The organism is Stenotrophomonas sp. YJH_SMC_10, from assembly GCF_059371555.1.
Window position 1 is genome coordinate 1 of the sequence record NZ_JCAFUS010000007.1, and the last position, 212,563, is coordinate 212,563.

The 212,563-nt window shown below is 68.3% G+C and carries 182 protein-coding genes, 2 tRNA genes, 1 rRNA gene and 1 riboswitch; of the genes, 110 read left to right on the forward strand and 75 right to left on the reverse strand.

The features are described 5' to 3' along the window. Positions 1–3 precede the first annotated feature (3 nt). A 5S ribosomal RNA gene (gene rrf / locus AC5P9C_RS10745) occupies positions 4–118 on the forward strand. Between the two features lie 402 nt (positions 119–520). Here rrf and AC5P9C_RS10750 read toward each other — a convergent pair. From AC5P9C_RS10750 to hemH, 3 genes are all read right to left on the reverse strand, one after another. Next, on the reverse strand, positions 521–2,626 hold the full coding sequence (locus tag AC5P9C_RS10750; protein ID WP_495205159.1) for a methyl-accepting chemotaxis protein: 2,106 nt from the start codon (positions 2,624–2,626) through the stop codon (positions 521–523). 290 nt (positions 2,627–2,916) lie between these two features. Beyond that, positions 2,917–3,771, reverse strand: a complete 855-nt coding sequence (locus tag AC5P9C_RS10755) for an alpha/beta fold hydrolase (protein WP_057494418.1) — start codon at positions 3,769–3,771, stop codon at positions 2,917–2,919. Next, entirely contained in the window at positions 3,768–4,730 is a 963-nt protein-coding gene (gene hemH, locus AC5P9C_RS10760) for a ferrochelatase (RefSeq protein WP_057494419.1), read from the reverse strand. Before hemH ends, AC5P9C_RS10755 begins: the two co-directional genes overlap by 4 nt. Positions 4,731–4,894: 164 nt before the next feature. On the opposite strand from hemH, the gene AC5P9C_RS10765 reads away from it, so the two are divergent. The 4 genes from AC5P9C_RS10765 to tatC all read left to right on the forward strand — a co-directional run bounded on the left by AC5P9C_RS10765 (position 4,895) and on the right by tatC (position 7,299). Further along, a complete protein-coding gene (locus AC5P9C_RS10765; RefSeq protein ID WP_053504772.1) occupies positions 4,895–5,782 on the forward strand; it encodes a lipid-binding SYLF domain-containing protein in 888 nt (295 codons plus the stop codon). A gap of 75 nt (positions 5,783–5,857) precedes the next feature. Next, entirely contained in the window at positions 5,858–6,085 is a 228-nt protein-coding gene (gene tatA, locus AC5P9C_RS10770) for a Sec-independent protein translocase subunit TatA (protein WP_049471087.1), read from the forward strand. A 15-nt stretch (positions 6,086–6,100) separates the two neighbouring features. Continuing rightward, a complete protein-coding gene (gene tatB, locus AC5P9C_RS10775) occupies positions 6,101–6,553 on the forward strand; it encodes a Sec-independent protein translocase protein TatB (RefSeq protein ID WP_182068067.1) in 453 nt (150 codons plus the stop codon). Beyond that, a complete protein-coding gene (gene tatC / locus AC5P9C_RS10780; protein ID WP_005420449.1) occupies positions 6,550–7,299 on the forward strand; it encodes a twin-arginine translocase subunit TatC in 750 nt (249 codons plus the stop codon). The genes tatB and tatC overlap by 4 nt, the downstream gene beginning before the upstream one ends. Before the next feature lie 86 nt (positions 7,300–7,385). On the opposite strand, the gene AC5P9C_RS10785 is transcribed toward tatC, so the two are convergent. Genes AC5P9C_RS10785 through AC5P9C_RS10795 form a run of 3 tightly spaced genes read right to left on the reverse strand, consistent with a single transcriptional unit; the run spans position 7,386 to position 10,900 of the window. Next, complete coding sequence (locus AC5P9C_RS10785; RefSeq protein WP_414615172.1) at positions 7,386–8,297, reverse strand: BPSS1780 family membrane protein; 912 nt, start codon at positions 8,295–8,297, stop codon at positions 7,386–7,388. Positions 8,298–8,346: 49 nt separating this feature from the next. Next, complete coding sequence (locus AC5P9C_RS10790) at positions 8,347–9,093, reverse strand: glutamine amidotransferase (RefSeq protein ID WP_049471095.1); 747 nt, start codon at positions 9,091–9,093, stop codon at positions 8,347–8,349. Then, complete coding sequence (locus AC5P9C_RS10795) at positions 9,065–10,900, reverse strand: GspE/PulE family protein (RefSeq protein ID WP_495205160.1); 1,836 nt, start codon at positions 10,898–10,900, stop codon at positions 9,065–9,067. The genes AC5P9C_RS10790 and AC5P9C_RS10795 overlap by 29 nt, the downstream gene beginning before the upstream one ends. Positions 10,901–10,983: 83 nt before the next feature. Between AC5P9C_RS10795 and glyQ the strand changes: the two genes are divergently transcribed. The 6 genes from glyQ (at position 10,984) to AC5P9C_RS10825 (ending at position 25,829) form a co-directional block, all read left to right on the forward strand. Further along, entirely contained in the window at positions 10,984–11,895 is a 912-nt protein-coding gene (gene glyQ / locus AC5P9C_RS10800; RefSeq protein ID WP_014648902.1) for a glycine--tRNA ligase subunit alpha, read from the forward strand. 87 nt (positions 11,896–11,982) lie between these two features. Further along, a complete protein-coding gene (gene glyS / locus AC5P9C_RS10805) occupies positions 11,983–14,058 on the forward strand; it encodes a glycine--tRNA ligase subunit beta (RefSeq protein WP_049471098.1) in 2,076 nt (691 codons plus the stop codon). A gap of 253 nt (positions 14,059–14,311) precedes the next feature. Further along, on the forward strand, positions 14,312–16,108 hold the full coding sequence (locus AC5P9C_RS10810) for an autotransporter assembly complex protein TamA (protein ID WP_064239536.1): 1,797 nt from the start codon (positions 14,312–14,314) through the stop codon (positions 16,106–16,108). Beyond that, positions 16,105–19,962 (forward strand): translocation/assembly module TamB domain-containing protein, encoded by a 3,858-nt coding sequence (locus tag AC5P9C_RS10815; RefSeq protein WP_312558407.1) that lies wholly within the window; start codon positions 16,105–16,107, stop codon positions 19,960–19,962. Before AC5P9C_RS10810 ends, AC5P9C_RS10815 begins: the two co-directional genes overlap by 4 nt. Positions 19,963–20,099: 137 nt before the next feature. Continuing rightward, positions 20,100–22,247, forward strand: coding sequence for a S46 family peptidase (locus AC5P9C_RS10820; protein WP_064239534.1), 2,148 nt, complete (start codon positions 20,100–20,102; stop codon positions 22,245–22,247). Between the two features lie 135 nt (positions 22,248–22,382). Further along, complete coding sequence (locus tag AC5P9C_RS10825) at positions 22,383–25,829, forward strand: hybrid sensor histidine kinase/response regulator (protein ID WP_064239533.1); 3,447 nt, start codon at positions 22,383–22,385, stop codon at positions 25,827–25,829. Positions 25,830–25,991: 162 nt separating this feature from the next. Here AC5P9C_RS10825 and AC5P9C_RS10830 read toward each other — a convergent pair whose 3' ends face one another. The 3 genes from AC5P9C_RS10830 to acs form a co-directional block, all read right to left on the reverse strand. Then, a complete protein-coding gene (locus AC5P9C_RS10830) occupies positions 25,992–26,567 on the reverse strand; it encodes a manganese efflux pump MntP (RefSeq protein ID WP_053504779.1) in 576 nt (191 codons plus the stop codon). Positions 26,568–26,655: 88 nt separating this feature from the next. Then, positions 26,656–26,745: riboswitch (yybP-ykoY riboswitch) on the reverse strand. A gap of 222 nt (positions 26,746–26,967) precedes the next feature. After that, positions 26,968–27,633, reverse strand: coding sequence for a response regulator transcription factor (locus tag AC5P9C_RS10835; RefSeq protein WP_006477308.1), 666 nt, complete (start codon positions 27,631–27,633; stop codon positions 26,968–26,970). A gap of 110 nt (positions 27,634–27,743) precedes the next feature. After that, positions 27,744–29,687 (reverse strand): acetate--CoA ligase, encoded by a 1,944-nt coding sequence (gene acs, locus AC5P9C_RS10840; RefSeq protein WP_049471109.1) that lies wholly within the window; start codon positions 29,685–29,687, stop codon positions 27,744–27,746. Between the two features lie 245 nt (positions 29,688–29,932). On the opposite strand from acs, the gene AC5P9C_RS10845 reads away from it, so the two are divergent. From AC5P9C_RS10845 to xth, 4 genes are all read left to right on the forward strand, one after another. After that, positions 29,933–31,360 carry a DcaP family trimeric outer membrane transporter gene (locus AC5P9C_RS10845; RefSeq protein ID WP_057494015.1) on the forward strand — a complete coding sequence of 476 codons (1,428 nt, stop codon included), beginning with the start codon at positions 29,933–29,935 and terminating at the stop codon, positions 31,358–31,360. A gap of 215 nt (positions 31,361–31,575) precedes the next feature. Further along, on the forward strand, positions 31,576–33,237 hold the full coding sequence (locus AC5P9C_RS10850) for an MFS transporter (RefSeq protein WP_049471113.1): 1,662 nt from the start codon (positions 31,576–31,578) through the stop codon (positions 33,235–33,237). 198 nt (positions 33,238–33,435) lie between these two features. Further along, on the forward strand, positions 33,436–34,845 hold the full coding sequence (locus AC5P9C_RS10855; protein WP_343540563.1) for a coniferyl aldehyde dehydrogenase: 1,410 nt from the start codon (positions 33,436–33,438) through the stop codon (positions 34,843–34,845). Between the two features lie 131 nt (positions 34,846–34,976). Next, a complete protein-coding gene (gene xth / locus AC5P9C_RS10860) occupies positions 34,977–35,744 on the forward strand; it encodes an exodeoxyribonuclease III (RefSeq protein ID WP_057494020.1) in 768 nt (255 codons plus the stop codon). A gap of 72 nt (positions 35,745–35,816) precedes the next feature. Here xth and AC5P9C_RS10865 read toward each other — a convergent pair whose 3' ends face one another. Further along, complete coding sequence (locus tag AC5P9C_RS10865) at positions 35,817–36,068, reverse strand: GlsB/YeaQ/YmgE family stress response membrane protein (RefSeq protein WP_005411656.1); 252 nt, start codon at positions 36,066–36,068, stop codon at positions 35,817–35,819. Between the two features lie 84 nt (positions 36,069–36,152). Between AC5P9C_RS10865 and AC5P9C_RS10870 the strand changes: the two genes are divergently transcribed. The 9 genes from AC5P9C_RS10870 (at position 36,153) to AC5P9C_RS10910 (ending at position 44,331) form a co-directional block, all read left to right on the forward strand. Continuing rightward, complete coding sequence (locus AC5P9C_RS10870) at positions 36,153–36,752, forward strand: 4'-phosphopantetheinyl transferase family protein (RefSeq protein ID WP_343540560.1); 600 nt, start codon at positions 36,153–36,155, stop codon at positions 36,750–36,752. A 39-nt stretch (positions 36,753–36,791) separates the two neighbouring features. After that, positions 36,792–37,430, forward strand: a complete 639-nt coding sequence (rsmG, locus tag AC5P9C_RS10875) for a 16S rRNA (guanine(527)-N(7))-methyltransferase RsmG (protein WP_053504783.1) — start codon at positions 36,792–36,794, stop codon at positions 37,428–37,430. Between the two features lie 112 nt (positions 37,431–37,542). Next, positions 37,543–38,340 carry a ParA family protein gene (locus AC5P9C_RS10880; protein WP_014648884.1) on the forward strand — a complete coding sequence of 266 codons (798 nt, stop codon included), beginning with the start codon at positions 37,543–37,545 and terminating at the stop codon, positions 38,338–38,340. Continuing rightward, the gene (locus AC5P9C_RS10885) at positions 38,340–39,263 is read left to right on the forward strand and encodes a ParB/RepB/Spo0J family partition protein (protein WP_014648883.1); all 924 of its coding nucleotides are present in this window, start codon (positions 38,340–38,342) and stop codon (positions 39,261–39,263) included. Before AC5P9C_RS10880 ends, AC5P9C_RS10885 begins: the two co-directional genes overlap by 1 nt. A 125-nt stretch (positions 39,264–39,388) precedes the next feature. After that, positions 39,389–40,120 (forward strand): suppressor of fused domain protein, encoded by a 732-nt coding sequence (locus AC5P9C_RS10890; RefSeq protein ID WP_164688492.1) that lies wholly within the window; start codon positions 39,389–39,391, stop codon positions 40,118–40,120. Positions 40,121–40,171: 51 nt separating this feature from the next. Next, a complete protein-coding gene (locus AC5P9C_RS10895; RefSeq protein ID WP_049471125.1) occupies positions 40,172–41,137 on the forward strand; it encodes an NAD-dependent epimerase/dehydratase family protein in 966 nt (321 codons plus the stop codon). 90 nt (positions 41,138–41,227) lie between these two features. Then, positions 41,228–41,950: a glycosyltransferase family 2 protein gene (locus AC5P9C_RS10900; protein ID WP_049471128.1), complete on the forward strand. Its 723-nt coding sequence runs from the start codon at positions 41,228–41,230 to the stop codon at positions 41,948–41,950. Next, positions 41,950–42,297 (forward strand): lipid-A-disaccharide synthase N-terminal domain-containing protein, encoded by a 348-nt coding sequence (locus tag AC5P9C_RS10905; protein ID WP_014648879.1) that lies wholly within the window; start codon positions 41,950–41,952, stop codon positions 42,295–42,297. The genes AC5P9C_RS10900 and AC5P9C_RS10905 overlap by 1 nt, the downstream gene beginning before the upstream one ends. A 261-nt stretch (positions 42,298–42,558) precedes the next feature. After that, positions 42,559–44,331, forward strand: a complete 1,773-nt coding sequence (locus tag AC5P9C_RS10910; protein WP_057494024.1) for a DUF885 domain-containing protein — start codon at positions 42,559–42,561, stop codon at positions 44,329–44,331. Between the two features lie 95 nt (positions 44,332–44,426). Here the strand turns inward: AC5P9C_RS10910 and AC5P9C_RS10915 are convergent, their stop codons facing one another. From AC5P9C_RS10915 to AC5P9C_RS10935, 5 genes are all read right to left on the reverse strand, one after another. Further along, positions 44,427–47,636, reverse strand: coding sequence for an efflux RND transporter permease subunit (locus tag AC5P9C_RS10915; RefSeq protein ID WP_182068080.1), 3,210 nt, complete (start codon positions 47,634–47,636; stop codon positions 44,427–44,429). A gap of 10 nt (positions 47,637–47,646) precedes the next feature. Next, a complete protein-coding gene (locus AC5P9C_RS10920; protein ID WP_343540553.1) occupies positions 47,647–48,852 on the reverse strand; it encodes an efflux RND transporter periplasmic adaptor subunit in 1,206 nt (401 codons plus the stop codon). Continuing rightward, positions 48,849–50,102 (reverse strand): TolC family protein, encoded by a 1,254-nt coding sequence (locus AC5P9C_RS10925; RefSeq protein ID WP_343540551.1) that lies wholly within the window; start codon positions 50,100–50,102, stop codon positions 48,849–48,851. The genes AC5P9C_RS10920 and AC5P9C_RS10925 overlap by 4 nt, the downstream gene beginning before the upstream one ends. Before the next feature lie 56 nt (positions 50,103–50,158). After that, a complete protein-coding gene (locus tag AC5P9C_RS10930) occupies positions 50,159–50,497 on the reverse strand; it encodes a hypothetical protein (protein ID WP_057494028.1) in 339 nt (112 codons plus the stop codon). 241 nt (positions 50,498–50,738) lie between these two features. Next, positions 50,739–51,128: a RidA family protein gene (locus AC5P9C_RS10935; protein WP_065177819.1), complete on the reverse strand. Its 390-nt coding sequence runs from the start codon at positions 51,126–51,128 to the stop codon at positions 50,739–50,741. Between the two features lie 108 nt (positions 51,129–51,236). On the opposite strand from AC5P9C_RS10935, the gene AC5P9C_RS10940 reads away from it, so the two are divergent. After that, the gene (locus AC5P9C_RS10940; RefSeq protein ID WP_270954773.1) at positions 51,237–52,130 is read left to right on the forward strand and encodes a LysR family transcriptional regulator; all 894 of its coding nucleotides are present in this window, start codon (positions 51,237–51,239) and stop codon (positions 52,128–52,130) included. Positions 52,131–52,185: 55 nt separating this feature from the next. Next, on the forward strand, positions 52,186–52,695 hold the full coding sequence (locus tag AC5P9C_RS10945) for a DNA polymerase III subunit epsilon (RefSeq protein ID WP_197640908.1): 510 nt from the start codon (positions 52,186–52,188) through the stop codon (positions 52,693–52,695). Between the two features lie 13 nt (positions 52,696–52,708). Here the strand turns inward: AC5P9C_RS10945 and AC5P9C_RS10950 are convergent, their stop codons facing one another. Next, the gene (locus AC5P9C_RS10950; RefSeq protein ID WP_414615170.1) at positions 52,709–53,923 is read right to left on the reverse strand and encodes a nucleotide disphospho-sugar-binding domain-containing protein; all 1,215 of its coding nucleotides are present in this window, start codon (positions 53,921–53,923) and stop codon (positions 52,709–52,711) included. 281 nt (positions 53,924–54,204) lie between these two features. Here AC5P9C_RS10950 and rpmB point away from each other — a divergent pair, with 281 nt between their 5' ends. The 8 genes from rpmB to AC5P9C_RS10990 all read left to right on the forward strand — a co-directional run bounded on the left by rpmB (position 54,205) and on the right by AC5P9C_RS10990 (position 61,957). After that, a complete protein-coding gene (gene rpmB / locus AC5P9C_RS10955) occupies positions 54,205–54,441 on the forward strand; it encodes a 50S ribosomal protein L28 (protein ID WP_005411638.1) in 237 nt (78 codons plus the stop codon). 10 nt (positions 54,442–54,451) lie between these two features. Next, entirely contained in the window at positions 54,452–54,619 is a 168-nt protein-coding gene (rpmG, locus tag AC5P9C_RS10960; RefSeq protein ID WP_169411268.1) for a 50S ribosomal protein L33, read from the forward strand. 272 nt (positions 54,620–54,891) lie between these two features. Beyond that, entirely contained in the window at positions 54,892–56,310 is a 1,419-nt protein-coding gene (gene cls / locus AC5P9C_RS10965) for a cardiolipin synthase (protein ID WP_049471149.1), read from the forward strand. A 237-nt stretch (positions 56,311–56,547) separates the two neighbouring features. Then, entirely contained in the window at positions 56,548–57,969 is a 1,422-nt protein-coding gene (locus tag AC5P9C_RS10970) for an FAD/NAD(P)-binding protein (protein WP_343543293.1), read from the forward strand. Positions 57,970–57,978: 9 nt separating this feature from the next. Further along, positions 57,979–60,171, forward strand: a complete 2,193-nt coding sequence (gene uvrD, locus AC5P9C_RS10975; protein WP_049448186.1) for a DNA helicase II — start codon at positions 57,979–57,981, stop codon at positions 60,169–60,171. A 122-nt stretch (positions 60,172–60,293) separates the two neighbouring features. Next, complete coding sequence (locus AC5P9C_RS10980) at positions 60,294–60,620, forward strand: low molecular weight protein tyrosine phosphatase family protein (RefSeq protein ID WP_049448189.1); 327 nt, start codon at positions 60,294–60,296, stop codon at positions 60,618–60,620. Between the two features lie 106 nt (positions 60,621–60,726). Next, positions 60,727–61,281: a hypothetical protein gene (locus tag AC5P9C_RS10985; RefSeq protein WP_049471154.1), complete on the forward strand. Its 555-nt coding sequence runs from the start codon at positions 60,727–60,729 to the stop codon at positions 61,279–61,281. A 229-nt stretch (positions 61,282–61,510) separates the two neighbouring features. Then, positions 61,511–61,957, forward strand: coding sequence for a universal stress protein (locus AC5P9C_RS10990; protein WP_005411629.1), 447 nt, complete (start codon positions 61,511–61,513; stop codon positions 61,955–61,957). Positions 61,958–62,226: 269 nt separating this feature from the next. On the opposite strand, the gene AC5P9C_RS10995 is transcribed toward AC5P9C_RS10990, so the two are convergent. After that, complete coding sequence (locus tag AC5P9C_RS10995; RefSeq protein ID WP_014038952.1) at positions 62,227–62,511, reverse strand: DUF2782 domain-containing protein; 285 nt, start codon at positions 62,509–62,511, stop codon at positions 62,227–62,229. A 98-nt stretch (positions 62,512–62,609) separates the two neighbouring features. On the opposite strand from AC5P9C_RS10995, the gene polA reads away from it, so the two are divergent. Then, positions 62,610–65,384: a DNA polymerase I gene (polA, locus tag AC5P9C_RS11000; RefSeq protein ID WP_049471156.1), complete on the forward strand. Its 2,775-nt coding sequence runs from the start codon at positions 62,610–62,612 to the stop codon at positions 65,382–65,384. Positions 65,385–65,752: 368 nt separating this feature from the next. Next, positions 65,753–66,232, forward strand: a complete 480-nt coding sequence (locus AC5P9C_RS11005; RefSeq protein WP_057494038.1) for a DUF421 domain-containing protein — start codon at positions 65,753–65,755, stop codon at positions 66,230–66,232. 72 nt (positions 66,233–66,304) lie between these two features. Here AC5P9C_RS11005 and AC5P9C_RS11010 read toward each other — a convergent pair whose 3' ends face one another. The 6 genes from AC5P9C_RS11010 to AC5P9C_RS11035 form a co-directional block, all read right to left on the reverse strand. Continuing rightward, on the reverse strand, positions 66,305–67,825 hold the full coding sequence (locus AC5P9C_RS11010) for a hypothetical protein (protein ID WP_103282738.1): 1,521 nt from the start codon (positions 67,823–67,825) through the stop codon (positions 66,305–66,307). Positions 67,826–67,921: 96 nt separating this feature from the next. Then, a complete protein-coding gene (hemF, locus tag AC5P9C_RS11015; RefSeq protein ID WP_049471163.1) occupies positions 67,922–68,818 on the reverse strand; it encodes an oxygen-dependent coproporphyrinogen oxidase in 897 nt (298 codons plus the stop codon). A 53-nt stretch (positions 68,819–68,871) separates the two neighbouring features. Continuing rightward, entirely contained in the window at positions 68,872–70,488 is a 1,617-nt protein-coding gene (locus AC5P9C_RS11020; RefSeq protein ID WP_103282737.1) for a hypothetical protein, read from the reverse strand. Between the two features lie 78 nt (positions 70,489–70,566). Then, entirely contained in the window at positions 70,567–71,127 is a 561-nt protein-coding gene (locus AC5P9C_RS11025; protein WP_343541456.1) for a hypothetical protein, read from the reverse strand. A 30-nt stretch (positions 71,128–71,157) separates the two neighbouring features. Then, on the reverse strand, positions 71,158–71,577 hold the full coding sequence (locus AC5P9C_RS11030; protein WP_049471166.1) for an NUDIX hydrolase: 420 nt from the start codon (positions 71,575–71,577) through the stop codon (positions 71,158–71,160). Beyond that, the gene (locus tag AC5P9C_RS11035) at positions 71,574–73,943 is read right to left on the reverse strand and encodes a S9 family peptidase (protein ID WP_074725671.1); all 2,370 of its coding nucleotides are present in this window, start codon (positions 73,941–73,943) and stop codon (positions 71,574–71,576) included. Before AC5P9C_RS11035 ends, AC5P9C_RS11030 begins: the two co-directional genes overlap by 4 nt. A 167-nt stretch (positions 73,944–74,110) precedes the next feature. Here AC5P9C_RS11035 and AC5P9C_RS11040 point away from each other — a divergent pair, with 167 nt between their 5' ends. The 26 genes from AC5P9C_RS11040 to AC5P9C_RS11165 all read left to right on the forward strand — a co-directional run bounded on the left by AC5P9C_RS11040 (position 74,111) and on the right by AC5P9C_RS11165 (position 98,864). Next, positions 74,111–74,440, forward strand: coding sequence for a hypothetical protein (locus AC5P9C_RS11040; protein ID WP_074725672.1), 330 nt, complete (start codon positions 74,111–74,113; stop codon positions 74,438–74,440). A gap of 37 nt (positions 74,441–74,477) precedes the next feature. Continuing rightward, positions 74,478–75,131 carry an RNA polymerase sigma factor gene (locus AC5P9C_RS11045; RefSeq protein ID WP_164688507.1) on the forward strand — a complete coding sequence of 218 codons (654 nt, stop codon included), beginning with the start codon at positions 74,478–74,480 and terminating at the stop codon, positions 75,129–75,131. After that, positions 75,128–75,343 carry a hypothetical protein gene (locus AC5P9C_RS11050; protein WP_343541451.1) on the forward strand — a complete coding sequence of 72 codons (216 nt, stop codon included), beginning with the start codon at positions 75,128–75,130 and terminating at the stop codon, positions 75,341–75,343. The genes AC5P9C_RS11045 and AC5P9C_RS11050 overlap by 4 nt, the downstream gene beginning before the upstream one ends. 248 nt (positions 75,344–75,591) lie before the next feature. Further along, positions 75,592–76,989, forward strand: a complete 1,398-nt coding sequence (locus tag AC5P9C_RS11055; RefSeq protein WP_074725674.1) for a cytochrome ubiquinol oxidase subunit I — start codon at positions 75,592–75,594, stop codon at positions 76,987–76,989. Position 76,990: 1 nt separating this feature from the next. Then, a complete protein-coding gene (gene cydB / locus AC5P9C_RS11060; protein ID WP_049471180.1) occupies positions 76,991–78,004 on the forward strand; it encodes a cytochrome d ubiquinol oxidase subunit II in 1,014 nt (337 codons plus the stop codon). Positions 78,005–78,221: 217 nt separating this feature from the next. After that, a complete protein-coding gene (locus AC5P9C_RS11065; RefSeq protein WP_057494048.1) occupies positions 78,222–78,965 on the forward strand; it encodes a beta-ketoacyl synthase chain length factor in 744 nt (247 codons plus the stop codon). Further along, entirely contained in the window at positions 78,958–79,755 is a 798-nt protein-coding gene (locus tag AC5P9C_RS11070) for a lysophospholipid acyltransferase family protein (protein ID WP_049416042.1), read from the forward strand. The genes AC5P9C_RS11065 and AC5P9C_RS11070 overlap by 8 nt, the downstream gene beginning before the upstream one ends. Beyond that, a complete protein-coding gene (locus AC5P9C_RS11075; protein WP_005411610.1) occupies positions 79,742–79,999 on the forward strand; it encodes a phosphopantetheine-binding protein in 258 nt (85 codons plus the stop codon). The genes AC5P9C_RS11070 and AC5P9C_RS11075 overlap by 14 nt, the downstream gene beginning before the upstream one ends. Positions 80,000–80,016: 17 nt before the next feature. Beyond that, entirely contained in the window at positions 80,017–80,274 is a 258-nt protein-coding gene (locus tag AC5P9C_RS11080) for an acyl carrier protein (RefSeq protein ID WP_049471185.1), read from the forward strand. A 22-nt stretch (positions 80,275–80,296) separates the two neighbouring features. After that, positions 80,297–80,848 carry a COG4648 family protein gene (locus AC5P9C_RS11085; protein ID WP_049471213.1) on the forward strand — a complete coding sequence of 184 codons (552 nt, stop codon included), beginning with the start codon at positions 80,297–80,299 and terminating at the stop codon, positions 80,846–80,848. Further along, entirely contained in the window at positions 80,841–82,526 is a 1,686-nt protein-coding gene (locus AC5P9C_RS11090) for an ApeI family dehydratase (protein WP_057494049.1), read from the forward strand. Before AC5P9C_RS11085 ends, AC5P9C_RS11090 begins: the two co-directional genes overlap by 8 nt. Next, positions 82,516–83,286, forward strand: coding sequence for a glycosyltransferase family 2 protein (locus tag AC5P9C_RS11095; RefSeq protein ID WP_057494050.1), 771 nt, complete (start codon positions 82,516–82,518; stop codon positions 83,284–83,286). The genes AC5P9C_RS11090 and AC5P9C_RS11095 overlap by 11 nt, the downstream gene beginning before the upstream one ends. Before the next feature lies 1 nt (position 83,287). After that, entirely contained in the window at positions 83,288–84,229 is a 942-nt protein-coding gene (locus AC5P9C_RS11100; protein ID WP_057494057.1) for a lysophospholipid acyltransferase family protein, read from the forward strand. Continuing rightward, positions 84,219–85,769, forward strand: coding sequence for an HAL/PAL/TAL family ammonia-lyase (locus AC5P9C_RS11105; protein ID WP_057494051.1), 1,551 nt, complete (start codon positions 84,219–84,221; stop codon positions 85,767–85,769). Before AC5P9C_RS11100 ends, AC5P9C_RS11105 begins: the two co-directional genes overlap by 11 nt. Then, positions 85,762–86,187 carry an acyl-CoA thioesterase gene (locus tag AC5P9C_RS11110; protein WP_014648843.1) on the forward strand — a complete coding sequence of 142 codons (426 nt, stop codon included), beginning with the start codon at positions 85,762–85,764 and terminating at the stop codon, positions 86,185–86,187. Before AC5P9C_RS11105 ends, AC5P9C_RS11110 begins: the two co-directional genes overlap by 8 nt. Further along, complete coding sequence (locus AC5P9C_RS11115; protein WP_343541978.1) at positions 86,184–86,813, forward strand: LolA family protein; 630 nt, start codon at positions 86,184–86,186, stop codon at positions 86,811–86,813. The genes AC5P9C_RS11110 and AC5P9C_RS11115 overlap by 4 nt, the downstream gene beginning before the upstream one ends. Further along, positions 86,806–89,160 carry an MMPL family transporter gene (locus AC5P9C_RS11120; RefSeq protein ID WP_057494052.1) on the forward strand — a complete coding sequence of 785 codons (2,355 nt, stop codon included), beginning with the start codon at positions 86,806–86,808 and terminating at the stop codon, positions 89,158–89,160. The genes AC5P9C_RS11115 and AC5P9C_RS11120 overlap by 8 nt, the downstream gene beginning before the upstream one ends. 55 nt (positions 89,161–89,215) lie before the next feature. Beyond that, positions 89,216–90,466, forward strand: coding sequence for an NAD(P)/FAD-dependent oxidoreductase (locus tag AC5P9C_RS11125; RefSeq protein WP_103282734.1), 1,251 nt, complete (start codon positions 89,216–89,218; stop codon positions 90,464–90,466). Further along, positions 90,454–91,011, forward strand: coding sequence for a DUF3261 domain-containing protein (locus AC5P9C_RS11130; protein ID WP_064239505.1), 558 nt, complete (start codon positions 90,454–90,456; stop codon positions 91,009–91,011). Before AC5P9C_RS11125 ends, AC5P9C_RS11130 begins: the two co-directional genes overlap by 13 nt. Beyond that, positions 91,008–92,192 carry a beta-ketoacyl-[acyl-carrier-protein] synthase family protein gene (locus AC5P9C_RS11135; RefSeq protein ID WP_053461653.1) on the forward strand — a complete coding sequence of 395 codons (1,185 nt, stop codon included), beginning with the start codon at positions 91,008–91,010 and terminating at the stop codon, positions 92,190–92,192. Before AC5P9C_RS11130 ends, AC5P9C_RS11135 begins: the two co-directional genes overlap by 4 nt. After that, on the forward strand, positions 92,189–92,644 hold the full coding sequence (locus AC5P9C_RS11140; RefSeq protein WP_103282733.1) for a hotdog family protein: 456 nt from the start codon (positions 92,189–92,191) through the stop codon (positions 92,642–92,644). Before AC5P9C_RS11135 ends, AC5P9C_RS11140 begins: the two co-directional genes overlap by 4 nt. Continuing rightward, the gene (gene fabG / locus AC5P9C_RS11145) at positions 92,641–93,372 is read left to right on the forward strand and encodes a 3-oxoacyl-ACP reductase FabG (RefSeq protein WP_049471205.1); all 732 of its coding nucleotides are present in this window, start codon (positions 92,641–92,643) and stop codon (positions 93,370–93,372) included. The genes AC5P9C_RS11140 and fabG overlap by 4 nt, the downstream gene beginning before the upstream one ends. Next, entirely contained in the window at positions 93,372–94,610 is a 1,239-nt protein-coding gene (locus tag AC5P9C_RS11150; RefSeq protein WP_074725681.1) for a beta-ketoacyl-ACP synthase, read from the forward strand. Before fabG ends, AC5P9C_RS11150 begins: the two co-directional genes overlap by 1 nt. A gap of 61 nt (positions 94,611–94,671) precedes the next feature. Next, positions 94,672–95,112: a hypothetical protein gene (locus AC5P9C_RS11155; RefSeq protein WP_005420284.1), complete on the forward strand. Its 441-nt coding sequence runs from the start codon at positions 94,672–94,674 to the stop codon at positions 95,110–95,112. 160 nt (positions 95,113–95,272) lie between these two features. Then, complete coding sequence (locus tag AC5P9C_RS11160) at positions 95,273–95,533, forward strand: YcgL domain-containing protein (RefSeq protein WP_049459612.1); 261 nt, start codon at positions 95,273–95,275, stop codon at positions 95,531–95,533. Then, a complete protein-coding gene (locus AC5P9C_RS11165; protein WP_049471209.1) occupies positions 95,526–98,864 on the forward strand; it encodes an ankyrin repeat domain-containing protein in 3,339 nt (1,112 codons plus the stop codon). The genes AC5P9C_RS11160 and AC5P9C_RS11165 overlap by 8 nt, the downstream gene beginning before the upstream one ends. A gap of 124 nt (positions 98,865–98,988) precedes the next feature. Here AC5P9C_RS11165 and AC5P9C_RS11170 read toward each other — a convergent pair whose 3' ends face one another. Beyond that, positions 98,989–100,767, reverse strand: a complete 1,779-nt coding sequence (locus AC5P9C_RS11170; protein ID WP_049459610.1) for a monovalent cation:proton antiporter-2 (CPA2) family protein — start codon at positions 100,765–100,767, stop codon at positions 98,989–98,991. A gap of 342 nt (positions 100,768–101,109) precedes the next feature. Between AC5P9C_RS11170 and mgtE the strand changes: the two genes are divergently transcribed. After that, entirely contained in the window at positions 101,110–102,480 is a 1,371-nt protein-coding gene (gene mgtE / locus AC5P9C_RS11175) for a magnesium transporter (protein WP_343540861.1), read from the forward strand. An 83-nt stretch (positions 102,481–102,563) separates the two neighbouring features. After that, positions 102,564–105,284: a bifunctional acetate--CoA ligase family protein/GNAT family N-acetyltransferase gene (locus AC5P9C_RS11180; RefSeq protein WP_074725682.1), complete on the forward strand. Its 2,721-nt coding sequence runs from the start codon at positions 102,564–102,566 to the stop codon at positions 105,282–105,284. A 73-nt stretch (positions 105,285–105,357) separates the two neighbouring features. Here the strand turns inward: AC5P9C_RS11180 and AC5P9C_RS11185 are convergent, their stop codons facing one another. Then, positions 105,358–105,738, reverse strand: a complete 381-nt coding sequence (locus AC5P9C_RS11185; protein WP_049470734.1) for a YbjQ family protein — start codon at positions 105,736–105,738, stop codon at positions 105,358–105,360. 98 nt (positions 105,739–105,836) lie between these two features. Here AC5P9C_RS11185 and AC5P9C_RS11190 point away from each other — a divergent pair, with 98 nt between their 5' ends. Further along, positions 105,837–106,544 (forward strand): alpha/beta fold hydrolase, encoded by a 708-nt coding sequence (locus tag AC5P9C_RS11190; protein WP_343540858.1) that lies wholly within the window; start codon positions 105,837–105,839, stop codon positions 106,542–106,544. Here AC5P9C_RS11190 and AC5P9C_RS11195 read toward each other — a convergent pair. Continuing rightward, positions 106,501–107,280, reverse strand: coding sequence for a YdcF family protein (locus tag AC5P9C_RS11195; RefSeq protein ID WP_343540856.1), 780 nt, complete (start codon positions 107,278–107,280; stop codon positions 106,501–106,503). The genes AC5P9C_RS11190 and AC5P9C_RS11195 overlap by 44 nt on opposite strands. Before the next feature lie 310 nt (positions 107,281–107,590). On the opposite strand from AC5P9C_RS11195, the gene AC5P9C_RS11200 reads away from it, so the two are divergent. Next, positions 107,591–107,995 carry a hypothetical protein gene (locus AC5P9C_RS11200; RefSeq protein WP_150828004.1) on the forward strand — a complete coding sequence of 135 codons (405 nt, stop codon included), beginning with the start codon at positions 107,591–107,593 and terminating at the stop codon, positions 107,993–107,995. A 16-nt stretch (positions 107,996–108,011) separates the two neighbouring features. Next, complete coding sequence (locus AC5P9C_RS11205) at positions 108,012–109,730, forward strand: ATP-binding response regulator (RefSeq protein WP_262232043.1); 1,719 nt, start codon at positions 108,012–108,014, stop codon at positions 109,728–109,730. A gap of 109 nt (positions 109,731–109,839) precedes the next feature. On the opposite strand, the gene dkgB is transcribed toward AC5P9C_RS11205, so the two are convergent. Further along, positions 109,840–110,649: a 2,5-didehydrogluconate reductase DkgB gene (gene dkgB / locus AC5P9C_RS11210; RefSeq protein WP_049470749.1), complete on the reverse strand. Its 810-nt coding sequence runs from the start codon at positions 110,647–110,649 to the stop codon at positions 109,840–109,842. Positions 110,650–110,871: 222 nt separating this feature from the next. Next, entirely contained in the window at positions 110,872–112,992 is a 2,121-nt protein-coding gene (locus AC5P9C_RS11215; protein ID WP_343540852.1) for a methyl-accepting chemotaxis protein, read from the reverse strand. Between the two features lie 183 nt (positions 112,993–113,175). Between AC5P9C_RS11215 and AC5P9C_RS11220 the strand changes: the two genes are divergently transcribed. Together AC5P9C_RS11220 and AC5P9C_RS11225 are read left to right on the forward strand one after the other, a co-directional pair. Next, positions 113,176–113,631, forward strand: a complete 456-nt coding sequence (locus AC5P9C_RS11220; protein WP_154331384.1) for an Rrf2 family transcriptional regulator — start codon at positions 113,176–113,178, stop codon at positions 113,629–113,631. Next, positions 113,621–114,526 carry an NAD(P)/FAD-dependent oxidoreductase gene (locus tag AC5P9C_RS11225; RefSeq protein WP_049470760.1) on the forward strand — a complete coding sequence of 302 codons (906 nt, stop codon included), beginning with the start codon at positions 113,621–113,623 and terminating at the stop codon, positions 114,524–114,526. The genes AC5P9C_RS11220 and AC5P9C_RS11225 overlap by 11 nt, the downstream gene beginning before the upstream one ends. Positions 114,527–114,621: 95 nt before the next feature. On the opposite strand, the gene AC5P9C_RS11230 is transcribed toward AC5P9C_RS11225, so the two are convergent. The 4 genes from AC5P9C_RS11230 to AC5P9C_RS11245 form a co-directional block, all read right to left on the reverse strand. Beyond that, positions 114,622–115,842: an RtcB family protein gene (locus tag AC5P9C_RS11230; RefSeq protein ID WP_414615075.1), complete on the reverse strand. Its 1,221-nt coding sequence runs from the start codon at positions 115,840–115,842 to the stop codon at positions 114,622–114,624. 56 nt (positions 115,843–115,898) lie between these two features. Beyond that, entirely contained in the window at positions 115,899–117,023 is a 1,125-nt protein-coding gene (locus AC5P9C_RS11235) for a slipin family protein (protein ID WP_343541195.1), read from the reverse strand. Positions 117,024–117,379: 356 nt separating this feature from the next. Next, positions 117,380–117,452, reverse strand: a tRNA-Gln gene (locus AC5P9C_RS11240). Positions 117,453–118,169: 717 nt separating this feature from the next. Continuing rightward, positions 118,170–119,126, reverse strand: coding sequence for an aldo/keto reductase (locus tag AC5P9C_RS11245; RefSeq protein WP_049470769.1), 957 nt, complete (start codon positions 119,124–119,126; stop codon positions 118,170–118,172). Positions 119,127–119,295: 169 nt separating this feature from the next. On the opposite strand from AC5P9C_RS11245, the gene AC5P9C_RS11250 reads away from it, so the two are divergent. The 3 genes from AC5P9C_RS11250 (at position 119,296) to AC5P9C_RS11260 (ending at position 121,164) form a co-directional block, all read left to right on the forward strand. Continuing rightward, positions 119,296–120,153 carry a class I SAM-dependent methyltransferase gene (locus tag AC5P9C_RS11250; RefSeq protein WP_049470771.1) on the forward strand — a complete coding sequence of 286 codons (858 nt, stop codon included), beginning with the start codon at positions 119,296–119,298 and terminating at the stop codon, positions 120,151–120,153. A 110-nt stretch (positions 120,154–120,263) separates the two neighbouring features. Beyond that, on the forward strand, positions 120,264–120,515 hold the full coding sequence (locus AC5P9C_RS11255) for a hypothetical protein (protein ID WP_223224768.1): 252 nt from the start codon (positions 120,264–120,266) through the stop codon (positions 120,513–120,515). Positions 120,516–120,624: 109 nt separating this feature from the next. Next, the gene (locus AC5P9C_RS11260) at positions 120,625–121,164 is read left to right on the forward strand and encodes a pseudouridine synthase (protein ID WP_049470775.1); all 540 of its coding nucleotides are present in this window, start codon (positions 120,625–120,627) and stop codon (positions 121,162–121,164) included. Between the two features lie 93 nt (positions 121,165–121,257). On the opposite strand, the gene AC5P9C_RS11265 is transcribed toward AC5P9C_RS11260, so the two are convergent. Both AC5P9C_RS11265 and hrpB read right to left on the reverse strand, forming a co-directional pair. Further along, the gene (locus tag AC5P9C_RS11265) at positions 121,258–121,647 is read right to left on the reverse strand and encodes a hypothetical protein (protein ID WP_049459858.1); all 390 of its coding nucleotides are present in this window, start codon (positions 121,645–121,647) and stop codon (positions 121,258–121,260) included. Between the two features lie 199 nt (positions 121,648–121,846). Then, complete coding sequence (gene hrpB / locus AC5P9C_RS11270; protein ID WP_312558439.1) at positions 121,847–124,351, reverse strand: ATP-dependent helicase HrpB; 2,505 nt, start codon at positions 124,349–124,351, stop codon at positions 121,847–121,849. 175 nt (positions 124,352–124,526) lie between these two features. Between hrpB and AC5P9C_RS11275 the strand changes: the two genes are divergently transcribed. Both AC5P9C_RS11275 and AC5P9C_RS11280 read left to right on the forward strand, forming a co-directional pair. Further along, positions 124,527–124,913 (forward strand): hypothetical protein, encoded by a 387-nt coding sequence (locus tag AC5P9C_RS11275; protein ID WP_123959211.1) that lies wholly within the window; start codon positions 124,527–124,529, stop codon positions 124,911–124,913. Between the two features lie 61 nt (positions 124,914–124,974). Next, positions 124,975–125,772: a TatD family hydrolase gene (locus tag AC5P9C_RS11280; RefSeq protein WP_053505455.1), complete on the forward strand. Its 798-nt coding sequence runs from the start codon at positions 124,975–124,977 to the stop codon at positions 125,770–125,772. Between the two features lie 56 nt (positions 125,773–125,828). Here AC5P9C_RS11280 and AC5P9C_RS11285 read toward each other — a convergent pair whose 3' ends face one another. From AC5P9C_RS11285 to AC5P9C_RS11305, 5 genes are all read right to left on the reverse strand, one after another. Next, positions 125,829–126,713, reverse strand: a complete 885-nt coding sequence (locus AC5P9C_RS11285; RefSeq protein WP_343541185.1) for an NAD-dependent epimerase/dehydratase family protein — start codon at positions 126,711–126,713, stop codon at positions 125,829–125,831. After that, entirely contained in the window at positions 126,710–127,648 is a 939-nt protein-coding gene (gene panE / locus AC5P9C_RS11290; protein ID WP_343541184.1) for a 2-dehydropantoate 2-reductase, read from the reverse strand. Before panE ends, AC5P9C_RS11285 begins: the two co-directional genes overlap by 4 nt. Before the next feature lie 189 nt (positions 127,649–127,837). Beyond that, the gene (locus AC5P9C_RS11295) at positions 127,838–128,605 is read right to left on the reverse strand and encodes a hypothetical protein (protein WP_343541183.1); all 768 of its coding nucleotides are present in this window, start codon (positions 128,603–128,605) and stop codon (positions 127,838–127,840) included. A gap of 128 nt (positions 128,606–128,733) precedes the next feature. Next, complete coding sequence (locus tag AC5P9C_RS11300; protein WP_049459865.1) at positions 128,734–129,525, reverse strand: ABC transporter permease; 792 nt, start codon at positions 129,523–129,525, stop codon at positions 128,734–128,736. Then, a complete protein-coding gene (locus tag AC5P9C_RS11305) occupies positions 129,522–130,490 on the reverse strand; it encodes an ABC transporter ATP-binding protein (RefSeq protein ID WP_049470794.1) in 969 nt (322 codons plus the stop codon). The genes AC5P9C_RS11300 and AC5P9C_RS11305 overlap by 4 nt, the downstream gene beginning before the upstream one ends. Before the next feature lie 84 nt (positions 130,491–130,574). On the opposite strand from AC5P9C_RS11305, the gene AC5P9C_RS11310 reads away from it, so the two are divergent. Then, positions 130,575–131,324 (forward strand): ferredoxin--NADP reductase, encoded by a 750-nt coding sequence (locus AC5P9C_RS11310; protein ID WP_343541182.1) that lies wholly within the window; start codon positions 130,575–130,577, stop codon positions 131,322–131,324. Between the two features lie 246 nt (positions 131,325–131,570). Here AC5P9C_RS11310 and AC5P9C_RS11315 read toward each other — a convergent pair whose 3' ends face one another. The 3 genes from AC5P9C_RS11315 to AC5P9C_RS11325 all read right to left on the reverse strand — a co-directional run bounded on the left by AC5P9C_RS11315 (position 131,571) and on the right by AC5P9C_RS11325 (position 134,798). After that, the gene (locus AC5P9C_RS11315; RefSeq protein WP_343541180.1) at positions 131,571–132,725 is read right to left on the reverse strand and encodes a lytic polysaccharide monooxygenase; all 1,155 of its coding nucleotides are present in this window, start codon (positions 132,723–132,725) and stop codon (positions 131,571–131,573) included. 181 nt (positions 132,726–132,906) lie between these two features. Further along, complete coding sequence (locus AC5P9C_RS11320) at positions 132,907–134,079, reverse strand: lytic polysaccharide monooxygenase auxiliary activity family 9 protein (protein ID WP_074725696.1); 1,173 nt, start codon at positions 134,077–134,079, stop codon at positions 132,907–132,909. Positions 134,080–134,270: 191 nt separating this feature from the next. Continuing rightward, positions 134,271–134,798 (reverse strand): DUF1203 domain-containing protein, encoded by a 528-nt coding sequence (locus AC5P9C_RS11325; RefSeq protein ID WP_074725697.1) that lies wholly within the window; start codon positions 134,796–134,798, stop codon positions 134,271–134,273. Between the two features lie 155 nt (positions 134,799–134,953). On the opposite strand from AC5P9C_RS11325, the gene AC5P9C_RS11330 reads away from it, so the two are divergent. From AC5P9C_RS11330 to AC5P9C_RS11345, 4 genes are all read left to right on the forward strand, one after another. Beyond that, positions 134,954–136,156, forward strand: coding sequence for a diguanylate cyclase (locus AC5P9C_RS11330; protein ID WP_197638957.1), 1,203 nt, complete (start codon positions 134,954–134,956; stop codon positions 136,154–136,156). 68 nt (positions 136,157–136,224) lie between these two features. Further along, entirely contained in the window at positions 136,225–137,751 is a 1,527-nt protein-coding gene (locus tag AC5P9C_RS11335) for an alpha/beta fold hydrolase (protein WP_116896446.1), read from the forward strand. Further along, positions 137,748–138,494, forward strand: a complete 747-nt coding sequence (locus tag AC5P9C_RS11340) for an ABC transporter ATP-binding protein (RefSeq protein WP_049465232.1) — start codon at positions 137,748–137,750, stop codon at positions 138,492–138,494. Before AC5P9C_RS11335 ends, AC5P9C_RS11340 begins: the two co-directional genes overlap by 4 nt. Next, positions 138,491–139,675, forward strand: a complete 1,185-nt coding sequence (locus AC5P9C_RS11345) for an ABC transporter permease (protein ID WP_116896444.1) — start codon at positions 138,491–138,493, stop codon at positions 139,673–139,675. The genes AC5P9C_RS11340 and AC5P9C_RS11345 overlap by 4 nt, the downstream gene beginning before the upstream one ends. A gap of 23 nt (positions 139,676–139,698) precedes the next feature. Here AC5P9C_RS11345 and AC5P9C_RS11350 read toward each other — a convergent pair whose 3' ends face one another. Then, positions 139,699–140,409, reverse strand: coding sequence for a transposase (locus tag AC5P9C_RS11350; protein WP_182068618.1), 711 nt, complete (start codon positions 140,407–140,409; stop codon positions 139,699–139,701). Between the two features lie 99 nt (positions 140,410–140,508). Continuing rightward, on the reverse strand, positions 140,509–141,306 hold the full coding sequence (locus AC5P9C_RS11355) for an AraC family transcriptional regulator (RefSeq protein WP_343542423.1): 798 nt from the start codon (positions 141,304–141,306) through the stop codon (positions 140,509–140,511). 78 nt (positions 141,307–141,384) lie between these two features. On the opposite strand from AC5P9C_RS11355, the gene AC5P9C_RS11360 reads away from it, so the two are divergent. Then, on the forward strand, positions 141,385–141,639 hold the full coding sequence (locus tag AC5P9C_RS11360; RefSeq protein WP_343542424.1) for a hypothetical protein: 255 nt from the start codon (positions 141,385–141,387) through the stop codon (positions 141,637–141,639). 83 nt (positions 141,640–141,722) lie between these two features. Here the strand turns inward: AC5P9C_RS11360 and AC5P9C_RS11365 are convergent, their stop codons facing one another. Beyond that, positions 141,723–142,736, reverse strand: coding sequence for an energy transducer TonB (locus AC5P9C_RS11365; RefSeq protein ID WP_053505442.1), 1,014 nt, complete (start codon positions 142,734–142,736; stop codon positions 141,723–141,725). 201 nt (positions 142,737–142,937) lie between these two features. Beyond that, positions 142,938–143,558 carry a TIGR00645 family protein gene (locus AC5P9C_RS11370; protein ID WP_049465242.1) on the reverse strand — a complete coding sequence of 207 codons (621 nt, stop codon included), beginning with the start codon at positions 143,556–143,558 and terminating at the stop codon, positions 142,938–142,940. Positions 143,559–143,670: 112 nt separating this feature from the next. Between AC5P9C_RS11370 and AC5P9C_RS11375 the strand changes: the two genes are divergently transcribed. The 4 genes from AC5P9C_RS11375 to AC5P9C_RS11390 all read left to right on the forward strand — a co-directional run bounded on the left by AC5P9C_RS11375 (position 143,671) and on the right by AC5P9C_RS11390 (position 149,354). Then, entirely contained in the window at positions 143,671–144,360 is a 690-nt protein-coding gene (locus AC5P9C_RS11375) for a glutathione binding-like protein (protein WP_116896442.1), read from the forward strand. A 176-nt stretch (positions 144,361–144,536) separates the two neighbouring features. Then, positions 144,537–146,762 (forward strand): S9 family peptidase, encoded by a 2,226-nt coding sequence (locus AC5P9C_RS11380; RefSeq protein WP_414615074.1) that lies wholly within the window; start codon positions 144,537–144,539, stop codon positions 146,760–146,762. Positions 146,763–146,787: 25 nt separating this feature from the next. After that, positions 146,788–147,303: a cytochrome c oxidase assembly factor Coa1 family protein gene (locus tag AC5P9C_RS11385; RefSeq protein ID WP_049465248.1), complete on the forward strand. Its 516-nt coding sequence runs from the start codon at positions 146,788–146,790 to the stop codon at positions 147,301–147,303. Between the two features lie 251 nt (positions 147,304–147,554). Beyond that, positions 147,555–149,354, forward strand: coding sequence for a DUF885 domain-containing protein (locus AC5P9C_RS11390; protein ID WP_088476065.1), 1,800 nt, complete (start codon positions 147,555–147,557; stop codon positions 149,352–149,354). A 202-nt stretch (positions 149,355–149,556) separates the two neighbouring features. On the opposite strand, the gene AC5P9C_RS11395 is transcribed toward AC5P9C_RS11390, so the two are convergent. Continuing rightward, positions 149,557–150,015 carry a hypothetical protein gene (locus AC5P9C_RS11395; RefSeq protein ID WP_005420187.1) on the reverse strand — a complete coding sequence of 153 codons (459 nt, stop codon included), beginning with the start codon at positions 150,013–150,015 and terminating at the stop codon, positions 149,557–149,559. Between the two features lie 184 nt (positions 150,016–150,199). Here AC5P9C_RS11395 and AC5P9C_RS11400 point away from each other — a divergent pair, with 184 nt between their 5' ends. The 4 genes from AC5P9C_RS11400 to AC5P9C_RS11415 all read left to right on the forward strand — a co-directional run bounded on the left by AC5P9C_RS11400 (position 150,200) and on the right by AC5P9C_RS11415 (position 152,799). Further along, entirely contained in the window at positions 150,200–150,448 is a 249-nt protein-coding gene (locus AC5P9C_RS11400; RefSeq protein WP_006475755.1) for a hypothetical protein, read from the forward strand. A 122-nt stretch (positions 150,449–150,570) separates the two neighbouring features. Continuing rightward, positions 150,571–151,488 carry a bestrophin family protein gene (locus AC5P9C_RS11405; RefSeq protein WP_049459544.1) on the forward strand — a complete coding sequence of 306 codons (918 nt, stop codon included), beginning with the start codon at positions 150,571–150,573 and terminating at the stop codon, positions 151,486–151,488. A gap of 19 nt (positions 151,489–151,507) precedes the next feature. Next, positions 151,508–152,497 carry a porphobilinogen synthase gene (hemB, locus tag AC5P9C_RS11410; RefSeq protein WP_049459543.1) on the forward strand — a complete coding sequence of 330 codons (990 nt, stop codon included), beginning with the start codon at positions 151,508–151,510 and terminating at the stop codon, positions 152,495–152,497. Positions 152,498–152,529: 32 nt separating this feature from the next. After that, on the forward strand, positions 152,530–152,799 hold the full coding sequence (locus tag AC5P9C_RS11415) for a hypothetical protein (protein WP_049465253.1): 270 nt from the start codon (positions 152,530–152,532) through the stop codon (positions 152,797–152,799). Between the two features lie 82 nt (positions 152,800–152,881). On the opposite strand, the gene AC5P9C_RS11420 is transcribed toward AC5P9C_RS11415, so the two are convergent. Then, positions 152,882–153,745 carry a TolB-like translocation protein gene (locus AC5P9C_RS11420; protein WP_116896451.1) on the reverse strand — a complete coding sequence of 288 codons (864 nt, stop codon included), beginning with the start codon at positions 153,743–153,745 and terminating at the stop codon, positions 152,882–152,884. 48 nt (positions 153,746–153,793) lie between these two features. Between AC5P9C_RS11420 and aroE the strand changes: the two genes are divergently transcribed. The 3 genes from aroE (at position 153,794) to dinG (ending at position 157,266) form a co-directional block, all read left to right on the forward strand. Further along, positions 153,794–154,639 carry a shikimate dehydrogenase gene (aroE, locus tag AC5P9C_RS11425; RefSeq protein WP_049465255.1) on the forward strand — a complete coding sequence of 282 codons (846 nt, stop codon included), beginning with the start codon at positions 153,794–153,796 and terminating at the stop codon, positions 154,637–154,639. 3 nt (positions 154,640–154,642) lie between these two features. Next, on the forward strand, positions 154,643–154,996 hold the full coding sequence (locus tag AC5P9C_RS11430; RefSeq protein ID WP_074725706.1) for a hypothetical protein: 354 nt from the start codon (positions 154,643–154,645) through the stop codon (positions 154,994–154,996). Between the two features lie 167 nt (positions 154,997–155,163). Continuing rightward, the gene (dinG, locus tag AC5P9C_RS11435) at positions 155,164–157,266 is read left to right on the forward strand and encodes an ATP-dependent DNA helicase DinG (protein WP_049465259.1); all 2,103 of its coding nucleotides are present in this window, start codon (positions 155,164–155,166) and stop codon (positions 157,264–157,266) included. Positions 157,267–157,396: 130 nt separating this feature from the next. On the opposite strand, the gene ilvD is transcribed toward dinG, so the two are convergent. Continuing rightward, positions 157,397–159,235, reverse strand: a complete 1,839-nt coding sequence (gene ilvD, locus AC5P9C_RS11440; protein WP_164688528.1) for a dihydroxy-acid dehydratase — start codon at positions 159,233–159,235, stop codon at positions 157,397–157,399. Positions 159,236–159,625: 390 nt separating this feature from the next. Here ilvD and AC5P9C_RS11445 point away from each other — a divergent pair, with 390 nt between their 5' ends. The 3 genes from AC5P9C_RS11445 to AC5P9C_RS11455 are packed head-to-tail and all read left to right on the forward strand — an operon-like array spanning position 159,626 to position 162,031. After that, entirely contained in the window at positions 159,626–160,198 is a 573-nt protein-coding gene (locus AC5P9C_RS11445) for a DUF1190 domain-containing protein (RefSeq protein WP_049465264.1), read from the forward strand. A gap of 7 nt (positions 160,199–160,205) precedes the next feature. Then, on the forward strand, positions 160,206–161,384 hold the full coding sequence (locus AC5P9C_RS11450; protein ID WP_057493955.1) for a glutathionylspermidine synthase family protein: 1,179 nt from the start codon (positions 160,206–160,208) through the stop codon (positions 161,382–161,384). Further along, on the forward strand, positions 161,384–162,031 hold the full coding sequence (locus tag AC5P9C_RS11455) for a hypothetical protein (RefSeq protein WP_074725708.1): 648 nt from the start codon (positions 161,384–161,386) through the stop codon (positions 162,029–162,031). Before AC5P9C_RS11450 ends, AC5P9C_RS11455 begins: the two co-directional genes overlap by 1 nt. A 142-nt stretch (positions 162,032–162,173) precedes the next feature. Here the strand turns inward: AC5P9C_RS11455 and AC5P9C_RS11460 are convergent, their stop codons facing one another. From AC5P9C_RS11460 to baeS, 10 genes are all read right to left on the reverse strand, one after another. Next, positions 162,174–163,472, reverse strand: coding sequence for a DUF58 domain-containing protein (locus tag AC5P9C_RS11460; protein WP_414615193.1), 1,299 nt, complete (start codon positions 163,470–163,472; stop codon positions 162,174–162,176). Beyond that, entirely contained in the window at positions 163,469–164,455 is a 987-nt protein-coding gene (locus tag AC5P9C_RS11465) for an AAA family ATPase (RefSeq protein WP_049465272.1), read from the reverse strand. Before AC5P9C_RS11465 ends, AC5P9C_RS11460 begins: the two co-directional genes overlap by 4 nt. Then, entirely contained in the window at positions 164,452–165,636 is a 1,185-nt protein-coding gene (locus tag AC5P9C_RS11470) for a DUF4350 domain-containing protein (protein WP_343543254.1), read from the reverse strand. The genes AC5P9C_RS11465 and AC5P9C_RS11470 overlap by 4 nt, the downstream gene beginning before the upstream one ends. Then, complete coding sequence (locus AC5P9C_RS11475) at positions 165,633–167,249, reverse strand: DUF4129 domain-containing protein (protein WP_164688533.1); 1,617 nt, start codon at positions 167,247–167,249, stop codon at positions 165,633–165,635. The genes AC5P9C_RS11470 and AC5P9C_RS11475 overlap by 4 nt, the downstream gene beginning before the upstream one ends. After that, on the reverse strand, positions 167,239–168,231 hold the full coding sequence (locus AC5P9C_RS11480; RefSeq protein ID WP_312558451.1) for a stage II sporulation protein M: 993 nt from the start codon (positions 168,229–168,231) through the stop codon (positions 167,239–167,241). The genes AC5P9C_RS11475 and AC5P9C_RS11480 overlap by 11 nt, the downstream gene beginning before the upstream one ends. Further along, on the reverse strand, positions 168,228–168,917 hold the full coding sequence (locus AC5P9C_RS11485; protein WP_049465276.1) for an RDD family protein: 690 nt from the start codon (positions 168,915–168,917) through the stop codon (positions 168,228–168,230). The genes AC5P9C_RS11480 and AC5P9C_RS11485 overlap by 4 nt, the downstream gene beginning before the upstream one ends. 124 nt (positions 168,918–169,041) lie before the next feature. After that, a complete protein-coding gene (locus AC5P9C_RS11490) occupies positions 169,042–169,572 on the reverse strand; it encodes a gamma carbonic anhydrase family protein (RefSeq protein WP_343543256.1) in 531 nt (176 codons plus the stop codon). 157 nt (positions 169,573–169,729) lie between these two features. After that, complete coding sequence (locus AC5P9C_RS11495; protein WP_150827977.1) at positions 169,730–170,551, reverse strand: nucleotidyltransferase domain-containing protein; 822 nt, start codon at positions 170,549–170,551, stop codon at positions 169,730–169,732. A gap of 134 nt (positions 170,552–170,685) precedes the next feature. Continuing rightward, positions 170,686–171,375, reverse strand: a complete 690-nt coding sequence (locus AC5P9C_RS11500) for a response regulator (RefSeq protein WP_049465282.1) — start codon at positions 171,373–171,375, stop codon at positions 170,686–170,688. Beyond that, on the reverse strand, positions 171,372–172,763 hold the full coding sequence (gene baeS, locus AC5P9C_RS11505; protein ID WP_150827976.1) for a sensor histidine kinase efflux regulator BaeS: 1,392 nt from the start codon (positions 172,761–172,763) through the stop codon (positions 171,372–171,374). Before baeS ends, AC5P9C_RS11500 begins: the two co-directional genes overlap by 4 nt. Positions 172,764–172,891: 128 nt before the next feature. Here baeS and smeA point away from each other — a divergent pair, with 128 nt between their 5' ends. Genes smeA through smeC form a run of 3 tightly spaced genes read left to right on the forward strand, consistent with a single transcriptional unit; the run spans position 172,892 to position 178,662 of the window. Further along, entirely contained in the window at positions 172,892–174,088 is a 1,197-nt protein-coding gene (gene smeA / locus AC5P9C_RS11510; protein ID WP_414615191.1) for a multidrug efflux RND transporter periplasmic adaptor subunit SmeA, read from the forward strand. A 12-nt stretch (positions 174,089–174,100) separates the two neighbouring features. Beyond that, complete coding sequence (gene smeB / locus AC5P9C_RS11515; RefSeq protein WP_343540740.1) at positions 174,101–177,250, forward strand: multidrug efflux RND transporter permease subunit SmeB; 3,150 nt, start codon at positions 174,101–174,103, stop codon at positions 177,248–177,250. Continuing rightward, a complete protein-coding gene (smeC, locus tag AC5P9C_RS11520; RefSeq protein ID WP_343540743.1) occupies positions 177,247–178,662 on the forward strand; it encodes a multidrug efflux transporter outer membrane subunit SmeC in 1,416 nt (471 codons plus the stop codon). The genes smeB and smeC overlap by 4 nt, the downstream gene beginning before the upstream one ends. Before the next feature lie 155 nt (positions 178,663–178,817). Here smeC and mnmG read toward each other — a convergent pair whose 3' ends face one another. Both mnmG and AC5P9C_RS11530 read right to left on the reverse strand, forming a co-directional pair. Beyond that, positions 178,818–180,707 carry a tRNA uridine-5-carboxymethylaminomethyl(34) synthesis enzyme MnmG gene (gene mnmG, locus AC5P9C_RS11525; protein ID WP_049460939.1) on the reverse strand — a complete coding sequence of 630 codons (1,890 nt, stop codon included), beginning with the start codon at positions 180,705–180,707 and terminating at the stop codon, positions 178,818–178,820. Between the two features lie 587 nt (positions 180,708–181,294). Beyond that, complete coding sequence (locus AC5P9C_RS11530) at positions 181,295–181,792, reverse strand: hypothetical protein (protein WP_057493944.1); 498 nt, start codon at positions 181,790–181,792, stop codon at positions 181,295–181,297. 160 nt (positions 181,793–181,952) lie between these two features. On the opposite strand from AC5P9C_RS11530, the gene AC5P9C_RS11535 reads away from it, so the two are divergent. Together AC5P9C_RS11535 and AC5P9C_RS11540 are read left to right on the forward strand one after the other, a co-directional pair. Next, positions 181,953–182,915: a pyridoxal-phosphate dependent enzyme gene (locus AC5P9C_RS11535; protein WP_057493943.1), complete on the forward strand. Its 963-nt coding sequence runs from the start codon at positions 181,953–181,955 to the stop codon at positions 182,913–182,915. After that, a complete protein-coding gene (locus tag AC5P9C_RS11540; protein ID WP_057493981.1) occupies positions 182,900–183,544 on the forward strand; it encodes a YdcF family protein in 645 nt (214 codons plus the stop codon). The genes AC5P9C_RS11535 and AC5P9C_RS11540 overlap by 16 nt, the downstream gene beginning before the upstream one ends. 661 nt (positions 183,545–184,205) lie before the next feature. Here the strand turns inward: AC5P9C_RS11540 and bioC are convergent. From bioC to bioB, 5 genes are all read right to left on the reverse strand, one after another. After that, complete coding sequence (bioC, locus tag AC5P9C_RS11545) at positions 184,206–185,090, reverse strand: malonyl-ACP O-methyltransferase BioC (RefSeq protein WP_049468835.1); 885 nt, start codon at positions 185,088–185,090, stop codon at positions 184,206–184,208. An 11-nt stretch (positions 185,091–185,101) separates the two neighbouring features. Next, positions 185,102–185,881: an SDR family oxidoreductase gene (locus tag AC5P9C_RS11550; protein ID WP_057493942.1), complete on the reverse strand. Its 780-nt coding sequence runs from the start codon at positions 185,879–185,881 to the stop codon at positions 185,102–185,104. A gap of 29 nt (positions 185,882–185,910) precedes the next feature. Next, a complete protein-coding gene (bioH, locus tag AC5P9C_RS11555) occupies positions 185,911–186,690 on the reverse strand; it encodes a pimeloyl-ACP methyl ester esterase BioH (RefSeq protein ID WP_057493941.1) in 780 nt (259 codons plus the stop codon). A gap of 18 nt (positions 186,691–186,708) precedes the next feature. Beyond that, positions 186,709–187,932: an 8-amino-7-oxononanoate synthase gene (gene bioF / locus AC5P9C_RS11560; RefSeq protein ID WP_343540748.1), complete on the reverse strand. Its 1,224-nt coding sequence runs from the start codon at positions 187,930–187,932 to the stop codon at positions 186,709–186,711. 67 nt (positions 187,933–187,999) lie between these two features. After that, complete coding sequence (gene bioB / locus AC5P9C_RS11565) at positions 188,000–189,043, reverse strand: biotin synthase BioB (protein WP_343540750.1); 1,044 nt, start codon at positions 189,041–189,043, stop codon at positions 188,000–188,002. 161 nt (positions 189,044–189,204) lie between these two features. Between bioB and AC5P9C_RS11570 the strand changes: the two genes are divergently transcribed. From AC5P9C_RS11570 to AC5P9C_RS11595, 6 genes are all read left to right on the forward strand, one after another. After that, entirely contained in the window at positions 189,205–189,768 is a 564-nt protein-coding gene (locus tag AC5P9C_RS11570; RefSeq protein WP_049468842.1) for a DUF3658 domain-containing protein, read from the forward strand. Between the two features lie 115 nt (positions 189,769–189,883). Further along, positions 189,884–190,441, forward strand: coding sequence for an HAD family hydrolase (locus AC5P9C_RS11575; protein WP_197591042.1), 558 nt, complete (start codon positions 189,884–189,886; stop codon positions 190,439–190,441). A gap of 123 nt (positions 190,442–190,564) precedes the next feature. Then, positions 190,565–191,905 carry a chloride channel protein gene (locus tag AC5P9C_RS11580; RefSeq protein ID WP_343540752.1) on the forward strand — a complete coding sequence of 447 codons (1,341 nt, stop codon included), beginning with the start codon at positions 190,565–190,567 and terminating at the stop codon, positions 191,903–191,905. A 92-nt stretch (positions 191,906–191,997) separates the two neighbouring features. Next, entirely contained in the window at positions 191,998–192,693 is a 696-nt protein-coding gene (locus AC5P9C_RS11585; RefSeq protein ID WP_343540754.1) for a ComF family protein, read from the forward strand. A 58-nt stretch (positions 192,694–192,751) separates the two neighbouring features. Then, the gene (locus AC5P9C_RS11590; protein WP_014648758.1) at positions 192,752–193,303 is read left to right on the forward strand and encodes an HdeD family acid-resistance protein; all 552 of its coding nucleotides are present in this window, start codon (positions 192,752–192,754) and stop codon (positions 193,301–193,303) included. Continuing rightward, positions 193,300–193,773, forward strand: coding sequence for a SecDF P1 head subdomain-containing protein (locus AC5P9C_RS11595; RefSeq protein ID WP_343540758.1), 474 nt, complete (start codon positions 193,300–193,302; stop codon positions 193,771–193,773). Before AC5P9C_RS11590 ends, AC5P9C_RS11595 begins: the two co-directional genes overlap by 4 nt. A 52-nt stretch (positions 193,774–193,825) precedes the next feature. Here AC5P9C_RS11595 and AC5P9C_RS11600 read toward each other — a convergent pair whose 3' ends face one another. The 6 genes from AC5P9C_RS11600 to AC5P9C_RS11625 all read right to left on the reverse strand — a co-directional run bounded on the left by AC5P9C_RS11600 (position 193,826) and on the right by AC5P9C_RS11625 (position 201,168). Next, the gene (locus AC5P9C_RS11600) at positions 193,826–195,628 is read right to left on the reverse strand and encodes an MFS transporter (RefSeq protein ID WP_074725746.1); all 1,803 of its coding nucleotides are present in this window, start codon (positions 195,626–195,628) and stop codon (positions 193,826–193,828) included. Between the two features lie 169 nt (positions 195,629–195,797). After that, a complete protein-coding gene (locus AC5P9C_RS11605) occupies positions 195,798–196,925 on the reverse strand; it encodes an N-acetylglucosamine-6-phosphate deacetylase (protein ID WP_343540760.1) in 1,128 nt (375 codons plus the stop codon). After that, entirely contained in the window at positions 196,922–197,698 is a 777-nt protein-coding gene (locus AC5P9C_RS11610) for a DeoR family transcriptional regulator (protein ID WP_049468965.1), read from the reverse strand. Before AC5P9C_RS11610 ends, AC5P9C_RS11605 begins: the two co-directional genes overlap by 4 nt. Before the next feature lie 33 nt (positions 197,699–197,731). Then, the gene (locus AC5P9C_RS11615) at positions 197,732–199,066 is read right to left on the reverse strand and encodes a D-tagatose-bisphosphate aldolase, class II, non-catalytic subunit (RefSeq protein ID WP_154331350.1); all 1,335 of its coding nucleotides are present in this window, start codon (positions 199,064–199,066) and stop codon (positions 197,732–197,734) included. A gap of 16 nt (positions 199,067–199,082) precedes the next feature. Continuing rightward, on the reverse strand, positions 199,083–200,021 hold the full coding sequence (locus AC5P9C_RS11620; protein ID WP_343542440.1) for an ROK family protein: 939 nt from the start codon (positions 200,019–200,021) through the stop codon (positions 199,083–199,085). Continuing rightward, positions 200,014–201,168: an SIS domain-containing protein gene (locus tag AC5P9C_RS11625; protein ID WP_343542438.1), complete on the reverse strand. Its 1,155-nt coding sequence runs from the start codon at positions 201,166–201,168 to the stop codon at positions 200,014–200,016. The genes AC5P9C_RS11620 and AC5P9C_RS11625 overlap by 8 nt, the downstream gene beginning before the upstream one ends. A 322-nt stretch (positions 201,169–201,490) precedes the next feature. Between AC5P9C_RS11625 and AC5P9C_RS11630 the strand changes: the two genes are divergently transcribed. The 4 genes from AC5P9C_RS11630 to AC5P9C_RS11645 all read left to right on the forward strand — a co-directional run bounded on the left by AC5P9C_RS11630 (position 201,491) and on the right by AC5P9C_RS11645 (position 209,989). Further along, positions 201,491–204,850, forward strand: coding sequence for a TIM-barrel domain-containing protein (locus AC5P9C_RS11630; protein ID WP_343542436.1), 3,360 nt, complete (start codon positions 201,491–201,493; stop codon positions 204,848–204,850). A 133-nt stretch (positions 204,851–204,983) separates the two neighbouring features. After that, positions 204,984–207,959: a TonB-dependent receptor gene (locus AC5P9C_RS11635; protein WP_414615031.1), complete on the forward strand. Its 2,976-nt coding sequence runs from the start codon at positions 204,984–204,986 to the stop codon at positions 207,957–207,959. Positions 207,960–208,024: 65 nt separating this feature from the next. Next, positions 208,025–209,380, forward strand: a complete 1,356-nt coding sequence (locus AC5P9C_RS11640) for a Gfo/Idh/MocA family protein (protein WP_103282153.1) — start codon at positions 208,025–208,027, stop codon at positions 209,378–209,380. A 90-nt stretch (positions 209,381–209,470) separates the two neighbouring features. Further along, on the forward strand, positions 209,471–209,989 hold the full coding sequence (locus AC5P9C_RS11645; RefSeq protein ID WP_053091675.1) for a DKNYY domain-containing protein: 519 nt from the start codon (positions 209,471–209,473) through the stop codon (positions 209,987–209,989). Positions 209,990–210,001: 12 nt separating this feature from the next. Here AC5P9C_RS11645 and AC5P9C_RS11650 read toward each other — a convergent pair whose 3' ends face one another. The 3 genes from AC5P9C_RS11650 to AC5P9C_RS11660 all read right to left on the reverse strand — a co-directional run bounded on the left by AC5P9C_RS11650 (position 210,002) and on the right by AC5P9C_RS11660 (position 211,329). Next, entirely contained in the window at positions 210,002–210,415 is a 414-nt protein-coding gene (locus AC5P9C_RS11650) for a DUF5615 family PIN-like protein (RefSeq protein WP_049468865.1), read from the reverse strand. Further along, the gene (locus tag AC5P9C_RS11655) at positions 210,412–211,116 is read right to left on the reverse strand and encodes a DUF433 domain-containing protein (protein ID WP_049468866.1); all 705 of its coding nucleotides are present in this window, start codon (positions 211,114–211,116) and stop codon (positions 210,412–210,414) included. The genes AC5P9C_RS11650 and AC5P9C_RS11655 overlap by 4 nt, the downstream gene beginning before the upstream one ends. 136 nt (positions 211,117–211,252) lie before the next feature. Further along, positions 211,253–211,329, reverse strand: a tRNA-Arg gene (locus AC5P9C_RS11660). A 149-nt stretch (positions 211,330–211,478) separates the two neighbouring features. Between AC5P9C_RS11660 and ubiA the strand changes: the two genes are divergently transcribed. Beyond that, positions 211,479–212,372 carry a 4-hydroxybenzoate octaprenyltransferase gene (gene ubiA, locus AC5P9C_RS11665; protein ID WP_005411493.1) on the forward strand — a complete coding sequence of 298 codons (894 nt, stop codon included), beginning with the start codon at positions 211,479–211,481 and terminating at the stop codon, positions 212,370–212,372. The last annotated feature ends 191 nt before the right edge of the window (positions 212,373–212,563 follow it).

A 212,563-nucleotide genomic window follows, 5' to 3' on the forward strand; every position in this document is an offset into this window, starting at 1 on the left:
CTCCCTGGTGAAATTAGCGCTGTGGAACCACCCGATCCCATCCCGAACTCGGAAGTGAAACGCAGCTGCGCCGATGGTAGTGTGGCTCAAGCCATGCGAGAGTAGGTCATCGCCAGGGTTTACACCCAAAACCCCGCTGCTCACGCAGCGGGGTTTTTCTTTGTGCGCAGAACATGCGGGTAGTGCCGGCCGCTGGCCGGCAACCCCATGGCCCAGCATCGTCCCGGGAGATTCACGCGATGCGTGGGGGGGCTCCACGCGCAACCACGGTGCCAACCAAGGTTCGCAGCTACCGAGGGCAGGCGGATCAAGAGTAGATCCACGCCATGCGTGGATGCCCTCCGCGAGGAGGCATGGCGCCAACCAAGGTTGGCCGCTACCAATCGATTGCCGGCCAGCGGCCGGCACTACCGTCAGAACCACGTCATGCGTGCATGGGTTGTTCCTGCGACAAGCCTAAGCAATAAAAAAACGGCGCCCTGCGGGCGCCGTTTTCCTCAACGCGCGACGCAGGACCTCATCACGCCGCCCGCGACACTCCGTGCAGTTCCTGCTGGCGGAACACCGACACCGCCTCGGTGAGCGTGCCTGCCTGCGACTGCAGCTCGCGTGCGGCGGCGGTCGCTTCCTCCACCAGCGCGGCATTCTGCTGCGTGGCCTGGTCCATCTGCACGACGGTCTGGTTGATCTGCTCGATGCCGATCGACTGCTCCTGCGAGGCTGCGGAGATCTCATGCATCAAGTGGCTGACATTCTCCACGCCGCCGACAATGCCCTGCATGCGCAGGCCGGCATCGGCCACCAGCTGGGCACCCTCGCCGACCTGGCGGCCGGCCTCATCGATCAGCTTCTTGATCTCCTGTGCCGCGGCGGCCGATCGCTGCGCCAGCACGCGCACCTCACTGGCGACCACCGCGAAGCCGCGGCCCTGCTCACCGGCGCGTGCGGCCTCGACCGCTGCGTTGAGCGCGAGGATGTTGGTCTGGAACGCGATGCCATCGATGACGCCGGTGATGTCGCCGATCCGCTTCGAGGCGCCTTCGATCGCCTGCATGGTGTCGACCACCCGCTGCATGGCGACATTGCCGTCGCTGGCGGCGGCCTGGGTAGTGACCGCCAGCTGGCTGGCCTCGCGTGCATGGGCGGCATTCTGGCGCACGGTGGCGGTCAGCTCTTCCATCGACGCCGCGGTCTCCTGCAGATGCGCGGCCTGGCGCTCGCTGCGCTCGGACAGCGCGCCGTTGCCGGCAGCGATCTCGCTGGCAGCGGTACTGATCGAAGACGCGCACTGCTGGATGCGGCCCACCATGCGTGCCAACTGGCCGGCGGTGGCGTTGGCGTCGCGCTGGATGGCAGCGAACGCACCGTGATACTCGCCATGCATGCGCCGATCAAGATCGCCGCTGGCCAGCGCCGAGAGCATCTGCCGCACTTCATCGACAGTGCTGCCCAGCGTATCCAGCAGCTGGTTGATGCCACCGGTCAGGCCATCGAGGAAGCTGGCGCCCTCCGCTGGCTGCAGGCGCTGGTCAAGGTCGCCAGCGGCGGCGGCGGCGACGATGTCCGCGACGGCATTCTCCAGCTTGAGCTCCTGGGTGCGGTCATGCCACTCCACGGCAAAGCCCAGGCGCGTGCCCTGCGCGTCGAAGACCGGCGTAACGACCTGCGCGAAGTGCACCGGGCCGATCTGCACCTTGCCGTTGTGCGCGACCTGCAGGCCGTTGAGGATCGCGCGGATGCGGTCCGGGTTGGCGTGGAAGCGATGGATGCTGCTGCCGACCAGGCGCTCGGCGTCGAAATCAGGAAAGGCCTGGCGCAACGTCGCCTGCTGGTTGCGCAGCAGCGCGACCACCGAGCGGTTCACGTAGCGGATCACATGCTCGTTGTCGGCAATCATCATCGCGGTGCGCGACGCATCCAGCGCCTGGCGGATCTGCGCGTTCTCGGCATGCGACGCGGCTTCCCGTCCCCGCTGGGCCTGCACGTGCAGCGCAGTGTCGGCCAGGGCGTGGGCCAGCGAACCCGGTGCATAGGCCCCGGCATCGGCATGTGCCCCAAGATCGGCACCCGTGGCGATATCGCGTGCGAGTGCGGCAAGCCGACGCGGGCCATGGCCCAGTGCTTCGGTCTGCTGGCGCAGCCGCTGCGCGACCTGGCCGAGGAACAGGGTCAGCCCCGCGAGCATCGCGGCCTGCAGCAGCGTCGGCCACAGTGCAGCACCCGCCTGCGGCGGTACCAGCAGCGCGAGCGTGCCGACGCTGCCGGCCAGCCACACCGGCAAACGATCGCGATGGCCGAGCAGCATCCCCAGCAGCACGGCGATCGGCAGCGCCGGCGACAGGCCGACGATGGTGCATGCCAGGGCCAACTGCAGCGCGACCAGGACCGCCAGGCCGTTGCGGGCGATGCTGCGGCCGGCCAATGGACCTGCCAGCCACAGCGCCGGCAGCACCGCAGCCGCCATGCACGCAGCGGCCACGACCTGCGGGCCACGCAGGGCCAACGCCAGGCCTGCGACGGCCAGTGTCGCGCTGCCGATCAACAGTCGACGGTCAGCGCCGCGGGCGAGTTGCTGCAGATGCGGCAGGCGGGCGGCATCGGGGGGACGGGAGGATGCAATGGACATCGGAGGCTCCTGGATCAGCAGACGACAACGACCACGCCGCAGCACACGCAGCAGGGCGTGACCGGGGCATGTGTCGGGAATTCGAGGAATGCGGCGCGATCAGCGACGCGGAGACGGGACACCGTGGCCACATCCTGTGGGTGACGGTGCAGCAGAGCGGGCATGCGGACTTCCTTGCAGAACCAGACACACGCCGCAGGCCCGACCGGGCCCGCGTGCAGCGGGCGCAAGGGCCCGCAACTGGTGTATCGGCCGCGAACGCGCAGAGTGAAGCGCGTGCTCGCCTGCGCTCAGCCGGCGTTGTCGTTGCTGAAGAAGCGCAGGATCACTTCGGCGACCCGCGCCGGATCCTCCATGTGCAGGTGATGGTTGCCGGGAAACACCGCCAGCCGTCCATCGCGCAGGTGCCGCAGGCGATCGCTGCGCATCGGTTCGGGATAGTAGGGCTGCGCGGGAGTGGCATAGATCACCTGCGTCGGGCAGGTGATCGCCTGCAGCAGGTTGTCGATCTGGCCCTCGCTGAGGCGGATCGCCGTGGGCAGCATCAACCGTGGATCACTGCACCAGCGATAGCCACCCTCGACGGGCTCCACGCCACGCTCGACCAGCAGCCGCGCGCAGTGTTCGCTGAGCTGGTTGGTCATCATCCGCGCGCGGATCGGCGCGGCGAGGTCGGGGAACACGCGCAGCTGCTTGCGTGCCAGCGCCCGCGTCGCGTTCACGTGTTCGCGCAGGCGATGCGCGGTGTCCTCTTCGGGGCCACGCAGGCCACCGAGTGCTTCGATCGCCACCAGGCGCTCGACGCGATCACTGACGGCGGCGGTGAGGCTGGCGATGCCGGCGCCCATCGAATGGCCGAGCAGGCTGAAGCGGTCCCAGCCCAACGCGTCGGCGACGTCGAGTACGTGGCAGATGGCAGCGGCCGTGGTGTAGCTTGCGCCGGCCGGAAGATGGGCGCTGTGGCCGTGGCCAGGCAGGTCGACCGCCACCAGCTGCAACGACGGGAGGTGCGGGGCCAGCGGCACGAAGCTGGCGGCGTTGTCGAGCCAGCCATGCAGGGCCAGCACGCGCGGGCCGTCACCGGCGGTGCGCAGGCCGGCGACGCGTGCGCCCCCGACCTGGAGTTCAAACGGTTGCAGACTCATGCCAGCGAGGACACGGCCAGCCGCGCCAGCGCGCGCGCGTGCGCCGGATCGGCGTTGAGGCAAGGAATGTAGCGCATCGTTGCGCCGCGCTCGGCCAGCGTTTCGGTGAAGCCCAGCGCGACCTCTTCCAGCGTTTCCAGGCAGTCGGTGGCGAATCCGGGGCAGACCACATCGATCTGCTTCACGCCGGATTCGGCCAGCGCCCACAGGCTGGGTTCGGCATACGGCTGCAGCCAGCGCTCGCGGCCGAAGCGCGACTGGTAACCCATCTGCCAGTCGTCCTTGCCCAGGCCCAGTGCATGGGCGATGGCCTGCGCGCTGGCCGCGCAGCGCTGCGGATACGGATCACCCGCGTCGGCCAGGCGCTGCGGGATGCCGTGGAAGGAGAACATCAGTTTCTGGCCGCGGCCGTGCTGTTCCCAGTAGCGGCGGATCGAGCCGGCAACGGCCTCGACCCAGCCCGGGTCGACCGAGTAGTCGCGTACCAGGCTGACGGTCACGCCCGGGTTGCGCCGCTGCCAGGCATCGACCCGGTCCTCGACCGAGGCGGTGGTGGTGGTGGAGTACTGCGGGTACAGCGGCAGCACTACGATGCGGCGTGCGCCTTCGGCGGCGAGGCGGTCGAGCTCGCCGGCCAGTGCCGGTTCGCCGTAGCGCATCGCATGGCGGACCTTCAGCGTCGGCAGCAGGGATTGCATCGCCTCCGCCAGTTGACGCGTATGAACCATCAACGGCGACCCGTCCGGTAGCCAGACCTGCGCATACTTGGCCGCGGACCGGCCGCTGCGCAGCGGCAGGATCAGGCCGCGCAGCAGCGGCTGCCACAGCAGCGCCGGAATCGCGACCACACGGGGATCGGACAGGAATTCGGCCAGGTAACGACGTACGGCGGGGGCCGTCGGCGTCTCGGGCGTGCCTAGGTTGACCGCCAGCACGGCGGTATCGGGTGCGTCGAGCATGGGAGCATTGTCGCCGATCCGGCGCCGCGCCGGGATGCAGGGTTCGGATGGCCGGCATAGGCCGCGTCAATGCGGGCAGGCAACGCTCATTGGCGATTCATGACAACGCCACTAATTTCAGTCACTTGCTATATCTTCCTATGGACTGACTTCTGGAGCCTGCCATGCGTCGCCCGATCCAAGCCCTGCTGATCGCCGCCAGCCTGCTGTCCAGCCAGGCCATGGCCGGACCGCAGGAAGACCAGCGCGCCCGCAACGCCGTGCGCGTGCTGGCCGAAATCCAGGAAATCCCTGAACAGGGTATTCCGGACAAATTGCTCGACGAAGGCCGCGCAGTCATCGTCATTCCCGACACGATCAAGGCCGGCCTGGTCATTGGCGGTCGTCGCGGCCACGGCCTGATGTCGGTGCGCATGCCCAATGGCGCGTGGTCGAGCCCGGTGTTCGTCAAGCTGACCGGTGGCAGCATCGGCTTCCAGGCCGGCGTCCAGTCTTCGGACGTGGTGCTGGTGTTCCGCAACGACCGCAGCCTGGACAACCTGGTCAACGGTAAATTCACCCTCGGTGCCGATGCCGGCGTTGCCGCCGGCCCGGTGGGCCGCAATGCCGCGGCGGCCACCGACGGCCAACTGAAGGCCGAGATCTGGTCGTGGTCGCGCGCCCGCGGCCTGTTCGCCGGTGTCGCCCTGGATGGCGCGGTGCTGCAGATCGACGATGCCGCCAACCTGGAGGCCTACGGCAGCAACACCACGCCGCGGATGATCTTCGAAGGGCGGGTTGCCGGTTCCCCGTCGATGGACGTGGTCGCCTTCCGCGATCGCCTGGAGGAGGCCACCTACGCCGCGCGCAACAACCGCAACGGCACGGCTGGCACTGCGCCGCGTCCGGCCCCGGCGGCGGCTCCTGTGCCTGTTCAGGCAGCCCCTGCGGCCCCGGCCGAAGCGACCACTGCGCCGCTGCAGAACGTGCCGCAGACGCCGCCGCAGCAGCAGCAGGGCTTCCAGCCGGTCAACGACGGCGAAATCCGCACGGAAACGCTGGGCGGGAACTGACTTTCGTCACGCGCGCCGGCTAACAGCCGGTGCGCTATGCTCGACAGCCTGATCACTAACGTAACGAGCGTCTTTATGGGCAGTTTCAGCATCTGGCATTGGTTGGTCGTGCTGGCCATCGTCCTGCTGGTGTTCGGCACCAAGCGCCTGACCAGCGGCGCCAAGGACCTCGGTTCGGCGGTCAAGGAATTCAAGAAGGGCATGCGCGACGACGACAAGCCGAACGCGCAGCTGGGCGATGAATCGCGCAGCCAGGACGCCTCGCGCACCGCGCAGGACGAGCACGACCGCAGCCCTCGCTGATCCGGAGCGGTCGCGGTGTTTGATATCGGCTTCAGCGAACTGCTGGTGATCGCGGTGGTCGCCCTGGTGGTGCTCGGTCCCGAGCGCCTGCCCAAGGCGGCCCGCTTCGCCGGCCTGTGGGTACGGCGTGCCCGCAACCAGTGGGATTCGGTGAAACAGGAACTGGAACGCGAACTGCAGGCCGAAGAGATCAAGCGGCAGATGCAGGACGTGCGCCAGGGCATGCAGGACACCGAGAACCAGTTGCGTGCCAGCGGCGAGGCACTGCGTCGCGAAGCCCAGCAGGCGCAGCGGCAGGGCGATGAGCTGGTACAGGAAGCACGCGCACCCGCGCAGGCGGACGTTCCGCCGCACCTGGGCGGGCCTGCCGCGGAGGCACCCGCACGGGAGCCTGCTGCACCCGACGCGACCACCGCCGCTGACGCCGGTGCGGCGGCGCCGACGCAGCGCACGGAGCGCCAGCCATGAGCGAACAGGATTTCGGCGAGAGCTCGCTGGTCGAACATCTGGTGGAACTGCGCGGCCGTCTGGTGCGCGCCCTGCTTGGCCTGGGCGTGGTGCTGCTGGCGCTGCTGCCGTTCACCCAGAAACTCTACAACGCCCTGGCCGAACCTCTGGTCTCGCAGCTGCCCAATGGGCAGACGATGATCGCGACCAATCCGGCCGGCGCCTTCTTCGCGCCCTTGAAGCTGACGTTCTTCGTGGCCCTGTTCGTGGCGGTGCCGTGGCTGCTGTACCAGCTGTGGGCCTTCGTCGCCCCGGGGCTGTATGCGCGTGAGAAGCGCCTGGCGGTGCCGCTGCTGGTGTCTTCGGTACTGCTGTTCTACACCGGCTGTGCCTTCGCCTACTTCCTGGTGCTGCCGGCGGTGTTCCATTTCCTGACCACCTTCAGTCCGGACGTGATCGCGATCACCCCGGATGCGAACGCCTACCTGGATTTCGTGCTGGCGATCTTCTTCGCCTTCGGTGGCAGTTTCGAACTGCCGGTGGCGATGGTGATCCTGGTCCTGCTGGGCTGGGTGACGCCGCAGCAGTTCAAGGAAGGCCGCGGCTACGCGATCGTCGGCATCTTCGTGCTGGCAGCGGTGCTGACCCCGCCGGACGTGGTCTCGCAGCTGATGCTGGCGATCCCGATGTGCCTGCTGTACGAGCTGGGCATCCACGCCGCACGCTGGCTGGTGCCGTCATCGGCAGTCAAGAAGCCCGCCGCCTGAAAAGCCAAAAGGGGACGGAGGGGATTAAGTCGTTAGCTGCACACACTGGGCATAAACGACTTAATCCCCTCCGTCCCCTTTTTCCGTCAGGCGTGGAAGATGTCGCTCGAGGTCGGCGTGGTCGGGATCGGCGGCGCTGCGCGGCTGCCGCGGTGCACGAACATCTGCTTCCATGCGGCATAGACCGCACCGACATACAGCGGCATCAGCACCGTGGTCAGCACCAGCTGCGCGATGAAGGCGGCCGCCAGCGGGCCGCCGATCAGCATCGCGATCTGGATCACGATCACGAACAGGATGTAGATGCAGAACGCGGCGATCAGGCCAAGCACGGCGAACACGATCATCGCGCCGACGTTCTCGATGCAGCCCTGCAGGCTCAGGCGCAGCGCGTGCATGCCGCTCTGCTTGTCGAACACCACCAGCGCCGGCTGGGTGAACATTGCCAGCGACAGTGCGACCGCGCTCAGGAACACCAGCAGCATCCACAGTGCGATGCGCTTGGCCGGCAGGTTGGCCACCAGCGCCGCGGCATCGTCCGGCTTGATCTGCTGGCCACTGCGGCTGATCTCTTCCATCTTGGTCATGACCTCGCTGAAGGCGGTGAAGCCTTCGCGGCCGATCATCAGAAACAGCAGCGCGCCCAGCAGCAGCACCGCCAGCACCTGGATCGCCAGCGGCACCAGCAGGTGGCTGACGCGGTGGTCGCGGATCGGCTGCAGCAGGTGCGAGGACAGGCCCGGGCGGCCTTCGTCGATCTCACCCACGGCGTACAGCATGCCGCCGAACATGATCGGCGAGATGGCCAGGGTCATCAGCTGCACGGCCATGCCGGCGGCGCCGGGAATCAGCGTCGACAACAGCGTGACCACCCAGCTCACCAGCAGCCAGGCCAGGCCGATCCGGGCCAGCTGCAGCGGCGCACGCCGGTACAGCGAGAACGTATCCAGCAACCACTGGGCGCCCGCCGAGGCCGGCAGCTTGCGAATCTCTTTCATGGACATCCGGGAAGGACAGGAGGGGCCGGGCGCTTGCCCGTGCCGCCGATTATCCCTGTTTTGCCGCCGGCTGGGCTGAAGACAGCCGCGCCTGGCGAACGAAGCGGCGCAGCAGCTGGCGGGCCAGCGGTGCGGCGCTGACCGCGCGCTCGATGCTGCGGGCGCAGCCGCCATGGCGGCCGATGCAGTCGGCGCGGGCACGCACGTAGCCGCGCATGTGGTGGGTGGCGAACTCGGGGTGGAACTGTACGCCCCAGGCCTGGCGCCCCCAGCGGAAGGCATGGCAGCCATCCAGCGGCGAGCGTGCCAGCACTTCGGCGCCGTCCGGCGCGCGCAGCACGGTCTGCAGGTGGGTGGCGTGGGCGGCAAAGTGCTGCGGCAGGCCCTGGAACAGCGGGTCCTGCGCCGCCTGCGGCTGCAGCTCCAGTTCGATCGTGCCTGACTCGCGGCCGGCCGGGTTGTAGGCCACCTCGCCGCCCAGCGCGTGCGCCAGCAGCTGGTGGCCATAGCAGATGCCGAACACCGGCAGGCCGGCGTGGGCGGTCTGGCGCAGCCATGCGGCGCTGCGCTCACTCCATTCGGCGTGGTCGGTGACGAAGGCGGCCGAGCCAGTCACCAGCACGCCGGCGAAGGCGTGCGGATCGGGCAGTGCGCCGCCGTGTTCGACGTCGACCACCACGGTCTGGTGTTCTTCCAGCCCGGCGGCCACGCGGATCCAGTGCGGAAAGCGCCCGTAGCGGCGCAGCGACGGCACCGGGCGGCCGGTTTCAAGGATCAGGAACGGGGCTGGGTTCATCCGGGGGCGGCAGGACTGACAGGACTTCCTCGATTGTAGTCAGCCCCTGCGCCACCTTTTCAAGCCCGGCCTGGCGCAGGGTTCGCAGCCCTTCAGCCCGCGCGGCACGGGTGAAACCGGCCAGATCCATGTCGGCGCGGATCTGCCCACGCAGCCGCGAGCCCAATGGCAGCAACTCATACAGGCCGATGCGGCCAAGGAATCCGGTGCGCCGGCACTCCAGGCAACCGACCGGACGACAGGGCGTGGCGGCATCTGGATATGCAGCTTGGCTATCAGCCAGCACCGCCCAGTCGGCAGCACCAAGGGTGTGCGGCTGCTTGCAGTGCGGGCACAGCGTGCGCACCAGGCGCTGGGCGAGGATGCCGTTGAGGGTGCTGGCCAGCAGGTAGTGCGGCACGCCCAGGTCGAGCAGGCGGGTGACCGCCGACGTCGCATCGTTGGTATGCAGCGTAGACAGCACCAGGTGGCCGGTCAGCGAGGCCTGCACCGCCATCTGCGCGGTTTCCAGGTCGCGGATCTCGCCGATCATGATGATGTCCGGGTCCTGCCGCAGCAGCGTGCGCACGCCGCTGGCGAAATCCAGGTCGATGTTGGCCTGCACCTGCATCTGGTTGAACTCGGGCGCGATCATCTCGATCGGGTCCTCCACCGTGCACACGTTCACGTCGGGCGTGGCCAGCCGCTTCAGCGTCGAATACAGGGTGGTGGTCTTGCCCGAGCCGGTCGGGCCGGTGACCAGCACGATGCCGTGCGGGCGTTCGACCAGGGCGTTCCAGCCGGCGGCCTCCTGCGGGCTGAAGCCGAGCTGGTCGATGCTCTTGAAGGCGGCATCCGGGTCGAAGATGCGCATCACGCACTTCTCGCCGAAGGCGGTAGGCATGGTCGACAGGCGCATCTCGACTTCGCGGCCACCCGGCGAGCGGGTCTTGATGCGGCCGTCCTGCGGGCGCCGGCGTTCGGCCAGGTCCATGCGGCCGAGCACCTTGATGCGGCTGACCACGGCGGTCATCACCGCCGGTGGCACCTCGAACACCTTGTGCAGCACGCCATCGATGCGGAAGCGCATGCGCCCCATCTCGCGGCGCGGTTCCAGGTGGATGTCCGAGGCGCGCTGTTCGTAGGCGTACTGCAGCAGCCAGTCGACGATGTGCACGATGTGCTGGTCATCGGCATTGACGTCGCCGGTGCGGCCCAGCTCGACCAGCTGCTCGAAGCTGGGCAGGGTGGTGCTGGCTTCGCCGCGGACATCGCCGCGCGCGCCACGCACCGAGCGGGTCACCCCGTAGAACTCCATGGTGTAGCGGTGCAGGTCGAGCGGATTGACCACCGCCAGCTCGATGCTGCGGCGGGTCAGGTGCTGCAGGTCGCGGCGCCACTCCTGCACCAGCGGCTCGCTGGTGGCCACCAGCACCCGTTCGGCATCCACCGCCAGCGGCAGGAAGCGATGGCGGCGGGCGTAGGCGTGGGAGACCAGCGCGGTGACCGCGGCGACGTCGACCCGGGTCGGATCGATGCGCAGGTAGCGGCTGCCGGTGCGCCGGGCCAGCCATTCGGTCAGGCGTTCCAGGGTCAGTTCGCCACCGTCGTGGGCGGCCAGCTTGAGGTTGGACAGCAGCACCAGCGGGTGCACTTCGCTGGCATTGCGGGCGCCCTGTGCGGAAAACCGCATGCGCTCGACGTCGTGCTCGGCGACCAGGCCATCGGCCAGCAGCGCTGCGCAGACCTGTTCGAAATGCAGGCGTCCCCACGGCAGCGGGATGTCGCCTGGCTCGCCGGGCGTGCCCACCGGCAGCCGATGTTCCATCTGCCTGCTCCTCCCGGGTACGGAATGCCCCGCAGGTCGGCCGTTATACTAACGCACCCCCTTGCCGGCCAAGACTCGTACGCATGTCCGCGACCCCGACCGTTCCGATCACCTTCCAGGGCCTGATCCAGACCCTGAACCAGTTCTGGGCCCAGCAGGGCTGCGTGCTCATCCAGCCGCTCGACCTGGAGGTGGGCGCCGGTACCTTCCACCCGGCCACCTTCCTGCGTGCGATCGGTCCGGAACGCTGGAACGCGGCCTACGTGCAGCCCTCGCGCCGCCCGACCGACGGCCGCTACGGCGAGAACCCCAACCGCCTGCAGCGCTACTACCAGTACCAGGTGGCGATGAAGCCGGCGCCGGACAACATCCAGCAGCTGTACCTGGATTCGCTGAAGGCGCTGGGCATCGACCCGCTGGTGCACGACCTGCGTTTCGTCGAGGACAACTGGGAATCGCCGACGCTGGGCGCCTGGGGCCTGGGCTGGGAAGTCTGGCTCAACGGCATGGAAGTGACCCAGTTCACCTACTTCCAGCAGGCCGGTGGCCTGGAGTGCCGCCCGGTACTGGGCGAGATCACCTACGGTCTCGAACGCCTGTGCATGTACCTGCAGAACTGCGACAACGTCTACGACCTGGTCTGGACCTACGGCCCGGACGGGCAGCCGGTGACCTATGGCGACGTCTACCACCAGAACGAAGTCGAGCAGAGCACCTACAACTTCGAATACGCCGACGTGGACGAAATGTTCCACCGCTTCGATGCCTGCGAGCGTGAAGCGCAGAAGCTGGTCGAGGTGGGCCTGCCGTTGCCGGCCTACGAGCAGGTGATGAAGGCCAGCCACACCTTCAACCTGCTCGATGCACGCCGCGCGATCAGCGTGACCGAGCGCCAGCGCTACATCCTGCGCGTGCGCGCGCTGGCCCAGGCGGTGGCCAAGGCGTACTACGAGCAGCGCGAGAAGCTGGGCTTCCCGGGCGCGAAGAAGGCCTGACGGGCCGTCCGCACCCACCCGCTTTTCATCAACTACCCGGGGCGCCGGACGCGTCGCGCGCTGCGCCCCCACCACAGGATCGAACCGATGAGCCAACTGTCCCCCCTGCTGATCGAACTGGGTACCGAGGAGCTGCCGGTCAAGGCGCTGCCGGGCCTGGCCCAGGCGTTCTTCGACGGTATTGTCGAAGGGCTGCGCACGCGCGGCGTTGCACTGGATCTGGGCGATGCACGCCCGCTGTCGACCCCGCGCCGGCTGGCCGTGCTGCTGCCGGGCGTTGGCCTGGAACAGCCGGAACAGCACAGCGAAGTGCTGGGCCCGTACCTGAACATCGCACTGGACGCCGAAGGCCAGCCGACCAAGGCGTTGCTGGGCTTCGCCGCCAAGGCCGGGATCGACTGGACCGCGCTGGAGAAGACCACCGACAACAAGGGTGAGCGCTTCGTGCACCGTGCGGTGACCCCGGGCGCACGCACCGCCAGCCTGCTGCCGGAGATCCTGCGCGAGGCGATTGCGGCGATGCCGATTCCCAAGCCGATGCGCTGGGGCGACCACACCTGGGGCTTTGCGCGCCCGGCGCACTGGCTGGTGCTGCTGCACGGTACCGAGGTGGTGGAGGCCGAGCTGTTCGGCCTGCAGGCCGGCCGTGTCAGCCGTGGCCATCGCTTCCACCACGACCAGCCCGTGGCGCTGGCCCAGCCGCAGGATTACGTTGAAGCCCTGCGCGCCGCCTTCGTGCTGGTCGACCCGAGCGAGCGCCGTGCGCGCATCGTCGCCGAGGTCGAGGCCGCCGCGGCCAAGGCCGGTGGCAGCGCCCGCATCAGCGAAGACAACCTGGAGCAGGTGGTGAACCTGGTCGAGTGGCCGTCGGCGGTGCTGTGCAGCTTCGAACGCGCCTTCCTGGCAGTGCCGCAGGAAGCACTGATCGAAACGATGGAGATCAACCAGAAGTTCTTCCCGGTGCTGGATGCCGCCGGCACCCTCACCGAGAAGTTCATCGGCATCGCCAACATCGAATCGAAGGACGTGGCCGAGGTGGCCAAGGGCTACGAGCGGGTGATCCGCCCGCGCTTCGCCGATGCCAAGTTCTTCTTCGACGAGGACCTGAAGCAGGGCCTGGCGTCGATGGGCGACGGCCTGAAGACGGTGACCTACCAGGCCAAGCTGGGGAGCGTGGCCGACAAGGTGGCGCGCGTGGCGGTCCTGGCCGAGGTGATCGCGCCGCAGGTCGGCGCTGATCCGGTGCAGGCCAGGCGGGCTGCCGAGCTGGCCAAGAACGACCTGCAGTCGCGCATGGTCAACGAGTTCCCGGAGCTGCAGGGCATCGCGGGCCGCCACTACGCCGTGGCCGGTGGTGAGCCGGAAGAGGTGGCGCTGGCCATCGACGAGGCCTACCAGCCGCGCTTCGGCGGTGATGACATCGCGCTGTCGCCGCTGGGCAAGGTGCTGGCCATCGCCGAACGCGTCGACACGCTGGCCGGTGGTTTCGCCGCGGGCCTGAAGCCGACGGGCAACAAGGACCCGTTCGCCCTGCGCCGCAATGCGCTGGGCCTGGCCCGCACGATCATCGAAAGCGGCTTCGAGCTGGACCTGCGCGCGCTGCTGGCCAGCGCCAACGCCGGCCTGGCCGCGCGCAACGTGCAGGCCGATGTCGGCGAGCTGTACGACTTCATCCTCGACCGCCTGAAGGGCTATTACAGCGACAAGGGCGTGCCGGCCACGCACTTCAACGCGGTGGCCGAACTGAAGCCGGCCTCGCTGTACGACTTCGACCGCCGCCTGGATGCGATCGGCACCTTCGCCGCACTGCCGGAAGCCGAAGCACTGGCTGCGGCCAACAAGCGCATCCGCAACATCCTGCGCAAGGCCGAGGGCGACATTCCGGCGCAGATCGACCCGGCGCTGCTGCAGGAGGACGCCGAGCGCGCTCTGGCCGAAGCGGTCACCGCCGCCATCGACGACACCGGCGCCAGCCTGCAGCACAAGGACTACGTGGCGGTGCTGGCGCGCCTGGCCCGCCTGCGTCCGCAGGTCGACGCGTTCTTCGATGGCGTGATGGTCAATGCCGAGGATCCGGCACTGCGCGGCAATCGCCTTGCGCTGCTGACGATGCTGGGCGAGCGCCTGGGCAAGGTGGCGGCGATCGAGCATCTGTCGAGCTGATGCCCGTATCGGTAGTGCCGGCCACTGGCCGGCATTGCCACCGCGCATCGCATCGACCTGTGGATTGCCGGCCAGCGGCCGGCACCACCGGAACAACGGCGGATGTCCATCGGGGTCATCGCCGGCATCGCGCACGATGCCGGCATCCTCGCCTGCGATTGCGATGATCGCCACAGAGGCGCGTATTTTGACCGCCACTTAACAACCGATCCCCAATGGCGTGATGCATTTCGCATCGTCACCTTCGGTCGGTATGCTGTCCCGCATGCAGCCAAAGAAATACGCCCTGCCGCTGATGGTCCTGTCGCTGGCCGCCACCTCCGTGGCCCACGCGCGCGGCACCATCGACAAGGTGGACATCAAGGGATTGGACAAGGGCGACGACGCCGCAATCATCGAGAACATCCAGGAATCGCTGTCGCTGTACGACACGATCGGCAAGGAACAGGGCGAATCGCGCCTGGAGTACCTGCTGTCGCAGGCCGAGCGGCAGACCCGCCAGGCGCTGGAACCGTTCGGGTACTACAACCCGGTGATCAAGGTCGAGGCGCCGCGCGAGGATGAGCATGTGCGCGTCTTGATCCATGTCGACAAGGGCACCCCGGTGACCGTGCGCCGCGAGCACATCGACATTACCGGGCCGGCGATGTACGACCAGTACCTGCAGGACGACCTGGCCGCCTTCAAGCCGCGCAAGGGCCAGCGCTTCGAGCACACCCAGTACGAAGCCAGCAAGATCACCATCACCCGGCGCCTGGCCGAGCGCGGCTACTTCGACGCCGACTACACCCAGCGCCAGGTGCAGATCACCCGCGCCGACAACGCCGCCGACATCGACCTGACCTGGGACAGCGGCCGCCGCTACAACATGGGCCCGGTGCGCTTCCAGCAGGACTACTTCGTCGACAAGCTGTTCGATCCACTGGTCTACTGGGACCAGGGCAGTTACTACCACGAGGGCAAGCTGGACCGGCTGCGCGAGTCGCTGACCAAGCTGGACTACTTCAGCGTGATCGACATCCAGCCGCGCCCGGACCAGGCCGACGAGAACGGCGAAGTGCCGGTGGATGTGAAGCTGACGCGCGCCAAGCGCACCATCTACACCGCCGGCCTGAGCTACGGCAGCGAGAGCGGCCCGGGTGTGCGCGGTGGCATCGAGCGGCGCTTCCTGAACAACCGCGGCCACAAGATGAACACGCAGCTGGACTATGCGCAGAAGCGCAAGAGCCTGGTCACCAGCTACCGCATTCCGGCCTTCAACTGGCTCGACGGCTGGTACACCTTCGCCGCCAGCGCGTACGACGAGCAGACCGACTACATCGATCTGCGCAACTTCAAGCTGATCGCCAGCCGCAGCGGCGAGATCAACGAGCACTGGACCGCGATCGCCTCGATCAACGCACTGCGCGAGCGCTGGCGCTACGCGTCCGGCACCGAATTCACCGATGCCGTCTACAACACTTCGACGCTGGTGTACCCGCAGATGGTTGCCGACTACGTCAACGTCGACGACGAGATGTTCCCGCGCAAGGGCATCAGCGGCGCGGCGACGGTGCGTGCCGGCGTGGAAGGCGCTGGCTCGGATACCAGCTTCGTGCAGGCCAACGCCGTGCTGCGCTGGTACATCCCGGTGGGTGAAAGCAACCGCCTGATCCTGCGCGGTGAAGGCGGCACCACCTGGACCAGTGACCTGGTGGCGATGCCGCCGAGCCTGCGCTACTTCGCCGGCGGTGACCGCAGCATCCGTGGCTACGCCTACCGCGAAGTCGGCCCGCGTACGCCCAAACCCGACAAATACGCGCTGGGCGCCAAGAACCTGGTGATCGGCTCGGCCGAATACGAACACTATTTCAATGGCGGCCCCTGGGGCGCGGCGGTGTTCGTCGATACCGGCAGCGCCTTTGACAACACCATCGACCTGCACACCGGCGTCGGCTTCGGCGTGCGCTGGAAATCGCCGGTGGGCCCGGTGCGCATCGACGTGGCGCATGGCCTGAACAACCCGGATTCGCAGTTCCAGCTGTACCTGAACATCGGAGCGGACCTGTGAGCACGCCCGCACCGACCCCGAGCACGCCGCCGCCGCGCGTGCGCTTCTACCGCCGCCGCCGCTTCTGGGCATGGTCCGGGGTGGGCGTGATCGGCCTGGTGCTGCTGGCCCTGCTGGCGGTGTACTGGCTGCTGCAGACCGTGGCCGGCCGCGATGTGCTGCTGGCCCAGGTGGTGGCGCGCCTGCCGGTGGGCGCCAGCTTCACCTGGGACAAGGTGGACGGCCCGGTGGCTGGCCCGCTGACCCTGTACAACGTCGACTTCCGCTACGACGACATCCACTTCCACGCCGAGCGCGCGCACCTGGAGCCGGACCTGCGCCCGCTGCTGGGCCGCAAGCTGCTGCTGGACAAGCTGGAGCTGACCAACGCGACGTTGAACCTGGCCAAGAGCGATGAGCCCTTCAAGCTGCCGTCGTGGCCCGATTCGCTGCCGCAGATCGAGATGCCGCTGGCGATCCAGGCCGATGTCATCGCCATCGATGGCTTCCGCATCAGCCAGGCCAACGAGCCGGTGATCGACATCAGCCGCGTGCGTGGCGGCATCGAGATCGCCAACGGCGAGTTCCAGGCGCACAAGCTGGTCGTGGACAGTGACCTGGGCAACTTTACGGCCCAGGGCCGCTATATCCCGGCCAAGGACTACGACACCGACGTGACCGTGACCGCAGTGCTGCCGGCGCCGCGCGGGCGCACCGCCGCTACGGTGGGCCTGGTCGCACGTGGCGACCTGTCGCACATGGAAGTGGCCGTAGCCGGGCGCGCGCCGAAGCCGCTGCAGGCGATGCTGGTATTCGACGGCCGCACCGATCCGACCTGGAATGCCACGGTACGCAGCGACGAACTGGATCTGTCGCTGCTCTCGCCGGCATTGGCGAGCTCGGCGATTGCGCCGTTGTCGCTGGACTTCACCGCCGCCGGCAAGGGCGGCAATGCCAACCTGCGCGGCAGGGTGAAGCAGGGCGATCAGGAACTGGAACTGGCACCGTCGGTGGTGTCGCTGCAGGACCAGGTGCTGAAGGTCTCACCGCTGCTGGTGAAGGGCCTCGGCGGCGAAGCCCGCCTGGAGGGCACCGCTGACTTCAGCCAGGAAGGCCAGCAGAAACTCAATTTCTCCGTGGTCGCACGCGATCTGACCTACGTGCCGGCACCCGACCCGAACACGGCTGGCAGCGCACCGGTGCCGGTCACCCTGAAGGAAGCACGCTTCGGCCTGGCCGGTACCCTGAAGGCCTGGGCGGCGATCGGCCGTGCCGAGATCGAACGCGAGGCGCAGAAGGCGCAGCTGCAGTTCGACGTACGCGGCAATGACCAGGCCGCGTCGATCCACCAGCTGCAGGCGCAGACGCCGGGTGGCCAGCTGCAGGTGGAAGGGCAGGTGGCCTGGGCACCGCAGCTCGACTGGGATGCCAAGGCCACGCTGAAGGATTTCGACCCCGGCTACTTCGTGCCGGGCTGGAACGGCCGCCTGTCCGGCAACCTGGCCTCGAAGGGACGGCAGCTGCCGCCTCCAGCCAACGCTGCACCGGGCACGGCCGGCACGCTGGAAGCCACCGTCGACCTGCCGTCGCTGAAGGGCATCCTGCGCCAGCGCAACCTTGATGCACAGGGCAAGTTCGCACTGCAGGGCGCGCAGGGCCAGGGTGACCTGAAGCTGTCGCTGGGCAGCAGCCGGGTGACCGCGTCGGGCAAGGTCGGCGACCGCCTCGACATCGATGCACGTTTCGAACCGTTGCAGCTGAGTGATCTGCTGCCCGGTGCCGATGGTGGCCTGCGTGGCCAGGTACAGGTGAAGGGGCCGCGCGATGCGCCGGACATCACCGCCGACCTGGTCGGCAACAACCTCAACTGGGACGGCTACGGCGCCGAGAGCGTGAGCATCAAGGGCCACCTGCCGTGGCGCGGCGACAGCGGCGCGCTGGCGGTGCAGGGCCAGCAGGTCAACGCCGGCATGCTGCTGGAGCGCTTGAACGTGGATGCGCAGGGCAGTGTGTCCAACCTGCGCCTGGCTGCGCAGACCCGCAATGAGATGGGCGCGATCGAGCTGCAGGGCAGCGTGCGCCAGCAGGGTGCGCAGTGGCGTGGCGAGCTGGCCTCGCTGCGCGTCGCACCGGTGAAGGGCGATGCCTGGTCGCTGCGTGCACCGGCGGCGTTCGCGATCAACGGCAGCACCTACACCCTGTCCGAAGCCTGCCTGGCCGCCGCCAGCAGCGGCGCGCTGTGCGCACAGGCCAACTGGCCGCGCGAAGGCCTGGTGGTGCGCAGTGACGCGCTGCCGCTGGCGCTGGTGCAGCCGTGGCTGCCGCCACAGTCCGGCCGCCGCATCTATCTGCGCGGCGACGTCAGCCTGGACGCGCAGATCCGCCCGCGTGGCGCGGCCTGGGAAGGCCATGTGGAAGTGCGCTCGAAGGAAGGCGGCGTGCGCCTGGGCGAGAACCGCAACACCGTGGGCGATACCACCCGTGGCGAGCTGGTGCGCTATGACCAGTTCTCGCTGAAGCTCGACATGACCCCGGCCAGCATCAAGGGCTACCTGGGCATGGGCTTCCAGGGCAATGGCTTCGTCGACGCCAAGATGCAGACCGGCTGGGAAGCCAGTGCACCGTTGAACGGTGAGCTCTACCTCAACATGTCGCGGCTGTACTGGCTGGAGCTGTTCTCGCCGGACATCGTGCGCCCGACCGGCCTGATCGAAGGCCACGTCAGCCTGCGCGGTACGCGCGGGCAGCCGTCGCTGGGCGGCGACGCGCAGCTGAGCAACTTCAAGGGCGAATTCCCCGCGCTGGGCCTGACCTTCGACCAGGGCAAGGGTAGTTTCGTGGCCCAGCCCGACGGTTCGGCCAAGATCACCGCGCAGGCCAATTCGGGCCAGGGCACGCTGTACGTGGATGGCGGCCTGTCGTGGTTCGGTGATGCACAGCCGCTGCAGCTGAAGATCCACGGCGAGAACGTGCTGCTGTCCAACACCAGCGAGCTGCGCATCGTCGCCAACCCCAACCTCGACTTCACCCTGGCCAAGGCGGCGATGGAGCTGCGTGGCACCGTGCACGTGCCTGAGGCCGACATCGACCTGGAGCGCCTGGACCGCGGCACCTCGGTGTCCGAGGACGTGGTGGTGCTGGACCCGGCCGATCCGGAAGAGTCGCGCACCTCGCCGCTGGACATGGACCTGACGGTCAGCCTCGGCGACAAGGTGAAAATGACCGGGTTCGGCCTGAAGGGCGCGCTGACCGGCAAGATGCAGGTCTGGGCCAAGCCCGGCCGCGAAATGACCGCCAATGGCGGCCTGGAAGTGAGTGGCCGCTACAAGGCGTATGGGCAGGACCTGACCATCACCCGCGGCAACCTCAACTGGAACTACAACGCGGTGTCCGACCCGCGCATCAACATCCGCGCCGAGCGCCGGATCGGTGATGTCACCGCCGGCATCGACGTGACCGGGCGTGCGCAGCAGCCGCGGGCGGACGTGTGGTCCGATCCGGCGATGTCGCAGTCCGAGGCACTGGCCTATCTGGTGCTGGGACGCAGCCTGACCGGTGCCAGCAGCGACCAGGCGCAGCAGGTCAACGCGGCCTCGGCGGCGCTCTCGGCCGGCAGTGGCCTGCTGGCGTCGCAGCTGGGTGCCAAGCTGGGCCTGGACGATGCCGGCGTGAGCCAGTCGCGCGCGCTGGGCGGCTCGGTGATCGGCGTCGGCAAGTACATCTCGCCCAAGCTGTACGTGGGTTACGGCGTGTCGCTGGTCGGTGCCGGTTCGGTGATCACGCTGAAGTACCTGCTGCGCCGCGGGTTTGATGTGGAAGTGGAGTCGAGCACGGTGGAAAACCGTGGTTCGATCAACTGGCGGCGGGAGAAGTAGAGCCACGCCATGCGTGGCTGCGGTGATTGCCGGCCAGCGGCCGGCACTACCGTGCGCGTCGCCCCAACCATCGGCCGTTGCCCCATCGGTCCCCAGCGGCTATGGTCCCGGGCTGTTCTGTACTGCCGGAAACGCCGATGTCTGCCCGCAAAGCCCTTCCCACCGCCCTGGCCCTGGGCCTGACCCTCGCCGCCGGTGCCCATGCCGATGAAGGCATGTGGATGCCGACCCAGCTGCCGGACCTGGCCAAGCCGCTGCAGGCGGCAGGCTTCAAGGGCAATCCGGCCGACCTGGCCAATGTCACCGCGCCGCCGCTGAGCGCGGTGGTGCGCGCCGGTGGCGGCACCGGCTCCTTCGTGTCCGCCGACGGCCTGCTGCTGACCAACCACCATGTGGCGATGGGCGTGATCCAGTACAACAGCTCGCCCGAGCACGATTTGATCAACGGTGGCTTCATCGCCAACGGCCGTGCCGACGAGCGCCCGGCCAACCCGGACTTCCGCGTGCTGGTCACCGTCGGCTTCGACAAGGTGACCGACCAGGTGCTGGCGCAGGCGCGTGGCAAGACCGGCCGTGCCTACTTCGATGCCGTGGATGCCGCCAGCAAGCAGATCGTGGCCGAGTGCGAGAAGGACGGCAGCGTGCGCTGCTCGGTGGCCAACATGTACTACGGCACCGACTTCTACCGCATCGCCCAGCTGGAACTGAGCGACGTGCGCCTGGTGTACGCGCCGCCGCGTGCGATCGGCAACTACGGCGATGAGATCGACAACTTCATGTGGCCGCGCCACACCGGTGACTTCACCCTGCTGCGCGCCTACGTGGGCAAGGACGGCAAGCCGGCCCCCTACAGCAAGGACAACGTGCCCTACCAGGCGCCGGCGCACCTGCAGATGTCGGTCGAGGGCCCGAAGGAAGGCGACTACGCGATGCTGGCCGGCTACCCGGGCATCACCTATCGCCACCGCACCGCGGCCGAATTCGCCGGCCAGATCGATACCGTGCTGCCGCGCCGGGTGTCGGTGTTCCAGCAGATGATCGACACCATCGAAGCGGCCAGCGCCAAGGACGCGCAGGCCCGCACCCGCTACGCCTCGCAGCTGCAGTCGCTGAAGAACAACCGCAAGCGCGCCGCCGGCGAGCTGGAAGGCCTGCTGCGCAGCGACGCCAAGGCCCAGCGTGCCGCCGACGAGCGGGCCATGCTGGCCGCCACCGACCGCAGGTACCAGGGCGACATCAAGGCGCTGCTGGCCAACCTGTCGCAGGGCGCGGCGGTGGGCGAGCGTGACCTGCTGCTGGAACAGATGGCCGCACAGAGCCAGCTGCTGCGCTCGGCGCTGCTGCTGGAACGTCTGCGGATCGAATCGGCCAAGCCGGACGCACAGCGCGAGAGCGGCTACCAGCAGCGCGACCAGGCGATGATCGAAGGCGTGCTCAAGCAGGTCCAGCGTCGCTACGCGCCCGAGGTCGAGAAGGCCCTGCTGACCACCCTGCTGACCCGCTACCAGCAGCTGCCCGACGCGCAGCGCGTGGCCGAGTTCGACGCGGCCTTCGGCCGTACCCCGCAGCAGTTGGCCACGGCGCTGGACACCCTGTATGCCGGGACCCAGCTGGGCGATGAGGCGCAGCGCCTGTCGCGCTTCGCGGCTGCGCGCGAAGGCAAGGCCCTGGCCGCCGACCCGCTGATCGCCGTGGCCGGCCCGCTGGTGGCCGCGCAGCTGCGCATCGAGAACGAGAGCAAGACCCGCGAAGGCGAGCAGCTGCGCCTGCGACCGGCGTACATGCAGGCGCTGTTCGCCTGGCGTGCCAAGCAGGGCCGCGCGGTGTACCCGGATGCCAACCGCACCCTGCGCATCAGCTACGGCAAGGTCGAGGCGCTGCACCCGCGCGATGGCGTGACCTACTCGCCGGTGACCACCGTTGCCGGCATCGTCGAAAAGAACACCAACGCCTATCCGTTCGATGCGCCCAAGCCGCTGCTGGCGGCGATCGCCAAGGGTGATTTCGGCAGCACCGCCGACCCGGCGCTGAACACCCAGACGGTCAACTTCCTGACCAACCTGGACACCACCGGCGGCAACTCCGGCTCGCCGGTGCTCAATGCCAAGGGTGAACTGATCGGCCTGAACTTCGACAGCAACTGGGAGTCGGTCAGCGCCAGCTGGTGGTTCGACCCGCGCTACAAGCGCGCCGTGCACGTGGACATGCGCTACCTGCGCTGGCTGCTGGCCAAGGTCTACCCGGCACCGGAACTGCTGAAGGAAATGGGCGTGCCGGCCCAGTAAGACGCCGGCCACGACCCACGGTCGTGGCCCGCACCACGTAGGCCCCCACCCTGGTGGGGGTGGTTGCCCCCAACGCGCCCGCACCCCCGGCCACGCCTGGCCTACACTGCGGGTTCTTCCGACGGAAACGCGCGCGTGGTCTCCAGCTGGATCCTGCTGCTGGTCTCGGTTGCCTATGCCGCGCTGCTGTTCGGCGTGGCGTGGTGGGGCGACCGTCGGCCGATGTACCCCGACCGGCCGTGGCTGCGGCCGGTGGTCTACAGCCTGGCACTGGCCGTGTACTGCTCGTCGTGGACCTTCTACGGCGCGGTCGGCACCGCCGTGCGCAACGGCGTGGGCTACCTGCCGATCTACATCGGCCCGCTGCTGCTGCTGCTGTTCGGCTGGCGCATCATCGAGCGCCTGGCGCTGATCGCGCGCAGCCAGAACGTGGTCTCCATCGCCGATTTCATCTCCTCGCGCTTCGGCCGCTCGCGGCGGCTGGCGGCGCTGGTGGCGATCATCGCGTTGATCGGCATCATTCCGTACCTGGCCCTGCAGTACAAAGCGGTGGCAATGAGCCTGCAGGTGCTGACCGGCAACACCGGTCCCACCGGCTTCTTCACCGATCCGGCGCTGTACGTGGCCCTGCTGATGGCGCTGTTCGCCACCCTGTTCGGTACCCGCCAGGTCGATGCCACCGAGCACCACCACGGCATGATGCTGGCGATTGCCTTCGAATCGGTGATCAAGCTGCTGGCGATGCTGGCCGTGGGCGTGTTCGCCTACCTGTGGCTGAGCAACCGCACCGACGCGGTGGTGCAGTCAGTGCATACGCTGTTCACCGGCCTGCCGCCGGTGGGCTTCATCTCGCAGACGCTGCTCAGTTTCCTCGCCATCATCTGCCTGCCGCGCCAGTTCCACGTGGCCGTGGTCGAGTGCGGTGACGTGCGCGACGTGCGCCGCGCGCGCTGGATGTTCGGCGGCTACCTGGTGCTGATCTCCGGCATGGTGCTGCCGATCGCCACCGCCGGCGTGACCCTGTTCGGCACCGGCGGCAGCGTGGCCGACGACTCGATGGTGCTGGCCCTGCCGCTGGCCGAGGGCCGCAACGCGCTGGCGCTGATCGCCTACGTGGGCGGCTTCTCGGCGGCCACCGGCATGGTCATCGTGTCGTCCATCGCCCTGGCCACCATGGTCAGCAACGACCTGGTGATGCCGGTGCTGCTGCGTCGCAGCGGCGACCACCAGGAGGCGGCCGACGTCGCCTCGCGCGTGCTGTGGATCCGCCGCCTGGCGATCCTGCTGCTGGCGCTGATGGCCTACAGCTACTACCGCACCAGCAGCAACGACAGCACGCTGGCCTCGTACGGTCTGATGGCGTTCGCGGCGGTAGCGCAGTTCGCGCCCGGCCTGATCGGCGGCCTGTACTGGCGCGGTGCCAGCCGGCGCGGCGTCGAGGTGGGCATGCTGCTGGGCTTTGCCACCTGGCTGTACACCCTGCTGCTGCCGGCGATGACCATGGCCGGCTGGGTCGATGCCGCCTGGGTGCAGCACGGCCCGTTCGGCATCGAGTGGCTGCGCCCGCAGCAGCTGTTCGGCATGACTGGTTGGGATCCGCTGACCCATGGCACGTTCTGGTCGCTGCTGGTCAATGCGGCGACAATGATGCTGGTGTCTGCACGCTGGCGACCCGGCGTCGACGAGCGCCTGCGCGCTGCGCCGTTCCTCGACCCGTATGCCGAGCGCCCGTCGGTGGCCGGTGGCTGGCCCGGCCACGTGCACGTGGGCGACCTGCTGGCGCTGGCCTCGCGCGTGGTCGGCGAGCGCCACGCACGGCGCTCGTTCTTCGAGCAGGCACAGTCGCTGGGCCGCGAGCTGCAGTCTTCGGCGCCTGCGGACCGGCCGTGGGTGCAGTTCACCGAGCGCCTGCTGGCCGCGTCGATTGGTGCGGCCTCGGCGCGCCTGCTGCTGACCAGCCTGCTGCGTGGTTCGGGCATGGACCTGGGCGAAGTGGTGGCGGTGCTCGACGAAGCCGGGCAGGAGCTGCGCTTCAACCGCGAGATCCTGTCGACCACGCTGGAGAACATCAGCGCCGGGGTCAGCGTGGTCGATCCGGACATGCGCCTGACCGCGTGGAACCGGCGTTACCAGGACATGTTCGGCTACCCCGACGGCATGCTCTATGTGGGCCGCCCGGTCGCTGACCTGATCCGCTACAACGCCGAGCGCGGCGAGCTGGGCGAGGGCGATATCGAAGTGCAGATCAATCGCCGCATCGGCTACATGCGCGCCGGTTCGCCGCACGTGTTCGAGCGCACGCGCAGCGACGGCAAGGTGATCGAGATGCGCGGCCAGGCGCTGCCCGGCGGCGGTTACGTGACCAGCTACAACGACATCACCGACTACAAGCACGCGGAGAAGGCGCTGCTGGAAGCCAACGAAACGCTGGAACAGCGCGTGGCCGAGCGCTCGCATGAGGCCGAGGTCGCGCAGCAGTCGAAGACCCGCTTCCTGGCGGCGATCAGCCACGACGTGCTGCAGCCGCTGAACGCTGCGCGGCTGTTTGCTTCCGCACTCCGCGACAGCGACCATGTGAGCGATGAACAGAAGCACCTGGCCGAACGCGTGGATGCGTCGCTGCGTGCGGCCGAAGAACTGCTCGATGGCCTGCTGGATGTCTCCCGGCTCGATGCCGGTGGCCTGCACCCGGTGATCGGCGAATTCGACGTGAGTGCGTTGATGCGCGAGCTGGCGGCGCAGTACACCCCGGTCGCGGCCGGCCGTGGCCTGCGCCTGGACCTGTTCACGCGTCCGGCCTGGGTGCGCAGCGACCGCCGCCTGCTGCGGCGCGTGCTGCAGAACTTCCTGGCCAACGCGCTGCGCTATACCCGCCAGGGCCGCATCGTGCTGGCGGTGCGCCAGCGTGGCGATGAAGTGGAGCTGCAGGTCTGGGATACCGGCCCGGGCATTCCCGAGCACCACATGCGGCAGATCTTCGATGAGTTCCATCGCTACCAGCAGCCGTTCGACTGGGGTGAGCAGGGGTTGGGCCTGGGCCTGTCGATCTGCCAGCGCATCTCGCGCCTGCTCGACCATCGCCTCAGCGCGCGCAGCCGGGTCGGCAAGGGCTCGATGTTCTCGATCATCCTGCCGCGGGTGGCAGCGCTGCCGGGCTATACGGACCTGGCCGCGCCGGTACAGGCTGTAGCGGCACCCGTGCGCAGCGACTCGCTGGCGGGCCTGCGCGTGCTCTGCGTGGACAACGACGAGGAGATCCTCGACGGCATGCGTGCGCTGCTCGGTCGCTGGCAGGTGCAGGTGATCACCGCCGCCACCGTTGACCAGGCACTGGAGAAGATCGCCGAGCGCCCGCAGGTGATGCTGGTGGACTACCACCTGCACGACCGCATGGACGGCCTGGATGCACTGGTGGCGTTGCGCCAAGCAGCCGGTTACCCGCTGCCGGGTGCGCTGCTGACCGCCGATGGCCGCGACGAACTGAAGCGGATGGCACGCGAGCGCGGCTACCGCGTGCTGACCAAGCCGATCAAGCCGGCCTCGCTGCGCGCCTTCCTGGGCGCGCTGCGCGACGCGCAGTAGTGCCGGCCGCTGGCCGGCAACCACGACGTGAAACCATGCCAGGCAAGTCGGCATCTACCAGAGCTTCATCAGCCCGGCAGTAGATCCACGCCATGCGTGGATGTGACGTCTGGTAGTGCCGGCCGCTGGCCGGCAACCACGCAATCGCTCGCTCTCGGCGTTTTACCCCACGCCGTGCAGGTGCTCGTACAGGATCGTCGCGCCGATGATCACCAGGATCACGCCACCGATGATCTCGGCACGCTTGCCGACCATGCTGCCCAGCACGCGGCCGAGCATGATGCCGACGGTGACCATGGTCAGCGTGCACAGGCCGATGACCGTGGCCATCACGCCGATATGCACGTCCATGAAGGCCAGGCCGATACCCACCGCCATCGCGTCGATGCTCGTGGCGAAACCGGTCAGCGCCAGCTTCCAGAAGCCGTGGTGCTGCGAGGGGTCTTCGTCTTCCTCGGCACTGTCCGGGCGCAGGCCGTTGTAGATCATGTGGATGCCCAGCGCGCCGAGCAGGCCGAAGGCGATCCAGTGGTCGAAGGCTTCGACGTACTGCAGCGCGGCGCGGCCCAACAGCCAGCCGATGATGGGCGTGATCGCCTCGATGACGCCGAAGATGATGCCGGCACGCAGTGCATCGCGGAACACCGGCTTGCGCATGGCCGCACCTTTGCCGATCGCCGCGGCGAAGGCATCGGTGGACATGGCAAAGCCGATCAGGAGGATCGAAATGGGGGACATGGACAGCTGCTGAGGTCGGGCAAGGACGGACGCACGGCCTGCGCTCGCGCCCAACCTGACGTTGCGCGCGCGGGCCGCTGGTCTCGCCAACCATCATGGTTGTCCACGCCACGGCGCACTGGCCGAGTATGTTGACGTGGACGATTCCTGCGAAGGAATCCGGCTACTCCCCAAGGGGACGCGAAGCTTAGCACCGCGATTCGTGCGTGGCGCATTTCCAGCGAAACGCGCAGGCAGGGCTGGTTTGTATAGCGATGGCTATATCGCGAGCGCAGCGGTGCCGGGTAGTGCCGGCCGCTGGCCGGCAGCTGCGTCGGTAGAAACGTGCCAAGCAAGCTTGGCACCTACCAGGGCGTTTCAAGGCGTTCCAGGTGACTGCCGGCCAGCGGCCGGCACTACCTCAATCTTCTTCCGGCGGCAGCACGATGGCGTCGTCGTCGATCGCCAGCTTGCCGGCCATCAGCACGGCCTGGGTGCGGTTGGTCACGCCCAGCTTGCGCAGGATGGCGGTGACGTGGGCCTTGATCGTTGCTTCGGAGACATTGAGGTCGTAGGCGATCTGCTTGTTCAAGCGGCCGGCGCCCAGCATCTGCAGCACGCGGAACTGCTGCGGGGTCAGCTCACGCAGGCGCTGGCCGACTTCGCGTTCTTCGCTGCCGGTGGGCGGCACGTTGTGCGCCTCCGGCGGCGCCCAGGTTTCGCCATCAAGAATGGTACCGAGTGCGTGGCCGATGGTGTCCGAGTCGGCGGACTTGGGAATGAAGCCGAGCGCGCCGTGGTCGAGCGCGCGGCGCATCACCGTGGCTTCTTCGCGCGCGGACACCACCACCACCGGCAGGTGCGGGTGCAGCGAGCGCATGTGCACCAGCGCGTTGAAACCCTGTGCGCCAGGCATGTTGAGGTCCATCAGGACCAGGTCGGCGTCGTTGTGCTGGTCGGCCAGTGCATACAGCGCTTCCACGCTGTCGGCCTCGAACAGCTGCACGCCGGGGATGACCCGCTGTACCGCCCCGCGCAGGGCTTCGCGGAACAGCGGGTGGTCATCGGCAATCAGGAGGGTGGTCATGGTCGGGGGGAACCGTGGGGGGAAACTGCATGGGGCCAGACCCTCCGGGGGTCAGAGCCCGTTCCTGGCGGAACGGGATCCGACTCCAGGGTCCGGCCCCGGGTCGTACGTCAGCGCACCTTGCGCTCGTCCACCAGCGACGCCACCACCGACGGGTCGGCCAGGGTCGAGGTGTCGCCCAGCTGGTCCGGCGCGTTCTCGGCGATCTTGCGCAGGATGCGGCGCATGATCTTGCCCGAGCGGGTCTTCGGCAGGCCCGGCGCCCACTGCAGGTGGTCCGGCGTGGCGATCGGGCCGATCTCCTTGCGCACCCAGGCGATCAGCTCCTTGTGCAGCTCATCGCTCGGCGCCTCTTCGGCCACCAGCGTGACGTAGGCGTAGATGCCCTGGCCCTTCACGTCGTGCGGGAAGCCCACGACCGCCGCTTCGGCCACCTTCGGATGCGAGACCAGCGCGCTTTCCACTTCGGCGGTGCCGATGCGGTGGCCGGACACGTTGATCACGTCGTCGACGCGGCCGGTGATCCAGTAGTAGCCGTCTTCGTCGCGGCGGCAACCGTCGCCGGTGAAGTAGCTGCCCGGGTAGGTGCGGAAATAGGTGTCGATGAAGCGCTGGTGGTCGCCGTAGACCGTGCGCATCTGGCCCGGCCAGGAATCACGGATGATCAGGTTGCCCTCGGTCGGACCGTCCTGGATCTCGCCATCGGCATTGACCAGCGCCGGCTGCACGCCGAAGAAGGGCAGGGTGGCCGAACCGGGCTTGAGATCCATCGCGCCGGCCAGCGGCGAGATCAGGATGCCGCCGGTCTCGGTCTGCCACCAGGTATCGACGATCGGGCATCGGCTGTCGCCGACCACTTCGTAGTACCAGCGCCAGGCTTCCGGATTGATCGGCTCGCCGACGCTGCCGAGCAGGCGCAGCGACGCGCGCGACGTCTTCTTCACCGGCTCCTCGCCTTCGCGCATCAGCGCACGGATGGCGGTCGGGGCGGTGTAGAAGATGGTCACCTTGTGCTTGTCGATGACGTTCCAGAAGCGCGAGGTGTCCGGGTAGTTCGGCACGCCTTCGAACATCAGCGAGGTCGCGCCGTTGGCCAGCGGCCCGTACACGATGTAGCTGTGGCCGGTAACCCAACCGACGTCGGCGGTGCACCAGTAGATATCGTCTTCGCGCAGGTCGAACACCGCTTCATGGGTGTAGGCCGCGTACAGCAGGTAGCCGCCGGTGGTGTGCAGCACACCCTTCGGCTTGCCGGTGGAACCGGAGGTGTAGAGGATGAACAGCGGATCTTCCGCGTTCATGCGTTCCGGTTCGCAGGTGGACGGCTGGCTGTCCACCACATCGTGGAACCAGCGGTCGCGCGGGGCCTGCATGTCCACCGCGCCGCCGGTGTGGCGCACCACCAGCACGGTCTCCACGGTGTTCGTGCCCGGCAGCTTCAGCGCGGCATCGACGTTGGCCTTCAGCGGAATCCTGCGACCACCGCGCAGGCCTTCGTCGGCGGTGATGATCAGCTTGCTCTGGCAGTCGCTGACACGGTCGGCGATCGAGTTCGGCGCGAAGCCACCGAACACCACCGAGTGGATCGCACCGATGCGCGCGCAGGCCAGCATGGCCACCGCGGCGTCGACGATCATCGGCAGGTAGATGGTGACCCGGTCGCCCTTCTTGACGCCGAGGTTGCGCAGCGCGTTGCCGAGGCGGCAGGTGCGCTCGTACAGCTCGCGATAGGTCACATGCTGGGCCGGTGCATCCGGGCCGTCCGGCTCGAACAGCAGAGCGGTCTTGTCGCCGCGCGTTTCCAGCTGCCGATCCAGGCAGTTCACGCTGGCATTGAGCTCGCCATCTTCGAACCACTTGATGTGGAAGTTGGACAGGTCATAGCTGACGTTCTTGATCTTCGTCGGCTTGCGCATCCATTGCAGGCGCTCGGCGGCCTTGCCCCAGAAACCATCCGGGTCGGTCACCGATGCCTGGTACTGCTGTTCGTACGACGTCTTGTCGATGCGTGCCTTGGCGGCGAACTGCGGATCGACGGGATAGATATCAGCCATGGCACCCTCACTTGCACGTTGACTTTGTATGTGCGGTCGCAGCATCGCAGCGACCGATCCCCCTCAGTTTGCCCCATCCACCCCCGGTCGCGTCACCACCCTGGTTAGACCATGGTCGAAAGTGAGCGCCCAGCAGGGGCGGGTTCGACCAATGGCGAATAGCCGCTGTACATAATCGCCCCGCAGTCTCGGCTCGACCGTGCCCCACGCGCGGCATCACCTTGCCACTTGGGAGAGAGGGCAACATGAGCCACCGTACGTTGAAAGCCGTGCGCACGCCTTTGGCGGCCTGCCTGCTGGTCGCCCTGGTCGCACCGGGCATGGCGTTCGCAGAGACCGCCAAAGAGAAAGCACTGGAAGCACGCGTTGCCGAACTGGAACGCCAGGTCCAGCTGCTGCTGTCTTCGCAGCAACAACAACAGACCCAGATCAGCCAGACCCAGCAGGCGGTGACCGAAGTGCGCACGGTGCAGGCCGGGCAGAAGCCGGTCGCACAGGTGCCGGCCGGCAAGCAGCCGATCCAGGTCACCACCCTCACCCCGGGCGCCGCACCGGGCACCACGGTCAAGATCGGCGGCTTCATCAAGGCCGACTTCCTGGCCACCCAGACCAGCGATGGACAGCTGGCCGACGACGCCACCGGCCGCTCGCTGTACCTGCCTGGCCAGACCCCGGTGGAAGGCGCCGGCGGCAGCGGCAAGCGGTCGGGCACCGACTTCAACGCCCATGCCAAGTTCTCGCGCTTCAACCTGGGCATCGACAACGTGAGCGAATCGGGCAACAAGGCCGGTGCGTTCTTCGAGATGGACTTCTTCGGCAACTCGCTGGGCAACCAGACCGCCACCAACACCTATGGCGTGACCCTGCGCCACGCCTACATGTACTGGAACAACTGGCTGGCCGGCCAGACCTGGTCCAACTTCATGGACGCGGCCGCACTGCCCGAAGCGGTCGACTTCGTCGGCCCCACCGATGGCGTGATCTTCGTGCGCCAGGCCCAGGTGCGCTACACCCAGGGCGGCTTCAGCGTCGCGCTGGAAAACCCGGAAACCACCACCCTCACCGGCACCCGCAACCCGGTCACCGGTGCCTGGACCAACGCCAGCGCCAACTCCGACCGTGGCAGCCTCCCCGACCTGACCCTGCGCTATGGCTGGAAGGGTGACTGGGGCACCTTCGGTGTCGGCGGCATCGTCCGCCAGTTGAAGGTGGACAACCAGGCCACCGGCGCGAAGGCCGACAAGGTGGCTGGCGGCCTGACCCTGGGCGGCAAGTGGGTGATGGGTGACAGCGACTCGCTGCACTACCAGCTGACCGGCGGCGAAGGCATCGCCCGCTACATCGGCCTGGGCATCACCGCCGACAGCGCCTACGACGTGGCCCGCGATGAGCTCAACCCGACCGGCGTGCTGGCCGGCTATGTCGGCTGGCGGCATGCGTTCTCGCCGAAGCTGCGCACCAACCTGATCTACGCGCGCAGCGACTACGACAACGACAGCATCCTCGGCCCGCTGGTGACCAAGAGCGTGCAGAGCATCCGCGGCAACATCTTCTATTCACCACTGCCCAAGGTCGATATCGGCGCCGAGCTGATGTACGGCCGTCGCGAAGTGGAGAACGGCAACAAGGGTGACATCACCCGGTTGCAGTTCACCACGAAGTACAGCTTCTAAGAGCGTGCCGGCCAGCGGCCGGCACCTACCCAAAACGGAGCCGGTCCAGCGGCCGGCACCTACCCAAAGCGGAGCCGGTCCAGCGGCCGGCACCTACCCAAAGCGGAGCCGGTCCAGCGGCCGGCACCTACCCAAAGCGGAGCCGGTCCGGTGACCGGCACCTACCGAGATTGAGTGCCGACCGGCGGTCGGCACCTACAGAGGGAAAACGTCCCATGTCCAGTACACCCAGCACCGCACATAAAGCGGGCACCCTGACCAAGGGCCACAAGAAGGTCATCTTCGCCTCGAGCCTCGGCACGGTCTTCGAGTGGTATGACTTCTTCCTGTACGGCTCGCTCGCGGCCATCATCGCCAAGCAGTTCTTCAGTGGCGTCAATGAAACCACGGGCATGATCTTCGCCCTGCTGGCGTTCGCCGCCGGCTTCTTCGTGCGCCCGTTCGGCGCGGCCTTCTTCGGCAGCCTCGGCGACCGCATCGGCCGCAAGTACACCTTCCTGGTCACCATCCTGATCATGGGCATCTCGACCTTCCTGGTCGGCGTACTGCCCAACTACGCTTCGATCGGTTTCGCCGCGCCGGTGATCCTGATCATCCTGCGCCTGGCCCAGGGCCTGGCGATGGGCGGCGAGTACGGCGGTGCTGCCACCTACGTGGCCGAGCATGCGCCGGACGACAAGCGCGGCCTGTACACCAGCTTCATCCAGTGCACAGCCACGCTCGGCCTGTTCATGTCGCTGCTGATCATCTTGGCCTGCCGCTACTTCCTGGGCAATGAAGCCTTCGAAGCCTGGGGCTGGCGCATCCCGTTCCTGGTCTCGATCCTGCTGCTGGGCGTGTCGGTATGGATCCGCCTGCAGCTGAGCGAATCGCCGCTGTTCCAGCAGATGAAGTCGGAAGGCAAGGGCTCCAAGACGCCGTTCCGTGACAGCCTGAAGGGCGGCAACCTGAAGCTGATGCTGCTGGTCCTGCTCGGTGCGGCGGCCGGCCAGGCCGTGGTCTGGTACGGCGGCCAGTTCTACGCGTTGTTCTTCCTCAGCAGCATGCTCAAGGTTGACGCCACCACCTCCTACCTGCTGATCGCGGCGGCGCTGGCGCTGGGCGTGCCGTTCTTCATCTTCTTCGGCTGGCTGTCCGACCGTATCGGCCGCAAGAAGATCATCCTGGCCGGCTGCTTGCTGGCAGCTGTTACCTACATCCCGATCTTCAAGGGCCTGACCCACTTCGCCAACCCGGCCATCGAAGAAGCCCGCAGCAGCTCGCCGGCCCTGGTCGTGGCCGATCCGAACACCTGCTCGTTCCAGTTCGATCCGGTGGGCCTGCGCAAGTTCACCAGCTCCTGCGACGTGGCCACCGCCGCGCTGACCAAGGCCGGTGTGCCGTACGACGTGCAGCCCGCCGCCGCCGGTTCGCTGGCGATGGTGAACGTGGGCAGTGCCAGCGTCACCTCGTATGAGGCCGCTGGCCTGACCAAGGAAGAAGGCAAGGCCAAGGCCGATGCATTCGGTGCGGAACTGAAGACCGCCCTGACCACCGCCGGCTACCCGGCCAAGGCCGATGGCGCCCGCATCAACATCGCCGGCACCATCTTCATGCTGTGGCTGCTGGTGCTGTACGTGACCATGGTCTACGGTCCGATTGCCGCTTATCTGGTCGAACTCTTCCCGACCCGCATCCGCTACACCTCGATGTCGCTGCCGTACCACATCGGCAACGGCTGGTTCGGTGGCTTCCTGCCGGCGATCTCGTTCGCGCTGGTGGCCGGTACCGGCAACCTCTACTACGGCCTGTGGTACCCCATCATCATCGCGCTGATGTCGGTGGTGATCGGCGGCCTGTTCCTGCGTGAGACCAAGGACGTGGATATCACCCAGTAACCGGTGGGTTCCATGCAGTGAAGGAAAGGCCGCGGTGCAGACCGCGGCCTTTCTGTTTATGGGCCGTGCCCACTCGGCCCGCATCCGGTAGTGCCGGCCGCTGGCCGGCAACCTCCTGAATCGCCGCGCACATGAAGCCCTTGCCGGCCAGCGGCCGGCACTACCATTGCGTTGCGCAGCACCCCGTATAGTCGGCCCATGACCACCACTACGCCGGAAGACCTCCCCGCTCTCCTGCACACCCTGCGCAGCGCCTGGCAGTCGCAGCGGCCCACGCTCGACCAGCGCGAAGCCGACCTGCGCCGCCTGCGCGAGGCGCTCAAGCCGCGCCTGGACGAGATGGCCCAGGCCATCGCCGAGGACTTCGGCCACCGCGCCCACGTTGAATCGAAACTGGCCGATGGCATGAGCGTGCTGTCGGCCATCGACCACCTGCGTCGCCACCTGCGGCGCTGGTCGAAGCCGCAGCGGGCATCGGCGGGATGGAAGTTGTGGCCCGCGCGCGCGCAGCTGCGGCCGACGCCGCTGGGCGTGGTCGGGGTGATCTCGCCCTGGAACTACCCGGTCACGCTGGCATTGGTGCCTTTGGCCACCGCCATCGCTGCGGGCAACCACGTACTGCTGAAGCCTTCGGAACATACGCCGCGCACCAGCGCGTTCCTGGCCGATCTGCTGGCCAGCGTGTTCCCCCCCGATCGGGTGGCGGTGGTGCAGGGTGGGGCGGACCTGGCGGCGGCGGTGTCCTCGCTGCCGCTGGACCATCTGTTGTTCACCGGCTCGACGGCGGTCGGCCGCAAGGTGATGGCCGCCGCCGCCGAACATCTGGTACCGCTCACGCTGGAACTGGGCGGCAAGTCACCGGCCATCGTCTGCCGTGATTTCCCGTTGGATAGAGCTGCCGCGCGGCTGGCCACCGGCAAGTGGTTCAACGCGGGCCAGACCTGCATCGCGCCGGATTACGTGCTGATCGATACGGTCCGCCAGCGCGAGTTCGTACAGGCGCTGCAGCAGCAGGTGCGCGAGCGCTATGGCGACTTCAGCGATGCCGACGACTACACCCGCATCATCAATGAAGGCCAGTACCGGCGCCTGCAGGGCTACCTGGCACAGGCGCGGCAGCGCGGGGTGCCGGTGATTCCGCTGGCGCAGGTGGACGACGCGCGCGCCGACCGCGAGCGCCTGCTGGTGCCGACCGTGGTGCTGGACCCGCCGGACGACCTGGACCTGATGCGCGAGGAGATCTTCGGGCCGATCCTGCCGGTGCGGGCCTATCCGGACCTGGAGGCGGCGCTGGCCGACGTGCTGTCCCGCGACCGGCCGCTGGCGCTGTATCCCTTCAGCCACGACACGGCGACGGTGGAGCGCATCCTCGGCCAGGTGGTGGCCGGTGGGGTGACGGTCAATGACACGCTGCTGCACTTCGCCGCCGATGGATTGCCGTTTGGCGGGGTCGGGGCCAGCGGCATGGGCGCGTACCATGGCCGGGCCGGGTTCGATGCGATGAGCAAGCGGCTGCCGGTACTGTGGCAGTCGCGCTGGGCCGCCAGCGACCGGCTGCGCCCGCCGTACTCGAAGATTGCGGGGTTGTTGAAGCTGCTGCTTCGGTAGTGCCGGCCGCTGGCCGGCAACTGCGGGGTCTTGCCGACGGTTCATGGGGTTGCCGGCCAGCGGCCGGCACTACCGGTGGGTGCCCACCTGGGGTGGCACGCGTGCCAAGCCCACCCGGGTAGAATGCCCGCATGAAAATCGCCTCGTGGAACGTCAATTCGCTCAATGTCCGCCTGCCGCACCTGGAGCAGTGGCTCAAGGACTTCAGCCCGGACATCGTCGGCATCCAGGAAACCAAGCTGGAGGACCACAAGTTCCCCGATTCGGCGCTGATCGCCGCCGGCTATCGCAGCGTGTTCGCTGGCCAGAAGACCTACAACGGCGTGGCGCTGCTGTCGCGTGAGCCGGCGCAGGACGTGCAGATCGGCATTCCCGGTTTCGAGGACGAGCAGAAGCGCGTCATCGCCGGCACCTTCGGCGACCTGCGGGTGATCAACCTGTACGTGGTCAACGGCCAGGACATCGGCACCGACAAGTACGCGTACAAGCTGCGCTGGCTGGAAGCGGTGCATGCGTGGGTCGCGCAGGAGCTGCAGCGCCACCCGAAGCTGATCGTGATGGGCGACTTCAACATTGCCCCGGACGCCCGCGACGTGCACGACCCGGAGGTGTGGAACGACAACCACATCCTGACCTCCACCGCCGAGCGCGGCGCGCTCACCAAGCTGCTGCATCTGGGCCTGCACGATGGCTTCCGCCTGCACAACGACGAGGCGGGTACCTTCAGCTGGTGGGATTACCGGGCGGCCGGTTTCCGCCGCAACCTGGGCCTGCGCATCGACCTGACCCTGGTCTCAGAGGCGCTGAAGGGCAGTGCGGTGGCCTCGGGCATCGATCGCGAGCCGCGCACCTGGGAACGCCCGAGCGACCACGCGCCGGCGTGGGTGCAGATCGGTTGAACGAACGGGGCCCGACGATTGCCGGGCCCGTTCTGGAACATCTGCCGGCCAGCGGCCGGCACTACCCTCAGATCACCGTATGCTCTTGCGGGTGAACAGGTTGACGATCGCCAGCAGGATCACCGCACCGATCAGCGAGAACAGGAAGGTGCGAATGGTGATCGCTTCGTTGATGCCGCCGCCGAACAGCCAGCCGGAAATCAGCGCGCCGACGATGCCGACCACGATGTTGAGGATGATGCCCTGCTGGGCATCGCGCTTCATGATGATGCTGGCCAGCCAGCCTACGATGCCGCCGACGATCAGCCAGATGATGATGCCCATGATCGAACCTCCGGTGGGGAACTGTGACCAGTTGACGCGCACGGCCGTGAACCCGTCGTGCAATTGCGTGACGGGCGCGTGCGGATGAGCCTGCCAGCCACCCTCGACGGCCCGTGGCGCTTCGGTCCGGTGACCGTCTGGCGGCGCCCCCATGTGCCCGGCCAGCGGGGTGAACCGCAGGCGCGGCAGGTGCTGGCGCAGGCCCTCGGGGCTGATCCGGAGACGCTGCCGCTGGTCCGCGATGACAAGGGCCGGCCGGAACTGAGCGGCGCACTGGCCCATTACGGCACCGGCTGGAGCCACAGCGGCGAGGTGCTGCTGGTGGCGCTGGGCGAAGGCGTGCGGCTGGGCGTGGACCTGGAGCTGCTGCGGCCGCGGCCGCGCCTGCTGGAGATCGTGCGGCGCTTCTTCCACCCCCAAGAGGTGGCCTGGCTGGAACGCCTGGACGAGGCCGACCGCGAGCACTGGTTCTTCCGCGTGTGGTGCGTCAAGGAGGCCATCCTGAAGGCGCACGGGCAGGGCATCTCGTTCGGCCTGCACCGCCTGCAGCTGGCGCCGGGGGCCGATGGTGCCCTGCACCTGCACTGGTGCGACCCGGAGCTGGGCGAGGCCGCGCGCTGGCACCTGCACGAGTGGCAGGCCAGCGGCCAGTTCCGCGCCGCATTGGCCTGGTATCCGCACTGAAGCGGGGAATCGGCGTGCAAAACCGGCGATAATGCCGGCATGAGCGAACACCCACTTCCCGCCAGCGTGGCCGCCACGCTGGAACAGGGCCTGGCCAGCATGGGCCTGGATGCCGCGCTGGCGCCGCCGCTGCTGCGCTACCTGGCCCTGCTGCACCGCTGGAACGGCACCTACAACCTCACCGCCATCCGCGACCCGCAGGAGATGGTCACCCGCCACCTGCTCGACTCGCTGGCGATGCAGCCGTTCGTGGCCGATGGCAGCCTGGCCGACCTCGGCACCGGCCCCGGGTTGCCCGGCATCCCGCTGGCGATCGCCTGCCCGGGCCTGCAGGTCACCCTGGTCGAGAGCAATGGCAAGAAGGCGCGCTTCATGCGCGAGGCCGTGCGCCAGCTGGGCCTGGACAACGCCCGCGTGGCCGAATCGCGCGCCGAGGCGCTGGACGAGGCCGGCCGCTACGACCAGCTGACCGCGCGCGCGATGGACACCCTGGCCGGCATCGTCCGCGTCGGTGGCCACCTGCTGCGGCCCGGCGGCGTGCTGCTGGCCATGAAGGGCGTCTACCCCCATGAGGAGATCGCAGACCTGCCGGCGGGCTGGCAGGTGCGCGAGGTGACCCCGCTGAACGTGCCCGGCCTGGCCGGCGAACGCCACCTGGTCACCGTTACAGGCCCCTGATTCCCGCCGCCAGCCCCTTGTGGAACAACGGGTTGGCGATCCACGATTTCCGCAAGGGGCCGGTTGTACGCATAATGACCGGTCCCAGCACACGTCGACGAGGCACACCCGCATGGCCCGCATCATCGCCATCGCCAACCAGAAGGGTGGCGTCGGCAAGACCACGACCGCCGTCAACCTGGCCGCTTCCCTGGCCAACGCACCCAAGCGCGTGCTGTTGGTCGACCTGGATTCGCAGGGCAACGCGACCATGGGCAGTGGCGTGGACAAACGCGAGCTGGCCGCCTCCACCTGTGACCTGCTGCTGGGCGAGAACAGTGCCGCCGACGTGCGCGTGCAGACCGCCGAGGGGTACGACCTGCTGCCCGGCAACATCGACCTGACCGCCGCCGAGATCCAGCTGATGGGCCAGAGCGAGCGCGAGCAGCGCCTGAAGCGCGCGCTGGCGCCGATCCGCGACGAGTACGACTACATCCTGATCGACTGCCCGCCGGCGCTGTCGCTGCTGACGCTCAACGCGCTGGCCGCCGCCGATTCGGTGATCGTGCCGATGCAGTGCGAGTACTACGCACTGGAAGGCCTGAGCGCGCTGGTGGAAACCATCGAAGCGCTGCGCACCAGCCTGAACCCGGCGCTGGAGATCGAAGGCGTGCTGCGCACCATGTTCGACGTGCGCAACAACCTGGCCAACGCAGTGTCGGCCGAGCTCACCGAGCACTTCGGCGACCGCGTGTTCCGCACCATCGTGCCGCGCAACGTGCGCCTGGCCGAGGCGCCCAGCCATGGCCAGAGCATCGTCGGCTACGACCGCGCCTCGCGCGGTGGCGTGGCCTATCTGGGCCTGGCCGGCGAGATCATCCGCCGCAACAACGAACGCAACAAGGCCGGCAAGGCCGTGGAGATCGTCTGATGACCAGCAGCAAGCCGGCAGCCAAGAAGCGAGGCCTCGGCCGTGGCCTGGACGCGCTGCTGGGCCCGAAAGGCGCGGTCAGCCAGGTGCAGGCCACCACTGCGGTGATCGAGCCGCTGCCGGGTGAAGTGCTGCGCAAGTTGCCGGTCGGCCAGCTGCAGCCGGGCAAGTACCAGCCGCGCCGCGAGATGGACGAGGGCAAGCTGTCCGAGCTGGCCGACTCGATCAAGTCGCAGGGTGTGATCCAGCCGATCCTGGTGCGCCAGCTGCCGGCAGGCAACTACGAAATCGTCGCCGGTGAACGCCGCTGGCGCGCATCGCAGCTGGCCGGGCTGGATGAAGTGCCGGTGGTGGTGCGCGAGCTGGAAGACCGCACCGTCATCGCGATGGCCCTGATCGAGAACATCCAGCGCGAAGACCTCAACCCGCTGGAAGAGGCCGAAGCGCTGCAGCGCCTGATCAGCGAGTTCACCCTGACCCATGCCGAGGCCGCCGAGGCCGTCGGCCGCTCGCGCGCGGCGGTGTCCAACCTGCTGCGCCTGCTGGAGCTGCCGGTGGCGATCCGCCTGCTGCTGGAAACCCGCCGCCTGGAAATGGGCCACGCCCGCGCGCTGCTGACCCTGGCCCCCGAGCTGGCCGGCAAGCTGGCCCAGGAAGCGGCCGATGAAGGCTGGTCGGTACGCGAGGTCGAGCGCCGTGCGCAGGCCTTCGCCGCCGGCAAGGTGCCGAGCAACCGCCCGGCGGCCACGCCGAAGGTGCAGCAGGCCGACATCGCCTCGCTGGAAACCGAGCTGTCCGAAGCATTGGGCGCCAAGGTGGCGATCAATCATGGCCGCGGCGGCAAGGGCAAGCTGATCATCCACTACACCGACCTGGACACCCTGGACGGCGTGCTGGAGAAGCTGCGTACGCGCCAGGGCTGAGCCCGGCGCCGCGACAGGGGATGCGGCCTGTTCCTGCCGCGTCTGTAGATGACAGGGAACGCACCGCCGCGCGCACCGGGGGATGCACTGCTCTCCGGTCCGTGGCTTCATCCAGGGAGCAGGACATGAGCAACCCATTCGACGACGTCAGCCCGGGCGGTAGCCCGATCCTGGTGCACAGCCGCCAGAAGGACTTCACCCCGCCGCAGGGTGAAGCGCATATCGAGGCGATCGGCGCGCACATCGAGCGCCACCTGGGGCCGGTGTCCGGCGTCTTCCACGAGATCATCTCCGACCTGGTGCACATCGACGTGCACGTGGTGCCGGCCAATGACCAGTTCCCGTACCTGCGCCTGGTCACTTCCGGCATGAGCGACCTGCCGATGACCGTGCCCGCCGAAGTCGGTGCGGACGTGCCGCGCTACATGGAGCTGATGGTGACCCTGCCGGCCGACTGGCCGATCTCCCAGGACGCCTTCGAGGACGAACGCAACTACTGGCCGGTGCGCCTGCTGAAGGGCATGGCGCGGCTGCCGCACGAGTACGACACCTGGCTGGGCTTCGGCCACACCATTCCCAACGGCCATCCCAGCGAGCCCTATGCGCCGGGCGTGGGCTTCGACGGCGCCATCGTGCTGCCGCCGGTGACTACCCCGGATGACTTCGCCACGCTGGAACTGGACGACGGCAGGACCATCAGCTTCATGACCCTGGTTCCGCTGTATCCGGAAGAGATGGACCTGAAGCTGAAGAAGGGCGCCGAGGCGCTGCTCGACCGCTTCGATGCGAAGAAGATCCAGGACGTGATCGAACCCGGCCGCACCAACGTGGCCAGGAAGCGTTTCGGGCTGTTCTGAGCCTGCGGCGTATCCTCTGCACCTGTCCTCATTGAAATCCAGGCAACTGCAATGACCCTCCTGCTCACCGGCGCTGCCGGCTTCATCGGTGCCTACACCGCCCGCGCCCTGCTGGAGGCCGGCCAGTCGGTGGTCGGCCTGGACAACTTCAACGATTACTACGATCCGCAGATCAAGCGCGACCGCGTGGCCGCGCTGTGCCCGTCGCTGGACCTGCGCACCCTGGACCTGACCGACCGCGAAGGCCTGGCCGCACTGTTCGATGAAGTGAAGCCGAGCGCGGTGATCCACCTGGCCGCGCAGGCCGGCGTGCGCTATTCGCTGGAAAACCCGCACGCCTACGTCGACAGCAACCTGGTCGGCTTCGTCAACATGCTCGAGCTGTGCCGCCACGGTGGCGTGCAGCACCTGGTGTACGCCTCCAGCAGCTCGGTCTACGGCGATTCGGCCACGCCGCCGTTCTCCGAGGACCAGCGCGTGGACCAGCCGCGCTCGCTGTACGCGGCGACCAAGGCCGCCAACGAGCTGATGGCCCATACCTATGCGCAGCTGTACGGCCTGCATGCCACCGGCCTGCGCTTCTTCACCGTCTACGGCCCGTGGGGCCGGCCGGACATGGCGCCGCTGCTGTTTTCGCGCGCGGTGCTGGCCGGGCGCCCGATCGACGTGTTCAACGAAGGCCGCATGCAGCGCGATTTCACACATGTCTCCGACATCGTGTCGGGTATCCTCGGCGCGCTCGCGCATCCGTCCGATGGTCCGGTGCCGCACCGGGTGTTCAACCTCGGCAACCATACGCCGGTCGAGCTGGAGCGCTTCATCAGCGTGATCGAGCAGGCTGCCGGCCGCCCCGCGCAGAAGGTCTACAAGCCCATGCAGCCCGGCGACATGGTGCGCACGATGGCCGATACCCGGCGCGCGCATGACGCTTTCGGCTTCGATGCGGTGACCCCGATCGAAGCAGGGCTGCCGCCGGTGGTGCAGTGGTGCCGCGAGTATTTTGGTGATCGCGCCTGAGGACGGATCCTCACGCTGCCGGGTTCATCTTCGGATAACCTCGGCTGCGGAGAATGCGCGGTCTTTGTCCCCCCTTTGGCCGAGTGCCTTATGAGCCAACCCGAGCTTTCCGTTGTCGTCCCGGTGTTCAACGAGCGCGACAATGTCGCCCCGCTGGTCGCCGAAATCACCGCTGCGCTGCGTGGCCGGCTGCCGTTCGAGATCGTCTACATCGACGATCACTCGCGCGATGACACCCTGGCGGTGCTGCAGGGACTGAAGGCGACCACGCCGGAACTGCGGGTACTGCATCACGTGAACCAGAGCGGGCAGAGCACCGCCGTGCGCACCGGCGTCAAGCATGCGCGGGCGCCGTGGATCGCGACCCTGGATGGCGATGGCCAGAACGATCCGGCCGATATCCCCAAGCTGCTGGCCGCGCGCGACGCTGCCGATGCGCAGGTGAAGCTGTTCGCCGGCTGGCGCGTCAACCGCCAGGACAGTGGCAGCAAGCGCTGGGCCAGCCGCTGGGCCAACCGCATCCGCGCCCGCATGCTGCGTGATGACACGCCCGATACCGGCTGTGGCATCAAGCTGTTCGAGCGCAGCGCGTTCCTCGACCTGCCGTACTTCGACCACATGCACCGCTACCTGCCGGCGCTGATGCAGCGCGCCGGCTGGAAGACCACCAGCGTGCCGGTCAACCACCGCCACCGCACCGCTGGCGTGTCCAAGTACAACAACCTCGGCCGCGCGCTGGTCGGCATCCGTGACCTGCGTGGCGTGGCCTGGCTGATCACCCGCAGCAAGCGCACCGCGGTGGAGGAGCGTTGATGGATCTGGAGCTGCATTGGCTAGACCAGCCGCTGACCTGGCTGTACTGGACCGGCCTGCACGTGACCGGCTGGAAGCTGATCGGCTATACCGGCGCGCTGATGTTCGGCGGCCGCTGGCTGGTCCAGTTCGTCGCTTCCAAGCGCGCCGGCAAGCCGGTGATCCCGCGCCTGTTCTGGTACATGAGCGTGCTCGGCAGCCTGATGACGCTGAGCTACTTCCTGTTCTCGGCCAAGCAGGATTCGGTGGGCGTGCTGCAGAACCTGTTCCCGGCGTTCACCGCGCTGTACAGCCTGCACCTGGACATCAAGCACCGCGGCTGGAAGCGCGACAAGGCCAGCCACTGAGGCCTGCGGGGTGCCTGCCATGGGTAGCGTCGACTGTCAGTCGACTTTCGCGCGGAGCGCGGGCTTTGCTACATGTGGCGGAAGAGCAGCCGACTGACAGTCGGCTCTACCCAGTCGGCTCTACCACGCGCCTCCGGCGCTAGGGCCCCGGCCTGCCGCCGGTTCCCGGTCCTGCCTGCGCTGCAGGCAGGACCTTCGTCCCATGCCACGGGCCGTGGGCGGTGCCATCATCGGGGCCTGCCTTCCCGGGAACCTGTGCTCGTGAAAACCCGTCTTGCCGTCGCCCTGCTGCTCGCCCTGTCCACCCCCGCCGTGGCCCTGGCCGCGCCGTCCGCCACTGCCGCACCGGCCAGCGTGGCCACCGAATCGCCCGCCGACGCCGCCTTCCGCGCGCTGTACGAGAAGGAGTGGAAGTGGCGCCAGCAGGGAGGTGGCGAGGCCAGCGAGGATGAAGACGCGCCCGCCAACGCCACCCGCATGCCTGACGTCGGCCCGGCCGCGCAGCAGGCGCGCCTGAAGGTGTGGGACGAGACCCTGGCCGCGCTGAAGAAGATCGACCCGAAGACCCTGTCGGCCGACAACCAGGTCAACTACGCGATCTACCACGACCAGGTGTTCAACCTGGCCGAGGAAGTACGCCTGCGCGCCTACGAGATGCCGTTCAACGCCGACTCCTCGTTCTGGTCCAACCTGTCCTTCATGGCGCGGCGCGAGATGAAGACCGTGCAGGACTACCAGAACTACATCGCGCGCCTGAACGATGTGCCGCGCTACTTCGGCCAGCAGACCGAAAACATGCGTGCCGGCCTGAAGCGTGGCTTCAGCGTGCCGCGCGCGGTGCTCGACGGCCGCGAAGTGTCCATCGCCACCGTCGCCGAGCTGAAGGACCCGACCGAATCGCCGCTGTACGCGCCGTTCAAGAAGCTGCCCAACAGCATCCCGGCCGCCGAACAGGCCAAGCTGCAGGCGCAGGCGCGTGCGGCGATCAGCGGCAAGGTGGTGCCGGCGTTCCAGCAGCTGCGCACCTTCTTCGTCAACGAATACGTGCCGCAGGCGCGTACCACCCTGGCCGCCGAAGCGATGCCCGATGGCAAGGCGTACTACCGGCAGCAGATCCACGAATACACCACGCTGGACCTGTCGCCGGACGAGATCCATCGGATCGGCCTGGAGGAAGTCGCCCGCATCCAGAGCGAGATGAACGACATCATCAAGCAGGTGAAGTTCAAGGGCAGCTTCGCCGAGTTCCTGACCTTCCTGCGCACCGATCCGCAGTTCTATGCCAAGACGCCGGAAGAGCTGCTGTCGCGTGCCGCGTGGATCTCCAAGCGGGCGGACGGCCAGCTCGGCAAGTACATGACGTTGCCGCGCGCACGCTTCACCATCGTGCCGGTGCCGCCGGACATCGCACCGTTCTGGACGGCCGGCCGCGGTGGCATGGGTACCTACTGGCTCAACACCTACAACCTGCCGTCGCGCCCGCTGTACAACCTGCCGGCGCTGACCCTGCATGAATCCGATCCGGGCCATTCGCTGCAGGGCGCGATCGCCGCCGAGCAGAAGAACCTGCCCGAGTTCCGCCGCAACGCCTACATCTCCGCCTATGGCGAAGGCTGGGCGCTGTACTGCGAGAAGCTGGGCGTGGAGATGGGCATCTACGAAACCCCGTACGAGGATTTCGGCCGCCTGACCTACGAGATGTGGCGCGCGGCGCGCCTGGTGATCGACACCGGCGTTCACAGCAAGGGCTGGAGCCGCGAACAGGCGCTGGCCTACCTGCGTGACCACACCGCGCTGAGCGAGCATGAAGTGACCACCGAAGTGGACCGCTACATTTCCTGGCCGGGCCAGGCGCTGAGCTACAAGCTGGGTGAGATCGCCATCGTGCGCCTGCGTGCGCAGGCCGAGAAGGAGCTGGGCGACAAGTTCGACATCAAGGGGTTCCATGACACCCTGCTCAAGCAGGGCTCGGTGCCGCTGCCGGTGCTGGAACAGCAGATCCAGGCCTACATCGCCGAACGCAAGAAGGCCTGACCGTTACCGGGTAGTGCCGGCCGCTGGCCGGCAATCCGTCCCGGTCACGGGGTCGGATCCCTTCCTCACGGAAAGGGCTCCGACCCCCTCTCACCTCAACCCACCGCCCGCGGCTTGGCTACCCGCGCCGCGAAGGTCGGCAGCACCAGCAGGGTCAGCACGGTGGCGGTGATCAGGCCACCGATCACTACCGTGGCCAGCGGCTTCTGCACCTCCGCACCGGAACCGCTGGCAATCGCCATCGGGATGAAGCCGACGATGGCCACCAGCGCCGTGGTCAGCACCGCGCGGATGCGGCTGGAGGCACCGTTGATCGCCGCCTGCAGCGGCAGGTCGCCGGCGTCCAGGCGTTCGCGGATTGCCTGCATCAGCACCAGCCCGTTCAACGTGGCCACGCCGGAGACGGCGATGAAGCCAACCGCCGCCGATACCGAGAACGGCATGCCCCGCAGCAGCAGCGCGAGGATGCCGCCGACCAGCGCCAACGGCACGCAGCTGAATACCAGAATGGCTTCCTTGCCGCTGCGCAGGGCCATGAACAGCAGGCTGCCGATCAGCAGGAACACGACCGGTACCACCGTCGCCAGCCGCTTCTCCGCGCGCTGCAGGTTCTCGAACTGACCGCCCCAGGTCAGGTACGCACCCGGCGGCAGCGCCACGTCGGCCACCGCGGCCTGTGCCTCGCCGACGAAGCCGCCCAGGTCGCGACCGCGCACGTTGGCCTGCACCACCACGCGGCGGCTGCCGTTGTTGCGGCTGATCTGGTTCGGCCCTTCGCTCACCGTGATGCGCGCCACCGACGACAGCGGAATCACCAGCCCCGCAGGCGTGGCGATCGGCAACGAGGCCAGCTGGTCCGGATCGTTGCGCGAGGCATCGTCCAGGCGCACCACCACGTTGAAGCGGCGATCACCTTCGAAGATCTTGCCAGCCGCAGTACCGCCGATGCCGGTGGACAGCGCATCACTCACATCCGCGGCGGTCAGCCCGTACTGCGCCGCCGCCACGTGGTCGATCGCCACATTGAGCGTGGGCAGGCCGGAGATCTGTTCCACCCGCACGTCGGCCGCGCCGTTCACCGCACGCAGCTTCAGCGCCACCTGGTCGGCCACCTTCTGCAGCTGGCTGAAGTCATCGCCGAAGATCATCACCGCCAGGTCGGTCCGCACGCCGGAAATCAGCTCGTTGAAGCGCAGCTCGATCGGCTGGCTGAACTCGAAGCTGTTGCCCAGCTGCTGCCCGGCCAGCTTCTCGAAGCGCGCCACCAGTGCGTCCTTGGCCAGCGTCGGATCGGGCCAGTCCTTGCGCGGCTTCAGCACGATCACGCTGTCGGAGATGTTGGTCGGCATCGGGTCAATGGCCGCCTCGGCGGTACCGGTGCGCGAGAACACGGTTTCCACTTCCGGCTCTTTGGCAATCGCCTTTTCCAGCGCCAGCTGCATTGCCAGCGACTGCTCCAGCGAGGTCGACGGCACGCGCAATGCCTGCATCGCCACGTTGCCTTCATCCAGCGTCGGCATGAACTCGCGGCCCAGCAGCGAGAACGCGCCGATGCCCACCACCACCATCATCACCGCACCGGCCAGCACCGTGCGCGGGTGCGCCACGGCCTTGCGCACCACCGGTTCGATGCGCGCACGCAGCACGCGGATCAGCCTGGTTTCGTGCTCGCCATCGTCAGCATGTGCGTCACCTTCTTTCACCTTGGGCTCGCGCACCAGCAGCGCGGCCATTGCCGGCACGAAGGTGAAGGAGAACAGGAAGGCACCGACCAGGGCCAGCATGAACGTGGCCGCCATCGGGTGGAACGTCTTGCCCTCCACGCCTTCCAGCGTGAGGATCGGTGCGAACACCAGCAGGATGATCAGCTGGCCGAACGCCGCCGGTCGCGCCATTTTCAGCGCTGCATCGGCGGCCACGCGCAGCCGCTCCATCGCGGTCAATGCACGGCCCAGTTCGGCGCGGCGCTGGCCCAGCATCAGCAGCGTCGACTCGACCACGATCACCGCACCGTCCACCAGGATGCCGAAATCCAGCGCACCCAGGCTCATCAGGTTGCCGCTGATGCCGAAGCGGTTCATGCCGATCACTGCGAACAGGAACGACAGCGGAATCACCAGCGCGGTGATCGTTGCCGCACGCAGGTTGCCCAGCAGCAGGAACAGCACCACCACCACCAGCAGCGCGCCCTCGGTGAGGTTCCTGGCCACGGTCTTGATGGTGGAATTGACCAGCACGCTGCGGTCCAGCACCGGTGCCGCCACGATGTCGGCCGGCAGTGACTTGTTTACCTGTTCCAGGCGCGCGGCCGCTGCCTGGGCCACGGTGCGGCTGTTGCCACCGGCAATCATCAGCGCGGTGCCCAGCACGGCTTCATGGCCGTTGCGGCTGGCCGCGCCCAGCCGCGGCGCGCGGCTCAGTTCCACCGTGGCCACATCGGCCACGCGCACCACCACACCATTGCGGGTGGCCACCGGTGCCTGCGCCAGGTCGTCGGTGGTCAGCGCCAGGCCATCGGCACGCACCACCAGGCCTTCGCCGGCACGCTGCACGAAGCCGGCACCGGCCTGCACGTTGGAACGCTGCAGGGCGGTGACCAGGTCGGCCAGGCCGAGGCCGTGCGCGGCCAGTCTGGCGCTGTCCGGATGCACGCCGTACTCCTTGACGTAGCCGCCAACCGTATCGACCCCGGCCAGCCCCGGGCTGGAACGCATCTGCGGCGCGATGATCCAGTCCTGCACGGTGCGCAGGTAGGTCGCACGTTCTTCGGGCGTACGCAGCAGGTTGCCTTCCGGCGTGCGGTAGACCTCGCCGGCCTGCCAGCCGGCTTCACCGGGCTTGGCCACCTTGGCCGGGTCGAACGCGCTGAAGTCCACCGTCCACATCAGCACCTCGCCAAGGCCGGTGGTGACCGGCGACAGCATCGGCGATGCACCGTCGGGCAGGTCTTCGGACGCCTCGCGCATGCGCTCGGCCACCTGCTGGCGGGCGAAGTAGATGTCGGTGGCATCGGTGAAGATCGCGGTGACCTGCGAGAAGCCATTGCGCGACAGCGAACGCGTGGTGGTCAGGCCGGGAATGCCGGCCAGCGCGGTTTCCAGCGGATAGGTCACCTGCCGCTCGATCTGCTCCGGGGTCAGCGCCGGTGCCACCGTGTTGATCTGCACCTGGCGGTTGGTGATGTCCGGCACCGCGTCGATCGGCAGCTTGCCCAGCTGGAACAGGCCCACGGCGGCGATCAGCGCGGCCATGAACACCACCAGCCAGCGGTGGCGCACCGCTGTTTCAATGATCAGCTTGAACATGGTCGCCTCCTCAGTGGCCGTGCTCGGCTTCGCCCTTGGCCAGTTCGGCCTTGAGCAGGAAGGCATTGGCACCGACGATGCGCTCGCTGCCGGTCAAGCCACCAAGGATCTCGATGCGGTCACCGGCGCGGCGCCCGGGCAGCACCGGCTGCGCCTTGAAGCCGCCTTCGACGGCGACGAACACCGCGCTGCTGCCATCAACGTTCTGCACCGCATCGGCCGGCACGCTGAGCGAGCCATCCTGGCCCTCGGTGACGACCACGGCCGATACCGGCGAGCCGGCTGGCGGCAGCGCCGCATCCACCGGCGTGGCGCGGATCACCGCGACGCCGCCCTGCTGGCGGACATCGGCGGCCGAACCGGTGACGGTGGCGGTGAAGCTGCCACCCGGCGCGCTCACTTCCAGCGTCATGCCCGGCGTGACCTGCGCGGCCAGCGCCGGCGGTGCAGTGAACACCAGCTCGTTCATCGTCGGGTCGGCGACATCGGCCACCGCGCTGCCGGCGGCGACTACGCCACCCGGGGTGACCTGCACGTTGCCGACGATGCCGGCCACCGGACTGGTGATGCGCACACGGCCGCTGCTGTCCGGCGAACCGTTGGCGGCGGCCTGGGCCTGCGCGGCGGCGGCCTGGGCCTGTGCCGCCAGCGAACGTGCGCGCGAGGCTTCCATTTCCTGGCGGGCGACCACGCCCTGGTCGACCAGTGCCTTGTCGCGGCCATAGGCCAGGCGCGCAGCCTCGGCTTCGGCCGATGCGGCGAGCGCATTGGCGCGGAACACCGCGGCTTCGCCACTGACTACGATGGCCAGTGCCTGGTTCTGCTTCACTGCGGTGCCCGGTGCGACCAGCACGCGTTCGACGCGGCCGGTGACGGTCGAAGCCACCGAGGCACGTGCACCGACCGACGGTTCGACGCGGCCGGACAGGCGCGTGGAGCCACCGCCACCACGACCGACCGCGACCACTTCGATACCGGACGCCTTGATCTGCTCGGGGGTCAACTGCACGACACCCTCATCCGCATCGGCGGGCGCCTTTGCGGATTCGGCCTTGGCTTCCTTGCTGTCGGACGCGTGGCCATGGCCGTCGTCGGTGCCGGCCTTGGCCGCAGCCGGGTCTTCATTTGCAGGCGTCTGCGCATTGCCAGCGCAGCCGGCCAGCAGCACGGCCAGCAGCACGCCGCCGATCAGCGGGAAAGTACGGGAGAGAGTCATGGGGCCTCCACAAAGGGTGCGCGCCCTTCCAGGCGGGCAAGATCGATTTCCGCGGCGACGCGCGACAGGCGCGCATCCACGGCGGTGCCGCGGGCGGCGATGAGGGCGCTGCGCGTGCTGCGCAGTTCCAGCTGCGAGATGCGTCCGGCGTCGAAGCCAATGCGAGCCAGGCGATACGCCTCCTCGGCGGCGACCACGCTTTCATCGGCGGCGCGGGTACGGCTGCTGGCGGCCTTCAACCCGGCCACCGCGGAGAGGCGCTCGGCCTCGCTGTCGCGGCGCTGCTGGTCCAGGCGTGCTTCGGCTGCACGCTGGTCGGCAGTGGCGGCGCGGATGCCCCCGCGGTTGCGGTCGAACAGCGGGATGCTGAGGCTGACCCCGAGGTTGTAGGCACGCTCGCCGCCTTCGCGGAAGCGGGTCTGCGCGGCGGTGACGCTCAGATCGGGCAGGGCGCGCTTGCGCTCCACGTCGACCAGCTTGCCCGCCGCATCGGCCTCGGCTTCCGCGATGCGCACCGCCAGTGCGGTATCGATGGCACCGCGTGGCAGCGGCGGCGCGCGGTCGAGCAGGCTGTCGCCGATCGATTGCACCGGCGCATCCAGCAGCGCGGTGCCGGCCAGGCGGGCCAGCGCGGCATCGCGGAAGGCCTGCGCCTCATCCAGCGCGGCGCTGGCATTGGCCACTTCGCTCTGCGCCTGCACAGCACGCAGCTGCGGTTCGCGGCCCTGCTTGACCAACGCGTTGACGGCGTTGGCGTCATCGCGGGTGAGGCTCAGTGCCTCTTCGGCCAGGGTGTAGCGGCGCAGTGCACTTTCCGCCTGTGCATAGACCACCGCCAGCTGGCTGGCCACGTCGCTGCGGCTCTGCGCGCCACGCAGGTTGGCCGCCTGTGCTTCGGCGCGGGCCGCACGGACGCGCGCGCCGCGCTGGCCCCAGACCTCCAGCGGCTGGGACAGGGTGAGCACGGTATCGGCCTTGCCCATGCCGCCATAGGAGCCGGTACCCCAGGCGTTCTCGGCCGACCAGGACAGGGAAGGGTTGGGCAGTGCGCGGGCCTGGTCGGCGCGCGCATCGGCGGCCTCGGCCAGCGCCGCACCGACGCGGGTGCCGGGCAGCTGGTCCAGGCGTTCAAGCAGGGTGTCATAGGAAGGGGCGGCTTGCGCCATCACCGCTGCCGCTGGGGCCAGGCCCAGCAACACGGCGACGACCCGCCCGGCCGCACGCAGCGACCGAGGTGTCAGGATCGACATAGGGGGATTCCGGTTGTGAGTGAAACGGGAGCCCGCAATCGCGGGACGCGCTCAACTCACGCCCGGGGGGGACGCGTCAATTCATCCTGGGCGACCGCATAGGTCGCCGCGTCGCCGGCATTCATCCAGCGCGCCGGCAGCGGCGCACCGAAGGCGGCGAGGGTGCTGGCCGGCAGGCTCAGGTTGGAGTGGTGGCAGTGGTTGTGGCTGCAGGCACCGGTGTGCTTGCCGTCACTGTCACCCTCGGCATCATCGGCGTTGCTTTCCACGTGCACCGCCGTGGTGTCGTGCGGTTCAACCGCGCAGGCCAGCACGTCGGCCACCGGCACGACCACGAATGCCGCCATCAGCAGCATCAGCAGGGTCGAGCGGAGGTGGCGGGCGATCCGGCGCATGGACGGGAGGCTAGCAAGCGGTTTTCGACGGATACAATATCAATGGCCGCTTCGGGAATTCGTCGGAATCTCCCGTTCAGCTGGGCCGGGCGCGGGGTCGGATCCCTTTCCTCCGGAAAGGGCTCTGACCCCACCACATCGTTCGGGTGCGCCGCGCACATGTGCTCTGGTAGGTGTCGACCTTGGTCGACACGCTTTTCGACCCCACCGCGTTGCCGGCCAGCGGCCGGCACTACCCGTATCACGGCAGCTTCGCGATCACCTTGATCTCGAACTGGAACCCATACAGCCAGGTCACGCCGATACCGGTCAGGGTCGGGTGCGGCGCCTCGCCCCAATACTCCGGCACGATCGCCCAGGCCTTCTCAAAGTTCTTCTCTGGATCGACCAGGAACACGGTCACGTCGATCACGTCATCGAAGGTGCAGCCCGCAGCAGCCAACACGGCGTTGAGATTCTCGAAGGCGCGGCGCACCTGCGCCTCGAAGTCCGGCTCGGGCGAACCGTCCTCGCGGCTGCCGACCTGGCCGGAGACGAACAGGAAACCGTTGGATCGGATCGCCGGCGAGTAGCGGTTGCGCTCGTACAGGGCCTGGCGGCCGGTGGGGAAAACGACATCACGCTGTGACATGGGGAAGATCCCTTGGGAGAGAACGCCATCCTCCGCGCCAGTGCTGTCTGGATAAACCGCGATGATCGGCCTAGATTGATTGTCAATTCCAAACAATCATGGCCCGCCATGGACCGTTTCGAGGCGATGCGGGCGTTTGCCCGGGTCGTGGAAACCGGCAGCTTCACCCGCGCCGCGCACACGCTGCAGATCAGCCGCACCACGGTCACCCAGCTGGTGCAGCAGCTGGAGGCACACCTGCGGCTGCGCCTGCTCAACCGCACCACGCGCCGGGTCAGCGTCACCGCCGATGGCGCGGCCTACTACCCGCGCATCGTCCGCCTGCTGGCCGAGCTGGAAGAGGTGGAGGGCGGGCTGGGCGACGCAGCCAGCCAGCCGCGCGGCCGCCTGCGGGTGGATGTGCCCGGACCCTACGCGCGACTGCGGCTGGTGCCGGCGCTGCCGGACTTCCAGGCGCGCTACCCGGACATCCAGCTGGACGTCGGCGTCAGCGACCGCGAGGTCGATGTCATCGCCGACAACGTCGACTGCGTGATCCGGGGCGGCACCCCGACCGACCCGGCACTGGTGGCGCGGCCGCTGGCGGCGCTGCCGATCGGTTTCCACGCCAGCCCCGGCTATGTGCAGCGTTTCGGCCTGCCGACCGATCCGCGCGCGCTGCAAGGCCCCGACCACCACATGGTCGGCTTCCTCAGCCCGCGCAGTGGCCGGGCGCGGGTGTTCAGCGCGCAGCGCGGCGATGAACGCGTCGAGGTGCAGGGCCGCTATACGGTCGGCTTCGATGACGGCAACGCTTATCTGGCCGCTGCGTTGGCCGGACTCGGCGTGGTGGCGCTGCCCAGCTACATGGCCGACCCGCACGTGGCGCGTGGCGAGTTGCTGCCGGTACTGGAGGACTGGCAACTGCCGTCGATGCCGATGCACGTGATGTTCCCGCCGAACCGGCACATGAGCCAGCGGTTGCGGGTGTTCATTGATTGGGTGGTGGAAGCGCTGGGGTGAGTGCATCGGTCGCGTGCGAAAATCGGCGTGCACGTACTGGAGAACGCACACCCTGATGAGCCGCATCGTCGCACTGGATACCGAAACCACCGGCATCTCCCACCGCCTGGGGCACCGGGTGATCGAAATCGGTGCCGTCGAACTGATCGATGGCCAGCTCAGCGGCCGCCAGTTCCACACCTACCTGCAGCCGCAGCGCAGGGTCGGCTGGGGCGCACAGCGCGTGCATGGCATCAGCGATGCGATGCTGGTAGGCAAGCCACTGTTTTCCAGCAAGGCTGCTGAACTGCTCGACTTCCTGCGCGGCAGCGAGATGGTCGCGCACAACGCCACCTTCGATGTGGGCTTCCTGGACAACGAGCTGCGTCTGTCCGGTATCCCCGGCACGCTGGCCCAGCACTGCCGCATCACCTGCAGCCTGAAGCTGGCGCGCGGGCGCTGGCCGGGCCAAGGCAACAAGCTGGATGATGTGCTGCAGCGCCTGCGCATTCCCAGCCAGCGCGGCCTGCACGGCGCGCTCAAGGATGCCCATCTGCTGGCGCAGGTGATTCCGCACCTGCGCTGAGGCCTGGCCGCTGTTACACCGGCCGCAACCAGCGCTCGATCATTGCCACGCCACGTGCCACCCCGTCCTCATGGCTCATCGCCGCGCCCAGGGCTGCCGCGCGTGCGCGTGTTGCGTCGGTTTCAGCGAAGGTGATGGCTGCCGCCAGCGTTGCTGCATCCAGTCGCTTCAGTGACAACGGTGCCGGTGCCACGCCCAACCGATGCAGGCGATCGGCCCAGAAGAACTGATCCGCGGCGAACGGCATCACCAGCGAGGGAATGCCGGCGCGGCAGGCCGAATGCGTGGTGCCGCTGCCACCATGGTGGATGGCGAGTGCGCAATGCGGGAACAGTGCTTCGTGTGGCGTCGGGCCGAGCACGAACACATCTGCTGGCAGCGCGCCCGTCGGCAGCCCGGCCCACCCTGGAAACAGCAGCACCCGGCGCGGTGCCAGCGCCTGCAGCAGGGCCGGCAGCACGCGCTCGCGATCAAACCCGGTCATGCTGCCAAAGCCCAGGTACACCGGCGGCGGCCCGGCATCGAGGAAGGCCTGCAGATCGACCGGGGGCGTCCAGGGCGCATCAGGAAGCCGCCATTGGCCACAGACGATGTGGTCGGCCGGCCAGTCCGCCGGCGGCGGCAGCAGCTGCGGCGAGATGCCATAGAGCATCGGCAGGCCGGACCACAGCGCGCGGCGCGGCGATTGCCCCAATTGCTGGCGTGCCGCGTTGATCGGCCGGCGGAACTGGCGCCAGATCAGGCCGTTGACCAGCCCATAGCTGGCGCGGTTCAACCAGCCCGGCGAACGTCCGGGCGGCAGGAACGGAGAGCGGAAGGCCCGTGTCGGGGTCAGCGGGATCATGCCGGTGCCGATGACCGGCATTCCGCGGCGTTCGCCCACGCTCATGCCGACGAAGGCCGCCAGTCCGCCGGTCAGAATCGCATCGCAGCCTTCTGCGGCCGCATCGGCCTGGCGCATCCAGCCGCTGACATGCTGCAGCGCCATCCGTGCCAGACCGGAACTGGCGGCGGCAACACCGTTGCCACGCGACACCAGGGCGACCACTTCGTCATGGATGTCACCTTCAAGGGCTGCATGGGGCACATCCAGGGCCTGCGCGCTGCCCAGGGTGCCGCCATCGGCCAGCTGTGTCACCGCGTGGCCTGCGCCGATCAGCCCATGGCAGAGCATGGCCAGCGGACGCGTATCGCCTTCGGTTCCGTAGGTCAGGGCCAGCAGCCGCATGGAAAGCTCCGCAGTGATCCGGGCCAGTATGCCGGTTGGCGGAGTGCCCCCGGCCCTGCCGGTTCAGTCCCCGCCTGTGGGTAACTTGCGCAAGTGCTTGAACCCGTGCATAATGCGCGGCTCGCTGTGTCCGGTTTTCTACCGGGCGGCGCCCCCGGGAGCACGTCCCCGGCCGCCCAACGCCAGCGTAACCCTTTGATTCTCTTGACGTGTGATGGGCAACCATCGAGGCCGCCGTCGCCCGGGCTACGGGCTGACAACTACTACTATCGAGGTGCGCAATGTCCCGCGTATGCCAGGTTTCCGGCAAGCGAGTGCAGACGGGTAACAACGTCTCGCACGCCAACAACAAGACCCGTCGTCGTTTCCTGCCGAATCTGCACGAGCGCCGTTTCTGGGTGGCCAGCGAGAACCGCTGGGTCAAGCTTCGTGTTTCCGCGCATGCACTGCGCACCATCGACAAGAACGGCATCGATTCCGTTCTGGCTGAGCTGCGTGCGCGCGGCGAAAAGGTCTGAGGAGTAAAGCATCATGGCAGGCAAGCGCGATAAGGTCCGTATGATTTCCTCGGCCGGTACCGGCCACTTCTACACGACCGACAAGAACAAGAAGAACACCCCGGGGAAGATGGAATTCCTGAAGTACGATCCGGTCGTGCGCAAGCACGTCCTGTACAAGGAAGGCAAGATCAAGTAATCCGCACGGATTGCTGGTCCCCGCGAAAAAACCCGCCCTTGTGGCGGGTTTTTTCATTCCCGGCATCCTGATGCGGGTGCCGAACGTTCGGGCATTGCCTGCATGGCGCTCAACGGCCGCCGCCATGCCGACGCGGTGCGGCATTGAGCCGTCCTGTAGAGCCGCCCCCACGCTCGGCTGCTCTGCCGCCGGACCGGAAGGCCGTCGAGCGCGGCTCGACTCCACAAGGGCCGGTGGGCAGAATGGCCCATCACCTCCCGACGGGCGACACGATGCTGTTCGAGTGGTTGCTGGGTTCCTACCTGCTGCTGATCGACTGGCTGATCCGGCTGGTCGCGCTGTGCTGGATTCCCACCCGCACCACGCCGGGGGCCGCGCGCAGCTGGCTGCTGCTGGTCGGCTTCGTGCCGCTGCTGGGCCTGCCGCTGTACCTGCTGTTCGGCCACCCGTGGCTGTCGCGCGAGCGCATCCGCCGCCAGGCCGAGGCCTCGCAGGTCATCCGCGAAGAACAGGCGCTGCAGCATCGCCTGCGCTGGACACCGCAGCCGGACACCGCCAGCGCCGAGATCGTGCCGCTGGTGCAGCGCCAGGGCGACTTCATGCCGGTGCACGGCAACGCGGTCGACCTGCTGACCGACTACGACGAATCGCTGCACACGCTGATCGCCGATATCGACCAGGCCGAAGACCGCGTGCACCTGCTGTACTACCTGATGTTCGACGACGCGGTGGGCGAGGCGATCGTCGAGGCCCTGCAGCGTGCGGCTGCACGTGGCGTGCAATGCCGTGTGCTGCTCGATGCGGTAGGCGCCAAGCGCGGACTGCGCGCCTATCGCAAGCGCCTGGAAGCGCGCGACATCGAGGTGCGCGCGATGCTGCCCGGTGGCCTGCGCTGGCGCCGCAGCGGGCGCATGGACCTGCGCAACCACCGCAAGATCGCGGTGATCGACAACGAAGTGGCCTATGTCGGTTCGCAGAACCTGGCCGGTCCGCAGTTCGTGCCCGGCCACCCGAACCGCGAGCTGGTGGCGCGCGTGCGCGGCCCGGCGGTGGCGCATCTGGAAGCGGTCTTCGCCAGCGACTGGTACATGGAAACCGGCCAGCGCCTGGACGTGATCGCCGATGTGCCCGAGTGCAGCGACGACATCGCTACCCAGCTGCTGCCCAGCGGCCCGGCTTATCCGTACAGCAACGCACGCGATGCGGTGGCGGCGCTGATCCATCTGGCGCGGCGCCGGCTGGTGATGGTCACCCCGTACTTCGTGCCCGACGAAGCCACGCTGAGCGCCTTGCGCATTGCGGCCTTGTCCGGCGTGCAGGTGCAGCTGATCCTCTCGGCCAGCAACAACCAGCGGCTGACGTCGTGGGCGCAGGAGGCCTACTACGACGAACTGCTGCGCTGCGGCGTGCGCATCGCGCTGTACGAGCCGCAGTTCCTGCACGCCAAGCACATGAGCGTGGACGAGGACATCGCCGTGCTCGGCTCGATCAACATGGACATCCGCTCGTTCGCGCTGAATGCCGAGATCGGCCTGGTCTGCTACGACCGCGCGCTGGTGCAGCAGCTGTGCGCGATCGAAGATGGCTACCTGCGCGAGTCGCGGCAGCTGGACCTGCAGCAGTGGCGCAGCCGCCCCACGTGGCGGCGCAGCCGCGAAGGCATCGCACGACTGGCCGATGCGTTGATGTGAGCGGGGCGCGCAACCGGCGGGGTGGATGCAAGCGGCAGGGGGATGCAATCGATGGGGTGGATGCAACCGGCGGGGTAGAGTCGACTGTTAGTCGACTATCGCGCGCAGCGCGGGATTTTTATCGCAAGAGCAGTCGACTAACAGTCGACTCTACCCTGTCGTTTCCGACGTTTCCGACGTTTCCGTCATTACAGCGGTCGTTCCCGCCCGCTTCGGCAATCCGGCCCGTCATCGCCGATGGCCTACAATCGGCGCATGACTGATTCACCGCGTAATGGCGAACTGGACCTGGCAATCATCGGCGGTGGTGCGGCCGGGGTGCTGGTGGCGATCCAGGTGTTGCGCCAGGCCCAGGCGCCGCTGGCGATTGCCATCTTCGAACCCGCCTCGCAGCTGGCGCAGGGCATCGCCTATGCCACGCCCTGGCCGGAGCACCTGCTGAACGTGCCGGCGGCGAAGATGAGTGCGTTTGCCGACCAGCCTGGCGATTTCCTCGACTACCTGATGGCCGCCAACGCCTACCCGGGCGAGGCGCGCGAGGTGCTGGGCGAGCGCTACGTGTGCCGCCACTACTTTGCGGCGTACCTGCAGCAGCGCCTGCAGGAGGCCGCCGCGGCCAGCCCGGGGCAGCTGCAGGTGATCGCGCAGCCGGTGCTGGGCCTGCAGCCCGATGACCACGGCTACCAGCTGGCACTCGGCGATGGCCAGACGCTGCACGCCGCACAGGCAGTGCTCGCCACCGGCAACAGCATGCGGCCGCTGCCGGTGGCCGGTGCCGAGGCGCTGCCCGCCGATGATGTGATCGAGGCCTGGGACTACGACGGCGTGCGCACCCTGGCCGGTGGGCAGGCCGTGGCCATTGTCGGCTCCGGCCTGAGCATGGCCGACACCGTGCTGGCGCTGGTTGCAGCCGGCCACACCGGCCCGCTGCATGTGATCTCGCGCCACGGGCTGCTGCCGCTGCCGCATGCGCATGGTGGCCTGCCCACGTTCGACCCGGCTGCGCTGCTGCCGATGAGCCTGCGCCAGCGCCTGCGCGCGTTGCGCGGGTTCGCGCGCCAGGCGCAGGCCGACGGCCTGCCGTGGCAGGGCGTGATGGACCGCATCCGTCCGCACGGGCAGGCGCTGTGGTGCAGCCTCAACGCGGCCGACCAGCGCCGCTTCCTGCGCCATGTGGTGCGCTACTGGGACGTGCATCGCCACCGCATCGCCGAAGAGGTCGACGCACAGCTGCAGGCGCTGATCGAAAGCGGCCAACTGCGTATTCACCGGTCCCGCCTGCAACGCGTCGGCCGCGAAGGCGATGCCCTGCGGCTGTCGGGTCGCGATGCCTCCGGCAAGGATCAGCAGTGGACGATCAGCGGGGTGATCAACGCCACCGGTGTGGAAACCCGCGCCAGCGCGCTGCGCAATCCGCTGCTGCAGCAGCTGCAGGCCGATGGCCTGGCCCGCCCCGGCCCGCATGGGCTGGGCCTGGACAGCACGGTGCCGGGCGACCGCCTGCGTGCGGCCGGTGGCCAGTCGCAGGCACGGCTGGGCGTACTCGGCAGCCTGCGCATCGGCAGCCTGTGGGAAAGCCTGGCGGTGCCTGAACTGCGTCAGCAGGCGCAGGCACTGGCCACCCAGGTGGTCGCAGGAGCCGCGACGGCGATGCCGTAAAATGGGGGCATGGATGTCTCCCACCTGCTTGATGGCCTGAACCCGGCCCAGCGCGAAGCCGTCTCCGCTCCCCCCGGTCACCACCTGGTGCTGGCCGGTGCCGGTTCCGGCAAGACCCGCGTACTCACCCACCGCATCGCCTGGCTGCATGAAGTCGACGGCGTGCCGACCCACGGCATTTTCGCGGTGACCTTCACCAACAAGGCGGCCGGCGAGATGCGCCACCGCATCGATGCACAGTTGCCCCATGGCAGCCGTGGCATGTGGATCGGTACCTTCCACGGCCTGGCCAACCGCCTGCTGCGCCTGCACTGGCAGGACGCGAAGCTGCCCGAAGGCTTCCAGGTGATGGATTCGGACGACCAGCTGCGGCTGGTCAAGCGCGTGGTGCAGGCGCTGGAGCTGGACGACGGCAAGTACCCGCCCAAGCAGATCGCGTGGTGGATCAACGCGCAGAAGGACGAGGGCCGCCGCCCGCAGCACATCCAGCCCGAACCGCACGACGCGTGGCTGGAAACCATGCGCCAGGCCTACATCGAGTATCAGGCGCGCTGCGACCGCGCCGGGCTGGTCGACTTCGCCGAGCTGCTGCTGCGCGCGCATGAACTGCTGCGCGACAACCCGGCGCTGCTGTCGCACTACCGCGCCCGCTTCCGCGAGATCCTGGTGGACGAGTTCCAGGACACCAACGCCATCCAGTACGCCTTCGTGCGCGTGCTGGCCGGCGATTCCGGCCACGTGTTCGTGGTCGGCGACGATGACCAGGCCATCTACGGCTGGCGCGGTGCCAAGGTCGAGAACGTGCAGGGCTTCTTGCGCGATTTCCCGGGCGCGCAGACCATCCGCCTGGAGCAGAACTACCGCTCCACCGCCAACATCCTCGGCGCTGCCAACGCGGTGATCGCGCACAACCCGGATCGCATCGGCAAGCAGCTGTGGACCGACAGCGGCGACGGCGAGCCGATCGACCTGTACGCCGCGTACAACGAGATGGACGAGGCGCGCTACATCGTCGAGCGTGCCCGCCAATGGGTGCGCGACGGGGGCAGCTACACCGAAGTGGCCGTGCTTTACCGAAGCAACGCGCAGTCGCGCGCGCTGGAAGAGGCGCTGCTGAGCGAGCAGGTGCCGTACCGCGTGTATGGCGGCATGCGCTTCTTCGAACGGGCCGAAATCAAGGACGCGCTGGCCTACCTGCGCCTGCTGTCCAACCGCAACGATGACGCCGCCTTCGAGCGCGCGGTCAACACGCCCACCCGGGGCATCGGCGACCGCACGCTGGACGAAGTGCGCCGAGAGGCGCGCGCGCAGGGCATCTCGCTGTGGGAAGCAACGATGCTGGTCACCCAGGGCAACGCGCTGGCCGCGCGCGCGCGCAATGCGCTGGCCGGCTTCCTGGGGCTGGTCAACGAGCTGCAGGCGCAGACCGTGCACATGACCCTGGCCGAGCGCGTGGACCACGTGCTGGCCCGCTCGCAGCTGCGCGAGCACTGGAGCAAGGAAAGCCGCAATTCGCTGGATTCGGAATCGCGCACCGACAACCTCGACGAACTGGTCTCGGTCGCCTCGCGCTTCGTGCGCCGCGCCGACGACATCGAGGAAGTGGGCGAGGACATGGACGAGCTGGTCGCGTTCCTGGCCTATGCCGCGCTGGAGGCCGGTGAAGGCCAGGCGCAGGCCGGCGAGGACGGTGTGCAGTTGATGACCCTGCATTCGGCCAAGGGCCTGGAATTCCCGCTGGTGTTCCTGGCGGGCATGGAAGACGGCCTGTTCCCCAGCGCACGTTCGCTGGAAGAAAGCGGGCGGCTGGAGGAAGAGCGCCGCCTGGCCTACGTCGGCATCACCCGCGCGCGCCAGAAGCTGGTGCTGAGCTACGCCGAATCGCGCCGCATCCACGGCCAGGACAACTACAGCCTGCCGTCGCGCTTCCTGCGCGAGATTCCGCGCGAGCTGCTGCACGAAGTGCGCCCGAAGGTGCAGGTCTCGCGGCCGGCCTCGATGGGCGCCAGCCGGGTGATGGGCCATGCCTCGATCGAGGCGCCGCCAGTCAAGCTCGGCGCGCTGGTCACCCATCCCAAGTTCGGCGAAGGCATGGTGACCGACTATGAAGGCAGCGGCGCGCACGCCCGCGTGCAGGTCGAGTTTGCGGATGCCGGCAGCAAGTGGCTGGTGATGGCCTACGCCAACCTGACGGTGATCTGATCACCGTTCAGGGGCCGGATCCCTCCCGCAGGGAGGGCTCTGACCCCATCGCGGAATGCACGTGGTTGGGGCCGGAGCCTTTTCCGTTGGAAAAGGGATCCGGCCCCGATTAGGCTGCGCGCATGACCCGCAACGTGCTCTTCCTCTGCAGCCAGAACCGCCTGCGCAGCCCCACCGCCGAGCAGGTATTCGCCGATTGGCCGGGCATCGAGACTGCCTCGGCCGGGTTGCTGGCCGATGCCGAGGAAGTGCTCAGCCCCGAGCTGCTGCAGTGGGCCGATATCGTGTTCGTGATGGAGCGCGCCCACCGCAACCGGCTGTCCAGCCGCTACAAGGCATGGCTGAACGGCAAGCGGGTGATCTGCCTGGATATCCCGGACGACTACGATTACATGGACCCGGTGCTGGTGGAGCTGCTGAAGCGCAAGGTCACGCCGTTCCTGCGTTGACGGGCTGTTATAGAGCCGAGCCGATGCTCGGCGGCGTCTGGCGCGAAAAGCAGCCGAGCATCGGCCCGGCTCTACAATAGGCGGCACTTCTTCCAGGAACGCCCCCATGACCGAACCCACGCTGCACGTCACCGTGACGTTGAATGCCAAGCTGCAACCCGAACATCGCCATGAACTGTTCGAGGATCCGCTTGACGCGTTGCTGCAGGCGGCCCAGGTGGGCGAGCTGACGGGCGGCGGCACTGCGATGTCCGATCTGGGTGAGGTCGAATACGGCGACATCGAAGTGGCGCTGGTCGATGCGGGTGGCGTACCGAAGCTGATCGACCTGCTGGAGCAGTTGGGTGCACCGAAGGGCTCGAAGATCCACGGCGCCGGCGAGGCCGACCGCAGCTTCGGCGTGACCGAGGGCCTGGGCATCTACCTGGACGGCCTGAACCTGCCGGACGACGTCTACGAGCAGTGCGATTCCAACCACGTGTTCGAGCAGCTGTCGGAGAGCATCGACGGCCTGGGCGAGATCTGCAGCTGGTGGCAGGGCCCGACCGAGACCGCGCTGTACATGTACGGCCAATCGTTCGAGGCGATGCGCGATGCGATCGCCGAATTCGTGGCCAGCTACCCGCTGTGTCAGAACGCGCGCATCGTGCAGATCGCCTGAGCGACGTTGTCGTAGAGCCGAGCCCATGCTCGGCTGCCTTTCCCGCCAGAAGCAGCCGAGCACGGGCTCGGCTCTACAGAGAAGGGCGGGCCGGGCCTGTCCCCCGGACCACGTGACGATGCGCACAGGCCGCTGCGCGACGCCGGATTGATCCTGCTCAAGGCGCCGCCTCCACATCCGGTGTGCAATGGTGTCGTTCCCATCTGGCAGACCGCCACGGAGCCCCACCATGTACAAGCGCATCCTGATTGCCACCGACGGGTCCGAGCTGGCCGACAAGGGCCTGGCGAAGGGCCTGGAGCTGGCCAAGGACCTCAACGCCGAGGTCGATATCGTCACTGTTTCCGAGCCGTGGGCGGTCGGCATGTACGACGCCATGGGCTGGAGCGTGGGCTACATGAACAGCCCCGAGTACAAGGCCGACCGCGAGGAAGGGGCGCAGAAGGTGCTGCAGCCGGCGCTGGCCAAGGCCGCCGAGCAGGGCATCACCGCCAACCCGGTACACGTGCTGGACCGCTACGCGGCCGACGGCATCATCGAGACCGCCGGCGAGCGCAACAGCGACCTGATCGTGATGACCTCGCACGGCCGCCGTGGCGTGACCCGTGTACTGCTGGGCAGCCAGACCGCAGAAGTGCTGGCGCGCAGCACGCTGCCGGTGCTGGTCATCCGCTGATCCATACCCGCTGATTCAAGCGTTCCCGGGGAGGGGACCCGACGCCGGCCGCAGGATGCGCGCCGGCGTTGTTTTTTGTGGGGGATCGGGGGCGGATCCACGCATGGCGTGGATCTACTGATAGGCGGTCACCCACGCATGGCGTGGACCCACGTTCGTTGTCCCGGTAGATCCACGCCATGCGTGGATGGGCCGTGCCAATCACCCTGAGGGGGTCAGAGCCCTTTCCTGTGGAAAGGGATCCGGCCCCGGTCACAACCCCGGTCACCTCACCAGCTGTACAGCTTCCAGTAGACCGGCGACACGCCGTCCTTGTCGTTGTCCATGCGGCCGTCGCCGTTCTTGTCGTACATGTAGAACGGGGCACCGCGCGACGGGGTCACCTTGACCATGCGCAGCTGGCCGGACACACGGTATTCCTCGATGGTGTCACCGTTGTCCATGGTGCGCTTGGATACATCCGCGCCCTTGACGTCCACCGGGGGAGCACCCGCGCCACCCATGCTGGCGCAGCCAGCGAGCAGGAGCAGGGAAGCCAGCATCAGGGTCTTCATCGGCGGGGGCCTTTGCCTGGAAAGAGCCCTGATTATGCCCCATCGCGGTGTGCGCGCCGTGTCGCCGCGGTGCAGGCACGGGCGCGTAGAATCGGCCCATGAGCAGATTAGTCCTGATCGACGGGTCCAGTTACCTGTACCGCGCGTTCCACGCGCTGCCGCCCCTGTCCAATGCACAGGGTGAACCCACCGGCGCGCTGTTCGGCGTGGTCAACATGCTGCGTTCGACGCTGAAGGAGCGCCCGGCCTACGTCGCGTTCGTGGTCGACGCGCCGGGCAAGACCTTCCGTGACGACCTGTACGACCAGTACAAGGCCAACCGCCCGCCGATGCCCGATGAGCTGCGCAGCCAGGTCGAGCCGATGTGCCGCATCGTCGAAGCGCTGGGCATCAGCATCCTGCGCGTCCCCGGCGTGGAAGCCGATGATGTGATCGGCACGCTGGCCCTTCAGGGCCTGGCGCAGGACCTGAAGGTGACCATTTCCACCGGCGACAAGGACTTCGCCCAGCTGGTGCGCCCGGGCATCGAGCTGGTCAACACCATGACCGGCAGCCGCATGGATTCGGACGCGGCGGTGATGGAGAAGTTCGGCGTGCGCGCCGACCAGATCATCGACCTGCTGGCGCTGATGGGCGACGCGGTCGACAACGTGCCGGGCGTGGAGAAGTGCGGGCCGAAGACCGCCGCCAAGTGGCTGGCCGAGTACCAGCACCTGGACGGCGTGATGGCAGCCGCGCCGGCCATGAAGGGCAAGATCGGCGAGAACCTGCGCGCCGCGCTGGAGCGGCTGCCGCTGAACCGCGAGCTGGTGACCATCCGTACCGACGTGCAGCTGGACGCCAGCCCGACCACGCTGGCCCTGCGCGAGCAGGATGTGCCGGAGCTGACCGAGCTGTATACGCGCTATGGCTTCACCCAGGCGCTGAAGGAGCTGGGAGCGCCGGTGCCGGCACCGGTGGCCGCCAGCGAGGCGACCCCGAGCCTGCGCGGCACTGCGGCCGGCTTCGCGCGTGGCAGCGTCGAGGCGCCCGCCGCCGGCACGCTGGATCCGGCACTGTCCGCGCCGGGTGAATACGAGACCGTGCTGACCGCCGAGCAGCTGCAGGCCTGGGTCGAACGCCTGCAGCAGGCCGACCTGATCAGCTTCGATACCGAGACCGACGCGCTGGACGCGATGCGCGCGCGCCTGGTGGGCATCAGCCTGGCCGTCGAGCCGGGCAGGGCGGCGTACATTCCGGTCGGCCACGATTACCCGGGTGCGCCGGCCCAGCTGCCGATGCAGCAGGTGCTGGACGCACTGCGCCCGGCGCTGCAGGACCCGGCGAAGAAGAAGCTGGGCCAGCACGGCAAGTACGACCTGCATGTGCTGCGCCGCCACGGCGTGGCGGTGCAGGGCTACCACGATGACACCATGCTCGAGAGCTTCGTGCTCAATTCCACCGCCACCCGCCACGACATGGATTCGCTGGCCCTGCGTTACCTGGGCTACAGCACCATCAAGTTCGAGGACGTGGCCGGCAAGGGCGCCAAGCAGATCCCGTTCTCGCAGGTAGGCATCGACGAAGCCAGCCGCTATGCGGCCGAAGACGCCGACATCACCCTGCGCCTGCACCACGCGTTGCAGCCGCAGCTGCTGGCGGAGCCGGCGCTGGACAGCGTGTACCGCAACATCGAGATGCCGCTGGTGCCGGTGCTGGCCAGCATTGAAGCCAATGGCGTGCGGATCGACACCGACGAACTTCGCCGGCAGAGCCAGGACCTGTCCTCGCGCATGCTGGCCGCGCAGCAGAAGGCCACCGAGCTGGCCGGGCGCAGCTTCAACCTGGATTCGCCCAAGCAGCTGCAGGCGGTGCTGTTCGACGAGCTGAAGCTGCCGGCGGTGGTGAAGACCCCGAAGGGCCAGCCCAGCACCAATGAAGAGGCGCTGGAGGCGATTGCCGACCAGCATGAGCTGCCGCGGGTGATCCTCGACTACCGCGGGCTGGCCAAGCTGCGCAGCACCTACACCGACAAGCTGCCGGAGATGGTCAACCCGGACACCGGCCGGGTGCATACCAGCTACCACCAGTCCGGTGCCGCCACCGGCCGCCTGTCCTCCTCGGACCCGAACCTGCAGAACATCCCGATCCGCACCGAGGACGGCCGCCGCATCCGCCGCGCGTTCGTGGCGCCGGAAGGCTTCCAGCTGCTGGCGGCCGACTATTCGCAGATCGAGCTGCGGATCATGGCCCACCTGTCCGAGGATCCGGGCCTGGTGCGCGCCTTCGAGCAGGGCGCCGACGTGCACCGTGCCACCGCCGCCGAGGTGTTCGGGCGCACGCTGGAGGAGGTGACCCCGAACGAGCGCCGCGCCGCCAAGGCGATCAACTTCGGCCTGATGTATGGCATGAGCGCGTTCGGCCTGGCCCGCAATCTGGGCATCGACCGTGGCCAGGCGCAGGACTACGTGGCCCTGTACTTCAGCCGCTACCCCGGCGTGCGCGACTTCATGGAGCGGATGCGCCAGCAGGCCCGTGACCAGGGCTACGTGGAAACCCTGTTCGGCCGCCGCCTGTACCTGAACGACATTCATGCCCGCAACCAGGGCCTGCGCGCCGGTGCCGAGCGCGCGGCGATCAACGCGCCGATGCAGGGCACCGCCGCCGACATCATCAAGCGCGCGATGGTGGATGTGGACCAGTGGCTGCGCGACAGCGGGGCACCGGCACGGATGATCCTGCAGGTGCACGATGAACTGGTGTTCGAAACCGAAAGCAGTTTCGTTGAAGACTTGCGTTTGCAGGTGGTGGAGCGCATGTCGCAAGCGGCCAAACTGCGAGTGCCGCTGGTGGTCGACACGGGCGTCGGCAACAACTGGGACGAAGCACACTGACGGTGTTTCAGGCCGAAAACGACGTGAATTTGTTCATGAGTCGGGTGTTTCTGACTCGACCATGAATGTTGCCCCGATTGAAATTCATTAAATGGGGCCCCTTCACGAACTGTTAGTGTTCGGAGTGCTTCTATAACTCCCGACAGGCGCAATGCCTGTTGTGGATCTCTCCCATCCCCTGGAGCAGATCTCGGAACGGGGACTCCTCCCCAAGTGCCCGTTCCCCGGCCCCGTTGACCTCCCCCTGGTCAGCGGGGCTTTTTATTTGTGCCGCCGGAACCTCGGATGGGGTCAGATCCCTTTGCCCGTCGGGCAAAGGGATCTGACCCCAGGTGCTAGGCTGGGCCACCGCTCCGCAGGGGAAGACGATGCCCGATCTGTTCGCACTGGCGATGCCGTGGTGGGAATTCATCCTGCGCGCGGTGGTGGTCTATGTGGTGGTGCTGGGCATGGTCCGGCTGGGCGGCAAGCGGGCTCTGGGGCAGATCACGCCCTTCGACGTGCTGCTGATCGTGCTGCTGGGCAACGCGGTGCAGAACGCGCTGCTGGGCACCGACACCTCGCTGGGCGGTGGCCTGCTGCTGGCGGCCACCCTGATCGTGCTGAACTATGGGGTGGGCTGGTTGACCACCCGCAATCGGCGCATGGAGCGGATGATCGAAGGAGAGCCCACCGTGATCGCGCGTGATGGCCGGCTGTTGGAGGGCGTTCTCCGCCGCGAACTGATCAGCCGTGCAGATTTCGACGCCGCGCTGCGCCAGCAGGGCGGGCTGCAGATTGAAGATGTGCAGATTGCCCTGCTGGAGACGACAGGGCACATCACCATCATTGCCAGGAAGAGCGCCTGACCTTGTAGAGCCCTTGCTCGGCTGCCTTGCGCCCGGAGCCAGGCATGCGCCCGGCTCAACAGGTGCCTGGCCTCAGGGAGCGGCTTCGGCCTTCAGCGCCGGCCAGTTGCGCGTCGCGTCCACATCGCAGGCGACGTGGGTGCCCTTGCCCTCCTTCGCACAGGTCGCAGCCATGGCCTGCGGAATCTTCGGATCCGCGGTATGCGCATACACCGCGGCCATTGCCAGGCAACCTTCGCGCACACCCGCGCTGCACAGCGTCTGGAAGTAGGGCAGCGATGCGGCCCATTGTTCGTTGTTGAACAGTGCCTCGCCGGCAACCTTGCAGCCCAGCAGCTTGCCATCGGTGCAGCAGGCCTTGGCGCCGTCCTTGCGGTCCAGGGTCGGGCAGTCCAGCGGCAGGGGGATCTCCACGAAGGCCACCGGCGGTGCGCAGCTGGCATTGCCTGAGCCCGGCTTGCGCTCGTAGTACGCGAAGCGGTTGCCGCCGTCGACGCTGGCCAGGTTTCCGTTCTTCAGCGGCTGCAGTACGAAGTCGCTGCCGACGTCGCGATGGATGAGGATGCGGCCGTCCTGCAGGCTCGCGCGCAGGCGCTGGTCGCGGCCCCCGGCTTCCACCAGGCCACCCTCGAGGAAGCGCAGCTGCGAGAGCACGCCGTACTCCGCTTCATAGCTCCCACAGGGCAGCGCGGAAGCCGGCACCGGGGCCAGTGCAGCGGCCGGTACCGAGGCCAGTCGGGCTAGCGCTTCAGCGCGGCCGCAGGCCACGCCCTCCGCGCGCTGGGCGCACGACAGCTGCAGCGCCTCGTGGGCCTGCGGCAGGCGCCCACCACTCCACAGCGCCTCGGCAACGTCGGCGCAGAACGTCTCGCCGTGCTGCTGCCGGCACAGTACGGCCAGCTCATCGAGCTGCGCGGATGGCAACGCAGGGTGGACCGAATGCTGCAGGCCGAGCACGGCCTTGCCCATCATCTCCGCGCCGATCACCTCGGCGATCGCCCTGCAGCCCTCGGCATTGAAGGAGGCGGAATCCTCCTTGCAGATCTCAGGCATCGGCGGCTCGGTACGTGCAGGCGCCGGGGCGGCCTCCTTGGCCTGCCGCTGGTAAGTCTCCAGCAGCCGCATGCAGGCCGCGCCCACGCCTTCGGCGCACCAGGCATGCAGCTTCAGCGGTTCGGCCTCCGGCAACGCCTCCAGGCACTCGGAGGTGTTCATCACGCAGCCGCCCTCGATGGGTTCCGGCATCGTCGTGCACGCGGCGGAACGCTCACGGGTGAACTCGCGATAGGGCGTGCTGATCGTGCGGTCGTTGTCCGAGAAGTACCAGTTTTCCAGTTGGCCCGTGGACAGGTTGCCGGTGCCGAGCACGTCCTCCTGGCGGGCGATGCGCAGTTGCTCGGTGGCCTGGTAGGGACCGGACAGGAAACCGTGGCCTTCGCTCTCGATGGTCAGCGTGGTGTTGCCGCTGCTGTCCTTGTAGGTGCCGCAGGCCATCGATTGCGCCGCGGCCGGCAGGCTGGCCGAGGCCAGCGCGAGCACCAGCAGGGCACGCCAGCCCGCGGCGCGGGGGCGGAAGGGAACAGCAACAGGCATGGGGTCATCCTTGAAGGAGGCAGAGCAGGGCCTGTCCGGTGCAGGGCGCACCACAGGCGCGAGAAGGCGCCACGCGTCAGGCGCGGCGCCGGAAGATCAGAGCCAGTCGCGTGGCACCAGGTAGTCGGCCAGGCGCGATTCGGCACTGCCGGGTTCAGGCGAGAAGCCGTACTCCCAGCGCACCCGCGGCGGCAGGCTCATCAGGATGCTTTCGCTGCGGCCGCCGCTCTGCAGCCCGAACAGGGTACCGCGGTCATAGACCAGGTTGAATTCCACGTAGCGGCCGCGGCGGTACAGCTGGAACTCGCGTTCGCGCTCGCCATAGAGGGCGTCCTTGCGCTGCTGCACGATCGGCAGGTACGCATCAAGGAAGCCATCGCCGACCGCACGCAGATAAGCGAAATCGCGCTCGAAGTCGCCGTGCAGGTCATCGAAGAACAGGCCGCCGACGCCGCGCGTTTCATTGCGGTGGCGCAGGAAGAAGTACTCGTCGCACCAGCGCTTGTGCGCGGCATAGCGTTCTTCGCCGAACGGCGTGCACAGGTCGCGTGCGACCCGGTGCCAATGCTGCACGTCCTCGTCGAACGGGTAGAACGGGGTCAGGTCGAAGCCGCCGCCGAACCAGCTGGCCACCACTTCGCCGTCGCGCTGCGCCTGGAAGAAGCGCACGTTGGCATGGGTGGTCGGCACGTAGGGATTGAGCGGGTGGAACACCAGCGACACGCCGGTGGCGCGCCAGGAGGCGCCGGCCAGTTCCGGGCGGTTGGCCGAGGCCGACGGCGGCAGGCGGCTGCCGGCCACGTCGGAGAAGCCGATGCCGGCCTGTTCGAACACCGCGCCGTCGCGCAGCACGCGGGTACGCCCGCCACCGCCCTCGGCACGCTGCCACAGGTCTTCCTGGAAGCGGGCCCGGCCATCGACGGCCTCGATCGCCGCACAGATGCGGTCCTGCAGCTCGGTGAGGTAGGCGCGCACGCGCTCGAATTCGTTCATGGCGCTACTTTACCGCAGGGCCCGGGCAACGCTGCGGACAGGCGCTGGCAGGCTCAGCGCTTGCGGTTGGAAGCACGCGGCGCCGGAGTGTCGCCCGCGGCGGCACCGTCCACCGCCTCCTGCAGGACGCGACCCAGCTCCAGGGCGCTCCAGTTTCCGGTGTCCAGCACGTCGCAGGCGACGTGGCGCCCGCTGCGGTCGGCAGTGCACAGCCGCTCCAGCGTCGCGTGGGCATCCACGTCGCCGCTGTGACCCTGCGCCGCGACCAGGTTCTCGCAGCCCTCGCGGACACCGGCACGGCACACGGTGGCGTAGTGCTCTGCGGCCTGTCGCCACTGGCCGGACAGGGCAAGGCGGTTGCCGAGGATGTTGCAGCCCTGCAGCTTGCCCTCCGCGCAGCACGCTTCGGCACCGCCGCTGGCCAGTGCCTGCGGGCAGTCCCGTGGCAGCGGCAGCACCGTGTAGTGTTTCGGCGGGTTGCAGGTGCTCGCGCCCTCGCCGGTCGGCACGAATACCTGGAAGCGGGTCCACGTGTCCAGGCCCAGCAGCTGCCCCCCGGGCAACGGGCGCAGCACGAAGTCACCGCCCTTGTCGTGGCGGATGCGGATGTCGCCGTCTTCGACACGGGCACGCAGCTGGCTGTCCCAGCCGATGCCGACCCGTCCCGCATCGCCGAAGTCCAGCGTGTCCATCAGGCCACCCTCGGCGTGGAAGTTGCCACAGGGCAGTGCCGTTGCCGGCTGCGGCCGCAACGAGGTGCCCAGCGCCTGCAACGCAGGCAGGCGCTCACAGGCGGCGCTGTCATTGCCGGGTGCGCACGCTACGGCCAGTGCCTGCACCGCCTGCAAGTGATCTCCGGACTCCCACGAGAGCTCGGCCACGCGGCTGCAGAAGCCGCCATGGCTGACCTGCTGGCACAACTGCAACAGCTGCTGGCGCTGCACGGCTGGCATCACCACCGGCGTGGATGGTGACAGCACGGAGCTCACGGCTTCGACCATCGCCGCGCCCATCGCGGCCTTGACGATCTGCTCCTGCAGCGCCGGATCCGCTTCCAGCGCCGCTGCACAGGCCGGTGTTTCGTTGCTGAAGCCGCCATCCCGGCACGGCGCAGGCAGTGCGATGCCGGCCAGTGCGGTATCGAGGATGGCCTGTTGTTGCGCCTCATCCGGCGTGGCCGGCGCCCTGGCCTCGTCATGCCAGCGATCGGCCAGCTGCAGGCACATGCCCGGCACGCCTTCCCGGCACGCCGCTTCCAGCGCGGTCGGGGTCGCCTCGTGGCGGTTGTCCAGGCAGGCCGCCGCATCGGCCAGGCAGCTGCCCGCAGCAGGCGTGGCGGCTGCGGCGCACTGTGCAGGCGCCTGCAGGTTGTAGATCGTGCCGTCCACCTCGAGCGTGCGGCCACGGTCGCGCACCTGCAGCGCGCTGGGCAGGCCGTATTCCAGATTGACCAGTTGCAGCTTCCCTTCGATCTGCTGGAACGCGACCGGCGTGGGTGCGCTGCCGAAGTGCTTCTGCTCGCCACGGTTGGATGAGCTGACGCGCAGCGTGCTGCTGCCTTCGTCGGCCTTGAACAGGCCACATTGCGGCGACTGTGCGGCGGCGGCTACCGGCGCGGCGAGCAGCAACGCCCACGCCATCCAGTGGCGGTACGGCGTGAGTGAGCGCATTGTGCGCATGTGGTCTCCTTGACGATCAAAGGAAGAACGCCGGGCGGTGCCGGGGACCCGCGCCACGCCGGGTGGGAGTCAGCGGAAGCGCGAGCGCACATCCGGTCGCAGCAGGCGCCACGCCAGCCAGCCCTGCAGGCCGAGAAGCACGAACGACATGCCGACCACGGTCAGCGTGATCAGCCAGCGTTTCAGCTGCAGCTCCTGCAGCAGGGCCGGGTCATCGGCCAGCAGCGGAATGAAGTCGCCCATGAACAGGTCCAGCCACCAGGCGGCCGCGAAGTTGGTCAAGCCACTCAGCAGCAGCAGTACCACGAAGCTCCACAGGCCCCAGCGACGTTCACGCAGCAGGCCCCAGCTGGACACGGTCGAGGCCAGGCACAACAGCGCGACGACCATCGATGCGGCGACCGGGTGCGCCAGCAGCCAGATCAGGCTGTTCAGCTGCTGGTGCTGCACTTCGCTTTCCACCAGGCGCCACAGCGCGAGGTTGTGCAGCGGCCACAGCACCAGTCCCTGCAGCACGAAGTAGACCGTCAGCAGCAGTGACAGCCAGAACGAGGCCTGTGCCACCGGGCGCACCCAGGCGTGATAGGCCGGGGACGGCGGCGAGGGGATCGACGGGATCGACATTGACATCCGATGTCCTTGCAGTCGGCGCCCGCCTGCTCAGCGGGCCGTCACCCGGGTGGCGACCGCCGGCAGGATATGGTGTTCGCTCAAGGGTGCCAAGGGCAGGCCATGCGGCGGCTGCAGCGGCACCCAGGCCAGTTCGGCGATCTCGGCGCGCGCCTGCGGCGTGCCGTGCACCTGCACCCACCACGCCTGGGCCTGCACGCGATGGCCGGGCTCGTTCACCGCCCAGTCCTCGAACGTGCCCAGCGCGATGGCGGCATCGGCGCACAGTTGTACGCCCAGCTCTTCGTCCAGCTCGCGGGCCAGCGCCTGCAGCGGTGCTTCGCCGGGTTCGGGCTTGCCACCGGGCTGGATGAAGCGGCGGGCACCGTGCTTGCGCACCAGCAGCGCCCGGCCGCGGTCATCCAGGATGACCGCGGCCACGATCCGGATCGTGGCCGCGGTGTTGCTCACTTCAGGTTCTGCTCGAACAGCTTGAGGATGCGCTTGTACTGGTCCAGCCAGGAATCGGCGCGCACGTAGCCGTGGCGTTCCAGCGGGTACGGTGCGATCGACCAGTTGTCCTTGTGCAGCTCGATCAGGCGCTGGGTCAGGTTCACCGAATCCTGGAAGAACACGTTGTCATCCATCATGCCGTGGGCGATCAGCAGGTTGTCCTGCAGGTTCTGCGCGTACTCGATCGGCGAGGACACGCGGTACGCCTCCGGGTCGATGTCCGGCGTGTTGAGGATGTTGCTGGTGTAGCCGTGGTTGTAGTTGTGCCAGTCGACCACCGGGCGCAGCGCGGCGCCGGCCTTGAAGGTGCCCGGCGCACGGAACAGCGCCATGAAGGTCATGAAACCGCCGTAGGAGCCACCGTAGATACCGGCGTGGTCACGGTCGCCCTGCTGGGTGTCGACCAGCCAGTCCAGGCCGTCCTTGTAGTCCTCCAGTTCCGGGTGGCCCATGTTGCGGTAGATCGCCGTGCGCCAGTCGCGGCCGTAGCCCTCGCTGCCGCGGTAGTCCATGTCCAGCACGATGTAGCCCTTCTGCACCAGCAGGTTGTGGAACATCTGCTCGCGGAAGTAGGCCGGGTAGCGCTGGTGCACGTTCTGCAGGTAGCCGGCGCCATGCACGAACATCACGATCGGGTACTTCTTCCCCGGTTCCTTGTTCTCCGGCTCGTAGTACTTGGCCCAGACCACGCCGGCACCATGCTTGGACGGTACCGCGACCAGCTTCGGCTGGATCCACTGCCGTGCCTTGTAGTCGGCGGTGCGGGTGTCGGTCAGCACGCGTGCCTGGCCACCGGCACTGGGCAACACCGCCAGCTGCGGCGGCAGGTAGGCACCGGAGTAACGCACCAGCAGCTGCTGGCCGTCCGGCGACAGCGAGAAATCCTCCACGCCGTTGAGGCTGGTCAGCTCGCGCACCTGGCGGCTGCCGGTGTCGACCGCGCAGACTTCGTAGTCATGCGGCGCCTGCTGGTTGCACAGGAAGTAGAAGCCCTTGCCATCGGCCGACGGCACCGGCGCCGAGGTTTCCCACTTGCCGCTGGTCAGCGCCTGCGGCTTGGCGGTGCCGGCCTGGGTGTACAGGTGCGAGAAGCCCGATTCCTCGGACAGCAGCCACAGCGTGCGGCCATCGGCCATCCAGCCGAAATCGTTGAAGCCCCAGTTGATCCAGGCGTTGTCGGTCAGGCGGTGGCGGTTCTGCACGCGGCCGTCGGCGGCATTGACGCTGATGATCCAGCGGTCCTTGTTGTCGTTGGCACGCAGCATCACGGCGGCCTGCTGGCCATCGGCGCTCCAGCGGATGCCGCCGCCCATGAAGTCGCTCATCACCTGCACGCTGCGCTCGCCCTTCAGCGCGTCCTTGCCGGCCTTGCGGCGCAGTTCGGCCAGCGGGTCGGTGCTGATGCCCGGCAGGCTGGCCAGCGAAAGCTTTTCGGCCTTGCCGGTGCGCACGTCCACGTACCACAGGGTGTGCGGTTCGAAGCCGTTGCGGCCGACGCGGGTGCGGGTGTCCTCGGTTTCCTCGTAGCCCGATTCGGTCACGTACAGCGGCATCTTGCTGGTGCGGCCGTCGTCGAAGTCCTTCGGCTTGGTCACCACGATCAGGTGGGTCAGGTCCGGCGACAGCACGCTGTCACCGATCTCGACGTCGGCACCCAGGTAGACCGGGCCCGGTGCGCGGGTCGGGTCGGCCTGGCGCCAGCGCTGGTCCTGGTCCTTCAATGCCTCGCGCTGCTCGCGGTCGCGGCGCAGGGTTTCCAGCGTGCGCAGCTGCTGGTCGCGCAGCACGTCGGCCTTCGGCGGCGTGCGCGGGTCCTTCTCGGCCTTCAGGCTGGCCACCTGCTGCACGCCGCTGGCGGCGGTCCAGTGGAACCAGTTCTGGCCGACGCGCCAGATCACGCCGTTGTCGGCGGCAAAGTTCACGTTGCCCGCGCGCTCGTTGCTGCGGGTGAGCTGGGTCAGCGCGCCGCTGCGCAGGTCGCGCACGAACACATCGCCATTGCGCACGAAGGCGCTGCGGCTGCGGCTGCGGTCGTAGACCGGCTCGGCCACGTCCAGGGTGCCGCGCTGGTCATCAGCCACCTGCGCGGCCACGCCGCCGGCCACCGGCTGGCGGAAGGTATCGCGTACCGGGCTGCCGTTGCGCTTGAGCTGATACTCCACCTGCTGGCTGTTCCACGACCACCAGGCCTTTTCGACCGGCGGACCGATCCAGTCCGGGTCGGCCATCGCCTGTTCAATGGTGATCGGCGTCGGCGCGGCATGCGCGGCCGGTGCGGCCAGCACGGCCGACAGCAGGAGGGACAGGGGCAGCACTCGGGACATGGGCGGACGGCACCAGAAGAGGAAACCGGGCAAGCGTAGCAGCCGCAAGGGCCGGGGGCAGGGGCCACAGGTCATGGCAGCGGGATTGGCAAAGTAGTGCAACCGCTGGCCGGCCTCGCGCATCCATTCTCCTGAACCCGCATCATCCACCGAACAGGAGCCCGACCATGCAGGAACTGATCCCGATCACCCTCTTCATCTGCATCGCCTACGCGATCCACGCCGTTGCCGATGCGCGCGCGCGCAGCAAGCTGGTGGCCCCGCACGTGCCGGAGGAAGTGATCCGCTCGCTGGCCGTGCTGGAAGAAGAGCGCCGCCGCCAGGGCGCGCTTCGCTGGGGCATCAGCCTGGTCTGCCTGGCCATGGCCATGGCCCTGCTGGAAGCCATCGGTGCCCGTGACCTGACCTTTGGCGCCGCCGCCGCGCTGGTCGGCAGTGCCGGCCTGGGCCAGCTGCTGGCCTGGCACTTCACCCGTCCCGCCGCACGCAAGGGCTGAGCCAGGACATGCCACGGGCACAGGGGGCGCCCCGCGCATGAGCCTGCTCGGCGAAGCGCTGTCGGCACTGCGGGGCCGTCGCCGCGAGGATACGGCGGCGACGGCGGCACCCGCCGAACCATTGGACGCGGACCAGGCCCTGGTGCGGGCCATCATCGATGGCTCGCAGGCGGCCTTCGCGCAGCTGGTGGAGACCCACCAGCGCACCTGCGCGCATGTGATCGGACGCATGGTGGGCGACCGCGACCAGGTCGCCGACCTGCTGCAGGAAACCTTCCTTGCGGTGTTCCGCCAGCTGCACCGGTTTCGTTTTGAATCCTCGCTGCGCACCTGGGTTTCCCGGGTCGCCTACACCACTGCATTGCAGCATCTGCGCCGGCGGCGGCTGGAGGCGCAATGGATGGTGGCGGTGGAGGTGCCGGAGGAACTGGGGATCGGCGATGAAGGCCCCGGGCCCGCCGAGTTGAGCGAGGCCCTGCAGGCCGGGCGCCAGCTTGGCGCGGCACTGGAACGGCTGAGCGCGCCGCAGCGCCTGATCGTCGGCCTGCATTACCTGGAGGATTTCGATCTGGCCGAGATCGAACAGGTGACCGGGCTGGCACGCGGTACCATCAAGAGCCACCTGCACCGCGCGCGCCAGGTCCTGAAGCAGGAACTGACGCGGCATGCCACCGCCGGAGAGCTGCTGTGAACCCACCGACCGACCCTCGCGATGCGGAAGTGCGCGCGCTGGCACAGGCGTTGCGTGAGCAGGCGCAGCAGGAAGCAACGCCGGATGTGAGCGAGGCGCTGCAGAAGCGCATTGCCGCTGAGTCACGCGACAGTGGTGTGGTCTATGTGGTGGTGCAGGTGCTGTTGTTTGGCGCGCTGTTGGCTGCAGCGGCCTGGTATTTCTGGCACTGAGGCACCCGCCGGGTGATGGGCCGCTCCAATCGCAGGGGGTAGATGCCGACCCTGGTCGGTGCCCGGGCGGGTGCCAACCAGGGTTGGCAGCGACCAGAGCGGTCAACCGGTAGCGCCGGGCCATGCCCGGCGGCCTTCACGCCGCCCTGCGACAAAGTGAAGCAGCGCGTCACCCGGTCGCATCCCACCTTAACGAAATCCTCCTAAAGTGGTCCGGTATCCCACCGGTCGCAGGCAGGAGGCGTCCCTTGGACGCGTTGTTGTTGTCCCGGATCCAGTTCGGATTCGTCATCAGTTTCCACGTGCTGTTTCCGGCCTTCACCATCGGCACGGCCAGCTGGCTGGCCTTCATCGAATGGCGCTGGCTGCGCACGAAGTTGCCCGTGTGGCGCGAGCTGTATTTCTTCTGGCAGAAGATCTTCGCGGTGTCGTTCGGCATGGGCGTGGTCAGCGGCATCGTCATGGCGTTCCAGTTCGGCACCAACTGGCCGCGGCTGAGCGAGGTGGCCGGTACGGTCATCGGCCCGCTGCTGACCTACGAGGTGCTGACCGCGTTCTTCCTGGAAGCCAGCTTCCTCGGCGTGATGATGTTCGGCTGGGGCCGCGTCTCGCCGCGCCTGCATTTCCTGTCCACCTGCATGGTCGCGCTGGGCACGCTGTTCTCCACGTTCTGGATCCTGTCGTCCAACAGCTGGCTGCATACGCCGGCTGGCTACGAGATGGTCAACGGCATCGTGCATCCGGTGGACTGGTGGCAGGTGGTGTTCAATCCCTCGTTCCCCTACCGCCTGGCGCATATGGCGCTGGGCTCGTTCATCACCACCTGTTTCGTGATCGGTGGCGTGGGTGCGTGGTACCTGCGCAGGGGCACGCACGTGGAAGCGGGCCGGCGCATGCTGATCGCCGCCGTTGCATTCGCCGCGCTGACCGTGCCGGTGCAGATCTTCGTCGGCGACATGCATGGCCTGAACACGCTCAAGCACCAGCCGATGAAGATCGCGGCGGTGGAAGCGCACTGGCATGAAACCCGGGAAGGCGAGGGCGTACCGCTGGTGGTGTTCGCGCTGCCCAACGAGAAGGAAGAGCGCAACGATTTCGAAGTGGCCATCCCGAAGCTGGGCAGCGTGATCCTGACCCACAGCCTGGACGGCACCTTCGACCCGCTGACCTCGGTACCGGCCAGCGAGCGGCCGCCGGTGACGCCGGTGTTCTTCGCCTTCCGCATCATGGTCGGGCTGGGCACGCTGATGCTGCTGCTGGCCTGGGTATCGGCGTTCCAGCTGTGGCGGAACAGGCTGCTGGATTCGCCGTGGCTGCTGCGCGGCTGGAACTGGATGCTGCCCAGCGGCTTCATCGCGCTGCTGTCCGGCTGGTTCGTCACCGAGATGGGCCGACAGCCATGGGTGGTGTATGGCCTGCTGCGCACCGCCGATGCGGTCGGCCCGCAGAGCGCGTGGATGACGGCGTTGTCGCTGGGCGTGTACGTGGTTGGCTATGCCTTCGTGTTCGGCTGGGGCATCTGGTACCTGGTGAAGATCCTGCGCCACGGGCCGCAGCCATATGCCGAGGGGCCGTCGCTGGACCATGGCAGCCACACCCCGGCACGCCCGCTGTCGGCGGCCGACGAACCGCTGGAGGAGCGCTGACATGGACCTGATGACCTGGCTGCCGGTGGCGTGGTTCGCGGTGATCGGCTTCGGCGTGCTGATGTACGTGGTGCTGGACGGCTTCGTGCTCGGCATCGGCATCCTGGCCCCGTTCGCCGAGGACGAGGAGCAGCTGGACCTGATGATGAACACCGCCGCGCCGATCTGGGACGGCAACGAGACCTGGCTGGTACTGGGCGGCGCCGGGCTGCTGGCGGCGTTCCCGAAGGCCTATGCGGTGCTGTTGTCGGCGTTGTACCTGCCGGTGCTGCTGCTGGTGGTGGCGCTGGTGTTCCGCGGCGTGGCGTTCGAGTTCCGCTTCAAGGCACACCGGTCGCGCCGGCTGTGGAGCGTGGCGTTCGGCCTCGGCTCGCTGCTGGCGACCTTTGCCCAGGGCGTGATCCTGGGCACCCTGGTGCAGGGCATCCCGCTGGTGGACGGTGCCTACCAGGGCGGCGCGTTCGCCTGGTTCAGCCCGTTCGCGATGCTGACCGGTGCTGCGCTGGTGGCCGGCTATGCGCTGCTGGGCAGCACCTGGCTGATCCTGAAGACCGAAGGGCGCGTACAGGCGCTGGCGCGGCAGATGACCCGCCCGCTGGTGGTGGCGGTGATCGCGGCGATGGGGCTGGTCAGCAGTTGGCTGCCGTTCCTCGATTCGCGGCTGATGGCACGCTGGTTCAGCGACGGCAACTTCTGGTGGCTCTCGCCGGTGCCGCTCCTGACCCTGGCGGTGGCCGCCGCGCTGTGGCGCAGCGCGACCCATCCGCGCCGCGACCTGCCACCGTTCCTGCTCAGCCTGGCCCTGTTCGTGCTCGGTTTCCTCGGCCTGGTACTGGGCATGTGGCCGTACCTGCTGCCGCCGTCGATGACCCTGTGGCAGGCCGCCGCGCCGGCCTCTTCGCTCGGCTTCACCCTGGTCGGGCTGGTCATTCTGCTGCCGGTCATCCTCGGCTATACGGCGTGGTCGTACCGGGTGTTCCGCGGCAAGGTGCACGCCGATACCGGCTACCACTGATGGATTGAAAGCGGGGCCCGCCGGTGCCGGGCCCCGTGTTGGGGAATGTGAAACCTGCACACCCCGGGCAGGACGTGCTAGCGTGCGCTCCTTTCCGGCAGCCAGGGGGGCAGCCGGCGACGTCCTGGACGGACGCACGGCTGCAGGAATGGGGGGCCGCCGCGCGTCGCCGTAATGGCTCGTGCCTATCGTTCTCCCATTGAAGCACCGTCGCTAAATGATCGAATTCTCCATCGTCGACTGGGCCGCCTGGGCGCCCGGCCTGAGCGAGCGTAGCCAGTGGTTGGGCTGGGCCGGTGCGCCATACCTGCCGCAGGGCGAAGACACGCCGGCGCTGGCCGAGATCCCGGCGATGCAGCGCCGCCGCATCGAGCGGCTGGGCCGGATGGCGATCCAGACCGCCTGCTGGTGCGAGGATGGGCAGGGCGCGGACAGCCAGGTCCCGTTGGTGTTCGCCAGCCGCCACGGCGACGTGGCCCGTTCGATGGACCTGCTGGGGGCGCTGGCCAGCGACCAGCCTTTGTCCCCGACCGGGTTCGGCCTGTCGGTGCACAACGCGATCGCTGCCCTGTACTCGATCGCCCGCGGCCACCGCGGCAACTACCTGGCGCTGGCCGCTGGACAGGCCACGGTCGAGGCCGCCTGCCTGGAGGCCGCCGGTCTGCTGGCCGATGGTGCGCGCGAGGTGCGGGTGGTCGTCTACGAGTCGCCCCTGCCCGAGATTTACGCGACGTTCGCTGACGAACCCGACCCGTTCTTTGCCTGGTGCTGGAGATTGACAGCACCGACAGCGGGTCAGCCGGTGCTCTCGCTGCAGTGGGACGCGGCGCCGGCCACGGCCGACACCGCCCCGGGCACGCTGCCGCACGCGCTGGACCTGCACCGCTTCCTGCTGTCCGGCGCGCCGGCGCTGGAACATGTGGCCCAGGGCCAGCGCTGGCGCTGGGGACGCCGTGGCTGAGGCGCTGCGCCGCCTCGATCACGCCTGGCGGGTGCTCGGCACCGGCCTGAGCTTTGCCGCGTTCGGCGTGGGCGGCCTGCTGCTGGGCGTGCTGGTGATGCCGGTGCTGCTGCTGATGCGCGACCCGGTGGTCCGCCGCCGCCGCGCCCGCCGCGTGGTCCAGGTCGCCTTTGCCAGCCACCTGCGCCTGATGCGTGCGCTGGGGGTGATGACCTACCAGATCGAGGGCGGTGAGCGCCTGCAGCGCGACGGCCTGCTGGTGCTGGCCAATCATCCGACCCTGATCGATGTGGTCTGCCTGATCTCGCTGCTGCCCAACGCCGACTGCGTGGTGAAGCGGGCCGTGGCCTGCAACCCGTTCATGCGCGGCCCGGTGCGGGCGGCCGGCTACATCGCCAACGACGACGGGGCGGGCCTGGTCGATGACTGCGTGGCCGCGGTGCATGCGGGCGGCACCCTGGTGATCTTCCCGGAGGGCACCCGCAGCGTGCCGGGCCAGCCGCCGCGGCTGCAGCGCGGGGCCGCCAACATCGCCGTCCGTGGCCGGCTGGACATCACCCCGGTGCGGATCACCTGCACCCCGCCCACGTTGACCAAGGGGCAGAAGTGGTATCGTGTACCCTCACGTCGCTTTCACGTTCGGCTGCAGATCGGCGAAGATATCCCGATCGCGCCCTTCCTGGCCGATGACGACTCGCCAAGGGGGGATGCCTTGGCAGCACGCCGCGTCACCGAGCACCTTTCTCGTTATTTCGACCTGTCTGGAGATCCGCCCCGTGCAAGCACTTGAGCACGAGATCAAGGAATTGATCATTTCCTCCCTTTCGCTGGAGGACATCACGCCGGAGGACATCGATCCGACCGCGCCGCTGTTCGTCGAGGGCCTCGGCCTGGATTCGATCGACGCGCTGGAGCTGGGCCTGGCACTGCAGAAGAAGTACGGTGTCAGCCTGTCGGCCGATTCGGAAGAAACCCGTCGCCATTTCTCCAGCGTGCGCGCGCTCGGCGAGTTCGTCGCCGCCCGCCAGTCGTAACGGCGCCAGGAATTGCCATGACCAAGAATGAACTGTTCGAACGCATCGTCAGCATCCTGACCGACAGCTTCGAGATCGACGCCGCCCGGATCACCCCCGAGGCGCGCCTGTATGACGACCTGGACATCGACAGCATCGATGCGGTCGACCTGATCGTGCAGCTCAAGCCCCTGCTCGGCCGCAACCTGCAGCCGGAAGCGTTCAAGGCCGTGCGCACCGTGCAGGACATCGTTGATGTCGTGCATGGACTGCTGCCGGACCAGGCAGCCGCCTGACCGCAGCGCCGGCGGCTTCGCCATGGCTCGCGCACGTACCGTCGTGGTGGCAGCGATCTCGCTCGCCTACCCGCTGCTGGTGTACCTGGCGATGGGCCGCTTCGAGCCGCGCTGGCTGTCGCTGCTGCTGTTCACCCTGGCGCTGCTGCGTGCGCTGACCACGCGCCAGCCATTGTGGTGGGCCGCCGCCGCCGGTGCTGGCCTGCTGGCCGTGCTGGCCACCGTGCTCAACCAGGCCCTGCCGCTGAAGCTGTACCCGGTGCTGGTCAATGCGGTGATGCTGGCGGTGTTCGGCACCAGCCTCCGCTTCGGGCCGCCGCTGGTGGAGCGCCTGGCGCGGCTTCAGGAGCCGGACCTGCCCCCGTTCGCGGTGGCCTATACCCGCCGCGTCACCCAGGTGTGGTGCGGCTTCTTCGTTCTCAACGGCAGCCTGGCCCTGCTGACCGCGCTGTACGCGTCGGACCGGGCCTGGATGCTCTACAACGGATTGTTGGCGTACGTCATGATGGGTGTGTTGTTCGCAGGGGAGTGGCTGGTGCGGCGGCGGGTGAAGGCGGCGCACGCGCATGGCTGAGTGGATTGCCCTGGACCGGCTGCTGATGGAGGCCCGGCCGCAGCGCAGCGTCGGCCTCTGCAATGGCGAGGTGATCGACCATGCCGGCTTCCGCCAGCGCGTGCTGGCCTGGCGCGCCGCCTTTGCGGCGGCCGAAGGCCGCGACTGGGCCCTGTACTTCGATGACGCCGTGGCCTTTGCCGCAGCGCTGTTCGGTGCCTGGCATGCCGGCAAGCGGGTGTTCCTGGCCGCCGACAACCTGCCGGCCACGCTGCAGGCGTTGCAGCCGCAGGTGAGCGGTTTCGCGGGTGATGTCTGTGCCGATTACCGCCCGCTGGCCGCACCGGATGCTGTGCTGGACGACGGGCTGCAGGCGCTGGACGAGCGCGCCTGCGAGCTGTGCGTGTTCACCTCCGGCAGCACCGGCCAGCCCAGTGCGATCGGCAAGCGGCTGGACCAGCTGGCGCGCGAGGTGGAGGCGCTGCAGGCCGCGTTCGGCGCGCAGATGGAGGGTGTGCAGGTCCATGGCACGGTCTCCCACCAGCACATCTACGGGCTGCTGTTCCGCGTGCTGTGGCCACTGGCCGCCGGCCGCCTGATCCATCCGCGCCGGTTCTTCCACGAAGACCTGGTCGGCGCGCTGGCCGGTACCGACACGGTGCTGGTGGCAACGCCGGCCCACCTCAAGCGCCTGCCCGAGCAGCTCGACTGGGCCAGCCTGCACGGCCGCCTGCGCGCGGTGTTCTCCTCCGGTGGCCCACTGCCGGAAGAAGCGGCACGACAGGTGCGGCAGTGGCTGGGCGTGGCCCCGACCGAGGTCTACGGCAGCAGCGAGACCGGCGGCATCGCCTGGCGCCGCTGGGACACCGACCTGCCGCCGTGGCAGCCGTTGCCGGGCGTGCAGTGGCGGATCGACGACGGCTGCCTGGCGGTGGCCTCGGCGCATCTGGACACCCCTGACTGGTGGCGCACCCAGGACCGTGTTGAAGCCCTGGCCGACGGCCGCTTCCGCCTGTTGGGCCGGGCCGACCGCATCGTCAAGATCGAGGAACGCCGGGTATCGCTGGATGCGCTGGAACGCGCGCTGCGCGAGGACGCCGAGGTGGATGACGCGCGTGTACTGGTCCTGCCGGGCCATCGCGAGCAGCTGGCCGCCGTGGTGGTGCCGGCCGACCCGGCGCTGCTGGAGGGCGGTGACGCTGCGCGGCGGGCGCTGGGCCAGCGCCTGGGCGCACGCCTGGCCAACGCGCATGACGCGGTGACCCGGCCGCGCCGCTGGCGGCTGGTGCAGGCGCTGCCGATCAATGCGCAGGGCAAGGTGACCCAGGCCGCGCTGGCGGCGCTGTTCCAGCCGTTGATGCCGGTGCCGGCGTGGGACCGCCGCGATGCCGCCAGCGCCACCCTGCGCATGACCCTGGACCCGGCGCTGCGGCCGTTCCAGGGCCACTTCCCACAGGCGGCAATCCTGCCCGGCGTGGCGCAGCTGGACTGGGCGGTGCGCTTCGCCCGGCAGGCGTTCGTGATGCCGGCCGCGTTCGTGCGCATGGATGCGGTGAAATTCCAGCATGTTGCCCGCCCCGGTGACGAGTTGACCCTGCAGCTGGACTGGGATGCCGCACGCAACGTGCTGGCCTTCCGCTACACCTCCAGCCACGGTGTGCATGCCAGCGGCAGGGTGGTTTTCGCTGATGCGGACTGATCCGGCCGTTGCCGGTGCCGCATTCGCGCCACTGGTGGTGATTCCCGTCTACGACCACGAGCACGCCATCGCGGCGGTGGTCGATGGCGTGCAGGCCGCGGGGCTGCCCTGCCTGCTGGTCGACGATGGTTCGCACGATAGGTGCGCGGCGGTGCTGCGCGCGCTGGCACAGCGCCAGGGCGTCGACCTGCTGCGCCTGGACATCAACCAGGGCAAGGGCGGGGCGATGCTGGCCGGTTTTGCCGAGGCCGGCGCGCGTGGCTACAGCCACGTGCTGCAGATCGATGCCGACGGCCAGCACGATACCGCTGACCTGCCACGCTTCATCGAAGCCGCGCGCGCCCATCCCGAGGCGGTGATCTGCGGCATTCCGGCTTACGACGCCAGTGTTCCCAAGGCGCGCCTGTATGGCCGCTACGCCACCCACATCTGGGTCTGGATCAACACGCTGTCGCTGCACCTGCGCGACACCATGTGCGGTTTCCGCGTGTATCCGCTGCCGCCGGTGCTGCGCCTGATCGGTGAAGAGACCATCGGCCGGCGCATGGATTTCGATACCGAAATAATGGTGCGCCTGTACTGGCGCCGGCTGCCGGTCGAGCACCTGGCCACGCGCGTGACCTATCCGTCCGATGGCGTGTCGCACTTCGATGTGTGGCGCGACAACGTGCGCATCAGCCGCATGCATACCCGCCTGTTCTTCGGCATGCTCTGGCGTGCGCCGCGCCTGCTGTGGCGCCGCCTGCGGGGGCAGCGCTGAGATGGCGGCCGCGCAGGGCGCCCCGCACTGGGCCGACATCGGCGAATCGACGTCGGTGGCCGGCGTGCTGTTCCTGTGCTGGGTGCACCGCTGGTTCGGGCGCTGGCCGTTCCGCCTGTGCGTGTGGCCAGTGGTGGCCTGCCATTGGCTGGGCAACCGTGTAGGGCGCCAGGCCTCGATGCAGTACCTGCAGCGGCTGCAGGTGCACAGCGGCGTGCTTGGCCGCGCGCCGACACGGCGTGACAGCCTGCGCCACTTCTTCGCCTTCGCCGACACGATGCTGGACAAGATCCTCGGCCTGGGCGGGCGCTACCCGGCCGACCGCATCCACCTGCACCGCGACCTGGTACTGCAGAAGATCGCGCGCCGCGAGGGCGGGCTGATCCTCACCGCGCACATCGGCTGCCTGGAGCTGTGCCAGGTGCTGGCCGAGCAGGTGCCGGGATTCCGCATCACCGTGCTGGTGCATACCGCGCACGCGCAGCGCTTCAACCGTTTGCTGCAGCGGCTGGACCCGCTGGCGGCGGTGGAACTGGTGCAGGTGACCGAAATGGGGCCGGCCACGGCGGTGATGCTGGCCGAGCGCGTGGCGGCGGGGGGCTTCGTTGCCATCGTCGGCGACCGCACGCCGGTACAGGGTGGCCGCAGCGTCACCGCCGATTTCCTGGGCCACCGCGCGCCGTTCCCGATCGGCGCCTATGTGCTCGCCGCGGCGCTGGGGTGCCCGGTCTACACCATGGCCTGCCTGCACGAGGGCGACGGCTATCGGGTGGCGTTCGAACAGTTCGCCGAACGCATCGTACTGCCGCGTGGCTCGCGCGACGCCGCGCTGGCCGAACAGGCACAGCGCTTCGCGCGCTGGCTGGAACTCCAGGTCATCCAGTCCCCGTTGGACTGGTTCAATTTCTTCCCCTTCTGGGATCAGGCTCCGCATGACGACTGACGCCGTACCCGTGTGCCGCTTTGGCGATGCACCGTTGACCATCGAAGACGTGGCTGCCCTGGCCCAGCGCCAGTGCGAGGCCGCACTGAGCGACGCACCGGCCTTCCGCGCGCACATCCAGCGCGGTGCCGACTTCCTCGACCGCCTGTTGCGCGAGGATGGCGTGATCTACGGCGTGACCACCGGCTATGGCGACTCGTGCACGGTGAACATCCCGCCGGCGCTGGTGGCCGAGCTGCCGCACCACTTGTACACCTACCACGGCTGCGGCCTGGGCCGTTACCTGGACCCGGTCGAGACCCGTGCGGTGCTGGCTGCGCGCCTGGCGTCGCTGGTGCGCGGCATGTCCGGCGTCAGCGTGCCGCTGCTGGAAGGCCTGGCCACGCTGCTGCAGCACGACGTGCTGCCGATGATCCCGGCCGAAGGCTCGGTCGGTGCCAGCGGCGACCTGACCCCGCTGTCGTACGTGGCGGCGGTGCTGTGCGGCGAGCGCGAGGTGCTGCACGACGGCCGCGTGCAGCCGGCGGCCGAAGTGCTGGCGAAGATCGGCATGACCCCGCTGAAGCTGCGGCCGAAGGAAGGCCTGGCGATCATGAACGGCACCGCGGTGATGACCGGCCTGGCCTGCCTGGCCTGGCAGCGCGCCGATTACCTGGCCCGCATGGCCACGCGGTTGACCGCGTTCAACGTGCTGGCCAGCGACGGCAACGCGCACCACTTCGACGAAACCCTGTTCGCCGCCAAGCCACACCCGGGCCAGGGCCGCATCGCTGCGCGCCTGCGCAGCGACCTGCACAGCGAACGCCCGCCGCGCAACGAACAGCGCCTGCAGGACCGCTACTCGTTGCGCTGCGCGCCGCACGTCATCGGTGTGCTGGAAGACAGCCTGCCGTTCCTGCGCCAGCTGATCGAAACCGAGCTGAACAGCGCCAACGACAATCCGCTGATCGATGCCGATGGCGAGCGGATCCTGCATGGCGGCCACTTCTACGGGGGCCACATCGCACTGGCGATGGACACCCTGAAGAACACCGTGGCCAACGTTGCCGATCTGCTTGACCGGCAGCTGGCGCTGGTGGTCGATGCCCGCTACAGCCATGGCCTGCCGGCCAACCTGTCGGCAGCCACCGGCCCGCGCGCGGCCATCAACCATGGCCTGAAGGCGCTGCAGATCAGCGTTTCGGCCTGGACCGCCGAAGCGCTGAAGCAGACCATGCCGGCCAGCGTGTTCTCGCGCTCCACCGAGTGCCACAACCAGGACAAGGTCAGCATGGGCACCATTGCCGCGCGCGACTGCCTGCGCGTGATCGAGCTGACCGAGCAGGTGGTGGCCGCGATGCTGATCGCTGCCCGCCAGGGCCTGGCGTTGCGCGAACGGGTTGGCCTGAATGCGCAGCTGCATGGCAGTCTGGCCGACATGTACGCCGATCTGGGGCAGCGCATCGCCCTGGTCGAAGAAGACCGCGCGCTGGATCGCGAACTGCGGGAACTGCTGGTGGAGATCCGCGCGCAACGTTGGGAGCTGTACGCCGGTGAATGAGGCCATCGAACGGGTTGGCGAAATCGCGTTGACCCCTGCCTTCCATGACTGCGATCCGATGAACGTGGTCTGGCATGGCAACTACTTCAAGTACTTCGAGATCGCGCGCTGCGCGCTGCTCGGGCGCTATGACTACGACTATCCACAGATGCTCGAATCGGGCTACCTGTGGCCGGTGGTCGATGCGCGGGTGAAGTACGTGCGGCCGCTGTTGTTCAACCAGGCCCTGCGCGTGGTCGCGCGCATCGTGGAATGGGAGAACCGGCTGAAGATCGAGTATGAAATCCTCGATGCGCAGAGCGGCCAGGTGCTGACCCGCGCGATGACCATCCAGGTCGCGGTGGACGCGGCCAGCAAGGAAATGCTCTACCAATGCCCGCCGGTACTGTGGGAACGCCTCGGAGTGCCTGCACCGTGAACACCCTTGTCCGTCTTTCGAGCGTGCTGCTGTGCGCGCTGATCTTCGTTGCCGCACCACAGGTGCAGGCCGCCGACCCCGCCATCGATGCGATTACCCAGGCGGTGGCGCGGCCAGAGGTACTGCGTGGCCAGTTCAGCCAGGAAAAGCAGGTCAGCGGCTTCAAGAACCCGCTGCGCTCGCAGGGCCAGTTCGTGGTCGCGCGCCAGCACGGCGTGATCTGGACCACGCTCAAGCCGTTCCCTTCCGAAGTGGTGGTCACTGCCGACCGCATCCTCAGCCGCCAGCGCGATGGCAGCACCCGTGTCGAGCTCGACGCACGGCAGCAGCCGGCGATGCGTTCGGTGAACGCGATCATGTTCGCGCTGATGAGCGGCGACGTGCAGGCGCTGTCGAGCCAGTTCAATGTGGCGGCCAGCCGTGAAGGGCAGCGCTGGCGGCTGCGCCTGACGCCGAAGTCGGCGATGCTGGCCAAGGCCTTCCAGTCGCTGACCCTGCAGGGTGACCGCTACGTGCGCCAGGTCGAGATCGTCGAGGCCAACAAGGACCGCACGCAGATCCAGTTCAGCGCGCTGAGCGAGGCACCGGCCACCCTCAGCGCTGACGAGGCACGCCGCTTTGAGTGAGGCCGTCGCATCGAACGCAGCGGCGCGGCTGCGGCGCTGGTGGCACTGGCTGGGCATCGCCTGGCTGGTGCTGCTGCTGGGCTTGGGCGCGCAGCAGTGGCACCTGTGGAGCCAGCAGTCGCGGATCGACACCGACATCCTCGCGCTGCTGCCGCAGGATGCCCATGACCGCCTGTTGAGCGACGTCACCCGGCGCATTGCCGACGGCAGCTCGCGGCAGGTGGTGGTACTGCTGGGCAGCAAGGATGGCGCTGCCGCCAAGCGCGCGCAGGCGGCCTTCGCTGCGGCCATGGCCGAGGACGTTGACCATGCATTGCTGGTGCCCAGTGGTTCGATCGAAGGCTGGTTCGACGAGGCGCGCGCGTTCTACGCGCCGTACCGCGACCGCCTGCTGACACCGGCCCAGCGCGAGCAGCTGCAGGGCAGCGAGCCGGGCGCGCTGGCCGAGCAGGCGCTGGCTGCACTGTATGGCCCGATGGGCGCCCCGCGCCTGACCGACTGGCGGCAAGACCCGCTGTCGCTGTGGCCGCAATGGTGGCAGCAGCAGGCGCAGGGTTCGGGGTTGCGGCTGGGCGATGACGGCCTGCTCGAAGCCGAGGGCAGGCACTGGGCCGTGCTGCAGTTCGATACGCCGGGGTCGGCGTTCCAGCTGGATGGCGAGCGCCATCTCGACGGCCTGCTGGAACGTGCCGGGCAGGCCGCCAGGGCGGCAGCGCCGGAGCTGGAAATCCTGCATGCCGGCGTGCCGTTGCATGCCGAGGCGGCCGCGGTGCAGGCCAACCGTGAGATCAATACCATCGGCTGGGGCTCGCTGGCTGCGGTGCTGCTGCTGGTGTGGCTGGCGTTCCGTTCGCTGCGGCCGATCCTGCTGGTCGCAGCGTCGTTGCTGATCGGCTGTGGCGTGGCGCTGGCGGTGACCGTGCTGGTGTTCGGCAAGGTGCACGTGCTCACCCTGGTGTTCGGTGCATCGCTGGTGGGCGTGGCCGAGGATTACGGCATCCACTGGTTTGCCTCGCGCCAGGCCGAGCCGGCCGATCGCCGCTGGAAGCTGCTGCGGCACCTGTTGCCGGGCCTGTGGCTGGCGTTGCTGACCAGCGCGCTGGCTTACCTGGCCCTGGGCCTGGCGCCGTTCCCGGGCCTGCGCCAGATGGCGCTGTTCTCGGTGGTCGGCCTGGCCGCCGCGTTCCTCACGGTGATCTTCTGGTTCCCGTGGCTGGATGGCGGTGAGATCCGCCAGACCCGTTTCTCGCAGTGGCTGGGCAACACGCTCGAGCGCTTCCCGCGGTTGCATGGCCGCCGGCCGGTGACGGTGTTCGTGGTGATCACGCTGGCGCTGTCCGCCATCGGCATCACCCGCCTGCACAGCGACGACGACCTGCGCAGCCTGCAGTCCTCGCCGCCGGCGTTGATGGCGCAGCAGATCCGCCTGAGCCAGTTGCTGGGGATGCCCAGTCCGGCGCAGTTCTACCTCGTGCAGGGCAGCGACGCTGCGCAGCTGCTGCAGCGCGAAGAGGCGCTGACCGGACGCCTGCGTGCGCTGGCCGCCGACAAGCGCATCGGCGGTTACCGCGCGATCAGTGACTGGCTGCCGTCGCCGGCACGCCAGCAGGCCGACGCCGCGCTGACCGCCAAGGTGGAACCGGGCGTGCTGCAGGCCGTGTCCGATGCAGTCGGAGAACCCTTGCCGCGCCCGGACTTCGCCACCACGCCGCTGACCGCCGAGGCGTTCCTGGCCTCGCCGGCGTCGCAGCCGTTCCGCTACCTGTGGGTGGGTGAGGTCGGCGGGCAGATGATCAGCGTGGTGATGGTCGACGACCTGTCGCGCGCCGATGCGCTGGCGACCCTGCGTGGCGCGGCCGAGGGCTTGCCCGGCGTGCGCTGGGTGGATCGCACCGCCGACTTCTCGCAGCTGCTGGGCCACTACCGCAAGTTGATGGGGGGGCTGCTGCTGGTCGGCATCGTGCTGGTGTTCGGTGCGCTGTGGCTGCGCTACCGCCGCCAGGCCTGGCGCGTGTTCGCACCGACCCTGGTTGCCGGTGCGTTGACCCTGGGCCTGCTGGGCCTGTTCGGCCAGCCGCTGCAGCTGTTCAACGTGCTGGCGCTGATGCTGCTGCTGGGCATGGGCATCGACTACGGCATCTTCCTGATCGAGCACCGCGGCGACGCCAGCGCGTGGCTGGCCGTGTGCGTGGGCGCGGCCAGCACCTGGCTGTCGTTCGGCCTGCTCGGTCTGTCGCAGACGCCGGCACTGCGCGCCTTCGGCCTGACCCTGTTGTTCGGCATCGGCCTGGTCTGGCTGATCTCGCCGCTGTTCCGGCCGCCGCCGCACGAGCTGCCGCCGGCCTGACCGCGGTTTTCCCGACTTTCTTTTTTCCACCTGATCGAGCAACAAGGACGCACCGATGAACACTGCTGTGGATGCTGTCGAACGTACCGAGATCCTGATCATCGGCGCCGGTCCGGCCGGCTCGGTGGCCGCGGCGATGCTGCGCCAGCAGGGCCGCCAGGTCCTGATGCTGGAACGCCAGCAGTTCCCGCGCTTTTCCATCGGCGAAAGCCTGCTGCCGCAGAGCATGGAGTACATCGAGGCGGCCGGCCTGCTGCAGGACGTGGTCGAGGCGGGCTTCCAGCACAAGAACGGGGCCGCCTTCGTGCACGGCGAAGCGCGTACCGCATTCGACTTCAGGAAGAAGTTCTCGCCGGGCTGGGGCACCACCTATCAGGTGCAGCGCGCCGACTTCGACAACGTGCTGGCGCGCGGTGCCGAGCGCATGGGGGCCACGCTGCGTTTCGGCGACGAGGTGCTGTCGGTCGAGCCGGGCGAGCAGCCGGCGGTGACGGTGCGCCGCCCGGACGGCAGCGAGTACCGCATCGAGGCCGATTTCATCCTCGACGCTTCAGGCTTCGCGCGCCTGCTGCCGCGCCTGCTGCAGCTGGAATCGCCGTCCAACTTCCCGGTGCGCGGCGCGATCTTCTGCCATGTGCGCGACAACATCCCGGCCGAAGCGGACTTCGATCGCAACAAGATCCTGATCACCACCCACCCCGAGTACGTCGACGTCTGGTACTGGACGATCCCGTTCTCCAACGGCTGCTGCTCGCTGGGCGTGGTGGCCGAGCCGTCGTTCTTCGAGCGCTACGACGGCGACGACCTGCAGAAACTGCAGGCGATCGTCGGCGAGGACCCGAACCTGACCCGGCTGCTGGCCAATGCCGAATGGGCGGTGCTGCCGGTACGCCGCATCACCGGCTACTCGGCCAATGTCAGTTCGTTGTGGGGGCCGGGCTATGCCCTGCTGGGCAATGCCGGCGAGTTCCTCGACCCGGTGTTCTCGTCCGGCGTGACCATCGCCTTCAAGTCCGCGCAGCTGGCCAGCGCATGCCTGGCGCGCCGCTATGCCGGCGAAGCCGTGGACTGGGAAGCGGAGTTCTCGGTCCCGCTGCGGGCGGGCGTGAAGACCTTCCGCCGCTTCGTCGAAAGCTGGTACGAAGGCGGTTTCCAGAAGATCATCTACCACCCGCAGCAGCAGCCCGAAGTGCGCGACATGATCAGCTCCATCCTGGCCGGTTACGCCTGGGACACCAACAACCCGTACGTGGCCGATGACAGTGGCCGCCGGATGCGCGTGCTGGAGCAGCTGTGCGGCGCCTGATCGCCCCTGCCACGGCACTGCTGCTGAGCCTGCTGCTGGCGGCCTGCGCCGGCCGCATGCCGAAGCCGTTGGTGGAACTGCCGCCGCTGCGCCTGTCGCCGGCCAGCCTGCCGGCGCCGCTGGCGTTGCAGCAGCAACTGCATTTCCGTTTCGGCAGCCATGAACGCGACCTCGATGCGCTGCTGGAAGCCGATGCGCAGCAGGTGCAGCTGGCCGTGCAGGCGATGGGCCAGACCGGTGTGCGCCTGCAGTGGGACGGCCAGCAGCTGACCCAGCAGCGCGCACCGTGGCTGCCGCCGCAGGTGCGCGCCGAGCGCGTGCTGGATGACCTGCAGTTCGCGCTGTGGCCGACCGCGGCCATCGCCGCCGCGCTGCCGGCCGGCTGGCAGGTCCGTGACGATGGCCATCAGCGCAGCCTGTCGCGCGATGGCACGGTGTGGCTGCAGCTGCAGCGCCTGGACGATGGCAGCGTGCAGCTGGACAACCGGGCCGAAGGCTATGCGCTGCGCATCGAATCGATCGACATGGCCGGGCCGGATCGATGAGTGCACCGATCTACCTGAACGACTTGGGCGTGGTCTGCGCGCTCGGCGATGGCCGCGACGCGGTGGCGTCGGCGATGTTCGCCGGCGTGCCGGGCGGGCTCAGCGACAACGATACCCTGCTGCCGGGACACACCCTGGCGCTGGGGCAGGTGCGTACACCGCTGCCGACGCTGGAAGAACTGCCGGCCGCCCTGCGCGGGCGCAACAACGCCCTGCTTGACGTGGCGCTGGCGCAGATCGCACCGGCGGTGGCCGCCGCGATCGCCCGCCACGGCGCCGAACGCGTGGCGGTCGTGCTGGGCACCAGTACCTCGGGCATCGGTGAATCCGAGCAGGCCCTGCGCACCCATGCCGAACAGGGCCAATGGCCGCCCGGGTTCGATTACGCCCAGCAGGAAATGGGCACCGCCGCGCAGTTCGTGCGCCAGCGCAGTGGCGCGCAGGGCCCGGCATGGACGCTGTCCACCGCCTGCTCGTCCAGCGCCAAGGCCTTGATGTCGGCCGCACGCATGCTGCGCGCGGGCATCGTCGATGCAGTGATCGCCGGCGGTGCCGATTCGCTGTGCCGCTTCACCGTGGCCGGCTTCAGCGCGCTGGAATCGGTCTCGGCGCTGCGCTGCAATCCATTCTCGCAGCATCGCGCCGGCATCAACATCGGCGAGGGCGCCGCGCTGTTCCTGCTCACCCGCGAGCCCGGCCCGGTATGCCTGGCCGGCTGGGGTGAGTCGGCCGACGCGCACCACATGTCCGCCCCCGACCCGCAGGGGCTTGGCGCCATCGATGCCCTGCAGCAGGCGTTGCTGCGCGCCGGCTGGGCGGCCGATGAGGTGGATTACGTGAACCTGCATGGCACCGCCACCGGCCACAACGATGCGATGGAAAGCCTGGCGGTGGCGCAGGTGCTGGGCAACGGCGTGCCGGCCAGTTCAACCAAACCGCTGACCGGCCACACGCTGGGTGCTTCGGGCGCGATCGAGGCAGCGCTGTGCTGGATCGTGCTGGCCGAGAACCCGCAGCAGCAGCTGCCACCTCACTGGTGGGACGGCGTGGCCGACCCCGCATTGCCGGTGCTGCCGCTGGTCGCACCGGCCACCCGCCTGGCGCATCCGGCGCGGCGGGTACTGAGCAATTCGTTCGCCTTCGGCGGCAGCAATGCCGTGCTGGCGCTGGAGCGTCGATGAACGCGCTGTACGCGATCGAAGAGGTGGTGCCGCACCGCCAGGACATGTGCCTGCTGGAGCGCATCACGCACTGGGACCAGGACACCATCGAGGCCGAACTGGTGGTGCCCGACGCGGGCCTGTTCGTCGAGGAGGGCCAGGTGCCGGCGTGGGTCGGCATCGAATACATGGCGCAGGCCATCGCGGCCTGGGCCGGTTGCCGTGCGCGTGCGGCCGGCAAGCCGCCGCAGTTGGGCTTCCTGCTTGGCAGCCGCCGCTACAGCAGCCCGCGCAGCAGCTTTCCCAGCGGATCGCGGCTGCGCGTGCAGGCGCGCTGCGAGCTGTTGGGCGACAATGGATTGGGGATGTTCGCCTGCCGCATCCTGGCAGGCAAGGACGAATGGGCGACAGCCAACGTGTCGGTGTTCGAACCGGCCGACGCGATGGCCTATCTGGAGAGTGGACAGGCATGACAGGGAATCGAAGCGTGCTGGTGACCGGCGCCAGCCGGGGCATTGGCCGGGCCATCGCGCTACGCATCGCGCGTGACGGCTTCGACGTGGTGGTGCATTGCCGCAGCCGCGTGGATGAAGCGCAGGCGGTGGTGGCCGAGATCGAGGCACTGGGCCAGCAGGCCCGCGTGCTGGTGTTCGACGTGGCCGACCGCGCGTCTGCGCGGGCCGCGCTGGAGGCCGATGTCGAAGCGCATGGCGCGTACTACGGCGTGGTCTGCAATGCCGGCATCGCCCGTGACGGCGCCTTCCCGGCGTTGTCGGCCGACGACTGGGACCAGGTCATCCACACCAACCTGGATGGCTTCTACAACGTGCTGCATCCCCTGATCATGCCGATGGTGCGGCGGCGCAAGCCGGGCCGCATCGTCACCCTGTCGTCGGTATCCGGGCTCGCCGGGAACCGCGGGCAGGTCAACTACAGCGCCGCCAAGGCCGGCATCATCGGGGCCACCAAGGCGCTGGCGCTGGAACTGGCCAGCCGCCAGATCACCGTCAATTGCGTGGCCCCGGGCCTGATCGAGACCGAAATGCTCAACGATGAAGTGGTTGAACACGCGCTCAAGCTGATTCCCGCCGGCCGCGTCGGTCGTCCCGACGAAGTGGCGGCGACGGTGGCGTTCCTGCTGTCCGAGCCGGCCGGCTACATCACCCGCCAGGTGATCTCGGTGAACGGAGGCATGATCTGATGGCCGCCGATCGTCGCGTGGTGGTCACCGGCGCCGCCGCCATCAGTCCGCTCGGCCACGACTGGCCCACCATCGAAGCGCACCTGCGCAGTTGCCGCAATGCCGTGCGTGCAATGCCCGAGTGGGATGTGTATGCCGGCCTGAACACCAAACTGGCCGCGCCGGCGCAGGACTTCGAGCTGCCGCCGAACTACAACCGCAAGACCACCCGCTCGATGGGCAAGGTTGCGATCATGTCGGTGCGTGCCACCGAGGTGGCGCTGCGCGAGGCAGGCCTGCACGAGCACCCGGTGCTGCGCAGCGGCCGTACCGGCGTGGCCTATGGTTCCTCGTCGGGCAGCCATGAGGCCACCGGTGAATTCGGGCGCATGCTCAACGAGTTCACCACCGATGGCATCAGTGCCACCACCTACCTGAAGATGATGAGCCACACCGCGCCGGTCAACATCGGCGTGTTCTTCGGCCTGTCCGGGCGCGTGTACACCACGTCCAGTGCCTGCACCTCCGGCAGCCAGGGCGTGGGTGCGGCCTATGAAGCGATCCGCAGCGGCAAGCAGACGGTGATGGTGGCCGGCGGTGCCGAGCAGCTCGATGCCACCGCTGCGGCGGTGTTCGACACGCTGTTCGCCACCAGCGTGCGCAATGACGCGCCGCAGACCACGCCGCGCCCGTTCGATGCCGGCCGTGATGGCCTGGTACTGGGCGAGGGCGCCTGCACGCTGATCCTGGAGGACCTGGAACACGCGCAGGCGCGTGGCGCCACCATCCTGGCCGAGGTGGTCGGCTACGGCACCAACAGCGATGGCCAGCACGTCACCCAGCCCAGCGCCGACACCATGGCCCAGGCCATGCGCCTGGCGCTGGAAGATGCCGGCCTGGACGCGGCGCAGATCGACTACGTCAACGCGCACGGCACCGCCACCGACCACGGTGACATCGCCGAAACCCAGGCCACCGCGCAGGTGTTCGGCAACCGCGTGCCGATCAGCTCGCTGAAGAGCTACGTCGGCCACATGCTGGGTGCCTGTGGCGCGTTCGAGGCCTGGCTGAGCATCGAGATGATGCGCGCCGGCTGGTTCGCGCCCACCCTGAACCTGGCCGAGGTCGACCCGCGCTGTGGCCAGCTCGACTTCATCACCGGGCAGGGCCGCGAGCTGCAGGCCGAGTACGTGATGAGCAACAACTTCGCTTTCGGCGGCATCAACACCTCGCTGGTGTTCCGCCGCTGGCGCGAGTGACCCACCGTCCCACCGCACTGTTTCCGCTACCCACCCGCACCCCTGACAAGGAGAAGTTTCGATGCGCCGCACTCTCATGATCGCCACTGCCACCGCGCTGCTGGCCCTGACCTCCACCGCCTCTGCCCGCGACACGCGTGTCGAACAGTCCCTGCAGGAACTGGTCAATTCGCAGGCCGCCAAGGACGCCGGCATTGACGGCAGCGTGCGCTTCTACCTGGCCGGCCAGCCGGTCAGCGTGCAGCAGCGCCTGGGCGAAGACGTGACCAACAAGAAGACCAACGCGGCCAACAAGAGCGATGCCGAGGCCTGCCGCTGGGTCGCGCTGTCGGCGCTGCGCGCGCTGCAGGACGGTGCCAAGTCGCGCGGCGCCAACGCCGTGGTCGACATCGTCAGCTACTACAAGAAGAACGAGTTCAAGAGCAGCACCAACTACGAGTGCTACGCCGGCGCCATCCTCGCCGGTGTCGCGCTGAAGGGCACCTACGCCAAGGTCAAGTAAGCGCCCGTGTGGCGGCGGCGCTGGCTGAACGTCGCCGCCACATTGCTGAACCCCGCCGGGGAAACGCCGCCGATCACGCCGCCATCGTCGGCTGACGGCTTTCCCCGCTGTCGGCTTTCCGACACAATCATGGCTCTTCCCGGGTTATCGTCCCGCGGACATGCACGCCTACGTCTATAAAAGCCAACTCAAGCCGGACACCTACGTCTACGTTCCCCGACGCGATGATTTCAGTGCGCTGCCCGCGCCGCTGCTGAGCTCGCTGGGGGCGCTCGCCTTCGTCCTGGAAGTGGCCCTGGATGCCCAGCGCCGCCTGGCCCAGGCCGATCCGGAAAAGGTCCGCAGTGAAATGAGCGAACGCGGGTTCTATCTGCAGGTGCCGCCGTCGGTGGCCAGCCTGATGCCGCGTCACTATGACTGACGCCTCCCGACCGCGCGTCCTGTCGATCGCCTTCGCCGCCGGTGCCGTGCTGGCGCTGGGCGCCGCAGTGGGCGGCGTTCCAGGTGCCCTGCTTGCCGCATTGGCGCAGCCGGCGTTCGCGCTGGGGGTGTCGTGGTGGCGCCGCAGCCGCGCGCTGCGGCCGCTGGCGCTGGTGGCTCGCCAGGACCTGCCGGCGCTGCTGGCGCTGTGGGCCGCCGCGCCGCTACTGCTGGCCCTGCTGCTGGCCTGGCCGCTGGCAGCACTGCGTGACAGCGGCAGCCTGGCTGCGGTGCTGGGCCTGAGCGTGCTGGTCAGTGCCGGCCTGCTGGCGGCCTGGCGCACCTGGCCGCTGTGGAACGATGTCGAACGCCTGGATGGCAGCCTGGCCCAGCACTGGCAGGCACTGGCCGGCCGCGACCTGACCGCCTGGCGTGGTCTTGGCGTGGCCGCGCTGGTGATCGCCTTGGCCGCACTGGTGGTGCTGCCGGCCTGGCCGGGCCTGTTGCCGGACAGCGCACGCTGGCCGGCTGCGCTGGCGGTGGTGGTGCTGTCGCCGCTGCTGCACCTGCTGCTGCAGCGGGTCGCGCCCGCGCCGCTGGTGGCGTTGCGGCCCAGCCCGTTGGCGGCGGCCAGCAGCGACCACGAGCCGATGTTCGCAGCGGTGGCGGACACCGCGCCGCTGGAAGCCATGGCGCCGCAGGAACTGACCCCTGCGCTGTATGAAGCCGCCCGGCACGGCCGCGTCGACCGTGCTCTGCAGCTGCTGCAGGCCGGCGCCGACCCCTACGCGCTGCCGGACCCGGACTGGCGTGACCAGCGCAGCCTGGCGGTGCTGGCCGCAGTGCTGCCGGACCTGCGCCTGCTGCGCGAACTGATTGCCCGCGGCGTCGATGTGAATGCGCCCCACCGGGGCATGACGCCGCTGTTGGCGGCCACCCGCGACAGCTGGCATGGCCGTCCCGAAGCGGTGATGACCCTGCTCGCCAACGGCGCCGATTCGCGCGCCACCGACAGCGACGGCAACACCCCGCTGCACCATGCCGCGCGCAGTTCTGACCCGGGTGTGGCGGCGTTGCTGCGCGATGCCGCAGCCGAAGTGGATGCACTCAACCGCGACGGCTGGTCGCCGCTGGCAGTGGCCTGCCAGGTCGGCAACTGGCGCCTGGCCCGTTTCCTGCTCGAGCGCGGTGCACGCAGCGAACCGGCCGAAGGCACACCGGTGCTGCTGGCCGCCGCCGCCACCGAGGACGACGATCCGGCCGGCGTGCAGCTGCTGCTCAAGCACAAGGCACGCGCCGACGCGCGTGATCGCCAGCGCCGCAGCGCGCTGCACGAGGCAGCGCTGGCCGGCCACGTGGAGATCATCGGCGTGCTGCTGGGCGCCGGCGCCAACCTGGAAGCGCGCGATGCACTGGGCCGCACGCCGTGGCTGGAAGCCGCCCGTGCCGGCCGTGCCGCCGTGGTCGAGCACCTGCTGCCGCACAAGCCGGACCTGGTCGCGGTGGACGGCGAAGGCCGCAATGCGGTGCAGCTGGCGGTGATGGCCGAGGATGTCTCGCCGCTGCTGATCAAGCGCCTGGTCGAACTGGGCATCGCCGCCGACGCCACCGACCCGGTTGGCCGCCGCGCGGTGGACTACGCGGCCGAAGCGGGCCGCTGGGCGATCGTGGCCCTGCTGGACCCGTCCTATCCGCTGCCGGCAGCCGTCAGTGATGGGCTGGCCGAGCGCGGTGAAGCGGCCAGCGCCAGCGGCCTGTTGCCGGACCGTCCGCCGCTGACCCTGCTGCGCGAAGCGCTGGGCTTCGGCAACACCGATGGCATGGCCGCGCTGGCCAAGCTGTGCCAGCCGGAGGAACTCGGCGGCCTGCTGCTCGATCCGGAGCTGGCACTGGAGCCGCGCGCGGTCGATTGGCTGCTGGCCCACGGTGCCGACCCCTATGTGCGCGACGCCTGCGCCGATACGCCGATGTTCGCGCTGCTGTCGCGCGGGATCGACGCGGTGCCGGCGCTGCAGGTGATGCTGCAGCGCGGCCTGTCACCGGCCGGCCGCGGTGGGCTGGCACGCTTCCTGGCCGCCTGCGCGCAGCACGACCAGGCCGCCCGCGGCCTGGAACAGCTGGCGCTGGAACTGCTGGAACGTGGCGCGGACCCGTTCGCGGCCTCGCCGGCCGGTGACCCACCGCTGTCGCTGGCGGTACGCCTGGGCTGGCTGCGCCTGCAGCAGGCCCTGCTCAAGGCGGGCGTCGATCGCGAGGCGCGCGACAGTCATGGCATGACCGCACTGCACCTGGCCACCGCGCTGGCCCGCGAAGGCGCACTGAAGCTGCTGGTGCAGCACGGTGCCTCGCCGGAAGCGCGTGCTGCCGACGGCCAGACGCCGCTGGGCGTGGCGCTGTCGATCGGCCGCCGCGATCTGGCCGACTGGCTGGACTGGCGGGTGTGGCCGCTGCCGCGCCGTACCCTGCGCGAAGCGGATCTGCCGGCCGCGGCCATGGCCGGCGATGTCGACGCGGTGCGTCGCCTGATCGATCTGGGATTTGCCGTCGACGCCGTCGATGCACAGGGCTGCACGGCACTGCTGCGTGCCGCCGGCGGTGGCCACCTGGCGGTGACCGACCTGCTGCTGGCACGCGGCGCCGATCCGCAGCACGCTGCCGCCAGTGGCGCGACGCCGTTGTCGGCCGCGGTCAGCATGCGCCAGGTGGACATTGTCTCGGCTCTGCTTGATGCCGGCGCCAAGCTGGAACACCGCCTGCCGGGCGGGGTGACCGTGCTGATGCTGGCCTCGGCGCTGGGCCTGCCGGACATCGCCGCGCGCCTGCTCACCGCCGGTGCCGACGTGCATGCCGGTGACGCGCAGCAACTGGGGCCGCTGCACTGTGCCGCGCTGTATGGCTTCAGCGCCCGCGACCGCTCCCGCCTGCTGGCCCTGCTCGACACCCTGCTGCTGGCCGGTGCCGAACCGGACCAGGCGGCGGCGGGCTCGGTCACGCCGTTGCTGCTGCTGCTGGGCGCACGTGCCGAGCCGGGCACCGCCTGCGACGAGCAGGTGGTGATGGCGGCGGTCGAACGGCTTCTGGATGAGGACGTCAGCCTGGACGTGCGTGACCCGCGCGGCTTCGGTCCGCTGCACCTGGCCGCGCTGCATGGCCTGCCGTTGCTGGTGCAGCGCCTGCTGCGTGCCGGCGCCGATCCGGAGGCGCGGGACAGCCTCAACCGCAGCCCGCGCGAGATCGCGGTGATGCGCGGCTTCATCGACGTGGCCGGCGAATTCGAACCGCGCGTGCCGGGTGTTTCGTCGATGGCGCGGTTCCTGCGCGACAACGGCTGAGGGTCGGGGTCGGAATCCCCAGTAGGTAGTGCCGGCCGCTGGCCGGCAATCTCCTGAGACCTCCGGGATACCGAGGCTGCCGGCCAGCGGCCGGCACTACCGGGTCCGTCCTCGATCGGCACTCCTACGTGTCGTCGCTTTCCGCGTCGGCCTCGAACAGGTGCATCAGGTCATTGCGTGCATCGCGCGAGGTCTGGATCACCGCCGCCTCATCGTCGTACACCAGATACTGGTCGCGCAGCAGCTGTTCGTCGTGTTCGCGGAAGCGTTGCACATGGCGCTCGGCCACGTCCGGTGCCACGCCCAGCGCGGTCAACACGCGGCCGCTCATCTCCAGGCTGGTACCGAACACCTCGCGGAACGGCTCGGCCGACATGTCCATCAGGCGCCACGCATGCTGGCGATTGCGCGCGCGCGCCAGCACTTTTGCGTCCGGGTACAGCCGGCGCACCATGCGCACGGCGCGCAGGTTGGTCTCCGGGTCGTCCACGGTGATCACGAACACATCGATGTGCTCGCCGCCGGCGGCGCGCAGCATCTCCGGCCGGGTCGGATCGCCGTAGTAGAGCTGGTTGCCGAAGCGGCGCAGGTCGGCCACGGTGTCCGGGTTCGCCTCCAGCGCTACGAACGGCACCTTCTGCGCGGTCAGCAGGCGCGCGATCACCTGGCCGAAACGCCCCATGCCGGCGATCAGCACCTTGGGCCGGTTGTCGGGTGCCACCTTGTCGGCCTCGGCCGCCTCGCGCGGTGTGGTCTTCTCCTGGCCGAGCAGCTTGAGCAGCACGATCATCAGCAGCGGCGTGATCGCCATCGACAGGCCGACGATGGCCACCAGCCGGTCGTGGTTGGCATTGCCCAGCAGGTGCGCGCGCTGCGCTTCGTTGAACACCACGAAGGCGAACTCGCCCCCCAGCCACAGCACACTGCCCAGCAGCAGCGACTGTCGCCGGCTGAGCCGGGCGATGCGGCCGATCACGTACAGCAGGCTGAATTTGACCACCAGCAGGATCGCGACGCCGGCCGCGATCAGCCAGGGCTCGGCGGCAATGCGGTCAAGGTCGATGCCCATGCCCACGGCAATGAAGAACAGGCCCAGCAGCAGGCCCTTGAACGGCTCGATCTGCGCTTCCAGTTCATGCCGGAATTCCGAATCGGACAGCAGCACGCCGGCCAGGAACGCGCCCAGGCTGGGGCTGAGGCCGGCTTCCTGCATGAACCAGGCGGTGCCCAGCACCACCAGCAGGGCGGTGGCGGTGAACACTTCCGGGCTGCGGGTGCGCGCGATGATGCCAAATACCCGGCGCAGGACCGGCCGCCCGCACAGGATCACCACGGCCAGCGCGCCCAGCGCCACCATTGCATCCTCGATGCGCAGGGTCTCGTTCTTCACCCCGCCCAGCAGCGGGATGGCCGCCAGCAGCGGAATCGCGATCAGGTCCTGGAACAGCAGGATGGCAAAGCCCAGCCGGCCATGGTCGCTGTTGATCGCCTTGTGCTCGGACAGCAGCTGCAGGCCCACCGCGGTGGACGACAGCGCCAGCGCCACGCCCACCACCAGCGCGCTCTTCCACTGGAAATGGTCGAGCAGCAGCAGGCCGCCGAGCACCAGCCCGGACAGCGCCACCTGCGCCGCACCGGCACCGAACACCGAGCGCCGCATCACCTTCAGGCGCGCCGGCGACAGCTCCAGGCCGATCACGAACAGCAGCATCACCACCCCGATCTCGGCCGCGCCGAGGATGCGGTCGGCGTCCTGCACGAAGCCCAGCCCGTCCGGGCCCAGCACCACGCCCGCCGCCAGATAGCCCAGCACCGCGCCGAAGCCGAACTTCTTGAACACCGGCACGGCGATGACCGCTGCCAGCAACAGCACCAGGGCCAGTTCCAGACCACCGCTATGCATGGGAATACCTGGTCATCGGGGAAGCCCGCAGTGCGTCCGTTCGGGGGAAAGGTGTGGCGAGCGCCACGGCCCCATTATGCGCGCCGGCCGGTGCAGGCACGAGAACAACCTGCCATGCCGGCGCCTGGCGCAGGGCCAGCGGGTTGACCTGCATGGCGCACGGGTCCAGACTGCCCGCCGCTGGCGGCGCGACCGCCGGCACACGCATCCCGGAGTCCCCAACCCATGTCCAGCGACAGTAGAAGTCGACCTCGTTCGACGCCAGCGATGGCCACCGCCTGACATCGGGACGGTCTGCCTGCGTTGGCGTTGCGCGAGGTCGCACCCCACAAGGCAGAACCGATGAACCAGAAGCAATTGCTGCGCCCGGTGGCCGATGCCGCTGCCCTGGCCGCACCACTGGCGAACTACAACACCGCCGATGCGGTGGAATTCCTCAACACGCTGGAACTGACCCGCGCCGCGGAAACGCTGGCCGCGCTGCCGTTGCCGCGTGCAGTGAAAATGCTGGAAGCACCCGAGCTACAGCGCAGCGGCGAGCTGGTGGCCGCGCTGCCACCGGCCCGCGCCGCCGCCCTGCTGGGGCTGATGGCCGATGACCGCGCCACCGACATCGTCCACGAGCTGGATGAGGAAGAGCGCGCACGGCTGATCCCGCTGCTGGGCAGCGACGCCCGCCAGGTCATCCAGAAGCTGCTGAGCTACCCGCCGAACACCGCCGGCGCGCTGATGACCACCGAATACGTGGCGGTGCCCGCCAGCTGGACCGTGGCGCAGACCCTGCAGCACATCCGCCAGGTCGAGCGCACGCGTGAAACGGTGTACGCGATCTACGTGCTGGACCCGGCCAGCCAGCAGCTGCAGCAGGTGGTGACCATGCGCCGGCTGATCACCGGCCTGCCGGAGGAGTCGATCCTGGACGTGGCCCAGGTCAATCCGCCGGTGACAGTGGATGCACTGATGGACCAGGAGGAAGTCGCGCGGCTGATCCGCCGCCACGACCTGCTGGCGATCCCGGTGGTCGATGCGCAGCAGCAGATGCTGGGCATCGTCACCGTCGACGACGTGCTCGACGCGCTGATCGAGGAATCCACCGAGGACGCGCACAAGTTCGGCGGCATGGAAGCCTTGGACAAGCCGTACATGCAGATCGGCTTCTTCGAGATGCTGCGCAAGCGCGCCGGTTGGCTGAGCGTGCTGTTCCTGGGCGAGATGCTGACCGCCAGCGCGATGCAGCACTACGAGGACGAACTGGCGCGGGCGGTGGTGCTGACCCTGTTCATTCCGCTGATCATGAGCTCGGGTGGCAACTCCGGCTCGCAGGCCACGTCGCTGCTGATCCGCAGCCTGGCGCTGCGCGAACTGCGCCTGCGCGACTGGTGGAAGGTGGCCCTGCGCGAGATCCCGACCGGCATGGTGCTCGGCGCGATCCTCGGCTGCCTGGCCATCGTGCGCATCGTGATCTGGCAGCTGGGCGGCCTGCATGATTACGGCGAGCACTGGATCCTGCTGGCAATCACCATCGGCGCTGCACTGGTCGGCATCGTCACCTTCGGTTCGCTGTCCGGCTCGATGCTGCCCTTCGTCCTGAAGCGGCTCGGCTTCGATCCGGCCAGCGCCTCGGCGCCGTTCGTGGCCACCCTGGTGGATGTCACCGGCCTGGTGATCTATTTCAGCATCGCCGCGATGATCCTGCACGGCACGCTGCTGTAAAAAAAAGGGGACGGAGGGGATTAAGTCGTTTGTGCACAAACGACTTAATCCCCTCCGTCCCCTTTTTTGGGTACCGTAGGCGCATGAGTACCTACCACCTGCAGTCCGTGTTCCGTCCGCAGTCGGTCGCGGTGATCGGCGGCAGCCCGCGTGAGCGCTCGGCCGGCCGTGCGGTGATGCGCAACCTGCGCGGCACCGGTTTCCCCGGCAAGGTGGCGTGGATCAACCCGCGGCACGCCGAGATCGATGGCATCCGCACGGTCAAGCGGCTGAAGGACCTGGACTGGGTGCCTGACTTGGTGGTGATCACGGCACCAGCGGCAATCGTGCCGCAGGTGGTGCGCACCGCCGCCGAGCGCGGCGTGCAGGCCGCGATCATCCTCACCGCGCACCTGGGCGAAGGCCCCGGCTCGCTGTCGGCACAGGTAGAGGCGGTGGCGCGCAAGCATGGCCTGCGCATCCTCGGCCCGCATTGCCTGGGCGTGATCGCGCCGCACGCGCGGCTCAATGCCAGCATCGCCGCACATTTCCCGCAGGCCGGCGACCTCGCGCTGATCTCCGAATCCTCGGCCATTGCCGCCGCGCTGGTGGAGTGGGGCGTGGCGCGCTCGGTCGGGTTTTCCGCGGTGGTCTCGCTGGGCGACACGATGGACGTCGACTTCGGTGACCTGCTCGACTACTTCGCCACCGACTACCGCACCCGCGCCATCCTGCTCTACGTCGAGCAGATCAAGGACGCGCGCAAGTTCATGTCGGCCGCGCGTGCCGCCGCCCGCGCCAAGCCGGTGGTGGTGGTGAAGTCGGGCCGCGCCGAGCGCGTGCAGCCGGGCAGCCGCGATACCCATGTGCAGGCCCTGGCCCGTGCCGATGATGTGTACGGCGCCGCCTTCAACCGCGCCGGCCTGCTGCGCGTGGGCGCGCTGGACGAGCTGTTCACCGCCGCCGAATCGCTCGGGCGGCTGGGCACGTTCCCCGGCCGCCGCCTGGCCATCCTCAGCAATGGTGGCGGCGTCGGCCGCCTCGCCGTGGACCAGCTGATCGCGCTGCGTGGCACGCTGGCCACCCTGTCCGACAGCACGGTGCAGAAGCTCGATGCAGTACTGCCGCAGGGCTGGTCGCGCAGCAATCCGGTCGACATCGTGGTCGATGCCGATGGCGAGCGCTATGCCGCGGCCATCGAAGCGCTGCTGGCCGACAACGAGAACGACGCGGTGATGGTGGTCAACGTCCCCACCGCATTCACGTCGTCTGCAGACGCTGCGCAGGCGCTCACCCGCACGCTCGGCCTGCGTCCGCGCCATCATCGCGACAAGCCGGTGTTCGCGGTGTGGCTGGGCAACGACGACCAGGCCACCGCCACGCTCAACGCGGCACGGGTGCCGACCTATCCGACCGAGGCCGAGGCGGTACGCGGCTTCCAGCATCTGGTGCGTTACCGCGAGGCGCAGAACGCGTTGATGGAAACGCCGCCCAGCCTGCCGCAGGACTTCAACGTCGATGCGGCGGCCGCGCGAACGCTGGTCGATGCCGCGCTGGCCAATGGGCAGCAGTGGCTCGACCCGCTGGCCACGCACGAGCTGCTCAAGGCCTACGGCATTCCGTCCGCGCCGGTGATGCACGCGCGCGATGCGCACGAAGCGATGGACCTGGCGCAGCCACTGCTGGAACGCGGTGCGTCCGTAGCGCTGAAGATCCTGTCGCCGGACATTCCGCACAAGTCCGAAGTGGACGGCGTGCGCCTGAACCTGTCCACGCTGCCGGCGGTGCAGAGCGCGGCCAACGCGATCCTGTCACGTGCGCGCCAGTTGCGGCCGGACGCGCGCATCGACGGCCTGCTGGTGCAGCCGACCATCGTGCGCCCGAAAGCGCGTGAGCTGATCGTCGGCATTGCCGATGACGCAACGTTCGGCCCGGTGATCGTGGTCGGTCGTGGCGGCACCGCAGTCGAGGTGATCAATGACAAGGCGCTGGCACTGCCGCCGCTCGACCTGCGCCTGGCCCATGAACTGATCGGCCAGACCCGCGCCTCGCGCATCCTCAAGGCCTACGGGGATGTGCCCGCCGCCGACGAGCGCGCACTGGCGCTGGCGCTGGTCAAGCTGGCGCAGCTGGCCGCCGACATTCCCGAAGTACGCACGCTGGACATCAACCCGCTGCTGGTCGACGGCAAGGGCATCCTCGCCCTCGACGCGCGCGTGGCGGTGGCGCCGTCGCGCATCCTGCACAAGGGCCGCGGCCATCCGCGCTTCTCGGTGTTCCCGTACCCGAAGGAGTGGGAGCGCACCATCGAACTGTCCGATGGCGGCCGCGCGTTCGTGCGCCCGGTGCGGCCGGAAGACGATGCGCTGTTTCGCGCGTTCTTCGCCCGCGTCAGCGACGAAGACCTGCGCCTGCGCTTCTTCCAGTCGGTGAAGCACTTCAGCCACGAATTCATCGCGCGCCTGACCCAGCTCGACTACGCGCGCTCGATTGCGCTGGTGGCGATCGAGCCGCGCAGTGGCGAAATGCTCGGCGCGGTGCGCCTGCACGCCGATGCCGATTACCACCGTGGCGAGTACGGCATCCTGATCCGCTCGGACCTGAAGGGCCACGGCATCGGCTGGCGGCTGATGGCGATCATGATCGAGTACGCCAAGTGGCTGGGGCTGGACGTGGTCGAAGGCCAGGTGCTGCGCGAGAACAGCACCATGCTGGCGATGTGCCAGAGCCTGGGCTTCAAGACCCGGCTGGACCCGGATGACCCGACGGTGATGGTGGTGACGCTGCCGGTGCAGCAGGTCGAAGTGCCCGACGTCCCGGTGTAGCGCCGAGCCCACGCTCGGCTGCCTAGCATCATACGGGCACGCCTGAGCCGAGCATGGGCTCGGCTCTACAGCTTCAACGCGTGGGTTCCACCACCACCGCCGTGCCGTAGCACAGCACCTCGGTCAGCCCGGTCATCACATCGGTGGCGTCGTAGCGCATGCCGATGATTGCGTTGGCACCCAGCTGCCGCGCGTGCTTGACCATGTCGCGGTAGGTTTCCTCGCGAGCCTGTTCGCACAGCTCGGTGTAGATGGTGATGTTGCCGCCGAAGATCGTCTGGATACCGCCGAGAAAGTTGCCGACGATCGAGCGCGAGCGTACGGTGATGCCGCGCACCACACCCAGGTTGCGCACGACGCGATGGCCGGGCAGCTCGAAGGCGGTGGTGACCAGCGAATCGTCGAAGCGCAGCGCGGGTGGGGTGGGGGTACCGCTGTTGTAGGGGTCTGCCATGGTCGCGTCCGTATCGGAGAGTCGAGCTTGCTCGACTCTACAACGCAACCGCCCGTTGCGGCATGGTTCCCTCACCGCACCGGCGCGACAATACCGCCATGACCGACCGTATCCCCCTGCTCCTGCTGCCTGGCCTGCTCAACGATGCCGAGCTGTGGCGCGCGCAGCTGGCTGACCTGGCCGACATCGCCGATTGTACGGTCGGCGACCAGACCCGTGGCGAGACCCTGCAGGCGGTGGCCGAGGACGTGCTCGCACAGGCACCGGCGCGCTTTGCGCTGGCTGGCTTCTCACTGGGCGGCTTCGTGGCCCAGCAGATCCTGCGCATTGCGCCAGAGCGCGTGCTGCAGCTGGCGCTGATCGATACCTCGATCCACGCCGATTCACCGGAACGTGCCGAGCAGCGCCGCAGCCAGCGCGCCAGCGTGCGCCTGCCCGGAAAGTTCCATGGTTTCGGTGATGTGCTGATGCGCAGCTACATCGATGCGTCCCGGCTGGACGACTGCGTGCTGGTGCAGCGCGTGCGTGACATGACCGCCCGCCTCGGTGCGGACGTCTTCCTGCGGCAGAGCGCACTGGAGCGCCGTGACGGCCATGATGTGCTGGCTGGTTACCGCGATCCGCTGCTGATCGTGTGCGGCGCCAATGACCGGATCACGCCGTTGGCGGTAAGCGAAGAAATGCACGCGCTGGTGCCGCACTCGCAGCTGGTGGTGGTGCCCGATTGTGGGCACCTGGCACCGATGGAAAAACCGGAGGAGGTCAGTGCGGCAATGCGTGGGTGGTTGCTGCAGGCGCGGCACTGACGGGCTCGATGGGGGCGTCGTTCCAGCCCATCCGGTTGTAAAGATGGTAACGGAGAACGCCAATGCGCTCATGCAGCATCACCTCGACCAGCAGTAGATTGAATGTGGAGGGCAGCCACCCACGGGTGGCGCGGAGGCGGTCACTGGGGAGGCCTTCGGCCGCGATGCCGAAGTGACGGAAGTAGGTCAGGCTCCGCGTGAGATGAAGGCCCGAGGTGACCAGCACCACTCTCGAACTGTGATGACCGATGATTGCACTGCTGTTTCTGGCGTTCTGCCATGTGTTTGCGCTGGTGCGCTCGCGGACGATGTGCTCGGTGGGAACGCCCAGCGCCATCAGTTCCCGTGCATAGACGTCGGCTTCGGCGACGTCCCCCGCAGCAGTGATGCCTCCGCTGGCAAGCACCCTACAGCTCGCGCGCGCGCGCTCGCATTCGTGGTAACGCTGTGCAGCAGCCAGCAGCCGGCTGTAGCCGGCCAGCCCGGGCCTGGAGCCCTGGGCGTCGTGGTCGATACCGGCACCCAGCACCACGATCACAGTGCGCGGATGAAGTGCGCCGTGGTCATTGACAGAACGGGTGCCCTGCGCGCGATCCAGCAACCATTGTGTGACCGGAGCGCTGGCACTGGCTGCCATGGCCAGCGGAAGCGTCGCCAGACACGCAGCAATGCGCAGACGGCGTTTCCAGACCAGCACGCTGCATGAAAGCAGCAGGAGAAGTGTCAATGTCAGCATGGTGGTCCATGAGGAAAGTTTGAAAGAATTCCGATGGCGTAGCGCGATCGTTGCCTACATGCTGGATGCCATGGACCTGAAGCGACTATCACTCCCGGCCCGATGTGCTGCCATCGTAGGCGGAATCATGCTCGCGGTGGCTGCGGGTCATTTGCTGGGTGGCTGCTTTCCACAGCTCTTCGTGCAGATCCATCAGCGAATGCAGTAGCTCGCGGGTCCTGCATGCTGACGCCTGAAGTCTCCAGTCAGGCGTGACAGGACGCTGAGATGCGTTCGTTCAGGTGTTGAACGCGACAGATGGAGGAAGGCGATGCAACGGTTGAATTCCCGGGTTGGGTTGAACTCAGGCGCACACGCCACGGACTGGCCTGAGCTTGGGGAACGCTCGATGCTTTGTCTCATTGCAGCAACGTCGCCCCACCAGCTGCCTTCATTCACCGCGGCGTTGGACGCGGCCATATCGCAGTGGATGAGCAAGGCGAAAGAAGAATCCTTCGGTGGCATGGAGCAGGAGCTGGCGCGCCTGCATGCCTTGAAGAGCATTACCTCGGCGTTGGGCAGCGCCGGGGTTGCCCTGGCCTGCGACGCATTGAGTGAGTGTCTCCGCTCGGGTACAGAAGCGTGGGCTGTGCGGCGGCGGGCGTGCGCGTTGGCGATGTCTGCACAACGCCTTCTACGCCGTGCGACGACACATTTCCGTATCGAAGGGGGCTGACGTGCGCGAGCCCTGTGTGTCCTCGCAGACCTCCGCCCCGGCGGCATTGCTGCAGGCAGCCCGCGCGCTGGAGATGCACCACCTGGTCTGGCTGCTGTCGTGCCTGCAGGAGCCACGCGCCAGCGGATTCCGGGTACTGCTGCAGGCACTGGTGGTGCTGTGGTGCTGGCTGTGGCTGGATGGTCCGCAGCCGGTTCTGGCCAATGAGGCGGCCAGCGTGTTGCCGGGGGCCGTTGCACTGCTTGCGGTGTCCGTGACATGGGCGCTCGTTGCAAGGCTTTGCATGGAGCGCTGCCGCCACTGGTGCGATGGGGTAGGCCTTCTACTCAGCCTGGCAATGGTTGCGATCCAGGTGGACGCGGCGTTCATCCTGCTGATGACGCTCAATGCAGCCCTGCCTTTCCTCGTGATCTCTGCGACCGCGGTATATGGCCGCAGGGCAATCGCTCCCGCGATTGCATCGACTGCGCTGACATTGCTGTGGGCCGCACCCGAAGGCTATTGGGTGTCTCGGCCTGCCTACCTGGCCTACGCGCTGGCACTTACCATCCTGCTGCCGCTGGTAGTGGCGTCGCTGATGGCGGCGATGCGCGACATAGCGCTGCGCGCCATTGCTTCGCGTGAGGCGCAGGGCCGATTCGTCAGTACGATGAGCCACGAGCTGCGGACGCCGCTGAACGCCATCATCAGTGGGATGCAGTTGATGGAGGTGGGTACGGTAAGTGCAGCCCAACGGCATGCACTGGCGACGGTCGCGAGGCAGGCGCAGGCGCTCAGGCACCGCATCGATGATGTACTGGACGTAGCCAGCATCGACGGTGGCCGGTTGCAGTTGCGGCTTCATCCTTGTTCGCTGCGGTCGATCATTGAAAGCGTGCAGGCGACCTGCATGCCGGCTGCCGCCGACAAGGGCGTACTTCTGCAGCTGGATGGGAGCGAGTGCGATGTCTGGATGCTGGCAGACGGCGGCCGTATCGAACAGGTAGTGACCAATCTTGTCTGCAATGCCATCAAGTTCAGCCCGATGGCGGGCGAGGTATGGGTATCCATCAATGCCACCCGATCGGGTGACGACTGCCAGGTTCAGATCGAGGTCTGCGATTCCGGCACGGGGATCGAAGCCGCGGACCTGGAGACGATCTTCTCGCCGTTCGTACAGCTCAGCCAGGGTGAGGCACGCTGCGAGCAGGGTGTCGGGCTGGGGCTGTACATCGTGCGGCTGATTTCCGATGCCATGGGTGGGACGATCAGCGTGGGCCGCAGTGAAGCAGGCGGTGCCTCATTCGCGTGGCGCTTCACGGTGGCCTCCACCACGGAGGTGGACCCTCTTCCTTCCCTTGAAGAACTTCTTCAGTCACACGCAGCGTCGGTGCGACCGCTGCACTGCCTGCTGTTCGAGGACGTGGAAACCAACCGTGAGGTGGTGGAGCGCCTGCTGCAGAGCGCCGGCCATCGCCTCAGCTCTCGCCATGATGGCCACGATGCGCGGAAAGTGATCATGGCACTCGGACCTGATGTGGTGCTGCTGGATCTGCACATGCCGGGCTGCAGCGGATGGGAGGTGCTGGAGTCGGTAGCCAGTGACCCCGGCGCGCCACCGGTTCTTGTAATGAGCGCGGATACGCGGGTACAGGTGATTGAAAGAGCCCGCGCGCTGGGGGCTGCCGGTTTTCTATGCAAGCCCTTGGACATCCACGACGTGCTGGATATGTTGCGCGGTGTTGCCGAGCGCTGACCGTCCGGTAGGTGCCGACCTTGGTCGGCACGGTGTTTCATCGATCGATCAGACGTCTGCGCCGACCAAGGTCGGCGTCTACCAGAGCAGTTGCGCGCCGTCGTTGGAATCAATCCCAGGCCGGCGCGATGCCTTCCGGGTTCGCCAGGCGATGGCCGCGGTCGAGCTTGGCGATCTGTGCCATGTCTTCGTCGGTCAGGCGGATCGCTGCTGCTTCCAGGTTGCTGGCCAGGTTCTCGCGCTTGGTCGAGGACGGAATGACCGAGAAGCCCTGCTGCAGCGCCCAGGCCAGTGCGACCTGCGCCGGCGTGGCCTGGTGGCGTCCGGCGATGGCCTGGATCACCGGGTCCTTGATCACCTCGCCATAGGCCAGGCTCATGTAGGCGGTGATGTGGATGCCGTTGTCCTGCAGGAACTTCACCAGCAGGCGATTCTGCAGGTAGGGGTGGATTTCGATCTGGTTGGTGGCGATGGCATCGGCGCCGAGGATGCTGATCGCCTTGCGGGTCTGCGCGATGGTGAAGTTGGAGATGCCGATCTCGCGGGTCAGGCCCTGCGCCTTGGCTTCAGCCAGTGCGGACAGGTACTCCTCCATCGGCACGTCAACCTTGTCGTTCGGCGATGGCCAGTGGATCAGCGCCAGGTCGACGTACTCGGTGCGCAGCTTTTCCAGGCTCGTGCGCAGGCTGGCCAGCAGCGCATCGCGCTTGAACGCGGTGATCCAGACCTTGGTGGTCAGGTAGATGTCGTCGCGCGGCACGCCGGAATCGGCGATGGCCTGGCCGACCTCGGCTTCGTTGCCGTAGATCTGCGCGGTATCGATGGCGCGGTAGCCGACCTCCAGCGCGTTGCGCACGGAATCGATCACGGTCTGGTCTTTCAGGCGGAAGGTGCCGAGACCGAAGGCGGGGACAGTCATGGGGGGCTCCAGCAGAGGGGGAGGGAGGCGGGAATGTCCACGAAAGGGTAGGCCAGTCGCCGTGTGCATGCCGGCAACGGTGCATTGCGCCGCCGTATACGACCGCAGGTCCGCCGCGGGCCCTGGTGGGTGCGGACCGTGGGTCCGCACCGATTCCCGCCGTCGCCCAACCCACGGTCGGGCGCCACCGATCCCCGCGACGTGGGGAACCCGGAAGATGGCTCAGGCCGCGCGCGCCAACGCGTCCTTCGCCGCCGCCGTGGTCGACAGGTCGAACACATCCACCGCATCGATCAGGCGGTTGGCCTGTTGCTCAAGGCTGCGCGCGGCCGCGCTGGCTTCTTCCACCAGCGCGGCATTCTGCTGGGTGGTGCCATCCATCTGGACCACGGTCTGGCTGACCTGTTCGATACCCGCGCTCTGTTCCTGCGAGGCCGCGGAGATCTCAGCCATGATGTCGGTCACCCGCTGCACCGATGCGACAATCTCGGCCATGGTGTCGCCGGCCTCACGCACGCGCTGCGCGCCCTGTCCGACCTGTTCCACCGAGGCCTCGATCAGCGACTTGATTTCCTTGGCGGCCGCCGCCGAACGCTGCGCCAGTGTGCGCACTTCACTGGCGACCACCGCAAAGCCGCGGCCCTGTTCACCGGCCCGTGCCGCTTCGACGGCGGCATTCAGCGCCAGGATGTTGGTCTGGAAGGCGATGCCGTCGATCACGCTGATGATGTCGGCGATCTGCCGCGACGAGGTCTCGATCGCGCCCATCGTCGCCACTACCTGGCCGACCACGCTGCCGCCGTGCGAGGCGACCGTGTGTGCGCCGATCGCCAGCTGGTTGGCCTGGCGTGCGTGCTCGGCGTTCTGGCGCACGGTGGACGTCAGTTCTTCCATCGACGCCGCCGTCTCTTCCAGGTTGGCGGCCTGCTGCTCGGTGCGGCGCGACAGGTCATTGTTGCCGGCGGCGATCTCCGCGGCGGCGGTGTGGATGTTGCCGGAGGCGTGCTTGATGTCGGTGACGATGGTCGCCAGCTGCGTGGCGGTGGTATTGGCATCGCCGGCGATACGCGCGAACACACCCTGGAAATCACCGTGCATGCGTGCACCGAGGCGGCCATCGGCGATCGCGCGCAGCATCGTCGAGACTTCGCCGAGGTTCAGTTCGGTGGTCTGCATCAGGCGGTTCAGGCCATCGACCATCGCGCGGAAGTCGTGCTCGAAGCTCGCGCTGTCGCCACGCTGGCTGAAGTCTCCCGCGCCGGCAGCTTCGGCCAGGCGCCGGATTTCGCCATTGATCCTGCCGAGGTTGTGCTTGGCCATGTCCAGTGCTTCGGTGATCACCGCCTTCTCGCCGGGCAGGCGTTCCATGTCCTGGCTGAGGTCGCCGACCGCATAGCGGCTCATGATCGAGATCGCGCGCATCTTCACCTGGATATGCGCATCGACCAGCGTGTTGCAGTCGGCCACCATGGTGCCGAACGCGCCGGGAAATGCATCGGCCTCCATGCGATGGCTGATGGTACCGGCCTCGTGCGCCTGTGCCATCGCGGCCTGGGCATCCAGTACCCTGCGCAGGGTGGACTGCACCGCTTGCATGGCCTGCGCGAGGCGGCCGATCTCATCGCGGCTGCGCACCTGCACCACGTGCTGCAGGTCGCCGGCGGCCACCGCACGTGCAGCGGCTTCCACCGCCAGCACCGGCTGCACCACCGCGCGCCGCAGCCACCAGGCCAGGCCGATCAGCAGCAGCACGGCGGCCAGTACGGTCAGTGCCGCGCACAGCAGCAGGGTCTGCCGGGCCTGCTGCGAACGGGACGCCACCGCCGCTTCAGCCACCTGCGTGGCGTGCGTGCTCAGCGCATCCAGTGCCATCGCCACCGGGCGATCCTTGCCGCGCACCAGGTTGTCGCCGGCCGCGGGATCGTAGCCGGCCGCGGCAAATGCCTGCAGCGCCGCGTGATAGTCCTGCTGCAGCTGCGCGTGCAGGCCAACGAACGCCTGCGCCAGCTCACGCGTGCGCGGGTCCGGGCTGGTGGCCAGACTCTTGGCCAGTTGCTCGACCAGGCGGCCCTCGCTGTCGAAGCCGTCCAGGTGGCGTTGGCGCAGCGCGTCGTCGTGCCCGCGCAGCAGGACGTTCTTCCATTCCTGCACCTGGCCACGGAACTCACGCTGCAGGCGTTCGGCATCGCGGCTGTGCGCGACTTCGGGCGGGACCTCGGTGGACAACTTCAACCAGGCGGAGGCCAGGCCTGCCAGCGCGCACAGCAGGACCACGGCCAAGCCAACAGAAACCGCGCCGAGCAGCTTGGACTGCAGGCGCGGAGCACGGACAGACGCATTCATCGGGAAGCACTCTCGGGAAGGGGCAATGCGGTATCGACCCGCTACGCTCCCGCTGAAGTGCGACGAACATCACATTAGCGTTTCGTTTAGTGATGTGAAGAAAGTGTTTCATAGGACAAATGTGTCCATATGGAACAAATACGGACCCTGGACAGGGGATATAAATGTAACTAATGTAGTTACATGAAATCCGCGAACCCGCTCTCTGACGCCCTGCACGTGATGGCGCATCTGGTCGGCCAGGATGGCCCGCGCACCTCCGAGCAGCTGGCGTCCTGCCTGCCGACCCATCCGGTGGTGATCCGCCGCCTGCTGGCGCAACTGCACAAGGCCGGCCTGGTACGCAGCACCCGCGGCCATGGGGGTGGCAGCCAGCTGGCCCACGATGCGGCGGCGATCACCCTGCATGACATCTACCTGGCCGTGGGCGCACCGCCCCTGGTGCAGGTCGGTACCCGCGACGCCGGCCGCGGCTGCCCGATCCAGCAGCTGGTCAACAGCGCGCTGCTGGAGGGGGCACGCGAGGCACAGCGGTTGCTGGAGGCGCGCCTGCAGGCGACCACGCTGGACCAGCTCGGCGCCGACTTCGCCCGCCATCTCGCCCATCACCGTTCCCTGGAAGCTCACCATGAATCCTGATGTGCTCATCGTCGGCGGCAGCTACGCCGGCATTGCCGCCGGCCTGATCCTGGCCCGTGCCCGCCGCCCGGTCACCGTCATCGACGCCGGCTTGCCGCGCAACCGCTTCGCCAGCCATTCGCACGGCGTGCCAGGGCTGGATGGCATCAGTGGTGCCGAGCTGCTGAAGACCGCGCGCCAGCAGCTGCTGGACTACCCCACGGTGCGCTGGGTCCATGCCGAGGCCGTGCAGGCCAACGCCAGCGCAGAGGGTGTGGAAGTGCGGACCGCCGATGGCCAGGTGCTGGCCGCGCGCAAGCTGCTGCTGGCCAGTGGCATCGCCGACCAGCTGCCGGCGCTGCCGGGTCTGGCCGAGCGCTGGGGCAGCACCGTGCTGCACTGCCCCTACTGCCACGGTTACGAAGTGGGTGGCGGCGCTATCGGCCTGCTTGGTGGCCATCCGATGTCCGCCAGCAAGGCACCGTTGTTCGCCGACTGGGGTAATGTCACGTTCTTCAGCATGGGACGGGACATCACCGATGAGGAACGCGCCGCCATGCAGCAGCGCGGGGTGCAGATCGAGACGTCACCGGTGCTGCGCGTGCAGGGCGACCAGCCGACCTGGCTGGAGGTGGAGCTGGCCGACGGCCGCCGCATCGCCCAGCGGGCGCTGTTCGTGCCGGCCACCCAGGTGATGGCCACACCGCTGGTGCAGCAGCTGGGCTGCACGTTGGCCGAGAGCCCGCTGGGCGAGCTGATCGAGGTCGACATGATGAAGCAGACCTCGGTGCCCAACGTGTACGCCGCAGGCGATGCGACCACGGTCGGCAACATCACCCTGGCCATGGCCGAAGGCGTGCGCGCGGGTATCGGCGTGCACCACGCGCTGGTGGCCGAAGACAGCGTGCCGCGCTGAATGTGCCGGGGGCAGATCCCTTTCGCAAAAAGGGATCTGACCCCCGACGCGACGTGCTGCTCTGGTAGAGGCCGGCCTTGGCCGGCACCGCTCGGTTACCCCTTCACGCACAGCACCTGGCGCAGGGTGTGCACCACCTCGACCAGGTCCAGCTGCGCGGCCATCACATCGTCGATCGACTTGTACGCGGCCGGTGACTCGTCCAGCACGCCGCTGTCCTTGCGGCATTCCACGTGCGCCGTGGCCTCGCGATGCTGGGCCAGCGTGATCTGCTGGCGCGCGGCGCCACGGCTCATCACCCGCCCGGCACCGTGGCTGCAGCTGTGGAAGCTGTCGGCGTTGCCCTTGCCACGCACGATGTAGCTGCGCGTGCCCATGCTGCCGGGAATGATGCCCAGCTCACCCTCGCGGGCACTGACGGCCCCCTTCCGGGTCACCAGCAGCTCCTGCCCGTGGTGCGTTTCCTTCTGCACGTAGTTGTGGTGGCAGTTCACCGCCATCGCCGCCAGCTGGAACTTCGGCAACCGGTGGCGCATCTCGGCCAGCACGCGCGACATCATCGCCTCGCGGTTCTGCCGGGCATAGTCCTGCGCCCACGACACGGCTTCGACGTAGTCATCGAACAGCGGCTCGCCTTCCATGAAGAACGCCAGGTCCTTGTCCGGCAGGTGGAAGCCGAGCACGCGCCGGGCCAGTTCCTCGCGCGCCCTCTCGATGAAGTAGGTACCGATCAGGTTGCCGGTGCCGCGCGACCCGCTGTGCAGCATCACCCACACCGTATCGGTCTCGTCCAGGCACAGTTCAATGAAGTGGTTGCCGCCACCCAGCGTACCCAGCTGGCGGTCCAGCTTGTCGGTGCGGATCCTGCGGTGCTTGTCCCTGATCTTCTCCAGGCCGGCGGCCAGCCCGGACTGCACCAGCCGGGTGTGGATGCTGTCGGGCATGCGGTGATGCTCGCCGCCGCGCCCATTGCCGACCGGAATGCTGCGCTCGATGCTGTTGCGCAGTTGCCGCAGGTCATCGGGCAGGTCGTTGGCGCGCAGCGTGGTGCGTACGGCCGCCATGCCGCAGCCGATGTCGACGCCGACTGCGGCCGGGATGATCGCACCGCGGGTCGGGATCACCGAGCCCACGGTCGCGCCCTTGCCCAGGTGCACGTCCGGCATCACCGCCACCCACGGCCCGACGAACGGGATCGCGGCGATGTTGCGCAGCTGCTCATGCGCCTGCGCTTCCAGCGGCACACCATTAACCCAGCCCTTGATCGGCGTGGTGCCCTCGGCGTGCAGCCATTGATAGTTGTGTTGAGTGTCCATGTCTTCGTGTATGTCCTTGATGGGCCGGCGGCGCGTCCCTGCGCCGCCGCGACCCCCTACCTGATCGTCACCAGCTGCTTCAGCACGCCATCCAGGCCGCCGAACACGGTGAGCGTGTCGATCTTCTCGGTGACCTTCTCCAGTGCCTCCAGCTCCTTCAAGCGCATCAGCACCGGGTTGTCCTCGATCAGCTTTGCGGTGTTGAGCTGCGAACGCGTGGCGTTGGCCTCCTCGCGGCGGCGGATCACGCTGGCCTGGGCCTGCTTCTCGGCCAGCACCACGCCGTTGAGGATCTCCTTCATCTCGCCCGGCAGGATCACGTCCTTGATGCCGACGCCGAGCAAGCGCACGCCGTGGCCCTCGATCGCCGCCTGCACATGGGCGGCGATCTCACCGTCCAGTGCTGCCTTGTCGCCCAGCAGCTCGTCCAGGCTGCGCGCGGCAATCGCCTGGCGCAGGCCGAACTGCAGCTGCCGGTAGACGAACTCATCGGCATTGCTGAGCGTGCGGTGTGCACGCACCGGGTCGACCACCTGCACGGTCGCGGCCAGGTTCACCCGCAGGGTCACCTTGTCACGGCTGAGCAGCTCCTGGCCGGACACGTCCAGCGAACGTGCACGCAGTTCCACGCGCTCCACCGACACGTTGCCGTTGAAGTTCCAGAACGCGTGCAGGCCGGCGTCCAGCGTCTGCCGCAGCGTGCCATCGATGAACAGCAGGCCCACCGACTCGCTCGGCACGGTGCTGATCACCGCCACACGCGGCAGCACGCCCAGCTGGCCCAGGCGCTGCTGCACGTCCACCGGAATGCGCGGCTCGTCACCCAGCGCCATCACGCGCACCTGGGTGTCGACCGAACCGCGCCAGTACAGGCGACGGCTGCCCGGCGGCAGGACTTCATCGATGCGGCCATTGCGCAGCAACAGGCCGACCTCGCTGGCGCCGACGTTGACGAGCACGAAGTGGGTGTCCAGCTGTGCGCCCAGCGCTTCGATCAGGCTGTCCTGGTCGCTGCCGGTATAGGCCGCGCCCTTCGATGCGGTGTGGATGTCTACCTGCGGGCGGCCGCCGAACAGCGACAGGCGGTGCACGCCCGGCAGCAGGATCTGCTGGAAACGACGGTTGCGATACACCAGGCCGCGCTCGCCGTCGCCGATCACGACCTTGATGGTCCAGAACATGGGAGTCTCTCCTTGTATGGCTCTGGTGGTTCGACCCGTTGCGGATGAATCGCCATGACCCGGGTCGATCAGGTCGTGGCGCGGCCGCCTGCACACCACGTGCAGGCAGCGGAAGAGGGCGGCCATCGGCGGACGGTCCGCGCGCGGAGCCTTCGGTGCACCGGCAGTGCTGCCATCGTCGTTCCCGGCAGGCAGCACCGGGGCGGAACGTGGCTGGCAGTGGCGGCGGGCCGGAGCCCGGCGTGCGGTCCGTTGCCGTCCACGCCCCGCCCGAAGGCGATGGCGGTGGACGGCGACGATGGCCGCTGGGGCTTGCGCCCCGGGTGTTGCTTCAGGTCATGACGTGACAGGTCATGTGGTTTGGAGTGGGAATCGAACCCACGACAGACGGAATCAGGATCCGTTGCTCTACCCTACTGAGCTATCCAGTTGGGGACCGCGCGGAATCGAACCGCGTACCGGCGAACCGGCGCCTGCCTCCAGCAGGCGATCCAGGCGATGGCATGTCCGCGACCTCCGGCATACGCCACGGCAACGCCGCGCGCACCAGCCCGTGGTGGAAACGGGACCGTTGGAGAATCGAGGGTGCAGGCCACCGACATTATCGCGAGCGATAATGTTTGGGAGCGATGCAGATAATGTCCAGGCGCCGCCACTCGCGCGAAGTAAATCCTTCGGCGGGGCGGGGAAATCCTGGGTCAGTGAGCGGCGGATTGCCGCGCGGGGTGCAGTTCTGGCATCGCGGGTCCTTGTGCCGACGCAAACGAAAACGCCCCCGGGACTTGCGTTCCGAGGGCGTCGCCAGGCCTCGGAGATCGGGGTGGCCGATCTCCGCAGGGCGGGTATCAGGCCGTTGTCAGCTGGGGTTCCTTGCCGAACGCGCGCGCCAGCACGTCCATGCGCAGGCATGGCAGCAGTTTGGCGATGGCGACGGAATGCGCGTTCAAGGGAAGTTTCCAGTGGTTGTTGAAACGAGGTGCGCACGATAAACCACGATTTAGTCGCGCGCAACCATTTTGTTCAATTATTTTCTTCTTTACCGCGCGATGCCGGCCAGCGACCGGCACTACCTGACTGTGTCATGCCGGCCAGCGGCCGGCACTACCTGACTGTGTCATGCCGGCCAGCGGCCGGCACCACCGGGTCTCAGGCTTCGGCGCTGGCGGCGTCAAGTTGCGCGATGTCCTGCACGCTCAGCGACAGATTGGCCGCTGCCAGCAGGTCGTGCAGCTGCTCGACGCTGGTGGCGCTGACGATCGGTGCGGTGACCGACGGCCGCGCGATCTGCCATGCCAGTGCGATCTGCGCAGCGCTCGCGCTGTGCTTGCTGGCCACGTCGTCCAGCGCCTGCAGGATGCGCAGGCCGCGCGGATTCAGATAGCGCTTCACCACGGTCTCGCCACGCGCCGGGCTCTTGGCTGCATCGGCCGGCGTGCGGTACTTGCCGCTGAGGAAGCCGCTGGCCAGCGCGTAGTAGCCGATCACGCCGATCTGTTCGCGCTGCACCAGGGGTTCCAGCTCCTTTTCGTAGCCGGCACGGTCATACAGGTTGTACTCCGGCTGCAGCGTTTCGTAACGCGGCAACTTGTAGTCGGTGGACACCTTCAGGGCATCGGCCAGGCGCGTGGCGCTGTAGTTGGACGCACCGATGGCGCGCACCTTGCCGGCTTCGATCAGCCGCCCGAACGCGGCCAGCGTCGCTTCCAGCGGCGTCGCCTCGTCATCCTCGTGGGCCTGGTACAGATCGATCACGTCGGTCTGCAGCCGGCGCAGCGAATCCTCGACCGCCGCATTGATGTTGTCCGGGGTCAGGCCAGGGCGCTCGGCCCACTTGGCCACCTTGGTCGCCAGCACCACCTTGTCGCGCTTGCCGCTGCGGGCAAACCACTTGCCGATCAGCGTTTCCGATTCGCCGCCGGCATTGCCCGGCACCCAGGCCGAGTACACGTCGGCGGTGTCGACCAGATTGAAACCGGCGTCAACGAAGGCATCGAGCAGGGCGAAGCTGGCCTTCTCATCGGCGCTCCAGCCGAACACGTTGCCACCGAAGGCGAGCGGACGTACATGCAGGCCGGAACGGCCCAGTTCGCGGGTTGCCGTCATGGGCACGGACTCCTTGGGGGAAGTGCTCCAGAATAGAACGCGTTGTGTGACCGTGCTGCGGCGGCAACCACAAAACAGTGTTCCGCGTCAGGCGCGCAGCTAACGTTTTGTGAACACCTGGTGCGCCGCGGCTGCTAGTCTCGCCGCATCTTCCGCTGGAGTCGCTCCGATGATGCCTGTTTCGTCCCTGCGTGGTTGCCGCCTGCTGCTTGCTTCGGCCCTGATTGCCGCTGTTCCTGCGTTCGCCGCACCGGCCACGGTGGCGCCGGCGAAGATCCAGGTGTCACCGGCCATCGACGCGGCGGTGAAGGCACCCACCCGTGATGCCAACAACGTCAAGCGCGACGGCTTCCGCCACCCGGCGCAGACGCTGTCGTTCTTCAAGGTGACGCCGGAAAAGACCGTCATCGAGATCACGCCCGGCAACGGCTGGTATTCGGAGATCCTGGCGCCGCTGCTGCAGGACAAGGGCCGCTACGTGGCTGCCGTGGTCGATCCGATGGCGGTGCCCGAGGGTCGCGGCCGTGACTACCAGCAGCGCAGCCGCGACAGCCTGGAAAAGAAGTACGCCGGCGCGCCGGCACAGTTCGGCAAGACTGCCGTGGTGGCCTATGATCCGGCCAAGCCGGTGTTCGGCCCGGCCAATTCAGCCGATGTGGTGCTGACCTTCCGCAACGTGCACAACTGGCGCAAGGCTGGCCAGGCGCAGGGCATGTTCCAGGGCTTCTTCAACGTGCTCAAGCCGGGCGGCGTGCTGGGCGTGGTCGAGCACCGCGCCAAGGCCGACGTGGCCGATGACGATGACACCGGCTATGTCGGCCAGCAGCAGGTGATCGCAATGGCCGAAGCCGCCGGCTTCAAACTGGACGCGCGCAGCGAGGTCAACGCCAACCCGCGCGACACCAAGGACCACCCGAACGGCGTGTGGACGCTGCCGCCGACCAACCAGCACGACAAGGCCGATGATGCGAAGTACCAGGCGATCGGCGAAAGCGACCGCATGACCCTGCGCTTCATCAAGCCGTAAGTGCGGCGCCGGGCTGCGCCCGGTGAGCGCTGCGGCGTCACAATGGACGTAAGGTGTATCCGCCGGGCGTGGCCCGGCCCTGCTGCCAATGGAGTGGACAGTTGAAGAAGGTGTTCTATATCGCTGTTGCAGTGCTGGTGTTGGCGCGGCTGATTGATTTCGTGTTCTACGGTGGCCATGCCTACGACCTGGTGGCGACGGTGGGGTTTGTCGTGCTGTTTGCCGGTGCGCTGCTGGAGGAGCGCGCGCGGGCCATGAATCCGCCGCCGGTTCGCCTGCGGCGCCGGGCCAATGTCATCGCGGCGTGCGGCATCGCACTGGTGCTGGGCTCTTTCCTGCTGGAGTGGAAGGTCTTCGGTTGATCGCGTCGCAGCTTCGGCGGGCGTGATGCCCGGTAGCGCCGGGCCGCGCTCGGCGAGCGGGCAGCGCGGCATGGGACAATGCCCACACCCGCCGCCTGCCGTGCCCGCAATGCTGATCGCCTTCAACAAGCCCTTCAACGTGCTCTGCCAGTTCACCGACCGCAGTGTGCCGCCACGGCCGACCCTGGCCGGGTTCGGCCTGCCGCCGCGCGTGTATGCCGCCGGCCGCCTGGACCATGACAGCGAGGGCCTGCTGCTGCTGACCGACAACGGCACCCTGGCGCACAAGCTCACCGACCCCCGGCACAAGGCCGACAAGACCTACTGGGTGCAGGTGGAAGGCACGCCCGGTGACGAGCAGTTGCAGCGGTTGCGCGACGGGGTGGAACTGAATGACGGGCCGACCCTGCCGGCGAAGATCGAACGCCTTGATCCGGCTCCCGCGTTGTGGACGCGCGATCCGCCGGTACGCTTCCGCAAGACCGTGCCTGACAGCTGGCTGGCGATCACGATCCGCGAGGGGCGCAACCGCCAGGTGCGGCGGATGACGGCGGCGGTGAACCTGCCGACACTGCGGCTGGTGCGGGTGTCGATGGGACCCTACCGGCTGGACGACCTGCAGCCCGGACAGTGGCGGCAGATCGGTTGAGACAGAAAGGGCCGGAGGCCTTGCGGCGTCCGGCCCTCATGCGCTGCCCTGGGGTCAGAGCCCTTCCTGCGGAAGGATCCGACCCCGGTGGATTCACGCGTCGCTGCCGATATCGCTGTGCTCGTCCACCACGGTATCGTTGCGGCGGTCACGCGCGCTGATCCGCTGCGCCTGCCCATTCACCACGTGGCCGTTGGCGGCCTTCTTCTTCTGCTGCTTGCGGTACAGCGCATAGCCGAGCAGGCCGACGCCCACTGCAGCGGCGGCGATGGTCACGGCCGGGTTGCGGCGGGCGAACTTGGTGGCGACCTTGCCACCGGTCTTGACGGCGCCCAGCGCCGCGCCGGTCTTGATCCAGTCACTGGCCTGCGGGCCAAGATGGCGCAGGCTGCCACCGGCGCTCTTCAAGCCGTCGCCGGCGCTATGGGCCAGGTCCAGGGCGCGCTCCAGAGCGCGGTCGGTGATCACGGTCAGCTTGCTCATGCGGGGGTCCTTTGCCTCGGGTCGAAGTCCAGTGTCGCGCGTTGCCCGTAAACGGTATGTCAGTCGGGGACGCAGGCGGTGTGACTTCAGCGTAGCCATTCAGGATCAGGCAGGTCCGCTAGGGGGAGTGCAGGCCGCTGGCCGGCAATGCGCTCCACCGGGTGCCACGGGGCTGCCGGCCAGCGGCCGGCACTACCCCTCAGGTCCCGCGCGGCTTGGCCCGGTGCGTGGCCGTGGCCGTCCACGGATCATCCGGCCACGGATGGCGCGGGTAGCGGCCCTTCATTTCCTTTTTTACTTCGGCGTAGGTGTTCTCCCAGAAGTTGCGCAGATCCTGGGTGACCTGCAGCGGGCGGCCGCCGGGGGAGAGCAGGTGCAGGGTCAGCGGCACGCGGCCATCGGCGATGCGCGGCGTATCGGTCAGGCCGAACAGTTCCTGCAGCTTCACCGCCAGCACCGGCGGCAGCGGATCGCCGCTATCGCTGTCCAGCGCATAGGTGATCGGCCGCTCGAGTCCGGATGGCACGGTGATGCGCGTGGGTGCATGACGCTCGATCAGCTGGCGTTGTGACCACTCCAACGGCGACTTCAGCGCCTCGCCGAAACTGGACTCGTCCAGCGCATCCAGGCGGCTCTTGCCGGCAAACGCGGGCTGCAGCCACTGTGCGCGGTTGGCCAGCAGGGCCGCGTCGCTGCAGTCGGGTAGATCCAGTTCCGGCATCCAGCGTCGAAGCGATTCGACACGGGCCTGCCACTGGCGCAGGCCTTCGGTCCACGGCAGGGCCTGCAGGCCGAGTTCGGCCACCGCATCGGTCAGCGCCTGCGCGGCATGCTGCGGATCGACCCGGCCAGCGGAGCGGCTGTCGAGCACGATGCGGTCGAAACGGGTCTCGCGCAGCGCCACCAGGGCGCGGCGTTCACTGTCCCAGCGCACCACGTCTTCAGTGACGAAGCGTTCCGGCCACGCGTTGCGCAGCCGGCCCTCATCCACCGGGGCGGCACGCAGCAGCAGCGCATCGCGCGCTTCGAAGCGCAGTTCGCTGGCCACCAGCCACGGTTCACCACGCAGGTCGCTCAGCTCGTGCAGGCGCGCGCTGCGACCATTGGCCAGCAGGTAGCGCAGGGGATCGCTGGGATGCTGGAAACCGATCCGGTCGGGGAAAGCGTGTGCGAGCAGGTCACCGAGTTCGTGCGCCTCGATGCTGGACGGCGGCGCGGTCTCGCAGCGCAGGCGTCGTCGCCACTGCTTGGCGGCAGCATCGATGGCGGCCAGCCCGCTGCGATGGGCGTCCACCGGCGCGCGGCCGTTGCGGAACGCGGCGAGTGCGCGCCAGCGGGCCGCCAGCGCGTCACCGCCCTGGCGCAGCGGGTCGCGCGCTTCCAGCAGGGCGGCCAGATCGGCGGCCAGGGCCTGCGCACGTGCATCGGGCGCTGCCAGCAGCATTGCCGCCATCCGTGGATGCGTGCCCAGCGCCAGCACGCGCCGGCCGAGTGCGGTGATCGCGCCACTGCTGGACAGCGCGCCCAGCCGCTGCAGCAGTTCGCGCGCGGCGCCCATCGGGCCGGCAGGTGGCGGATCGAGGAAGCGCAGGTCAGTGCTGCCCCAGGCGGCCAGTTCCAGCGCCAGTCCGGCCAGTTCCACCTGGTCGATCTCGGCGCGGCGTTGCGGCTCCAGCCGCTGCGACTGCGGCCACAACCGCCAGGCCACGCCTTCGGCCACGCGGCCGGCACGGCCCGCGCGCTGGTCCGCCGAGGCCTGTGCGATGGCCACCACGTCCAGCCGGGTGAAGCCGCTGTTGGGGTCGTAGCGCGGCTCGCGCGCCTGGCCGCTGTCGATCACCACGCGCACGCCGGGCAGCGTCACCGACGACTCGGCGACGTTGGTGGCCAGCACCACGCGGCGGCGCCCATCGCTGGCCGCCTGCAGTACGCGCGCCTGCTGTTCCACCGGCAGTTCACCGTGCAGGGCCAGCACCTCCACGCCGGCATCCAGCGATTCCTGCAGGCCCGCTTGCACCCGCGCGATCTCGCGCTGGCCTGGCAGGAACACCAGCAGGTCACCCGGATGCTCGGCCAAGGCCTGCTGTACGGCGCGGCGCACCTGCAGTTCCAGGGTTTCATCGCGGCGCGCCGGGAAGTGGCTGATCGCCACCGGATAACTGCGGCCCTCGCTGCTCAACCGCGGTGCATCGAGGAAGCGTGCCAGCCGCTCGCCGTCCAGCGTGGCCGACATCACCACCAGGCGCAGGTCGTCACGCAGCTGCGCCTGCACGTCCAGCGCCAGCGCCAGCCCGAGGTCGCCACTGAGGTGGCGCTCGTGGAATTCGTCGAACAGGATCGCACCGACCTCTTCCAGCATCGGGTCGTCCTGCAGCATGCGGGTCAGGATGCCTTCGGTGACGACTTCGATGCGCGTGCGTGCCGAGATCCTGTTCTCGAAGCGGATGCGGTAGCCGACCGTGCCGCCGACGTCCTCGCCGAGCTGTCGCGCCATGAACAGCGCGGCACTGCGTGCAGCGACCCGGCGCGGCTCCAGCAGGACGATCTTCCGCCCCTGCAGCCACGGTGCATCGAGCAGCGCCAGTGGCACCTGGGTGGTCTTGCCGGCGCCAGGTGGCGCTTCCAGCACCAATCGAGAGTGCTGTCGAAGTACGTCCAGGACCTGCGGAATCAGCGTGGAGATCGGGAAAACAGGCGGTTTCATGTTCCAAGGATAAACGTCCCGGCGCCGACGTGGCTTGACCCCGCAAGGTCGGGGTGTTCTGGTAACGCGCCCTGCCTCCGGCCTGCCCATGCGTCCCAGCCTCCTGCTTGCCTCACTCCTGCTGCTGCCTACGTGCAACAGTGCCAGCGCCGCGCCGTCCGACACAGCCCACCCGATGGCGCGCCTGCTGGGTGCGGACGTTCAGCAGCGCTACCTGCCGCAGGGCATGAGCGATGAACTGTCGATCCGGCGTGCCTATGAACAGGGCATTCTGCGTTCGCCGGACTTTCCTTCGCTGGAAATCTCCGGCGACCAGGCTTTCATCTTCTTCGCCCAGTTCGCGCGCAGCAGGATGGGGCCGACCTTCAATACCTTGACCGTGTGCCACAATCCAGACGGCTTCCGGCTGTTGGTCGGAGGTGGATCGCGCCAGTCCTGCGCAGCACGCCCCGACGCGGGGATGCGGTTCATCCGCCAACGAAATGGCGACCTGGTGTGCGAGCCCTGCGCTGCGCTCAACTTGCCGGAGCGCTGGGAGCGCCACGACCGCCACACGCATTGACCCGCCGATCACTGCCGAGGCGGGCGCTACAATGTGCACGAATACTGCCCAGTAGCCCCCCATGCACCTGATCGATATCGGCGCCAACCTGACCCACGACTCCTTCGACCGCGACCGCGATGCCGTGCTGGACCGCGCGCGCCAGGCCGGCGTTGTGCAGATGGTCATCACCGGCGCCAGCCGCGAGCACTCGCCGCTGGCCCTGCAGCTGGCGCAGCAGCACCCGGGCTTCCTGTACGCCACCGCCGGCGTGCACCCGCACCACGCGGTGGAATACACCGAGGAATGCGATGCCGAAATGCGCGCGCTGCATGCCCACCCCGAAGTGGTGGCGGTGGGCGAGTGCGGGCTGGACTACTTCCGTGACTTCTCGCCGCGCCCGGCCCAGCACCGTGCGTTCGAGCGCCAGCTGCAGCTGGCGGTAGACAACGGCAAGCCACTGTTCCTGCACCAGCGCGACGCGCACGCCGATTTCATGGCGCAGATGAAGAACTTTGAAGGGCGCATCGGCCCGGCGGTGGTGCATTGCTTCACCGGCGAACGCGATGAGCTGTTCGACTACCTGGACCAGGACTGGTACATCGGCATCACTGGCTGGCTGTGTGACGAGCGCCGCGGCGCGCACCTGCGCGAACTGGTGAAGAACATCCCGGCCAACCGCCTGATGATCGAGACCGATGCGCCGTACCTGCTGCCGCGCACGCTGAAGCCGATGCCGAAGGACCGCCGCAATGAACCGATGTTCCTCTCGCACATCGTGGAAGAACTGGCCCGTGACCGGGGCGAGGACGTGGCCGTGACTGCGGCCAATGCCACTGCCGCCACGCGTGCGTTCTTCCGCCTGCCCGACGCGGGTTGATGGTAGTGCCGGCCGCTGGCCGGCAGCACATCCTGATTGCCGGCCAGCGGCCGGCACTACCGGAGCAGGTCGCGCAGGCCCTCACGGTAGCTGGGGAATCGCGGCTGCCACCCCAGCGCGGCACGCGTGCCGCGACTGTTGATGCGCTTGCTGCTCTGGTAGAAGCGCCGCAGGGCCGGGCTCAGCGCCGGGTCATCCCAGGCCACGGCGGGTGGCATCGCAAATCCCCCCAGCTGCGCGGCGAAGGCCAGCACGTCCTGCGGCGGTGCCGGCTCGTCATCGCTGGGCAGGTACATCCCCTGCGCTACCGGTCGCTGCATCGCCGCGATGATCACCGCGGCCAGATCCTGCACGTGCAGGCGGTTGAACACCAGGCCAGGGCGCACCACGTGGCGTGCACGCCCCTGCGCCAGCTGCAGCAGCGCATTGCGACCCGGTCCGTAAAGGCCGGGCAGGCGCAGTACCGCAGAGGCAATGCCGCGTTGCTCGGCCAGCGCACGCCACTGGGCTTCCGCGAGCCGGCGCTGCACGCCGACGGCTTCAGTGGCGTCCGCCACGCTGGATTCGTCGATCCAGCCGCCGGCACGGTCGGCATACACCGAGGTCGATGACAGATAGCCGACCCAGCGCAAGGCCGGGCTGGCGTGCAGCGCCGGCAGCAGCATGCGCAGCGCCGGGTCACCCTCGGCATCGGCCGGTACGCTGCACAGTACGGCCTCGGCGCGCGCGATCTCCTCGAGCAGGCCGGGCGCAGGCGGGGTACCGGCCTGCAACGGGTACCGACGCAGGCCATCGTCGGACGACGCTGCCGGATCACGTACTGTCCCGGCAACCTGCACGCCGCGCGCCTGCAGCTGCGCGGCCAGCACGCGTCCGCTCCAGCCCAGGCCGAGGATCAGCACCCGTCCCGGCAGCGCGCTCGCCTGCGGGCTGAGGCTCACGCGCTGCGCAACGCCTGGTAGGCCTGCAGGCTGCTGTAGGCCACCTGCAGCAGCAGCGCTTCCTGGTCGGCCTTGCGCGCACGCGCCAGCATGTCGCCGACGATCTGCTCGGCCTCCACCTGCTGGCCCGCTTCCAGGTCACGCAGCATCGATGCCTTCAGTGCCGAGCCGGCCTGGGTCAGGGTGCCGCGCGCGGTGTCCTGCGCGGCCTCGGGAATCGGTTCGCCGGCGGCTTCGGCAACGGCCAGGCATTCGTCGTACAGGCCGCGCACGATGGCCTGGCCATCATCGGTGGCGACGATGGTGCCGATGTCGGCACGCAGCAGGCAGGTTGCCGCCGCCAGCGCGGTCAGGAAGGTGTACTTGATCCACTGTTCCTGGCCGATGCGGTCGCTGGCCACGTGGTCCAGGTTGGCCTTCGCGCAGACCGCAGCGAAGGCGCGCACGCGCGCGGAATCCGCATCGCCATCACGCTCGCCGAACGTCAGCTTGGCCGGTTTGCCCAGGTGCAGCACCGCGCCATCGGGTGCCTTGGTGGCGCTGATGAAGCACAGGCCGCCGAGCACGGCCTCGCGGCCGAAGCGCGCGTCCAGCGCGTGGTAGTGATGCAGGCCATTGAGGATCGGCAGCACCGTGGTGCCCGCGCCAACGGCCGGGGCAATGGCGTCAATGGAGCTGTCCAGGTCGTAGGCCTTGCAGCTGAGGATGACCAGATCGAACGGCGTCTCCGCAGCGAGCGCGGGCAGCGCATCGGCGGTGACGTGCTGCACCGGGAAGCGGGCATCGCCCAGCGGGCTGCGGATGACCAGGCCGTCGCGGTCCAGCTGTGCGGCGCGTGCCGGGCGCACCAGGAAGGTGACATCGACGCCGGCCTGGGCCAGGCGACCACCGAAGTATCCGCCGGTACCGCCGGCGCCGAGGATCAGGATGCGCATTGCACGTTCACCGTGTGCTGGGGGAATCAGAACTGCGATTGTGCCGGAGATCGCGGCCAACGGCGGTGCCCCTCGTGGTGGTTCGCGGAAAGCACGGTTCAGTGGGGTTGGCCGGGTGCGGCCACCACGGAAAACAGATCAGGAGCGGAAGCGGGGTCGCTCGCTGCGCGAGCGGGTGTAGAGCCGCGCTCAGGGCAGCTGTTCGCTGAAGCCTTCGGTGTATCCCAATAGAAGCGTGGTGCGGGAGGTCAGCGTTGCAGCCAGCTGTGACCAGGCGTCGTGCGTTCCGGCAGCGTAGACGCGCTGCAGGTCCGCGACCAGAGCGTCCGCTTCCGCAGGCGACGGCGCGCTGTCGCGCTGGAAGCCCAGCCACGATGCGCCAAGCCCGAACAGGCGGTAGTCGTAGTGCTTTTGCAGGTGCCGGATCAGGGCGTGGTTCTGGAAGATGTTCCAGTCCGCGCTGAAGTAGCCGTTGGGCAGGGCGGCGATCAGCAGGTCGTCACGATCCACGGGCACCTGTTGCACGCAGACCACCTCGTCGACGATGAGGTCCGGTGCGGCATTGGCCGCGACCAATGCCTCGATGTCTGCGTCATTGCACATCAGTGTGCCTGCCAGCGCGCTCCAGTCCAGCCGATGAGAGGAATGCTCGAGCTGCGCGACCACATGCGCCAGCAACCGCCCGCGTGCCGCCAACGCATCGTCGGGGGTTGCCGGGTCTTCGTCCTCGTAGAGCGCGATGCGCGCGTCGTCTGACGCGTGCATGCTGGTGTAGCGGCACTGGCCGGCATCATCGAGCGTGCACAGGTAGCGATACCGGGGATCAGCCGCGTGCCGCGAGGCCAGGTATTCCAGCACCTCATCCAGCGTGGGTGAATCGCCCAGCAACGCATGGCTGAAGGCATCGATGGGGCCATCCGATACGGCCTCGTCCAACGGAATGGAAGTGATCTTCATCGCCACAGCCTAGCCGTAATCCGAAACGAAAAGAGCCAAGCATCGGCTTGGCTCTACAGGGGGCGCTTCATCCGCGCATGGCGTGGATCCAGTGTCGCCGGCCAGCGGCCGGCACTACCACGCAGGTCTCAACTGCGCATGCCCACGCCACGGCGCAGCAGCCACAGCGCCACCAGGGTCAGTACCACCACGAAACCGACCATGAGCGCATACGCCACCGTCACCGGCACGTCGCTGCTGCCCAGCAGGCCATAGCGGAACGCATTGACCATGTAGAAGATCGGGTTCGCGTGCGTGGCCGCTTCGGCCCAGCCCGGCAGCAGCTTCACCGAATAGAACACGCCGCCCAGGTAGGTCAGCGGGGTCAGGATGAAGGTCGGCACGATCGCCACGTCATCGAACTTCTTGGCGTACACCGCGTTGATGAAGCCGGCCAGCGAGAAGATCGTCGCGCCCAGCAGCACCGTGGTCAGCGTCACCAGCGGGTGCGGGATGCGCACCGGTGTGAAGAACATCGCGATGATCAGCACGATCACGCCCACCATCAGGCCGCGCAGCACGGCACCGGCCACGTAGCCCCACAGGATCACCCAGTTCGGCATCGGGCTGACCAGCAGTTCCTCGACGTGGCGGCCGAACTTGGCACCGAAGAACGAGGAACTGATGTTGCCGTAGCTGTTCTGGATCACGCTCATCATCACCAGGCCCGGCACGATGAACTGCATGTAGGTGTAGCCGCCCATGTCACCCACGCGCGACCCGATCAGGTTGCCGAAGATCAGGAAGTACAGGGTCATGGTGATCGCCGGCGGCACCAGGGTCTGGCCCCAGATGCGCATGATGCGGGCGACTTCGCGGCGCACGATGGTCATCAGTGCGATGCGGTTGCGCTGGCCGTCGGTCAGCTCGGTGGTGCTCATGCAGGCTTCTCCAGGTTGCCGGTGAGGCGCACGAACAGCTCCTCCAGGCGGTTGCTCTTGGTACGCATCGAACGCACGCGGATGCCGGACGCGTTGAGCGTGGCGAACACGCGGTTGAGGTCCATCGCACGCGGCATGTCGATGTCCAGGGTGTGCGGGTCCGGCGCGGTCAGCGTCGCGCCTTCGATCACCGGCAGCTGCGCCGGCAGGTCGCCGTCGATGTCCAGCAGGAAGCCTTCCACGTCCAGCTTGGCCAGCAGGGTGCGCATCGGCCCCTGCTCGACGATCTGGCCGTGGTTGATGATCGCCAGGTGGCGGCACAGGTATTCGGCTTCTTCCAGGTAGTGAGTGGTGAGGATGATCGTGGTGCCTGCGGCATTGATCTCCTTCAGCACGCGCCACATGTCGCGGCGGATCTCGATGTCCACGCCGGCGGTCGGTTCGTCCAGGATCAGCAGGCGCGGGCGGGTCATCATCGCGCGGGCGATCATCAGCCGGCGCTTCATGCCGCCGGACAGCGTGCGGCTCATCACCTGTGCTTTTTCCCACAGGTGTGCGCGCTTGAGTTCCTCTTCGGCGCGTTGCTCGGCCTCCTCGCGGGGCACGCCGTAGAAACCGGCGTAGTTCACCAGTATGTCGAAGGGCTTCTCGAACAGGTTGAAGTTGATTTCCTGCGGCACCAGCCCGATCAGGCGCATGGTGGCGCTGCGGTTGACCACCAGGTCGCTGCCGAACACCTCCACCTTGCCCTCGCTGAGGTTGACCAGGGAGCTGATGATGCCGATCAGGGTCGACTTGCCGGCCCCGTTGGGGCCAAGCAGGGCGAAGAAATCGCCCGGGGCCACTTCCAGGGAAACGCCCTTCAGGGCCTGGGTGCCGTTGTCGTAGGTCTTGCGCAGGTCGCGCACGCGCAGGGCGGGCGCCGTATCGTTCTGGGATGCCAAGCTCGAAGCCTTCGCGCCCATGGGCTGGCGCTGGAGAGGGGCGGGGAGGGGCTATTATAGAAGACCCCGAGGGCTTGCCCCGGCTACACACTGTCCCGAAAAGTCGTGCCTGTTCAATTCCCCCTCAAGCTGGTCGGCCGCCGCATGCTGGCCCCGACCGTCGGCCACTACCAGTTCGTGCGTGATGATGGACAGCCGCTGGATTTCCAGCCCGGCCAGTTCATCCAGGTCCATTTCAGCTACGCCGACGGCACCGAAACCAAGCGCAGCTACTCGCTGGCGACCATCCATGACCACGCGCTGGGCCCGGGCGAGGCGGTCGACATCGCGGTCAGTTTCGTGCCCGGTGGCGCTGCCACGGCGCTGTTCGAGGCGCTGGAGCACGGCAGCCGGATCAACGCGTCGGGCCCGTATGGACGGTTCTGCCTGCACCCCGGCGACCACAACGGCCGCTACCTGCTGATCGCCACCGGTACGGGCGTCACCCCCTATCGCTCGATGCTGCCGCTGCTGGAAAAGGCCATGGCCGAGCGCGGTGTGGAGATCGTGCTGCTGCAGGGCGCGCGCACCCCGGGCGAGCTGCTGTACAGCGAAGATTTCTACAGCTTCGCCGAAAAGCACCCGAACTTCCGCTATGTTCCGTGCTTGTCGCGCGAGCTGCCGGCCAACCCGCACCCGGACGTGCAGCATGGCTACGTGCAGCAGGCGCTGGCCGGCTTCACGCCGGACCCGGCCACCGACATCGCCTACCTGTGCGGCAACCCGGACATGGTCGATGCCTGCGCCGAGCTGCTGAAGGCCGCCGGCCTGGGCAACCCGCAGATCCGCCGCGAGAAGTACGTCAGCAGCAAGTAAGTCCGGGTCGTGCCGGCCGCTGGCCGGCAATCGCATGAACCCCGCGGTAGTGCCGGCCGCTGGCCGGCAACCGCATGAACCCGGTCGTGCCGGCCGCTGGCCGGCAACCGCACGAACCCCGGTAGTGCCGGCCGCTGGCCGGCAACCGCACGAACCCCGGGTAGTGCCGGCCGCTGGCCGGCAATGGCACTGGCCGGCAACCCTGGAAACCGGAGGCGACCCTACGCCGCCCCCGGTGCCCTGCCTTCAGTACTCGATCCAGGCATCGCGCCAGGCAGAGCCGGTACCCGGACGGTAGGCTTCGGCGTTGACATTGCACCAGGCGCCCTCCGGGAACGGGCGGCAGGCGTAGAGCTTGCCGTCCGAGCCCTTGACCACGGTTTCGCCGGGCTTATAGCTGCCGATACCTTCCGGATACACGAAGTCGTAGTCACCCGGCGGCGGATCGACCGGATCCGGCAACGCCGTGTCGAGCTGGAAGCGATGGCCCGGCTTCAGGTAGACGCGGTTCCCGGTGGCCGAGGCGATGGGGGTGATGATGCCGTTGTTCAGTACACCCACCCGGGCATGCTGGGCCGAAGCATTGACCTTGCGGCCCAGCGCCAGCGGCCATTGCGTGGCGGAGGTCTGCCCGGTGGCAAGGGTCATCTTCGGGCTTTCCAGGTCATTGCCGCTGGCGTTGAACACGCGCAGGGTCAGGGTGGTACCGGTCTCCAGTTCCCCCCGCGCGGTGATGGCCCCCGCGTCTTCCCACTCCGGTGGCGGGGTGATGTCACCCCCCTCAAAACGTACGTCGGCACAGGTATAGAACGCTTCCTTCGAATCGGAGCGCTGCCACGTGTTGTAGATCACGTGCTGGCCGCTGCGCTTGGGCAGTGGGCAGTCCAACTTGTAGACATCGCCCGAAAGCGGCACGTTGCCCAGCGTGCAGAACGCCTCCAGATCGGCCCAGCGCAGCGGGCTGCCCGGCTGCCAGCCCTCGCGGGTGACGTAGAACGTCCAGTCGCGGGTGGCGTGCGGTGCCGGTGCCTTGAACTCGAATGTGTAGCGGCCACGTGCGTCGGCGCGGATCGGCGAAGTCTGCCAATCGCTGCGGTTCAGGTCCAGGCCGCGGTACTTGCTGTTGCCACCGCTGCACAGCTCGCCATCCGGCACGACGGCCTGGTGGTTGCCATCGGCCTCGGCCTGGTTGATCCCGGCCCAGTCGTAGAACGGTTGCGCGCCACCGATCGCCTTGGCGGCGGCGCAGGCCGGATGGGTCGGGTTTTCAGGATTCCCCTGGTAACAGGCGTAGACGCGGCTGAAGGGTTTGGACAGGGTGCCGTGGGCGAACGCGCTGCCGGAGGCGACGATGCCGGCAAGCGCAGACAGCGCGAAAAACGTCCGATGGGACAGATGCATGCAGATCTCCTGTGGGTGGTGGAACCCCGCGAAGTCTCGGCATGCGCACTGCCCGTATCCATCGGATTACTTTGAAAGGCAACGCGGATGGCGTCGCCTGGGAGCGGCTTCACACTCACCCGCTGGCTTGCCTCACGCTTTGCAGGGAACGGTGCTCGACCACCGTTCCCTGCGCGTGTTCTCAGTAAGCGATCCAGGCATCGCGCCAGGCCGCGCCCACGCCCGGCCGGTACGCCTCGGCATTGACGTTGCACCACGCGCCCTCCGGGAACGGGCGGCAGGCATACAGCTTGCCGTCGCTGCCCTTCACCACGGTCTGGCCCGGCACATAGCTGCCGATGCCCGCCGGGTACACGTGGTCGAAGTCACCGCCGGGCGACGGCGTGCCCGGGTCCGGCACGCGGGTATCGAGCTGGAAGCGGTTGCCGTCCTTCAGGTACACGCGGTTGTCGGTCGCCGAGGCTGCCGGCGTGATCACGCCATTGCTGAGCACGCCGACGCGTGCATGCTGCGCGCTGGCATTGACCTTGCGCGCCAGCGCCAACGGCCACTGCGCCGCCGTGGTCTGGCCACTGGCCAGCGTGACCTCCACGCGTTCGACATCGTTGCCGCCGGCATTGAACACCCGCAGCGCCAGGGTGGTTCCCACCGGCAGCTCGCCGCGCGCGGTGACCGGGCCGGCATCCTGCCACTGCGGTGCCGGTGTCGTCCCCCCAGCACCGCCCTCGAAGCGCACGTCCATGCAGGTGTAGAACGCCTCGGTGGAATCCGAGCGCTGCCAGGTGTTGTAGATCACATGCTGGCCGCTGCGCTGCGGCAACGTGCACTGCAGCTTGTAGGTGCCATCGGCCGACAGCGGCGTGTTGCCCAGCGTGCAGAACTCCTGCAGATCGGCCCAGCGCAGCGGGCTGCCCGGCTGCCAGCCTTCGCGGGTGACGAAGAAGCGCCAGTCACGGGTGGCGTGCGGTGCGGTCGCCTTGAACACGAAGGTGAACTTCCCATTGGCATCGGGCTGGATCGGCGTGGTCGGCCAGTCACTGCGGTTCACGTCCAGGCCGCGGAAGGTCGGGTTGTTGCCGCTGCACAGCTTGCCGTCAGGTACCACGGCCTGGTGGTTGCCGTTGGCGTTGGCCTGGTTGATGCCGTTCCAGTCGTAGAACGCCTGCGAACCGCCAACCGCCTTGGCGGCGGCGCAGGCCGGATTGGTCGGGTTCTCGGGATTGCCCTGGAAGCAGGCATAGACGCGGCTGACCGGCGTGGTCATGGTGCCGTGGGCGAACGCGTTGCCGGCCAGGCACAGGCCCGCAGCCGCGAACGCGGTGGCCAGCAGCAGCGGTGTGGATCGGAATGACATGGCGCATCCTTGTGGTCGTCGAAAGGGGACGGTGACCGCAGGAGCTGCACGGCGTTGCGGGCTTTCGGCGGCACCACGGCGAGTATCGAGTCGTGATGCGGGCGACGGAACCCGCGCAGTGCCGATCCGTGACTGCGCATGTGAAGCCCTTCCCGCAGGCTTCACGCCGGGCTGAACGGATGCGCTGGACGTCACGTGACCGGCGTGGCATCGATCACGTCATGGAGGTTGCCCGACGTGGTCTGCCTGTCCACCCGATCCGCCTGGCACGAGAAGCAGCCATGCGCGGCGTTGTGCAACTGGACAAAGGCCACCGCAGGGTCGGCGAACAGCGCATCCAGCCGGTCGGCAACGTCGCTGCCCGCGCAGACCTGGGCACCGCGCATCAGCGCGGCGTGGTCATAGGCGCGCACCGAGATCATCCGGCGCTGCACGTACGGGGGCACTTCGCCCGGTGGCAGCACGCAGCGGGTCACGCCGCGCTGCACGAAGATCGGGCCGGAGGCGCGATACGGCGAGTGCAGCGGCAGGTGGACGTGGGGCAGCAGGAGCAGTTCGCTGCCCGGCGGCGGATCGCTCAGGCTGACCCGGCAGGGATGGCCGCCGCTGTCGCCCGCCCAGCGGCGCTGGATGCCGAGCGCGGCGAGCGCGCTGTCGCTCAATTCGAACAGGTGCAGGAACGGGCGGTGGTCGATGCCACCGAGGTACCACGTGTGCATGGGTGTCTCCTTGGGTTTCCAGCGGATAGTGCGCAAGCGCCGGCCGTCGTGCTCGCCGTTTTCAGACCCCGCATCGCCGTCGGGCCGGAGCGGGCGGCAGGGATCGCGCGGCAAGGCGCTAAGATGCGCGCGCCGCCCCGGCCGACGAGTGCCGCATGTCCCTGGATTTCCCCACCATCACCGTGCTTGGCTTCCTGCTCTGCATCGGCATTGCGGTGGGCTTCTCGCTGCTGCTGGTCGTACTGCGCGGGCAACCGGTGCTGCGGCAGTGGACCATCAGCCTGTGGCTGTTGACCCTGGGGGTGACCCTGCTGGCGCTGCGGCCCTACCTGCCGCTGGTGCCGGCGGTGCTGGCCGGCAATGCGGCGATGGCCGGCTGCGGGTTGATGATGCTGCGCGGCATGGCCCTGCATCTGCAACGGCCGTTGCCGCTGTGGTGGCCGCTGCTGATGGCGACCGCGTTCATGGCCTGCATCTTCGCCTTCCTGGTGCCGTGGCCGGACCTGGGCATGCGGCTGCTGGTGTTCAGCGTGTTCGCACTGATGGTCGACGGCTGGATCGCCGCGTTGCTGCTGCGGCATGCACCGCCACAGCAGCGCACCAGCTGCCGCCTGGCCGCTGCCGTGTTCCTGGCAGAGGCTGCGTTGTACGCGGTTCGCCTGTTCCTGCCGGTGGCGCCCGACGCCGGTGAGGACATCATGCGGACCGGCTCGCCGATGTTCGCCACTTATATCGCGGGGGTGATGCTGGAACTGGCGCGTTGCTTCGCGATGGTACTGCTGCTGGTCGAGCGCATGCTGGTGGACCTGCGCCGCGCGGCCCGCACCGACGGCCTGACCGGCCTGCTCAACCGCAGCGCAGTGCTGGCCGATGGCCAGGCGCAACTGCAGAAGCTGCGCCGCCAGCGCCGGCCGCTGGCATTGCTGCTGGTCGACGTGGACCACTTCAAGAAGATCAATGATCGCTGGGGCCATCTGGCCGGCGACCAGGTGCTGCGCCATTTCGCGGCGACGCTGCAGCACTGCGTGCAGGGCCATGAGCACCTGCTGGGCCGTTACGGTGGCGAAGAATTCGTGCTGGTGCTGGCTGGAGGCACGCGCGGCGAAGCCATGGAACGGGCGGCGGCGATCCGCGCGCGACTGCAGCAGCGGCCAGCGCTGCTGACCGATGGGCCGGTGTGGGTCACCGCCAGCGTCGGCCTGGCGATGGACGCGGGGCAGGGCGATCTGTCGACGTTGCTGGCCGCTGCCGATGCCGCCCTGTACCGGGCCAAGGCCGAAGGGCGGGACCGCCTGGTCTGCGCGCCGCCGGCGGCCGATTCGCCATTGCCCATCGCCCCCGGCGCGCTGCCCGTGTAAGTTGAGTCACATCTTCCGCGGCAGCCCGTCGTGGTCGACAGGAACGTCCTCCAGGGGAAACGAGCACGATGCAAAGACACCACCTCGCGCTGGCCGGAATGCTGGCCAGCCTGTTGCTTGCCGGGTGCAGCCCGTCGCCGGCAGCCGACGCCGGCAGCGCCAGCGATGCACCCAGCCGCCGCTTCGGCACGATCGACTTCCAGCCCTGCACGCTGTCCACCGTCGGCGCCAGCGCCAACGTGGAAGCGCAGTGCGCCACCCTGCAGGTGCCGGAGGACCGGGCCCGGCCTGAGGCTCGCCGCATCGACCTGCGCATCGCCTGGCTGGAATCGGGCAGCAGCGGTTCCAGCCAGCCCGATCCGGTGTTCTTCCTCGCCGGTGGCCCTGGCCAGGCGGCCAGCGAAGTGGCCGTCGTCGTCGACACCGCGCTGCGCCAGGTACGCAAGCAGCGTGACGTGTTCCTGATCGACCAGCGCGGCACCGGCGGCTCGAACCCGCTCAGCTGCCTGGGCGCGGACGGCAAGGATCTGCCGATGGGCGAAGACGACGCGTCTTCGGAGGCCTCGCTGCGCGACTACGCCCAACGCTGCGCCGCGTCGCTGCAGGGGCGCGCCGATGCGCGTTTCTATACCACCACCGAAGCCATCGCCGACCTGGATGCGGTGCGGGCGGCGCTCGGCGTGGACAAGGTCAACCTGGTCGGCGGTTCCTACGGCACCCGCGTGGCCCAGCGCTACGCCGGCGCCTACCCGCAGCACACGCGCAGCATCGTCATCGATGGCGTGATACCGAACGAACTGGTGGTCGGCGGTGACTTCGCGACCACGTTCGAGGATGCGATCGCCCTGCAGTCGGCGCAGTGCCGCAAGGACGCCGCCTGCAGCAAGCGTTTCCCGACCGATACCCGCGCGCAGCTGCGCAGCGTGGTCGACACCCTGCGCCGTGCGCCGGTCCCGGTCGAGTATCGCGACCCGGGTACCAACGCACCGCGGCAGGATGTCCTGACGCCGGACAGTGTGGTCGGCCTGGCCTTCGCCTTCTCGTACGTGCCGCAGTATTCCTCGCTGTTGCCGCTGGTGCTGGATGAGGCCGCTCATGGCCGCTACGCGCCGCTGGCGTCGTTGGCCCGCGGTGCGAACCGCAGCATGGATTTCCAGATCAACCGCGGCATGCAGTGGTCGGTGATCTGCAGCGAGGATGCACCGCGCTACCACGCGCCGGCCGAAGATCCCGCGCGGCTGTTCGGCAACGAGGTGGCCAGTACCTTCTTCGCCGCCTGCCCGGTGTGGCCGCACCGGCCGGCGCCGGCGACCGGTGCGGTGCCACTGCGCAGCAACGTGCCGGCGCTGTTGCTGTCCGGTGAGCTGGACCCGGTGACGCCGCCGCGCTATGCCGCGCAGGTACTCAAGGGCCTGCCCAACGGCCGCGCGCTGGTCGCCCGTGGCCAGGGCCATGGCACCCTGGCCGCCGGCTGCATGCCGCGCCTGCTCGGCCAGTTCATCGACACGACCGATGCCAAGGCGCTGGATGCCGGCTGCCTGGACACGCTGAGCTACGTGCCGGCGTTCACCTCGTTCAACGGATGGGAACCATGATCGTCGCCGACAGCCTGCACAAGGCCTTCGATACCCGCACGGGCCGCATCCAGGCGGTCTCCAACGTCGGCTTCCGTGCCGGCGACGGACAGATCACCGGCCTGCTCGGCCCCAACGGTGCCGGCAAGACCACCACCATGCGCATGCTCTACACGCTGATGACGCCCGACCAGGGCAGCATCACTGTCGATGGCATCGATGCGGCACGCAATCCCGTCGAGGTGCGTCGCCACCTGGGCGTGCTGCCCGATGCACGTGGCGTCTACAAGCGCCTGACCGCGCGCGAGAACATCGCCTACTTTGGCGAGCTGCATGGCCTGTCGGCCGAGCGCATCCGCGAACGCATCGAGGTGCTGTCGCACGCGCTGGACATGGGCGACATCCTCGACCGCCAGACCGATGGTTTCTCGCAGGGCCAGCGCACCAAGACCGCGATCGCCCGCGCGCTGGTGCACGACCCGCGCAACGTCATCCTCGATGAACCGACCAACGGCCTGGATGTGATGACCACGCGCGCGCTGCGCCGCTTCCTGCTGGGCCTGCGCGAAGAAGGGCGCTGCGTGATCCTGTCCAGCCACATCATGCAGGAGGTGGGTGCGTTGTGTGACCACATCGTGATCATTGCCAAGGGCACGGTGATGGCCGCCGGCAGCGCCGACGAGCTGCGTGCACAGGCCGGTGAAGCCAATCTTGAGGACGCGTTCGTGAAACTGATCGGCAGCGAAGAGGGCCTGCACGCATGAGCATGATGTCGACCCTGGTGACCGTGATGCGCAAGGAACTGCGTGATCTGTCGCGTGACCGCCGCACGCTGCTGCTGACGCTGCTGTTCGGGCCACTGCTGTACCCGGTGCTGCTGCTGGGCATGGGCAAGCTGGCCGAGAGCCGGGTGCGCACCCAGATCGAACAACCGTTGCAGATCCCGACCATCGGTGCGGAGAACGCGCCGAACCTGGTGCGCTTCCTCGCCGCACAGGGCCTCAATGCCGCGCCGGCACCGAAGGACCTGGCCGAGGCCATCCGCAGCCAGGACATCGATGTAGCGCTGCGCATCAGCGATGACTTCGGCAAGGACTGGGCCGAGGGCAAACCGGCGCTGGTGGAGGTGATCAAGGACAGCACGCGTCGCGCGGCCGAAGTACCCAGTGCACGCCTGGAGGCGGCGCTGGCCACCTACAACGGCCAGGTCGGTGCCTTGCGCCTGATGGCACGCGGCATCGACGCACAGGTGGCCCGCCCGCTGGACGTGGCGCGCCAGGACCTGGCCAGTGCCGAAGCCAAGCGCGGCATGATCCTGTCGATGCTGCTACCGGTGCTGCTGACACTGACCTCGTTCATCGGTGGCGCCTACCTGGTGATGGACGCCACCGCCGGCGAGCGCGAGCGGCAGTCGCTGGAACCCCTGCTGGCTACGCCGGGCTCGCGCAGCGCAATCGTCAGCGGCAAGATCGCCGCCGCCTGCGTGGTCGGTTTCGTGTCGCTGCTGCTGACCCTGGTCGCGTTCAAGGTGAGCGCGCAGATCGCACCCGGCAACATCGGCCGCCAGTTCAACATGAACGTCGGCTCGATGCTGCAGATGCTGCTGGTGATGCTGCCGATGCTGCTGATCGGCACCTCGCTGCTGACCTTCCTGTCGGCCGCGGCCAAGAGCATGAAGGAAGCGCAGAGCCACATGACCTGGCTGATGCTGCTGCCGATGCTGCCCGGCTACGCACTGGTGGCCTATCCGCTGAAGAGCGAACTGTGGCAGTACGCCGTGCCGTTCCTGTCGCAGAACCAGATGCTGCTGAAGGTGATTCGCCACGAGACCATCACCCCCGCAGTCTGGGCGATCTACCTCGGCGCCAGCCTCGGCCTGGCCGCCGTGCTGTGGTTCGCCGCCGTGCGCCGCTACCACAACGAGCGCTTGGCCATCTCTGGTTGACCAGAAAAAGGGGACGGAGGGGATTAAGTCGTTTCTGCCCCTCCCGTCCCCTCCTTGCGCGGGCGGCCTTGTCTTCGCATCGCCACCGGGCGCCCGAGCGTCTGCTCTACCATCCGCAGGAAGGCAGCATCCCCCAACGGGCGCTGTTTGGCGCCATGACTGCGGATTGCGGGCAGATCGGCGGACGCATTCACATCGCGCAGGAATCGCGCATACACCGTCGTCCTGTTGCGAGCGGTTGCGGCCAACGCTCTGAATGCGGGATGCGGGGTCAGCATGGGATCAGCGCGTCGTTGAAGGTTGCCGTGCACGCTGGACCACGGATGATCTTCAGCGCTGACAGCAATGCCGGCACGAACGGGATTGCGTTCGATGTAGCGGTATACGCTGAGCAGGTAGCCGTCGCTGTCGATCATTGAGGAATGGAAGCGGCCCTGCCACAGGGGACCGGTGCGGCCGTGCCGCTGGTTGAAAGCCTGCACATAGTTGTTGCCCTGCATGCGCATTGCATCGGCCAGCCCGCGCTGCGTGGATGGCGTGGCCAGCAGGTGGACGTGGTTGTCCATCAGGACATAGGCATGCAGTGCGACGCGGTGCTTGAGGAAAGCGCCGTGCAGCAGATGCAGGAACAGTTGCCGGTCGATGTCGTCGACGAAGATCGCACCCTTGTTCACACCGCGCTGGATCACGTGATAGGCCTGGCCGGCCAGCATCAGGCGCGCTTGTCGGGGCATGGGATTCCCAGGTCGAAGGGGGTCTCAGCCTGGCATCGGCACCGTGGCGTGGGGCATCAGGTAATGCCGCGCAGGCGTATCGGAGGAGTCAGAAGCGACTTAATCCCCTCCGTCCCCTTTTCCGTACCGCGCGGGCGTCACACCCATCTCGCGCTTGAACACGGTGATGAACGCGCTTGGGGTGTCGTATCCCATCGACAGCGCGACGCGGGTCACCGGCTCGCCGGCCAGCAGGCGTGGCAGCGACAGCAGCACGCGCAGGCGTTGCCGCCAATGGCCCAGGGTCATGCCTGTTTCGGCCTGCCACCGGCGGGCGAGGCTGCGGCTGGACAGGCCGCCGGTGGCCGCCCACGCTTCGACACTGCGCAGGTCGTCTGGCGATCGCGCCAACGCCGCCGCGATCCGCCGCAACCGGCGATCCCGCGGCTGTGGCAGGGCAAGTGGCAAGGGAGTGCTGGCACGGATCTCATCGGCAATGACGCCGGCCAGGCGTGCCTGCGCAGCGTCCAGTGCCTGATGCGGCCAGCGCAGTGCGCGCGTCACCGCCGCCTGCAACAGCGCATCGGGTTGGAAAATACGGGGCAGCGGGGGCAGATCCAGGCCGGCATCGGCGCGGACGTACAGGCTCCAGCCATCGAACCCGTCTGCCCCGAGCAGCGCATGGGGCAGCAGCGGCGGTATCCAGGCAACGTGCCCGGCCGGAAGCAGCCACTGCAGATTCCCGGCTTCGATCCGCAACAGGCCCTGATGGGCGCCCAGCAATTGACCGCGCCGGTGTTGGTGGCGGGCGGTGCGCCGCCTTCCGGGCACGCGCAGCTGGCCGGCCAGCACGATGGGGCCGTCGTCGGCGTCCGCCAATGCCGGATCAATCAAGCCGGTCGGTGTCTGATCTGCCATATCCATTGGCAGTTATACGGCAGAAGCGCCGACCCGCGCGCGCCACACTGGGCGCCCATTCCAACACGAGCCGCCCCGATGCAGCCCCAGGACATCCTTTCCGACCACCAGAACGAAGTACAGGTAAACGGCCTCACCGTGCGCAAGGGCAGCGTCGGCGCCTTCCTCGCCAGTGTCCGCGACTGGCAGGACGCCGCCAGCAACGACGCCACCCGCGCCGCCGCCGAAGCCGACCTGCGTGCGCTGCTGCCGGGCCTGCATGCGCTTGGCCTGTTCCAGGTGCTGGCCGCGCGCGATCCGGCACTGCAGCGCCTGATCGACAGTGCCCGCTGAAACGGACAAGGCCCGGACATGCCGGGCCTTGTCGTCATTGCGGGGCGGAAACGACTTAATCCCCTCCGTCCCCTTTTCTGCGGTCAGCTGCCGCCCGGGGCGAACACCAGGGTCCGGCGGGTGGTGACCGGTGCGCTGACCGGCTCGAAGCGCCAGCGCTTGACCGCGTTCATGGCCTCGCGATCGAAGACGCGCGATGGCGTTGCGCGCAGCACCCGGGCGTTGGTCACCGAGCCATCGGTGCCGACGGTGATCTCCACCAGCACCTCGCCCGAGGTGCCGGCACGCAGCGCCTCGGAAGGATAGCGCGGTGCCGGCGTGCTGACCGGGCGCAGGTTCGGCGCCGCAGCGGCCGCAGGCGCTGCGGCCTGGCGTGCCGCGCTGGCCTGCTGGGCGGCAGCCTGCTGCTGCTTCTGCTCGGCTTCGCGGCGGGCCGCAGCCTGGCGCTCGGCTTCCTGGCGCTCGTTGTCGCGGCGGGCGGCGTCCTGCTGGGCAGCGATCTGCTTGGCCGCGTCGGCTTCCTTGGCACGCTGCTCGGCCAGGCGCTGCTGTTCGGTCTGCTGCTTGCTGCGGTCCTCGGCGTCCTTCTTGGCCTTCTCGGCTTCGGCCTCGGTGCGCTTGGCCGCGTTCTGCACGCCCTTGGCCAGGCCGTCCTTCAGGCGCGGCAGGGCCGGCGCGGAGGCATCGACCTTCTCGATCAGCGCCACCAGCCGCTGTGCTTCGGTGTAGTCCTCGCGCCCCAGGTGCTGTTCGGCGGCGATCAGCGTGTAGGGCAGCAGGTCGGTCAGCGCGCTCTTCACCGAGGCGTCGTCCGGGGTCTTGTCGCGCAGCGCGAGGTAGTACTCGATGGCGTTGTCGCCGGCCGGCGCGTACATGCGGTTCTCGCGCAGGGCCTGGCTGGCCGACTCACGCAGCTGCTCGGTGCCCATCGACTGCACCTTGGCGGCGACCACCGGTGCGGCCGGCGCAGCGGCGGCGGGTGCGGAGGCCGGGGCCGGTGCAGCGGTTTCTTCCTTGCCCGAGCAGGCGGCCAGCGCCAGTGCCAGGGCAACCGGCAGCCACCGGCGCGCGGCGGTGATCGTTGAGACGTGCGACATCCTGCTCCCCTTTAGAAGACGACGTGACGTAAATCATTGATATGCATGGCCGGGACCCGTGGTCCAGGCGCGGCAGGGTGGCGTTTCCCGACGCCACCGCCGGCAACGGCGAGGATGCAATCTAGCATCCCGGCCACCGCCCCGCACAAGGGGTGGTGGCCGGGTGGGCCCGCGGCCATCATGCCGTGGCTGGCGGCGACCTCAGTGGTCGTGGGCCTTGTCGTGCGACTTGCTGTGGCCGTTGGACATCAGCTTGTCGGTCCAGGCGATGCCGATCGCCGACAGGATGAACACGCAGTGGATGATGGTCTGCCACAGCACGCCGTCAGGGGTCAGCATCGAGCAGCGGGCGACACCGATGTTGGCGGCGGCCACGCTCATCTGCTCCGGCGTGCACAGCGGGATGCCATTCAACGCGCCACTGGCGATGAAGGTCTTCAGCAGGTGGATCGAGGAGATGCCGATGATCGCCATCGCCAGCTTCACCTTCAGCACGCTGGCATTGACGTGGCTCAGCCATTCCGGCTGGTCCGGGTGGCCTTCCAGGCGCAGGCGCGAGACGAAGGTCTCATAGCCGCCGACGATCACCATGACCAGCAGGTTGGAGATCATCACCACGTCGATCAGGCCCAGCACGATCAGCATGATCTGCTGCTCGCCCATCGACACCGAATGCGAGATCAGGTGCCACAGTTCCTTGCCGAACAGGAACACGTAGACGCACTGCGCCACGATCAGGCCCAGGTACAGCGGCAGCTGCAGCCAGCGCGAGGCGAAGATCAACGTGGACAACGGGGAGAGCGGCGGGCGGTTTGCACTCATGCGGGGGATGCTGCGTTTCGGGGGAGAGGCGAGGTTACCGGCCCGCCATGACGGTGCCAACCCAACTCACGCACTAGACTTCAGGTTCCTTTCCGCACCCCGAGCCGACGCCATGATCGACCTGTATTACTGGCCCACCCCGAACGGCCACAAAGTGACCCTGCTGTTGGAGGAAGCCGGCCTGGAGTACCGCGTCCACCCGGTCAACATCGGCTCGGGTGACCAGTTCAAGCCAGAGTTCCTGGCCATCTCGCCCAACAACAAGATGCCGGCCATCGTCGACCACGCCCCGGCCGATGGCGGCGCCCCGCAGAGCGTGTTCGAGTCCGGCGCGATCCTGCTGTACCTGGCCGAGAAGACCGGCCGCTTCCTGCCCAGCGACGCGCGTGGCCGCGTGACCACGCTGGAATGGCTGTTCTGGCAGATGGCGGGCCTGGGCCCCATGAGTGGCCAGATGGGCCATTTCAATGTGTACGCGCCGGAGAAGATTCCCTACGCGATCGAGCGCTACGACAACGAGGTGCGCCGCCTGCACGGGGTGATGGACAAGCGCCTGGCCCAGCACGCCTTCCTGGCCGGCGATGCGTACACCATCGCCGACATGGCCAGCTACCCGTGGGTCGGCGCCTACGACAAGCTGCCGGTGGACTTCGCCGCGTTCCCGAACCTCAAGCGCTGGCACGAGGCCATCGCCGCGCGCCCGGCCACCCAGCGCGCCTATGCGCTGCGCCAGCAGGTGAACCCGAACGCCGGCAAGCCGCTCAGCGACGAAGAGCGCAAGCACCTGTTCGGCCAGCGCTGACCCCGGCAGGCGGCCCCAGAGGGTCGGATCCCTTTGCAGCGCAAAGGGCGCTGACCCTCCAGTGCGCCGCCATGGGCAGAAGGTCATGCTGCCTTCCCGCACGGGCTTGGTTAGGATGGAGGAACGACCGCCCCGCGCCTGCCGCCGGGCGGACCTGCCGTTTGCCGGGATCCTCCATGCGCCACCTGTTCGCTTCGCTTGCCCTCATGCTCGCCACCAGTACCGCCGCCCACGCCGAAAAGCTGACCCTGGAGGCCATCACCGGCCCGCTGCCGCTGTCCGGCCCGACCCTGATGAAGCCCAAGGTGGCGCCGGACGGTTCGCAGGTCAGTTTCCTGCGCGGCAAGGACAGCGATCGCAACCAGCTGGATCTATGGACCTACGACATCGGCAGTGGCCAGACCCGGTTGCTGGTTGATTCCAAGGTGGTGCTGCCCGGCACCGAGACCCTCAGCGATGAGGAAAAGGCGCGCCGCGAGCGCCAGCGCATCGCCGCCATGACCGGCATCGTCGATTACCAGTGGTCGCCGGACGCACAGCGCCTGCTGTTCCCGTTGGGCGGCGAGCTGTACCTGTACGACCTCAAGCAGCAGGGCGCGGCGGCCGTGCGCCAGCTGACCCACGGTGAGGGCTTCGCCACCGACGCCAAGCTGTCGCCCAAGGGCGGCTTCGTCAGCTTCATCCGTGGCCGCAACCTGTGGGTGATCGACCTGGCCAGCGGCAGGCAGCTGCAGCTGACCCACGACGGCAGCACCACCATCGGCAACGGCGTGGCCGAGTTCGTCGCCGATGAAGAGATGGACCGCCACACCGGTTACTGGTGGGCACCGGATGATTCGGCGATTGCCTTTGCCCGTATCGACGAGGCACCGGTGCCGGTGCAGAAGCGCTACGAGGTCTACGCCGACCGCACCGATGTGATCGAACAGCGTTACCCGGCCGCCGGCGACGCCAACGTGCGCGTGCAGCTGGGGGTCATCGCACCGGCCGCCGATGCGCAGCCGCGCTGGATCGACCTGGGCAAGGAACAGGACATCTACCTGGCCCGCGTCGACTGGCGCGATCCGCGGCACCTGAGCTTCCAGCGCCAGTCGCGCGACCAGAAGCAGCTGGACCTGGTGGAAGTGGCACTCGACTCCAACCGCCAGCGCGTACTCGCCCACGAAACCAGCCCGACCTGGGTACCGCTGCACAACAGCCTGCGCTTCCTTGAAGACGGCAGCGTGCTGTGGTCGTCCGAGCGCACCGGCTTCCAGCACCTGTACCGCATCGACAGCAAGGGCAAGACCACCGCGCTGACCCACGGCAACTGGCCGGTGGACGAGCTGCTGGCGGTGGATGAGACGGCCGGCAAGGCCTACTTCCGTGCCGGCATCGAAAGCCCGCGCGAAAGCCAGATCTACGCGGTCTCGCTGCAGGGCGGCGAGCCGCAGCGCCTGTCGAAGGCGCCAGGCATGCACAGCGCGAGCTTCGCCCGCAACGCCAGCGTCTATGTGGACAGCTGGTCCAACAGCACCACGCCGCCGCAGATCGAGCTGTTCCGCGCCAACGGCGAGAAGATCGCCACGCTGGTGGAGAACGATCTGGCCGATCCCAAGCACCCGTATGCGCGCTACCGCGACGCGCAGCGCCCGGTCGAGTTCGGCACGCTTACCGCCGCCGACGGCAAGACGCCGCTGCACTACAGCCTGATCAAGCCGGCCGGCTTCGATCCATCCAGGCGCTACCCGGTGGCGGTGTATGTCTATGGCGGCCCGGCCAGCCAGACCGTCACCGACAGCTGGCCCGGCCGCGGCGACCATCTGTTCAACCAGTACCTGGCCCAGCAGGGCTACGTGGTGTTCTCGCTGGACAACCGCGGCACCCCGCGCCGCGGCCGCCACTTCGGGGGTGCGCTGTACGGGAAGCAGGGCACGGTGGAAGTGACCGACCAGCTGCGTGGCGTGGCCTGGCTCAAGCAGCAGCCGTGGGTGGACCCGGCGCGCATCGGCGTGCAGGGCTGGTCCAACGGCGGCTACATGACCCTGATGCTGCTGGCCAAGGCGTCGAACCAGTACGCCTGCGGCGTGGCCGGCGCCCCGGTCACCGACTGGGGCCTGTACGACAGCCATTACACCGAGCGCTACATGGACCTGCCGGCGCGCAACGACGCCGGTTACCGTGAAGCGCGCGTGCTGACCCACATTGATGGGCTGCGCTCGCCGTTGTTGCTGATCCACGGCATGGCGGACGACAACGTGCTGTTCACCAATTCGACCAGCTTGATGAGCGCGCTGCAGAAGCGCGGCCAGCCGTTCGAGCTGATGACCTACCCGGGTGCCAAGCATGGCCTGTCCGGCGCCGATGCCCTGCATCGCTACCGTGTGGCCGAAGCCTTCCTGGGGCGCTGCCTGAAGCCTTGAAACACAGACGGGAAGGAGCCCGCCGATGACACTGCCGCCGCCGATTCCCACCCACGGCCCGAAGCCCGCCGGCTGGTGGTCCCGCCACTGGCGCTGGGCGATGCCCGTGGCCGTGCTGCTGGTGCTGGGCGGGGCCGGTGGCACGGTGGCCTGGAGCGTGCTGCGCTGGAGCGAGGCGGCACGCGAGAGCCCACCGATGCGCGAAGCGCTGCGTCGCGCCGGCTGCAGCATCGAACTGGTGGAGGCCTTCGGCGAGCCGCTGCGTGCCGAATCGATGCCGCTGGGCAGCATGCAGACCGCGATCAACGGCCAGCGTGACGTCGGCCTGACCGTGGCCCTGGAAGGGCCCCGCGCGCACGGCCGGCTGTTCGTGAAGGGCACCCGCAGTGACGACGTGTGGGACTACCCGGTGATGTACGTGCTGGGCGAGGACAGGCAGACCTTCGACCTGACCGCGCTGGACGACGATGAGGCCGCGCAGGAATGCGAACTGCAGGCCTGCCGCGAGCGCGGCGAATGCCCGCCGACGGCTGCGATGTGACCTCCACGGGCAGGCAACTGCGGGACGTCGACGGGGTAGAGTCGACCGGGTAGAGTCGACTGTCAGTCGACTGCTCTTCGATCAGATAGCGAAACCCCCGCGCTGCGCGCGATAGTCGACTGACAGTCGACTCTACGCCGGCGGGCTTCCGCGGAGCCCCGGCTGCACAACCAGCCCGCCATGACTTCCCGCCGATTGTCGCCACCGCGCTGAGCGCGTAGGGTGCGGGCAACCCTGTCCTGGAGTGCACCATGAAGCCGATTGCGTTGGCCGTTGCCCTGGCCCTGACCGCTGCACCGCTGCTGTCCGCACCGCCGGCGCTGGCCGCACCCGCCGCCAAGGCCGCCACGCCGGCCAGCCCGGCCTGGGTGGCCCGCAGCAATGCGCTGGCGCAGATCCTGCTCGATGCACAGGGCCCGTTCCAGCCGGAAGAAACCGGCTTCTTCGGCGTGCCCGGCTACGACGACAAGGTCGCCGACCTCGGCCCCGACAACGGCAAGCGCTACCGTGCCGCGATGGCCAAGGCCCGCGAGGAGCTGAAGGCGAAGCTGGCCACCGAGAAGGATCCCAACGTCCGCCAGGACCTGGAGATCATGATCCATGCCGCCAACCAGAACATCGAAGGCAGCGAGCTCAACGAGAAGTACCTGCTGCCGTGGAGCGATGCGCCGCAGACGGTGTTCAGCGGCCTCAACCTGCTGCTGTCCGACCAGGTGCCGGCCGAGCGCCGTGCCAAGGCGCTTGACCGCCTCAAGGCCTATGCCGGCCTGCAGCCGGGCGGCACCGCGTTCACCACGCTGGCCCGCCAGCGCTACGAAGAGCGTTTGAAGGACAGCAGCCTGCTGCAGCCGACGAAGATCGAAGTGCAGCAGTCGCTGGACAACGTCGAGACCTACATCACCGGCATCGAGTCGCTGCTGAAGAAGTACCAGATCGCCGGCGCTGACGAGGCGATGAAAACCCTGGCCGGGCAGATGAAGGACTACGCCGCCTGGACCCGCAAGGAAGTGCTGCCGAAGGCACGCACCGATGCGCGCCTGCCGGCGCCGCTGTACGCCTACCAGCTCAAGCAGGTCGGCATCGACATCGATCCGAAGCTGCTGATGCAGCGCGCGCAGCTGGAGTTCATGGAAACCCGCTCGGCGATGCAGCAGCTGGCGCCGCTGGTGGTGAAGGACAAGGGCCTGAAGGTGGCCGATCCCAGCGATCCGGTGGCGGTGATCCGCGCGCTGAAGGCCGACAAGATCGCCGACGACCATCTGGAAGGCCACTACCGCAAGGTGATCGACGCGATCGATCCGCTGATCCGCGAGCACGCCATCGTCGACGTGCCCAAACGCGCCATGCAGATGCGCCTGGGTTCGGCCGCCGAGAGCGCGGCCAGCCCGGCACCGCACTTCCTGCCGGCGCCCCTGGTCAACAACACCGGGCAGCAGGGCACCTTCGTGCTGCCGCTGGGCAATCCGGCGGCGGGCCCGGGCGCGCAGTACGACGACTTCAACTTCGGTGCGGCGGCGTGGACGCTGAGCGCGCATGAAGGCCGCCCCGGCCACGAGCTGCAGTTCACCGCGATGGTCGAGCGTGGCGTGTCGCTGGCACGCACCATGTTCGCGTTCAATTCGGTGAACGTGGAAGGCTGGGCGCTGTATGCCGAGGCCGAGATGGTGCCCTACGAACCGCTGGACGGGCAGATGATCGCCCTGCAGTTCCGCCTGCTGCGCGCCGCGCGCGCAATGCTCGACCCGATGCTCAACCTGGGCCTGACCGACCGCGCCAACGGCGAGCGCGTGCTGATGGAGCAGGTCGGCCTGTCCAAGGCGATGGCCACCCAGGAACTGGACCGCTACATGGTGCGCATGCCGGGCCAGGCCGGCAGCTACTTCTACGGTTACACCCGCATCCTGGAGCTGCGCATGCAGACCGAGCTGGCACTGGGTGCGAAGTTCGATCGCCTCGCGTTCAACAACTTCCTGCTCGACCAGGGCCTGCTGCCGCCGGACCAGCTGGCCGACGCGGTGAACAAGGTGTTCGTGCCGAAGTACAAGCGCTGAACCCCTCCGGTAGTGCCGGCCGCTGGCCGGCATTCCCTTGGCGTAGAGAGGATTCCTGAGGTTGCCGGCCAGCGGCCGGCATTCCCTTGGCGTAGAGAGGATTCCTGAGGTTGCCGGCCAGCGGCCGGCATTCCCCTGGCGTAGAGAGGATTCCCGAGGTTGCCGGCCAGCGGCCGGCACTACCCGCGGTGAGGCTGCCGCGTCACCGCTGCGGCGTGATCACCTGCGTCGGCAACCGCGCCGGCGGTTCCGGGTTGGGTACCCAGATCGCCACGCCGGCGGCGCGCTTCTGCGTGGTCGGAATACCAATGCCAACGCCGCCACCCACGTGCGAGCCGAACGTGCCGGCGCCCACCGACATGCCCACCGGCGAGCCGCTGCTGCCCACGCCCATCAGCACCACCCCATTGGCGCCCAGTGCTGCGGCTTCACGCTTGAGGCGCGCCACTGCAGCGTCGGTCTGGCCCTGCGTGCCGAAGCCCACGGCAGACGCCGATTCCAGCTGCGCGATTTCCTGGGAGCCGGCCGGTGGCGTGGAATAGATCTGGACCAGTGCCGGGTCGATCGGCGCGCGGGCGCGGCCCAGCATGACCTTGGAGGTGCTGGCACAACCGGCGGCGACCAGCAGGATGGCCGCCAACGCGGCCCAACGGATGTTCATGGCACGACCCCTGTAGGACTGGTTGCGATCATCGGCGGGCTACTCTGAATCGGTGCCAACCCCCCGGCCAGGGCAGCCACGGCCGCACGCTATCACGGTGCGGGTGACAGCCCCGCCAAGGGCAGTAGGCGGCGGCAGCGGGAACGACTATGGTGGGGACAGGAACCAACGACGGGAGAGCGGAATGGGTGTGATCAGTCTGTTGTGGGGCGTGCTGGCGCTGCTGTGGATGATCCTGGCGCTGATTCCGCTGCTCGGCTGGGGCAACTGGTTCCTGATCCCGTTCGCCGCCGTCGGTGCGGTGATCGCCGCGCTGGGCATCCTGTTCACCCACCCCAGCAAGCGCGGCCGGGCCTGGGCCGGGCTGGTGCTGAACGGCATCGTGGTGGTGGTCGGCATCCTGCGCCTGGGCCTGGGGGGCGGCGTGATCTGACCCCGGCGCCGGGTGCGACAGGGCGTCGCAGGTGCACGGCTGCCGGCCGGGCAGGGGCGTACAATGAGCGGCTGCGCGAGCCCCCCGCGTGCCTGTGAATCCGCGCCCGGCGCGGCTGCCCGATGATCATCCGACCCCGTCCCCACGGCTGGCAACTGCTGTACATCCTGCGCGGCTCGATCGTCAAAGCGATCGCGCCGAAGGTGCTGGCCATCCTGATCCTGTCCATCGCCGTGGCTGCGGTGGTGGAGCTGGCCCCGCCGACCGGCATCGAGCGCGTGTCGGTCACGCCGTTCACCCTGCTCGGCCTGGTCCTGTCGATCTTCCTCAGCTTCCGCAACAGCGCCTGCTACGAGCGCTGGTGGGAAGGCCGCAAGCTGTGGGGCCAGCTGGTCTACGAATCGCGTTCGCTGGCCCGCCAGGTGAACCTGCTGCTGGCCGATGACCCCGGCCGCCGCCGTCGCATCGCCTATCTCACCACTGCGTTCGCCCATGCGCTGGCCGCACGCCTGCGTGGGCGCATCGTGGCCCTGGCCGCCTTGCCATGGCTGGACAAGCCGCAGCGCGAGCAGCTGGGCCAGCGCGAGAACGTGCCCGATGCCCTGCTGTCGATGATCGCGGCCGAGCTGGCCCAGGCGCTGCGCGCCGGCGAGCTTGATCCGATCCTCTACACCCAGCTGGAGGAGCGGCTGCACGCCATGTCGTCGATCCAGGCCGGCTGCGAGCGCATCCTCACCACGCCGCTGCCGTTCGCCTACACCCTGCTGCTGCATCGCTGCGCGTGGATGTTCTGCGTGCTGCTGCCGTTCGGCCTGGCCAGTTCGCTGGGCTGGGGCACGCCGGTGCTGTCGGCGGTGCTGGCCTATGCCTTCTTCGGCCTGGACCAGCTGGGCGAGGAAATGGAAGACCCGTTCGGCCTGGAGCCGAACGACCTGCCGCTGGACGCGCTGGTGCGCACGATCGAGATCGACCAGCTCGACGCGCTCGGCGAACGCCCATTGCCCGAACCCCTGCTGCCGCAGGGCTACCTGTTGCAATAGCCACTCTTCGGAGCCTGCCATGTCCCATCCGCTTTACCGCCCGCGCCGCATGCGCCACGACGAGTTCTCGCGTCGCCTGATGCGCGAGAACACGCTGACCACCGATGACCTGATCTACCCGGTGTTCGTGCACGAACTGGCGGGCCGCACCGCAGTGCCGTCGATGCCGGGCGTGGAGCGGCTGTCGATCGAAGAGCTGCTGAAGGTGGCCGAAGAGGCGCTGGAGCTGGGCATTCCGGTGATCGACCTGTTCCCGGTGATCGACCCGTCGCTGAAGTCGCTGGACGCATCGGCGGCGTGGGCCGAGGATGGCCTGGCGCAGCGTGCGATCCGCGCGCTGAAGTCGCGCTTCCCGGAACTGGGAGTGATGACCGACGTGGCGCTGGACCCGTACACCACCCACGGCCAGGACGGCATCATCGACGACAAGGGCTACGTGCTCAACGACATCACGGTCGAAGCGCTGGTCAAGCAGTCGGTGTCGCACGCCGAGGCCGGCGTCGACATCGTCTCGCCGTCGGACATGATGGACGGCCGCATCGGCGCGATCCGCCGTGCGCTGGATGCCGAGAACCACATCAACGTGCGCATCATGGCCTACTCGGCCAAGTACGCCTCGGCGTTCTACGGCCCGTTCCGTGATGCGGTGGGCAGCGCGGCCAGCCTCGGCAAGGCCGACAAGAAGACCTACCAGATGGACCCGGCCAACGGCGACGAGGCCCTGCGCGAGATCGCGCTGGACCTGGAAGAGGGCGCCGACATGGTGATGGTCAAGCCGGGCATGCCCTACCTGGACCTGGTGCGCCGGGTGAAGGAGACCTTCGGCGTGCCGACCTTCGCTTATCAGGTCAGTGGCGAGTACGCGATGATGAAGGCCGCCTTCGCCAACGGCTGGCTGGACGAGCGTGCCTGCGTGCTGGAGTCGCTGCTGGGCTTCAAGCGGGCCGGTGCCGACGGCGTACTGACCTATTTCGCGCCGCAGGTGGCGCGATGGCTGCGCGAGCGCTGACAATAGCGCCACGATAGACGGAGGACTGCGCGATGGGACCCGAACTGGGATGGATGCAATGGCTGATCTGGGGCACCGGTACGCTGGTGTTCGGCGCCATCATCGTCGGTGTCTTCATCGCCGCGTGGCGGGCCGGCAAGCGCCCGCCGGAACAGCTCTCCGCTGCCCGCCGCGTGGCCCGTGAGCAGGCGCTGCCGGACAGCGTGCAGGCCGAGCTGGCCGCGTTGAACCAGCGCAAGGACAACGGCCAGCTGAGTGAGCTGGAGTACGAGCAGCAGCGCGCCAAGGTGTTGTCGCGCTGACGGGCAATGCCCGGGGTCGGATCCCTTTCCGCAGGAAAGGGCTCTGACCCCTTCGCGGGCGCCATCCACGCGCGGCGTGGATCTACCGCACGCACCCGGCCACCGCCGCCACCTTCGGCACCGCCAACCGGTACACGTCCACGCCACCGGCACGCGGGGCCTTCGCCGCGCTGCTGGCCACCAGCATCTCCGCCGGCTTGGCGTTGTCGATCACCGGCGCGCCGGTCCAGCCGCCGGCCTGGTTGAACGACAGCCCCAGCGGCTGCAGCGCCGCGCCGCTCCACGCGCAGCCGCTGCTCCACACCTGCGCGGTTGCACCGCTGCCGCGGCTGAACACCACGGCACCATCCTGGCCCAGCCAGTCGCCGTCGGTTTCATCGTCGGCGCTGTTCAATGCGCTCAGCGCGCTGGCCGGGCCGCGCCTGCCGTTCGCATCCAGCGGCGCCACGAACAGATCCCAGCCAGCGCCGCGGCCCTGCTGGCGGGCAAACAGCAGCTGCTTGCCGTCCACGCTCAGCGCCGGCCCGCGCTCTTCCCGGCGCCCGCCGTCACCGGCCAGCGGCTGCGCAGGGCCCAGCTGGCCGTCGGCGGCCAACGCGGCGCGGTACAGCGCCAGCGCGCCCTCGCGACCGGCCGCGAACAGCAGCCAGCGGCCGTCACGGCTGAAGTAGGGATCGCGGGCTTCACTGGCCACGCCTACCGGCAGTGCCTGTGCCTGCTGCCAGCGACCGTCCACCACGCGTGCCTGCCACAGGCCCCAGCCGGCCTCGCCGCGGCGGGCGAAGACGATGCGCTGGCCATCGGCACTGATCGTGGCGCGGCCCTCGTCGGCGCGGGTCGAGACCACGCCCATGCCTTCGATGCCGTACTCGTTCAACGCCATCGCCACGGGGGCAGAGAGTAGACTGGCGGCGAGCACCAGCAGGGGCGGGGTGATGCGCATCATCCAGATCCGTGCATGAAAGAGCATCAGTCTAGCCAGCTTGAGGATTCCATGACCGACCGTTACGCCGTCTTCGGACACCCCGTTGCCCACTCGAAGTCGCCGCAGATCCACGCGACGTTCGGTCGCCAGGAAGGCATCGCCATCGACTACCGTGCGATCGACCTGGCGCCGGATGCCTTCCTGGCCGGGCTGGACGCCTTCGCCGCCGAGGGCGGTGTCGGCGCCAACGTCACCCTGCCACACAAGGAAGCCGCGTTCTCGGTGTGCACCACGCTGACCGCACGGGCGCGCCGCGCCGGCTCGGTCAACACGCTGCTGCGCAAGGGCGACCGCTGGCATGGGGACACCACCGATGGCATCGGCCTGGTGCGCGACCTGACCGACCGCCATGGCCTGGACCTGCGTGGCCGCCGCGTGCTGATGATCGGTGCCGGTGGCTCGGCGCGCAGCGTTGCACCGGCGCTGCTGGATGCCGGCATCACCGAACTGGTGGTGGTGAACCGCACGCCGGAGCGCGCCGATGAGCTGATCGACGCGATGGGCGAGCCGGGCCGCGCGATCAGCCGCTACTGGGAAGACCTGCGCGAGCTGGGCGACTTCGAACTGATCGTCAATGCCACCTCGGCTGGCCGCGACCGCGACGTCGAGTTCAAGCTGCCGCTGTCGCTGGTCAATTCGATGACCACCGCCGTCGACCTGAACTACGGCGAGGCGGCCATCGCTTTCCTGGCCTGGGCCCGTGCGGCGAACTGCCGCAATACCGTGGATGGCCTGGGCATGCTGGTCGAGCAGGCGGCCGAGAGCTTCCTGCAGTGGCACGGCGTGCGCCCGCAGACCGACGAGGTCTACCAGTCGCTGCGCCAGGGCTCGGCCGTGCTGGCCGGCGAGGACTGATCGATGGACAGCACGACGTTGATGGTGACCGTGCTGAGCATGGTCGGCGTGCGTCTGCCGGTGCTGATCGCGCTGTGCATCGGCCTGGTCTGGGTGGTCGGCGCGCCGCGCGATGCCACCCGCACCGGTGCCCTGGTCGGCCTGCTGCTGTTGCTGCTGTCCAGCCTGGGCGGCCTGGCGGCGGGCATGCTGCCGATGTGGCTGGTCAGCAGTGGTAATTTCGGCGCCGTGTCGGGCATGGGTGCCATCCTCGGCGTGCTGCATTTCGCACTGGCCATGGTCGAGGCCATCGGCGTGGTGCTGCTGGTGTGGGCGCTGGTGCGCCTGCTGCGTAGCCGTCCCGCCCCGGTCGCCTGAGCGCTGGCGCCGGGCCACGCCCGGCGTGTTTCGCCCCTGTGCGGCGCGGGCTTCGGACCGTGCGCGCCGGCGGGCGTCGTCGCTGGCTCGTTCAGGGTGCCGGCAACAGTGAACGCGGCCGGCCATGCGACAATGACCGGCCTGATCCAGCCACGGTAACTCCCGGCGTGACCGAAACCGTCGCCGCTCCGCGCACGCTCGATGACCCCTTGAAGGACGCGATCCGCAAGGCGTACACGACGCTGCAGGCCAATACGCCCGGCTTCTCCACCCGTCGCTCGCAGAGCCAGATGATCGGCGTGGTGTCGCGCGCGCTGTCGAAGAGCGGTGGCGTTGGCGTGGTCGAGGCGCCCACCGGCGTCGGCAAGAGCCTGGGTTACCTCACCGCGGGCGTGCCGATTGCGCTGGCCACCAAGAAGAAGCTGGTGATCAGCACCGGCACCGTGGCGCTGCAATCGCAGCTGGTCGAGCGCGATATTCCCAATTTCCTCAAGGCCACCGGCCTGGAAGCGACCGTGGCGCTGGCCAAGGGACGCACCCGCTACCTGTGCACGCGCAATGCCGCCGAGGCGCAGGGCGAGGGCTCGCAGGGCGGCATGTTCGAGGACGACGCGCCACTGTTCGACCGGCCGCTGGCGCCGATCGAGATGGACATCGCCAAGCGCCTGACCGACGCTTTCACCAGCGGCAGCTGGGATGGCGATATCGACAATGCGCCGGAGACCATCAGCCCCGGCCTGCGCAGCCGCATCACCACGCCGGCCTCGGGCTGCGCCGGGCGCCGCTGTGCCTACTCGGCGCAGTGCGCGGTGCTGCGCTCGCGCAACACGGTGCGCGATGCGCAGATCGTGGTCACCAACCATGCGCTACTGCTGTCGGCGCTGTCGATCGGTGACAGTGACAACGGCCAGCCGTTGATCGCCCCGCCGTCGGACATGCTGCTGGTGCTGGACGAGGGCCATCACATCGGCAACGTGGCGATCGATCAGGGCGCGGCCAGCCTGGCGCTGGACGAGATGGCCAAGCGTACCGGCCGCCTGCAGATCCTGATCGCCGGCGCCTACCGCGCGGTCGACAAGGACCGCCTCGGCAACCTGCTGCCGAACGAAGCGATCGAAGTCGCCAGCAACGTTGCCAAGCAGCTGCGCGCGTTCCGTGACCACGTCGAGCGGGTGTGGATGCCGGCGCCGGCGGACGAAGAGCCGATGTGGCGCGCGGCCAACGGGCGCCTGCCCGAGGCTTGGCGCGAGCCGATCGAGGCGCTGGCCGACGATACCCGCAGCCTCTACAACTGGGCGCATGCGGCCACCGCGCAGGTAGCCAAGGGCAAGCCGGACGATGCCGCGCGCGAGCGCCTGCAGCGCAACCTGGGCATGGCGCTGGAGATGATCGAGCAGCAGTACAACCTGTGGCAGGCCTGGCGCCGCGAGGACAAGGATGGCGCGCCGCCGATGGCGCGCTGGGTCACCGCCACCCGCGATGGCGACCTGGTGCTGCACGGCTCGCCGGTGTCGGCCGCGCACGTGCTGCGCAAGCTGCTGTGGGATGAAGTGGACTCGGTGGTGATGACCTCGGCGACGTTGACCGGTGGTGGCGATTTCCAGTCGCTGGCGATCGACAACGGCATCCCCGAAGACGCCGAGATGGTCTCGCTGTCCTCGCCGTTCGACCTGCCCAACCAGGCCGAGCTGATCGTGCCGAAATTTCCGGTCACGCCGGACGACCGCGAGGGCCATCCGCGCGAAGTGGCGCGCTATCTCGACACCGAGCTGGACTGGGCCAAGGGCTCGATGGTGCTGTTCACTTCGCGCTGGAAGATGGAGAAGGTGGCCGGCCTGATGCCGGCCGCGCGCCGCAAGCAGGTGCTGGTGCAGGGCGAGATGTCCAAGACCCGGCTGATCGAGGAACACCTGCGACGTGTCGAGGCAGGCGAGGGTTCGGTGCTGTTCGGCCTGAACTCGTTCGGCGAGGGCCTCGACCTGCCCGGCGAAGCCTGCACCACGGTAGTGATCACCCAGGTGCCGTTCGCGGTGCCGACCGATCCGCAGACCGCTACCCTCAGTGAATGGTTCGAGGGGCGTGGGCTGAATGCCTTCAACCTGATCGCCATTCCGCATGCGTTGCGCACGCTGACCCAGTTCGCCGGCCGCCTGATCCGCACCTCCACCGACACCGGCCGCGTGGTGATCCTCGACTCGCGGCTGCTGACCCGCCGCTACGGCAAGCGCATCATCGACGCGCTGCCACCGTTCAAGCGCGTGATCGGCTAACCGGTAGTGTCGGCCGCTGGCCGTCGAAAAGGGGACGGAGGGGATTAAGTCGTTTTAGGCACAAACGACTTAATCCCCTCCGTCCCCTTTTTCCAGATGCCGGCCAGCGGCCGGCACTACCGGATCGGCATCAATCGCCGAGCAGGGCGGTGTTGCGTACGGCGCCCTTGTCGGCGCTGGTGGCCAGCAGGGCGTAGGCCTTCAACGCGCTGGTGACCTTGCGTGGGCGCGGCGCGCGCGGCTTCCAGCCGCGTGCATCGGCATGGGCGCGGCGCTGGGCCAGCGTGGCCTCATCCAGCAGCAGGTCGATGCGGCGGGCCGGGATGTCGATGCGGATGCGGTCGCCGTCTTCCACCAGGCCGATCGTGCCGCCGCTGGCGGCTTCCGGCGAGACGTGGCCGATCGACAGGCCCGAGGTGCCACCGGAGAAACGGCCATCGGTGAGCAGCGCGCACTGCTTGCCCAGCCCCTTCGATTTCAGGTAGCTGGTCGGGTACAGCATCTCCTGCATGCCGGGGCCGCCCTTGGGGCCTTCGTAGCGGATCACCACCACCTCGCCCGGCTGCACCTCGTCGGCGAGGATGCCGGCGACGGCGGCGTCCTGGCTTTCATAGACGCGCGCGGGGCCTTCGAACACGTGGATCGATTCGTCCACGCCGGCGGTTTTCACCACGCAGCCATCCACGGCCAGGTTGCCGCGCAGCACGGCGAGGCCACCTTCCAGCGAATACGCATGCTGCAGCGAACGGATGCAGCCCTCGGCACGGTCCACGTCCAGCGTCGGCCAGCGCGTGGCCTGGCTGAAAGCTTCCTGGGTGGGAATGCCGGCCGGGCCGGCCTTGAAGAAGGTATGCAGGGTGTCGTTGTCACTGCGCACCACGTCCCAGCGTTCCAGTGCGTCGGCCAGGCTGGCGCTGTGCACGGTCGGCACCGTGGTATCGAGCAGGCCGGCACGGTCCAGCTCGCCGAGGATGCCGAACACACCACCGGCGCGGTGCACGTCTTCGATGTGGTACTTGGGTGTGTTCGGCGCCACCTTGCACAGCTGCGGCACGCGCCGCGACAGCGCGTCGATGTGGGTCAGGTCGAAGTCGACCTCCGCCTCCTGCGCAGCGGCCAGCAGGTGCAGGATGGTGTTGGTGGAACCGCCCATGGCGATATCCAGGGTCATTGCATTGGCGAACGCGGCCTGGATGGCGATGCCACGCGGCAGTGCCGTCGGATCCTCGCCGCCATACCAGCGGTGGCAGAGTTCGACGATCAGGCGGCCGGCGCGGCGGAACAGCGCTTCGCGGTCGGCGTGGGTGGCCAGCGTGGTGCCGTTGCCCGGCAGCGACAGGCCCAGCGCTTCGGTCAGGCAGTTCATCGAGTTGGCGGTGAACATGCCCGAGCAGGAACCGCAGGTGGGGCAGGCGCTGCGCTCGAACGCGGCCACCTTCTCGTCGGAGGCGCTGTCATCGGCGGCCACCACCATCGCATCGACCAGGTCCAGCTTGTGCTCGGACAGCTTGGTCTTGCCCGCTTCCATCGGCCCGCCGGAGACGAACACCACCGGGATGTTCAGGCGCAGCGCGGCCATCAGCATGCCGGGGGTGATCTTGTCGCAGTTGCTGATGCACACCAGCGCGTCGGCGCAGTGCGCGTTCACCATGTACTCCACGGCGTCGGCGATGATCTCGCGGCTGGGCAGCGAATACAGCATGCCGTCGTGGCCCATCGCGATGCCGTCGTCCACGGCGATGGTGTTGAATTCCTTGGCGACGCCGCCGACCTGTTCGATCTCGCGCGCGACCAGCTGGCCGAGGTCCTTCAGGTGCACGTGTCCGGGCACGAACTGGGTGAAGGAGTTGGCGATGGCGATGATCGGCTTGTGGAAGTCGCCGTCCTTCATGCCGGTGGCACGCCACAGGGCGCGGGCGCCGGCCATGTTGCGGCCGGCGGTGGAGGTACGGGAACGGTATTCGGGCATGGCGGGCGGAACGGGCGAGCCGTACGACGTGGGGATCGCCCGATCATGGCCAATTTTTTCGGTTGCTGCTGCAACCACCGGAGGTGGTCCGGCCGGGCTGCGCCCGGCACCCGCGGTAGTGCCGGCCGCTGGCCGGCAACCTCAACAGCAACAGCGGGGCTATCCGTGGGATGGCAGGGTGGGTCCGGCTGCGGGGGACGGCGCTCTGCGTTGCTCTTGGCAGGTGTCGACCCTGGTCGATCCTGGTCGACACGGTAGATCCACGCCATGCGTGGATGATGGAGAGCGACGAAAATGAAAGGCCGTTCATCTTTCGCACTTTGCCGATTCCGGTTGCTGGCCTGGATTTGGCATCATTGGGGCATTGATCCGTCGACAGGGCATGAGGCCATGAAACGTTCCCGCACCACCGCGCTGCTGCTGATGAGCGCCGCGCCGCTGCTGTTCACCGCCTGCCAGAAGGAGCCGGAGGTGAAGGTGCAGGAAGGCCTGTATACCTCGGTGGAGGCCTGCACCGAGGCTACCGGCGATCCCTCGTCGTGCCGCAACGCCTTCGCCGAAGCGCAGAAGCAGGCCGCCGATGCGGCGCCGAAGTACGCCAGCAAGGAAGCCTGCGAGAAGGACTACAAGCCGGAGCAGTGCGTGCAGCAGCACACCTCGGCAGGCACGTCGTTCATCGGCCCGATGATGATGGGCTTCTTCATGTCGCAGATGCTGAGCAACCGCGGCGGCCTGGCGCCGCAGGCACCGGCGTCGGCGCCGGCCTACCAGGACAGGAATGCGGGTTGGGCGCGCCCGGCACCGGGTGGCACCGGTGGCTTGAACACCGCCAGCGGCATCGGCGCCGGCAAGGCCGGCCTGGCGCCGGTCACCAGCGAACCGAACCGTGCGGTCACTGCCAGCCGTGGTGGCTTCGGCAACACCAGCGCACGCCGCAGCAGCAGCGGCAGCTACGGCGGCTGATCGACCCATGCAGCGCATCCGGATTGCCGAGCGTGCCCAGTGGCGGGCGCGCGCGGAAGAGGCGGGTTTCCGCTTCCATACCATCGACGGCCAGCCGTACTGGGATGAACGCGCGTATTACGCGTTCACCCTGCGCCAGATCGAGCAGGACATCGAAGATCCCAGCGCCGAGCTGCACCAGATGGCGCTGGACCTGGTCGGGGATGTCATCGGCAGCGAGCGCCTGATGGACCAGCTGGCGATTCCGTCGAACTACCGCGACTGGATCGCCGACAGCTGGCGCCAGCGCCAGCCGCACCTCTATGGGCGCCTGGACCTGGCCTACGATGGTACCGGCCCGGCCAAGCTGTACGAACTGAACTACGACACGCCGACCTCGCTGTTCGAGGCCAGCTTCTTCCAGTGGCAGTGGCTGGAAGACCAGCGCAATGCCGGTCGCCTGCCGCAGCACGCCGACCAGTTCAACGCGATCCACGAAGCGCTGGTCGAGCGTTTCGGCGAACTCGCCGCGCAGCTGCCGCCGCCGCTGTACTTCAGCGCGGTCGGCAGTTCGGAGGAGGACCGTGGCACGGTCGAGTACCTGCGTGACTGCGCATCCCAGGCCGGCCTGCATGGCCAGGCCATCGCCATCGAGGACATCGGCCTGTCCGAGGACGGCCGCTTCACCGCGCTGGATGATTCGGTGATCGGCACGCTGTTCAAGCTGTACCCGCTGGAAGACCTGATGGCCGAACAGTTCGGTCGCGCGCTGCCCGGCTCGGGCGTGCAGCTGCTGGAACCGGCGTGGAAGGCGGTGCTGAGCAACAAGGGCATCCTGCCGTTGCTGTGGCAGCGCAACGTCGGCCATCCGAACCTGCTGGAAGCGCATTTCGACGATGGCAGCACGCTGGCCTCGGGCTGGGTGCGCAAGCCGCTGTTCTCGCGCGAAGGCGCCAACATCGAGATGCACCTGGCCGATGGCAGCACCCAGCGCAGCGACGGTCCCTACGATGGCCCGGCGATCATCCAGCGCGCCCATCCGCTGACCCGCTTCGAAGGCGGCTACCCGCTGATCGGCAGCTGGGTGATCGGTGACCACGCCTGCGGCATCGGCATCCGCGAGGACGACAGCGCGATCACCCGCGACAGTGCGCGCTTCGTGCCGCACGCGATCGTCGACGAGGCGCCGACGCGGATCTACGTCTGATGACGGTGCGGCGCTGGCCTGGCCGGCATGGGCGTGCCACGCCCGTGCCGGGTCGGCATTTCGATGACGGGCGCAGCCTGCAGGCCTTCGCGGACCGCGTCGCCGTCTGCTGCCATCGCTGTGACACTCCCGGTTGGGTGATCGCCCGCTGGGAACCGTATCGGTGGACCGCGCGTTTCCGCTGCACCGGTTGCAGTTCTGCGCTGGACAGCGGCGACTGGGTGGGGGCGGTCTGCATGCTGGGCCGCCAGCCCTGTGGATTCTGTGGGCATCAGTGGCTGCATGTGTGCCGGCGGATTCCCGCTGGCATGCCTGCGCCTGCATCGTTCCCCGCCCGATGCGCGCAGTGCGACCGCAGCACCGAGGTCACCGTCTCGACGCGCCCCCTGCGTGACGCGGAGCCGGCCGATCCGCATTTCGGGCTGCCGCTGCGACTGGTCGAATCGACCCGCGCGGGCCTGTTGTGGGCTTACAACGCCGAACATCTGCAGGCACTGCACGAATACGCGAGCGCGACGCTGCGCGAGGGCCGCGGCCATCATCGATCCATGTTCTCGCGCCTGCCGCAGTGGATGAAGCTGGCCCGCAACCGGGTGCTGCTGCAGCGCGCGGTGGCGCGGTTGCAGCGGCGGTTGTTGCAGGGGTAGGTAACGCCGGCCGTCGGCCGGCAACTGTTTTTGGTAGATGCCGACCTTGGTCGGCGCTGTGGGTTCCGTGCCAACCAAGGTTGGCACCCACCAACGAGATGCGTCGGTAGCGCCGGGCCATGCCCGGCGGCGGCAACTCCGGTCAGAGCAGCCCTTCACGCTTCACCGCCAGGTAGCGCTCCACCAGCGCGCCGGGCAGGGCGTCGGCGGTCACGTCCAGCACCATCACCTTCTCGCTGCGCAGTGCCTCGTGCGCCTTCGCGCGCTGCTGCAGGTACAGCGCGGCGGCACCGGCCTGGGTGGCGTCTTCCAGGGTCTGCACGTCACCCTCCAGTGCGCCGTCCAGTTCGCGCTCGCGCAGGCTGGCCACGCACACCAGGTGGCGTTGCTGCAGCAGGCGCACCGCGGCCAGCAGGTCTTCGATGTCCTCGTCGCGCACGTTGCTGACCAGCATCACCAGCGCACGCCGGCGCTGGCGCAGCGATACCTCGGTGGCGGCGCCCAGGTAGTCGGTGGCCACCGCGCGTGGCTGCAGGTCGTAGCTGGCGCGCAGCAGGTGCTCGACCGTGCCCATGCCACGCTGCGGCGCCACCCAGCGGCGTTCGCCCCCGGCAGCGTACAGGCCGGCAGCGTCGCCCTGGCGCAGCGCCAGGTAAGCCACCACCAGCGAGGCGTTCAATGCGTGGTCGAAGTGCGAGAGCCCGCCTTCGCTGGCCAGCATGCGCCGGCCACTGTCCAGCATCAGCAGCAGCTGCTGGTTCTTCTCGTCCTGGTACTCGCGCGAAATCAGCTTGCGCGCACGTGCGGTGGCCTTCCAGTCCAGCTGGCGCAGGCTGTCGCCGATGCGGTACTCGCGCATCTGGTGGAAGTCGGTGCCTTCGCCACGGCGGCGCTTCACGTGCGCACCGACCAGCCGCGAGGCCTGGTCGGCACTGAACAATGCGAAGCGGGTGAGCGGCACGAAGTTCGGATAGACCCGCACCTCCAGCGCAGGCGGCAGCGTGCGTTGCTGCCACCACAGGCGCCACGGCGAACGCATGCGCAGGTGCACCCCCTCGAAGCGGAAGTGCCCACGCTGCAGCGGCTGCAGGTGGTAATGCAGGGTGGACGCCGTACCGGCCTGCAGGCGCACGCGCTGCGGCAGCGATTCCAGCGGCCAGCCGCCGGGCGCCAGGTCGAACACCTGCACCGTCATCGATTGCTCGGCCTGCAGACGCAACGCCGCCTCGCGGCGCACGCCCAGTGCCAGCGCTTCGGGCAGCTCGCGTTGCACCTGCGGCGATGCACGCCGCCACTGCCGCCACAGGTCCCACAGGGCGGGCAACGCGATGGCCACGGCTGCCAGTGCCCAGCTCCAGCGCGGCAGCCATCCGCCCAGCACCAGCCCGCCCAGGGCGGCCCAGGCCAGCAGCAGCGCCAGCAGCAGCGGGGCCGGCCTCATCGGCGCGGCGCTTCCACCTTGGCCAGCAGCGCGCCCAGCACGTCGTCGGCGCCCTGGCCCTCGATCTGCAGTTCCGGCGCCAGTGCGATGCGATGGCGCAACGCGGGGCGGGCGATATCGCGCACGTCGTCCGGCGTGACGAAGTCGCGGCCGGCCAGCACGGCCTGTGCGCGCGAGGCACGCACCAGCGCGATGCTGCCGCGCGGGCCAGCGCCGACGGCGATGCCCGGCCACTGCCTCGTGGCCGCCACGATCCGCACCGCGTAGTCGATCACTTCGTCATCGACGGTGATCGCCGCAGTGGCACGCTGCAGTTCCAGCAGCTCGCCGGCACCGAGCACACGCGGCACCTGGCTCAGGTCGAAATCGCTGGCAGCGCGGCCGCTGGTGATCGCGGTCACCATGCGCTTCTCGTCCTCCAGCTGCGGGTAGTCGATCAGCACCTTCAGCAGGAAGCGGTCCAGCTGTGCTTCCGGCAGCGGGTAGGTGCCTTCCTGCTCCAGCGGGTTCTGCGTGGCCAGCGCCATGAAGGGCGGCGCCAGGGTGAAGGCCTTGCCCTCGATGGTCACCTGGCCTTCCTGCATCACTTCCAGCAGGGCCGACTGGGTCTTGGCCGGGGCACGGTTGATCTCGTCGGCCAGCAGCAGGTTGGTGAACACCGGGCCGCGCCGGATCTTGAAGCTCTCGCTCTTCGGGTCGTACACCGCGTGGCCACTGACGTCGCTGGGCATCAGGTCGGGGGTGAACTGCACGCGCCCGTAGTCCAGCTCCAGGGCCTGTGCCAGTGCGCGCACCAGCAGGGTCTTGCCCAGCCCGGGCACGCCCTCGATCAGCACGTGGCCACCGGCCAGCAGCGCCACCAGGATCTGGTCCAGTACATCGGCCTGGCCGATGAAGGCGTGTCCAACGGCGGTGCGGATGGCATCGACGCGTTCGATCAGGCGGGCGTTGGCGGCCGCCGGCAGCTCGGGGACTTCGGTCATAGCAGGGATCTCATCTGGAGCAGCAAGCGGATGCGCTCGCGCAGGGCGGAGGAATCGTGCGGTGGCGGGGGCGTGAGCGCGCTGGCAACACGGCCTTGCGGCCATTTCAGCAGTTCGGCGATGGCCTGATCGCGTGGCGCACCGTCCAGTGCAGCGGCTACCGGTGCGCGCAGCCGCAGGCGATGCAGGAACAGGGCACGCACGGCGTCGTACAGGCGCGTGCCGTGGCCGAAGCGCAGCAGCAGCTCGCCACTGGCACGCACGTGTTCCAGCAGCGAGCGGCGTTCCAGCACCGGCGACGGCAGCAGGCTGCCGAAGCGTTGCGAGCGGGCCCACAACCAGCCCAGCAGGGCCAGCAGCAGCGGCGCCCACAGCGGCCAGCCCTGGTAGAACAGGCGCGCCCACAGCGACGGCGGGCGGCTGGCATAGACCAGCCAGAATGCACCCTTGCCGTAATTCGGGTCGAGCAGGTAACGGGTCAGGTCGCGGTGCGAGAGATCGTGCAGGCCGTCGCTGGCCTTGCCCGCAGCCGACGCCAGGCGTGCCGCCGGCGACTCCACCTCGCCGCGCATGAATTCCATGTCGGCCAGCACGCTCACCTTGCCCTGGCCATGGTGCAGCCGTGCGAACACCAGGCCGTGCTCGTTGCCCCAGCGCCGTTCAGCCCGCGCACTGGCGGCAAAACCCAGCGTGAAGCGACGGCCGCCGCAGAACTCGACGTGGCTGGGATCATCGATGACGTGGAATGGCTGGCAGTGGCTGCGCTGGTACAGGCTGTCCACGCCCAGCTGGTCCAGCAGGGGGCCCTGCGTGCTGCTGGCGTCGTCCTCGGCCGGTGGTGGCGTGCGCACCAGCAGATGGCCACCGCCATCCACCCAGTCCAGCAGCGCTCTGGCCGTGGGTGCCGGCAGCTCGCTGCTGTCCTGCAGCAGCACCACCGTATCGTGCTGGCCCAGTGCCATCTGCTGCAGCTCCAGCCGGGGGCGCGAGTGCACCTCGATGCCATCGGCGCGCAGTGCCTGGCCCAGCACGTACAGCGGGTTGTAGCCGGCCTCGCCCTGCGGCGGCAGCTGCACGGTCTCGGTGACCCGCTCATGCGTGCGCAGGTAGAGGATCGTCAGCGGTACGCCGAACAGCACCAGCGCGCCCAGCAGCAGCGACCAGAACAGGCGCGGGCTCATGCCAGCCACCTGTACTGCTGGCGCAGCGTGTCGGCCAACGCATCGAAATCGGCGCGGCTGGGCAGGCGGCCACCGTAGGCGGCGTACTGCCACATGCGCACGATGCGCGCGAACAGGTCACGGTCGGTGGCGTCGGGCATGCGCCGCGAGGCGCGAAGGCATTGCGCTTCGGTGGCGCCGGGGGGAAGCGCGATGCCGCTGCGCTCGCCCACCGTGCGCACGCTGGCGCGGTACAGCAGGGCCAGCGCCTGCCGCGGCCGGCCCTGGTCCCACAGCAGCCCGGCCTGGGTCGCCACGTCCGGCGGCAGCACGACCGGCAGCTCCACCTGTTCCTCCACCACCTGCGGTGCAGCCTCGGCCTTGCGCCGGCCACTGCCGCGCAGCCACGGCAGCCACAGCCGCGCGGTCAACAGCAGGACCAGCAGCAGCACGCCGAGCAGGCCCCACAGGCCCCATTCGGCCAGGCGCGCCAGCCAGGCGATGCCGGCCTTGCGGTTGCTGCGCTCACCGGTGTCGCTGCGTTCGCGCTGCAGCGTCTTCTCTTCCTTCTTTTTGTCCTCGGCCTGTTCGATCGGCTTCCAGCGCGTAACCTGGCGGGTCGGGCGCTGCAGCGGATCTTCATAGGCGCGGTTCACCGCCTGGCGGAAACCGGCGGTATCCACCGGCGCCGCGCCGAAGATCACGGTGGGCGTGTTGGCCGGGTCGTTCTCCGCGGTGGCCGGTTCTTCCGCACTGTCGTCGTTCTCTTCGGCATCGTCGGGCTGCGCAGCGACCGTCTGCGCGTCCTGCGCGTGCGCGGGCGCGCAGGCCAGCGGCAGCGCAAGGCAGAGCAGCAGGGCCAGCGTCGATGCCGACGGCAGCAAACGCTCGCGCAGGCGGCGCAGGGCGATCTCCACGTCCCAGGCTTCCATCTGCGTGCGCCGGTTCAAGTACAGGCCGAACCCGGCGCCGACGTAGAACGGACCGATCAGCACCGAGGCCAGCCAGCACGCCAGGTTGAAGCCCAGCTGCGCCCAGGTCGGCGTGTCCTGGCCGATCATGTCCCATGCGGCCCGCCACGATTCGGACATCAGCTCCAGTGGCATGAACATGAACACCGCGCCGATCGCACCGGACACCAGCACCGCTTCAAACGCCATGCAGGCCACGGTCAGCACGGCAGCGGCACCCGCCGCGCCAGCGGCCACGGCACGGCGGCGTGCGCCGCGCTGGGCCGGCGCATTGCCCTCCAGCAGGTTCACCGGCAGGCACAGGCTGCGCAGCACGCTGAAGCGGCGCCAGCCCAGGTAGCCCCAGAAGCCGGCGTTGCCCCAGCGGCGCTGCGCGCGCAGCGCCGACAGCGTTCCCACCGGCTCGCCGAAGATGCCACGCGACAGCACGTACAGCGGCGCCCGTTCGAACAGCGGCTTGCACCACCACATCGCCAGCCACGCCCAGCCGAATGCATCCAGCCACCAGCCCAGCGCGTTGAAGACCACGAACAGCGGCGCACTGGCCAGCAGCCAGCTGCCCCACACCGCGCGTGCGTGGCGGCGCGACAGGGCACTGCCCAGCTCCATCGCTTCCCAGCCACTGCGCGCGCGCAGCACCACGTCCAGGCGGTCAATGCGCATGGCCGCCTCCGCGCCCGCCGCGCCACAGCCACAGCAGCACACCGGCCCACAGCACGCCGGCCACGCTGAACTTGCCCCACGCCGGCACTTCGGCAATCGACGACCAGAACGCTTCGATGAACGCAGCCACCAGCAGCATGAACGCCACGCCCAGGCACAGGCGGGCACCGATGCGGCCGCCCTCGACCAGCGCGTCCAGGCGGCTGCGCCGGCCGGGGGCCAGCAGTTTCATGCCCAGCTGCAGTCCGGCACCGCCGGCGATCACGATCGCGGTCAGCTCGAAGGCCCCATGGCCTGCGACGAAGCGCCAGAACGGATCGCCATGGCCGATGTGCTGCAGGTGGCCGGCCACCGAACCGATGATCACGCCGTTGAACAGCAGCACCAGCAGCGTGCCCAGCCCGGCCAGCAGGCCGCTGGCGAAGGTGCGCAGGGCGATGCTGATGTTGTTGAGGATGTAGTGGCCGAACATCATCCAGTCGGTCCCGCTGTCACGCCCGAGGCGCTCGGCGGCGGGATCGTACATGCGCTCCATCTCGGCGATCTGGCGGTTGTCCATCACGATGTGGATCAGGTCCGGGTAGACCTGCACCAGCACGAAGCAGGCCACCGCCGGCAGCGCGAACATCGCCAGCGCCACCCACATGCTGCGCGCCTGGCTGCGCACCAGCAGCGGGAAGTCGGCCACCAGGAATTCCAGCGCACCGCGCCAGCGCGTCGGCGGCGTGCGGTACAGCACGCTGTGGCCCTGCTGCATCAGCTGCTGCAGGCGCTGCACCAGCTGCGGGCTGTAGCCGCGCTCGCGGGCCAGCGCCAGCTGCTGGCACAGGCGCCGGTAGCGCTGCGGGAACGCGCTGTCGTCCAGGGCCAGCTCGCTGCGCTGGCGGCGCTTGCGGCGCGAAGCGCCGGCCCGCAGCAGCAGCCAGTGCTCCAGGTCCTGCCATTCCTGCTGGTAGCGGGCGACGAACTGTTCCTGCTTCATCGCCGCCCCAGCAACCAGTTGGCCATGGCATACAGGCGCAGCACGCCGACCTGGCCATGGGTGCCGGTCAGGGGTTCGGCAATGCCGGCCAGTTCCTGCTGGCGTGCCGACGACAGCCGTGGTGCGCGCTCGGCGAAGGCCATCAGCGCGGCCTGTTCCTCCGGCCGCAGTGGCTGTGGCGGCGCCAGCGCGCTGTCGATGGTCGGCGGCGGCGGCAGGTACAGTACCGGTGCATGCACCACCACGGTGCCGGCGACCAGGTCGCCGAGGCGACGGCCATGCGGATCGAACAGGCTGCTGACCAGGCCCAGCGCGTAGCCGAATGGCAGCATGTCCACGGTGCGCAGCAGGTTGCGGGTGATGGCGGCCATCCAGCCCACCGGCGCGCCGTCGCGCGCGAGCACGCGCAGGCCCAGTGCGCGCTTGCCCAGGGTGCGGCCCCACCGCGCTTCGCAGACGATCGGGTAGGCCCAGTAGACCAGGAACATCAGCACCAGGCCGAGCCCGGAGCCGAACGTGTCCAGCAGCGCCAGCGGGATCGACATCAGCACCAGCACCGCGATGCGCACGCCCAGATCGATCAGCCAGGCCATCGCCCGCGGCACCGGGCCGGCCGCCGGCAGCTGCAGCGGCACACCCTCCGGCGTCACCACCTCGCGGTAGGTATCGAGCATCGGTGCGGCCATCAGCGCGATGGCCTTCGTTGTGGGCGCCGGAGTCCTCTCCGGCAGGCAGCCACAGGCATGGGGGGTCTCGACAGGTCCTGGTCGGGCCCAGACTTTAGCAGAGCCGCATGGCGGCGTTGGCGGCTCAGCCCAGGTATTCGTCCTTCAGCCGCACGTAGTGGTCGGCCGAGTAGTGCAGCGACTCGATCTCCTTGTCGCTCAGCGTGCGCGCCGGGCGTGCCGGGTTGCCCACCCACAGCTCGCCTTCGCCGACCACCTTGCCCGGGCCGACCACCGCACCGGCGCCGACGAAGCCATGGCGCTCGACCCGGGCGCCGTCGAGGATGCAGGCGCCCATGCCGATCAGGCTGTAATCACCGATGCTGCAGGCATGGATGATGCAGCCATGGCCGACGGTCACGCCTTCACCGATCAGGGTCGGGTAGCCGGCCTTGTTGTAGGGACTGTGGTGGCTGACGTGGATGATGGTGCCGTCCTGCACGTTGGTGCGTGCACCGATGCGCACGAAATTGACGTCGCCGCGGATGACCGTGCCCGGCCACACCGACACGTCCTCGGCCAGTTCCACGTCGCCGATGACGGTGCAGGCCGGATCGATGTACACGCGCTCGCCGAGGACGGGCATCTTGTCGCGGAAGGGGCGCAGCGGGTTCATCGGTTTCTCCGGAAATCAGGGCGTTCGCACCGATGATACCTGCGTGGTCCGCACACCGCGTGGTAGTGCCGGCCGCTGGCCGGCAACCGCAGAAATCCAGATGCGCCCATGAGGTTGCCGGCCAGCGGCCGGCACTACCAGACGCAGGCGCGGTCGCCTATGCAGGCGCGTGCTCGGCCAGCATCTGCCGGAACAGTGCGTCCAGCCAGGCGCTGTCGCCCTGTCCGGCGGGCAACGATGGCGCCTGTGCTGCGCGGGCAGCCAGCTCGCCCTCGATGAAGTCGCTGATCGCTGCAATGCGCGGTCCCGCGGCGACCTCAGCGCTGGCGCGCTTGACCACCAGCAGGGCATCGATCGCTTCACGCACCGGGCCCTCCGGCAGCCGCCGGTCCAGCAGATCCTCGAAGGCCATCGGCGGTGGCGTCTGCTCGTGCTCGATCCACTGGCAGGCCAGCAGCGGGCGCAGCACATACAGGTACTTCTTGGTGCGCACCGTATCACCACGCAGGTAACCGCGATGATTCGAGCGCGCCATGTTGAAGTAGTGCCACCACGTGCCCAGCGGCGAATAGAAGGCCTTTGCTGCCTCCCACAGCTGCGCCACGGCGGCGTCGTCCTGCCGGTACACGATCGGCGAGCGCAGCCACTCGATCAGCGTCGGGTTGGACTTTGAAACCAGTCGCAGCGCCTTGCGCAGATCCCAGCCGCTGACATCGAGCGCATCGTCGATCGGCAGCTCGATCACGTCCCGCTGCGCATCGCCGGGGCCGGTGCTCTCGTTGACGGTGAGATACCACGGCTGGCGATGCACGTAGATGAAGCGTGCATCGTAGTCGCTATCCGGCGACGAGAAGCCCCAGCCACGGCTGCCGGACTCGCACGCCAGCAGAACGCGCACGTCGTGGCGCTGTTCGATGTCGGCGAGGCTGGAAAGAATGGCGGCGCGCTTGTCCGGCGCGATCGGGTGGATGTCGTCCATGCAGTCGTGATCCGTTGATGTCGAGCGTGCTCGACTGTAACGCAGTTGCGCACCGGTAGTGCCGCCCGCTGGCCGGCAACCTCATGGGCGCACCTTGAATTCTGCGGTTGCCGGCCAGCGGCCGGCACTACCGGCTAGGGTTCGTAGCTGTAACCCATCCCGTACACCGAGCGGATCGGTTCGCCTTCCATGCCAGCGTCGGCCAGCTTGCGGCGCAGGTTGCGTACATGGCTGTCGACGGTACGGTCGACCACCACGCGATGATCCAGGTACAGGCGGTCGAGCAGCTCATCGCGCGCCCAGATCCGGCCTGGCGTGGCCAACAGGGTGCGCAGCAGGCGGTACTCCACCGGCGTCAGGTCCAGGCCCCTGCCGTTCCAGGTGGCGCGCGCCGCCGGTTCGTCGATGTGCAGCCCGCTGTTGGCGCGTGCAGCCGGGTCCGGACGGTAGCGGCGCAGCACCGCCACCACCCGCGCCACCACTTCGCGCGGGCTGAAGGGCTTGCAGATGTAATCGTCGGCGCCGATGTCCAGGCCCAGCAGGCGGTCGATCTCTTCCACCCGCGCAGTGACCATGATCACCGGCACATCGCTGCTGGCGCGCAGTTCGCGGCACAGGTCCACGCCATCACGCTGCGGCAGCATCAGGTCCAGCAGCACCAGATCGGGTTGGTAGCGCGCGAATGCGTCGATCACCTGGCTGCCATCGTCCACCCATTCGCTGGTCATGCCGGCGGCCGCCAGGTAGTCGCGCAGCACCGAGGCCAGGCGTGGCTCATCCTCGACGATCAGGATCTTCGCGGACGCGGCGGGGGACAGGCTCATGCGGACTCCGGCAGGGTGACGACCACGCGCAGCCCGCCCAGCGGCGAGGGCTCGGCGTGGATATGGCCGTGGTGGGCGAGGATGATGTTGTGGCTGATGGCCAGGCCCAGCCCGCTGCCGCCGCTGGCGCGGTTGCGCGAACTCTCCACGCGGTAGAAGCGCTCGAACAGCAGCGCGCACTTGTCGGCCGGTACGCCCGGCGCGGTGTCTTCCACGATCAGCTGCACGCCGGCGGGCACGCGCGCAGCCTGCACGCGCACGCGGCCGCCGGCATGGGTGTAGCGCAGCGCGTTTTCCAGCAGGTTGGCCAGCACCTGCTGCAGCCGCCGCTCGTCGCCGGAGACCTGCAGCGGCGCGTCCGGCAGATCCTCCTCCAGCGCCAGCCCCGCTGTGGAGAAGCGCACTCGCATGCCATTGAGCTCGCTGCGCAGCAGCGCCGCCACGTCCAGCGGGGCGAAGCGGTAGGCCAGGCCGCCGGACTGGGTCATCGACAGGTCGTGCAGGTCGTCGATCAGCTTGCCCAGCTGGCGGATCTCGCCCTGCAGGGCACCGAGGTTGGCGCGGTCCAGCGGGCGGATGCCGTCCTCGATGGCTTCCAGTTCGGCACGCACCACCGCCAGCGGCGTGCGCAGTTCGTGCGAGATATCGGCGATGAAGGCACGGCGGTTGCGTTCGGTATCATCCAGCGCCTGCGCCATCCGGTTGAAGTCGTTGACCAGGGCGTCCAGCTCGTCATCGCTGGTGCGCTCGATGCGGGTGGCGTAGTCGCCGGCAGCGAGCCGATGGGTGGCTGCGGCCAGCTTGGCCAGGCGTTGCCGGAGCGCGCGCGATACCAGCCAGGCCAGCAGCACCGTCACCAGCAGCAGCGCGATGCCGATCACCCACCACGCACGCATCTGGGTGTTGTAGAAATTCAGGTCATTGGTGGCGATCACGGTCTGGAACGGCACCATGCCCAGCCAGCCGACCGTGTGCCCATCGACCTGCACGGCGTGCGGCTCGTCGTCGCTGGTCGCGTCCGGGTTGCCGGCCACGAACCGATGCTGTGCATCGAACAGGCCCAGGCGGGAGGGAACGCCGGTCTGGTCGGACAGCGGCGGCACGGGCCCCTCGTGCCCATGGGCCAGATCCGGGCGCAGCAGCCGCGCCCAGCGGTCACTGTCACCGCGCAGATGCTCCCAGCCGCCGTGCGTGCGGTACTCGCGCTGCAGGTGTGGCATCACGCGCTGCATGCGCAGATCGCCCTGGTCGTTGAGGTAGTCCAGGAAGCCGGTCTGGAATGCCACGCGGCTGGCAATACCGTTCACTGCCAGCACCAGCAGGCAGGCGGTGAAGATCGCGAGGAAGGTCTTCGCGGTCAGGCCGAATTTGAGTCGTATCTTCGCCATCGCCGGGCCATTAGCGGCGCATGCGGCGCCGAAAGCAAGCGCCCGCTGAGCCGGTCGCACAATCTCCATATTCTCTGCACACTTTCACGGCAGCGTGCACGGGTCAACGCAAGGCCCCACGCCCCCCCATGTCATTCCTGCGCCCGCTGTCCCGCTCCCCCCGTCCGCTGATGTTGCCCCTGCTGCTGGCCCTGGCGGCCTGCTCGGCGGGCCGGACCGAACCTCCGGCTGCTCCCGAAGTGGGCGTCATCACCGCCCGCGCGCAGCCGCTGTCACTGCAGCAGACCCTGCCCGGCCGTGCGGTGCCGTTCGAGCTGTCCGAGGTGCGGCCGCAGGTCGGCGGACTGGTCCGCCAGCGGTTGTTCACCGAAGGCCAGCAGGTCAAGGCCGGCCAGCTGCTGTACCAGATCGATCCGGCGCCGTACCAGGCTGCGTTCGATACCGCCCGTGGCCAACTGGCGCAGGCCGAGGCCAGCGTGCTGTCGGCCCAGCCCAAGGCCGAGCGCACCCGCGCGCTGCTGGGCATGGATGCGGCCAGCAAGCAGGATGCCGACGATGCCACCTCGGCGCTGAAGCAGGCGCAGGCCAACGTGATTGCTGCGCGCGCTGCACTGCAGGCCGCCCGCATCAACCTCGACTACACCCGGGTGACCGCACCGATCGACGGCCGCATCGGTACCTCCAGCGTCACCGCCGGCGCGCTGGTTGCCGCCAGCCAGGATGCCGCGCTGGCGACCATTCAACGGTTGGACCCGGTCTATCTGGACGTGACCCAGTCCAGCACGCAGATGCTGGCGCTGCGCAAGCAGCTCGATGCCGGCCTGGTGAAGGCCATCGACGGCAAGGCCCAGGTGAAGGTGCTGCTGGAGGACGGCAGCAGCTATGCCCATGAAGGCACGCTGGAGTTCGTCGGCAGCGCGGTCGATCCGGGCACCGGCAACGTGGTGCTGCGCGCGGTCATTCCGAACCCGGAGGGCCTGCTGCTGCCGGGCATGTACCTGAAGGCGGTGCTGCCGATGGCCACCGATGCGCGCGCTTTGCTGGTGCCGCAGAAGGCGGTGCTGCGCAATGAGCGCGGCGAGCCGCTGCTGCGCCTGCTCGATGCCAGGGACCACGTGGTCGAGCGCCGGGTCAGCACCGGCCAGGTGGTGGGCAACCAGTGGCAGATCACCCAGGGCCTGAAGGCCGGCGAGCGGGTGATCGTCAGCAACGGCAGTGCGGTATCGCTGGGCCAGCAGGTGAAGCCGGTGGCCGCCACCACGGCGCAGCTGGCGGCGATGCCGGCGGTCGACCCGAACGGCAACACCGACGAAAAGTCGCACTGAGGCCTGCCGCGCATGGTTCGTTTCTTCATCGACCGGCCGATCTTCGCCTGGGTGATCGCCATCGCGGTCAGCCTGCTCGGCCTGCTCGCGATCCTGATCCTGCCGGTGGACCGCTACCCGCAGATCGCCCCGCCCACCATCACCATCCGCGCCACCTACACCGGCGCCTCGTCGCAGACCGTGGAAAACGCGGTCACCCAGGTCATCGAGCAGTCCCAGCAGAGCCTGGACCACCTGATGTACATGACCTCGACCAGTGCCTCCGATGGCTCGGCGCAGGTCAACCTGGTCTTCGCCACCGGCACCAACCCGGACACCGCGCAGGTGCAGGTGCAGAACCAGCTGCAGGCCGCGATGGCCACGCTGCCGCAGGCGGTGCAGCAGAACGGCCTGACCATCACCAAGTCCAGTGGCTCGATCTTCGAGGTGCTGTCGTTCACCAGCGAAGACGGCAGCATGGACAACTTCGATGTCGCCAACTTCATGGAGGCGCGCATCGATGACCAGATCAGCCGTGTCAGCGGCGTCGGCAACATCCAGCCGATCGGCCAGGAATACGCCATGCGCATCTGGCTGGACCCGGAGAAGATGCGGCAGTACGCACTGATGCCGTCGGACATCGAGACCGCCCTGCAGGCGCAGAACACCGACGTATCGGCCGGTGAGCTGGGTGGCCAGCCGGCACTGAAGGGCCAACAGCTGGACGCCACGGTCACCGCACGCAGCCGCCTGCACACCCCCGAGCAGTTCGCGCAGGTAGTGCTCAAGGCCGATGCCAATGGCAGCGTGGTGCACCTGGGCGACGTGGCGACGATCGGCCTGGGGCCGGAAAGCTACGACAGCATCAGCACGTTCAACGGCAAGCCGTCGGCCTCGCTGGGCATCGAGCTCAATGCCGGTGCCAACGCCATCGCCGTGTCCAAGGCCGTCGAGGCACGGCTGCAGCAGCTGCAGAAGTACTGGCCGCACGGCTACACCTACCACGTGGCATTCACCACCACGCCGTTCGTGACCATCTCGCTGAAGGAAGTGGTGATCACCCTGATCGAGGCGATCGCGCTGGTCGTGCTGGTGATGTACCTGTTCCTGCAGAACTGGCGGGCCACGCTGATCCCGACCATCGCGGTGCCGGTGGTGCTGCTGGGCACGTTCGGCGTGCTGGCCGCCTTCGGCTATTCGATCAATACCCTGACCATGTTCGCGCTGGTGCTGGCCATCGGCCTGCTGGTGGACGACGCCATCGTGGTGGTGGAGAACGTGGAGCGGGTGATGACCTTCGAAGGGCTGGCACCGAAGCCGGCCACGCTGAAGGCGATGGGCCAGATCACCGGCGCGCTGGTCGGCATCGTGCTGGTGCTGACCGCGGTGTTCTTGCCGATGGCGTTCTTCAGCGGTGTCACCGGCGTGATCTATCGCCAGTTCTCGGTGACGATCGCCGCCGCGATGATCCTGTCGGTGCTGGTGGCGATGACCATCACCCCGGCGCTGTGCGGCAGCATCCTGCACCCGATTCCCAAGGGCGGCCATCCGCATGGCGACCCCGCTGGCGAACCCAGCCTGCTGGGCAAGTTCTTCATCTGGTTCAACCATCGCTTCGAGCGCACCTCCAACGGCCTGCGCCATCGCGTCGACCGCTTCCTCGGCCGGCGCACGCTGGGCGTCCTGTTCTATCTGGTGCTGAGCGTGGCCACCGGCCTGCTGCTGTGGCACCTGCCGGGCGCGTTCCTGCCCGATGAAGACCAGGGCATGCTCAACGCGTTGGTGAAGCTGCCGGCCGGGTCCACGCTGGAGCAGACCCGTGCCGTGATGGACCGCCTCAGTGCGGCGGCAGTGCAGGACGACAGCGTGCTGTCGATCCAGGCCACCGCCGGTTTCAGTGTGACCGGCAGCGGCCAGAACGTGGGCCAGGCGTTCATCCGCCTGAAGGACTGGGACGACCGCAAGGATGACGCCGACACCATTGCCGCACGACTCACCCGGGCCATGGCCAGTGTGCCCGATGCGCAGGTGTTCATCACCTCGCCACCGGCGATCCTCGGCCTGGGCGATGCTGGCGGTTTCACCCTGGAACTGCAGGACGAAGGCGGTGCCGGCCATGCCGCCGCCGTGGCCGCGCGCAACACACTGCTGAAGAAGGCCGCCAGCGACCCGAAGCTGGTCAACGTGCGCTACGCCAGCCTGGAAGACGCGCCGGTGTATGCGGTGAAGGTGGACGACGCCAAGGCGCAGGCGATGGGCGTGAATCCGCAGGACATCAACGACACCTTGAACGCAGCGCTGGGTGGCGACTTCGTCAACAACTTCATCTACAAGGGCCGCATCAAGAAGGTGTTCATCCAGGGCACGGCCGAAGCCCGCATGCAGCCGCAGGACATCGAGCGCTGGAGCGTGCGCAACCAGGCTGGGCAGATGGTGCCGCTGTCGTCGCTGGTCAGCGCGCACTGGACCAGTGCCCCGGCCGCATTGCAACGCTACAACGGCGTCTCGGCGATGGAGATCACCGGCCAGCCGGCACCGGGCGTCAGTTCCGGCGAGGCGATGGCCGAGATCGCGCGCCTGGCCGACACGCTGCCGGAAGGCTTCAGCCATGCCTGGTCGGACATGGCCTACCAGGAACAGCTGTCGGGCAACCAGGCGCCGATGCTGTACGCCATCTCGCTGCTGTTCGTGTTCCTGTGCCTGGCCGCGCTGTATGAAAGCTGGGCGGTGCCGTTCGCGGTGATGCTGGCGGTGCCGGTGGGCGTGTTCGGCGCCGTGCTGATGATGAACCTGCGTGGCCTCAACAACGACGTGTACTTCCAGGTCGGCCTGCTGACCACGATTGGCCTGGCAGCGAAGAACGGCATCCTGATCGTCGAGTTCGCGCGCATCCTCGAACAGCAGGGCAGGAACACCCGCGACGCAATCCTGCAGGCGGTCTACCTGCGGCTGCGGCCGATCGTGATGACCTCGCTGGCGTTCCTGATGGGCGTGTTGCCGCTGGTGTTCGCCACCGGCGCCGGTTCGGCCGCGCGCCGTTCGCTGGGCACGGGCGTGGCCGGCGGTACGGTCGCCTCGATGGTGCTGGGCATGTTCTTCGTGCCGTTGTTCTACCTGCTGGTGCGCCGCCTGTTCCCGGGCCGCGCGCCGGCCGACCCCACTGCCCCGGAGGCAAGCCCATGAAGCCGATGCTGCTGCGCGCCCTGGCGGCCGCAACGATGACCACCGTGCTGGGCGGCTGCGTGAGCATGGCCCCGCACTACCAGCGTCCCGAGGCACCGGTGCCGGCGCAGTTCGGCAATGCCGCTACCGGCGCGGCCGAACCGGTACTGGCGATGCCGGCCTGGCGCGACCTGTTCCTGGAACCGCGCCTGCAGCAGGTCATCGCGCTGGCGCTGCAGAACAACCGCGACCTGCGCGTGGCGGTGCTGCAGGTGGAGAAGGAACGCGCGCAGTACCGCATCCAGCGCGCGGCGCTGCTGCCGTCGGTGGACGCCAGCGGCAGCGTCACCCGTGCGCGGGTGAGTGATGCCAACAGCGAAACCGGCGCTACCCAGGTGACCGAATCCGATGCCGTGCAGGTGGGGATCAGCAGTTGGGAGCTGGACCTGTTCGGGCGCATCCGCAGCCTGAAGGACGAGGCCCTGCAGAACTGGCTGGCCAGCGCCGAGAACCAGCGTGCCGCGCGCACCAGCCTGGTGGCTGAAGTGGCCACGGCCTGGCTGGCGCTGGCGGCCGACGAACAGTCGCTGGCGTTCACCCGGCAGACCCTGGACAGCCAGCAGCAGACCCTGCAGCGCACCGAAGCCCGCCATGCCCAGGGCCTGGCCTCCGGCCTGGACCTGTCGCAGGTGCAGACCCGCGTGGACGCCGCGCGCGGCGCGCTGGCCAGGCTGCAGGCCCAGCAGGCGCAGGATCGTGATGCGCTGCAGTTGCTGGTGGGCGCGCCGCTGGAGGCGGCACTGCTGCCCGGCGCGCAGGCACTGGACGGCAGCGTGGCGCTGGCACCGCTGCCTGCCAACCTGCCCTCAAGCGTGCTGCTGCAGCGCCCGGACGTGCTGTCGGCCGAGCACGCGTTGCAGGCGGCCAACGCCGATATCGGCGCCGCGCGCGCCGCGTTCTTCCCGACGCTGACGCTGACCGCCAATTACGGCCACAGTTCCACCGCGTTGTCGTCGCTGTTCTCGGCCGGTACCCGCGGCTGGTCGTTCGCGCCCAGCATCACCGCACCGATCTTCCACGCCGGCGCGCTGAAGGCATCGTTGGATGCCTCGAAGATCGGCAGGGACATCGGCATCGCGCAGTACCAGAAGGCGATCCAGCAGGCCTTCACTGAAGTGGCCGATGCCCTGGCCACGCGCGATCACCTGGGCACGCAGATGGAGGCACAACGGGCACTGGTCGCCGCCAGCCAGCGCAGCTACACGCTGGCCGAGGCGCGCTACCGCACCGGGCTGGACGGCTATCTGCAGGCATTGGATGCGCAGCGCAGCCTGTTTGCCGCGCAGCAGGACCTGATCGCGCTGCAGCAGCAGGAAGCGGCAAACCGGGTGACGCTGTTCAAGGTGCTGGGCGGTGGCGCGGACGCACGGTAACGCGCCCGCCAATGTGGGTGTGTCTTCCGCTCCGGTGGGTACCGACCTGGGTCGGCATAAAGGCCTTCATCCACGCATGGCGTGGATCTACCGGGGCGGGAGGCCTTGGTAGGTGCCGACCTTGGTCGGCACCCACCAGAAGCAGGTGCGACCGCTTACGCCACGCGTCCGCGGCGGGCACGCTCCAGGTGCACCAGCAGCAGCGAGATCGCCGCCGGGGTCATGCCCGGGATGCGCTGCGCCTGGCCGATGGTCTGCGGGCGCACGCGCTCCAGTTTCTGCAGCGCTTCGGCCGACAGCCCGCGCACCGTGGCGTAGTCGAAGCCTTCGGCGATCGGCGTGGCTTCATGCCGCTGCTGGCGCTCGATCTCCTCGCGCTGGCGGTCCAGGTAGCCGGCGTACTTCACGCCGATCTCCACCTGCTCGGCCACCTTGGCGTCGGCCACCGCCGGGCCCAGTGACGGCACCTGCATCAGCTGCGCGTAATCCAGTTCGGGGCGCTTGATCAGGTCCAGCACGTTGGTTTCGCGGCTGACCGCCACGCCCAGCGTGTCCTGTACCTCGCGGCCCAGTGCATTGGCCGGGGTCGCCCACAGCGCGCCCAGGCGCGCGCGCTCGGCGGCGACGGCGGCCTGCTTGGTCTCGAACGCGCTCCAGCGGTGATCATCCACCAGGCCCATTTCGCGGCCGGCCGGGGTCAGGCGCTGGTCGGCATTATCCTCGCGCAGCTGCAGGCGGTACTCGGCGCGGCTGGTGAACATGCGGTACGGCTCGTTGGTGCCGTGGGTGATCAGGTCATCCACCAGCACGCCCAGGTACGCCTCGTCGCGGCGCGGGCACCAGCCGTCCAGCCCGCGCACCTGGCGCGCAGCGTTGAGACCGGCCAGCAGGCCCTGCGCAGCGGCCTCTTCGTAGCCGGTGGTGCCGTTGATCTGGCCGGCGAAGAACAGGCCGTTGACCAGCTTGGTTTCCAGCGAGGCCTTCAGCCCGCGCGGATCGAAGAAGTCGTACTCGATCGCGTAGCCCGGGCGGGTGATATGCGCGTTCTCGAAGCCGCGGATGCTGCGCACCATCTCCAGCTGCACGTCGAACGGCAGCGAGGTGGAGATGCCGTTGGGGTAGATCTCGACGATGCCCAGGCCTTCGGGTTCGACGAAGATCTGGTGGCTGGCCTTCTCGGCGAAGCGCACCACCTTGTCCTCGATGGACGGGCAGTAGCGCGGACCGATGCCTTCGATCTGGCCGCTGTACAGTGGCGAGCGGTGCAGCGCGTCGCGGATGATCTGGTGGGTCTGTTCGGTGGTGTGGGTGATCCAGCAGCTGACCTGCTGCGGATGCTCGTCCACCGAGCCGAGGAAGGACATCACCGGGCGCGGCGAATCGCCGGGCTGCTCGTCCATCACGCTGTAGTCCAGCGAACGGCCGTCGATGCGCGGCGGCGTGCCGGTCTTCAGGCGGTCGACCTGGAACGGACGCTCGCGCAGGCGCGCCGCCAGCGTAGTGGCCGGCGGGTCGCCCATGCGGCCGGCGGCGTACTGGGTCGGGCCGACGTGGATCTTGCCGGCCAGGAAGGTGCCAGCGGTCAGCACCACGGCCTCGGCATCGAAGCGCAGGCCGGTCTGGGTGATGACCCCGCGCACGGCGTCGCCTTCGATGACCAGGTCATCGACGGCAGCCTGGAACACGGTCAGGTTGGCCTGGCCTTCAACGATGGCGCGGATCGCCATGCGGTACAGGTTGCGGTCGGCCTGGCAGCGGGTGGCGCGCACGGCCGGGCCCTTGGAGGCGTTGAGGGTGCGCCACTGGATGCCGGCACGGTCGGCGGCATGCGCCATCGCACCACCCAGGGCGTCGATTTCCTTGACCAGGTGGCCCTTGCCGATACCGCCGATGGCCGGGTTGCAGCTCATCGCGCCCACCGTTTCGATGTTGTGGGTCAGCAGCAGGGTGCGCACGCCGGTACGGGCCGCGGCCAGCGCGGCTTCGGTGCCGGCGTGGCCACCGCCGATGACGATGACGTCGTAACGATGGAAGGACGGGTTCATGGGGGCTGTTCAGCTGGGGCGGGCGCGGCCGGGGCCGGCGCAGGGGTGGCGATTTTAGCGCCATTCGGGGCCCGGACGTGGGCGTCGGCCGGCCGGCGCCGAAATCAGCGCTAAAGTTGGCAGGATTTTTGCAGATAACCCAATAGCACCCACCGTGGCTGGCGCCGCAGGCGCCCGTGACCGGAATTGGAACAGGGGCCGGTACAGGCGCACGGTGGGGAAGCAGGGGGCCGGCAGTCGGGGGACTGTCCGGCCCTGTTTTTTCTGGAGGCTGTCCGGAGAGCTCCATCCACGCATGGCGTGGATCTACTGATGACGGGCCTTGGGTGGATCCACGCCATGCGTGGATGCCGTGGCGGCGGCACCAGAACAACGTGCCCCAGAAACAAACGGCCCCGCAGTGCGGGGCCGTCTGTCTTCAGAGGTGCCGACATCCGACAGGGCCGGAACAGGGGGGATCCAGATGTTCCTGTCGGATATCGACGTAGAGCTTTTTGCGGCGGCCCGTGTCGCTTTTGTCACTTTGTGACGCGGGCCGTCACCGGTTCCGTAGAGTGCAACCTGGACCGGGTGAAATGCAAGACGGTTCAGCGCTCAACTGTGCGCTGCGTCCCACGATCCATGTTGCGCCACGGGGAACCGTTCATCCTCGGCGCGCTCGGCGCCGGAGCCGGACGGGCCGGCGGTGGCGGTGCCGACGGCTGGATGTTCGACTGCGGCGGGCGACGCATCGAGTCCATGTTCCGCCACGGCGAACCACCGTTGTACGACGGCCGCGGCGGCGGCGGCGGCGGCGGACGGTTCTCGCCGCCGTTGCCGGGTGGGCGCGGTGGCGGACGGTGGTTGTGCGGCGGGCGGTAGATCGGGCGCGAGTAGTACGGGTTGCCATAGCCGCCGTAGTAGCCGCCATAACCGCCGTAGTAGGGGTAGCCGTAGTTGTAGGGATAACCGGCCGGGTAGCGGTACTCCACCGACGGCGCACCGTGGTAGTAGCCGCCGCTGCGGCCACCGCCGACATAGTCGTAGGTGGTGCAGCCGGTCAGGGCCAGCAGCAGGCCACCGGCAAGCATCAGGCGCGTTTTCATGGTGGGTCCCCCCAGAGGACGGGTTGTGCTGCCAGCTTCGTGCGCAGGCATTGAATCTGCCCTTAACTTCACTGGCCAGGATGAATGGAGGCGAAGGCCCTCATGCTGGCATGACCTGTGCCGGGGTCGCCAGCGCGGGGGCATACGTTAATCTTGCGTCATGAGCGATTCACTGTTGCCCCGTGCCGACGATGTCCTGGCTGCCGCTGCGCGGATCGCGCCGCACGCCAGCGTGACCCCGGTGCTGCGCTCGCGCACGCTCGATGCGCTGGCCGGCGCGCAGCTGGCCTTCAAGGCCGAGCACCTGCAGCGCGGCGGCGCATTCAAGTTCCGCGGCGCCTGCAACGCGGTGTGGTCGCTGGATGCCGATCGCGCCAGTGCCGGCGTGGTTACCCATTCGTCCGGCAACCACGGCGCCGCGCTGGCGCTGGCGGCGCGCACCCGCGGCATTCCGTGCCACGTGGTGGTGCCGGAAGGCGCGGTCGCGGCCAAGCTGGCCAACATTGCCCGCCATGGCGCCACGCTCTGGCGCTGCCCGCCGACCATCGCCGACCGTGAGGCCACCTGCGCCAGAGTGCAGGCCGATACCGGCGCGTCACTGGTCCACCCGTACACCGACCCGGCGGTGATGGCCGGGCAGGGCACCGCGGCCCTGGAGCTGCTGCACAGCGACGGTCCGTTCGACGTGCTGGTAGTCCCGGTCGGAGGGGGCGGCCTGGCCAGCGGTACCGCGCTGGCCCTGCAGCTGGCCAGTCCACAGACCCGGCTGGTGCTGGCCGAACCGGCCGGTGCCGACGACACCGCGCGCTCGCTGGCCGCGGGCGAGCGCCAGGGCGCGTTCGCCCCGGACACGATCTGCGACGGCCTGCGTACCCTGGTCGGCGCGCCCAACTTCGAACTGCTGCGCAACGCCAACGCCGAGGTGATCGTGGTCGATGACGCGGCGACGATGGCCGCGATGCGCCTGCTGTGGGACGTGCTCAAGCAGGTGGTCGAGCCGTCCTCGGCGACCGTGCTGGCCGCCGTGCTGGCGCAACCACAGCGGTTCGCGGGCCTGCGCGTGGGCCTGGTGCTGTCCGGCGGCAACGTCGACCTGCCCGCACTGCGCTGGGGGGCGGCATGAGCCGCGATCGGCACCGCCCCCGCACCGGCCTGCTGGGTTGGCTGTGGCGGCTGTTCGTGGTGCTGGTGATCTGGCTGCTGGGCGTGACCGCCTGGATCGTCTGGGTCGGCGAGCGCGACCAGGCGGCCAAGGCCGACGCCATCATCGTGCTGGGTGCGGCGGCCTATGACGCCAAGCCGTCACCGGTATTCGAGGAGCGCATCCGCCACGGCCTGGACCTGTACGAAGCCCGCTACGCGCCGCTGCTGATCTTCACCGGCGGCTATGGTGGCACCGGCGCGCGCTTTTCCGAGTCGCAGGTGGCGCGGCGCTACGCGCTCAAGCATGGCGTGCCGGACGATGCGATCCTGATCGAGACTGCCTCGCGCAATACCGTGCAGAACCTGGTGGAAGCCAAACGACTGATGGACCAGCGCGACCTGCACCGGGTGATCATCGTCAGCGATCCGCTGCACATGGCGCGCGCGTTGCGGTTGAGCAGGGCGCTGGGCATTGATGCGCTGGCCTCGTCCACGCCCAGCACGCGCTTCCGCAGCTTCCACACCAGCTGGCGCTTCCTGGTGCAGGAGATCTATTTCTTCCACCGCGACCTGGTGCGCCCGCCGCTGAGCTCGCCGGCCAATACCTGAGCGCGGAAGCCTGTTCTGGGCGGGTGTCATGCGGTCGTGCCGGCCGCTGGTCGGCAGAGGTCCACCAGGGAATCATGAGGTGCCGGCCAGCGGCCGGCACTACCGGGCGATCAGCCGCCGACACGGCGCGGATCTGGTGGGTGCCAACCCTGCGTACGGCGTGGCATGTGGTAGTGCCGGCCGCTGGCCGGGAGAGATCCACCAGGGAATCGTGAGGTTGCCGGCCAGCGGCCGGCACTACCGGGCGATCAGCCGCCGACACGGCGCGGGTTTGGTGGGTGCCAACCCTGCGTACGGCGTGGCATGTGGTAGTGCCGGCCGTTGGCCGGCAGAGATCCACCAGGGAATCGTGAGTTTGCCGGCCAGCGGCAGGCACTACCGGGCGATCAGCCGCCGACACGGCGCGGATCTGGTGGGTGCCAACCCTGCGTACGGCGTGGCATGCGGTCGTGCCGGCCGCTGGGGGGCAGAGGTCCACCAGGGAATCGTGAGGTTGCCGGCCAGCGGCCGGCACTACCGGGCGATCTGCCGCCGACACGGCGCGGGTCTGGTGCGTGCCAACCCTGCGTACGGCGTGGCATGAGGTAGTGCCGGCCGCTGGCCGGCAGAGGTCCACCGGGGAATCATGAGGTGCCGGCCAGCGGCCGGCACGACCGGGCGATCAGGTCTGCTTGCGCCGGATCGGAATCGCCGACACCGGCACCGAGGCGACGTCATGCCCGCCTTCGCGGATCGGTGCGCCCGGGTCTGGTGCCCAGGCGTGGGCGTAGATCACTTCCCAGCTGCTGGGCAGCTTGCCGTCGGCGCGGCGCATCGGTTCGTACGCCGCTGCCGCTGCGGCGAAACGGCCACGTCCGGTCAGCGTGTGGCGGCGGTCCACCCGCGCATTGGTCGCGCCCATCGCGCGCAGCTCGCGCATCAATGAGGGCAGGTCGTCGTAGGTCAGGGTGAACAGGTCGCGATCCAGCACCGGGTCGCGGAAGCCGGCCATCATCAGCGCATCGCCGAACTGGGCGATCTGCGCGAAGCGGCTTACGTGCGGGCGGTCATCGGCGGCCGCAAAGGCCTCGTTGAGTTCCACCAGCGTGTCCGGGCCGAAGGTGGAGCACAACAGCAGGCCCCCGGGCTTGAGCACGCGACGGAACCCGGCGAATACCGCCGGCAGGTCGTCCACCCACTGCAGGCACAGGTTGCTGAAGATCACGTCCACGCTGTTGTCGGCCAGCGGCAGCGCGGCGGCGTCGCCGCACAGGCGCTGGAACGGCTTCCACCACCCGGCCTGGCGCTTGGCCTGGTCCAGCATCGGCAATGCGACGTCCAGCGCGATGACCTGCGCCTTCGGCCAGCGCTTCTTCATCAGCGCGCTGGCGTGGCCGGTGCCCGCACCAATGTCCAGCACGACCTCGGGCTTGCGCGCCTCCAGGTAGTCCAGCGATTCGATCAGCCGCGACTGCACCTCGCGCTGCAGGGCGGCGGCGGCGTCGTAGCTGCTGGCGGCACGCGCGAACGCGCGGCGGACGTGGCGGGCATCGAAGTGGGACGGCATTGCGAAGTCTCTTAGAACGTACCGGGGTAGGCGCCGCCGTCGATCAGCAGGTTCTGCCCGGTGAGGTAACCGGCCTGCGCACTGCACAGGAAGGCGCAGGCGGCGCCGAATTCGTCCGCCGTGCCGAAGCGGCCGGCGGGGATCTGCTGGCGGCGGCGTTCGGCCACTTCCGCAGCATTGCCGTCCTTGCCCGCACTGTGGGCGAAGTTGGCGCGCAGGCGGTCGGTGTCGAACTGGCCGGGCAGCAGGTTGTTGATCGTGACGTTGTGCGCGACGGTACGGCGCGACAGACCGGCGACGAAGCCGGTCAGGCCGCTGCGCGCGCCGTTGGACAACGCCAGGATGTCGATCGGCGCTTTCACTGCCGACGAGGTGATGTTGACGATGCGACCGAAGCCACGCGCGATCATCGCGTCGACGGTGGCGCGGATCAGCGCGATCGGCGCCAGCATGTTGGCGTCCAGTGCGGCGATCCAGTCATCGCGCTCGAAGCTGCGGAAGTCGCCGGGCGGTGGGCCGCCGGCGTTGGTGACCAGGATGTCCACCTGAGGGCATGCGGCCAGCGCCGCGGCACGGCCGGCCTCGGTGGTGACGTCGGCGGCGACCGCGCGGATCTCCGCCGCGCCGGGCAGGGCGCGCAGCCCTTCGGCTGCGGCCTGCAGCGCTGCCTCACCACGGGCCACGATCACCACGTTGACGCCCTCGCGCACCAGCGCCCGCGCGCAGCCCAGGCCCAACCCCTTGCTTGCGCCGCAGACCAGTGCCCAGCGGCCGTTGATACCCAGATCCATGCGTCAATCCTGCGGAATTCGGAGGGGACTCATTGTCCGCCATCGACCGGTGACAGGCCGGCAACGAAGTGTTGCAGGGCGCTGGCTACCTCGTCGGCATGGCCGAGGAACGGCGCGTGGCCGCCATGGGCGATGGTCAGTGCCTGTGCACCCGGGGCCAGTGCCGCGGCGGCCTGCATCGCCGCCGGAGACACCAGCCGGTCACGCTGGCCGGCGATCCACAGGCTGGGCCTGGCCAACGTCGGCAGCGCGCCGCGCAGGTCGGTGCTCTCCAGCAGGCGCAAGCCTTCCAGCAGGGCGCGTTCGCTGGGCGCGCCACGCTCGACCAGGTGCTGGCGCAGCGTGCGCAGCTCCTCGCGGGCGTGCGCCGAGCCCATCACGTCCAGCGCCAGGAAGCGTTCCAGGGTGCCACCGAAGTCGGTGGCCAGCTCGCGCCCGAACTGCTCGAACACCGCCGGCTCCACCGCATGCGGCCAGTCATCGCCACGCACGAAGCGTGGCGTGGCCGCGATCATCGCCAGCCCACGCACCTTCGGCAGTGTCGCGGCGGCGTGCAGCGCGAACAGGCCGCCCAGCGACCAGCCGCACCACACCGCCGGCGGCGTGGCTGCGGCAATGGCGTTGACCACGAACGGCAGGCGCAACGGCGTGGTGTCTTCGCGGCTGTGGCCATGGCCCGGCAGATCAACGCAATGCAGGGTGAACCGGTCGGCCAGGCGTTGCACCAGCGGCGCGAACACACCGCCCTGCAGGGCCCAGCCATGGATCAGTACCAGGTCCGGCCCCTGGCCGGTGACATCGATATGCATGGGAAAACGACAGCAGGCTCAGGCAAAGACAGGCAATGGCGGCGGCGCGGCGTCGCGCATCGCCAGGTCCACGCGGTCGCGCGCGCTGGCGATGGCCTCCACCAGGCCACGCACCTGCTCGGGGGTGTGCAGCGCGGACAGGGTGACGCGCAGGCGTGCCTTGCCTTCGGGCACGGTGGGCGGGCGGATCGCGCCGACCAGCCAACCGGCCTGTTCCAGTGTCCTGGACATCGCCATGGCGCGATGATCGTCACCACACAGCAGCGGCTGGATCGGCGTTTCCGAGGCCATCAGGTCCAGTCCGTGGCGGCGCGCTTCGCCGCGGAACAGCGCGATCAGGTCGGTCAGTTTCGAACGGCGCCAGTTGTCACGGCGCGCCAGGCGCACCGCTTCCAGTGCAGCGGCGGCCAGCGGCGGTGGCATCGCAGTGGTGTAGATGTACGGGCGTGCGGTTTCGGCCAGGTGTTCGACCAGGTCGTCGCGGCCCAGCACCAGCGCGCCGGAACCGCCCAGTGCCTTGCCGAGCGTGACAAGCTGCAGCGGCACATCGTCCACGCCCAGTCCGGCGGCGGCCACGGCACCGCGGCCGTCACCGACCACGCCCACGCCGTGCGCATCGTCCACATAGAACAGCGCCTGCTGCAGGCGCGCCACCAGCGACAATGCGCGCAGCGGTGCGATGTCGCCGTCCATGCTGAAGACACCGTCGGTGGCCAGCATCGCCGCACCGTCAGGCGCATGCTTGAGCTGGCGCATCGCGCCTTCGGCATCCAGGTGCGGATAGCGGCGCAGGCGTGCCCCGGCCAGCCGCGTCGCATCGAGCAGGCTGGCGTGGTTGAGCTTGTCCTGCACGCAGACGTCGTTCTCTTCGCTCAGCAGCGCCTGCTGCACGGCCAGGTTGGCGGCGAAGCCACTGCCGAACAGCAGTGCACGCGGATAGCCCAGCCACTCGGCCATTTCGCGTTCCAGCGCGTCGTGCAGGGCGTGGTGGCCGCAGACCAGGTGCGAGGCGCCGGCACCGGCGCCTTCGCGCGCCGCTGCATCCTGCAACGCATTGACCACGCTGAACTGCTGGGCCAGGCCCAGGTAATCATTGCTGCAGAAGCCGGTCAGCCACTGGCCGTCCACCTCCAGGCGGACGCCATCACGGCGGCTGACCGTGCGCCGCGTGCGGCGACGGCCTTGGGCATCGCGCAGGGCGCGCTGGGCGTGGAGGCGGGCGGTCAGGTCGGGGCGGGCCATGGCGGCTGAATGCAGCGACGGGGCGGCTAGGGTAGCGCGTTGCCGCGACGCCTGCTTGCGGCCCGTCTCAGGTCGCGTGAGCGCAGCCACAGGCGGGCGCTTCGGCGCTGATATCGGCGTGCACGGTGCCACCGTGGTCGTGGCCCTCGGCATCCACCTGCACCGCCATCGGCTGCAGCCCCAGCCGCGCAAACAGGGCCAGGTCGCGTTCGCTCTCCGGGTTGCCGGTGGTCAGCAGCTTGTCGCCGTAGAAGATCGAGTTGGCACCGGCCACGAAGCACAGCGCCTGCAGTTCGTCGCTCATCGCCTCGCGACCGGCCGACAGCCGCACCATCGAGCGCGGCATGGCGATGCGCGCCACCGCGATCATGCGCGCGAACTCGAACGGGTCCAGTTCGGCACTGCCATGCAGCGGCGTGCCCGCCACCTGCACCAGCTTGTTGATCGGCACCGAATCGGGATGCGCCGGCAGCGTGGCCAGTGCCAGCAGCAGGCCGACGCGCTGCGGGCGCGTCTCGCCCATGCCGACGATGCCGCCGCAGCAGGTCTTCAGGCCGGCATCGCGCACGTGCTCCAGCGTGTCCAGGCGGTCCTGGTACTGGCGCGTGTGGATGATCGAATCGTAGTAATCCGGCGCGGTGTCGAGGTTGTGGTTGTAGTAGTCCAGGCCGGCGTCCTTCAACGCGCGCGCCTGTTCGCCACTGAGCATGCCCAGCGTGGCGCAGGTCTCCAGGCCCAGTGCTTTCACCCCGGCGATCATCGCCGCCACCTTCGGGATGTCGCGGTCCTTCGGCGATCGCCACGCGGCACCCATGCAGAAGCGCGATGCGCCAGCGGCCTTGGCCTGGCGTGCCTTGGCCAGCACCGCGTCGGTGTCCATCAGCTTCTGCGCGTTCACCCCGGTGCTGTAGCGCTGTGCCTGCGGGCAGTACGCGCAGTCTTCCGGGCAGCCGCCGGTCTTCACCGACAGCAGGGTGGACACCTGCACCTGCGACGGGTCGAAGTGCTCGCGATGGACCGCGGCGGCGCGGAACAGCAGCTCGGGGAACGGCAGATCGAACAGCGCCTGCAGTTCGTCGTGTTGCCAGTCGTGGCGGATGGCAGCAGCCATGGCGGGACCTTGGGTACGAGTGGAGCGAGGGCGGCAGTGTGGGTGGGCGCCCTCGGCCTGTCAACCAAATTTCCTATTTCGTAGTTTACGGTGTAAAAAGGGTGCTAAAACGACACTCTGCGGTGTACGTTTGCTGCTGCGTACGGATTCGCGAGTTTCGCTTGGACAGCTATCAGACCTACCCGCCCCGCCGTGATGCCGTCCTGTGCAGTCTTGCCGAACTGCCCGACGGCGGCCTGCGCGTGGTGCTGGATGATCTGCGCCAGTCCGACACGCCAGGGCAGTGGAAGAACCACGTCTTCGTGACCTTCAAGGATTACCCGGCAGGGCAGCTCGATCCGGCGACGTTGCCGAAAGAGGAGCTCGAGGCTTTCGGCCACTATGTGCTGGTTCGCCTGTTGGCCATCAATGGCTGCCTGCGCGATACGGACGAGCGCTCCGACAACGATGTCCATCTCACTGACCAGGCGCGGCAGAACATCGCCGCGCTGACCAACGAGGACATCGCCTCGATCGATGAGCAGCTGTTCTCCCTCTGCGACGGGCAGTTCCGAAAGATCGCCCACATTGTGGGCATGGTCATGTCGCTGCAACCGAAGTGCCGATCGGAAATTCCCGATGTGTTCTATGCACAGCGTGTACGCATGCTGGTGGAACGGGGCGTGTTGCAGGCGCAGGGCGACCTCACGCGGATGGGCTGCTGCGAAGTGCGCATCCGGCAGTAGGCTTGCGCCAACCAGGACCTCGTTGGAACTGTGCTTACATCTACCTGCTGGAAGGACACATGCTGAAGTCCATCCAGAAGATGGAGGCAGCTAAGGCAATGAAAGAAGGATGCGCATGGAACCGGACACGATGCAGGGCGGAAAGCTGCTGATACTCGATCTGGATGAGACGCTGGTGCATGCCAGCGAGCGTGAACTGGAGCGACCCGCGGATTTCCGCCTCGTCGGCTACCACGTCTACCTGCGGCCCCATCTGCAGGCATTCCTCGACTATGCGTTTGCCCATTTCACGGTGGGTGTGTGGACGTCGTCCGGGCAACTGTACGCCGAACCGCTGGTGGACCGGCTGATGCCGGGGCGTCCGCTGGCGTTCCTGTGGTCCGCGCCGCGGTGCAGCATGGCCCGTGATTGGGAAACCGGCGGTTACACCTCGCAGAAGCGGCTGGGCAAGCTGAAGCGCCACGGCTTCCGTTTGGAGCAGATGATCGGTATCGATGACACGCCCGGCAAGTACGCCAGAAACTACGGAAATCTGGTCGAGGTGCGTGAGTTCACCGGTGATCCGGCTGATGACGAGCTGGCCCATCTGCAGCGATATCTGGAGTGGCTGCGGCAGCAGCCCAACGTGCGTGCGGTGGAGAAGCGCCGGTGGCGGGAGCGTCTGCACGCGTAGGTATCTGCACACGGCAGGTGCTATCGGCGAGCACCCGCACTTGCGCGTTTCACCGCATCCTGCAAGGCCTGCAGCCACAATAGCCGCTGCCCAACGCAAGCGCTGGCGCGCAGACTGTGCCCCATGACCGATCTCCATCGCCTCCGCGGCCGCATCACCGCGCTGGTTCTCAGCGAAGCCTGGCGCCGTCGTGCCGCGCTCTGGGGCGGCGCTGTGGCCGTAGCGCTGGTGGCCATCCTGTTCGCCAAGGCCAGCGACGCGGCCTTCCATCTGTTCCAGCGCATCACCGCGCACTCGCCATGGTGGGCCCTGCTGTTAACGCCCGGCATCTTCGCGCTGCTGGCCTGGCTCACGTCCGGTGTGCTGAAACCCACGCGGGGCAGCGGCATTCCGCAGGTCATCGCTGCGTTGGACAAGCCCGATGAGCCCTTCCGGAAGACCAATCTTTCGCCTGCGGTCTCAGCCGGCAAGCTGCTGCTGACCTCGTTGTCGCTGCTCGGTGGCGCGTCCGTTGGCCGCGAGGGCCCGACCGTGCATGTGGGTGCCAGCCTGATGTACCTGTTCGGCCGCTGGTTCGGCTTCAAGGATCCACGCGAGCTCTCGCACTTCCTGCTGGCGGGTGGTGCAGCGGGCATTGCGGCGGCGTTCAACACGCCGCTGGCCGGCATCGTCTTCGCCATCGAGGAGCTCAGCGGCCGTTTCGAGCATCGGTTCTCCGGCACCCTGCTGACCGCGGTGATCGTCGGTGGCGTGGTGTCGCTGGGCCTGCTTGGCAACTACACCTACTTCGGCCATGTGAGCGCGCGGTTGCCGCTGGGACAGGGCTGGCTGGCGATCCTGCTGTGCGGCGTGGTGGCCGGGTTGCTGGGCGGCCTGTTCGCGCGCGCGGTGCTGGCCAGTGCGGCGGGCCGCCCGCGTTGGCTGGGCCAGCTGCGGCAGCGGCATCCGGTGCTGCTGGCGGCAGGCTGCGGCCTGGTGGTGGTGGCGCTGGCGTTGACCTTCGGCGGCGGCGCGTTCGGTACCGGCTACGAGCAGGCGCGCAGCCTGGTGCAGGGGCAGGCGATGGTCGGCCACGAGTTCGGGTTGATGAAGCTGCTGGCCAACCTCGCATCGTACGTGGCCGGTATTCCCGGCGGCCTGTTCTCGCCGGCGTTGGCGGTCGGTGCGGGACTGGGCCACAACCTGGCGGTGCTGATGCCGGGCGTGGATCCGCGTGCGTTCGTGCTGCTGGGCATGTGTGCCTACCTGACCGGCGTCACCCAGGCACCGCTGACCTCGGCAGTGATCTCGCTGGAGCTGACCGATAGTGGTGATCTGCTGCTGCCGATCCTGGCCACGGTGCTGATCGCGCGGGGCGTGTCCGGGCTGGTATGCCGGGTGCCGATCTACCGTGGGCTGGCGGAGGTGTTGCTGGCGTCGGCCGTTGCATCAACCGGGCCTGGGCAGGGCGAACGCCCTTCCTGATCGGCAGCACCCTCCGCTGTTGCGGGCAGCCCCGACACTGCCATCGGTCCTTCGCCGATGGCCGCACGTGGGTGCGCGATGAAGCATGGGGGATGCGTATTGATCTCCTGCATTCGGCAACCCGTGTCTCCCGCGCACTGCTGGGCATCCTGCTGCCACTCCGCTGCCTGGTCTGCGGCGATCCGGGCCATGATGATCTCGATCTGTGCCGCGCCTGCCTTGCCGAACTGCCCTGGGCCGGTCGTGCCTGCCTGCGTTGTGCGCTGCCGTTGCCGGACGCGGCCCTGATCGTCTGCGGCAGCTGCCGCGAGGAAGCACCGCCGCAGACGGCCACGCATGCCAGCCTGCTGTACCTGCCGCCGGTGGACCAGCTGCTGCTGCGCTACAAGTTCCATCAGGACCTGGCGGCTGGTCGCCTGCTGGCGCAGTTGATGCAGCGCGCACCACCGCCCTGGTCATGCCCGCCGCTGGTGCCGGTGCCGCTGCACCGCCGGCGCCTGCGCCAGCGCGGCTACAACCAGGCTGCCGAGCTGTGCCGGCTGCTGCCGTTGCCGGTCTGGCGGGGGCTGTACCGGCGGCGGCACACAGCGCCGCAGTCCGAACGCACGGCCGAACAGCGCAGGGAAAACCTGTTCGACGCGTTCGATGTCCACGGTCCGGTGTCTACGCGTCTGACGGTGGTCGACGACGTGATGACCACCGGCAGCACGGTAACGGAAATCGCCGAAACCCTGCGCTGCGTGGGCGCCGAAGAGGTGCGGGTGTGGGTGTGCGCGCGGGTGCCGTGATCGCTCCCTTCATCGCAACGGGCTAGGATGAAGCCGATTCCGGATCGAAGGAGTGGCCATGAATTCCCCCCTGTCTCCCTTGTTGTCGGCGGTTGGCCGTAGCTGGTGGATCCTGCTGCTGTATGGCCTGGTCGCGCTCGGCTTCGGCATCATCGCCATCGGTTGGCCGCTGTCCGCAGCCATGGCATTGGCCTGGACGCTGGGCGTGATGGCCATCATCGAAGGCGTCATCAGTCTGTTCGCACTGATCAGCGGCGGCAGCGGTGCCTCGCGCGGCTGGCTGGCGCTGTATGCCATCGCCTCGCTGGGCTTCGGCATCCTGGCGGTGATCAACCCGCTGGCCACCGCCAGCGTGCTGGTGCTGTTCCTGGCGGCATGGCTGCTGGTGGCCGGCATCTATCGCATCGTCTTCGCGATCCGCGTGCGCAAGCAGATCCAGGGCGAGTGGCTGCTGATCCTCAGCGGCGTGCTGGCAGTGGTGCTGGGGCTGCTGTTCGCGGCCAATCCGTATGCAGGCGTGGCAGTGACCACGCTGTGGATCGGCATTGGCAGCCTGCTGTACGGACTGCTGCAGGTGCTGGTGGCGTTCAAGCTGCGGAAGCTGAAATGAGGGCGGTGCCCTCGTTGTTGCTGGGGGTGGCACTGGCCCTGAGCGGTTGCGCGCCGGGTGGCCTTCCGCACGCGCTGACCGGCGGCAAGGATCACCCGCCGCGCGCCGGTGTGGACGTGCGCCTGAGCGCGGTCGATGCGGCCGGCAACGGCACTCCGGCGCGCTGGCAAGGTGAAACCCTGGCCCTGCGCGAGCCGCCGATTGCCGGCAGCGCCGACATCGCCGATGTGCGCTACGTGCTGGATCAGGACAAGCAACCTGGCCTGCAGATCCGCTATCGACCCGAAGCGCACCAGCGCATCCACGATGGCACGGCAGCACTGGTCGGCCAGCGAGCGGCGATCAGCGTGGATGGGCGCGTGCTGATGGTGGCGACGGTGAAAGGCCCGTTCGGGGCATCGATGATGCTGAGCGGGCTGCCGAGCGTTGCCGAGGCGCAGGCGCTGGCCAGGCACATCACCGGTCAGTGACGGGCGCGCCAACACCACCGCGCTACGCGCGGAGGTCGACCAAGGTCGACCGCTACCGTGCGAACCGTGCCTCGATCTCCTCCAGTGACTTGCCCTTGGTCTCCGGCAGCCAGAACGCGGCCACCAGGAAGAACACGAAGGTGCACGCCGCCCAGAACACGAACATGCTGGCGTAGCCGTAGTGGCCCACCGTCGGCAGGAAGATCGCGGCGATGGTGGTCGACACGAACTGGTTGATCAGCAGGGCGATGCTCATGCCGTTGGAGCGGATGCGGTTGGGCATCAGTTCTGACAGCGCCAGCCACACGCACACGCCGGGGCCGACCGCGAAGAACGCGACGAACACCAGGATGCAGGCAGCGACCGCCCAGCCATGGGCCGGCGGCGGTACCGGGCCGATACGGGCCTGCTCGATGCGCAGCGGTGCCTGCGCGGCACTGGCCGGGTCGGCAAACGGGTTCAGATGCAGTTTGCGGAAGAAGGCACCGATCACGCTGTCGGCCTGCACGGTGCCGGCGCGCTCGATGCGCAGCTCGCGATCAGTCAGGTTGTCGCTGCGCAGGGCCCGCACATTGGTGAAGTCACCATAGGCGTACGACACGGTCAGCTGCATCGGCCGGCCCTGGCTGTCGATGCCATTGCCCAGGCGCTGCCACTGCGCGTCGTCCAGCACCAGCTGCAGGCCGTCGCCGCTGACCGCCGCCTGCAGCTGCGGCTGCACGTCGGCACGGCCGCGCTCGGCCTGGAAGAACAGGGTGGCGGCGGCCAGCAGCGCCACGCAGATGCCGCCGCTGCCGAGCATCAGCAGGAACTTGCGGCCTTTGCGGTCGACCAGCAGCAGGGCGACCACGGTCATCACCGCGTTGAGCAGCTTGATTGCCACGTCGGCGCCGTTGGCGACCGAGCCGGACAGGCCGGCCTGGTTGAGGATGTTCACCGCGTAGGCCAGCACCGAGTTGATGCCGGTAGCCTGGGTGCAGGCCAGCACCACGCAGGCCAGCAGGAACGGCACCACATAGCGGCGGCTGAGCAGGGGGTCGCGCCTGCCGTCGCTGCTGCTCGATTCCGGCGCCTGGATCTGGGCCAGCGTGGGCTCGACGTCTGCGCTGGGAAGCACACGCTGCAGGCTGCGGCGGGCGTCGTCGATGCGACCGCGACGCACCAGCCAGCGCGGCGATTCGGACAGCCAGAAAATGCCCGCGCAGAACAACAGGCCCGGCGCCAGGCAACTCCAGAAGATGGTGCGCCAGGCATGATCCTTCACCGTGAACAGTTCCTGCGCCTGCTGTGCAAGCGGCAGCGAGCGCACCGCTTCGGCGGCGGCATCCACCGCATGTGCGTGGTACAGCCCGATCAGTGCGGCCAGCACCAGGCCAATGGTCAGCAGCAGCTGGAACATTGCCGCACCCCGGCCACGTCGCTCGGGACTGAGGACCTCGGCCAGGTACAGCGGCACCACCACGCCGATCAGGCCACCGCTGACGCCTTGAAGCAGGCGGCCCAGCAGCAGCGGGGTGTAGCCGGACGCCAGCGCCATGATCGGGATGGAGGCGGTGAACAGCAGGCCGGCCAGCAGCATCGCACCGCGGCGACCGATCAGGTCGGCGACCATGCCGGCGAACAGCGAGGACAGCACGCTGCCCAGCAGTACCGCCGCCACCACGAAGCCGAGCTGCTGGCTGCTGAGCTGCCAGGCGTGGCTGGCCGTTGCCTCCAGGTAGGGCAGGGCACCGGCGATGATGCCGATGTCGATGCCGTACAGCAGGCCACCGAGGCCACCGATGAAAAGCAGGTAGCGTACGGGCCAGCGCGGGGTGGGGGAAGCGGGTACGGCAGGTGCGGCGGCTGCGGTCATCGGCGTATTCCTGGAATAACGGGGATGGTGCGTGGCTGGGGCATTTTGCTTGCGCGCTTCATGTAGAGCCGGGCCATGCTCGGCTTGCCGCGCGAAGCACGGCGCGGACGTCATCGATGTCGGTACGAAAAGCAGCCGAGCATGGCTCGGCTCTACAAGAACGCAGCCATCAAGCGTCTGCGGCGTTCAGATCGACTACCCGCCCACCGACCACCACCTGCTGCAGGCGCAGCTCGGCGTCCAGCACCACCAGGTCGGCGCGGGCGTCGGGCGCGATGCGGCCGCGATCGCCCAGGCCCAGGTAGTCGGCCGGGAAGGTGGAAACCCGCTGCGAGGCATCGGCCAGGTCCAGGCCGACGCGCACCAGGTTGCGCAGTGCCTGGTCCATGGTCAGCGCGCTGCCGGCCAGCGAGCCGGTGGCCAGGCGCACGCAACCGCCACACTTGTGCACGCGCTGCTCGCCCAGTGCGTACTCGCCATCGGGCATGCCGGTGGCGGCAGTGGCATCGGTCACCGCGTACAGGCGCGGGATCGCGCGCGCAGCCAGGCGGATCACGCCGGGGTGGATGTGCTGCAGGTCGGGAATGATCTCGGCGTACTGCGCATGCGCCAGCGCGGCCGCAGCGATGCCTGGGCGATAGTGATCGACGCCGGTCATGCCGTTGAACAGGTGGGTGAAGCCGGAGGCACCCGCTTGCAGGGCAGCCACGCCCTCTTCGTAAGTGCCCGCACTGTGGCCGAGCTGCACGCGGATGCCCAGTGCCGACAGTGCGGGAATCAGCGCGGTGTGCTCGCCGATTTCCGGCGCCAGTGTCATCACCCGGATCGGCGCCAGCGCGTGCAGCTGCTGTACCAGTGCCAGCGTCGCCTCGAGGGTGCGATTGGGTTGCGCGCCCAATCGCTGCGGGCTGATGAAGGGGCCTTCCAGATGCACGCCGGCGATGCACGCCGCGTCGGCGTCGGGCGCGGCCATGGCGGCGGCCACACCCTGCAGCGCGTGCGCGATCTCGTCCAGGCCGGCGGTCATGGTGGTGGCCAGCAGCGTGGTGGTGCCGAAGCGCAGATGGGTGCGGGCGATGGTGCGCGCCACGTCGCCGCCCTGCATCAGGTCCACGCCGGCCGCACCGTGCACATGCAGGTCGATGAAGCCGGGCAGGATCACCGGCAGCTGCAGGTCATCAGCGCCGCTGTGGTCATCCACCTGCAGCTGGCGCACATGCGAATCAAAATGGACGTGGCCGCGCCGCCAACCCAGTGGGGTGAGGATGCGGCCGTGCAGGGAACGGGTATCGGTCATGCGGGAGGCTCGGCGATGATCACGTCGATGCCCAGCCGCTGCAGTCCCTCGCGGGTTGCGTCGTCGATGCCGGCGTCGGTGATGATGGCGTGGATCTGGTCCAGGCGGGCGATGCGGTGCAGGCTGACGCGGCCGAACTTGGAGGCGTCGGTCAGCACCACGATGCGGCGCGCGCGCTCGACCATGCGGTGGTTGAGGCGGGCTTCGGCTTCGTCATGGGTGGTCAGCCCGAACTGCAGGTCCAGGCCATCCACGCCCAGGAACAGGGTGTCGAAGCTGTACGAGTTGAGGCTGGCTTCGGCCTGGCTGCCCTGCAACGAGAGCGATTGCTGGCGCAGCAGGCCGCCGGTCAGCAGCACGTTGATGCCCGGCGCGTTGGCCAGTTCCCAGGCGATGTTCAGGCCATTGGTCATCACCGTCACGTCGCGATGCGCGCGCAGGTGGCGGGCCAGCGTCATCGTGGTCGAGCCCGAGTCGATGATGATGTTGTCGCCCGGCTGCACCAGGCGCGCCGCACAGGCGCCGATGGACTCCTTCAGTGGCAGGTTCAGCGCATCCTTCTCGTGGATGTCCTGCTCCTGCGGCGGGGTGCGCACCAGCGTGGCACCACCGTGGGTACGGTTGGCCAGGCCCTGCGACTCGAAGTGGGTCAGATCGGCACGGATGGTCACCGCCGACACGCCGAAGCGCTCGACCAGATCGGCCACCTGCACCGAGCCGTGCTCGATCAGCAGCTGCAGGATCTGTTGCCGGCGGGAGCGGGTGTTGCGCATGGCCATTCTCGGTTTCGCGGGGAAAGGTAGAGATTAGCCGTTCGCAGGAACGCCGGCAGCCGAAGCTGCGTCGTGCCTGCGGGTACCGGCGCGGTTGCCGCTGCAGGCGCGGGCATATTCGCCCAGGCACAGGCCGATGCGGTGCTGGACCAGTGCGGTGGGGGTGTTGGCCAGCGTGCCCTCGCGCACGGCGCGGTACTGCTCCGGCAGGTACTGGCTGAGCAGCACCAGCGGCGGCGCGTGCTGTTCCAGGTTGGCGAACAGGGTCTGCACCGCCTGCACCAGCGCCGGCTCGCCCCAGTAGTAACGGCAGCGGTCGCTGAAGGAGTAGCTGCGCAGCAGGCGCAGTGTGGCGTCATCGCCGTGGTAGTAGGACTGCCAGTACTTCGGCTGCGCCACCATCACCGCGTCCAGCACCTGCGGCAGGCGCGAGCATTGTGCAGCCGGCAGCAGTTCGGCCTCGATCGCAGCCAGCGCGAACAGCGCTTCGCGATAGGCGAAGGTGGCCGCCGGGCCGACCTTGAGGATGGCGAAGTGGTCGCGCACCAGGGCGTGCAGGCCGCTTTCGCGCTGGTAGTCGGTGGAGTGCGCTTCGAACACGATGCGCGGCTGCCGCTCGAGGAAGTCGGCCAGCGCATGGGCGGCCTCCGGGTTGTACTCGTGCACGCTGCTGTGGTCGAAGTCCACGCCCGGTTGCACCACCATCGCGATCACGCGCTGCCATGCATCGCGCAGCTGTGGCGTATCGAACGCCTGCTGGTGGATGGCCAGGGTCTGCGCGGCGGCGGCCGGCGTGGTCACCTGCAGGCCCTCGGCCAGCGAGGCTTCACCCCCGGGAATCGGCACCTCGGTACCGATTACGTAGACCGGCGGCGGCAGGCCGTGTTCGGCGGCGGTGCGTTCGGCAATCTCGGCTAGTTCGGCCGAGCGCGCGGCGACGACGGCATCGGGCAGCGGCACCGGGTCATCGGCGCAGGACATGCTGCAGTCCAGGTGGATCTTGTGGAAACCGGCGGCGACGTAGGCTTCGATCAGCACGCGGGCGTGGGTCATCGCTTCGGCAGCCGGGCGCTTCTGCCAGGCATTCGGGCCGAGATGGTCGCCGCCCAGGATCAGCCGCTCGCGCGGGAAGCCTTCTTCATCGGCCAGGGCGCCGACGTAATCGCGGTACTGCGGCGGGGTCATGCCGGTGTAGCCGCCGAACTGGTCGACCTGGTTGGAGGTGGCCTCGATCAGCAGCACGGTGCCATGGGCCAGCGCCACGTGCATGGCGGCGCGCAGCACCTGCTCGTTGCTGCAGCAGACGCTGTACAGGCCGACGTTGGCGCCGGCGCGGTGGGAGGCAAGCAGGGTCTGCAGCGGGGACATGGTCAGGCTCCGGACATCAGGAAAACGAGGGTTGGCAGGCGAGCAGCGCGGCACCGCGTGCGCCACCGGCATCGCCGAAACGCGGCGGCACGATCGGTGGTACCTGCACGCCATGGAACAGATGGGCCGCGATGGCCGCCGGCAGCTGCTGGTACAGCGGCGCGTACTGCGAAAGGCCACCGCCGAGCACGATCACATGCGGGTCCAGCGCCAGCACCAGCGCGGCCAGGCTGTGGCCGAGCAGGTCACGATGGATGTCCAGCGCCTTGCGCGCGCGCGCATCGCCGGCCTCGGCCAGGGCAATCACCGCGCTGGCGTTGGCGGCGCTGCCACCGAGATGGCGTTCGATCATTGCTACGCCACTGCCGGAGACATAGCGCTCCACGCAGCCCTGCAGGCCGCAACCGCAGTCCAGCAGCGGCAGGCCGTGGCGCTGCAGCAGGTGGCCGGGCACGCTCCAGTGGCCCCATTCGCCGGCCAGGCCGTTGAAGCCGGACAGCAGCCGGCCCTGCAGGCAGAAGCCGCCACCGGCACCGGTGCCGAGGATGGCGCCGAACATGCTGGGGTAACCGTCAGCCGCGCCGCCGTGCGCTTCAGACAAGGCAAAGCACTGCAGGTCGTTGCCGAAATGCAGCGGGCGTTGCAGCCGCGCCTGCAGATCCTGCGCCACGCATTGCCCGGTCAGTGCGGGCACGTTCGCGCTGAGCTGGCGGCCACTGCGGCGGTCGCGCACGCCGGGCAGGGCGATGCCGATGGCCGCATCGCTGCGGCCGAGGGCAGCATCCGCCTCGGCGACCAGCGCCACCACCGCCTGCAGGAAGCCTTCGTATTCCCCTTGCGGCGTACCGACGCGGCGACGCCAGGTGACCTGCATCGCCGCATCGCATGCCACCAGCTCGATCTTGGTGCCGCCGATGTCGATGCCATAGCAGGCGTGGGCGATCAGCTCAGCCATGGTGGATGGTGACGCCCTTGACGACGCGGTTGACGGTGCCGTCCGGGAACGGGTTGTCCGGGGTCAGTCCCAGCGCGGCCGAGCGCTGCAGTGCGAACAGCTGCGCAAAGCCCAGCCACAGCGGCGCCAGCCACGGATCGTCCAGCGGCGGCACGCTGAGGGTGTAGTCGTCGTCGGCGCCGATGTCCGAATGCGGGCCGATCGCCAGCACCTGGCCCGCTACGCCGTCGCGGCGCAGCTCTTCCAGCAGGTCCTGCTCGTAGCGGCGCGCCAGTGGCTGCACGCTGCGCAGCACCACCACCAGGGTGTTGCCATCCAGCGTCGACTTGGGGCCATGGCGGAAGCCCAGCGGTGTGTTGGCCAGTGCCAGCACGCGCCCGGCGGTCAGTTCCAGCACCTTCAGCGCGCACTCGCGCGCCAGAGCTTCCAGCGGCCCACTGCCGAGGTAGATCACACGGTTGAACGGGCGCTGCGCCAGCGCGGCCACCGGTGCATCCCACTGTGCCTGGCCTTCGCGGGCCAGCGCGGCGATCTGCTTCAGGCGCGCCACGCGCGCATCCCACGGAGAGCGATCGAACACCGTCAGTGCGGCCAGCAGCATGCAGGTGAGGCTGCTGGTCATGGCGAACGCGCGGTCGCAGCTGGCCGACGGCATCAGCAGGGTGCAGGTATCGGCACGACCGGCGCCACGGCGGGCCAGTTCGCCATCGGCGTTGCAGGTGATGTCGAGGAAGCGCGCGTCATCCACGTCGCTGCGCACGCGATCCACCGCTGCCACGCTTTCCGGGCTGGAACCGCTGCGGCCGAACGAGACCAGCAGGGTCGGGCGGTCGCGCTGCAGGTACAGCGCCGGGTGGGTCAGCACGCTGGTGGTGTGCACCACGCGCACCTCGGCTGGCCACTGCGCGTTGATCGCATCGGCCACCATCTCGGCGATGAAGCCGGAGCTGCCGGCGCCGGTGAACAGCACGCGCTGGTTGGGGTCGTTGAGGCTGTCGCCAAGGAAGGCCTGCAGGCGGTCGCGGGCACGCGACAGGTCCAGCGCAAGGGTTTCCCACAGCGCAGGCTGCTGGGCGATTTCGGTAGCGGTATCGGCTCCGCCCAGGCGCTGCCAGGCGGGGACATCGGAAAGCAGGGTGGCGTCCATTCGGAGGTTCCAGTTAGGCCAGCGCACCATCTGCGTTTTCTTTCGAAATGTCAAACATCGAAAGTAAAAAGAAAGAAAACGGGTGGGCGACTTTTCCCGGCGCACGGACCGCAGGAAAACGAAAGGGTGGGCGGAATGCCGTATCGCACAATGCTTAACAGGCGCCTGCAAGCGCTTACACAAAGTACTGCAACGCAACAACTTTCGTTTCACTGGAATATATCTTCCTTTTTCCTTTCAATTTGTTGACATCTTTCGAATAGCTGCCCTAGAGTCGGCCCAACCGCTTTCGAAACGCCCGGTGAACGGGTTGGGAGTCCGCGTGGAAAACTGCGTTCGTCGCTCGCCGCTGATGCTGGCCCTGTTGCCGGCACTGATGCTGGCGTCCATGCCGTCCCGGGCCGAGCCGGTCGGCAACCTGCGTTCGGTCAGCGCCAGCGACAGCCGCGACGGCGTGCAGGGCTGGGACCTGCAGACCGACAAGGGCGCGCGGATCCGCATCGAACTGCCGGCCACCGACATCATCCGCGTGCAGGCCGGCCGCAACGGCACGCTGACCGGCGCCGGCGACAAGGCCGCACCGATCGTGCTGCCACAGCCCAAGGCGAACGTGCAGGCACAGCTGGAAGAAGACGCGCAGGAAATCCGCGTGCGCACCGACGCGCTGGTGCTGCACGTACAGCGGCAGCCGCTGCGCCTGCGCCTGGAACGACTGGACAACGGCCAGCCCACCGCGCTGTGGCAGGAACTGCAGCCGCTGGACCTGGATACCACGCAGAGCGTGCAGGTGCTGTCTTCGCAGGCCGATGAGGGCTACTTCGGTGGTGGCCAGCAGAACGGCCGTTACCAGTTCAAGGGCCGCGAGCTGGACGTGTCCTATTCCGGTGGCTGGGAAGAAGGTGATCGGCCGAGCCCGGCGCCGATGCTGCTCAGCAGCCGTGGCTGGGGCATGCTGCGCAATACCTGGAGCGATGGCAGCTACGACCTGCGCCAGAGCGACCAGGCCACGCTGCTGCATCGCGAAGACCGCTTCGATGCCTACTACTTCGTCGGCGCGGACCTGCCCAAGCTGATCGAACGCTATACCCAGCTGACCGGCCGCCCGAACATGGTCGCGCGCTGGGCGCTGTCCTACGGCGATGCCGATTGCTACAACGACGGCGACAACAGCAAGAAGCCCGGCACCGTGCCCGAAGGCTGGAGCGACGGCCCGACCGGCACCACGCCCGATGTGATCGACAGCGTGGCCAAGCAGTACCGCGCCCACGACATGCCCGGTGGCTGGATCCTGCCCAACGATGGCTACGGCTGCGGCTACAAGCAGTTGCCGGAAACGGTGAAGGGGCTGGCCGGCTACGGTTTCCGCACTGGCCTGTGGACCGAGAACGGCGTCGACAAGATCGCCTGGGAAGTGGGCAAGGCCGGCAGCCGCGTGCAGAAGCTGGACGTGGCCTGGACCGGCAAGGGTTACCAGTTCGCGATGGACGCCAACCGCCAGGCCTTCAACGGCATCCTCGACAATTCCGATTCGCGTCCGTTCCTGTGGACGGTGATGGGTTGGGCCGGCATCCAGCGCTACGCCGTAGCGTGGACCGGTGACCAGAGCAGCAGCTGGGACTACATCCGCTGGCACGTGCCGACCCTGGTCGGTTCGGGCCTGTCCGGCATGGCCTACGCCAGCGGCGACGTCGATGCGATCTTCGGCGGCAGCGCCGAGACCTTCACCCGCGACCTGCAGTGGAAGGCGTTCACCCCGGTGCTGATGGGCATGAGCGGCTGGTCGTCGAACGCGCGCAAGCACCCCTGGTGGTATGACGAGCCCTACCGCAGCATCAACCGCGACTACCTGAAGCTGAAGATGCGCCTGACGCCATACATGTATGGGCTGGTGCACGAGGCCGCGCAGACCGGTGCACCGCCGGTGCGTGGCCTGATGTGGGACCACCCGCGCGATCCGCATGCGCAGGATGAGACCTACAAATACCAGTTCCTGCTCGGCCGCGACCTGCTGGTGGCGCCGGTGTACCGCAGCCATGCGGCCAGCCGTGGCTGGCGCCGCGACATCCACCTGCCGGCCGGCGGCTGGATCGACTACTGGGATGGCCGTCGCGTGCTGGCCGGTGCCGACGGCCGCCAGCTGGACCGCCAGGTGGACCTGGCCACGCTGCCGGTGTTCGTGCGTGCCGGTGCGATCCTGCCGATGTACCCGTCGATGCTGTTCGATGGCGAAAAGCCGCTGGATGAAGTGACCTTCGACCTGTACCCGCAGGGTGACTCGCAGTACACGTTGTACGAAGACGATGGCAACACGCGCCGCTACCAGCAGGGTGAGTCGAGCACGCAGCAGATCCGCGTGCAGGCGCCGGCGCAGGGCAGTGGGCCGGTGCAGGTGCAGATCGATCCGGTGCAGGGCCAGTACAACGGCCAGCTGGCCCAGCGCCGCTACGGCCTGCGCGTACTCAGCCGGCAGGCACCACGTGCGGTGCAGGCCGGTGGCCGCGTGCTGCCGGCGCTGGCCGATGCGGCAGCGTTCAACAACGCCAGCGAAGGCTGGTACTTCGATGCCAAGGAGCGCCGTGGCACGCTGCATGTGCGTACCGCCACCCAGGACATCCGCCAGCCGCTGCAGCTGCAGCTGGACTTCGCGGTGGCGGCAGCGGCCGCCGATGATGCCTACCCGGCCGCACCGGTGCTGGGCCGCGAACTGCCGGCCGACAGCCTGCTGGTGGTCAACCGCCCGACCGAAGAGCCCGGCCACGCACTGGAGAACGCCTTCGACGACGATCCGGCCACCTGGTTCCGTAGTGTGCGCAACCAGGCCGTGCGCACCGGCGCCCACGAGTGGGTGATCGGCTTCGGTGAGCGGAAGATGATCGATGGCATCGACATCGCGCCACGCAACGACAAGAACTGGAAGCATGGCCAGGTACGCGACTATGAGGTGTACCTGGGCGACAGCAACGGTGAGTGGGGCGAGCCGATCGCCCGCGGCCGCCTGGAGTTGAAGGAGGGCGTGCAGCGCATCGACTTCCCGGCGCATGCCGGCCGCCTGCTGCGCTTCCGCGTACTGAGCGTGCAGAACCCGGAAGGCGACGGCGCCAGCAGCACCGACCCGATGGTCACCGCCGCCCAGGGCAGCGCCCGCGCGTTCGATGCACTGCAGCCGCGCGACGTCGGCCCGATCGCGCTGTCCACTTTCCACATCCTCGAACACCAGGAACCAGAACGACCGGCCCGGCAGCGCTATCTCTCCGAGCTGCCGGTGCCGGCCGCGCTGGCCAGCCAGCTGCGCGCCGACCAGTCGTTCCGTGGCGACGCCGGCATGCGCATGAACGGCCTGCAGTTCCGCCGGGGCCTGGGTGTTGGCGCCAACAGCCGGATCGACCTGCGCCTGCAGGGCGGCTGGCACCTGCTGCGCGCCGATCTCGGTATCGATGACGCCTGCCGCAACGCCGGTGGCCTGCAGTTCCAGGTCTGGGGCGACAACCGCCTGCTGTACGACAGCGGCCTGGTGAAGGCGCCCGGCGTGGTCAAGCCGGAGCTGGACATCCGTGGCCTTTCCACCCTGAGCCTGCGCACGCTGGGTGCGCAGGGCAGCCAACCCGCCCAGGTCTGCGCCAACTGGGCCAACGCCGTACTGATCGGCCAGGAGGGCGACTCCGCCAGCATCGTCGCCCCATGACCCCCTCGTAACACCGCTCCTCCCCCCGCCCATTCCGACCATGGCCCTGGTGGCCGTGGCCCGGGAGCGTTTTGCCCGCCGAACGCCCACGCGCTCACTTATCGCGCTGCACCCCTGCCAGGAGAGAACCCCGATGTTGCCCGCCCGCCACCACCGCCCCCCCTGTCGTTCGATCGCTCCGCTGTCGCTGGCCATCGCCGGCGTGCTGCTGTCGGTTGCCGTTCCTGCCTTCGCCCAGGAGAGCAAGGACAAGGCCACTGACCTGGCCCGCATCGAGGTCACCGGCTCCAACATCCGCCGCACCGACGTTGAAACCGCCTCGCCGGTGCAGGTGATCAGCAAGCAGGACATCCAGAACATGGGCGCGCGCACGCTGCTGCAGGTGCTCGACAACCTGCCGGCCGCACGCCCGGCGCAGCAGGATGCGCGGTCGCTGTTCACCGGTTCCGACGGTGCCTCGCAGGCCAACCTGCGTGGCCTCGGCGCGCAGGGCACGCTGGTCCTGCTGAACGGTCGTCGCCTGTCGTACTACGGCGCACCCGCTGGCTTCCAGACCCAGTTCGTCAACATCGATGCGATCCCCGCCGCCGCCATCGAGCGCATGGAAGTGCTGACCGACGGCGCCTCGGCGGTGTACGGCACCGACGCGGTGGCCGGCGTGATCAACGTGATCACCAAGCGCAACTTCCAGGGTGCCGAGGTCAGCTTCACCAACGATACGTCCTCGCGCATCGACTCCTACGGCGAGCGCCAGGCCAGCATCACCGCCGGCTTCGGTGACCTGGCCGAGAGCCGCTTCAACATCTACGGCGCGGTGAACATGTACCGCCGCGACGCGATTCCGCTCAGCGACTTCTACGACAAGCGGCCCGACCAGTACTACGTCAACAACCCGAACTACCTCAACAACCTGCGCCTGGGCGTGGGCAGCAAGCCGGGCGAGTTCAACCCGGGTACCTACTTCGCGTTCGATCCGGTCACCGGCCGCCGCGTGCAGGAAGCTGCACCGGGCTGCAGGAACGTGCTGACCAGTGAAGCGGCCGGCCCGCGTTGCGTCTGGGAAACCTGGATGAACAACGAGATCGATGCCGGCGCCAAGTCCGAGCGCAACACCGCCTACCTCAACGGCACGTTCCTGGTCGGCGACAACACCGAGATCTTTGCCGAGGCCACCTACACCGACATCGATCTGCGCGCCAACGGCGGTACGCCGCGCACCTACGGCACCACCACCGGCAACCCGACCAGCTGGTTCTCGCGCAATACCGGCAACACCGTCAATCAGTTCCTGTACCCGTTCCTGGGCCCCAACAACGAATACAACCACGCCAGCCCGCAGCTGAAGGCAATGATGGGCGGGGTGGTCGGCCTGAACTACCTGCTGCAGGATGCCGGCCCGAACTACTTCGGCCAGCGCAACACTGACAAGAGCTACCGGGTACTGGCGGGCGCACGTGGCAATGTGGGTGACTGGAACTGGGAGACCGCATTCGCCAGCGCTGGTACGCACTCCACCACCTACCAGACGATCAACGTCAACACCAAGGGCTTCGAGAAGGCCTTCGGCCCATACACGATCGATCCGGGCACCGGTCGGGTGATCATCTCCGATCATCCGGCGTACAAGTTCGGCGAGATCAGTGAAGCCAACGCCGCGCTGATCCGTGAAGCGTTCCCGACCTTCGACATCCAGTCGTGGACCCGCCTGCATACCCTGGATGGCAAGATCGAAGGCCCGCTGTTCCAGCTGCCGGCCGGCGAGATGCGCGCCGCGTTCGGCTTCAATGCCAGCCGTGAGACCTTCTACACCCCGGGCAATGCCGACGCGGCCAACGGCCTGATCACCCAGCAGGGTGGCTCGTGGTTCGATGGCAAGCGCAACACCTACGCGCTGTTCGCCGAGACCGTGGCACCGATCACCGACAAGCTGGAACTGGATGCGGCGGTCCGCGTGGACAAGTACCCGAACTTCAGCGCCAACGTCGCGCCGAAGATCGGCTTCAAGTACCAGGCGTTCGACCAGCTGATGCTGCGCGGCACCTATTCCACCGGCTTCCGCGCACCGAGCCTGGCCGAGTCCGGCAATGGCGGCGTGTTCGCACAGCTCGGTGGCTTCCGTGACGAACTGCGCTGCGGCGAGACCAATGCCATCGCCAACCTGCTGCTGAAGTCGCAGCGGCCGGGCGACGTCGATCTCGGCAAGACCCTGCTGAACGTCGATTGCAGCCGTACCGTGGCGCGCATGACCCAGCCGAACAAGGACCTGAAGCCGGAGAAGGCGAAGATCGCCACCCTCGGCTTCGTCTACGAGCCGGCCAGCTGGCTGTCGGTGTCGGCCGACTACTGGTTCATCTACCGCAACAATGAAATCGTCGCGCCGGACTATCGCCGCATGGAAGACATCATCTCGATGTCGCGCTCGCCGATCACCGACAGCGACCGTGCCAATCTGGCGCAGCTGGCGGCCATGTGCGCCGATCCGGCCAGCGGCGTGAGCTGCCCGTCGGTGCTGCCGGGTTATTCGGCCGGCAACGTGGCCAGCGTGGTGGGCCAGTACAAGAACCGTGGCAAGACCCTGATCGACGGCTTCGACATCGACGCACGCAGCCGCTTCTCGCTGGGCGACTGGGGCAACCTGAACATCGGCCTGGCGGCCACCATCGCCAACCGCAACCGCTTCTACATGGACGCGGAGAACGGCTGGTACTACGGCGACGTGGTGGGCTACTACAACAACCCGCGCCTGCGCGCCACGCTCAATGCCGACTGGACCTACAAGCAGGTGACCACCAGCATGTTCGTCAACTACGTCGGCGGCACCAAGTGGGCCACCGACCAGATCGACGAAGAGAGCAACAACAAGGAAACCTGCACCGGCGGCTACCTGGCCCTGCAGAAGAGCAAGTGCGATGGTGCACCGTCGTGGTGGACCGCCAACATGAGCGTCACCTGGCGCCCGGATGATGCCTGGAACCTGAGCTTCACCGTCAAGAACCTGTTCAACCGCCTGCCGTTCTACGATCCGAACAGCTTCCTGGGTGACTCCAGTGACTACGCAACCATCTTCGGCCGTGGTTACAGTGTGACCATCGGCTACCGGTTCAAGTAATTCCGTTTGCGTGACCTGGCGTGCCGGCTGTGGCCGGCACGCTGCCAAGAGGAGAGATGTCTGCCATGAAGCGTAGGGAATTCATCGCGGCCAGCGCCGCTGTCGCCGCCAGCAGCCTGCTGCCGCAGAGCCCGGCCTGGGCACGCGGACGCAAGGTGCGCCTGGCCATGATCGGCACCGGCATGCGCGGGCTGGTGCTGCTGAAGGAGCTGGTGCGCCGCGACGACGTCGAAGTGGTCGCCCTCTGCGATATCGAGCCGATCATGCTCGGCCGTGCCACAGAGATGGTGGCCAAGGCGGGCAAGCCGGCGCCGAAGACCTATGGCCAGGATCGTGATACCCATGCCTGGAAGCGCCTGCTGGAACAGAAGGGCATCGATGGCGTGATCATCGCTACGCCGTGGGAATACCACGCACCGATGGCGATAGCCGCGATGCAGGCCGGCGTAGCCGTGGGCTGCGAAGTGGTGGCCGGCATCACCCTGCAGGACCACTGGGACGTGCTGAAGACCCAGTTGAGCACCGGCACCCCGTACATGCTGCTGGAGAACGTCTGCTACCGCCGCGACGTGATGGCGGCGTTGCAGATGGTGCGCCAGGGCCTGTTCGGCGAGCTGGTGCATCTGCAGGCCGGCTACCAGCACGACCTGCGCGGCGTGAAGTTCAATTCCGGTGACCCGAACCAGCCCTACGACAGCGGCGTGGAATTCGGGCCCAAGGGCTGGAGCGAAGCACGCTGGCGCACCGAGCATTCGGTGCAGCGCAACGGCGAGCTGTATCCCAGCCACGGCATCGGCCCGTGCGCGATGTACACCGGCATCAACCGTGGCAACCGCTTCACCCACATCAATGCCTTCGCGACCAAGGCACGCGGCCTGCACGAATACACCGTGGCCAAGAGTGGCGGCACCACCCACCCCAGCACCCAGGTAAAGTTCAAGCTCGGCGACATCGTGACCACCACGCTGGCGTGCGAGAACGGCGAAACCATCCTGCTGCAGCACGACACCTCGCTGCCGCGCCCGTACTCGATGGGCTTCCGCGTGCAGGGCACCAAGGGCCTGTGGATGGACGTGAACCATTCGATCCACATCGAAGGCCGCAGCCCGCCGCACCAGTGGGAAGAGTTCAAGAAGTACCAGGACCAGTACGAGCACCCGCTGTGGAAGCAGAATGCCGACACCGCCGCCAGCGCCGGCCACGGCGGCATGGACTGGTTCGTCATCCATGCGTTTGTTGAAGCGCTGAAGGCCAAGGCACCGATGCCGATCGACATCTACGATGCGGTGACCTGGAGTGCGATCACACCACTGAGTGAGCAGTCGATCGCCAACGGTTTCCAGACGCTGGAGTTCCCGGACTTTACTGCTGGTGCGTGGAAGACGCGCAAGCCGATCTTCGCGTTTGACGGCAAGTACTGAGGTTCATCCCTTCCATGCTGTGACTGAAATGCCGGGCGATGCCCGGCGTTTCTGCTTGGTGCATTGGCATCCATAGAGCCGAAACCACGCTTGGCTGTCTTTCCACCCGCGATTGACCGCGACAGCTTCCGCCAGTGCGGTGATTACTGGCTGGACAAGCGCAATGTCTACTTCGAATGCGGGACTTCGCTGAAAGCCTTGGCCGAAGCCAACTGCGCCACCTTCCGCAGTATGGGCGGCGGCTACGGTGCCGACGATCACGGCGGCTGGCACTGCGGCCGACGCATGAAGCACTGCCTGCGCGGCGATCTGCTGCAGACAATCCCGCAGGATCCGCTGTACGCCGTTGACGACAACAGCGTCTATTGCGACGGGAAGCCTCTGCCCGGCGTGGATCACGCGCGCTGGCGTTTGCTGGGCGGACACTTCTCGGGCGATGGCAGCCGTGTTTACTACTTGGAACGGAAGCTGCCGCGCGTGGATGTGGCGTCGTGGCGTCTGTTGCAGGGGAGCTGGCCGCGGGACCATAAACACCTGTTCCATGTGTTCATGATCGAGACCGACCCGATGCTGCGTGCACAGCATGGTTTCACGGATGAAGAGGGTTGACGCGCGAAGCGGTTACCGCGACATCTTGATCTGCGTCAGCCGTCCCCCGGACGCCCTGGCATGCGGTACGCGGAACATTGCACCAGGTTGCACGAGTTCGGCTTGCTGCATCATCTTGGGCCACCACTCCAGAAGCCGCGCTGCGCGCTCGTAGTGGTTGAAGGTGCTCCAGCCCTTGGCCAGAACGAATACGGTCAGGCCGAGGCGTGCGATCGCCTCGCGCTCTGCGGGCTTGCGATGATGATGATCCTGGGTAACGTGTACGCGGATGCCACGCTGGGTGGCCGCGTCGAAGAGCTCCAGGTCAGTAGTACCGGGCATCACGAACTCCCTTACGTGGAAGACTTCGTGTTCGTCCGTTCCTGCAATGGCGTCGATGGCCCGGGCCAGCGCGGGCGGAAGATTCTCATCGATCTGCGCCTTCAAGGCGCGGCTCGATTCTCGAACTGCAGTGCTTTCTTCACTGCAGTCAGAGGTAGGTCATACAGCCTGGCCACGCGACGCTCGTCGCCACCTTCGGCGCGCAGCGCCTCGACAATGGCGATGGTAGGAACGCCCGATTCGGCAAGGATGGGCTGACCAAAACTGCGCTGTGGATCAAATACCACCGCGCGGGATCCCTTCAGTGGGAACCATCGTTCGGCACGATCATCGATGCCCAGTTCGATGCCGTCACGCAGCGAAGGTGCGATGACCTTGCGCATCACGTCCTGGCGCTTCACCACATCCACCAGTGCGGCATCGCCGCTGTCGCCCACGAGCTCCATGAAAATGCGGCGCCCATCGGTCTTGAAGCTCGTGCTGGTGAAGGGGTACTCCTTACCGAGCCGCTCGTTCAGCTCGACAATGGTTCGCCGCACCAGGTTGAGGGGCACGCCACATGCGACGAATGTGCGGACGAAGCGCAGCTCGATCAGATCGCGAAAGCCAATGCCGTCGATCTCTGAATCAGCCCATTGCGACTTCCACAGGGGAGGGTGGGCTTCCGGCTTCCCGTGCTTCCGGCCATGGTAGCCCTTCAGCCACCGGCGCAGTTCCGACGAGCTGCCGCCAATGAAGCGCGCGGCATCGGCATAGGAATAGAGACCGACGCCGAGGCTGTCCTGTGCTGGCAAGGCGATACCCATGCGCCGAGTCTACTCAATCGGAATGGAGCTGGAGTACAGAGTCACATTCTGCGCCCTGCGGGACTCATAAACTGAGAACGGAGACATGCGCGGGCGAATCTGCCGGGTGAGTGGCAGGCCGAAGCCGACCAGAAGATGGCGCGCCCGGAGGGATTCGAACCCCCGACCAATGGCTTCGGAAGCCACTACTCTATCCGGCTGAGCTACGGGCGCGTTGTAGAACCGCCGCGCCGTCGGCCAGTGCCGGGGCGGGCATCGCAGCGCCATGAGGCGGTGCGGGACGGGCATTCTATCCAGTTTCGCCGAACAAATCTCCCCCCACCGGCAAAGCCCTGCCGTAGGGGCAGGAGTATCCTATCGCCATGGCTGATACCCCCCTCACTTCGCCGCAGTCGCCGGCGACGCCGCGTTGGCGGCATTACTGGAGTCTGATGCGCGCTGATCGCCCGATCGGCACGTTGCTGCTGCTGTGGCCCACCTGGTGGGCGTTGTGGCTGGCCGCAGGCGGCCTGCCGCCGCTGTGGACGCTGTTCGTGTTCACCGCCGGCGTGTGGCTGACCCGCTCGGCCGGTTGCGTCATCAATGACTACGCCGACCGCTGGCTTGACCCGCACGTGGAGCGCACCAAGGCGCGCCCGCTGGCCACCGGCGCTATCAGCGGCCGTGCCGCGCTGGCGCTGTTTGCCGTGCTGATGCTGGTGGCGTTCGGGCTGGTGCTGACCCTGAACGGGCTGACCATCGGCCTGAGCTTCATCGGCGTGTTCCTGGCCGCCAGCTATCCGTACCTGAAGCGCTACACGCACTTGCCGCAGGTCTACCTGGGCATGTCGTTCGGCTGGGGCATCCCGATGGCGTTCGCCGCCGTGCAGGGCGAGGTGCCGATGCTGGGCTGGCTGCTGTATGCCGGCAACATCCTGTGGTCCACCGCCTACGACACCTGGTACGCCATGGTCGACCGCGAGGACGACCTGAAGATGGGCTCGCACTCCACCGCGATCCTGTTCGGTGATCTCGACCTGGTCATCCAGGGCGTGCTGTACGCGCTGTTCCTGGCCACCATGGCGCTTGTCGGCGTGCGTGGCGGGCTGGGCGGGTACTACCTGGCCGGCGTGGCTGTGGCCACCGCGCTGGTGGTGTACGAGTTCTGGATCTGCCGCAATCGCGAGCGCGGTCCCTGTTTCAAGGCGTTCCTGCACAACAACTGGGTGGGCGCCGCGCTGTTTGCCGGCATCGCCGTGGACCTGGCGCTGCGTTGATCCCAAGGCCTGGTAGAGCCGGCCGCTGGCCGGCTGCACCCGTGTGTGATTCCGAGGTTGCCGGCCAGCGGCCGGCACTACCGTCCTCCGCCAGCTACGACGATTCCCGGGCCTGGTAGAGCCGGCCGCTGGCCGGCTGGACCCGTGCGTGATCCCGAGGTTGCCGGCCAGCGGCCGGCACTACCGTCCTC

What these genes read in the sequence shown, in the direction of transcription:
- AC5P9C_RS10750 (WP_495205159.1), bottom strand. Translation starts at nt 2,626, where the DNA reads ATGTCCATTGCATCCTCCCGTCCCCCCGATGCCGCCCGCCTGCCGCAT.
- AC5P9C_RS10755 (WP_057494418.1), bottom strand. Translation starts at nt 3,771, where the DNA reads ATGAGTCTGCAACCGTTTGAACTCCAGGTCGGGGGCGCACGCGTCGCC.
- hemH (WP_057494419.1), bottom strand. Translation starts at nt 4,730, where the DNA reads ATGCTCGACGCACCCGATACCGCCGTGCTGGCGGTCAACCTAGGCACG.
- AC5P9C_RS10765 (WP_053504772.1), top strand. Translation starts at nt 4,895, where the DNA reads ATGCGTCGCCCGATCCAAGCCCTGCTGATCGCCGCCAGCCTGCTGTCC.
- tatA (WP_049471087.1), top strand. Translation starts at nt 5,858, where the DNA reads ATGGGCAGTTTCAGCATCTGGCATTGGTTGGTCGTGCTGGCCATCGTC.
- tatC (WP_005420449.1), top strand. Translation starts at nt 6,550, where the DNA reads ATGAGCGAACAGGATTTCGGCGAGAGCTCGCTGGTCGAACATCTGGTG.
- AC5P9C_RS10785 (WP_414615172.1), bottom strand. Translation starts at nt 8,297, where the DNA reads ATGAAAGAGATTCGCAAGCTGCCGGCCTCGGCGGGCGCCCAGTGGTTG.
- AC5P9C_RS10790 (WP_049471095.1), bottom strand. Translation starts at nt 9,093, where the DNA reads ATGAACCCAGCCCCGTTCCTGATCCTTGAAACCGGCCGCCCGGTGCCG.
- AC5P9C_RS10795 (WP_495205160.1), bottom strand. Translation starts at nt 10,900, where the DNA reads ATGGAACATCGGCTGCCGGTGGGCACGCCCGGCGAGCCAGGCGACATC.
- glyQ (WP_014648902.1), top strand. Translation starts at nt 10,984, where the DNA reads ATGTCCGCGACCCCGACCGTTCCGATCACCTTCCAGGGCCTGATCCAG.
- glyS (WP_049471098.1), top strand. Translation starts at nt 11,983, where the DNA reads ATGAGCCAACTGTCCCCCCTGCTGATCGAACTGGGTACCGAGGAGCTG.
- AC5P9C_RS10810 (WP_064239536.1), top strand. Translation starts at nt 14,312, where the DNA reads ATGCTGTCCCGCATGCAGCCAAAGAAATACGCCCTGCCGCTGATGGTC.
- AC5P9C_RS10820 (WP_064239534.1), top strand. Translation starts at nt 20,100, where the DNA reads ATGTCTGCCCGCAAAGCCCTTCCCACCGCCCTGGCCCTGGGCCTGACC.
- AC5P9C_RS10830 (WP_053504779.1), bottom strand. Translation starts at nt 26,567, where the DNA reads ATGTCCCCCATTTCGATCCTCCTGATCGGCTTTGCCATGTCCACCGAT.
- AC5P9C_RS10835 (WP_006477308.1), bottom strand. Translation starts at nt 27,633, where the DNA reads ATGACCACCCTCCTGATTGCCGATGACCACCCGCTGTTCCGCGAAGCC.
- acs (WP_049471109.1), bottom strand. Translation starts at nt 29,687, where the DNA reads ATGGCTGATATCTATCCCGTCGATCCGCAGTTCGCCGCCAAGGCACGC.
- AC5P9C_RS10845 (WP_057494015.1), top strand. Translation starts at nt 29,933, where the DNA reads ATGAGCCACCGTACGTTGAAAGCCGTGCGCACGCCTTTGGCGGCCTGC.
- AC5P9C_RS10850 (WP_049471113.1), top strand. Translation starts at nt 31,576, where the DNA reads ATGTCCAGTACACCCAGCACCGCACATAAAGCGGGCACCCTGACCAAG.
- AC5P9C_RS10855 (WP_343540563.1), top strand. Translation starts at nt 33,436, where the DNA reads ATGACCACCACTACGCCGGAAGACCTCCCCGCTCTCCTGCACACCCTG.
- xth (WP_057494020.1), top strand. Translation starts at nt 34,977, where the DNA reads ATGAAAATCGCCTCGTGGAACGTCAATTCGCTCAATGTCCGCCTGCCG.
- AC5P9C_RS10865 (WP_005411656.1), bottom strand. Translation starts at nt 36,068, where the DNA reads ATGGGCATCATCATCTGGCTGATCGTCGGCGGCATCGTAGGCTGGCTG.
- AC5P9C_RS10870 (WP_343540560.1), top strand. Translation starts at nt 36,153, where the DNA reads ATGAGCCTGCCAGCCACCCTCGACGGCCCGTGGCGCTTCGGTCCGGTG.
- rsmG (WP_053504783.1), top strand. Translation starts at nt 36,792, where the DNA reads ATGAGCGAACACCCACTTCCCGCCAGCGTGGCCGCCACGCTGGAACAG.
- AC5P9C_RS10880 (WP_014648884.1), top strand. Translation starts at nt 37,543, where the DNA reads ATGGCCCGCATCATCGCCATCGCCAACCAGAAGGGTGGCGTCGGCAAG.
- AC5P9C_RS10885 (WP_014648883.1), top strand. Translation starts at nt 38,340, where the DNA reads ATGACCAGCAGCAAGCCGGCAGCCAAGAAGCGAGGCCTCGGCCGTGGC.
- AC5P9C_RS10890 (WP_164688492.1), top strand. Translation starts at nt 39,389, where the DNA reads ATGAGCAACCCATTCGACGACGTCAGCCCGGGCGGTAGCCCGATCCTG.
- AC5P9C_RS10895 (WP_049471125.1), top strand. Translation starts at nt 40,172, where the DNA reads ATGACCCTCCTGCTCACCGGCGCTGCCGGCTTCATCGGTGCCTACACC.
- AC5P9C_RS10900 (WP_049471128.1), top strand. Translation starts at nt 41,228, where the DNA reads ATGAGCCAACCCGAGCTTTCCGTTGTCGTCCCGGTGTTCAACGAGCGC.
- AC5P9C_RS10905 (WP_014648879.1), top strand. Translation starts at nt 41,950, where the DNA reads ATGGATCTGGAGCTGCATTGGCTAGACCAGCCGCTGACCTGGCTGTAC.
- AC5P9C_RS10915 (WP_182068080.1), bottom strand. Translation starts at nt 47,636, where the DNA reads ATGTTCAAGCTGATCATTGAAACAGCGGTGCGCCACCGCTGGCTGGTG.
- AC5P9C_RS10920 (WP_343540553.1), bottom strand. Translation starts at nt 48,852, where the DNA reads ATGACTCTCTCCCGTACTTTCCCGCTGATCGGCGGCGTGCTGCTGGCC.
- AC5P9C_RS10925 (WP_343540551.1), bottom strand. Translation starts at nt 50,102, where the DNA reads ATGTCGATCCTGACACCTCGGTCGCTGCGTGCGGCCGGGCGGGTCGTC.
- AC5P9C_RS10930 (WP_057494028.1), bottom strand. Translation starts at nt 50,497, where the DNA reads ATGCGCCGGATCGCCCGCCACCTCCGCTCGACCCTGCTGATGCTGCTG.
- AC5P9C_RS10935 (WP_065177819.1), bottom strand. Translation starts at nt 51,128, where the DNA reads ATGTCACAGCGTGATGTCGTTTTCCCCACCGGCCGCCAGGCCCTGTAC.
- AC5P9C_RS10940 (WP_270954773.1), top strand. Translation starts at nt 51,237, where the DNA reads ATGGACCGTTTCGAGGCGATGCGGGCGTTTGCCCGGGTCGTGGAAACC.
- AC5P9C_RS10945 (WP_197640908.1), top strand. Translation starts at nt 52,186, where the DNA reads ATGAGCCGCATCGTCGCACTGGATACCGAAACCACCGGCATCTCCCAC.
- AC5P9C_RS10950 (WP_414615170.1), bottom strand. Translation starts at nt 53,923, where the DNA reads ATGCGGCTGCTGGCCCTGACCTACGGAACCGAAGGCGATACGCGTCCG.
- rpmB (WP_005411638.1), top strand. Translation starts at nt 54,205, where the DNA reads ATGTCCCGCGTATGCCAGGTTTCCGGCAAGCGAGTGCAGACGGGTAAC.
- cls (WP_049471149.1), top strand. Translation starts at nt 54,892, where the DNA reads ATGCTGTTCGAGTGGTTGCTGGGTTCCTACCTGCTGCTGATCGACTGG.
- AC5P9C_RS10970 (WP_343543293.1), top strand. Translation starts at nt 56,548, where the DNA reads ATGGCCTACAATCGGCGCATGACTGATTCACCGCGTAATGGCGAACTG.
- uvrD (WP_049448186.1), top strand. Translation starts at nt 57,979, where the DNA reads ATGGATGTCTCCCACCTGCTTGATGGCCTGAACCCGGCCCAGCGCGAA.
- AC5P9C_RS10980 (WP_049448189.1), top strand. Translation starts at nt 60,294, where the DNA reads ATGACCCGCAACGTGCTCTTCCTCTGCAGCCAGAACCGCCTGCGCAGC.
- AC5P9C_RS10985 (WP_049471154.1), top strand. Translation starts at nt 60,727, where the DNA reads ATGACCGAACCCACGCTGCACGTCACCGTGACGTTGAATGCCAAGCTG.
- AC5P9C_RS10990 (WP_005411629.1), top strand. Translation starts at nt 61,511, where the DNA reads ATGTACAAGCGCATCCTGATTGCCACCGACGGGTCCGAGCTGGCCGAC.
- AC5P9C_RS10995 (WP_014038952.1), bottom strand. Translation starts at nt 62,511, where the DNA reads ATGAAGACCCTGATGCTGGCTTCCCTGCTCCTGCTCGCTGGCTGCGCC.
- polA (WP_049471156.1), top strand. Translation starts at nt 62,610, where the DNA reads ATGAGCAGATTAGTCCTGATCGACGGGTCCAGTTACCTGTACCGCGCG.
- AC5P9C_RS11005 (WP_057494038.1), top strand. Translation starts at nt 65,753, where the DNA reads ATGCCCGATCTGTTCGCACTGGCGATGCCGTGGTGGGAATTCATCCTG.
- AC5P9C_RS11010 (WP_103282738.1), bottom strand. Translation starts at nt 67,825, where the DNA reads ATGCCTGTTGCTGTTCCCTTCCGCCCCCGCGCCGCGGGCTGGCGTGCC.
- hemF (WP_049471163.1), bottom strand. Translation starts at nt 68,818, where the DNA reads ATGAACGAATTCGAGCGCGTGCGCGCCTACCTCACCGAGCTGCAGGAC.
- AC5P9C_RS11020 (WP_103282737.1), bottom strand. Translation starts at nt 70,488, where the DNA reads ATGCGCTCACTCACGCCGTACCGCCACTGGATGGCGTGGGCGTTGCTG.
- AC5P9C_RS11025 (WP_343541456.1), bottom strand. Translation starts at nt 71,127, where the DNA reads ATGTCAATGTCGATCCCGTCGATCCCCTCGCCGCCGTCCCCGGCCTAT.
- AC5P9C_RS11035 (WP_074725671.1), bottom strand. Translation starts at nt 73,943, where the DNA reads ATGTCCCGAGTGCTGCCCCTGTCCCTCCTGCTGTCGGCCGTGCTGGCC.
- AC5P9C_RS11040 (WP_074725672.1), top strand. Translation starts at nt 74,111, where the DNA reads ATGCAGGAACTGATCCCGATCACCCTCTTCATCTGCATCGCCTACGCG.
- AC5P9C_RS11045 (WP_164688507.1), top strand. Translation starts at nt 74,478, where the DNA reads ATGAGCCTGCTCGGCGAAGCGCTGTCGGCACTGCGGGGCCGTCGCCGC.
- cydB (WP_049471180.1), top strand. Translation starts at nt 76,991, where the DNA reads ATGGACCTGATGACCTGGCTGCCGGTGGCGTGGTTCGCGGTGATCGGC.
- AC5P9C_RS11065 (WP_057494048.1), top strand. Translation starts at nt 78,222, where the DNA reads ATGATCGAATTCTCCATCGTCGACTGGGCCGCCTGGGCGCCCGGCCTG.
- AC5P9C_RS11080 (WP_049471185.1), top strand. Translation starts at nt 80,017, where the DNA reads ATGACCAAGAATGAACTGTTCGAACGCATCGTCAGCATCCTGACCGAC.
- AC5P9C_RS11085 (WP_049471213.1), top strand. Translation starts at nt 80,297, where the DNA reads ATGGCTCGCGCACGTACCGTCGTGGTGGCAGCGATCTCGCTCGCCTAC.
- AC5P9C_RS11090 (WP_057494049.1), top strand. Translation starts at nt 80,841, where the DNA reads ATGGCTGAGTGGATTGCCCTGGACCGGCTGCTGATGGAGGCCCGGCCG.
- AC5P9C_RS11095 (WP_057494050.1), top strand. Translation starts at nt 82,516, where the DNA reads ATGCGGACTGATCCGGCCGTTGCCGGTGCCGCATTCGCGCCACTGGTG.
- AC5P9C_RS11100 (WP_057494057.1), top strand. Translation starts at nt 83,288, where the DNA reads ATGGCGGCCGCGCAGGGCGCCCCGCACTGGGCCGACATCGGCGAATCG.
- AC5P9C_RS11105 (WP_057494051.1), top strand. Translation starts at nt 84,219, where the DNA reads ATGACGACTGACGCCGTACCCGTGTGCCGCTTTGGCGATGCACCGTTG.
- AC5P9C_RS11125 (WP_103282734.1), top strand. Translation starts at nt 89,216, where the DNA reads ATGAACACTGCTGTGGATGCTGTCGAACGTACCGAGATCCTGATCATC.
- AC5P9C_RS11135 (WP_053461653.1), top strand. Translation starts at nt 91,008, where the DNA reads ATGAGTGCACCGATCTACCTGAACGACTTGGGCGTGGTCTGCGCGCTC.
- AC5P9C_RS11140 (WP_103282733.1), top strand. Translation starts at nt 92,189, where the DNA reads ATGAACGCGCTGTACGCGATCGAAGAGGTGGTGCCGCACCGCCAGGAC.
- fabG (WP_049471205.1), top strand. Translation starts at nt 92,641, where the DNA reads ATGACAGGGAATCGAAGCGTGCTGGTGACCGGCGCCAGCCGGGGCATT.
- AC5P9C_RS11150 (WP_074725681.1), top strand. Translation starts at nt 93,372, where the DNA reads ATGGCCGCCGATCGTCGCGTGGTGGTCACCGGCGCCGCCGCCATCAGT.
- AC5P9C_RS11155 (WP_005420284.1), top strand. Translation starts at nt 94,672, where the DNA reads ATGCGCCGCACTCTCATGATCGCCACTGCCACCGCGCTGCTGGCCCTG.
- AC5P9C_RS11160 (WP_049459612.1), top strand. Translation starts at nt 95,273, where the DNA reads ATGCACGCCTACGTCTATAAAAGCCAACTCAAGCCGGACACCTACGTC.
- AC5P9C_RS11165 (WP_049471209.1), top strand. Translation starts at nt 95,526, where the DNA reads ATGACTGACGCCTCCCGACCGCGCGTCCTGTCGATCGCCTTCGCCGCC.
- AC5P9C_RS11170 (WP_049459610.1), bottom strand. Translation starts at nt 100,767, where the DNA reads ATGCATAGCGGTGGTCTGGAACTGGCCCTGGTGCTGTTGCTGGCAGCG.
- mgtE (WP_343540861.1), top strand. Translation starts at nt 101,110, where the DNA reads ATGAACCAGAAGCAATTGCTGCGCCCGGTGGCCGATGCCGCTGCCCTG.
- AC5P9C_RS11180 (WP_074725682.1), top strand. Translation starts at nt 102,564, where the DNA reads ATGAGTACCTACCACCTGCAGTCCGTGTTCCGTCCGCAGTCGGTCGCG.
- AC5P9C_RS11185 (WP_049470734.1), bottom strand. Translation starts at nt 105,738, where the DNA reads ATGGCAGACCCCTACAACAGCGGTACCCCCACCCCACCCGCGCTGCGC.
- AC5P9C_RS11190 (WP_343540858.1), top strand. Translation starts at nt 105,837, where the DNA reads ATGACCGACCGTATCCCCCTGCTCCTGCTGCCTGGCCTGCTCAACGAT.
- AC5P9C_RS11195 (WP_343540856.1), bottom strand. Translation starts at nt 107,280, where the DNA reads ATGCTGACATTGACACTTCTCCTGCTGCTTTCATGCAGCGTGCTGGTC.
- AC5P9C_RS11200 (WP_150828004.1), top strand. Translation starts at nt 107,591, where the DNA reads ATGCAACGGTTGAATTCCCGGGTTGGGTTGAACTCAGGCGCACACGCC.
- dkgB (WP_049470749.1), bottom strand. Translation starts at nt 110,649, where the DNA reads ATGACTGTCCCCGCCTTCGGTCTCGGCACCTTCCGCCTGAAAGACCAG.
- AC5P9C_RS11215 (WP_343540852.1), bottom strand. Translation starts at nt 112,992, where the DNA reads ATGAATGCGTCTGTCCGTGCTCCGCGCCTGCAGTCCAAGCTGCTCGGC.
- AC5P9C_RS11220 (WP_154331384.1), top strand. Translation starts at nt 113,176, where the DNA reads ATGAAATCCGCGAACCCGCTCTCTGACGCCCTGCACGTGATGGCGCAT.
- AC5P9C_RS11225 (WP_049470760.1), top strand. Translation starts at nt 113,621, where the DNA reads ATGAATCCTGATGTGCTCATCGTCGGCGGCAGCTACGCCGGCATTGCC.
- AC5P9C_RS11230 (WP_414615075.1), bottom strand. Translation starts at nt 115,842, where the DNA reads ATGGACACTCAACACAACTATCAATGGCTGCACGCCGAGGGCACCACG.
- AC5P9C_RS11235 (WP_343541195.1), bottom strand. Translation starts at nt 117,023, where the DNA reads ATGTTCTGGACCATCAAGGTCGTGATCGGCGACGGCGAGCGCGGCCTG.
- AC5P9C_RS11245 (WP_049470769.1), bottom strand. Translation starts at nt 119,126, where the DNA reads ATGACGGCAACCCGCGAACTGGGCCGTTCCGGCCTGCATGTACGTCCG.
- AC5P9C_RS11250 (WP_049470771.1), top strand. Translation starts at nt 119,296, where the DNA reads ATGATGCCTGTTTCGTCCCTGCGTGGTTGCCGCCTGCTGCTTGCTTCG.
- AC5P9C_RS11260 (WP_049470775.1), top strand. Translation starts at nt 120,625, where the DNA reads ATGCTGATCGCCTTCAACAAGCCCTTCAACGTGCTCTGCCAGTTCACC.
- AC5P9C_RS11265 (WP_049459858.1), bottom strand. Translation starts at nt 121,647, where the DNA reads ATGAGCAAGCTGACCGTGATCACCGACCGCGCTCTGGAGCGCGCCCTG.
- hrpB (WP_312558439.1), bottom strand. Translation starts at nt 124,351, where the DNA reads ATGAAACCGCCTGTTTTCCCGATCTCCACGCTGATTCCGCAGGTCCTG.
- AC5P9C_RS11275 (WP_123959211.1), top strand. Translation starts at nt 124,527, where the DNA reads ATGGCGCGCCTGCTGGGTGCGGACGTTCAGCAGCGCTACCTGCCGCAG.
- AC5P9C_RS11280 (WP_053505455.1), top strand. Translation starts at nt 124,975, where the DNA reads ATGCACCTGATCGATATCGGCGCCAACCTGACCCACGACTCCTTCGAC.
- panE (WP_343541184.1), bottom strand. Translation starts at nt 127,648, where the DNA reads ATGCGCATCCTGATCCTCGGCGCCGGCGGTACCGGCGGATACTTCGGT.
- AC5P9C_RS11295 (WP_343541183.1), bottom strand. Translation starts at nt 128,605, where the DNA reads ATGAAGATCACTTCCATTCCGTTGGACGAGGCCGTATCGGATGGCCCC.
- AC5P9C_RS11300 (WP_049459865.1), bottom strand. Translation starts at nt 129,525, where the DNA reads ATGAGCACCACCGAGCTGACCGACGGCCAGCGCAACCGCATCGCACTG.
- AC5P9C_RS11305 (WP_049470794.1), bottom strand. Translation starts at nt 130,490, where the DNA reads ATGGGCGCGAAGGCTTCGAGCTTGGCATCCCAGAACGATACGGCGCCC.
- AC5P9C_RS11315 (WP_343541180.1), bottom strand. Translation starts at nt 132,725, where the DNA reads ATGCATCTGTCCCATCGGACGTTTTTCGCGCTGTCTGCGCTTGCCGGC.
- AC5P9C_RS11320 (WP_074725696.1), bottom strand. Translation starts at nt 134,079, where the DNA reads ATGTCATTCCGATCCACACCGCTGCTGCTGGCCACCGCGTTCGCGGCT.
- AC5P9C_RS11325 (WP_074725697.1), bottom strand. Translation starts at nt 134,798, where the DNA reads ATGCACACGTGGTACCTCGGTGGCATCGACCACCGCCCGTTCCTGCAC.
- AC5P9C_RS11330 (WP_197638957.1), top strand. Translation starts at nt 134,954, where the DNA reads ATGTCCCTGGATTTCCCCACCATCACCGTGCTTGGCTTCCTGCTCTGC.
- AC5P9C_RS11335 (WP_116896446.1), top strand. Translation starts at nt 136,225, where the DNA reads ATGCAAAGACACCACCTCGCGCTGGCCGGAATGCTGGCCAGCCTGTTG.
- AC5P9C_RS11340 (WP_049465232.1), top strand. Translation starts at nt 137,748, where the DNA reads ATGATCGTCGCCGACAGCCTGCACAAGGCCTTCGATACCCGCACGGGC.
- AC5P9C_RS11345 (WP_116896444.1), top strand. Translation starts at nt 138,491, where the DNA reads ATGAGCATGATGTCGACCCTGGTGACCGTGATGCGCAAGGAACTGCGT.
- AC5P9C_RS11350 (WP_182068618.1), bottom strand. Translation starts at nt 140,409, where the DNA reads ATGCCCCGACAAGCGCGCCTGATGCTGGCCGGCCAGGCCTATCACGTG.
- AC5P9C_RS11355 (WP_343542423.1), bottom strand. Translation starts at nt 141,306, where the DNA reads ATGGCAGATCAGACACCGACCGGCTTGATTGATCCGGCATTGGCGGAC.
- AC5P9C_RS11360 (WP_343542424.1), top strand. Translation starts at nt 141,385, where the DNA reads ATGCAGCCCCAGGACATCCTTTCCGACCACCAGAACGAAGTACAGGTA.
- AC5P9C_RS11365 (WP_053505442.1), bottom strand. Translation starts at nt 142,736, where the DNA reads ATGTCGCACGTCTCAACGATCACCGCCGCGCGCCGGTGGCTGCCGGTT.
- AC5P9C_RS11370 (WP_049465242.1), bottom strand. Translation starts at nt 143,558, where the DNA reads ATGAGTGCAAACCGCCCGCCGCTCTCCCCGTTGTCCACGTTGATCTTC.
- AC5P9C_RS11375 (WP_116896442.1), top strand. Translation starts at nt 143,671, where the DNA reads ATGATCGACCTGTATTACTGGCCCACCCCGAACGGCCACAAAGTGACC.
- AC5P9C_RS11380 (WP_414615074.1), top strand. Translation starts at nt 144,537, where the DNA reads ATGCGCCACCTGTTCGCTTCGCTTGCCCTCATGCTCGCCACCAGTACC.
- AC5P9C_RS11385 (WP_049465248.1), top strand. Translation starts at nt 146,788, where the DNA reads ATGACACTGCCGCCGCCGATTCCCACCCACGGCCCGAAGCCCGCCGGC.
- AC5P9C_RS11390 (WP_088476065.1), top strand. Translation starts at nt 147,555, where the DNA reads ATGAAGCCGATTGCGTTGGCCGTTGCCCTGGCCCTGACCGCTGCACCG.
- AC5P9C_RS11395 (WP_005420187.1), bottom strand. Translation starts at nt 150,015, where the DNA reads ATGAACATCCGTTGGGCCGCGTTGGCGGCCATCCTGCTGGTCGCCGCC.
- AC5P9C_RS11400 (WP_006475755.1), top strand. Translation starts at nt 150,200, where the DNA reads ATGGGTGTGATCAGTCTGTTGTGGGGCGTGCTGGCGCTGCTGTGGATG.
- AC5P9C_RS11405 (WP_049459544.1), top strand. Translation starts at nt 150,571, where the DNA reads ATGATCATCCGACCCCGTCCCCACGGCTGGCAACTGCTGTACATCCTG.
- hemB (WP_049459543.1), top strand. Translation starts at nt 151,508, where the DNA reads ATGTCCCATCCGCTTTACCGCCCGCGCCGCATGCGCCACGACGAGTTC.
- AC5P9C_RS11415 (WP_049465253.1), top strand. Translation starts at nt 152,530, where the DNA reads ATGGGACCCGAACTGGGATGGATGCAATGGCTGATCTGGGGCACCGGT.
- AC5P9C_RS11420 (WP_116896451.1), bottom strand. Translation starts at nt 153,745, where the DNA reads ATGATGCGCATCACCCCGCCCCTGCTGGTGCTCGCCGCCAGTCTACTC.
- aroE (WP_049465255.1), top strand. Translation starts at nt 153,794, where the DNA reads ATGACCGACCGTTACGCCGTCTTCGGACACCCCGTTGCCCACTCGAAG.
- AC5P9C_RS11430 (WP_074725706.1), top strand. Translation starts at nt 154,643, where the DNA reads ATGGACAGCACGACGTTGATGGTGACCGTGCTGAGCATGGTCGGCGTG.
- ilvD (WP_164688528.1), bottom strand. Translation starts at nt 159,235, where the DNA reads ATGCCCGAATACCGTTCCCGTACCTCCACCGCCGGCCGCAACATGGCC.
- AC5P9C_RS11445 (WP_049465264.1), top strand. Translation starts at nt 159,626, where the DNA reads ATGAAACGTTCCCGCACCACCGCGCTGCTGCTGATGAGCGCCGCGCCG.
- AC5P9C_RS11450 (WP_057493955.1), top strand. Translation starts at nt 160,206, where the DNA reads ATGCAGCGCATCCGGATTGCCGAGCGTGCCCAGTGGCGGGCGCGCGCG.
- AC5P9C_RS11455 (WP_074725708.1), top strand. Translation starts at nt 161,384, where the DNA reads ATGACGGTGCGGCGCTGGCCTGGCCGGCATGGGCGTGCCACGCCCGTG.
- AC5P9C_RS11460 (WP_414615193.1), bottom strand. Translation starts at nt 163,472, where the DNA reads ATGAGGCCGGCCCCGCTGCTGCTGGCGCTGCTGCTGGCCTGGGCCGCC.
- AC5P9C_RS11465 (WP_049465272.1), bottom strand. Translation starts at nt 164,455, where the DNA reads ATGACCGAAGTCCCCGAGCTGCCGGCGGCCGCCAACGCCCGCCTGATC.
- AC5P9C_RS11470 (WP_343543254.1), bottom strand. Translation starts at nt 165,636, where the DNA reads ATGAGCCCGCGCCTGTTCTGGTCGCTGCTGCTGGGCGCGCTGGTGCTG.
- AC5P9C_RS11475 (WP_164688533.1), bottom strand. Translation starts at nt 167,249, where the DNA reads ATGCGCATTGACCGCCTGGACGTGGTGCTGCGCGCGCGCAGTGGCTGG.
- AC5P9C_RS11480 (WP_312558451.1), bottom strand. Translation starts at nt 168,231, where the DNA reads ATGAAGCAGGAACAGTTCGTCGCCCGCTACCAGCAGGAATGGCAGGAC.
- AC5P9C_RS11485 (WP_049465276.1), bottom strand. Translation starts at nt 168,917, where the DNA reads ATGGCCGCACCGATGCTCGATACCTACCGCGAGGTGGTGACGCCGGAG.
- AC5P9C_RS11490 (WP_343543256.1), bottom strand. Translation starts at nt 169,572, where the DNA reads ATGAACCCGCTGCGCCCCTTCCGCGACAAGATGCCCGTCCTCGGCGAG.
- AC5P9C_RS11495 (WP_150827977.1), bottom strand. Translation starts at nt 170,551, where the DNA reads ATGGACGACATCCACCCGATCGCGCCGGACAAGCGCGCCGCCATTCTT.
- AC5P9C_RS11500 (WP_049465282.1), bottom strand. Translation starts at nt 171,375, where the DNA reads ATGAGCCTGTCCCCCGCCGCGTCCGCGAAGATCCTGATCGTCGAGGAT.
- baeS (WP_150827976.1), bottom strand. Translation starts at nt 172,763, where the DNA reads ATGGCGAAGATACGACTCAAATTCGGCCTGACCGCGAAGACCTTCCTC.
- smeA (WP_414615191.1), top strand. Translation starts at nt 172,892, where the DNA reads ATGTCATTCCTGCGCCCGCTGTCCCGCTCCCCCCGTCCGCTGATGTTG.
- smeB (WP_343540740.1), top strand. Translation starts at nt 174,101, where the DNA reads ATGGTTCGTTTCTTCATCGACCGGCCGATCTTCGCCTGGGTGATCGCC.
- smeC (WP_343540743.1), top strand. Translation starts at nt 177,247, where the DNA reads ATGAAGCCGATGCTGCTGCGCGCCCTGGCGGCCGCAACGATGACCACC.
- mnmG (WP_049460939.1), bottom strand. Translation starts at nt 180,707, where the DNA reads ATGAACCCGTCCTTCCATCGTTACGACGTCATCGTCATCGGCGGTGGC.
- AC5P9C_RS11530 (WP_057493944.1), bottom strand. Translation starts at nt 181,792, where the DNA reads ATGAAAACGCGCCTGATGCTTGCCGGTGGCCTGCTGCTGGCCCTGACC.
- AC5P9C_RS11535 (WP_057493943.1), top strand. Translation starts at nt 181,953, where the DNA reads ATGAGCGATTCACTGTTGCCCCGTGCCGACGATGTCCTGGCTGCCGCT.
- bioC (WP_049468835.1), bottom strand. Translation starts at nt 185,090, where the DNA reads ATGCCGTCCCACTTCGATGCCCGCCACGTCCGCCGCGCGTTCGCGCGT.
- AC5P9C_RS11550 (WP_057493942.1), bottom strand. Translation starts at nt 185,881, where the DNA reads ATGGATCTGGGTATCAACGGCCGCTGGGCACTGGTCTGCGGCGCAAGC.
- bioH (WP_057493941.1), bottom strand. Translation starts at nt 186,690, where the DNA reads ATGCATATCGATGTCACCGGCCAGGGGCCGGACCTGGTACTGATCCAT.
- bioF (WP_343540748.1), bottom strand. Translation starts at nt 187,932, where the DNA reads ATGGCCCGCCCCGACCTGACCGCCCGCCTCCACGCCCAGCGCGCCCTG.
- bioB (WP_343540750.1), bottom strand. Translation starts at nt 189,043, where the DNA reads ATGGCTGCTGCCATCCGCCACGACTGGCAACACGACGAACTGCAGGCG.
- AC5P9C_RS11575 (WP_197591042.1), top strand. Translation starts at nt 189,884, where the DNA reads ATGGAACCGGACACGATGCAGGGCGGAAAGCTGCTGATACTCGATCTG.
- AC5P9C_RS11580 (WP_343540752.1), top strand. Translation starts at nt 190,565, where the DNA reads ATGACCGATCTCCATCGCCTCCGCGGCCGCATCACCGCGCTGGTTCTC.
- AC5P9C_RS11585 (WP_343540754.1), top strand. Translation starts at nt 191,998, where the DNA reads ATGCGTATTGATCTCCTGCATTCGGCAACCCGTGTCTCCCGCGCACTG.
- AC5P9C_RS11590 (WP_014648758.1), top strand. Translation starts at nt 192,752, where the DNA reads ATGAATTCCCCCCTGTCTCCCTTGTTGTCGGCGGTTGGCCGTAGCTGG.
- AC5P9C_RS11595 (WP_343540758.1), top strand. Translation starts at nt 193,300, where the DNA reads ATGAGGGCGGTGCCCTCGTTGTTGCTGGGGGTGGCACTGGCCCTGAGC.
- AC5P9C_RS11600 (WP_074725746.1), bottom strand. Translation starts at nt 195,628, where the DNA reads ATGACCGCAGCCGCCGCACCTGCCGTACCCGCTTCCCCCACCCCGCGC.
- AC5P9C_RS11605 (WP_343540760.1), bottom strand. Translation starts at nt 196,925, where the DNA reads ATGACCGATACCCGTTCCCTGCACGGCCGCATCCTCACCCCACTGGGT.
- AC5P9C_RS11610 (WP_049468965.1), bottom strand. Translation starts at nt 197,698, where the DNA reads ATGCGCAACACCCGCTCCCGCCGGCAACAGATCCTGCAGCTGCTGATC.
- AC5P9C_RS11615 (WP_154331350.1), bottom strand. Translation starts at nt 199,066, where the DNA reads ATGTCCCCGCTGCAGACCCTGCTTGCCTCCCACCGCGCCGGCGCCAAC.
- AC5P9C_RS11620 (WP_343542440.1), bottom strand. Translation starts at nt 200,021, where the DNA reads ATGGCTGAGCTGATCGCCCACGCCTGCTATGGCATCGACATCGGCGGC.
- AC5P9C_RS11625 (WP_343542438.1), bottom strand. Translation starts at nt 201,168, where the DNA reads ATGGACGCCACCCTGCTTTCCGATGTCCCCGCCTGGCAGCGCCTGGGC.
- AC5P9C_RS11635 (WP_414615031.1), top strand. Translation starts at nt 204,984, where the DNA reads ATGTTGCCCGCCCGCCACCACCGCCCCCCCTGTCGTTCGATCGCTCCG.
- AC5P9C_RS11640 (WP_103282153.1), top strand. Translation starts at nt 208,025, where the DNA reads ATGAAGCGTAGGGAATTCATCGCGGCCAGCGCCGCTGTCGCCGCCAGC.
- AC5P9C_RS11655 (WP_049468866.1), bottom strand. Translation starts at nt 211,116, where the DNA reads ATGGGTATCGCCTTGCCAGCACAGGACAGCCTCGGCGTCGGTCTCTAT.
- ubiA (WP_005411493.1), top strand. Translation starts at nt 211,479, where the DNA reads ATGGCTGATACCCCCCTCACTTCGCCGCAGTCGCCGGCGACGCCGCGT.